At 63.4% G+C, this 225,081-nt stretch carries 208 protein-coding genes and 6 pseudogenes (2 of these 214 only partly in view); 103 read left to right on the forward strand and 111 right to left on the reverse strand.

Annotated elements, in window-relative coordinates:
- The 7 genes and pseudogenes from ABNP31_RS11960 to mcpP form a co-directional block, all read right to left on the reverse strand.
- A protein-coding gene (locus ABNP31_RS11960; RefSeq protein ID WP_085591258.1) for a heme utilization protein crosses the window boundary here: on the reverse strand, positions 1-1,133 show its 5' portion. Its footprint begins 415 nt before the window's first position; only the first 1,133 of its 1,548 coding nucleotides appear in the window; the start codon lies at positions 1,131-1,133; the stop codon falls past the left edge of the window.
- 48 nt (positions 1,134-1,181) lie between these two features.
- Positions 1,182-1,760 carry an adhesin gene (locus tag ABNP31_RS11965; RefSeq protein ID WP_075045393.1) on the reverse strand — a complete coding sequence of 193 codons (579 nt, stop codon included), beginning with the start codon at positions 1,758-1,760 and terminating at the stop codon, positions 1,182-1,184.
- A gap of 1 nt (position 1,761) precedes the next feature.
- Entirely contained in the window at positions 1,762-2,196 is a 435-nt protein-coding gene (locus ABNP31_RS11970; protein WP_085663687.1) for a hypothetical protein, read from the reverse strand.
- A gap of 298 nt (positions 2,197-2,494) precedes the next feature.
- On the reverse strand, positions 2,495-3,064 hold the full coding sequence (locus tag ABNP31_RS11975; protein ID WP_350013351.1) for an AAA family ATPase: 570 nt from the start codon (positions 3,062-3,064) through the stop codon (positions 2,495-2,497).
- Complete coding sequence (pnuC, locus tag ABNP31_RS11980; protein ID WP_025339412.1) at positions 3,061-3,627, reverse strand: nicotinamide riboside transporter PnuC; 567 nt, start codon at positions 3,625-3,627, stop codon at positions 3,061-3,063. Before pnuC ends, ABNP31_RS11975 begins: the two co-directional genes overlap by 4 nt.
- 195 nt (positions 3,628-3,822) lie before the next feature.
- A complete protein-coding gene (locus ABNP31_RS26210) occupies positions 3,823-4,557 on the reverse strand; it encodes a methyl-accepting chemotaxis protein (protein WP_410902999.1) in 735 nt (244 codons plus the stop codon).
- A gap of 186 nt (positions 4,558-4,743) precedes the next feature.
- Positions 4,744-5,457 (reverse strand): annotated as a pseudogene (gene mcpP / locus ABNP31_RS26215) (methyl-accepting chemotaxis protein McpP); the annotation flags it as partial.
- A 299-nt stretch (positions 5,458-5,756) separates the two neighbouring features.
- Here mcpP and ABNP31_RS11990 point away from each other — a divergent pair.
- A complete protein-coding gene (locus ABNP31_RS11990) occupies positions 5,757-6,587 on the forward strand; it encodes an undecaprenyl-diphosphate phosphatase (protein WP_025339410.1) in 831 nt (276 codons plus the stop codon).
- Entirely contained in the window at positions 6,580-6,993 is a 414-nt protein-coding gene (locus tag ABNP31_RS11995; protein ID WP_238066163.1) for a DUF1294 domain-containing protein, read from the forward strand. The genes ABNP31_RS11990 and ABNP31_RS11995 overlap by 8 nt, the downstream gene beginning before the upstream one ends.
- 121 nt (positions 6,994-7,114) lie before the next feature.
- Here ABNP31_RS11995 and ABNP31_RS12000 read toward each other — a convergent pair whose 3' ends face one another.
- Both ABNP31_RS12000 and ABNP31_RS12005 read right to left on the reverse strand, forming a co-directional pair.
- On the reverse strand, positions 7,115-7,474 hold the full coding sequence (locus ABNP31_RS12000; protein WP_085616680.1) for an MmcQ/YjbR family DNA-binding protein: 360 nt from the start codon (positions 7,472-7,474) through the stop codon (positions 7,115-7,117).
- Positions 7,467-8,369, reverse strand: a complete 903-nt coding sequence (locus tag ABNP31_RS12005; RefSeq protein ID WP_013972466.1) for a LysR substrate-binding domain-containing protein — start codon at positions 8,367-8,369, stop codon at positions 7,467-7,469. Before ABNP31_RS12005 ends, ABNP31_RS12000 begins: the two co-directional genes overlap by 8 nt.
- A 133-nt stretch (positions 8,370-8,502) precedes the next feature.
- Here ABNP31_RS12005 and ABNP31_RS12010 point away from each other — a divergent pair, with 133 nt between their 5' ends.
- The gene (locus ABNP31_RS12010; protein ID WP_049277030.1) at positions 8,503-9,114 is read left to right on the forward strand and encodes an FMN-dependent NADH-azoreductase; all 612 of its coding nucleotides are present in this window, start codon (positions 8,503-8,505) and stop codon (positions 9,112-9,114) included.
- An 86-nt stretch (positions 9,115-9,200) separates the two neighbouring features.
- On the opposite strand, the gene ABNP31_RS12015 is transcribed toward ABNP31_RS12010, so the two are convergent.
- The 3 genes from ABNP31_RS12015 to ABNP31_RS12025 all read right to left on the reverse strand — a co-directional run bounded on the left by ABNP31_RS12015 (position 9,201) and on the right by ABNP31_RS12025 (position 13,065).
- Positions 9,201-10,403 (reverse strand): NAD(P)/FAD-dependent oxidoreductase, encoded by a 1,203-nt coding sequence (locus ABNP31_RS12015; RefSeq protein WP_238066164.1) that lies wholly within the window; start codon positions 10,401-10,403, stop codon positions 9,201-9,203.
- 69 nt (positions 10,404-10,472) lie between these two features.
- Complete coding sequence (locus tag ABNP31_RS12020; protein WP_025339404.1) at positions 10,473-11,072, reverse strand: helix-turn-helix domain-containing protein; 600 nt, start codon at positions 11,070-11,072, stop codon at positions 10,473-10,475.
- 40 nt (positions 11,073-11,112) lie between these two features.
- Positions 11,113-13,065, reverse strand: coding sequence for an FAD-dependent oxidoreductase (locus ABNP31_RS12025; RefSeq protein ID WP_085663683.1), 1,953 nt, complete (start codon positions 13,063-13,065; stop codon positions 11,113-11,115).
- 176 nt (positions 13,066-13,241) lie between these two features.
- Between ABNP31_RS12025 and ABNP31_RS12030 the strand changes: the two genes are divergently transcribed.
- Positions 13,242-14,285: an ABC transporter substrate-binding protein gene (locus ABNP31_RS12030; RefSeq protein ID WP_085616674.1), complete on the forward strand. Its 1,044-nt coding sequence runs from the start codon at positions 13,242-13,244 to the stop codon at positions 14,283-14,285.
- A 23-nt stretch (positions 14,286-14,308) separates the two neighbouring features.
- Positions 14,309-15,064, forward strand: a complete 756-nt coding sequence (locus ABNP31_RS12035; RefSeq protein WP_238067622.1) for a class II aldolase/adducin family protein — start codon at positions 14,309-14,311, stop codon at positions 15,062-15,064.
- Between the two features lie 90 nt (positions 15,065-15,154).
- Here ABNP31_RS12035 and ABNP31_RS12040 read toward each other — a convergent pair whose 3' ends face one another.
- On the reverse strand, positions 15,155-16,552 hold the full coding sequence (locus ABNP31_RS12040) for a purine-cytosine permease family protein (protein ID WP_137164169.1): 1,398 nt from the start codon (positions 16,550-16,552) through the stop codon (positions 15,155-15,157).
- A 234-nt stretch (positions 16,553-16,786) separates the two neighbouring features.
- On the opposite strand from ABNP31_RS12040, the gene ABNP31_RS12045 reads away from it, so the two are divergent.
- From ABNP31_RS12045 to ABNP31_RS12060, 4 genes are all read left to right on the forward strand, one after another.
- On the forward strand, positions 16,787-17,671 hold the full coding sequence (locus tag ABNP31_RS12045) for an EamA family transporter (RefSeq protein ID WP_238066165.1): 885 nt from the start codon (positions 16,787-16,789) through the stop codon (positions 17,669-17,671).
- Positions 17,672-17,890: 219 nt separating this feature from the next.
- On the forward strand, positions 17,891-18,211 hold the full coding sequence (locus tag ABNP31_RS12050; protein WP_003258990.1) for a YbjQ family protein: 321 nt from the start codon (positions 17,891-17,893) through the stop codon (positions 18,209-18,211).
- A gap of 138 nt (positions 18,212-18,349) precedes the next feature.
- Complete coding sequence (locus ABNP31_RS12055; RefSeq protein ID WP_003253897.1) at positions 18,350-18,538, forward strand: hypothetical protein; 189 nt, start codon at positions 18,350-18,352, stop codon at positions 18,536-18,538.
- 140 nt (positions 18,539-18,678) lie between these two features.
- The gene (locus ABNP31_RS12060) at positions 18,679-18,990 is read left to right on the forward strand and encodes a hypothetical protein (protein ID WP_025339398.1); all 312 of its coding nucleotides are present in this window, start codon (positions 18,679-18,681) and stop codon (positions 18,988-18,990) included.
- 46 nt (positions 18,991-19,036) lie between these two features.
- On the opposite strand, the gene ABNP31_RS12065 is transcribed toward ABNP31_RS12060, so the two are convergent.
- Entirely contained in the window at positions 19,037-19,369 is a 333-nt protein-coding gene (locus ABNP31_RS12065; RefSeq protein ID WP_003253895.1) for a hypothetical protein, read from the reverse strand.
- A gap of 301 nt (positions 19,370-19,670) precedes the next feature.
- Positions 19,671-20,813 (reverse strand): class C beta-lactamase, encoded by a 1,143-nt coding sequence (ampC, locus tag ABNP31_RS12070; protein WP_238066166.1) that lies wholly within the window; start codon positions 20,811-20,813, stop codon positions 19,671-19,673.
- 119 nt (positions 20,814-20,932) lie between these two features.
- Between ampC and ABNP31_RS12075 the strand changes: the two genes are divergently transcribed.
- A complete protein-coding gene (locus tag ABNP31_RS12075) occupies positions 20,933-21,925 on the forward strand; it encodes a bile acid:sodium symporter family protein (protein WP_015270181.1) in 993 nt (330 codons plus the stop codon).
- Between the two features lie 170 nt (positions 21,926-22,095).
- Here the strand turns inward: ABNP31_RS12075 and ABNP31_RS12080 are convergent, their stop codons facing one another.
- Together ABNP31_RS12080 and ABNP31_RS12085 are read right to left on the reverse strand one after the other, a co-directional pair.
- Positions 22,096-22,689 (reverse strand): eCIS core domain-containing protein, encoded by a 594-nt coding sequence (locus tag ABNP31_RS12080; protein WP_085616665.1) that lies wholly within the window; start codon positions 22,687-22,689, stop codon positions 22,096-22,098.
- Positions 22,676-23,239, reverse strand: a complete 564-nt coding sequence (locus tag ABNP31_RS12085; protein WP_085616663.1) for a TetR/AcrR family transcriptional regulator — start codon at positions 23,237-23,239, stop codon at positions 22,676-22,678. The genes ABNP31_RS12080 and ABNP31_RS12085 overlap by 14 nt, the downstream gene beginning before the upstream one ends.
- Before the next feature lie 89 nt (positions 23,240-23,328).
- Between ABNP31_RS12085 and ABNP31_RS12090 the strand changes: the two genes are divergently transcribed.
- Both ABNP31_RS12090 and ABNP31_RS12095 read left to right on the forward strand, forming a co-directional pair.
- Positions 23,329-24,060, forward strand: coding sequence for an SDR family oxidoreductase (locus ABNP31_RS12090; RefSeq protein ID WP_085663678.1), 732 nt, complete (start codon positions 23,329-23,331; stop codon positions 24,058-24,060).
- A gap of 29 nt (positions 24,061-24,089) precedes the next feature.
- On the forward strand, positions 24,090-24,701 hold the full coding sequence (locus ABNP31_RS12095) for a 2-hydroxychromene-2-carboxylate isomerase (protein WP_238066167.1): 612 nt from the start codon (positions 24,090-24,092) through the stop codon (positions 24,699-24,701).
- A 95-nt stretch (positions 24,702-24,796) separates the two neighbouring features.
- On the opposite strand, the gene ABNP31_RS12100 is transcribed toward ABNP31_RS12095, so the two are convergent.
- The 4 genes from ABNP31_RS12100 to ABNP31_RS12115 all read right to left on the reverse strand — a co-directional run bounded on the left by ABNP31_RS12100 (position 24,797) and on the right by ABNP31_RS12115 (position 28,297).
- A complete protein-coding gene (locus ABNP31_RS12100; RefSeq protein WP_003248033.1) occupies positions 24,797-25,342 on the reverse strand; it encodes a cupin domain-containing protein in 546 nt (181 codons plus the stop codon).
- A gap of 81 nt (positions 25,343-25,423) precedes the next feature.
- The gene (locus ABNP31_RS12105) at positions 25,424-26,629 is read right to left on the reverse strand and encodes an MFS transporter (RefSeq protein WP_085663676.1); all 1,206 of its coding nucleotides are present in this window, start codon (positions 26,627-26,629) and stop codon (positions 25,424-25,426) included.
- An 85-nt stretch (positions 26,630-26,714) separates the two neighbouring features.
- Positions 26,715-27,248 carry a cytochrome b gene (locus tag ABNP31_RS12110; protein ID WP_025339392.1) on the reverse strand — a complete coding sequence of 178 codons (534 nt, stop codon included), beginning with the start codon at positions 27,246-27,248 and terminating at the stop codon, positions 26,715-26,717.
- Positions 27,245-28,297, reverse strand: a complete 1,053-nt coding sequence (locus tag ABNP31_RS12115; RefSeq protein ID WP_085663675.1) for a catalase family peroxidase — start codon at positions 28,295-28,297, stop codon at positions 27,245-27,247. The genes ABNP31_RS12110 and ABNP31_RS12115 overlap by 4 nt, the downstream gene beginning before the upstream one ends.
- 124 nt (positions 28,298-28,421) lie before the next feature.
- Between ABNP31_RS12115 and ABNP31_RS12120 the strand changes: the two genes are divergently transcribed.
- A complete protein-coding gene (locus ABNP31_RS12120; protein WP_075045376.1) occupies positions 28,422-28,943 on the forward strand; it encodes a sigma-70 family RNA polymerase sigma factor in 522 nt (173 codons plus the stop codon).
- Complete coding sequence (locus tag ABNP31_RS12125) at positions 28,940-29,692, forward strand: anti-sigma factor family protein (RefSeq protein ID WP_085663674.1); 753 nt, start codon at positions 28,940-28,942, stop codon at positions 29,690-29,692. The genes ABNP31_RS12120 and ABNP31_RS12125 overlap by 4 nt, the downstream gene beginning before the upstream one ends.
- 120 nt (positions 29,693-29,812) lie before the next feature.
- Here ABNP31_RS12125 and ABNP31_RS12130 read toward each other — a convergent pair whose 3' ends face one another.
- Together ABNP31_RS12130 and xthA are read right to left on the reverse strand one after the other, a co-directional pair.
- A complete protein-coding gene (locus ABNP31_RS12130) occupies positions 29,813-30,850 on the reverse strand; it encodes an RHS repeat-associated core domain-containing protein (protein ID WP_085663673.1) in 1,038 nt (345 codons plus the stop codon).
- Positions 30,851-31,133: 283 nt separating this feature from the next.
- On the reverse strand, positions 31,134-31,946 hold the full coding sequence (xthA, locus tag ABNP31_RS12135) for an exodeoxyribonuclease III (RefSeq protein WP_025338931.1): 813 nt from the start codon (positions 31,944-31,946) through the stop codon (positions 31,134-31,136).
- Between the two features lie 132 nt (positions 31,947-32,078).
- Between xthA and ABNP31_RS12140 the strand changes: the two genes are divergently transcribed.
- From ABNP31_RS12140 to ABNP31_RS12150, 3 genes are read left to right on the forward strand one after another with little or no spacing between them, the layout of a single operon-like run.
- Entirely contained in the window at positions 32,079-32,729 is a 651-nt protein-coding gene (locus ABNP31_RS12140) for a GNAT family N-acetyltransferase (RefSeq protein ID WP_025338932.1), read from the forward strand.
- A gap of 52 nt (positions 32,730-32,781) precedes the next feature.
- The gene (locus tag ABNP31_RS12145; RefSeq protein ID WP_025338933.1) at positions 32,782-34,524 is read left to right on the forward strand and encodes an autotransporter assembly complex protein TamA; all 1,743 of its coding nucleotides are present in this window, start codon (positions 32,782-32,784) and stop codon (positions 34,522-34,524) included.
- Entirely contained in the window at positions 34,521-38,195 is a 3,675-nt protein-coding gene (locus ABNP31_RS12150; RefSeq protein WP_085663672.1) for a translocation/assembly module TamB domain-containing protein, read from the forward strand. Before ABNP31_RS12145 ends, ABNP31_RS12150 begins: the two co-directional genes overlap by 4 nt.
- 19 nt (positions 38,196-38,214) lie before the next feature.
- Here ABNP31_RS12150 and ABNP31_RS12155 read toward each other — a convergent pair whose 3' ends face one another.
- The 4 genes from ABNP31_RS12155 to ABNP31_RS12170 all read right to left on the reverse strand — a co-directional run bounded on the left by ABNP31_RS12155 (position 38,215) and on the right by ABNP31_RS12170 (position 40,659).
- A complete protein-coding gene (locus ABNP31_RS12155) occupies positions 38,215-38,769 on the reverse strand; it encodes a DUF2589 domain-containing protein (protein ID WP_025338935.1) in 555 nt (184 codons plus the stop codon).
- A gap of 75 nt (positions 38,770-38,844) precedes the next feature.
- Entirely contained in the window at positions 38,845-39,504 is a 660-nt protein-coding gene (locus ABNP31_RS12160) for a DUF2589 domain-containing protein (protein WP_085663671.1), read from the reverse strand.
- Between the two features lie 64 nt (positions 39,505-39,568).
- Positions 39,569-39,949, reverse strand: a complete 381-nt coding sequence (locus ABNP31_RS12165) for a Mor transcription activator family protein (RefSeq protein ID WP_046616589.1) — start codon at positions 39,947-39,949, stop codon at positions 39,569-39,571.
- Between the two features lie 251 nt (positions 39,950-40,200).
- Positions 40,201-40,659, reverse strand: coding sequence for a hypothetical protein (locus tag ABNP31_RS12170; protein ID WP_085616552.1), 459 nt, complete (start codon positions 40,657-40,659; stop codon positions 40,201-40,203).
- Between the two features lie 151 nt (positions 40,660-40,810).
- Here ABNP31_RS12170 and ABNP31_RS12175 point away from each other — a divergent pair, with 151 nt between their 5' ends.
- Positions 40,811-40,999 (forward strand): hypothetical protein, encoded by a 189-nt coding sequence (locus ABNP31_RS12175; protein ID WP_003248064.1) that lies wholly within the window; start codon positions 40,811-40,813, stop codon positions 40,997-40,999.
- A 36-nt stretch (positions 41,000-41,035) separates the two neighbouring features.
- Here ABNP31_RS12175 and ABNP31_RS12180 read toward each other — a convergent pair whose 3' ends face one another.
- A complete protein-coding gene (locus ABNP31_RS12180) occupies positions 41,036-41,410 on the reverse strand; it encodes a fe2+ zn2+ uptake regulation protein (protein ID WP_025338939.1) in 375 nt (124 codons plus the stop codon).
- A 195-nt stretch (positions 41,411-41,605) separates the two neighbouring features.
- Between ABNP31_RS12180 and pvdQ the strand changes: the two genes are divergently transcribed.
- Positions 41,606-43,921, forward strand: a complete 2,316-nt coding sequence (gene pvdQ / locus ABNP31_RS12185; RefSeq protein WP_350013352.1) for a bifunctional acylase PvdQ — start codon at positions 41,606-41,608, stop codon at positions 43,919-43,921.
- Positions 43,922-44,042: 121 nt separating this feature from the next.
- On the opposite strand, the gene ABNP31_RS12190 is transcribed toward pvdQ, so the two are convergent.
- Together ABNP31_RS12190 and ABNP31_RS12195 are read right to left on the reverse strand one after the other, a co-directional pair.
- Positions 44,043-44,765, reverse strand: a complete 723-nt coding sequence (locus tag ABNP31_RS12190; protein WP_013972909.1) for a UDP-2,3-diacylglucosamine diphosphatase — start codon at positions 44,763-44,765, stop codon at positions 44,043-44,045.
- Positions 44,762-45,262 (reverse strand): peptidylprolyl isomerase, encoded by a 501-nt coding sequence (locus ABNP31_RS12195; RefSeq protein WP_085663668.1) that lies wholly within the window; start codon positions 45,260-45,262, stop codon positions 44,762-44,764. Before ABNP31_RS12195 ends, ABNP31_RS12190 begins: the two co-directional genes overlap by 4 nt.
- A gap of 247 nt (positions 45,263-45,509) precedes the next feature.
- Between ABNP31_RS12195 and ABNP31_RS12200 the strand changes: the two genes are divergently transcribed.
- On the forward strand, positions 45,510-47,213 hold the full coding sequence (locus ABNP31_RS12200; protein WP_025338943.1) for a glutamine--tRNA ligase/YqeY domain fusion protein: 1,704 nt from the start codon (positions 45,510-45,512) through the stop codon (positions 47,211-47,213).
- Positions 47,214-47,222: 9 nt separating this feature from the next.
- The gene (gene cysS / locus ABNP31_RS12205) at positions 47,223-48,605 is read left to right on the forward strand and encodes a cysteine--tRNA ligase (RefSeq protein WP_025338944.1); all 1,383 of its coding nucleotides are present in this window, start codon (positions 47,223-47,225) and stop codon (positions 48,603-48,605) included.
- 135 nt (positions 48,606-48,740) lie between these two features.
- On the opposite strand, the gene ABNP31_RS12210 is transcribed toward cysS, so the two are convergent.
- The 3 genes from ABNP31_RS12210 to csiR all read right to left on the reverse strand — a co-directional run bounded on the left by ABNP31_RS12210 (position 48,741) and on the right by csiR (position 51,619).
- Positions 48,741-50,132: a sensor histidine kinase gene (locus ABNP31_RS12210; protein ID WP_085591211.1), complete on the reverse strand. Its 1,392-nt coding sequence runs from the start codon at positions 50,130-50,132 to the stop codon at positions 48,741-48,743.
- Positions 50,110-50,790 (reverse strand): response regulator transcription factor, encoded by a 681-nt coding sequence (locus ABNP31_RS12215; protein ID WP_025338946.1) that lies wholly within the window; start codon positions 50,788-50,790, stop codon positions 50,110-50,112. The genes ABNP31_RS12210 and ABNP31_RS12215 overlap by 23 nt, the downstream gene beginning before the upstream one ends.
- 133 nt (positions 50,791-50,923) lie before the next feature.
- On the reverse strand, positions 50,924-51,619 hold the full coding sequence (gene csiR, locus ABNP31_RS12220; protein ID WP_015270630.1) for a DNA-binding transcriptional regulator CsiR: 696 nt from the start codon (positions 51,617-51,619) through the stop codon (positions 50,924-50,926).
- Positions 51,620-51,814: 195 nt separating this feature from the next.
- Between csiR and glaH the strand changes: the two genes are divergently transcribed.
- The 6 genes from glaH (at position 51,815) to proP (ending at position 59,525) form a co-directional block, all read left to right on the forward strand.
- Entirely contained in the window at positions 51,815-52,792 is a 978-nt protein-coding gene (gene glaH, locus ABNP31_RS12225) for a glutarate dioxygenase GlaH (protein ID WP_075045100.1), read from the forward strand.
- Between the two features lie 114 nt (positions 52,793-52,906).
- Entirely contained in the window at positions 52,907-54,157 is a 1,251-nt protein-coding gene (gene lhgO, locus ABNP31_RS12230; RefSeq protein ID WP_025338948.1) for an L-2-hydroxyglutarate oxidase, read from the forward strand.
- A 151-nt stretch (positions 54,158-54,308) separates the two neighbouring features.
- Complete coding sequence (gene gabP / locus ABNP31_RS12235) at positions 54,309-55,700, forward strand: GABA permease (RefSeq protein ID WP_025338949.1); 1,392 nt, start codon at positions 54,309-54,311, stop codon at positions 55,698-55,700.
- Between the two features lie 87 nt (positions 55,701-55,787).
- Positions 55,788-56,681, forward strand: coding sequence for a PA4780 family RIO1-like protein kinase (locus tag ABNP31_RS12240; RefSeq protein WP_025338950.1), 894 nt, complete (start codon positions 55,788-55,790; stop codon positions 56,679-56,681).
- A 207-nt stretch (positions 56,682-56,888) separates the two neighbouring features.
- A complete protein-coding gene (gene hemB, locus ABNP31_RS12245; protein WP_085663666.1) occupies positions 56,889-57,863 on the forward strand; it encodes a porphobilinogen synthase in 975 nt (324 codons plus the stop codon).
- Positions 57,864-58,022: 159 nt separating this feature from the next.
- A complete protein-coding gene (gene proP, locus ABNP31_RS12250; RefSeq protein ID WP_075045102.1) occupies positions 58,023-59,525 on the forward strand; it encodes a glycine betaine/L-proline transporter ProP in 1,503 nt (500 codons plus the stop codon).
- On the opposite strand, the gene ABNP31_RS12255 is transcribed toward proP, so the two are convergent.
- The 11 genes from ABNP31_RS12255 to ABNP31_RS12305 form a co-directional block, all read right to left on the reverse strand.
- On the reverse strand, positions 59,526-60,227 hold the full coding sequence (locus ABNP31_RS12255; protein WP_286101814.1) for a YoaK family protein: 702 nt from the start codon (positions 60,225-60,227) through the stop codon (positions 59,526-59,528). It lies immediately after the preceding gene.
- Between the two features lie 10 nt (positions 60,228-60,237).
- Positions 60,238-60,864 carry a riboflavin synthase subunit alpha gene (locus ABNP31_RS12260; RefSeq protein ID WP_075045104.1) on the reverse strand — a complete coding sequence of 209 codons (627 nt, stop codon included), beginning with the start codon at positions 60,862-60,864 and terminating at the stop codon, positions 60,238-60,240.
- 1,106 nt (positions 60,865-61,970) lie between these two features.
- Entirely contained in the window at positions 61,971-64,037 is a 2,067-nt protein-coding gene (treS, locus tag ABNP31_RS12265; RefSeq protein WP_085663662.1) for a maltose alpha-D-glucosyltransferase, read from the reverse strand.
- Positions 64,038-64,240: 203 nt separating this feature from the next.
- On the reverse strand, positions 64,241-65,083 hold the full coding sequence (locus tag ABNP31_RS12270) for a TIGR03915 family putative DNA repair protein (RefSeq protein ID WP_025338955.1): 843 nt from the start codon (positions 65,081-65,083) through the stop codon (positions 64,241-64,243).
- A complete protein-coding gene (locus ABNP31_RS12275) occupies positions 65,074-66,294 on the reverse strand; it encodes a putative DNA modification/repair radical SAM protein (protein WP_075045108.1) in 1,221 nt (406 codons plus the stop codon). Before ABNP31_RS12275 ends, ABNP31_RS12270 begins: the two co-directional genes overlap by 10 nt.
- Positions 66,295-66,487: 193 nt before the next feature.
- The gene (locus ABNP31_RS12280) at positions 66,488-68,008 is read right to left on the reverse strand and encodes an ArnT family glycosyltransferase (RefSeq protein ID WP_350013353.1); all 1,521 of its coding nucleotides are present in this window, start codon (positions 68,006-68,008) and stop codon (positions 66,488-66,490) included.
- Between the two features lie 3 nt (positions 68,009-68,011).
- On the reverse strand, positions 68,012-68,284 hold the full coding sequence (locus tag ABNP31_RS12285; protein ID WP_025338958.1) for a lipid-A-disaccharide synthase N-terminal domain-containing protein: 273 nt from the start codon (positions 68,282-68,284) through the stop codon (positions 68,012-68,014).
- Positions 68,281-69,024 (reverse strand): glycosyltransferase family 2 protein, encoded by a 744-nt coding sequence (locus tag ABNP31_RS12290; RefSeq protein WP_075045110.1) that lies wholly within the window; start codon positions 69,022-69,024, stop codon positions 68,281-68,283. Before ABNP31_RS12290 ends, ABNP31_RS12285 begins: the two co-directional genes overlap by 4 nt.
- Before the next feature lie 34 nt (positions 69,025-69,058).
- Positions 69,059-70,033: an NAD-dependent epimerase/dehydratase family protein gene (locus tag ABNP31_RS12295; RefSeq protein WP_350013354.1), complete on the reverse strand. Its 975-nt coding sequence runs from the start codon at positions 70,031-70,033 to the stop codon at positions 69,059-69,061.
- On the reverse strand, positions 70,021-71,358 hold the full coding sequence (locus ABNP31_RS12300) for a UDP-glucose dehydrogenase family protein (protein WP_085663659.1): 1,338 nt from the start codon (positions 71,356-71,358) through the stop codon (positions 70,021-70,023). The genes ABNP31_RS12295 and ABNP31_RS12300 overlap by 13 nt, the downstream gene beginning before the upstream one ends.
- A gap of 48 nt (positions 71,359-71,406) precedes the next feature.
- Positions 71,407-72,342 (reverse strand): LysR family transcriptional regulator, encoded by a 936-nt coding sequence (locus ABNP31_RS12305; RefSeq protein WP_350013418.1) that lies wholly within the window; start codon positions 72,340-72,342, stop codon positions 71,407-71,409.
- A gap of 118 nt (positions 72,343-72,460) precedes the next feature.
- Between ABNP31_RS12305 and ABNP31_RS12310 the strand changes: the two genes are divergently transcribed.
- Both ABNP31_RS12310 and ABNP31_RS12315 read left to right on the forward strand, forming a co-directional pair.
- Entirely contained in the window at positions 72,461-73,324 is an 864-nt protein-coding gene (locus tag ABNP31_RS12310) for a type 1 glutamine amidotransferase domain-containing protein (RefSeq protein ID WP_350013355.1), read from the forward strand.
- Between the two features lie 120 nt (positions 73,325-73,444).
- A complete protein-coding gene (locus ABNP31_RS12315; RefSeq protein ID WP_075045114.1) occupies positions 73,445-74,491 on the forward strand; it encodes a class I SAM-dependent methyltransferase in 1,047 nt (348 codons plus the stop codon).
- A 143-nt stretch (positions 74,492-74,634) separates the two neighbouring features.
- Here ABNP31_RS12315 and ABNP31_RS12320 read toward each other — a convergent pair whose 3' ends face one another.
- The 6 genes from ABNP31_RS12320 to yghU all read right to left on the reverse strand — a co-directional run bounded on the left by ABNP31_RS12320 (position 74,635) and on the right by yghU (position 82,023).
- Positions 74,635-75,879, reverse strand: a complete 1,245-nt coding sequence (locus tag ABNP31_RS12320; RefSeq protein WP_003248123.1) for a saccharopine dehydrogenase family protein — start codon at positions 75,877-75,879, stop codon at positions 74,635-74,637.
- A 31-nt stretch (positions 75,880-75,910) separates the two neighbouring features.
- Complete coding sequence (gene nspC / locus ABNP31_RS12325; protein ID WP_013972889.1) at positions 75,911-77,008, reverse strand: carboxynorspermidine decarboxylase; 1,098 nt, start codon at positions 77,006-77,008, stop codon at positions 75,911-75,913.
- Positions 77,009-77,376: 368 nt separating this feature from the next.
- Positions 77,377-78,294: a pyridoxal-phosphate dependent enzyme gene (locus tag ABNP31_RS12330; RefSeq protein WP_350013356.1), complete on the reverse strand. Its 918-nt coding sequence runs from the start codon at positions 78,292-78,294 to the stop codon at positions 77,377-77,379.
- Complete coding sequence (locus ABNP31_RS12335) at positions 78,291-78,965, reverse strand: helix-turn-helix transcriptional regulator (protein ID WP_350013357.1); 675 nt, start codon at positions 78,963-78,965, stop codon at positions 78,291-78,293. Before ABNP31_RS12335 ends, ABNP31_RS12330 begins: the two co-directional genes overlap by 4 nt.
- Before the next feature lie 245 nt (positions 78,966-79,210).
- A complete protein-coding gene (locus ABNP31_RS12340) occupies positions 79,211-80,914 on the reverse strand; it encodes an amidase (RefSeq protein WP_350013358.1) in 1,704 nt (567 codons plus the stop codon).
- A 266-nt stretch (positions 80,915-81,180) separates the two neighbouring features.
- Positions 81,181-82,023, reverse strand: coding sequence for a glutathione-dependent disulfide-bond oxidoreductase (yghU, locus tag ABNP31_RS12345; RefSeq protein WP_085663653.1), 843 nt, complete (start codon positions 82,021-82,023; stop codon positions 81,181-81,183).
- A 200-nt stretch (positions 82,024-82,223) separates the two neighbouring features.
- Between yghU and ABNP31_RS12350 the strand changes: the two genes are divergently transcribed.
- A complete protein-coding gene (locus tag ABNP31_RS12350; protein WP_085616520.1) occupies positions 82,224-83,270 on the forward strand; it encodes an alpha/beta hydrolase family protein in 1,047 nt (348 codons plus the stop codon).
- On the opposite strand, the gene ABNP31_RS12355 is transcribed toward ABNP31_RS12350, so the two are convergent.
- From ABNP31_RS12355 to ABNP31_RS12365, 3 genes and pseudogenes are all read right to left on the reverse strand, one after another.
- Positions 83,232-84,425 (reverse strand): MFS transporter, encoded by a 1,194-nt coding sequence (locus tag ABNP31_RS12355; RefSeq protein ID WP_075045121.1) that lies wholly within the window; start codon positions 84,423-84,425, stop codon positions 83,232-83,234. The two genes, ABNP31_RS12350 and ABNP31_RS12355, sit on opposite strands and share 39 nt — an antisense overlap.
- A gap of 572 nt (positions 84,426-84,997) precedes the next feature.
- The gene (locus ABNP31_RS12360) at positions 84,998-86,584 is read right to left on the reverse strand and encodes an ABC-F family ATPase (RefSeq protein ID WP_025338972.1); all 1,587 of its coding nucleotides are present in this window, start codon (positions 86,582-86,584) and stop codon (positions 84,998-85,000) included.
- 32 nt (positions 86,585-86,616) lie between these two features.
- Positions 86,617-86,985 (reverse strand): annotated as a pseudogene (locus tag ABNP31_RS12365) (integrase).
- A 143-nt stretch (positions 86,986-87,128) separates the two neighbouring features.
- Here ABNP31_RS12365 and ABNP31_RS12370 point away from each other — a divergent pair.
- Complete coding sequence (locus ABNP31_RS12370; RefSeq protein ID WP_025338973.1) at positions 87,129-87,488, forward strand: DUF6713 family protein; 360 nt, start codon at positions 87,129-87,131, stop codon at positions 87,486-87,488.
- Positions 87,489-87,532: 44 nt separating this feature from the next.
- Here the strand turns inward: ABNP31_RS12370 and ABNP31_RS12375 are convergent, their stop codons facing one another.
- Together ABNP31_RS12375 and ABNP31_RS12380 are read right to left on the reverse strand one after the other, a co-directional pair.
- A complete protein-coding gene (locus ABNP31_RS12375) occupies positions 87,533-88,201 on the reverse strand; it encodes an SOS response-associated peptidase (RefSeq protein ID WP_350013359.1) in 669 nt (222 codons plus the stop codon).
- Positions 88,202-88,331: 130 nt separating this feature from the next.
- Positions 88,332-89,699, reverse strand: coding sequence for an HD domain-containing phosphohydrolase (locus ABNP31_RS12380; RefSeq protein WP_085692701.1), 1,368 nt, complete (start codon positions 89,697-89,699; stop codon positions 88,332-88,334).
- Between the two features lie 171 nt (positions 89,700-89,870).
- Between ABNP31_RS12380 and ABNP31_RS12385 the strand changes: the two genes are divergently transcribed.
- The 9 genes from ABNP31_RS12385 (at position 89,871) to ABNP31_RS12425 (ending at position 109,128) form a co-directional block, all read left to right on the forward strand.
- On the forward strand, positions 89,871-90,797 hold the full coding sequence (locus tag ABNP31_RS12385; RefSeq protein WP_085591165.1) for a cytochrome-c peroxidase: 927 nt from the start codon (positions 89,871-89,873) through the stop codon (positions 90,795-90,797).
- Positions 90,794-92,605, forward strand: a complete 1,812-nt coding sequence (locus ABNP31_RS12390; protein WP_085663647.1) for a DAHL domain-containing protein — start codon at positions 90,794-90,796, stop codon at positions 92,603-92,605. The genes ABNP31_RS12385 and ABNP31_RS12390 overlap by 4 nt, the downstream gene beginning before the upstream one ends.
- A 412-nt stretch (positions 92,606-93,017) precedes the next feature.
- Complete coding sequence (locus tag ABNP31_RS12395) at positions 93,018-93,173, forward strand: hypothetical protein (RefSeq protein WP_158090330.1); 156 nt, start codon at positions 93,018-93,020, stop codon at positions 93,171-93,173.
- A 307-nt stretch (positions 93,174-93,480) separates the two neighbouring features.
- The gene (locus ABNP31_RS12400) at positions 93,481-93,813 is read left to right on the forward strand and encodes a hypothetical protein (RefSeq protein ID WP_350013360.1); all 333 of its coding nucleotides are present in this window, start codon (positions 93,481-93,483) and stop codon (positions 93,811-93,813) included.
- A 130-nt stretch (positions 93,814-93,943) separates the two neighbouring features.
- Positions 93,944-94,255 (forward strand): hypothetical protein, encoded by a 312-nt coding sequence (locus tag ABNP31_RS12405; protein ID WP_085663646.1) that lies wholly within the window; start codon positions 93,944-93,946, stop codon positions 94,253-94,255.
- A 409-nt stretch (positions 94,256-94,664) separates the two neighbouring features.
- Positions 94,665-104,528 (forward strand): Ig-like domain-containing protein, encoded by a 9,864-nt coding sequence (locus tag ABNP31_RS12410; RefSeq protein ID WP_350013361.1) that lies wholly within the window; start codon positions 94,665-94,667, stop codon positions 104,526-104,528.
- Entirely contained in the window at positions 104,528-105,799 is a 1,272-nt protein-coding gene (locus tag ABNP31_RS12415; protein WP_025338979.1) for a TolC family protein, read from the forward strand. The genes ABNP31_RS12410 and ABNP31_RS12415 overlap by 1 nt, the downstream gene beginning before the upstream one ends.
- Positions 105,789-107,951, forward strand: coding sequence for a type I secretion system permease/ATPase (locus ABNP31_RS12420; protein ID WP_350013362.1), 2,163 nt, complete (start codon positions 105,789-105,791; stop codon positions 107,949-107,951). The genes ABNP31_RS12415 and ABNP31_RS12420 overlap by 11 nt, the downstream gene beginning before the upstream one ends.
- Entirely contained in the window at positions 107,941-109,128 is a 1,188-nt protein-coding gene (locus tag ABNP31_RS12425) for an HlyD family efflux transporter periplasmic adaptor subunit (RefSeq protein WP_061302352.1), read from the forward strand. The genes ABNP31_RS12420 and ABNP31_RS12425 overlap by 11 nt, the downstream gene beginning before the upstream one ends.
- 9 nt (positions 109,129-109,137) lie before the next feature.
- On the opposite strand, the gene ABNP31_RS12430 is transcribed toward ABNP31_RS12425, so the two are convergent.
- Positions 109,138-109,995: a LysR family transcriptional regulator gene (locus tag ABNP31_RS12430; RefSeq protein WP_350013363.1), complete on the reverse strand. Its 858-nt coding sequence runs from the start codon at positions 109,993-109,995 to the stop codon at positions 109,138-109,140.
- Between the two features lie 90 nt (positions 109,996-110,085).
- Here ABNP31_RS12430 and ABNP31_RS12435 point away from each other — a divergent pair, with 90 nt between their 5' ends.
- The 3 genes from ABNP31_RS12435 (at position 110,086) to ABNP31_RS12445 (ending at position 112,476) form a co-directional block, all read left to right on the forward strand.
- Positions 110,086-110,499, forward strand: coding sequence for a VOC family protein (locus ABNP31_RS12435; protein ID WP_085663642.1), 414 nt, complete (start codon positions 110,086-110,088; stop codon positions 110,497-110,499).
- A 45-nt stretch (positions 110,500-110,544) separates the two neighbouring features.
- On the forward strand, positions 110,545-111,795 hold the full coding sequence (locus ABNP31_RS12440) for a cation:dicarboxylate symporter family transporter (RefSeq protein WP_350013364.1): 1,251 nt from the start codon (positions 110,545-110,547) through the stop codon (positions 111,793-111,795).
- A 258-nt stretch (positions 111,796-112,053) separates the two neighbouring features.
- On the forward strand, positions 112,054-112,476 hold the full coding sequence (locus tag ABNP31_RS12445) for an anti-virulence regulator CigR family protein (RefSeq protein WP_350013365.1): 423 nt from the start codon (positions 112,054-112,056) through the stop codon (positions 112,474-112,476).
- A 562-nt stretch (positions 112,477-113,038) separates the two neighbouring features.
- Here the strand turns inward: ABNP31_RS12445 and ABNP31_RS12450 are convergent.
- Positions 113,039-113,239 (reverse strand): hypothetical protein, encoded by a 201-nt coding sequence (locus tag ABNP31_RS12450; RefSeq protein WP_085663640.1) that lies wholly within the window; start codon positions 113,237-113,239, stop codon positions 113,039-113,041.
- Positions 113,240-113,373: 134 nt separating this feature from the next.
- On the opposite strand from ABNP31_RS12450, the gene ABNP31_RS12455 reads away from it, so the two are divergent.
- On the forward strand, positions 113,374-113,733 hold the full coding sequence (locus ABNP31_RS12455; RefSeq protein WP_137163843.1) for a hypothetical protein: 360 nt from the start codon (positions 113,374-113,376) through the stop codon (positions 113,731-113,733).
- Between the two features lies 1 nt (position 113,734).
- Here the strand turns inward: ABNP31_RS12455 and osmE are convergent, their stop codons facing one another.
- Positions 113,735-114,091, reverse strand: coding sequence for an osmotically-inducible lipoprotein OsmE (gene osmE / locus ABNP31_RS12460; RefSeq protein WP_085663638.1), 357 nt, complete (start codon positions 114,089-114,091; stop codon positions 113,735-113,737).
- Positions 114,092-114,172: 81 nt separating this feature from the next.
- Positions 114,173-115,408 carry an NADH:flavin oxidoreductase/NADH oxidase family protein gene (locus tag ABNP31_RS12465; protein WP_238066262.1) on the reverse strand — a complete coding sequence of 412 codons (1,236 nt, stop codon included), beginning with the start codon at positions 115,406-115,408 and terminating at the stop codon, positions 114,173-114,175.
- 111 nt (positions 115,409-115,519) lie between these two features.
- Here ABNP31_RS12465 and ABNP31_RS12470 point away from each other — a divergent pair, with 111 nt between their 5' ends.
- Entirely contained in the window at positions 115,520-115,939 is a 420-nt protein-coding gene (locus ABNP31_RS12470) for a MerR family transcriptional regulator (RefSeq protein WP_085663636.1), read from the forward strand.
- A 166-nt stretch (positions 115,940-116,105) separates the two neighbouring features.
- Here ABNP31_RS12470 and ABNP31_RS12475 read toward each other — a convergent pair whose 3' ends face one another.
- Positions 116,106-116,312: a hypothetical protein gene (locus ABNP31_RS12475; RefSeq protein ID WP_238066263.1), complete on the reverse strand. Its 207-nt coding sequence runs from the start codon at positions 116,310-116,312 to the stop codon at positions 116,106-116,108.
- Positions 116,313-116,541: 229 nt separating this feature from the next.
- On the opposite strand from ABNP31_RS12475, the gene ABNP31_RS12480 reads away from it, so the two are divergent.
- The 7 genes from ABNP31_RS12480 to ABNP31_RS12510 all read left to right on the forward strand — a co-directional run bounded on the left by ABNP31_RS12480 (position 116,542) and on the right by ABNP31_RS12510 (position 122,982).
- Positions 116,542-117,522, forward strand: coding sequence for a quinone oxidoreductase family protein (locus ABNP31_RS12480; protein WP_013972529.1), 981 nt, complete (start codon positions 116,542-116,544; stop codon positions 117,520-117,522).
- Between the two features lie 13 nt (positions 117,523-117,535).
- Positions 117,536-118,384 (forward strand): TauD/TfdA dioxygenase family protein, encoded by an 849-nt coding sequence (locus tag ABNP31_RS12485; protein ID WP_013972530.1) that lies wholly within the window; start codon positions 117,536-117,538, stop codon positions 118,382-118,384.
- Between the two features lie 54 nt (positions 118,385-118,438).
- Positions 118,439-119,488 (forward strand): 3-keto-5-aminohexanoate cleavage protein, encoded by a 1,050-nt coding sequence (locus ABNP31_RS12490; protein WP_085616475.1) that lies wholly within the window; start codon positions 118,439-118,441, stop codon positions 119,486-119,488.
- A gap of 194 nt (positions 119,489-119,682) precedes the next feature.
- Positions 119,683-120,999, forward strand: coding sequence for an MFS transporter (locus ABNP31_RS12495; protein WP_350013366.1), 1,317 nt, complete (start codon positions 119,683-119,685; stop codon positions 120,997-120,999).
- Positions 120,996-121,649, forward strand: a complete 654-nt coding sequence (locus ABNP31_RS12500) for a DsbA family protein (protein ID WP_350013367.1) — start codon at positions 120,996-120,998, stop codon at positions 121,647-121,649. The genes ABNP31_RS12495 and ABNP31_RS12500 overlap by 4 nt, the downstream gene beginning before the upstream one ends.
- Complete coding sequence (locus ABNP31_RS12505) at positions 121,646-121,972, forward strand: Rieske (2Fe-2S) protein (RefSeq protein WP_013972534.1); 327 nt, start codon at positions 121,646-121,648, stop codon at positions 121,970-121,972. Before ABNP31_RS12500 ends, ABNP31_RS12505 begins: the two co-directional genes overlap by 4 nt.
- On the forward strand, positions 121,969-122,982 hold the full coding sequence (locus ABNP31_RS12510) for a YeiH family protein (protein WP_085663632.1): 1,014 nt from the start codon (positions 121,969-121,971) through the stop codon (positions 122,980-122,982). Before ABNP31_RS12505 ends, ABNP31_RS12510 begins: the two co-directional genes overlap by 4 nt.
- Before the next feature lie 155 nt (positions 122,983-123,137).
- Here ABNP31_RS12510 and ABNP31_RS12515 read toward each other — a convergent pair whose 3' ends face one another.
- Entirely contained in the window at positions 123,138-124,148 is a 1,011-nt protein-coding gene (locus ABNP31_RS12515; protein WP_085665740.1) for an AraC family transcriptional regulator, read from the reverse strand.
- Between the two features lie 206 nt (positions 124,149-124,354).
- On the opposite strand from ABNP31_RS12515, the gene ABNP31_RS12520 reads away from it, so the two are divergent.
- From ABNP31_RS12520 to ABNP31_RS12555, 8 genes are all read left to right on the forward strand, one after another.
- On the forward strand, positions 124,355-124,933 hold the full coding sequence (locus tag ABNP31_RS12520) for an RBBP9/YdeN family alpha/beta hydrolase (protein WP_238066267.1): 579 nt from the start codon (positions 124,355-124,357) through the stop codon (positions 124,931-124,933).
- Between the two features lie 74 nt (positions 124,934-125,007).
- Complete coding sequence (locus ABNP31_RS12525) at positions 125,008-126,963, forward strand: DUF1302 domain-containing protein (protein WP_085616459.1); 1,956 nt, start codon at positions 125,008-125,010, stop codon at positions 126,961-126,963.
- 38 nt (positions 126,964-127,001) lie between these two features.
- Entirely contained in the window at positions 127,002-128,360 is a 1,359-nt protein-coding gene (locus ABNP31_RS12530) for a DUF1329 domain-containing protein (protein ID WP_238066268.1), read from the forward strand.
- A gap of 21 nt (positions 128,361-128,381) precedes the next feature.
- Positions 128,382-129,377 carry a WD40/YVTN/BNR-like repeat-containing protein gene (locus ABNP31_RS12535; RefSeq protein ID WP_238066269.1) on the forward strand — a complete coding sequence of 332 codons (996 nt, stop codon included), beginning with the start codon at positions 128,382-128,384 and terminating at the stop codon, positions 129,375-129,377.
- Between the two features lie 15 nt (positions 129,378-129,392).
- Positions 129,393-131,858, forward strand: coding sequence for an efflux RND transporter permease subunit (locus tag ABNP31_RS12540; RefSeq protein WP_085665745.1), 2,466 nt, complete (start codon positions 129,393-129,395; stop codon positions 131,856-131,858).
- A complete protein-coding gene (locus tag ABNP31_RS12545) occupies positions 131,851-133,629 on the forward strand; it encodes an acyl-CoA dehydrogenase C-terminal domain-containing protein (RefSeq protein ID WP_350013368.1) in 1,779 nt (592 codons plus the stop codon). Before ABNP31_RS12540 ends, ABNP31_RS12545 begins: the two co-directional genes overlap by 8 nt.
- A gap of 11 nt (positions 133,630-133,640) precedes the next feature.
- Positions 133,641-135,281, forward strand: a complete 1,641-nt coding sequence (locus tag ABNP31_RS12550; RefSeq protein WP_350013369.1) for a fatty acid--CoA ligase — start codon at positions 133,641-133,643, stop codon at positions 135,279-135,281.
- Between the two features lie 858 nt (positions 135,282-136,139).
- A complete protein-coding gene (locus ABNP31_RS12555) occupies positions 136,140-136,640 on the forward strand; it encodes a methylated-DNA--[protein]-cysteine S-methyltransferase (RefSeq protein ID WP_054571964.1) in 501 nt (166 codons plus the stop codon).
- Positions 136,641-136,644: 4 nt separating this feature from the next.
- Here the strand turns inward: ABNP31_RS12555 and ABNP31_RS12560 are convergent, their stop codons facing one another.
- From ABNP31_RS12560 to ABNP31_RS12570, 3 genes are all read right to left on the reverse strand, one after another.
- The gene (locus tag ABNP31_RS12560) at positions 136,645-136,887 is read right to left on the reverse strand and encodes a hypothetical protein (protein ID WP_085665747.1); all 243 of its coding nucleotides are present in this window, start codon (positions 136,885-136,887) and stop codon (positions 136,645-136,647) included.
- Positions 136,884-137,627: a carbon-nitrogen hydrolase family protein gene (locus tag ABNP31_RS12565; protein ID WP_350013370.1), complete on the reverse strand. Its 744-nt coding sequence runs from the start codon at positions 137,625-137,627 to the stop codon at positions 136,884-136,886. The genes ABNP31_RS12560 and ABNP31_RS12565 overlap by 4 nt, the downstream gene beginning before the upstream one ends.
- A 76-nt stretch (positions 137,628-137,703) precedes the next feature.
- Positions 137,704-138,219: a DUF3016 domain-containing protein gene (locus tag ABNP31_RS12570; RefSeq protein ID WP_085665749.1), complete on the reverse strand. Its 516-nt coding sequence runs from the start codon at positions 138,217-138,219 to the stop codon at positions 137,704-137,706.
- 75 nt (positions 138,220-138,294) lie between these two features.
- Here ABNP31_RS12570 and ABNP31_RS12575 point away from each other — a divergent pair, with 75 nt between their 5' ends.
- Positions 138,295-139,020: a metallophosphoesterase gene (locus ABNP31_RS12575; protein ID WP_238066273.1), complete on the forward strand. Its 726-nt coding sequence runs from the start codon at positions 138,295-138,297 to the stop codon at positions 139,018-139,020.
- Here ABNP31_RS12575 and ABNP31_RS12580 read toward each other — a convergent pair.
- Positions 138,968-139,582, reverse strand: coding sequence for a LysE family translocator (locus tag ABNP31_RS12580; RefSeq protein ID WP_350013371.1), 615 nt, complete (start codon positions 139,580-139,582; stop codon positions 138,968-138,970). The two genes, ABNP31_RS12575 and ABNP31_RS12580, sit on opposite strands and share 53 nt — an antisense overlap.
- Positions 139,583-139,809: 227 nt before the next feature.
- Entirely contained in the window at positions 139,810-140,619 is an 810-nt protein-coding gene (locus ABNP31_RS12585) for an AraC family transcriptional regulator (protein ID WP_085665752.1), read from the reverse strand.
- Positions 140,620-140,750: 131 nt separating this feature from the next.
- On the opposite strand from ABNP31_RS12585, the gene ABNP31_RS12590 reads away from it, so the two are divergent.
- Positions 140,751-141,374, forward strand: a complete 624-nt coding sequence (locus ABNP31_RS12590) for a LysE family translocator (protein ID WP_046616681.1) — start codon at positions 140,751-140,753, stop codon at positions 141,372-141,374.
- Positions 141,375-141,391: 17 nt separating this feature from the next.
- On the opposite strand, the gene ABNP31_RS12595 is transcribed toward ABNP31_RS12590, so the two are convergent.
- The 16 genes from ABNP31_RS12595 to bamA form a co-directional block, all read right to left on the reverse strand.
- Positions 141,392-141,667: a peptidylprolyl isomerase gene (locus tag ABNP31_RS12595; protein ID WP_013972552.1), complete on the reverse strand. Its 276-nt coding sequence runs from the start codon at positions 141,665-141,667 to the stop codon at positions 141,392-141,394.
- Between the two features lie 208 nt (positions 141,668-141,875).
- Complete coding sequence (locus ABNP31_RS12600) at positions 141,876-143,828, reverse strand: acetoacetate--CoA ligase (protein WP_238066275.1); 1,953 nt, start codon at positions 143,826-143,828, stop codon at positions 141,876-141,878.
- A gap of 148 nt (positions 143,829-143,976) precedes the next feature.
- Positions 143,977-144,456, reverse strand: coding sequence for a serine protease inhibitor ecotin (gene eco, locus ABNP31_RS12605; RefSeq protein WP_063914771.1), 480 nt, complete (start codon positions 144,454-144,456; stop codon positions 143,977-143,979).
- Between the two features lie 55 nt (positions 144,457-144,511).
- Complete coding sequence (gene hbdH, locus ABNP31_RS12610; RefSeq protein ID WP_085704780.1) at positions 144,512-145,282, reverse strand: 3-hydroxybutyrate dehydrogenase; 771 nt, start codon at positions 145,280-145,282, stop codon at positions 144,512-144,514.
- Between the two features lie 10 nt (positions 145,283-145,292).
- Positions 145,293-146,684: a GntP family permease gene (locus tag ABNP31_RS12615; RefSeq protein ID WP_075045288.1), complete on the reverse strand. Its 1,392-nt coding sequence runs from the start codon at positions 146,682-146,684 to the stop codon at positions 145,293-145,295.
- Between the two features lie 269 nt (positions 146,685-146,953).
- Positions 146,954-148,336 carry a sigma-54 interaction domain-containing protein gene (locus tag ABNP31_RS12620; RefSeq protein WP_085665756.1) on the reverse strand — a complete coding sequence of 461 codons (1,383 nt, stop codon included), beginning with the start codon at positions 148,334-148,336 and terminating at the stop codon, positions 146,954-146,956.
- Positions 148,337-148,476: 140 nt separating this feature from the next.
- Positions 148,477-149,493 (reverse strand): ABC transporter permease, encoded by a 1,017-nt coding sequence (locus tag ABNP31_RS12625; RefSeq protein ID WP_238066277.1) that lies wholly within the window; start codon positions 149,491-149,493, stop codon positions 148,477-148,479.
- On the reverse strand, positions 149,493-150,551 hold the full coding sequence (locus ABNP31_RS12630) for a microcin C ABC transporter permease YejB (protein WP_238066278.1): 1,059 nt from the start codon (positions 150,549-150,551) through the stop codon (positions 149,493-149,495). The genes ABNP31_RS12625 and ABNP31_RS12630 overlap by 1 nt, the downstream gene beginning before the upstream one ends.
- Positions 150,548-152,347 carry an extracellular solute-binding protein gene (locus tag ABNP31_RS12635; protein WP_350013419.1) on the reverse strand — a complete coding sequence of 600 codons (1,800 nt, stop codon included), beginning with the start codon at positions 152,345-152,347 and terminating at the stop codon, positions 150,548-150,550. The genes ABNP31_RS12630 and ABNP31_RS12635 overlap by 4 nt, the downstream gene beginning before the upstream one ends.
- Positions 152,348-152,516: 169 nt before the next feature.
- Positions 152,517-152,798 carry a peptidylprolyl isomerase gene (locus tag ABNP31_RS12640; RefSeq protein WP_015270259.1) on the reverse strand — a complete coding sequence of 94 codons (282 nt, stop codon included), beginning with the start codon at positions 152,796-152,798 and terminating at the stop codon, positions 152,517-152,519.
- An 80-nt stretch (positions 152,799-152,878) separates the two neighbouring features.
- Positions 152,879-153,934 (reverse strand): 3-deoxy-7-phosphoheptulonate synthase, encoded by a 1,056-nt coding sequence (locus ABNP31_RS12645; protein ID WP_350013372.1) that lies wholly within the window; start codon positions 153,932-153,934, stop codon positions 152,879-152,881.
- Positions 153,935-154,489: 555 nt separating this feature from the next.
- Positions 154,490-155,041, reverse strand: coding sequence for a YbhB/YbcL family Raf kinase inhibitor-like protein (locus tag ABNP31_RS12650; RefSeq protein ID WP_025339230.1), 552 nt, complete (start codon positions 155,039-155,041; stop codon positions 154,490-154,492).
- A gap of 48 nt (positions 155,042-155,089) precedes the next feature.
- The gene (locus ABNP31_RS12655) at positions 155,090-155,398 is read right to left on the reverse strand and encodes a hypothetical protein (protein ID WP_075045285.1); all 309 of its coding nucleotides are present in this window, start codon (positions 155,396-155,398) and stop codon (positions 155,090-155,092) included.
- Between the two features lie 146 nt (positions 155,399-155,544).
- Entirely contained in the window at positions 155,545-156,510 is a 966-nt protein-coding gene (locus tag ABNP31_RS12660) for an endonuclease (RefSeq protein ID WP_085616401.1), read from the reverse strand.
- A 14-nt stretch (positions 156,511-156,524) separates the two neighbouring features.
- Complete coding sequence (locus ABNP31_RS12665) at positions 156,525-156,908, reverse strand: hypothetical protein (RefSeq protein ID WP_025339227.1); 384 nt, start codon at positions 156,906-156,908, stop codon at positions 156,525-156,527.
- A 121-nt stretch (positions 156,909-157,029) separates the two neighbouring features.
- Entirely contained in the window at positions 157,030-159,393 is a 2,364-nt protein-coding gene (gene bamA, locus ABNP31_RS12670) for an outer membrane protein assembly factor BamA (RefSeq protein ID WP_350013373.1), read from the reverse strand.
- A gap of 196 nt (positions 159,394-159,589) precedes the next feature.
- Here bamA and ABNP31_RS12675 point away from each other — a divergent pair, with 196 nt between their 5' ends.
- Both ABNP31_RS12675 and ABNP31_RS12680 read left to right on the forward strand, forming a co-directional pair.
- The gene (locus ABNP31_RS12675; RefSeq protein ID WP_075045281.1) at positions 159,590-160,282 is read left to right on the forward strand and encodes a response regulator transcription factor; all 693 of its coding nucleotides are present in this window, start codon (positions 159,590-159,592) and stop codon (positions 160,280-160,282) included.
- Positions 160,279-161,541 carry a HAMP domain-containing sensor histidine kinase gene (locus tag ABNP31_RS12680; protein WP_238066283.1) on the forward strand — a complete coding sequence of 421 codons (1,263 nt, stop codon included), beginning with the start codon at positions 160,279-160,281 and terminating at the stop codon, positions 161,539-161,541. Before ABNP31_RS12675 ends, ABNP31_RS12680 begins: the two co-directional genes overlap by 4 nt.
- A 193-nt stretch (positions 161,542-161,734) precedes the next feature.
- On the opposite strand, the gene ABNP31_RS12685 is transcribed toward ABNP31_RS12680, so the two are convergent.
- Positions 161,735-162,202, reverse strand: coding sequence for an Lrp/AsnC family transcriptional regulator (locus ABNP31_RS12685; protein WP_025339219.1), 468 nt, complete (start codon positions 162,200-162,202; stop codon positions 161,735-161,737).
- Positions 162,203-162,368: 166 nt separating this feature from the next.
- Here ABNP31_RS12685 and ABNP31_RS12690 point away from each other — a divergent pair, with 166 nt between their 5' ends.
- Both ABNP31_RS12690 and ABNP31_RS12695 read left to right on the forward strand, forming a co-directional pair.
- A complete protein-coding gene (locus tag ABNP31_RS12690) occupies positions 162,369-163,619 on the forward strand; it encodes a Zn-dependent hydrolase (protein WP_350013374.1) in 1,251 nt (416 codons plus the stop codon).
- A 79-nt stretch (positions 163,620-163,698) separates the two neighbouring features.
- The gene (locus ABNP31_RS12695; RefSeq protein ID WP_085664884.1) at positions 163,699-164,913 is read left to right on the forward strand and encodes a diaminopropionate ammonia-lyase; all 1,215 of its coding nucleotides are present in this window, start codon (positions 163,699-163,701) and stop codon (positions 164,911-164,913) included.
- A 149-nt stretch (positions 164,914-165,062) separates the two neighbouring features.
- On the opposite strand, the gene ABNP31_RS12700 is transcribed toward ABNP31_RS12695, so the two are convergent.
- From ABNP31_RS12700 to ABNP31_RS12730, 7 genes are all read right to left on the reverse strand, one after another.
- A complete protein-coding gene (locus tag ABNP31_RS12700) occupies positions 165,063-166,247 on the reverse strand; it encodes an MFS transporter (RefSeq protein WP_085664883.1) in 1,185 nt (394 codons plus the stop codon).
- A gap of 224 nt (positions 166,248-166,471) precedes the next feature.
- Entirely contained in the window at positions 166,472-166,942 is a 471-nt protein-coding gene (locus tag ABNP31_RS12705; RefSeq protein WP_046614108.1) for an Lrp/AsnC family transcriptional regulator, read from the reverse strand.
- A 20-nt stretch (positions 166,943-166,962) separates the two neighbouring features.
- The gene (locus tag ABNP31_RS12710) at positions 166,963-168,258 is read right to left on the reverse strand and encodes an NAD(P)/FAD-dependent oxidoreductase (protein WP_085664882.1); all 1,296 of its coding nucleotides are present in this window, start codon (positions 168,256-168,258) and stop codon (positions 166,963-166,965) included.
- Positions 168,259-168,355: 97 nt separating this feature from the next.
- Positions 168,356-169,195, reverse strand: a complete 840-nt coding sequence (locus tag ABNP31_RS12715; protein WP_075045275.1) for an ABC transporter substrate-binding protein — start codon at positions 169,193-169,195, stop codon at positions 168,356-168,358.
- A 61-nt stretch (positions 169,196-169,256) separates the two neighbouring features.
- On the reverse strand, positions 169,257-170,021 hold the full coding sequence (locus ABNP31_RS12720) for an amino acid ABC transporter ATP-binding protein (RefSeq protein ID WP_085664880.1): 765 nt from the start codon (positions 170,019-170,021) through the stop codon (positions 169,257-169,259).
- A gap of 15 nt (positions 170,022-170,036) precedes the next feature.
- Positions 170,037-171,002, reverse strand: a complete 966-nt coding sequence (locus tag ABNP31_RS12725; RefSeq protein WP_085664879.1) for an amino acid ABC transporter permease — start codon at positions 171,000-171,002, stop codon at positions 170,037-170,039.
- Between the two features lie 285 nt (positions 171,003-171,287).
- Positions 171,288-172,169 (reverse strand): LysR family transcriptional regulator, encoded by an 882-nt coding sequence (locus ABNP31_RS12730; protein WP_025339213.1) that lies wholly within the window; start codon positions 172,167-172,169, stop codon positions 171,288-171,290.
- Positions 172,170-172,339: 170 nt separating this feature from the next.
- Between ABNP31_RS12730 and ABNP31_RS12735 the strand changes: the two genes are divergently transcribed.
- Complete coding sequence (locus tag ABNP31_RS12735; RefSeq protein ID WP_013972567.1) at positions 172,340-173,983, forward strand: acetolactate synthase large subunit; 1,644 nt, start codon at positions 172,340-172,342, stop codon at positions 173,981-173,983.
- Positions 173,984-174,421: 438 nt separating this feature from the next.
- On the opposite strand, the gene ABNP31_RS12740 is transcribed toward ABNP31_RS12735, so the two are convergent.
- Positions 174,422-175,522, reverse strand: a complete 1,101-nt coding sequence (locus ABNP31_RS12740) for an NADH:flavin oxidoreductase (RefSeq protein WP_350013375.1) — start codon at positions 175,520-175,522, stop codon at positions 174,422-174,424.
- Between the two features lie 120 nt (positions 175,523-175,642).
- Here ABNP31_RS12740 and ABNP31_RS12745 point away from each other — a divergent pair, with 120 nt between their 5' ends.
- Positions 175,643-176,533, forward strand: coding sequence for a LysR family transcriptional regulator (locus ABNP31_RS12745; protein WP_085664877.1), 891 nt, complete (start codon positions 175,643-175,645; stop codon positions 176,531-176,533).
- A 66-nt stretch (positions 176,534-176,599) separates the two neighbouring features.
- On the opposite strand, the gene ABNP31_RS12750 is transcribed toward ABNP31_RS12745, so the two are convergent.
- Positions 176,600-177,397 carry an SDR family NAD(P)-dependent oxidoreductase gene (locus tag ABNP31_RS12750; protein ID WP_085664876.1) on the reverse strand — a complete coding sequence of 266 codons (798 nt, stop codon included), beginning with the start codon at positions 177,395-177,397 and terminating at the stop codon, positions 176,600-176,602.
- 108 nt (positions 177,398-177,505) lie between these two features.
- Here ABNP31_RS12750 and ABNP31_RS12755 point away from each other — a divergent pair, with 108 nt between their 5' ends.
- On the forward strand, positions 177,506-178,450 hold the full coding sequence (locus tag ABNP31_RS12755) for a GlxA family transcriptional regulator (RefSeq protein ID WP_085664875.1): 945 nt from the start codon (positions 177,506-177,508) through the stop codon (positions 178,448-178,450).
- An 8-nt stretch (positions 178,451-178,458) separates the two neighbouring features.
- Here the strand turns inward: ABNP31_RS12755 and ABNP31_RS12760 are convergent, their stop codons facing one another.
- Both ABNP31_RS12760 and ABNP31_RS12765 read right to left on the reverse strand, forming a co-directional pair.
- Positions 178,459-179,781, reverse strand: coding sequence for an APC family permease (locus tag ABNP31_RS12760; protein WP_085664874.1), 1,323 nt, complete (start codon positions 179,779-179,781; stop codon positions 178,459-178,461).
- 99 nt (positions 179,782-179,880) lie between these two features.
- Positions 179,881-180,702, reverse strand: a complete 822-nt coding sequence (locus tag ABNP31_RS12765) for a carbon-nitrogen hydrolase family protein (RefSeq protein ID WP_238066290.1) — start codon at positions 180,700-180,702, stop codon at positions 179,881-179,883.
- Positions 180,703-180,864: 162 nt separating this feature from the next.
- On the opposite strand from ABNP31_RS12765, the gene ABNP31_RS12770 reads away from it, so the two are divergent.
- The 3 genes from ABNP31_RS12770 to ABNP31_RS12780 all read left to right on the forward strand — a co-directional run bounded on the left by ABNP31_RS12770 (position 180,865) and on the right by ABNP31_RS12780 (position 183,013).
- Positions 180,865-181,653 carry a helix-turn-helix transcriptional regulator gene (locus ABNP31_RS12770; RefSeq protein WP_085664872.1) on the forward strand — a complete coding sequence of 263 codons (789 nt, stop codon included), beginning with the start codon at positions 180,865-180,867 and terminating at the stop codon, positions 181,651-181,653.
- A 145-nt stretch (positions 181,654-181,798) separates the two neighbouring features.
- Positions 181,799-182,452, forward strand: a complete 654-nt coding sequence (locus ABNP31_RS12775; RefSeq protein WP_085615806.1) for a dTMP kinase — start codon at positions 181,799-181,801, stop codon at positions 182,450-182,452.
- A 57-nt stretch (positions 182,453-182,509) separates the two neighbouring features.
- Positions 182,510-183,013, forward strand: coding sequence for a peroxiredoxin (locus tag ABNP31_RS12780; RefSeq protein ID WP_085664871.1), 504 nt, complete (start codon positions 182,510-182,512; stop codon positions 183,011-183,013).
- Positions 183,014-183,247: 234 nt separating this feature from the next.
- On the opposite strand, the gene ABNP31_RS12785 is transcribed toward ABNP31_RS12780, so the two are convergent.
- Positions 183,248-184,078 (reverse strand): oxidoreductase, encoded by an 831-nt coding sequence (locus ABNP31_RS12785; RefSeq protein ID WP_238066291.1) that lies wholly within the window; start codon positions 184,076-184,078, stop codon positions 183,248-183,250.
- 127 nt (positions 184,079-184,205) lie between these two features.
- Here ABNP31_RS12785 and ABNP31_RS12790 point away from each other — a divergent pair, with 127 nt between their 5' ends.
- Positions 184,206-185,096: a LysR family transcriptional regulator gene (locus tag ABNP31_RS12790; RefSeq protein ID WP_075045265.1), complete on the forward strand. Its 891-nt coding sequence runs from the start codon at positions 184,206-184,208 to the stop codon at positions 185,094-185,096.
- A gap of 100 nt (positions 185,097-185,196) precedes the next feature.
- Entirely contained in the window at positions 185,197-185,655 is a 459-nt protein-coding gene (locus tag ABNP31_RS12795) for a MaoC family dehydratase (protein WP_085664868.1), read from the forward strand.
- 21 nt (positions 185,656-185,676) lie between these two features.
- Here the strand turns inward: ABNP31_RS12795 and ABNP31_RS12800 are convergent, their stop codons facing one another.
- Positions 185,677-187,464 carry a thiamine pyrophosphate-requiring protein gene (locus tag ABNP31_RS12800; protein ID WP_238066293.1) on the reverse strand — a complete coding sequence of 596 codons (1,788 nt, stop codon included), beginning with the start codon at positions 187,462-187,464 and terminating at the stop codon, positions 185,677-185,679.
- Positions 187,465-187,612: 148 nt separating this feature from the next.
- Between ABNP31_RS12800 and ABNP31_RS12805 the strand changes: the two genes are divergently transcribed.
- From ABNP31_RS12805 to ABNP31_RS12850, 10 genes and pseudogenes are all read left to right on the forward strand, one after another.
- A complete protein-coding gene (locus ABNP31_RS12805) occupies positions 187,613-187,855 on the forward strand; it encodes a hypothetical protein (RefSeq protein WP_414058091.1) in 243 nt (80 codons plus the stop codon).
- 117 nt (positions 187,856-187,972) lie between these two features.
- The gene (locus ABNP31_RS12810) at positions 187,973-188,191 is read left to right on the forward strand and encodes a hypothetical protein (protein ID WP_003258752.1); all 219 of its coding nucleotides are present in this window, start codon (positions 187,973-187,975) and stop codon (positions 188,189-188,191) included.
- Positions 188,192-188,209: 18 nt separating this feature from the next.
- Positions 188,210-188,506 (forward strand): hypothetical protein, encoded by a 297-nt coding sequence (locus tag ABNP31_RS12815; RefSeq protein ID WP_085664866.1) that lies wholly within the window; start codon positions 188,210-188,212, stop codon positions 188,504-188,506.
- A complete protein-coding gene (locus tag ABNP31_RS12820; RefSeq protein WP_085664865.1) occupies positions 188,507-189,220 on the forward strand; it encodes a DUF72 domain-containing protein in 714 nt (237 codons plus the stop codon).
- Positions 189,221-189,332: 112 nt separating this feature from the next.
- A complete protein-coding gene (locus ABNP31_RS12825; protein ID WP_025339190.1) occupies positions 189,333-189,629 on the forward strand; it encodes a DUF6555 family protein in 297 nt (98 codons plus the stop codon).
- A gap of 107 nt (positions 189,630-189,736) precedes the next feature.
- Entirely contained in the window at positions 189,737-190,261 is a 525-nt protein-coding gene (locus ABNP31_RS12830) for a hypothetical protein (protein ID WP_025339189.1), read from the forward strand.
- A 240-nt stretch (positions 190,262-190,501) separates the two neighbouring features.
- Entirely contained in the window at positions 190,502-191,089 is a 588-nt protein-coding gene (locus ABNP31_RS12835; protein ID WP_350013376.1) for a hypothetical protein, read from the forward strand.
- Entirely contained in the window at positions 191,089-191,517 is a 429-nt protein-coding gene (locus ABNP31_RS12840) for a phage holin family protein (RefSeq protein WP_085664863.1), read from the forward strand. Before ABNP31_RS12835 ends, ABNP31_RS12840 begins: the two co-directional genes overlap by 1 nt.
- Entirely contained in the window at positions 191,514-192,320 is an 807-nt protein-coding gene (locus ABNP31_RS12845) for a DUF3618 domain-containing protein (RefSeq protein ID WP_085664862.1), read from the forward strand. The genes ABNP31_RS12840 and ABNP31_RS12845 overlap by 4 nt, the downstream gene beginning before the upstream one ends.
- Before the next feature lie 102 nt (positions 192,321-192,422).
- Positions 192,423-192,572 (forward strand): annotated as a pseudogene (locus ABNP31_RS12850) (M42 family peptidase); the annotation flags it as partial.
- A 156-nt stretch (positions 192,573-192,728) separates the two neighbouring features.
- On the opposite strand, the gene ABNP31_RS12855 reads toward ABNP31_RS12850, so the two are convergent.
- Positions 192,729-193,145 carry a low affinity iron permease family protein gene (locus tag ABNP31_RS12855; protein WP_350013377.1) on the reverse strand — a complete coding sequence of 139 codons (417 nt, stop codon included), beginning with the start codon at positions 193,143-193,145 and terminating at the stop codon, positions 192,729-192,731.
- A 114-nt stretch (positions 193,146-193,259) separates the two neighbouring features.
- On the opposite strand from ABNP31_RS12855, the gene ABNP31_RS12860 reads away from it, so the two are divergent.
- Positions 193,260-194,243: a LysR family transcriptional regulator gene (locus tag ABNP31_RS12860; RefSeq protein ID WP_085664860.1), complete on the forward strand. Its 984-nt coding sequence runs from the start codon at positions 193,260-193,262 to the stop codon at positions 194,241-194,243.
- 49 nt (positions 194,244-194,292) lie between these two features.
- Here ABNP31_RS12860 and ABNP31_RS12865 read toward each other — a convergent pair whose 3' ends face one another.
- From ABNP31_RS12865 to ABNP31_RS12875, 3 genes are all read right to left on the reverse strand, one after another.
- Positions 194,293-195,300 (reverse strand): zinc-binding alcohol dehydrogenase family protein, encoded by a 1,008-nt coding sequence (locus ABNP31_RS12865; protein WP_350013378.1) that lies wholly within the window; start codon positions 195,298-195,300, stop codon positions 194,293-194,295.
- A gap of 112 nt (positions 195,301-195,412) precedes the next feature.
- Positions 195,413-195,790: an NUDIX domain-containing protein gene (locus ABNP31_RS12870; RefSeq protein WP_238066298.1), complete on the reverse strand. Its 378-nt coding sequence runs from the start codon at positions 195,788-195,790 to the stop codon at positions 195,413-195,415.
- A 66-nt stretch (positions 195,791-195,856) separates the two neighbouring features.
- On the reverse strand, positions 195,857-196,171 hold the full coding sequence (locus ABNP31_RS12875) for a hypothetical protein (RefSeq protein ID WP_075045255.1): 315 nt from the start codon (positions 196,169-196,171) through the stop codon (positions 195,857-195,859).
- 145 nt (positions 196,172-196,316) lie between these two features.
- On the opposite strand from ABNP31_RS12875, the pseudogene ABNP31_RS12880 reads away from it, so the two are divergent.
- Positions 196,317-196,517, forward strand: a pseudogene (locus ABNP31_RS12880) (Lrp/AsnC family transcriptional regulator); the annotation flags it as partial.
- Positions 196,518-196,777: 260 nt separating this feature from the next.
- Here ABNP31_RS12880 and ABNP31_RS12885 read toward each other — a convergent pair.
- Positions 196,778-197,740, reverse strand: coding sequence for an AraC family transcriptional regulator (locus tag ABNP31_RS12885; protein ID WP_238066299.1), 963 nt, complete (start codon positions 197,738-197,740; stop codon positions 196,778-196,780).
- Positions 197,741-197,959: 219 nt separating this feature from the next.
- Here ABNP31_RS12885 and ABNP31_RS12890 point away from each other — a divergent pair, with 219 nt between their 5' ends.
- Positions 197,960-199,138, forward strand: coding sequence for an MFS transporter (locus tag ABNP31_RS12890; RefSeq protein ID WP_238066300.1), 1,179 nt, complete (start codon positions 197,960-197,962; stop codon positions 199,136-199,138).
- A gap of 16 nt (positions 199,139-199,154) precedes the next feature.
- On the opposite strand, the gene ABNP31_RS12895 is transcribed toward ABNP31_RS12890, so the two are convergent.
- Both ABNP31_RS12895 and ABNP31_RS12900 read right to left on the reverse strand, forming a co-directional pair.
- On the reverse strand, positions 199,155-199,559 hold the full coding sequence (locus ABNP31_RS12895; protein ID WP_085664856.1) for a helix-turn-helix domain-containing protein: 405 nt from the start codon (positions 199,557-199,559) through the stop codon (positions 199,155-199,157).
- A gap of 173 nt (positions 199,560-199,732) precedes the next feature.
- The gene (locus tag ABNP31_RS12900) at positions 199,733-200,419 is read right to left on the reverse strand and encodes a hydrolase (RefSeq protein ID WP_003258732.1); all 687 of its coding nucleotides are present in this window, start codon (positions 200,417-200,419) and stop codon (positions 199,733-199,735) included.
- Between the two features lie 263 nt (positions 200,420-200,682).
- Between ABNP31_RS12900 and ABNP31_RS12905 the strand changes: the two genes are divergently transcribed.
- Entirely contained in the window at positions 200,683-201,144 is a 462-nt protein-coding gene (locus ABNP31_RS12905; RefSeq protein ID WP_015270292.1) for a Rid family hydrolase, read from the forward strand.
- 20 nt (positions 201,145-201,164) lie between these two features.
- Here the strand turns inward: ABNP31_RS12905 and ABNP31_RS12910 are convergent, their stop codons facing one another.
- On the reverse strand, positions 201,165-202,091 hold the full coding sequence (locus ABNP31_RS12910; protein ID WP_023663224.1) for a LysR family transcriptional regulator: 927 nt from the start codon (positions 202,089-202,091) through the stop codon (positions 201,165-201,167).
- A gap of 218 nt (positions 202,092-202,309) precedes the next feature.
- Between ABNP31_RS12910 and ABNP31_RS12915 the strand changes: the two genes are divergently transcribed.
- The 4 genes and pseudogenes from ABNP31_RS12915 to ABNP31_RS12930 form a co-directional block, all read left to right on the forward strand.
- Positions 202,310-202,732: a hypothetical protein gene (locus tag ABNP31_RS12915; RefSeq protein WP_085664854.1), complete on the forward strand. Its 423-nt coding sequence runs from the start codon at positions 202,310-202,312 to the stop codon at positions 202,730-202,732.
- 536 nt (positions 202,733-203,268) lie between these two features.
- On the forward strand, positions 203,269-203,538 hold the full coding sequence (locus ABNP31_RS12920; protein ID WP_063914697.1) for a DUF3077 domain-containing protein: 270 nt from the start codon (positions 203,269-203,271) through the stop codon (positions 203,536-203,538).
- 154 nt (positions 203,539-203,692) lie between these two features.
- Positions 203,693-204,106, forward strand: a complete 414-nt coding sequence (gene arfB / locus ABNP31_RS12925) for an alternative ribosome rescue aminoacyl-tRNA hydrolase ArfB (RefSeq protein ID WP_085664890.1) — start codon at positions 203,693-203,695, stop codon at positions 204,104-204,106.
- A 1,112-nt stretch (positions 204,107-205,218) separates the two neighbouring features.
- Positions 205,219-205,368, forward strand: a pseudogene (locus ABNP31_RS12930) (VOC family protein); the annotation flags it as partial.
- A gap of 2 nt (positions 205,369-205,370) precedes the next feature.
- Here ABNP31_RS12930 and ABNP31_RS12935 read toward each other — a convergent pair.
- Positions 205,371-205,715: pseudogene (locus ABNP31_RS12935) on the reverse strand (DNA-binding protein); the annotation flags it as partial.
- Between the two features lie 784 nt (positions 205,716-206,499).
- Between ABNP31_RS12935 and ABNP31_RS12940 the strand changes: the two are divergent.
- On the forward strand, positions 206,500-207,060 hold the full coding sequence (locus ABNP31_RS12940; protein ID WP_217190389.1) for a TetR/AcrR family transcriptional regulator: 561 nt from the start codon (positions 206,500-206,502) through the stop codon (positions 207,058-207,060).
- A gap of 78 nt (positions 207,061-207,138) precedes the next feature.
- Here ABNP31_RS12940 and ABNP31_RS12945 read toward each other — a convergent pair whose 3' ends face one another.
- From ABNP31_RS12945 to ABNP31_RS12955, 3 genes are read right to left on the reverse strand one after another with little or no spacing between them, the layout of a single operon-like run.
- Positions 207,139-208,542: an efflux transporter outer membrane subunit gene (locus ABNP31_RS12945; RefSeq protein ID WP_238066301.1), complete on the reverse strand. Its 1,404-nt coding sequence runs from the start codon at positions 208,540-208,542 to the stop codon at positions 207,139-207,141.
- Positions 208,542-211,670 (reverse strand): efflux RND transporter permease subunit, encoded by a 3,129-nt coding sequence (locus ABNP31_RS12950; protein WP_217190394.1) that lies wholly within the window; start codon positions 211,668-211,670, stop codon positions 208,542-208,544. The genes ABNP31_RS12945 and ABNP31_RS12950 overlap by 1 nt, the downstream gene beginning before the upstream one ends.
- Before the next feature lie 15 nt (positions 211,671-211,685).
- Entirely contained in the window at positions 211,686-212,828 is a 1,143-nt protein-coding gene (locus tag ABNP31_RS12955; protein ID WP_217190467.1) for a MexC family multidrug efflux RND transporter periplasmic adaptor subunit, read from the reverse strand.
- 219 nt (positions 212,829-213,047) lie between these two features.
- Between ABNP31_RS12955 and ABNP31_RS12960 the strand changes: the two genes are divergently transcribed.
- Positions 213,048-213,263 carry a YodC family protein gene (locus tag ABNP31_RS12960; RefSeq protein ID WP_061302283.1) on the forward strand — a complete coding sequence of 72 codons (216 nt, stop codon included), beginning with the start codon at positions 213,048-213,050 and terminating at the stop codon, positions 213,261-213,263.
- A 127-nt stretch (positions 213,264-213,390) separates the two neighbouring features.
- On the opposite strand, the gene ABNP31_RS12965 is transcribed toward ABNP31_RS12960, so the two are convergent.
- Complete coding sequence (locus tag ABNP31_RS12965) at positions 213,391-216,507, reverse strand: efflux RND transporter permease subunit (RefSeq protein WP_238066302.1); 3,117 nt, start codon at positions 216,505-216,507, stop codon at positions 213,391-213,393.
- The gene (locus ABNP31_RS12970) at positions 216,504-217,595 is read right to left on the reverse strand and encodes an efflux RND transporter periplasmic adaptor subunit (protein WP_236222162.1); all 1,092 of its coding nucleotides are present in this window, start codon (positions 217,593-217,595) and stop codon (positions 216,504-216,506) included. The genes ABNP31_RS12965 and ABNP31_RS12970 overlap by 4 nt, the downstream gene beginning before the upstream one ends.
- A 174-nt stretch (positions 217,596-217,769) precedes the next feature.
- On the opposite strand from ABNP31_RS12970, the gene ABNP31_RS12975 reads away from it, so the two are divergent.
- The 7 genes from ABNP31_RS12975 (at position 217,770) to ABNP31_RS13005 (ending at position 222,869) form a co-directional block, all read left to right on the forward strand.
- Positions 217,770-218,009, forward strand: coding sequence for a hypothetical protein (locus ABNP31_RS12975; protein ID WP_238066303.1), 240 nt, complete (start codon positions 217,770-217,772; stop codon positions 218,007-218,009).
- 12 nt (positions 218,010-218,021) lie between these two features.
- On the forward strand, positions 218,022-219,458 hold the full coding sequence (locus ABNP31_RS12980) for a TolC family outer membrane protein (RefSeq protein WP_238066304.1): 1,437 nt from the start codon (positions 218,022-218,024) through the stop codon (positions 219,456-219,458).
- A 277-nt stretch (positions 219,459-219,735) separates the two neighbouring features.
- A complete protein-coding gene (locus tag ABNP31_RS12985; RefSeq protein WP_061302286.1) occupies positions 219,736-220,236 on the forward strand; it encodes a hypothetical protein in 501 nt (166 codons plus the stop codon).
- Between the two features lie 110 nt (positions 220,237-220,346).
- On the forward strand, positions 220,347-220,646 hold the full coding sequence (locus ABNP31_RS12990; protein ID WP_061302287.1) for a c-type cytochrome: 300 nt from the start codon (positions 220,347-220,349) through the stop codon (positions 220,644-220,646).
- Positions 220,647-220,752: 106 nt separating this feature from the next.
- Positions 220,753-221,586, forward strand: coding sequence for a phytanoyl-CoA dioxygenase family protein (locus ABNP31_RS12995; RefSeq protein WP_061302288.1), 834 nt, complete (start codon positions 220,753-220,755; stop codon positions 221,584-221,586).
- A gap of 12 nt (positions 221,587-221,598) precedes the next feature.
- Complete coding sequence (locus ABNP31_RS13000; protein WP_350013379.1) at positions 221,599-222,015, forward strand: RidA family protein; 417 nt, start codon at positions 221,599-221,601, stop codon at positions 222,013-222,015.
- Between the two features lie 251 nt (positions 222,016-222,266).
- Positions 222,267-222,869: a TetR/AcrR family transcriptional regulator gene (locus ABNP31_RS13005; protein ID WP_143110123.1), complete on the forward strand. Its 603-nt coding sequence runs from the start codon at positions 222,267-222,269 to the stop codon at positions 222,867-222,869.
- A gap of 85 nt (positions 222,870-222,954) precedes the next feature.
- Here ABNP31_RS13005 and ABNP31_RS13010 read toward each other — a convergent pair whose 3' ends face one another.
- Entirely contained in the window at positions 222,955-223,227 is a 273-nt protein-coding gene (locus ABNP31_RS13010; RefSeq protein ID WP_238066305.1) for a hypothetical protein, read from the reverse strand.
- 197 nt (positions 223,228-223,424) lie between these two features.
- Here ABNP31_RS13010 and ABNP31_RS13015 point away from each other — a divergent pair, with 197 nt between their 5' ends.
- Positions 223,425-224,900, forward strand: a complete 1,476-nt coding sequence (locus ABNP31_RS13015; protein ID WP_350013380.1) for a flavin monoamine oxidase family protein — start codon at positions 223,425-223,427, stop codon at positions 224,898-224,900.
- Positions 224,900-225,081, forward strand: partial view of a c-type cytochrome gene (locus tag ABNP31_RS13020; RefSeq protein ID WP_350013381.1) — the 5' portion only. It continues 484 nt past the right edge of the window; 182 of the gene's 666 nt are visible here — the first part of the coding sequence; the start codon lies at positions 224,900-224,902; its stop codon lies off the right edge, out of view. Before ABNP31_RS13015 ends, ABNP31_RS13020 begins: the two co-directional genes overlap by 1 nt.

The raw sequence follows: 225,081 nt of genomic DNA on the forward strand, positions 1-225,081 counted from the left end.
GCTTTCTCGAACGACGCGTCGTACGAGCTGTCACGTGTGCGGTCTACATCGACATTGAGCGATGCGTTGAGCGATGCATCGAAGCTGTCGGTGCGGGTGCGTTCGCGACGGCCGTCATCGGTGGTCACGGTACGGCTGGCATCGGCTGCAGCTGCCAGGGTGGCACTCAGGCTGGAGCTGCTGGACGAACTGGCAGTGGCGCCAACCGAGCCACTGGCATTCCAGCTGTTGGAGCCGCTGGCACTGGAGCTATTGGAACCACTGGCACTGGAGCTGTTCGACCCGCTGGCACTGGAGGTCTTCGAGCCACTGGCATTCATGCTGCTCGAACCACTGGAGGTCCAGCCATTGGAACCACTGGAACTGGCACTTTGCGAGCCGGCCACGCTGAAGCTCGAGGACGAGCTGCGGTCGTCGGTCGAGTTGAACGTGCCCTCACGCGAGCTGGAACCGCTCTTGGTGGTGGTGATGGTCAGTGTATCCACCCGGTAGGTGCGGTCGGCGCCGTTGTTCACCGTCAGGCCTGGGCCGTTCTGGTCGGCAGAGGCGGTGGCGGTGGCGTTGCCCAGTGGGGCTCCGGTGTTGGCGATGGCCATGGTGTTCTTCTGCTGGTTCAGGTCGCCGCCAGCGATGTTGACGCCGACGTTACCCTCTGCACCATCGGCCGAGCCGGTCATGACTGCCGAGTTCTGGGTGGACCAGTTGTCGACACGGTTGTTGTTGCTGAACTGGCTAACGTCAGCGGTGGCTTCGGCGGAGCCGAACACGAAGCTGTTGTCCAGGCTGGATTCGGACGATGCGTTGGCAATGGCCGCAGCATTGTCCTGCTGGTTGCCGTTACCGGCCGCCACGTTGACACCTACGTTGCCGCTGGCACCCGAAGCCGAGCTGCTCATCTCGGCTTCGTTGATGGTGCCTTGGTTGGTGATGGTGTTGCCGGTGCTGCGCTGGCTGTCCATGGCGTTGGCGGTGGCAAACACAGGGATCCTGGTGGGAGGAGGCGTGTGCTGCCCGTTGTTGTGGTGACCATTGTGGTGCCCGCCACGCCGGTCGTTCTGATCAGCTTGTACAGCAACAGCCATGACCGCAGCAATTGCGAAAACCAGAGGCTTGATTGCCATCGAGGGTTTCATGGTGATTCTCCGTACGATTAGGTTAAGTGTCGTTCTTGACTGGCAGGGTCAATCCGCGACCCGGATGCTCAGGGTGTTGGCCATGCGGTTTCCCACCCCGGCACTCTGGTTCAACTGAATCACTCCACGGCTACCGGTGAAGGCCTGGTCACTGGTGGTGACCTGGCGATGGCCAGTTGAAGTGTCAATCGGACCGGAGTTGTTGAGCAGCGCCACGTTCTGCTGCATGAGGACGCTGTCGTCGATGCTTTGCGGCTGGGCACCGATACTGATGCTCAGTGCGTTCGCTTGCTGGGTGTTGGCGCCGGCGCTCTGGTTGATCCCGAGGGCGCCGCTACCGTTGCTGAAGGCGTCGCCCTGTATGGTCGAGCGTGCGTTCATTGCGGGGTCTGCAGGGGTGTTCAGGCGCTGGCGGATCTGCGTGGTGGCGCTGGCCTCGGGCCCAACGGCGAAGGCGCGCGCGTTGGCCTGTTGCTGTTGGTCACCGGCCGCTTGATTGACCGACAGGTTGCCCTGGTAACGGCTGCCCGAATTGTCGATATCGGCGTTGTTGATCACGGGAACCGGGGATTGCGCGAAGGTCGATGTACTGCACAGCGTGATCAGGATCAGCAGCGTGTGCTTCATCTCACTTGCCTCCGGTCAGGATCTGCAGCGGCGCCAGGCCGCGCTGCAAGCTCGAATTGACCATGTTCGAGATGCCATTGCCCGAGCCCGTGCCGCGGCCACCGGCCAGGTTGGGCAGCTGGGACTGGTTGTTGAGGTTGCCGCCCAGGTTGTTGGTCTGCTGGGTAATCAGGGTACTGATACCTGCACCGCTGCTGATGTTGGCGAAGTCGCCATCACTCAGTTCGTTGGTTTGCTTGAGGATGTGGGCGGAAGGGTTGGCATTGACGGTGGTGGGGTTGGGGTCGGGTCGTAACGGCGGGACAACGGCGTTGCGTGTCTGCACGTCACGGGTTATCACGATGATGCCGTTGTCGGCCTGGGCCGTCAGGCCCAACGAGCCCAGCACACATCCCATCAGCAACAGGTGATAGAGGCGTTTGTCAGTTTTCCTCACGACGGCAACTCCTTCAATGAGCGCTGGCCCTGTTCAGCGATGCGAACCAGGCAGCAGAAGGTGTGCCGCTTTTGAGAAGCGTTTTCAGATCAAAAGCTTAAGGTGAGTACCATGACAAGCTGCGGCGTATTTTGTCTCAGGATTGAAACAGGCAGCCGCTGGCGGTGCAGGCAAAGCCAGTGTTGGCCTTGATTGGAAGGGTTTTTGCAGGAGTGTTTCAGCGCCTTGACACTACCTTCGACGCCCAGCAAAACCCCATGTTTTCAGGGGCTTCGCCCCACAGGGGTGTGTCGGTGGATTAACACTCGGTGGGGCAGGATGGCGCATCGCTACCAATGAACCTAGCCACTGTTTGTAGTGCCAGCAACTGGCGTTGCGGCCAATTGCCCTCAATTATTTTGTACGCCTGGTCATGCCGTTGCAGCCAGTGCAGGCTGTCGTCGAAAAAGCGCTGGCGGTCGCGCAGTTCGGGCTGGCTGCGCTGGCCATCGGCAACCCAATCCACGCCTTGCGGGCTCAGCAGCAGGTGCAGGTGGTAATGCCGTGCCAGCAGCGCCTGCTCCAGCCAGGCCGGGCAGTCGCCGAACAGGGCGTGGCTCCAGAGCATGTTACTGAGCAGATGGGTGTCGAGAATCAGCAGCGGCGGTGCCTGCTCGCGTGCGTGGTCTTCCCAGGCCAGCTGGCCGCGGGCGATGGCAGGGATGTCGGCATAGCAGGTGTCGCGGCATTCCTGGTCGATGAAGTGGCGCACGTATTCGGCCACCACCACGCCGCCGAAATGCGCCTGGATCACCCCGCTGAGCCAGCTCTTGCCGCTGGATTCCGGGCCGCACAGCACCAGTACTTTCATGGATTGTGCCACGCTCATGGCTGCACCAACGCCGGGTCACGGCGCCATTCCAGCCAGCCACGCACGGCAATCAGGGTGAGCACGGCGAAGAAGCCTGCGGTGAAGTACAGCTGCTGGTGCAGGTACTGGCCCACGTAGATGATGTCTACCACCACCCACAGCGGCCAGCACTGCAGGCGCTTCTGCGCCATCCACAGTTGTGCCACCAGGCTGAAGCCGGTCAGGGTAGCGTCCAGCCAGGGCAGGGCGGCGTCGGTCCAGGTGGCCATCGCCGCGCCCAGGGCGGCGCTCAGCAGCACCCCGCCGGCCAGGCCGGCGAGCAATGCCGGGCGCTGCAGGCGGGTGACCTGGCGGGCGTCTTCAGCATGGCCCGGGCGCTTCCATTGCCACCAGCCGTAGACCTGCAGGATGGCATAGGCCACTTGCAGCAGCATGCCCGAGTACAGCTTCACCTCGTAGAACAGCCAGCCATAGATCAGCACCATGACCAGGCCGATCGGCCAGCACCAGGCGTTCTGCTTGACCGTGAGCCAGACAGCGGTGACGCCGAGGACGGCGGCGATGAGTTCAAGGCCGGACATCGGCGATCCTTGGAGACTGCGGGGGAGGGGCGCGATTGTAGCGGGTCGGCCGGGGAAGGTGTAGGGCGTTGGGGCCTTTGGGGCTGCTTTGCAGCCCATCGCGACACAAGGCCGCTCCTACAGGGGGACGCGATCGTCTGTAGGAGCGGCCTTGTGTCGCGAAAGGGGCGCAAAGCGCCCCCGGCATTCTCAACCTTACACCCGGAACTGCCGCAACAACTGCTCCAGCTCTTCGCTCAGCTGCCCCAGCGCCATCCCGGCATCGCTGGACTGCCGCGCCGCATCGGCGGTCTGCTGGGACAACCCGGCAGTATCCAGCACGTTGCGGTTGATCTCTTCGACCACGTGTGACTGTTGCAAGGTGGCGCTGGCAATGGAGGCATTCAACGCAGTGAGGTTGTTCAGCGACTGGTTGATGGCATCCAGGCTGGCACCGGCCTCGCGGGCCTGCTCGACGGTCTGGCGCGAGGCCTCGCTGCTGGTGTCGATGGCCTTGACCGCAGCGTCCGACTGGCTTTGCAGGTGCTCGATCATGGTATGGATCTCGGCCGTCGACTGCGCCGTGCGCTGGGCCAGCAGGCGCACCTCGTCGGCGACCACGGCAAAGCCGCGGCCTTGCTCGCCGGCCCGCGCCGCCTCGATGGCTGCGTTCAGCGCCAGCAGGTTGGTCTGTTCTGCGATGGAGCGGATCACGTCCAGCACACCACCGATGCGCGTGCTGTGCCCGGCCAGGTCGCGGATCACCTGCACGGCCTGGTCGATGGTCAGCGACAGCCGGTCGATCTGCGCCAGGCTGCCGTGAATGGCCTCCTGGCCGTGTGCTACCTGCTGTTGCGCGGTGCGCATTTCGCCAGCGGCCTGTTCGGCGGTCTTGGCCACGTCCTGCACGGCGTAGGTCACTTCGTTGACCGCAGTGGCCACCTGGTCCATCTGCAGCGATTGCTGGGCGCTGTGCTGTTGCGCGGCACCGGCATTGTCGCCGACATGCCCGGCGGACCGGGCCAGGGCATGGGCCGCCCCTTGCAACTGGCCGACCACGCCTTGCAGCTTGCCGTTGAAGCGGTTGAAGTGTTCGCCCAGGTGGGTGATTTCGTCACGGCCGTGAGTGTCCAGGCGCCGGGTCAGGTCGCTTTCGCCGCTGGCGATGTTGCCCATGGCCTGCACCGCTTCCTGCAGCGGGCGGGCGATGCTGCGGGCAATCAGCATGACCACCAGCGCCATCAGCAGGGCAATGGCCACGCCTACCAGCGAGGCGTCACGCAACTGGCGAGCGAATTCGGCCTGCACATCGTCGACATACACGCCTGAGCCGATGATCCAGCCCCAGGGCTTGAACAGCTGGATGTAGGACGTCTTGGCCACCGGCTCGCTGGCACCGGGCTTGGGCCAGCGGTAGTTGACCGGCCCGGCGTCCTGCTGCCGGGCCAGGGCGACCATCTCGTTGAACACGGCAAAGCCGTCGGGGTCACGGATGGCCGACAGGTCCTGGCCGTCGAGCTTGGGGTTGGCCGGATGCATGATCATCTTCGGCCCCAGGTCGTTGATCCAGAAGTAGTCGTTCTGGTCGTAGCGCAGCGCGCGTACCACTTGCAGCGCCTGTTGCTGGGCCGCTTCGCGGCTGAGTGTGCCGGCTGCTTCCAGGCCTTGGTAATAGGCCAGCACACCGGCTGCGGTCTGTACCACGTGGCGGGTCTTTTCCGCTTTGGCCTGGTACAGGTCACCGTGGATCTGGCGCAGCATCAGCAGGCCCAATACCACCAGCATGGCCACCGCCACCAAAAGGATCAGCCACAGACGGCGGCTGATAGACATCGATCTCAGGGTTTTCATACCACAGCTCCCGCATTGTTCTTTTTATTCAGGCGCATCCAAGCATGCTTTGCGCCACGCCCCCACTCGACTAATGGCTAAGTGCTATCCATCCAATAGTCTGCAGCAGTTTGTACAAGGCGATTGCAAACGCGCTCTGCTAGGATTTCGGCCGCGCAAGATGAAACCTTTAGGCGGCGTGAACTTTTCTACTGGCATTGCGCCCAACAGTCGCTGTAAAACAGCCGGGCCGCGTGCGGCAACTTCAAGCAAATCAAGAACAAGGGGCCTGCAACGAGCAGCGCTCCATCGGGGGAATGATGGATTTTTGGACTGCCTTCCAGGCAATCATCTTAGGCGTGGTCGAAGGGCTGACGGAGTTTCTGCCGATCTCCAGTACCGGCCACCAGATCATCGTCGCCGACCTGATCGGGTTTGGTGGCGAACGGGCCATGGCTTTCAACATCATCATTCAGCTGGCGGCGATCCTGGCGGTGGTGTGGGAGTTTCGCGGCAAGATCTTCGACGTGGTCTTCGGCCTGACCAGCCAGCCCACGGCGCGGCGTTTCACCGGTAACCTGTTGCTGGCGTTCCTGCCGGCAGTGGTGCTGGGCGTGCTGTTCGCCGACCTGATTCACGAATACCTGTTCAACCCGATCACCGTGGCGGCTGCGTTGGTGGTGGGCGGGGTGATCATGCTCTGGGCCGAGCGCCGCGAGCACCGTGTGGAGGTGGATCACGTGGACGACATGCGCTGGAGCCACGCGCTGAAGATCGGCTTCATCCAGTGCCTGGCGATGATCCCGGGCACTTCGCGCTCCGGCTCGACCATTATCGGTGGCCTGCTGTTCGGCCTGTCGCGCAAGGCGGCGACCGAGTTCTCGTTCTTCCTGGCGATGCCGACCATGGTCGGTGCGGCGGTGTATTCGGGCTACAAGTACCGCGACCTGTTCCAGCCCGGCGACCTGCCGGTATTTGCCATCGGCTTCGTGACCTCGTTCATCTTTGCCATGATTGCCGTGCGTGGCTTGCTCAAGTTCATTGCCAACCACAGCTATGCGGTGTTCGCCTGGTACCGCATTGCCTTTGGCCTGCTGATCCTGGCGACCTGGCAGTTCGGCTGGGTCGACTGGGCGACGGCACATGGCTGAGGCAGCGCGGGGGCAAAGGGGGGAGGGCGTACGTAATTTGCGCCTGAAGCTGCTGCTGTTGGGCCTGCTGTGCCTGCTGCCGGGCCTGGGCGCGGCGCGCATGGCCTGGGTCGACCAGGCCTGGTGGCCGCTGGCGCTGTACCCGGCAATGAGCCTGATCAGCCTGTTGCTGTATTGGCAGGACAAACAGCAGGCGCGTACCCAGGCCTGGCGTACGCCCGAGAAGGTGCTGCATGCCAGTGAGCTGCTGGGCGGCTGGCCGGGGGCACTGCTGGCGCAGCAGCTGTATCGGCATAAGACGCGCAAGCTGTCGTACCAGCTGGTGTTCTGGGGGATTGTGCTGGTGCACCAGGTGTTCTGGGCGGACTGGCTGTTTCTTGGTGGGCGGTATCTGACCTTCAGTTGATATGTGACTGTGCCGGCCCTTTCGCGGGTAAACCCGCTCCCACAGGTACAGCACAAGTCTTGAGGCCAGTGGAGAACCCTGTGGGAGCGGGTTTACCCGCGAAAGGGCCAGCACAGGGAATTCACAACACCAACCCCACCTGCAACCGCTTAGGCAACCGCCGCACCACCAGCTGGTGCGAGCGCTGCAACAGATCACACAGCTCCTCACGCCCCATGGGGTAGGGCAATGCCATGCTGATCCACCGCGCCCGCGCCAGGTACGGCGCAGGCCGCACCCCCGGGCGATCGCAATAGCCGAGAAACAGTTCGTCGGCCACCTTGAACGACAACCCCGCACCCGCCAGGTCGAGCACCGCGAACATCTTGTTGCCCGCCACCGAGAACACCCGGATGCCGCCCCATTTGTAGTCTTCCCGCGCACCCGGCAGGCTCAGGCAGAACGCTGCCACCTGGGCTTCGCTCATGTTCCGCTCAGACATACTTTTCTCCACAGGCCTCGAACGACGCCGCCAGGTGGTCGATCCATACCCGTACCGCAGGCAGCAAGCCGCGCCGGTGCGGGTACACCGCCTGCAGGTAGCCACCCGGCAGCGACCAGTCCGGCAGCAGGCGCACCAGTTCGCCGCGCGCCAGTTCTTCTTCACAGAACATGCTGGGCAGCGCGGTAAACCCGAGGCCTGCCCGTACAGCAGCATTACGTACTACGAAATCATCGATGGCGAGGCGCGGCTCCAGTGCGATTTCCTGCTGTTTGCCATGGGGGCCGAACAGGCGGAAGTGTACCAGCCGGTCAGCCTCGGCAGCGCCCAGCACCGGCAATGATGCCAGTTGGCCCGGTTCGCGGATGTGGTCGGCGAAACCGGGCGCTGCAACCAGCTGCATCTGCGCCTGGCGCAGGCGGCGGGTGACCAGGGCCGGGTCTTCATCGCCCAGGTCGCGTACGCGCAGGGCCACGTCGATACCTTCGGAAATCAGGTCGACCCGGCGGTTGAGCAGCACCATGTCCAGTTGCACCAGTGGGTACTGCGCGAGAAAGCGGCTGATCACATCCGGCAGAAAGGCGTGGGCCAATGCCACCGGGCAGGACACCCGCAAGCGCCCGCGCGGTTCGCTGCTCATGCTGGCCACGGCCTCGTCGGCGGCTTCGGCTTCCAGCAGCATGGCCTGGCAGTGGTGCAGGTAGCGCTCGCCCACCGCGGTGAGCTTCAGTTGCCTTGTAGTGCGTTGCAGCAGGCGCGTGCCCAGGCGTTCTTCAAGCTCGGCGATACGCCGCGACAGGCGCGACTTGGGGATGCCCAGCTGGCGGCCGGCTGCGGCGAAACCGCCGGCTTCGACCACGCGGGCGAAGTAGAAAAGGTCGTTGAGGTCTTGCATGGGAATGTCTCACTGTTCCATCTGTAGGACAAACTAACGCATTTTTGCTGCCTTATCAGCTATTGTTGATGTCGGTAGGATTCTCCCCATCGTGATCGCCCAACGTCGCGGTCTTCATTCACAGGAGAGTCCCATGAAACTGTTGCATATCGATTCGAGCATCCTGGGCGACAATTCCGCCTCCCGCCAACTGAGCCGCGAAGTGGTCGAAGCCTGGAAAGCCGCCGACCCGAGCGTGGAAGTGGTGTACCGCGACCTGGCCGCTGACGCCATCGCTCACTTCTCCGCGGCTACCCTGGTAGCGGCTGGCACCCCGGAAGACATGCGCGACGCAGCCCAGGCCTTCGAAGCCAAGCTGAGCGCGGAAACCCTGGAAGAGTTCCTGGCTGCCGATGCCGTGGTGATTGGTGCGCCGATGTACAACTTCACCGTGCCGACCCAGCTCAAGGCCTGGATCGACCGTGTTGCCGTCGCCGGCAAGACTTTCCGCTACACCGAAGCCGGCCCGGAAGGCCTGTGCGGCAACAAGAAGGTAGTGCTGGTGTCAACCGCCGGTGGCCTGCACGCTGGCCAGCCGACTGGTGCCGGGCATGAGGACTTCCTCAAGGTATTCCTGGGCTTCATCGGTGTCACCGACCTGGAAATCGTCCGCGCCCATGGCCTGGCCTATGGCCCTGAGCACCGCAGCCAGGCGATCGATGCTGCCCAGGCGCAGATTGCCAACGAGCTGTTTGCTGCTGCCTGATCGAAGGTACGCGATCAAATGTAGGAGCGGCCTTGTGTCGCGATGGGCCGCAAGGCCGCTCCTACAATGACCGCGTCGGCCTGGTGTCAGGCCACCGGAATAGCCGGGTCAGCCGCTGCCAGCGCTGCAGCACGTTCGGCCGCCGGCGGATAGATCCACACGGTATTGATCTGCGCCTTCAACACCTTGGCCTCGGCCTTGTCTTCCGGTGGCGACACCGTGCGTTCCCACCCTTCGGTATACACCGCCCCCCAGGCCCCAAGGTCCAGGCAGGTCACGTACTTGGGCTGGCTGTAGGTCTTCGGTGCCACGCCAATCAGCTCGGCCGCCGCATTGTTGCCCGCATGACGCCCCAGCGGAATCGCATGCTGGCAGGACATCACTGCGTAATTGCCAGCCTCGTCGCAGGCGGCGTAGGCCACATCACCTGCCGCGTACACGGCATCATTGCCTTTCACCTTCAGATTGCCGTCGACATGCAAGCGGCCCTGGCGGTCGCGCTCGCCACTGATCTGCTCGGTGAGCGGGTTGGCCTTGAAACCCACGGTCCAGATCACCGTGCTGGCGTCGATGCGCTGGCCGTTGTCCAGCAGCACGCCGACAGGGTCGACCGAGGCTACCGTGGCGCCACAGATCCACTCCACGCCCAGGGCCTCGGAGGCCTGCTCGATGGCAAGGCGGATGCCGTCACCCAGGGCCGCGCCAATCCTCGCCCCACGGTCGACCACCACCACGCGCAACGCCGCGTCCTCGCCGAGGATTTCGCGCAGGCGGGCCGGCAGTTCGGTGGCGGTCTCGATGCCGGTAAAGCCACCGCCGGCCACCACCACGGTATTGCGCGCCGGTGTGTCGGGCAGGTTCGCCAGTGACTTCAGGTGGGTTTCCAGGCGCGCGGCGCTGTCGAGCTTGTCGACATCGAACACATGCTCGATGCCGACCATGTCGGGCCGGTTGAGCACGCTGCCGCAGGCCATGATCAGGCGGTCGTAGGGCAGGTTGCACTGGGTACCGCTGCGTGTGCGGTAGCTGACGCGGCGGGCCGCTTCATCGATGTGGAAGGCCGTGCCCTGCACGAAGCGGACGTTGACGGCATCGAACAGCTCTTGCAACGGCGCGGCCATGGCATGGACGTCGGGTTCGTAGAAGCGCGGGCGCACATGCAGCTCGGCCTGGGGGGCAAGCAAGGTGACCTCGACATCCTTGCGGTCATGGAGGTCAAGCTGGCGGACGGCGCTGAGCGCGCTCCACAGGCCGGCAAAGCCCGCGCCAATGATCAGGATCTGCTTCATGGTTGTGCTCCTCTGTAGTTCGGTTAACAAGGTAGACCCTGTTGCTGGATGTTGGGGAGCGAGCGTGCTTCAGAATGTTGGCGGCGTGATCACCCAGATCACCACGGCATCCACCTCGCCGGGGTTGCCATAGCGGTGCGGTTCCTGGCTCGAGAAGCTGAAACTGTCCCCTTCACCCAGCTGGAAATGCCGCTCGCCTACCCATAGCTCGAAGCTGCCGCTGAGGATGTAGCCGGCCTCCTCACCGTCGTGGCTGTAGCTCTGCTGGCTGTAGCTGCCCGGAGGGAAGCGCGAATGCAGGATTTCCAGCTGGCGGTTGGGCTGGGGCGTGAGCAGTTGATCGACGATGCCATCTTCGTAATGCACACTCAGGCGGCTGTTGCGCCGTACCACATAGCCCTGGTCCTCGGGCGCAGTGGTGGCTTCGCTGGCGAAGAACCACTGGATAGTCACCCCCAGGCTGCGGGCGATGTTGAACAGCGCCGGAATCGATGGATAGGAGAGGTTGCGCTCCAGCTGGCTGATGTAGCCAGCAGTCAGTTCACTGTGCGTGGCCAGCTCCGCCAGGGTCATGCCACGGCGTTTGCGCAGGCCGCGAATGCGGCTGCCGAGAAACTGCGGCGCGGCGCCCCCGGCTTCGCTGGCAGGGGGCTGGGGGAGTTGGCTCATGCACGTCGGTCCATCGTGAAAAGCCGCAGTATGTACAGCCTCAGAGCGCCCAGGCAACCGTCAGGCCATCGTGAATCGCTTCTTCGGCGGTACGCGGCGCCAGGCAGTCGCCAATGCGGCGCACCTCGACCAGGCCGGCCAGCTCCGTGGCCAGGCGGTCTTCCGGTTGATGGCCCAGGCACAGTACCAGGGTGTCGATGCCTTCGAAGATCATCGGTTCGCCGCTGGCGGTGTGCTGCAGGTACACCGTGTTGTCGTCGCTGCCATACAGGCGGGCATACGGTGTGACGGGAATACCCAGGCGATGCAGCTCGCCGGCCAGTTGGTCGCGCACGTACAGCGGCAGGCTTTCTCCGCAATGAGTGCCATTGACCGCCAGTTGCACCTGGTGGCCCTCGCGTACCAGGCGTTCGGCGATGCCGGGGCCGATCCAGTCGCAGCGCCAGTCGATCACCAGCACCGAGCGCCCCGGTTTTGCTTCATTGCGCAGTATTTGCCAGGCGTCCACCACCTGTAGCTCACCGGTGCGCTCGAAGGCCGGCCAGTAGGGGGTGGCACCGGTGGCCGCGATCACCAGGTCGGGGCGTTCTCGTTCGACCAGTGCGCGGTCGACCCGGGTGTTGCGCACTACTTCCACGCCTGCCAGGGCCATTTCCCGCTGCAGGTTGGTACTGGCGCCACCGAACTCGCTGCGCCGTGGCAGCAACTGGGCGAGCAGCACCTGGCCACCGAGCTGCGGGCCAGCCTCGTACAGCGTGACCTGATGCCCGCGCGCAGCGGCCACGGCGGCGGCTTTCATGCCGGCGGGCCCGCCACCGGCCACGAGGATGCGCTTGGGGTGGGTGGTGATGGACAGTTGCTCGTACTGCAATTCGCGGCCGGTTTCCGGCCGCTGGATGCAGGAAATGGGCAGGCCACGGTGGAAGTGCCCGATGCAAGCCTGGTTGCAGGCGATACAGGCACGTACGTCCTCGACCTGGCCATGCTCGGTCTTGTTCGGCATCTGCGGGTCGCAGATCAGCGCACGGGTCATGCCGCAGACATCGGCCTGGCCACGGGCCAGGATCAGTTCGGCTTCCTGGGGCTGGTTGATACGCCCGGTGACGAACAGCGGGATGCCCAGGTGCTGCTTGAAGGTGCCGGCCTCCCGGGCCAGGTAGGCCGGTTGAATGGCCATCGGCGGCACGATATGCACGGCGCCGCCCAAGGATGCCGACGTGCCGGCAACGATGTGCAGGTAGTCGAGCTGGCCCTGCAAGGCAACCGCTGCAGCCAGCGATTCGTCCTCGCTCAGCCCCTGGCTGTCGCGCTCGTCGGCACTGATGCGCAGGCCGATGATGAACTGCTCGTCGGTGGCCGCGCGTACGGCGCCCAGCACTTCGCGCAGGAACCGCAGGCGCTGCTCGAGCTCACCGTTGTATCCATCCGTGCGCTGGTTCACCCGCGGGTTGAGGAACTGCGCAGGCAGGTAGCCATGGCTGGCCACCACTTCAACGCCATCCAGCCCGGCCTGGTGCAGGCGGCGGGCAGCGCTGGCATAGCCCTGGACGATCTCGTCGATCATTGCCTGGTCCAGCGCGCGCGGCATCACCCGGAAGCGTTCATTGGGCACCGCGGACGCCGAGTAGGCCACCGCCAGCAAGCCGTCCGCCGACTCCATGATCTCCCGCCCGGGGTGGAACAGTTGCGACAGCACCACGGTGCCATGCTCATGGCAGGCCTCGGCAAGCTGGCGATAGCCGTCGATGCAGGCATCGTCGGTGGCCATCAGCACATGCGAGGTGTAGCGGGCGCTGTCATGCACCCCGGCCACCTGCAGCACGATCAGGCCGACGCCACCGGCGGCGCGGGCGCGCTGGTAGGCGATGAGCTTGTCGTTGACCAGGTTGTCGGTAGGCAGGCAGGTGTCGTGGCCGGTGGACATGATGCGGTTCTTCAAGCGTTTGCCGCGGATCTGCAAGGCTTCGAACAGGTGAGGGAAGGCGGTCTGCATACAGGCGGCTCCGGTGCGGTGTTGTTCTTGTTTTTTTATGAAAGTGTAGCGTCAGTAAAAAATCAACTTGTTTTTTTACTGGTCGACGACTAGGTTTTTCTCACCCTCATGGCGAGGGCGTGACCTCACAACAACAAGAAAACGGGCCCCTCGGGCACCGACAGGAGGCAACTACGATGCAGGTATTCCCACGTGTAAGCAGCCTTTGCGCAGCGTTGCTGGCCATGGGCCTGGGCAGTGCGCAAGCGGCACCGCAGATGGTCGTGGTCGGCTATGGTGGTGCCGGCCAGAAAGCCCAGGACGAGGCGATCTTCAAACCGTTCAGTGCCCAGGATGGCAGCAAGCTGATCCAGAGCGAGTACAACGGCGAAATGGCACGGATCCAGGTAATGGCCGACACCGGCAATGTCGACTGGGACGTGGTGCAGATCGAAGGGCCTGACCTGATGCGTGGCTGCGACGAGGGCATCTACGAGCAGCTGGACTGGCAGCGCATGGGCCATGCGGGTGAACTGATTGCCGACGCGGCACAAGCCTGTGGCTCGGCCGCGCTGGTATGGAGCGTGGCCATTGCCTATGACCGCAGCAAGCTGGCCCAGGCGCCTGCGTCGTGGGCCGACTTCTGGGACGTGAGCAAGTACCCGGGCAAGCGCGGCCTGCGCAAGCGTGCGGTGTACAATCTGGAGTTCGCCCTGATGGCTGACGGGGTCAAGGTCGAGGATGTCTACAAGGTACTGGCCACTCCGGCCGGGGTCGAGCGTGCCTTTGCCAAACTCAGCGAACTCAAGCCGCATATCCAGTGGTGGGACGCCGGGGCCCAGCCTGCCCAGTGGCTGGCGGCGGGTGACGTGGTGATGACCTCGACCTACAGCGGGCGCATCGCCGTGGCGGCCCAGCAGGGCAGCCCGCTGGCAGTGGTCTGGCCTGGCAGCCTGTATGGCATGGATTACTGGGCGATCATCAAAGGCTCGCGGCATGTCGACCAGGCCAAGCGGCTGATCGCCTTCGCCAACCAGCCGGATACCCAGGTGCGTTATGTGCAGCAGATCCCCTATGGGCCGACCAACACCCAGGCGGCAGCGAAGCTCGACCCGTCCCTGGCCAGTTGGGTGCCTACTTCGCCGCAGAACCTGCAGGGGGCGTTGGCGATGAATGTGGAATTCTGGGTCGACCATGGCGAAGAGCTGGAACAGCGCTTCAATGCGTGGGCCAGCAAATAGCGTTCTGCAAAGGAATAACGATGATGACCGCAACGGAACAAGGCCTGCGCCAGGAGCTGGCCGCCTGCTATCGGCTGATCGCCCACTTCCGCATGAGCGACCTGATATTCACCCATATTTCCCTGCGCCTGCCGGGGCCGGAGCACCACTTCCTGATCAACCCGTACGGCTTGCTGTTCGATGAGATCACGGCCTCCAGCCTGGTGAAGATCGACCTGCAAGGCCGGCCAGTGGAAGCGACGCCGCACCCGGTCAACCCGGCCGGTTTCGTCATCCACAGCGCCATCCATGCTGCCCGCGAGGATGCCCGTTGTGTGCTGCACACCCACACTCGGGCAGGTTGTGCGGTGGCGGCGCTGGAATGTGGGCTGCTGCCGCTCAACCAGATGTCCATGGAGTTTTATGGCAAGGTGGCCTACCACGGCTATGAAGGGATTGCGCTGGACATGGATGAGCAGCGAAGGCTGGTAGCCGACCTGGGCGACAAGCCGGTGATGATCCTGCGTAACCATGGCCTGCTGACCACCGGGCGCAGCGTGGCCGAAGCGTTCCTGCGCATGTACTACCTGGAGAAGGCGTGCGAGATCCAGTTGGCGGCACAGAGCGCCGGGCAGGTGATTTTACCGCCCGCCGAAGTGTGTAGGCATACCGAGCGGCAGTTCAATGATCCGGGGCGGGGCTTGAAGCAGGGCGAGCTGGCGGATGCGGATGCGCTGCAGCTGGCGTGGGCGGCGTTGTTGCGGATGCTGGAGCGAGTCGCGCCGGACTATCGTCGTTGACATTGGCGCGCTCGCGGTGAAAGCCGTCTTGCCCTCGCATCGCGTTTGCGGCGCGAGGGCAAGACGTTTCTACGTTGATGGCGAGAGGGCTCAGTGTGCGTCAGGCACGATCATCGCTGGCGGTGCCTCTTGCGCCCGACGCCGCGCCACCCAGTAGTACAGCACGCTCGGCACTACCAGGCCGATCAGCCACGAGATATCCACACCGCCCAGGTGCGCGACCAGCGGCCCTGTGTACAGTTTGGTGTCGATGAACGGCATCTGTATCAACACGCCCACGGTGTAGACGATGATTCCAGGCCAGTTCCAGCGGCCGTATCGGCCTTGCGGGTCGGCGAGGGCGGGGATGTCGTAACGCTCCTTGGTGATGAAGTAGTAGTCGACCAGGTTGACCGCGCTCCATGGCACGAAGAACGTCAGCAGGAACAGGATGAACGACTTGAACGCACTGAGAAACGAATGCTGGCCAAGCAAGGCCACCAGGGTGGCGGCGCCGACGATGCCCAGTACGAACAGCAGGCGCTGCGCACGGCTGATCGCCAGGTGGCCGCGGAAGCCGCTGATGATGGTTGCAATGCACATGAAGCTGCCATAAGAGTTCAGCGTCGAGATGGTCACCTTGCCAAAGGCGATGCAGAAATACAGCAGCGCTGCGGTGCTACCGGCGCCACCCAGGCCGACGATGTAGGCCACTTCGTGACCGGAGAACTGGGCACCGGCGATGGCGGCGGCGAACACCCCGAGGATCATTGATGCCTGGGCACCGATCACCGAGCCCAGGCCTGCGGCGAGGAAGGTCCTCACTGGCGATGTACTGCTTGGCAGATAGCGTGAGTAGTCGGCCACATAGGGGCCGAAGGCGATCTGCCAGGACGCAGCCAGTGATACGGCGAGCAGGAACGATGCCCAACTGAAGTGGCGATTGTCGAGTAACTGCCCGATGTCGGCCAGCATCATGATGCGACTGAACAGGTAGACGAAGGCAATGATGCCCAGCACGCTGGCGATTCGGCCGATCCAGTGGATCACCCGGTATCCGGCCAGGGTGGCGAGCACGATTATGCTGGCGAATATCAGGATGCCAGTGCTGTCGCTGACGTCGAGCAATTGGCCGATCGCCTGTCCGGAGAGCACCGTGCCGGTGGCGGTGAAGCCCAGGTACATCAGGCATACCAGCACCATCGGTATGGCCGCGCCGTAGACCCCGAACTGCACGCGGCTGGAAATCATCTGCGGCAGCCCCAGACGAGGACCTTGAGCGGCATGAAGGGCCATGACCGCGCCGCCGATCAATTGACCGAGCAGCAGGCCGATCAGCGACCAGAACACGTCGCCACCGAGCACCACGGCCAGGGCGCCGGTCACGATTGCCGTGATCTGCAGGTTGGCTCCGAGCCACAGGGTGAACTGACTGTACACGCGTCCATGGCGTTCAGTCTCGGGTATGTAGTCGATCGAGCGCCGCTCGAGTACGGGTTTGCTGGACATTCAGTGGCTCCGCTTCATTGTTTTTGTGTAAGCGAGTCAGTCATCGGCGGGACGCAAGGCGGATGACCTCGCATGATATGAGCATGTATATACAAGTGCGGTCAAGCCATCTCTTGCGAGTGAAACAGTCGTGCTGTTGCGCAATGATGGGTTGCAACTGTGCTGGTCCCTGTCAAAGGAATCGCCTTATGCTGTAACGAAATATGTCTAGAAAGCTTGAAGAAGGATGTCGCAATGCCGCTCAAGGACCTGCTCATCGCCCTGGTGGTGATTGTTGCCTGGGGAGTCAACTTCGTGGTCATCAAGGTTGGCCTCGACGGGTTGCCGCCGATGCTGCTGGGGGCATTGCGCTTCTTGCTGGTGGCGTTCCCGGCAATCCTGCTGGTCAAGCGGCCCAAGCTGCCTTGGCGCTGGCTGATCGCCTATGGTGCGACCATTTCGCTGGGCCAGTTCGCTTTTCTGTTCCAGGCCATGTACAGCGGCATGCCGCCAGGGCTGGCCTCGCTGATCCTGCAGTCGCAGGCGTTCTTCACCCTCGGCTTTGCCGCGCTGTTCCTTGGCGAGCGGTTGCGCCTGGCCAGCGTGCTGGGGCTGCTGGTGGCCGCCAGCGGCCTGGCGCTTATAGGCAGCGAAGACGACGGCCATGTACCGATGCTGGCGCTGGTGCTGACCCTGTGTGCCGGCGCCATGTGGGGCATGGGCAACATCATTACCCGGCGCTTTGGCTCGGTTGACCTGGTGGCGCTGGTGATCTGGGGCGGGTTGATTCCGCCACTGCCGTTCCTGGCATTGTCCTGGTGGCTGGAGGGGCCGGAGCGTATTGGCCATGCCCTTGCCAATATCAGCTGGAGTTCGGTGTTGGCCCTGGCTTACCTCGCGTTTGTCGCCACCATGCTCGGCTACAGCCTGTGGAGCAAGCTGCTGTCGCGCCACCCGGCCGGCAAGGTAGCGCCGTTCTCGCTGCTGGTGCCAGTGATTGGCCTGAGTTCGTCGGCGTTGTTGCTGGGCGAGCGTTTGACCGCGACCCAGGGCTGGGGCGCATTGCTGGTGATGGCAGGGTTGCTGGTGAACGTGTTCGGCGCCCGCATTGGCCAACGGCTGCGCGCGGTCAGCGCGTAGTTGATCCTTCAACCACTGTCCGACTGAAAATCGCAAGCCAGCGCAATCCCTATGGGAGCGGGCGTGCCCGCGAACACGGGCGAAGCCCGTGCCAACCACCGCGGTGCCTGCTTCGCGGGCACGCCCGCTCCCACAATGACTGCAATGACTGCATATCTGCGAGTGGATTTGCGCTCTGTTAGAATCGGCCTCTTTTGCCAGGCCAATGGAGTGCACCCCATGATCATTTCCACCACCAGCCAGCTCGAAGGCCGCCCGATTGCCGAATACCTGGGCGTGGTCAGCTCCGAATCGGTGCAGGGCATCAACTTCGTGCGCGATTTCTTTGCACGTTTTCGCGACTTCTTCGGCGGCCGTTCGCAAACCCTGGAAAGCGCACTGCGCGAAGCCCGGGAACAGGCCACCGAAGAACTGAAGGCGCGGGCACGCCAGTTGCAAGCCGATGCGGTAGTGGGGGTGGATTTCGAGATCAGCATGCCGTCGGTACAGGGCGGCATGGTCGTGGTATTTGCTACCGGCACAGCGGTGCGCCTGAAGTAGAGCGTCTGCCGCTGGTCGGGTCCAGGGCTTAGGTCCGGGCGGTCCGCAAATGACCAGCTAGTCTCACCTTCACAGGTCGCGTTTGGTGGAGCAACTGTTCTGGTTGCCGGCGCGTCCGCCACTGGAGGGAGACAGGGCATGAGCGAATCCTTTTTCGAAGACCTGAACGACGCGTTCCCCATCAACAGCCAGGTGCGTTGCGGCCAGGCGGCATTCCGCCTGGGCTTCGCCCACATGACGCTGGATGATTCCGAACAGCTCCAGCCTGCACACCTGCAGCGCAGCAAAAAAGGCCGCTTCATGCCGCGGGTTCCGCTGAAGAAGTGATCCCGCTCCAGCACAACCCCGCCGAATGGCGGGGTTTTTATTGCCATTTCTTGATCCGCCTCATGGCATTGCCGGGTAGCGCTCGCAGGATGGCCGAGGCTGTGGTTTTCTTGCGCGGCATTCCAGCAACGGAGGATTGAATGCTCATGCGAGTCAGGGAAGAGACCTATTGGCAATGGGCCGACGCCCAGCTGCACAGCCGCTGCCACGACGAAGCACTCAGTGACGGCACCACGCTGGACGTGCAGGTGCGCTTGTCGCGCCTGGGGGCGACCCAGCTGTTCCTGGGGCTGTATGCCGGGGATGGGCGAGCATTGCTGGAGGAGTATTACCCCGCACGGCCAGGCGAGACCATGACCCGCGCCCTGGTATGGGGTGTCGACCGTGCCCGGGCGATGGCAACCGGCGCCTTGCCGCTGCCAGCGCCCCGCAGCCAGCGGCGCCAGGCATGAAAAAGCCCGGCCTATGCGGGCCGGGCTCAGGTAAGGGTGGGAACCCTCAGTTGAGCGGTTCGATCACCTTGACTGCCTGCTGCTCACGGGCAGCGGGCCATTCTTGTTGCAGGGTCTGCAGGACGCGGCCAACGAACTCGGTGTCGGCGGCGGCCTTCTTGCCGACGTAGCCTTGGCCACGGCGGTAGACCTTGAAGCGGGCACGCATGCTGGGCAGGTGCTCTTCGAATTCATCTTCGACGGTGTTCGGTGGCAGGCGGTCGAGGCGCACTTCACCGGTCTGGCTGACCCACAGCAGATGGTCGTCAAGGCTGTCCTTGCGTACGGCGAACAGCTGAGCCAATTGGTCGATAGTCGGATTGTTGTTCAAGTTCATCATAAAGCCCCCATTACCCATTCGTAGGTGATTTTTCACAGTTGGCGCTACCACGGTGTAGCGCACTACCAAGGCTGCTACAGCAGCATCGCAACAGGGGCTTTCTCACGCTGCCTTTTGGACAGTTTCCCTCTCCACGGACGGCCTGCGTTACCGCGCAGGCCGTCTGGAACACCCTTGCCACCGCTCCCGATCAGGGAGACGGCTTCATCATGCCCAAGGGCGATGAACGGCGTCAACCATTTTGTAGTGAATATTTTTGGTCACTACATTGTGTCGTTTTGTTCGACAATCGCTGCCCGCACTACAGCCCGGACAGAATGTCGAAGGCCGCGCGCACCCGGGCTTCGTTCGGGTAATTTCGGTTGGCCAGCAACACCACGGCCAGCTGTTCGGCGGGCACGAACGCGGCGTAGGCGCCGAAACCATTGGTCGAGCCGGTCTTGTTGTACCAGGCTGCCGGCAGCGGCGGCAGGGCTGGATGCAAGCGCGTGGTTGCCTGGGGTTCACGGATAAGCTGCGGGCCGTTGCCATCGACCAGTGTGCCCAGCGTGACCGGGTAGGGGTAACGCTCCCAGCCCAGGCCCTGGGTCATGGCGCCGACCTGGAAGTAGCCCCGCTGGGTGATGGCCGTGGCTTGCGCAAGCGCCGGCGGCAGCCCCTCCGGCTGCATGTGCAGGCGCACATAGCGCAGCAGGTCGCTGGCGCTGGTCTTGATGCCGTAGGCTTCGTCGGCGTAGGGGCCGGGGCCGACACGCACCGGTTTGTCGGCACTGTCGTAGCCCTGGGCATACAACCCCTGGGCGCTGGCCGGGACCTGCAGATAGGTGTTTTCCAGGCCCATCTGTTTCAGCAGGCCCTCGCTCATCAGCGTGGAAAACGGCTGATGCTGCGCGCGGGCGGCCAGGTCACCGAACAGGCCCAGGCTGGGGTTCGAGTAGCAGCGCTGGGTGCCAGGTTTGGCGCGGGGTTGCCAGTGACGGAAGAAATCGACCACCTGCTGCGGCGTCTGCACCTCATCCGGGAACTGCAACGGCAGGCAGTCGGCACTGTAGGCGCCCAGCTCCAGCACGCTTGCGTCGCCGATGGGTGCGCCGGCGAGGGCCGGGTGGTAGCGCTTGGCCGGGGCATCGAGGTCCAGCTTGCCTTCGGCACTGGCCAGTGCGGCCAAAGTGGCGGTGTAGGTCTTGCTCAGCGAGCCGATCTCGAACAGCGTGTCGCGGCTGACCGGCACATTGTCTGCCTTGCTGGCCACGCCATAGCTGAAGTAGTGCGCGTGGTTGCGAGCATAGATGGCCACGGCCATGCCGGTGATGCCTTGCTCCTGCATCAGCGGGCGGATGATCTGGTCGACCTTGGCCTGCAACTGGTCGTCGGCCTGGGCGGCACTGTAGCCCAGGGTGAGAGTGATGGCGGCTGCAAGTGCAGCCAGGCGGGAGAGGGGCATGAGCGGGTCCTGTGCTGGAGCGTGTCCGTTGAGCGACACCGGTGGGGGTTCCGGCGTTAGCGGCGAAAAACCGAAGACCTTATCGTCTGCCCTTGCACAATGACAAGACGGAAACTGTGATGAAGTATTTGCGCATGTTATTCGACAATTTCACCCTGGCCTTGCTCGGGGTGGTACTGATTGCCACCGTGCTGCCTTGCTCGGGCGACGGCGCGGTGTATTTTGGTTGGCTGACCAACCTGGCCATCGGCCTGCTGTTCTTCCTGCATGGCGCCAAGCTGTCGCGCGAGGCGATCATCGCCGGTGCCGGGCACTGGCGCCTGCACTTGCTGGTGTTCTCCTGCACCTTCGTGCTGTTCCCGTTGCTGGGCCTGGCGTTCAAGCCACTGTTCGTGCCGCTGGTGGGCAACGAGCTGTACCTGGGCGTGCTCTACCTGTGTGCCTTGCCGGCCACCGTGCAGTCGGCCATCGCCTTCACCTCGCTGGCGCGTGGCAACGTGCCGGCGGCCATTTGCAGCGCGGCGGCATCCAGCCTGCTGGGTATCTTCCTCACGCCGTTGCTGGTGATGATGTTGCTGGGGGCCAGCGGCGATACCGGTTCCGGCCTGGATGCGGTGCTGAAGATCACCCTGCAGCTGCTGGTGCCGTTCGTGGCCGGGCAGGTCGCCCGGCGCTGGATCGGTGCGTGGGTCAAGCGCAATGCGCGCTGGCTCAAGGTGGTGGACCAGGGCTCGATCCTGCTGGTGGTCTACACCGCGTTCAGCGAGGCGGTGGTCACCGGGCTGTGGCACACGGTATCGCCGCAGCACCTGGCCGGGTTGTTTGCCGTGTGCGGGATTTTGCTGGCAGTGGTGCTGTACGGTACCCGGCTGCTCGGCAAGCTGCTGGGCTTTGACCTGGAGGACCGCATTACCATCCTGTTCGCCGGTTCGAAGAAGAGCCTGGCTACCGGGGTGCCAATGGCGCAGGTGTTGTTCGTCGGCAGTGGCATTGGCGCGATGATCCTGCCGCTGATGCTGTTCCACCAGATCCAGCTGATGGTCTGTGCGGTGCTGGCGCAGCGTTATGCCAGCCGTGAGCAGGTGGCTGAAGAAGCTTCTGCGGCGTCCTGACACCTGGTTTGGCCACTGATGCGGTCGCCATGCAGGAGCGGCCTTGTGTCGCGAAAGGGCTGCGCAGCAGCCCCTCGATTTCAGCTTGAAGCAGATATTGCCGGGGCCGCTTTGCAGCCCTTTCGCGACACAAGGCCGCTCCTACACGGCGACCGCGCAATCACCAGGAATTATCTGGCCTGCCCTGAACCACGCTCGCGCAGCGCCTTGCTTACCTCGCCCTCGATCTTGTAGGCCGGCGCTTCCAGGTCGTCGTAGTTGCGCGTGTAGCGCCGGGCGAACTCTTCCACACCCAGCTGCTGATACTGCTGCACATGCTTGAGCTCGTGTGCCCACAACGCCACGTTGTCCTCGGCATCGGCGGGGCGGCGGAAGATGATCGTGTCGATCAGCGTCACGGCGTTAACGTCGGGGTTCTGCAGCAGCGCATTGGCTGCGCTCATCTGCTGTTCGTCACCCACCCGGAAGCGCGCCGCGTCCAGCACGGCAAAGTCGTACCAGGGTTCGAGTTGCGCACGGATATGCAACGGGATCGGCTCGACGCCGCTGGCGGTGGCTTCGTCGCGGGCCTGCTGCAGGGCGTAGGTCAGGCTGGACGAAGCCAGCACTTCCACGTCCTTGAAAATCTGCCCGGCCTGGCCGGGGTCGATGGGCGCACAGAAACACCCCATCAGGCACACCTGGTACTGCCCTGGCGGGCAGGCCTGTTCGGCCAGTGCAGGCAGGCTCAGCAGTAGCCCCAGCAGTAGACTAATCCGCTTCATGCAGGGCCTTCTCGACAAAGTTGCGGCTGGCGTCCAGTACCTGCGACTGCACGCTTTCAGTGGCCAGCATGCGCCCGACCAGCAAGGCACCGACGCACTGGCTGATCAGCACCCAGGCCAACTCGTCGTCCTCCAGGGTCGCGCTCCAGGCCTGGTGCAGCTCCACCAGCCAATGCTCGGCCACGGCGCGCACGGGTGTTTCGGCCCGGGCAATCTCCACCCCCAATGGCGGCAGCGGGCAGCCACCTTCGGCGTTGTGCAGGTGGGCCAGGCTCAGGTACTGCTGCAGGCATCGGCCCAGGCGTTCGCGGCTGGCGCCCTGGTTGGCCAGGCGCGCCAGAGGGCTGTTGCACAGTTCCTGGCGCACTACCTCGGTGAACAGGTCGTCCTTGGACGGGAAGTGGTTGTAGAAGGCGCCGCCGGTCAGGCCGATCGCCTTCATCAGCCCGGCCACGCCGGTGCTGGAAAAGCCCCCGCGTTTGGCCAGCGCGCCGCTGCTGGCCAGCAGCCGCTCGCGGGTTTGCTGCTTGTGTTCGTTGGTGTAGCGCATTCAGTTGCCTCTGCAGGCGGGCTTGACGGTGGCGGCGATCATAACATAGCGTTCGTTTACTAAACGATCATTCACCAATGGAGGCAGGCATGACAGAACAACAAAAAGTGGTGCTCGTGATTGGCGCGGGGGATGCTACCGGCGGCGAGATCGCCAAGCGCTTTGCCCGCGAGGGCTACATTGCCTGTGTTACCCGGCGCCAGGCTGACAAGTTGCAGCCGCTGCTGGACGAAATCCGCGCTGCCGGCGGCCAGGCCCACGGGTTTGGCTCCGATGCGCGCAAGGAGGAGGAGGTGGCGGCGCTGGTCGAAACCATCGAGCGTGATATCGGCCCGATCGAAGCGTTTGTGTTCAATATCGGTGCCAATGTGCCCTGTAGCGTTCTCGAGGAAACCCCGCGCAAATACTTCAAGATCTGGGAGATGGCCTGTTTTGCCGGTTTCCTCACCGCCCAGGCGGTGGCCCGGCGCATGGTCCAGCGCGAGCGCGGCACCATTCTGTTCACCGGTGCCACTGCCGGCACCCGTGGCGCGGCGGGCTTTGCGGCATTCGCCGGGGCCAAGCATGCCTTGCGCGCCCTGGCCCAGAGCATGGCGCGCGAGCTCGGGCCGCGGAACATCCATGTCGCCCACGTGGTGGTTGACGGGGCCATCGACACCGCCTTCATCCGTGACACGTTCCCCGAGCGCTACGCCCTCAAGGACCAGGATGGCATCCTCGAACCGGCCCACATCGCCGACAGCTACTGGTTCCTGCACGCCCAGCCCCGCGACGCCTGGACCTTCGAGCTGGACCTGCGCCCCTGGATGGAACGTTGGTAAGCCCCTTTCTCCGAGCAAGGACCGTAACCATGCACAAGACTGTCGATTTCTTTTTTGACCTGGGCAGCCCGGCCAGCTATCTGGCCTGGACCCAACTGCCTGGCCTGTGCGCCCGCCAGGGTGCCACGCTGCGCTACCGGCCGATGCTGCTGGGCGGGGTTTTCCAGGCCACCGGCAACGCCTCGCCGGTGATGATCCCGGCCAAGGGCCGTTACATGTTCACCGACCTGGCGCGCTTCGCCGCGCGCTATGGGGTACCGTTCGAGTTGCCGCCGGGGTTCCCGGTCAATACCTTGACCCTGATGCGCGGGGCAGTGGGCACCCAACTGCGTTCGCCGGAGCGGTTCGAGGCGTTGCTGGCGGTGCTGTTCAATGGGCTGTTTGCGCAGCGCCGCAACCTGGGCGATAACGCTGTCCTCGACGACACGCTGAGCCAGGGCGGCTTCGACCCGCGGGCATTTCGCGCGCTGGCGGGTGATGACGAGGTGAAGGCCGCGCTCAGGCACGCGACCGAAGAGGCAGTGGAGCGCGGGGCGTTCGGCGCGCCGACCTGTTTTGTCGGTGACGAGATGTTCTTCGGGCAGGACCGCCTGGACTTTGTCGAAGAGGCCCTGCGTCAGGGTGTCGACAGCCTTACCTGAAGGCGCCCCTCCCACAGGGTTGGCGTCTTCCCTGTGGGAGCGGCTTCAGCCGCGAACACCGGCGAAGCCGGTGCCATCCCGCACGCATAAAGCAATCAGAAGTTCGCCGGGGTATTGGCGCTGATGATCTCGGCCTCGTCCGGGCCGATGTTCTTGAAGCTGTGCGGCAGGGTAGTGGGGATGTAGTACCCGTCGCCCGAGTTGAGCACGCTCACCTGGCCATCGACCCACAACTCGACGGTGCCGCGGGTGACCAGGCCACACTCTTCACCCTCGGCATGCACGATCGGTTCGCCCGAATCGGCGCCCGGTGCATACAGTTCACGCAGCATGCGCATCTGCCGGCCTTCGACGCTGGCGCCGACCAGCAGCATGCGCAGGCCGTTGCGGCCCAGGTCTGGCTGCTCGCCGCCACGGAACACGTAGCGCTCTTCGCGCACCGGCTCGTCGAAACTGAAGAACTCCGCCAGGCTCATCGGAATGCCTTCGAGTAGTTTTTTCAGGGAGCTGACCGAAGGGCTGACACGATTCTGCTCGATCTGCGAGATCGTCGAATTGGTCAGCCCGCTGCGGCGGGCCAGTTCCCGTTGGGAGAGGTTGTTGCGTTCACGCACCAGTTTGAGTCGCGTCCCCGTGTCCATAGCCGCCTTGTAATCAGAGGTGTCAATAATAATGAGCGATGCGCATTAAAACACACTCTGCGCGCTTGCGCGCTGTGCTTGTCAGGCCCGCTGATCGCGGGGCATCGGCCATGACCCGACCAGCAGCAACAGCGCCGCCACCGCCAGGAATGGCAAGCGTGGATCGACGGCATAAACCAAGGTGCCGGCCAGCGGCCCGATCACTGCGCCCATGCCTTGGGCAGCACCGATGGAGCCGGCCGTGGCGCCTTGCTCGGAGGCGTGCATGGCATTGGCCGCCAGCGCCGAAAACGCCGGGAAAACAAAACCCATGCCCGCCGCCGCGACAAAGTAGCAAGCCCACAGCCAGGGCGCCGTGGTGGCCAGCGAGCCGCAGGCAAAGCCCAGGGCCGAAACCGTGGCGCCGACCCGGATCATCTTCAACGGCGGCCATTCCAGCTGGCGCAGCAGCACCTGCGCCAGGATCAGCGCCACACCCACCGTGGTCAGGGCGATGCCGGCGGTCTGGGCCGCCTCGGCAGGGTTCAGGTGCAGGCGGTCGAGGGCAAAGAAACCGACGATGATCTGCGATACCGTGACACTGAGCATGGCGCTGAACGCCACCAGCAAAGGCCGGCGCAGGCGCGGATCGTTCAGCCGCACCGGGCTGGGGGCATGGCTGTGCGGCAGCGCCTGCGGCTTGAGGGTGAACAGCAGGACCAGAAAGGCACTGGCCGGCAGCAGCGACATGATATGGAACGGCAGGCTCAGGCTATGCCGCGCCAGCAGCGCCGCCAGCGCCGGCCCCACCACCAGGCCGACGGCGTTGGCCGCCCCCAGCGAGGCCATGGCCCGGGCCCGGCGTTGCGGTTCGACATGGTCGGCGATCAGCGCATTGCAGCCCACCGGGATGGCAGCATAGAAGGCGCCGATACAGCCGCGCGCAACCATCAGGCCGATGAAGGCCAGGGTCGCCCCGGGCAGCCAGCGCAGCGCACCTTCGACGAACAGGCACAGCAGCCAGTAGGCCAGGGTGAAACCGGCGCTGCCCAGCAGCAGGATGCGCCGACGGCCCAGGCGGTCTGCGGCGCGCCCCCAGGGCCGGGCCAGCAGCACCCAGACCACGCCCGCCACGGTCACGGCGGCACCGGCTTGCCAGGTGGCCATGCCGAGCTGGCGGGCGATCGGGCCGATCAGGGCGACGAAGGCCATCATCGACATGGTACAGGCCATGTTGGCCAGCAGCAGGGGGCGCAAGTCCAGGGTACTGGCGGGTGCGAGTGTGGCAGGATCCTTTGCGACATTCATAGGGCAGTCCAGGGCGGTACGGCAAATAGAAAGCCGATCTTGTTGGGAATTATTATCGATTGTCGACCCCCTGGGCTGCCGAGCGTCATTCGCTGCGGCGCAGTGGGCCAGGCCACATGCTACGCAACACGCCATCGCGGCGCACCCACGCGTGCATCAAGGCCGCCCCCACGTGCACCAGCACCGTGGCGAACAGCAGGTAGCCGGCCCAGCCATGGGCCTGGCGCAGCACGGCGTACAACTGCAGGTCATGCGGGGCGATCGCCGGCAAGCCCAGCGGGCGGGGGTAGCCACCGGCCGACAGCATGGCCCAGCCCAGCAGCGGCATGGCCAGCATCAGGCCATAGAGCAGCAGGTGCGAGGCCCCGGCTGCCCAGCGTTGCAGTGTGGGCAGGTCGTGCGGCAGGGCTGGGTGGGGCAGGGTCAGGCGAACGGCGATGCGCAGCAGCACCAGCACCAGCAGGGCCAGGCCGGTTGCCTTGTGCAACCCGATCAGCACGGGGTGGCGCGGCGACAGGTCGGCGACCATGCTCACACCGATGAACAACATGGCCAGGATCAGCACGGCCATCAGCCAGTGCAACAGGCGGGCGAGGGGGTGGAAGGCGTCGGTTTTCATGGGTGGGCTCCGGTGCCGAGCGATTCGCGGCTGCGGCGATTGAAGGATTCCGAGTAGGCGGCCGAACGGGCAGCGAGGATCGGGTCGGCAGAGGCCTGGATGCCCCGGGGCAAGATCAGCGGGTCGAAGTTGAGGTCACGGCAGGCACCTTGCTCGGGGTCGTCGACCTGCTCCAGTACCAGCGTGCCGGCGTCCACGCTGCGCCGTTCGGCAGGCCAGGGGCTGGCAGGGTCGTCCACCGCATCGCCAGGCTCCGCCAGCACCAGGCGCAGGGTCCAGCGCAGCGGGCCTTGGGCCAGCCTTTGCTGCAGGTCGTGCTGCAGGAACTGTTTGTCATCGACCTGGGCAGGCAGGGCGGCAAACGCTGTTTGCGGCTCCAGTTGCCAACGCACGGGGTGGGCTGCGCCGCTTGCGTCGATCAGGCGGAAGGCGTTGATGCTGTGGTACTGCGTGCTGGCGAAGCTGTTGCTGGGCTTGTAGCCTGCCGCCCATTGGCGAAACGCCGCGCTTTCCGGGTGGGCGGCGAAGAACGCCTGCAGTCTGCCCGGGTCCGGCTTGCCGGTGGCCGGGTCTGGCGCCCCCGCCAGCACCTGTTCATAGAAGGCTTGTGGCGTGCTTACCGCCAGCACCGGCGGGTTGTTCATGCCGGTACGCCAGACCTGTCCGTCGTCGGTGCTCAGCTCGATGGCCAGGCTGCGCACCGGTATGCCGGTATCCGGCGCGAACGGGTTGGCGCCGCCGATGGCGAAGCGGCCGATCACTGGCACCCGCGGCTGGCTGAACGCCCGTGCCGTGGACAGGCTGGCGGCCTGCCCGCTGGGCTGGAAGTAGCCGCTGACGCACAGGCCCTTGGCGTGGTTCTTGCGGTAACCCGGGTAATGCCCGGCCTGGGCTTCGAAGGTGTCGATGATGCGCTGCGGGGTCAGGCGGGTTTCGCCAAGCCAGCCGGCAGCATAGGCAAAGGCGGCGCCCGCGCCCAGCATCACGGCGCCGATGGCGGCCAGGCGCGGGGCCTTGGCCGGGCCGTGCAGAGGTGAGTTCATGGTCATTGTCCGGTTCGGTGAAGGTGCCGGTACGACGGCGCAGGGAAAAACTTATTCCATCGCCGGGAATAGAATTTCCTCACAGGCGTCTGCCTCTTACACTGACAGCCCCAGAGGCCGGGACTTTGCCATGCATGATCTGGACGACCATCAGTGGCGCGAGCTGCTGGCCCGCCTGCGCCGCTTTGCCGTGTGGCTGACCCGCGAGCCGGGCAGCGCCGACGACCTGGTGCAGGCCACGGTCGAGCGGGCCTTGAGCCGGCGCGACCAGCAACGCGACGCCGATGCCCTGCGGGCCTGGCTGTTCACCATCCTTTATCGGCTGTTCCTCGACGGTAAGCGCCGCGAGCGCCTGCATGCGCGCTGGCTTTCCTGGTTCGGCCGCGCTGAGCGCGACGACGAGCCGGTTGGCGGCAACCTCGAGGCCATTGTCCTGGCCCAGGCCGACCTGCAGGCTTTCGCTCGGCTCACGGCAGAACAGCGTGCGCTGTTGCTGCTGGTCAGCATCGAGGGTTTGAGCTACAAGGAGGCCGCCCAGGCCCTGGGTATCCCTATCGGCACTGTTATGTCGCGCCTGTCGCGCGCCCGCAATGCCTTGCGCGAACTGACCGAGGGCAGCCCCCAGCCCCCGGCCTTGCGGAGACTGAAATGACGCGCCTGATCCCCAGCGAAGACGAACTGCACGCTTACGTCGACGAGCGCCTGGAGCCTGAGCGCCGGGCCGAAGTGCAGGCCTGGCTGGCGGCCAACCCGCAGGCCGCGGCCAAGGTCGAGGGTTGGCGTGCCGACGCCCGCCGCCTGCGTACGGCACTGGCCGGGTTTGGCGAAGTGCCCGGGGCGGCGCAGCTGGACCTGGGGCAGTTGCGCCGGCAATTGCGCCAACGCCGCCAGCGCCGCTGGGCCACGGCGGCGGTGTTGCTGCTGGCATTGGGCGTGGGTGGCCTGGGCGGTTGGCAGGTGCGCGACGCGACCTTGGCGCGTGCCGACCTGCCGATGGCCGATGCCGTCCAGGCACACCGTTTGTTTGCCGGTAGCCAGGCGCTGGATATCCAGGCCAGCGACCCGGGCCAGTTGCGTGACTGGCTGGGGCGCCACTTCAGCCGCGTGGGCCAGTTGCCGGACCTGGCGGGCTACGGCTTCAAGCCGGTGGGCGCGCGCCTGCTGAGCAATGAGCAGGGGCCGGCGGCGTTGCTGGTGTTCGAGGATGGCAAGGGCCAGCGCATCAGCCTGTTCCTGCGCTCACCAGGTGATCAGTATCGGCGCATGCCGGACGGGCAGCGGGTGGATGGCCAGCTGGAGGCGCGTTATTGGTCGCATGGGGCCTACAACTTTGCTCTGGTCAGCGCGGCGGACGATGTGCGCGGGGCGGGGGTGGGGGAGGCGTTGCGGTTGGGTCTGTGAATAAATTGCAGACTCTATGCAGCTTCGTCGAGGAACACGCTGGGGCCGCATTGCGGCCCATCGCACGACAGTAAGTGCCTACTGCTAACCCGTAGTGCTCAAGAGTGCTGCCCCAGACCATCAGAAGTCTCGGAGATTTCGATTCAATTCACCCAAGCCCCATTCAGTCAACGTGTTTTCCATCCCGGGTGGCGCACCATCCCCGTTCACAGCGGGACTGCCCTGTGCTGTTGTAGTCGGAATGGTATTAGAGTTGATGTGAAGTCGGGCCATATCATTGGCCAAGTTGCGCTTAACCCACGCTAATGTATCGGCCACTTTGTGCTGACGCCGAGTCACAGATAATCGTGGTACCGGTGAACGGCTTCTCGAACTGGAATGTCCCCGAGATTCGGAACGGCTACTAGGCCCGGAACTGTCGCTGTACCAAGAACTGCGACTGAACGAGGAACTGCCACTTGATTCGGATAGTGTATCTGGCGCTCTGTAGTTATTTTCAGACATTGACCCATCGATTTTCCGTCTTTGTTGACGGTTAAAACCTTCTTGAACCTCATCTTTGACTTTTAGGGGCGAACGACTTCTGGATGGAGAAGTTGCATTAGGCTCAACTCTCGCGCTGGTGGGATGGTGACGGCCTCTTGCGGCCGGGCGCCCGCGGCGAAGAACCGGTTTTGGCATATGCCCGGACGCGTCAGCCATGTTCACAGGGTCACCGGCGCAGTAATTGTAGGCGTTCAGCCCTCCATCGCCGAAGGGGCTCCAACTGTCACTCGAAAAAAAGCGCATCAGGATGGAGGAATAGACCCTATATCCGTTGCCAAGAAAGTAAAAGACTGGGCCAAGGTTTCGATAATGCCCATTGAATCCCAGTAGTAATCGTTGTTCTTCAGGGAATGGCGCATATCCATAAGGTGTATAAGTCACATCGGCGCGCAAACTGCCGAGCAGGCCGAGCACGGAGTTTTGTTGGTCGCCAAGTATCAGTGCCGTTTTGTCACCTCCCTCATCGCGAAGCCTCTGCGCCAAGGGGGCGCCGTTGTTACGGAACACACTGTGTATCGTGTCGGCACCTGACTCAAGGTAAAGATACCCGTTCTGGTAGAAAAGCTTTAGAGCTCGATTTGGTATGGACATGGCGTCTTCATTGTTAGCCATAGATGCGAGCAGATTGGCTGAAAGGCGCTGAGGTGAAAACTGGCAGATTTGATAGGTGCCCCCGCTCCCACAGGTACAGCACAGAGAGCTGTGCGATCTTTGTGGGAGATTGCCCAGCCTTTTTTGGGCTGCACTGTCGCGCAGAGCACAAAAAAATTCGCGCCTTTGACGCGTCCTCCGTAGGAGCAGCACAAGGCTGCTCCTACGGAACCTCACTGAACCAATGAGTCACGTATTGTTCTATGAGGCTTGCGGCGATGGGCTGAGCAGCAGCCCCCGGCGATCAGCTCAATTCCAGCCAGATCGGCGCATGGTCCGACGGCTTTTCCATCCCGCGCAGTTCATAGTCCACACCCGCCGCCTTGATCCGCGGTACCAGGTGCTGCGAGGCCATGATCAGGTCGATGCGCAGGCCGCGCTTGGGTTCGTCCTCGAAGCCGCGGCTGCGGTAGTCGAACCAGCTGAAGCGGTCGGAAACTTCCGGGTACAGGTGGCGGAAACTGTCCACCAGGCCCCAGCCTTTCAAACGTTCCATCCACTCGCGCTCTTCCGGCAGGAAGCTGCACTTGCCGGTCTTGAGCCAGCGCTTGGCGTTGTCCGGGCCGATGCCGATGTCGCAGTCCTGCGGCGAGATATTCATGTCGCCCATCACCAGCAGTGGCTGGTCGTTGCGGAACTGGCCTTCCAGCAGCGCCTGCAGGTCGCTGTAGAAGCGCTGCTTGGCCGGGAACTTGGTGGGGTGGTCGCGGCTTTCACCCTGGGGGAAGTAGCCGTTCATGATGGTGATCGGGTTGCCATCGGCATCGGCGAAGGTGCCCCAGATGAAGCGGCGCTGGGCGTCTTCTTCATCGCTGGCAAAGCCTTTGTGCAGGCTCAGCGGTGCCTGACGCGACAGCAGGGCCACGCCATAGTGGCCTTTCTGGCCGTGGTAATGCACGTGGTAGCCCAGCGCCTGCACGTCGGCCAGCGGGAACTGATCGTCGCTGACCTTGGTTTCCTGCAGGCCGATCACGTCCGGCTGGTGCTTTTCGATCAGCGCCGCCAGCTGGTGCGGGCGGGCCCGCAGGCCGTTGATGTTGAAACAGACGATCTTCATGGAAAGATAATCCCGGTAAAAGGCGCGATGCTAGCCGACATCGCCTCCCATCACCAGCATGGCGGCTTCGGGAGCCTGCTGCTAACGTCCTTCCCAGGGCACTGTAAGCCCATTCCAGGAGGACTGCCCGCAATGCCCGAAACCACTGCCGCTCCGGCCCGTGTCTGCCTGCTCGATGACGGCTACAGCCGCGAGGCGCGTTCGCTGCTGTACAACGCCTACCGTCACGAACCTACCTTCGCCTATATCTTCGAGGCCCAGCGCCCAGGCTATGAGCGGCGCCTGCGGGTGATGGTGCGCGAGTGGGTACGCCAGCACTTCTACTTGCAACTGCCCGCCATCGGCCTGCTGGTGGAGGACCGCCTGATCGCCCTGGCCCTGATCGTGCCGCCGCTGCGCCGGCTGGGCGTGGCCGACAGCTGGGCCTGGCGCCTGCGCATGATGATGGGCACCGGCCTGCGCTGTACGCGCCGTTACATGGACTACCAGGCCGCCCTGGCCACCTGCCTGCCCACCGACGAGGTGCATGTGCTGCCGCTGTTGGGCGTGCACCCGCAATTTCAGGGCAAGCACTACGGCGAGCAATTGTTACAAGCTGTGCATGACTGGTGCGCAGACGACCCTGGTACCCAGGGTGTGGTGCTGGACACCGGCAACGAGCACTACCTGGCCTTTTACCAGCGCCAGGGTTATGAGGAAATTGGCGAGGTGGCTGTAGGACCAATCCGTGAGAGGGTGTTCTTCCATCCCAATCCGGTCTCTTCCAATTCTGCTTTTGCCTGAGCAGACGGCGCGGCGGCTCCCTTGAGCGCCCGGCTCTGGTAGCATGCGCCGCATGACGTATTCAGGAAGATTGACCTGGGGCCTGGTTATCTGGGTCGCCAGTTTCGCAGCATGGGGCCAGAGCGAGTTGCTGGTGAAGGTCAAACCGGCCAACAAGGCGCTCAAGGCCAATGTCGAAGGCTATATCGGTTCCCTTGGCGACCGCGATGAAGAAGCGCTGCTGCGCTTCAGTCGCGGCGCCCAGGAGCAGGCGCGCAAAGCCGCGCAGGCACTTGGCTACTACCAGGCGCAGATCGACACAGAGGTCAAGCCCGCCAGCGAGGCTGACCGTTCCCCGCAACTGATCATCACCATCGACCCCGGCGAGCCGATTCGCCTGCGCAACGTGACCGTACGCATCGAAGGCCCCGCCAGCGAGATGAAGGCCTTTCGCGTGCCCGACAGCAAGGCCCTGCGCGCCGGCGAACAACTCAACCATGGCCATTACGAAGATGCCAAGCGGCTGATTCAGAACCAGGCGTCGCGCTATGGCTTCTTCAGTGGGCGCTTCAGCCGCCAGCGCCTGGCGGTCGACCCCCAGGCGGGTGTGGCCGATATCGAACTGGTCTACCAGAGCGGCCCGCGCTATCACCTGGGCGCCGTCACCTTTGGTGGCGACACACCGCTGGACGACGACCTGCTGCAGCGCATGGTCTCGTTCAAGCCGGGTACACCTTACGACTCGGAACTGATTGCCGAGCTGAACAATGACCTGCAATCGAGCGGCTACTTCGAAGGCGTGCGCGTGGATGCGGCGCCCACCGCCGCCGTGGGCGAAGAAATCCCCGTGGATGTCCGCCTGGAAACCCGCAAACCCCGCACCATGGGCCTGGGCCTGGGCTTCTCGACCGACGTCGGGCCGCGCGGCAAGGCCAACTGGACCCGCCACTGGGTCAACCCGCAGGGCCATAGCTACGGTTGGGAAACCGAACTGTCGGCGCCCCGGCAGAACGTCGGCCTTTGGTACGACATCCCGCTCGACCCGCCGCTGACCGACAAGTTGCGCTTTGCCGGCGGCTACCAGAACGAAGAAATTGCCGGCACCGACACCCTCAGCAAACTGCTGACGGTGGGCCCCGAGTGGCACAGCAAACTGCCAAGCGGCTGGCAGCGGGTGATTTCCCTCAAGTACCAGCGCGAGGAGTACCGCCTGGGTGATGACTCCGGGCTGAGCAACCTGCTGATGCCGGGGGTGAGCTACTCCTTCCTGCGCAGTGACAACCGAATCGACCCGCATAACGGCTACCGCCTGCAGTTCGATGTACAGGTGGCCAAGGAAGGGCTGGTCTCGGACACCAACCTGCTGCATGGCAACGTGCTGCTCAAGGGCCTGACCACGCTTGGCCATGACCACCGCTTGCTCGGCCGGGTGCAGTTCGGTGGCAGCGCGACCAATGGCTTCAAGAACAACATTCCGCCGTCGCTGCGCTTCTTCGCCGGTGGCGACCAGAGCGTGCGTGGCTATGACTACCAGACCCTGTCGCCGAAGAACAGCGACGGCGACCGCATTGGCGGGCGCTACCTGGTCGCCGGCAGTGTCGAGTACCAGTATTCGCTGACCGAAAAGTGGCGGCTGGCAACCTTCGTCGACCAGGGCAACTCGTTCAACGACCTGGAGCTGCCAAGCCTCAAGACCGGTGTCGGTTTTGGCGTGCGCTGGGTGTCGCCGGTCGGGCCGCTGCGCCTGGACCTGGCCAAGGCGCTGGATGATGAAGGGGGAATTCGCCTGCACTTTTCCATGGGGCCTGAGCTGTGAAACGCGTGATCAAGTACATTCTGGCGGGCCTGCTCGGGGTAGCCGCAAGCCTGGGCCTGGCACTCGGCCTGCTGCTGGGGACCGAGGCCGGCAGCCGCTGGGTGCTGGGCAAGGTGCCCGGGCTTGAGGTGGCTGACTTCCAGGGCCGCCTGGCCGGTAGCTGGCAAGCCAGCCGGCTGAGCTGGGCCGATGCCGGCAGCACGGTAGAGGTGCAGGCACCGCTGCTGGCTTGGTCGCCGGCATGCCTGCTGCGCTCTACCTTGTGCATTGACCAGTTGCAGGCGCAGCGCATCGACATGGCCTTTGCGCCCAGCGCCGAATCGGCCGACAGCGGCCCGCTGCAGTTGCCAGCCCTGCGCTTGCCGCTGGCCATCGAACTGGGTGAGGTCAAGGTTGGCCAGTTGCGCCTGGATGGCAGCGACCTGCTTGGCGACTTGCAACTGGCGGCGCACTGGACCAATACCGGGCTGCGCATCGACAGCCTGCACCTGCAGCGCGATGACCTGCAATTGAACCTGCAGGGCGACCTGCAGCCCGAAGCTGACTGGCCGGTGCAACTCCAGGCGCAGCTGCAACTGCCAGCGGTAGACGGCAAACCGTGGCAGCTGGCGCTGACCGCCACCGGCGAGTTGCAGAAAACCCTGAAACTCGCCGGCACCAGCAGTGGTTACCTTGACGCCACGCTGAACGGGCAATTGCAGGCGTTGGCCGAGCACCTGCCGGCGACCTTGCAGATCCGCTCCGAGGCATTCAAGCCGGCCGCCTCGTTGCCCGACACCGTGCAGTTCAACCAGCTCAAGCTTGACGCCCGGGGCGACCTGCTCAAGGGCTATCAACTGTCGGGGTCGGCCAGCCTGCCGGCCGAGCAGTCGCCGATCGCCTTGCTGTTGTCCGGGCTGGTCGACAGCAAAGGCGCCAGGCTCGATGCCCTGGACCTGAACGCCAGCGATACCCAGCGGGTCAAGTTGCAAGCCACGGCTGACTGGCAGCAAGGCCTGGTCGCCGACGCCCGACTGGACTGGCAGGACTTTCCGTGGCTGCGCCTGTATCCACTGGAGACGCCGCCCGAGGTCACCCTCAAGCGTTTCATGGCCCAGGTGCATTATCGCGATGGCAACTACCAGGGCACCTTCAATGGCGACCTGGATGGCCCGGCCGGCGCGTTCAGCCTGACCAGCCCGTTCGAAGGTGACCTGAGCCAGGTGAAGCTGCCGCAGTTGGCGCTGAGCGCCGGGCAAGGCAAGGCTGCCGGCAGTGTCGCCGTGCGCTTTGCCGACACCCTGGCATGGGATGTCGACCTGCAGTTGTCGGCGCTCGACCCGGCCTATTGGCTGGCCGAGCTGCCGGGTACCCTGGCGGGGCCGCTGCGCAGCAAAGGCGAGATGAAAGGCGACGCCCTGAGCCTCGATGCCCAGCTTGACCTGAAAGGCCGCCTGCGCGGCCAGCCGGCAATGCTCAAGGTCGAGGCCCAGGGGGCAGGGCAGAGCTGGACCTTGGGCGCCCTGGCAATCCAGCTGGGGGATAACCGCATCAATGGCAGTGGCAGCCTGCAACAGCGCCTGGCCGGGCGGGTCGACCTCGACCTGCCGCGCCTGGGCCAGTTGTGGCCAAGGTTGCAGGGCCAGGTCAAGGGCCGGCTGGACGTCGCCGGCACCTTGCAAGCCCCGCAAGGTACGCTGACCCTGCAGGGCCAGCGGCTGGCCCAGGCGGAAAACCGTTTGCAGCAGCTGGACCTGGATGCCCGCCTGGACAACGCCCAGCGCGGCGTGATCGAACTCAAGGCCAGCGGCATTCACCTGGGTGACACGGCATTGGGCACCTTGCAGGCCCATGGCAAAGGCGACATTCGCCAGCAAGCGTTGACCCTGGCGCTGGACGGCCCGCAGCTCAAGCTCGACCTCGGCCTGGATGGCCAGTTGAACAAGGGTGACTGGCGTGGGCGCCTGGCCAGTGGGCGGATCCAGGCCGGCGGCCAGGACTGGCAGTTGCAGGCACCGGCGCGCCTGCAGCGGCTGGCCAGCGGCCAGCTGGACTTTGCTGCGCACTGCTGGCGCTCCGGCCAGGCCAGCTTGTGTGGCGACGACCAGCGCCTGGCCCCCGAGCCACGCTTGCGCTACCACCTAAAGCAGTTCCCGCTGGACAGCCTGGCCCAGTGGCTGCCGAAGGACTTCGCCTGGCAGGGCCTGCTCAATGCCGACATCAATCTGGATATCCCGGCCAGCGGCCCCAAGGGCAACATCGTCGTCGACGCCAGTGGCGGTACCCTGCGCGTGCGCGACAAGGACCGCTGGGTCGACTTCCCGTACCAGGCCCTGCGCCTGGACAGCACGCTGGCGCCACGGCGCATCGATACCCGCCTGGCGTTCCGCGGCGAGCGCCTGGGCGAGCTGAACGTCAACACCCGCCTCGATCCACTTGGCAAGAACAAACCGCTGTCGGGTGATTTCCGCCTGGCCGGCCTCGACCTGTCGGTGGCGCGCCCGTTCGTGCCTATGGTCGAGCGCCTGGCCGGGCAGCTCAATGGCAGTGGCCGGCTGTCGGGCACCTTGCTGGCGCCGCAGGTCAACGGCAACCTGATGCTCAGCGGCGGCGAAGTCAGTGGCGCCGAACTGCCGGTCAGCCTCGAGGACCTGTCATTGCAGGCATTGATTGCCGGCGAGCAGGTACAGCTCAATGGCGGCTGGCGCAGTGGCGAGGCGGGGCGTGGCCAGTTGAATGGCAACCTCACCTGGGGCCAGGCCCTGGGCATGGACCTGCGTCTGCAGGGCCAGCAACTGCCCGTCACTGTCGAGCCCTATGCGACGTTGGAGGTGGCCCCGGACCTGACCTTGCGCCTGATCGACGACAAGCTGGCGGTGACCGGCAAGGTACAGGTGCCCAAGGGCACGATCACTGTACGCGAGCTGCCACCGTCCACCGTCAAGGTCTCGGATGACACGGTGATCGTTGGCCACCGGACCGAAGAGGGCAAGCCACCCATGGCGATGGCCATGGACATCGATGTCGAAGTGGGCCGCGACAAGCTTTCGTTCAGTGGCTTTGGCCTCAAGGCCAACCTGCTCGGCCATGTGCACATCGGCGACAACCTCGACACCCGTGGCGAGCTGAGCCTGGCCGACGGCCGCTACCGTGCCTACGGCCAGCGCCTGACCATTCGCCGTGCGCGGCTGCTGTTCGCAGGCCCGATCGACCAGCCGTACCTGGACATTGAAGCGATCCGCAAGGTCGACGACGTGATTGCCGGTATCCGCCTGAGCGGCAGTGCCGAGCAGCCCACCAGCAAAGTGTTCTCGGAGCCGGCCATGAGCCAGGAGCAGGCGCTGTCCTACCTGGTACTGGGGCGGCCTCTGGGCGCGTCAGGCGAAGACAACAACATGCTTGCCGAAGCGGCCTTGGGCCTGGGCCTGGCGGGTAGCGCCGGGATCACCGGCAGCCTGGCCTCGAGCCTGGGTATCGACGACTTCCAGCTGGACACCGAAGGTTCGGGCAATACCACCAGCGTGGTCGCCAGCGGCAACCTCACCGAGAAACTGAGCCTGCGCTATGGGGTGGGGGTGTTCGAGCCTGCGAACACCATTGCATTGCGCTACAAGCTGAGCAAGAAGGTGTACCTCGAGGCTGCCAGCGGGCTGGCCAGCTCACTGGACATCTTCTACAAGCGCGACTTCTGAGCCGTCGCGGGGGCGGCCGTCAACGGACGATGGCCGCCTCGATGAACTCATTGGTGTCGGGCGAGGGCGGCGGGCTGGGGGCGCGTACCGGGATGATCAGGCTGGTGTACTCCTCGATCAGCCGGTTGAGGGCTTCTGGTGGTTCGCTGGCCTGGAACTGCATGCGGATCTGCACTTCATCGGGGTCACGGTTGTCGCCCTGACGGCTTTGGCCACCGATGGTGACCTTGAAGCTGGCCGCCTTGTTTTCGCCTGCGGTCAACAGTGCCTGCTGTGCTTCGGTGCCTTTGACCCGTACCGAAAGGTCGACCTGCATGCGCTCGAGGGCCAGGCCCTTGGGCGACACCAGCGCGAACAGCGGTACGCGCATGATGTGCTGGCCGTCCATGGCCACTTCGACCATCTTGGCTTTCATGGGCGCGCCCAACGCTTCGGTGTCGCATTCGAAGAACTGGTCGAACAGGTTGATGTACTGCTGCGCGATCAGGCTGTTGGTAGCACTGGCGGCTTCCTGCAGGCCACGGGTGATTTCGCGCAGGTCGATGGAAGTCATGGGGGCGGGGGATTTATCCAATGCTTCGACTCCTCAGGCCAGGTGGTGCCCCCCTGTTGCTGGTCAGGGGGGCTGTTCGGGGCGGGGAGGTGCGCCTCAAGAGGTGGCGGCGCCGAGGGCCGGAGCGCCGTCGGCCGCAGGGTTCTTCAAGGTATCGGCCTGGGAAATCAAGTCCTGGCTTTCCAGTGTGGCGGTTTTGACCACGGTCGGCTTTGTCGCGGCGTCGGTCAGGAAGTCGATCACCCGCATCATCGCTTCAGGCGGGTCCTGGCGTTTCAAGGTCGTGTTGAAGGCGTAGCGGGCGCGGGTGTCAGTCTTGCGGGTTTGCGTGGACTTGTGGCTGACGCTGCCTTTCACGTTGAGCCTGAACGGCCCCCAGCCCAGCGAACCGCTTGCCTCGGCATTCATGTCCTTGCTGGAAACGTCTTCCGACATCTGGTTGATGACCAGTTCGAACTCGACATTACCTTCTTCGATGGAAATGTTCGGGTGGGTGATGGCTGCCACCAGCGGCACTTTCATGGTCTTGCTGACCACGCCCTTGTACTCGCCTTGTTCGTCGACGATGGTTTCGTCGTAGTCGAACTGGATGGCCACGGCCTTGCCGTCCTGGACGCACACCTGCATCAGGAAGTCGGCGTAGGATTTGCTGGCGGTGACCTGGGCCTGGACCATGGCCTGCAGGGGGCCTGCGATCATGCGGTCCATCGGCAAGGCATTGATTACGGAACCGATGAGGCTGTTATCTATCGACATTGCTGGGTTCTCTTCTGGTTGGGTTAAAAACGTGGCTATCAATCGTGGTCACGATGCCTGGGCTTCAGCGCGCGCAATGTTCCTGGCGGCGGATGTTGCCGATCTGGCGCAGGCTCAGGCCGTACTTGTCAGCGAGCAGGCTGCGAGACAAGCCGCTGGCGCTTTCCTTCTGGATCTGCAGGTTGCGCAACTGGCGCATGAAATGGTCAGCCTTGGGAATTTCCAGGGCGACACCGGCAAAGCGCTTGATCAGTGCGTCGAGCGCTTCGGCCGGCAACACGTCGGCAAGCTTGGTGCGCTCGCGGTGCTTGGGGATGTACTTGGGCCTGCCGCCGTAGGCGCAGGTCAGCTGGTAGGCGTTGTCGATGCCGATGCAGTCGATCAGGGCCTGCAGCGAGTGGGGCAGTTGGCTGATATCGATGTGGCTCAAGTCTGGCAGTTGCATATGGCGCTCCTTCGGGACGGATGGGCTGTGCTAACCGATCACCAGCGGCGTTATGTCGAAGGTGTGGCTGGATTTTCTGTGACAGCCGAGGCATGTAGCTAGGCGCCATATGGGTTGGGGCTTGTAGCTTCCGCGAACAGGTTTTGCAGGCAGCGATATCCGGCGTTGTAGGACATGGCTTCAACATTTGGCTGTGGCGGGTGATTTCCCATCACGTCACTCCCTGTGCAGCGCGTTGGGTGTGGTAACCCTCAATCGCACGGATAGCTGCTCAGCAGGCTGGCGCTGCGCAGGTAGGCCTGGGGGGAGTCGCGCATGCCTTGTGGCAGCGTGCGCCAATCGACCAGCAGGCACAGCGCATGCAGCGGCTGCCCGTCACGGTGGCCGATGACCTGGTCGGCAAAGCTGCGGCGGTACAGTGCCTGGGTCTGCTGCTGTGCTTGTACCTGGTCGGCCTGGGCCAGGGTTTGCCGGGCCAGTTCGGGCAGTTGCGCCAGGGGGACACTGAAATGCACCGACGCACCTTTTGCCTGCAGGTAACCGGCCTGGCGCACGCGCTGCCACAGTTGTTGCCATTGGCTGGCGCCAGCTTGGCCAGCCAGTTCGCGGCCCAGTTCGAGCAGTTGCTCGGCCGAGGTCTGGCGGGTGTCCAGCGCATGAAGGGAAAAGGGCGTCAGCAATAGCGACGCGAACAGAAGGGGTTTGTACATGGTGCCTCCGGCATGGGTGCTTGGGAGCCCCATGCTTTCAGGCAGGCGCCGCCCCACCCAGCAGGAAATGCAGCGCCGGGGCCGGTGGCCGTTGTATCATTGCCGCGGCTCGTTGCGAGCCATTTGCCCCTGATGTTGCAAGGAACCTTCGATGACACACGTGCAGCGCCTCAAATATTCCCTTCTGATCATCCTGGTGGTACTGGGCCTGATGCTGGGCCTGTCCCACCTGCAGAAGCAGGGCACGATCAGTGAGCAGACCTTCCAGATGCTGGCCATCGCCATCGCCGTGGTGGTCGTGGTGATCAACGGCATCCTGCGGCGCAAGGTCAAGCCCTGATCCTGGCGGGCCGGCCAGTCATGGCCGGCCATGCGCTCAGCGCACAGGCGTTCGCTCCAGCACGGCGCGCGCCTGCGGGTCGAGGCTGTAGCATTTGTCGCTGCCCAGCTGGATGACGCCCTCGCTGCACAGCCGCTTGAGCACTTCGCGCACGCTGAGGAACGACAGCGGGATATCCAGCTGTTCCAGTTGCGCGTGCACGCCGCGCACGCCAATGCTGCGGCCATTGCGGTCGGCGGCGTGCAAGGCATCGATGACCTTGAGGCGGATCAGGCTGGTACGCAGGCCGAAACTGCGCAACAGCTCGCGGATCTGTTCGTTGCCGATGCGTTCGTCAGCAAAAACGTCCTGTTCCCTGGGCGCTTTGCCTGGGACGCGCCCAGCCTGGATCGAGGGTTGCGGGTTGTACATGTGAATGCTCCTTTTCGTGGACGAACCCGAAATTTGGGTGCCTCACTTACTAGGACGAATGAGAACGGAAAAACTGCAGCCCACGCGCAAAAAAAAGCCTGGTTCTGTTCAAGACGTTCCATTGCCTGGTAATACGTAAAATTTTCATCTGGCCATTCGTCTGATCGGGATGACCCCCGAACCCGAGGAGTGCCCGTGTTTCCACTTTCCCGTCCCATGACTTGCGCTGGCCTGGCTGCCGCCCTGGTAGCCTTCAGCGTCGGCGCAGCGCCGGTGCAGTCCGCCGCCGCCGATGCCAGTGCGCAGATTCGCCGAACCAGTTACGGGGTGCCGCACATCGTGGCCAAGGACGAGCGCGGCCTGGGCTATGGCATCGGCTACGCCTACGCCCAGGACAACCTGTGTCTGCTGGCCAATGAAGTGCTGACCGTGAGTGGCGAGCGCTCACGCTACTTCGGTGCCAAGGGCAAGACCCTGGAGCAGCGTGACAACCTGGCCAGCGATGTGTTCTTCGCCTGGCTCAACACGCCGGCGGCAGTCGAGGCGTTCTTGCAGGCGCAGCCAGCGCCAGTACAGGCGCTGCTGGCAGGTTATGCCAGCGGCTACAACCGGGCGCTGGCCGAGCGCCGCAGCCAGGGGTTGCCTGCCGAATGTGGCAACGGCGAGTGGCTGCGGCCGATCAGCAGCGAGGACCTGATCAAGCTGACCCGCCGGCTACTCGCCGAAGGCGGTGTCGGGCAGTTCGTCGAAGCGCTGGCGGGGGCGCAACCGCCAACGCTGGCCAGCCAGCAGGCGCCGGCAGGGTTTGCCGCGGCGCTGGCCAGGCAGCAGCGTTTTGCCACGGAACGCGGTAGCAATGCGGTGGCCGTCGGGGCGAAACGTTCGGCCAATGGCCGCGGCCTGTTGCTGGCCAACCCGCACTTCCCGTGGATGGGGGGCATGCGCTTCTACCAGATGCAGGTGACCATTCCCGGCCAGCTCGATGTGATGGGGGCGGCATTGCCGGGCCTGCCGGTGGTCAACATCGGTTTCAACCAGCATCTGGCCTGGACGCACACCGTCGACACATCGAAGCACTTCACCCTGTACCGCCTGCAACTCGACCCCAAGGACCCGACCCGCTACCTGCTTGATGGCAAGTCGCTGCCGCTGGCCCGGCAAACCGTCAGTGTTGCGGTCAAGGCCGAGGATGGCAGCCTGAGCCAGGTACAGCGCCAGGTCTACAGCTCGCAGTTCGGCCCGGTGGTGCAATGGCCGGGTCGCCTGGACTGGGATGCGCATGCCGCCTACAGCCTGCGCGACGCCAACCTCGAGAACACTCGGGTGTTGCAGCAGTGGTACCAGATCAACCATGCCGACAGCCTGGCTACGTTGAAAGGCTCGGTGGAACAGCTGCAGGGTATACCCTGGGTCAACACGCTGGCGGTGGACCCGGCAGGCAAGGCCTTGTACCTGAACCAGTCAGTGGTGCCTTATGTGGATCAGCAACTGCTCAGTGCGTGCAGCAACCCGCAGGCACAAGGGCGCCTGGTGGTACTGGATGGCTCACGCAGCGCGTGCCAGTGGAAGGTCGATGCGCAGGCCGCGCAGCCGGGGATCTTCCCTGCGCGGCTGCTGCCGAGCCTGGAGCGCGAGGATTTCGTGCAGAACTCCAACGACCCGGCCTGGATGGCCAACCCGGCGCAACCGCTGACCGGTTACTCGCCGCTGGTCAGCCGCAGTGACCAGCCGCTGGGCATGCGTGGCCGCTTTGCCCTGCAACGCCTGCAGGGTACGACCCGCCTGGGCGTTGACGACCTGCAGCGCATGGTGACCGATGACGAGGTCTACCTGGCCAGCCTGCTACTGCCTGACCTGCTGCAGTGGTGCAAGGGCGCCGATGCGGATGTACGGGCGGTATGCAGCAGCCTGGTGGCCTGGAATGGCAAGGCTGACCTGGACAGCGGCATTGGCCTGGTGCATTTCCAGAACCTGTTCGATGCCCTGGCCGAGCACCCGGAAAGCTGGCGGGTGGCCTTCGACCCGGCCGACCCGCAGCACACCCCGCGCGGGCTGGCGGTAGAGCAGGCGGCCGTGCGCAAGCTGCTGCACCAGGCCGCGCTGGCGTCGCTCAAGCAGGTGCGTGACAGCGGCATGGCAGGGGAGGCGCGCTGGGGGCAGGTGCAACAGGCGAGCGATGGCACGCCGGTGCCGGGTGGCCCGCAGGCGTTGGGCGTGTACAACGCGATCTACAGCGTGCCGCACGGGCAGGGCAAGCGGCTGGTGGTCAGTGGTACCAGCTACCTGCAACTGGTCAGCTTTACCGACAAGGGGCCGCAGGCCCGTGGGCTGTTGGCGTTTTCCCAGTCGAGTGAAGCGGCTTCGGTGCATGCCGGTGACCAGACCAAGGCGTTTGCGGCCGGGCAACTGGCGGTGATTCCGTTTACCGAGGCGCAGATCAAGGCTGACCCGGAGTATCGGGAAGTGGTGATCAGTGAGCGGGACAAGGGGGCGGTGGTCAACCGGCCTTGAGGTATAAGCCTGTGCCTGCCTCTTCGCGGGTAAACCCGCTCCCACAGGTACTGCACCAGGGCTGCAAGCGGCACGATACCTGTGGGAGCGGGTTTACCCGCGAAGAAGGCGACTCAGTCGGTCAGGAAAACTCGAACGGCGCCAGCTGAAACCCTTGCTCGTCAACCTGCAAGGCCCAGCCACGGCGGTCCCAGTCGCCCAGCACGATACGCCGTGCCGGTTGCCCGTCGACCACCAGCTTGTGTATCGCCGGTCGATGGGTATGCCCATGCACCAAGGTGCGTACACCATGCGCCGCCATCACCTTCGGCACTTCCTCCGGGGTGACATCGACGATCTCGGTGGACTTCATCCGCGTTTGCGAGCGGCTTTCGCTGCGTAGCTTGCGTGCCAGCTTGTAGCGGGCCGACAGCGGCAGGTGCCGCAACACCCACAGGCTCAGCGGGTTGCGCAGCAAGCGGCGCATTTTCATGTAGGCCAGGTCGCGGGTGCACAGGGTATCGCCATGCATCAGCAGCACCTGCTCACCACCCAGCTCGATCACGCTGGGGTCGTGCAGCAACGTGCAGCCCGCAGCGTCGCAGAAGGCCTGGCCAATCAGGAAATCACGGTTGCCATGCATCAGGTAGATGGCCGTGCCGCTGTCGCTCAGCCGCCGCATGGCCTGGCAGACCGACTGCTGGAAGGGCGTCATGGCGTCGTCGCCGATCCAGGCTTCGAAGAAGTCGCCAAGGATGTACAACGCCTTGGCGTGGCGGGCACGGCCATCGAGCAGATCAAGAAACGCCCGGGTAATGTCCGGGCGTTCTTCTTGCAGGTGCAGATCGGAGATCAGCAGGATCACTCAACGATCTCGGCTTTCTCGATGACCACGTCGTCCTTCGGCACGTCCTGGTGGCCAGCCTTGGAGCCGGTGGCGACCTTTTCGATGGCGTCGACGATTTCACGGCCTTCGATCACTTCGCCGAATACCGCGTAGCCCCAACCCTGCACGTTCTTGCTGCTGTGGTTGAGGAAGTCGTTGTCGGACGAGTTGATGAAGAACTGCGCCGAGGCGGAGTGCGGCTCCATGGTACGGGCCATGGCAATGCTGTACTTCTTGTTCTTCAGGCCGTTGTCGGCTTCGTTCTGGATGCTGGCGCGGGTCTTCTTCTGGCTCATGCCAGGCTCGAAGCCGCCGCCCTGGATCATGAAGCCCTTGATCACACGGTGGAACACGGTGCCATTGTAGTGGCCGTCCTTGACGTACTGAACGAAGTTTTCGGTAGTCAGCGGCGCTTTCTCGGCGTCCAGTTGCAGGACGATGTCGCCGTGGTTGGTGCTCAGTTTGACTTTGGACATGCTGAAACTCGCTCTTTCAAGGCAATCGGAATTAGGGTGCGCAGGGCGCGGGTTATCACCTGACGCAGGATCAGGCGATCGCGACACATGGCGCGCACTGGCCATTTTGCCAGGCTGCGGCAAAAAGCCGTGATAAATCACGCCAGTTTGTCCGGGCCCGGCTGTCAGCAGCTTGACTGCTTCGGCTATGATAGGCCCTTTGATTCAATCGGCCTACCCAGGCCGGACACGTGCATTCAAGGATCCTATGAGCAAGCCCACTGCCGACAACGCGCCCAACGCCGCTGCCAAAGGCGCCCCCGCTGTCCCTGCGAACTTCCTGCGGCCGATCATCCAGGCCGACCTGGACTCGGGCAAGCACAGCAGCATCGTCACCCGTTTCCCGCCGGAGCCCAATGGCTACCTGCACATCGGTCACGCCAAGTCGATCTGCGTCAACTTCGGCCTGGCCAAGGAATTCGGGGGCGTCTGCCACCTGCGTTTCGACGATACCAACCCGGCCAAGGAAGACCAGGAGTACATCGACGCCATCCAGAGCGATGTCAAGTGGCTGGGCTTCGACTGGGCCGGCGACGTGCGCTACGCCTCCGACTACTTCGACCAGTTGCACGACTGGGCGGTCGAGCTGATCAAGCGCGGCAAGGCCTACGTCTGCGACCTTACCCCCGAGCAGGCCAAGGAATACCGTGGCAACCTCAAGGAGCCGGGCAAGAACAGCCCGTTCCGCGAGCGCAGCGTTGACGAGAACCTCGACCTGTTCGCCCGCATGAAAGCCGGCGAGTTCAAGGATGGCGAGCGCGTGCTGCGGGCCAAGATCGACATGGCCTCGCCGAACATGAACCTGCGCGACCCGATCCTGTACCGTATCCGCCATGCCCACCACCACCAGACCGGTGACAAGTGGTGCATCTACCCGAACTACGACTTCACCCACGGCCAGTCGGACGCCATCGAGGGCATCACCCACTCGATCTGCACCCTGGAGTTCGAAGGGCATCGTCCGCTGTACGACTGGTTCCTCGACAACCTGCCGGTGCCGGCACACCCGCGCCAGTACGAGTTCAGCCGCCTGAACCTGAACTACACCATCACTTCCAAGCGCAAGCTCAAGCAGCTGGTGGACGAAAAGCACGTCGAAGCCTGGGACGACCCACGCATGTCGACGCTGTCCGGCTTCCGTCGCCGTGGCTACACCCCGGCCTCGATCCGCAACTTCTGCGAAATGATCGGCACCAACCGTTCCGACGGCGTGGTCGACATGTCGATGCTCGAGTTCAGCATCCGTGACGACCTGGACCGCACCGCACCGCGCGCCATGTGCGTGCTGCGCCCGCTGAAGGTGGTCATCACCAACTACCCGGAAGGCCAGGTCGAGCAGCTCGAACTGCCGCGCCACCCGAAGGAAGACATGGGCGTGCGCGTGCTGCCGTTCTCCCGTGAACTGTACATCGACCGCGACGACTTCATGGAAGAGCCGCCGAAGGGCTACAAGCGCCTGGAACCGGCCGGTGAAGTGCGCCTGCGCGGCAGCTACGTGATCCGCGCCGACGAGGCGGTCAAGGATGCCGACGGCAACATCGTCGAGCTGCGCTGCTCGTACGACCCGGACACCCTGGGCAAGAACCCGGAAGGCCGCAAGGTCAAGGGCGTGATCCACTGGGTGCCGGCCGAGGGCAGCGTCGAGTGCGAAGTGCGCCTGTACGACCGCCTGTTCCGCTCGCCGAACCCGGAAAAGACCGAGGAGGGCGGCAGCTTCCTGGACAACATCAACCCAGGCTCGCTGCAAGTGCTCAGCGGCTGCCGTGCCGAGCCGTCGCTGGCCCAGGCGCAGCCCGAGGACCGCTTCCAGTTCGAACGCGAAGGCTACTTCTGCGCCGACCTGAAAGACAGCCAGCCGGGCCGCCCGGTGTTCAACCGCACTGTCACCCTGCGTGACTCCTGGGGCAGCTGAGGAACCGCCGTGCTTACCATCTACAACACGCTGAGCAAAGCGAAGGAAACCTTCAAGCCGCTGGATGGCAACAAGGTGCGCATGTACGTGTGCGGCATGACCGTATACGACTACTGCCACCTGGGCCATGGCCGCAGCATGGTGGCCTTCGACCTGGTCACCCGCTGGCTGCGCAAGAGCGGCTACGAGCTGACCTATGTACGCAACATCACCGACATCGATGACAAGATCATCAACCGGGCCAACGAGAACGGCGAAAGCTTCGACGCCCTGACCGCCCGCATGATCGACGCGATGCACGAAGACGAGCGCCGCCTGAACATCCTGCCGCCGGACCAGGAGCCGCGTGCCACCGACCATATCGCCGGCATGCACGCGATGATCCAGACTTTGATCGACAAGGGTTATGCCTACGCACCGGGCAATGGCGACGTGTACTACCGCGTCGGCAAGTTCGTCGGTTACGGCAAGCTGTCGCGCAAGAAGATCGAAGACCTGCGCATCGGTGCCCGTATCGAGGTCGACGAAGCCAAGCAGGACCCGCTGGACTTCGTGCTGTGGAAGGGCGTCAAGCCGGGCGAGCCGAGCTGGGAATCGCCATGGGGCCCGGGGCGTCCGGGCTGGCACATCGAGTGCTCGGTGATGTCCACCTGCTGCCTGGGTGAAAGCTTCGACATCCACGGTGGCGGCAGCGACCTGGAGTTCCCGCACCACGAGAACGAGATTGCCCAGAGCGAGGCGGCCACCGGCAAGCAGTACGCCAACGCCTGGATGCACTGCGGCATGATCCGGATCAATGGCGAGAAGATGTCCAAGTCGTTGAACAACTTCTTCACCATCCGCGACGTGCTCGAGAAGTACCACCCTGAAGTGGTGCGCTACCTGCTGGTGGCCAGCCACTACCGCAGCGCGATCAACTACTCGGAAGACAGCCTGCGCGATGCCAAGGGCGCACTGGAGCGCTTCTACCACGCCTTGCGCGGCTTGCCACGGGTGGCGGCCAAGGGTGGCGAAGAGTTTGTCGAGCGCTTCAGCGTGGCCATGAACGACGACTTCGGCACCCCCGAAGCCTGCGCCGTGCTGTTCGACCTGGTGCGCGAGATCAACCGCCTGCGCGACAGCGACCTTGAGGCCGCTGCCGGCCTGGCCGGTCGCCTGCGCGAGCTGGGTGATGTGCTGGGTGTGCTGCAGCTGGAAGCCGATGACTTCCTGCGTGCCGGTGCCGAAGGCAAGGTGGATGCCGCTGAGGTCGAGGGCTTGATCCAGGCGCGCCTGCAGGCCCGTGCGGACAAGAACTGGGCCGAGTCCGACCGCATTCGCGACCAGCTGACCGCCATGGGTGTGGTGCTGGAAGACAGCAAGGGTGGGACTACCTGGCGTCTGGCCGACTGATCGGTTTGAAGGGGGCTGCTCTGCAGCCCATCGCGACACAAGGCCGCTCCTACAGGAATAGCGTTGCATTCAATGCTTGCGTAATACCTGTAGGAGCGGCCTTGTGTCGCGATGGGCCGCAAAGCGGCCCCGTTTCTATTTGGCCAGCCCCGCAAGCGGGCAGTGCAACACCAACCTGGCCCCACCCAGCTCGCTTTCCCCCACCTCCAGCCCGAACCCATGCAGGTCGACGATCGCCGCAACGATCGACAACCCCAGCCCGAACCCCGCATGGCGGTGGCCTTCATCGCTACGGTAGAAGCGCTTCAGCACTGCCGCCCGTTCCTCTTCCGGAATACCCGGCCCGCTGTCCTCGATGGCCAGGCGCAGGCCCTTGTCGTCCTGCGTCGCAGTAATCCGCACCAGCCCACCTTCGGGCGTGAACTTGATGCCGTTGCCCACCAGATTGGCCAGTGCCTCGAACAGCAGTTCGCGGTCACCATGCAACGCCGGCAATTCGGCTGGCTGCTGCAGTTCCAGGCGGATGCCGACGTCTTCGGCCAGCGGCAGGTAGAAGTCGTGCAACTCCACCAGCAGTTCGTGCGGGTCAAGCTGGACGAAACCGGCCCGCCGCTGGCGGTCTTCCAGTTCGCTGATGCGCAACAAACCGCGAAAACGCGCCATCAGGGTGTCGGTTTCGCCGATGGCCTGGTCCAGTGCCTCGGCCTGGGTGGAGTCGACGTCACTTTGCTGGCGAATGCGGTACAGCTGGGCGCGCAGGCGGGTGAGCGGGGTGCGCAGGTCGTGGGCGATGTTGTCGCACACGCCCTTGACCTCGTGCATCAGCCGCTCGATGCGGTCGAGCATGGCGTTGACGATGGCCGCCAGCATGTCCAGCTCGTCACGCCGGGCCGACAGCGGCAGCCGGTGGGTTAGGTCACCGGCGACGATCAGCTCGGCCTGGGCCTGGATTGCGCGAATGCGCTTGAGCGGGCGGCGCCTGAGCAGGTACCAGCCGGCAAAGCCCGGTATCAGGGTCAGCGAGATCCCCCAGAGCAGGGCATGCAGGATGATCCGGGTGACCACGAACAGCGAGCCGTTGTCGCGCACCAGCACCAGCCAGCGGCCATCCTGCACCTTGATCGCCACCGCGTCGCAGCTGTCACGCGGCATGTGCGGGTCGTCGGCGTCCAGGCAGCGCTTGAGTTCGTGAACCTTGCCGTCCAGCCCCAGCTCTGGCGGGATGGCGCGAATGCGCCCGCCGATCGGGTTGAGCTGGTTGTCGAACAGGCCGTAGGCGTCGAAGCTGCGCTCTTCGAAGGCCTGGCTGGCGACCAGGGCGTCGTCCAGCTGTTTGCCGCTCATGTGCGCGAACAGGTGCTGGCGCTGCAGCATCGAATGGCGGGTGAGTTTGTTCAGGTAGCTGGACACCTCGAAGTACAGCACCCCCATGAGGATGCTGCTCCAGGCCACGAACAGAAAGCTGTACAGCGCCAGCAGGCGGCTGGTCGAGGAGCTCCAGCCCTTAGACGGGTTCAGCAATGGCATAGCCGGAGCCCCGTACCGTACGGATCAGCGGCGACTGGCCGGGGGAGTCGATTTTCTTGCGCAGGCGGCCGATGTGCACGTCGATCAGGTTGGTGCCCGGGTCGAAGTGGTAGCCCCAGACTTCCTCGAAAATCATCATCCGCGTGATCACCTGGCCGCTATGGCGCATCAGGTACTCCAGCAACTTGTACTCGGTGGGCAGCAGGTTGAGGGTCTGTTCGCCACGGCGGGCTTCGTGGCTGATCAGGTCCAGTTGCAGGTCAGCGACCTGCAGGCGGGTCTGGGTCATGGGCACGCTGTTGCGGCGCAGCAGCACTTCGACCCGCGCGGCCATCTCGTCGGAGGCGAACGGTTTGGTCAGGTAGTCGTCACCCCCGGCACGCAGGCCACGTACCCGCTCGTCGACGTCGGAGAGGGCGCTGATCATCAGGATCGGCGTAGCGATCTTGAGGCTGCGCAGGGTGGTGACGATGGTCAGGCCATCGACCTCGGGCAGCATGCGGTCCAGGGTAATCAGGTCGTAGCCGCCGGCAATGGCCTTGGCCAGGCCTTCACGGCCATTGTCGGCCCAATCCACCTCAAGGCCGTGGCTGGTAAGTTCGGCGACGATTTCCTGGCCGGTGACGGCGTCGTCTTCGATGGTCAGTACGCGAGGCATGCTGGTTCCCGGGCATCTAATGGAGACTTGATTGTGCCAAAGAATAGCCAAACGGCGATTTAAGAAAAATTCATCTGGCCACCTGACCGGCTGACCGCCCCCTTGTAGGGCCGCGCAGGCCAGGGCAAAGCGCTCAGCGTGCGCCGATACCCTCGGCATGCATGATCTGCGCAATGATCGGCACCGGAGTCATCAGGTGCGAACGCATCATGGCGCTGGCGCGCTTGGCGTCCCGGGCCAGAATCACCTCGACCAACGCCGCATGCTCCTGGCGCTTGAGCTCCAGGGCCTGTTCGGAAAACACCGTCTGGGTCAGCCACAGGTGCCGGTAGCGCTCGGCCTGATCGAACAGATAGGTGCGCGCCTGCAGCAGGTGCTTGGAGCCGCAGCCTGAGGCAATGGCCGTGTGGAACGCCTTGTGCCGTTCGTCCCATACATCCAGGCGTTGCTCGCGGGTTTTCACTTCCACCACCTTGGCCAGGGTATGCGAGTGGGCCAGTACCGACGCCTCCCAGGCGTCGTCGCCACGTTCGATGGCCAGGGTGATGATCATCGCCTCCAGGTTGGCGCGGGCATCGTAGATGTCGTTCATCTCGTCCAGCGACATGGGCGCCACACGGTAGCCCTTCTGGCTGATCGCGTTGACCAGGTGCTCGGCCACCAGCTGCGACAGTGCTTCGCGCAGCGGGCCCACGCCCAGGTCGTAGCGTTCCTTCAGGGTGCTCATCAGCAGCTTTTCTCCGGGCTTGAACACGCCGCGGATGATGTCCTTCTTGAGCCTCTCATACCCGCTGAATGCTGAGTTTTGTCGGGGGGCGAGCGCTTCCAAGGTCCTGTTCCTCAAACGGTTTTGTCGATCATACCGAAAGCGTTCGCTGGCGAAAAACAATGGACAAACACGCGTTTTGTCTGTGAAAAATAAAAATGTAGACATTTTGCGTTTATGGCGATAATTTTAGCTCGCCCGCACTGATCCAGGTCATGACCGGACGGCGCCACTCACTTTCTCTGCCAGGACACTGCCATGAACGCTTTTACGCAGATCGACGAACTTGTGATGCCACTGCCGCTCGAACCGCGTGGTTTCACCATCGCCCCCTCGAAACAGTCGCCGCGCCTGCTTGAGCTCACCTTTGCCCGCGAAACGGTCGAAGCGTTCGTCCAGGCTGTTGCCCAGTGGCCGGTGCAGGCGCTGGAGTACAAGTCGTTCCTGCGCTTCCGGGTTGGCGAGATCCTCGACGAGCTGTGCCAGGGCACCCTGCGGCCGGTACTGCTCAATACCATCCTCAACCGCGCCAGCGGCGGCATGCTGATCACCCCGGTCGGCCTGGATGACGTGAGCCAGGCCGAGGACATGGTCAAGTTCACCACCGCCTGCGCACACCTGATCGGCCGCTCCAACTACGACGCCATGAGTGGCCAGTTCTATGCCCGCTTCGTGGTGGTCAACACCGACAACTCCGACAGCTACCTGCGCCAGCCGCACCGGGTCATGGAGCTGCACAACGACGGCACCTTCGTCAACCAGATCACCGACTACGTGCTGATGCTGAAGATCGACGAAAAGAACATGGAAGGCGGCAACTCGCTGCTGCTGCACCTGGACGACTGGGAGCAGTGCGACGAATTCTTCCGCCACCCGCTGGCCCGTCGCGAGATGCGCTGGACCGCACCGCCGAGCAAGAAGGTGTCCGAGGATGTGTTCCACTCGGTATTCGACACCGATGCCGAAGGCCGCCCGACCATGCGCTACATCGACCAGTTCGTGCAGCCGGAAAACTACGAGGAGGGCATCTGGCTGAACGCCTTGTCCGAATCGCTGGAAGGCAGCGAGAAGAAGCTTTCGGTACCGGTTGGCGTGGGTAGTTTCCTGCTGATCAACAACCTGTTCTGGCTGCATGGTCGCGACCGCTTCACGCCGCACGAAGGCCTGCGCCGCGAGCTGATGCGCCAGCGCGGCTACGTGGCCTTCCCCAAACCGCTGTACCAGCGCGGGCAATAATGACAGGGCGCGGGGCGGGCGCCCGCCCACGCGCCTTTGCACAAAACGATGCCACCAGGGCCCGCGCGGGCCTTGGTGAGCCAGTCAGGCAATGCCTGCGTGTGAGGTAAGGCTGTGTACGATTTCATCATCATTGGCGGTGGCATTGTGGGCATGTCCACGGCCATGCACCTGATCAAGGTCTACCCGGATGCGAAGATTCTCCTGCTGGAGAAAGAGTCCGGCCCGGCCCGCCACCAGACCGGCCACAACAGCGGCGTGATCCACGCCGGCGTGTATTACACCCCCGGCAGCCTCAAGGCGCGCTTCTGCCTGGAAGGCAACAAGGCCACCAAGGCCTTCTGCACCCAGCACGGTATCCGCTTCGATGAGTGCGGCAAGCTGCTGGTGGCCACCAACGACCTGGAAATGCAGCGCATGAAGGCGCTGTGGGAGCGCACCGCGGCCAATGGCCTGGAGCGCTACTGGCTGTCGGCGGCCGAGCTGCGCGAGCGCGAGCCCAATATCGTTGGCATGGGCGGCATCTTCGTGCCCTCCAGTGGCATCGTCAATTACGCCGAAGTGACTGCGGCCATGGGCGCCGAGTTCCAGCGCGCCGGCGGTGAAATCCGCTATGGCGCCGAGGTGGTCGGCTTGCAGGAGCTGGCCAGCGAAGTGGTCGTGCGCACGCAGGGTGACGAATTGCGCAGCCGTTTCCTGGTGACCTGCTCGGGCCTGATGGCCGACCGCGTGGTGAGCATGCTGGGCCTGCGTACCGAATTCGTCATTTGCCCGTTCCGTGGCGAGTACTACCTGCTGCCCAAGCAGCACAACCAGATCGTCAACCACCTGATCTACCCGATTCCCGACCCGTCCATGCCGTTCCTGGGCGTGCACCTGACACGCATGATCGACGGCACCGTCACCGTTGGCCCCAACGCCGTGCTGGCGATGAAGCGCGAGGGCTACCGCAAGCGCGATGTCAGCCCCGGCGACCTGTTCCAGACCTTGACCACCCCCGGCATCCTCAAGGTGCTGGCGAAGAACTTCCGCCCTGGCCTGATCGAGATGAAGAACTCGCTGTTCAAGGGTGGCTACCTCAAGCAGGTCCAGAAGTACTGCCCGAGCATCACCAAGGCCGACCTCACGCCTTACCCGGCCGGCGTGCGAGCCCAGGCCGTGTCGCGTGACGGCAAGCTGATCGACGACTTCCTGTTCGTCAACACCGCTCGCAGCGTCAACGTGTGCAACGCACCGTCGCCGGCCGCCACCTCCGCCATCCCGATCGGCGCCTACATCGTCGACAAGGTATGCGAGCAGGTCGGCCGTCAGGGCGGCAGTTTCCCCAAGGCCGACCTGGCGCCCCGTCAGCGGGCTGCCGGCTGACCTACCCGTAATACGTTCTGCGGTTTCGTTTTACTCAACCCGTGCTGCCCTACTCACCATCTGGGGCAGGGCGGGCTTTTTCGCGCCTGCGTCGGTGACGTGCAAGCCGGCGGCCCCTGCGTGGGCATGACAAAAACAACAAGGTAGCGCCATGCAAACCCACAAGAACAATTTGAGTCATGGATTGAAATCCCGGCATGTCACCATGCTGTCCATTGCCGGCGTGATCGGTGCCGGCCTGTTCGTCGGCTCCGGCCGTGCGATTGCCGAAGCAGGGCCCGCCACCATCCTGGCCTATATCCTGGCCGGCGCGCTGGTGGTGCTGGTGATGCGCATGCTGGCCGAAATGGCCGTTGCCTCGCCGGACACCGGTTCGTTCTCTACCTATGCCGACCTCGCCATCGGCAAGTGGGCCGGCTACACCATCGGCTGGCTGTACTGGTGGTTCTGGGTACTGATCATCCCCATCGAGGCCAATATCGCCGCCACCATCATCAATTCCTGGGTCCCGCAGCTGGAGATCTGGGTCTTGTCGTTGGTGATTACTCTATTGCTGACTGCCACCAACCTGTTCAGCGTGAAGAACTACGGTGAGTTCGAGTTCTGGCTGGCGTTGGTGAAGGTGGTGGCCATCGTCAGTTTCATCGCGCTGGGGGTGTGCGCCATCTTCGGCCTGCTGCCAGGCTCAGGTGTCAGCGGCGTGTCGCGCCTGTGGGATAGCGGCGGCTTCATGCCCAACGGTTTTGGTGCGGTGCTCAGCGCCATGCTGATTACCATGTTCTCGTTCCTCGGTGCCGAGGTGGTGACCATCGCCGCGGCCGAATCCGACGAAGCGGGCAAGCATATTTCCAAGGCCACCAACTCGGTGATCTGGCGAATCACCCTGTTCTATATCCTGTCGATCTTCATCGTCATCGCGCTGGTGCCGTGGACCGACCCGCGCCTGGCCACCGAAGGTTCCTATGTCACGGTACTGGACACCCTGGGCGTGCCGAATGCCAAGGCCATCATCGATTTCGTGGTGCTGACGTCGGTGACCAGCTGCCTCAACTCGTCGCTGTATACCGCGTCGCGCATGGTCTACTCGCTGAGCCGCCGCGGTGATGCGCCGGCCTGTGCCCAGGTGACCAGCCGCAGCGGCACCCCCGTGGTAGCTGTGCTGCTGTCCACTGGCGCAGCTTTCCTGGCGGTGATCGCCAACTACCTGGTACCGGCCAAGGTGTTCGGCTTCCTCATGGCAAGCTCCGGCGCCATTGCCTTGCTGGTGTACCTGGTGATCGCCGTTTCCCAGCTGCGCCTGCGCCAGCGCCTGACTGCACAGGGCAAGACACTGGGCTACCGCATGTGGCTGTTCCCGTGGCTGACGTGGGGCGTGATCCTGTTCATCAGTGGCGTGCTGGTGCTGATGCTGTTCCGCCCGGATCACCGCCTGGAAGTGGTATCGACCATGGTGCTGGCGGTGCTGGTGGTGTGTTCGGGCCTTCTGGTCACACGGCGTCGGGCGCGCGAGGTGGTGGTTGGCCGCGTAGGGCAGGGCGCCTGAGCCGTTCGGCCTGAAGACAGACGAGCAAGTCGCATCAGGCTGTGAGAGGATGTCCACCATCACAGCCAGGACCCCGAACGCAGCCTGATGAAGACACCCAAAAGAATCGAACCCCTGATCGAAGACGGCCTGGTCGACGAAGTACTGCGGCCGTTGATGAGTGGCAAGGAAGCCGCCGTGTATGTGGTGCGCTGTGGCAGCCAGGTGCGCTGCGCCAAGGTTTATAAAGAAGCCAACAAGCGCAGTTTCCGCCAGGCTGCCGAGTACCAGGAAGGCCGCAAGGTTCGCAACAGCCGTCAGGCCCGGGCGATGGCCAAGGGCAGCAAGTACGGCCGCAAGGAAGCCGAAGACGCCTGGCAGAACGCCGAAGTGGCGGCGCTGTTCCGCCTGGCCGGCGCTGGCGTGAGGGTTCCCAAGCCTTACGATTTCCAGGACGGCGTGCTGTTGATGGAGCTGGTGACCGATGCCGACGGTGACGCGGCCCCGCGCTTGAACGACGTGCACCTCGAGGCCGAGGATGCCCGCGCGTTCCATGCCTTCGTCATTCGCCAGATCGTGCTGATGCTGTGTGCCGGGCTGGTGCATGGCGACCTGTCGGAGTTCAACGTGCTGCTTGGCCCGGACGGGCCGGTGATCATCGACCTGCCGCAGGCGGTGGATGCAGCGGCCAACAACCATGCCTTCAGCATGCTGCAGCGCGATGTGGCCAACATGGCCCATTATTTCGGGCGCTTTGCGCCGGAGCTGAAAAGCACCCGGTATGCGCAGGAAATGTGGGCCTTGTACGAGGCGGGCGAACTGCGCCCGGACAGCCCGCTGACGGGGCTGTTCGAGGATGACGAGCATGCGGCTGACGTGGCCGGGGTGATGCGCGAGATCGATGCGGCCCGGCTGGATGATGCGCGCCGGCGCGCCGCGCGGGCCGAGGCTGAGCATGGGGCGGCCAGGGCAGAGGAGCCTGCGCCGCCCTGGCTGCAGTAATAGGTTGCCTGCACTGGCCTCTTCGCGGGTAAACCCGCTCCCACAGGATTCGCGCTGTACTTGTGGGAGCGGGTTTACCCGCGAAGAGGCCGGCACAGTAAAAATGCAGCCATTGCCTTTGACGCAAGACAATATCTCGTCATCTGGCCTTTTCACTGGCGCGCGACAGGCATAAGGTATACGCCGTTCAAATTCCCTGGAGCTGTCATGTCCAACCAATTCCCGTCCGTTCGTCCACGCCGCCTGCGCCAGAACGAGTCCCTGCGCACGATCTTCCAGGAAACCGAGTTCCGCCTTGAAGACCTGATCCTGCCGATCTTCGTCGAAGAGGGCATCGATGACTTCGTGCCGATCACCAGCATGCCGGGCGTCAACCGCATCCCCGAGAAGCTGCTGGCCCAGGAAATCGAGCGCTATGCCCGCGCCGGTATCAAGTCGGTGATGACCTTTGGCGTTTCGCACAACCTGGACGCCGTCGGCAGCGACACCTGGAACGAAAACGGCCTGGTCGCGCGCATGTCGCGCATCTGCAAGGACACCGTGCCGGAAATGGTGGTGATGTCCGACACCTGCTTCTGCGAATACACCAGCCACGGCCACTGCGGCGTGCTGCACGACCACGGCGTGGACAACGACGCCACCCTGGCCAACCTGGGCAAGCAGGCGGTCATCGCCGCTGCTGCCGGTGCCGACTTCATTGCCCCGTCGGCGGCGATGGACGGCCAGGTCCAGGCCATCCGCAGCGCGCTGGATGGTGCCGGCTTCCACGACACGGCGATCATGGCCTATTCCACCAAGTTCGCCTCGTCGCTGTATGGCCCGTTCCGTGAAGCCGGTGGTACCGCGCTGAAGGGCGACCGCAAGAGCTACCAGATGAACCCGATGAACCGCCGCGAAGCCGTGCGTGAGTCGTTGCTCGACGAGCAGGAAGGGGCCGATGTGCTGATGGTCAAGCCGGCCGGTGCCTACCTCGACGTGATCGCCGATATCCGTGCCGCCTCGCGCCTGCCGCTGGCGGCGTACCAGGTGAGCGGCGAGTACGCGATGATCAAGTTCGGCGGCCTGGCTGGCGCCATCGATGAAGGCCGTGTGGTGCGTGAAAGCATTGGCGCAATCAAGCGTGCCGGTGCCGACCTGATCCTCACCTACTTCGCCATGGACCTGGCCAGCGAAGGCATCTGACCGCGAGCCGTTGCCCATGCAAGCCGCTGCCATCGCAGCGGCTTTTCTTTGCCTGTGCTGCAACCGGTGAGGAAAAGCACAAAAAAACCGTAAGCGCTGAATTATTTAGTGTCCCGTTGTATCTCATCCCTTAGAGCATTCATCGACAGGGATACGGACATGAAACCTCGCAAGAAAAGCCTCCAGCCAATCGGCCTGAAGGACATCACCATTGTCGACGACGCCAAGATGCGCAAGGCAATCACCGCGGCAGCCCTGGGCAATGCCATGGAGTGGTTCGACTTCGGCGTCTACGGCTTCGTCGCCTACGCCCTGGGCAAGGTTTTCTTCCCCAATGCCGACCCGAGCGTGCAGATGATCGCGGCGTTGGCCACGTTCTCGGTGCCGTTTCTGATCAGGCCTCTGGGCGGGCTGTTCTTCGGTGCCTTGGGTGACCGGTTCGGGCGGCAGAAAATCCTCGCTGCGACCATCGTGATCATGTCGCTCAGCACCTTCGCCATCGGCCTGATACCGTCCTATGCCAGCATCGGCATCTGGGCGCCGATCCTGCTGCTGCTGGCCAAGATGGCCCAGGGCTTCTCGGTGGGGGGCGAGTACACCGGCGCGTCGATCTTCGTCGCCGAATATGCCCCAGACCGAAAACGGGGGTTTCTCGGCAGTTGGCTGGACTTCGGCTCGATTGCCGGGTTCGTGTTGGGTGCCGGTGTGGTGGTGTTGATCTCTACGGTGCTGGGTGAGGACAAGTTCCTCGAGTGGGGTTGGCGCCTGCCGTTCTTCCTCGCCTTGCCGCTGGGCATCATCGGCCTGTACCTGCGCCATGCGCTGGAGGAGACGCCAGCCTTCCAGCAGCACGTCGACAAGCTGGAGAAAGGCGACCGCGAAGGCCTGGCGACCGGGCCCAAGGTGTCGTTCAGGGAAGTGGCCACCCAGCACTGGCGCAGTCTGGTGACCTGCATTGGCGTGGTGATTGCCACCAACGTCACCTACTACATGCTGCTCACGTACATGCCCAGCTACCTGTCGCACAACCTGCACTACAGCGAAGACCATGGCGTGCTGATCATCATCGCGATCATGGTCGGCATGCTGTTCGTGCAGCCGATGATCGGGCTGCTCAGCGACAAGTTCGGCCGTCGACCGTTCATCATCGTCGGCAGTATCGGCCTGTTGGTGCTGGCCATCCCGGCATTCATGCTGATCAACAGCGGCGTGCTGGGGGTGATTTTTGCCGGGTTGCTGATCATTGCCGTGCTGCTGAACTTCTTCATCGGCGTGATGGCCTCGACGCTACCAGCAATGTTCCCCACACACATCCGCTACAGCGCCCTCGCCAGCGCCTTCAATATCTCGGTGCTGATCGCCGGCCTCACCCCGACCATCGCCGCCTGGCTGGTGGAAAGTACTGGCAACCTGTACATGCCGGCCTATTACCTGATGGTGATCGCCGCCGTGGGGCTGGTCACCGGCCTGACCATGAAGGAAACCGCCAACAAGCCGCTGCGCGGCGCGGCACCGGCAGCATCGGATATCGAGGAAGCGCGTGAGCTGCTGCAGGAACACCACGACAACATCGAGCAAAGGATCGAGGACATCGATGCGCAGATTGCCGAACTGGAGGCCAAGCGCAAGTTGCTGGTGCAGCAGCACCCGCGCATCGAGTGATCAGTGTGGCATGTAGCCACGCTGCCAGGTCCGTGGAATGAACCGCGACACCAGGGCCAGCACGCAGGCCAGCGAGCAGCTGCCGGCCAGCGCTTGCAGGCCCAGGTGGTGCTCCAGCCAGGCACCCAGGGCGGCGCCCAGCAGCATGCCAGCCCAAGGCACCAGTTGCACCCGCCAGCCATTGCGCCGCTCGCCCAGCAGCCAGCGCCCCAGCCCACGACCGAAGCGTGACAGGGCGCCGGTGACGTAGGTCAGGCCGATGGGCAGGCCGTTCACCTGTTCGACCACGGCATTGATCATGCCCATGGCCAGTGTGGCAGCGAGCAGCGCTGGAAAGGTGGCTGCCAAGGGCCATGCGGCTGCAAAGCCCAGCAGGGCGGCAACTACCAGCAGCACCGGCCACGCCCGACGGCGGAAAGCGCGCGCCAGCAGCACGCCCAGGGCGTTGCCGACGACGAAGCCCAGCACTGCAGCACTCAGGCGCAGCACCAGGGCCAGGTCCGCATCGCTGATGGCGACGGCCAGGCGCGTGGTGTTGCCACTCATGAACGACACGAAGTCGCCCAGCGCCAGCAGGCCGATGGCATCGGTCATGCCGGCAAGTACGGACAGGCCGGCGACCAGGCCGAGGCCCACGCGACCACGCAGCATCTGCAGGCGTAGCCGCTTGGCTGTGCGCGCGGGGAGGGTGTTGGGCAGCATCCTCGGGAACTCAGCGGGGCATTTCGCGGGCCAGGGTGCTCTTGATGGTGCGCTCCACTACATCGACCAGCACCATTGTCTGGTGGTCCACTTCGATGTTGAGCAGCTCGCCGGCCTTGTAGCTGGGGAAGGTGGTCTGGCGCAGGGTTTCCGGGATCAGGTTGATGGTGATCACATTGTCCTCGACATCGGCTACGGTCAGGCTGCAGCCGTTGACCCCGATGAAGCCGCGCGGGAACACGTACTTGCCCCATTCCGGTGGCATGCGGAACTTGATGAAGGCGCCGGTTTCCTTGATCGACAGCTCGACGATTTCGGCGGTGGTGGCGATGTGGCCGGCCATCAGGTGGCCGCCGACTTCGGCGTTCATCTTCGCCGAGCGTTCGATGTTGACGCCCTGGCCGGCCTTGAAGTTGCGCAGGTTGGTGCGCTCGAGGGTGGCGGTCATGGCGTCGAACCTGACCTGGGTGCCGTGGATTTCGGTGACCGACAGGCAGGTGCCTTCGACACTGACGCTGGCGCCGATCTTCAGCTCGTCGAGCAGTTCGGGGGTGAGGTCGATGGTGAACTGGTTGTGGCCCGGGTAGGTGGTCACATCAAGCAGAGGGCGGACGGCCTGGACGATGCCGGTGTACATGGAGTTGCTCCTGGGCACGGAAAAGAAAACTTCCGAACGCTATGCCCGTGGAGCGGTAAAAGCAAGCCGGCCATTTGTCTGGACACTTGAAACCCACAGGTACGGTGCACTCTGTCAGCTGGAGGTGACCCTGTGGGAGCGGGTTCACCCGCGAAGCAGGCGACGCGGTGGATGGCACCGGCTAGGCCGGTGTTCGCGGGCGCGCCCGCTCCCACAGGTACGGCGCATTCCTTCAGCTGGTGGGGGCCCTGTGGGAGCGGGTTTACCCGCGAAGCAGGCGACGCGGTGGATGGCACCGGCTGCGCCGGTGTTCGCGGGTGAACCCGCTCCCACAGGTACGGCGCATTCCTTCAGCTGGTGGGTCCACCCTGTGGCAGCGGGCATGCCCGCGAAGCAAGCGACGCGGTGGATGGCACCGGCTAGGTCGGTGTTCGCGGGCGCGCCCGCTCCCACAGGTATGGTGCATTCCTTCGGCTGACGGGGACCCTGTAGGAGCGGGCATGCCCGCGAAGCAAGCGACGCGGTGGATGGCACCGGCTGCGCCGGTGTTCGCGGGTGAACCCGCTCCTACAGGTACGGCGCATTCCTTCAGCTGGTGGGTCCACCCTGTGGGAGCGGGCATGCCCGCGAAGCAAGCGACGCGGTGGATGGCACCGGCTAGGCCGGTGTTCGCGGGCGCGCCCGCTCCCACAGGTACGGCGCACTCCTTCAGCTGGTGGGGTCCCTGTGGGAGCGGGTTTACCCGCGAAGCAGGCGGTGCAGTGGATGGCACCGGCTACGCCGGTGTTCGCGGGTGAACCCGCTCCCACAGGTATGGTGCATTCCTTCGGCTGACGGGGGCCCTGTGGGAGCGGGCATGCCCGCGAAGCAGGCGGCGCGGTGGATGGCACCGGCCAGGCCGGTGTTCGCGGGCGCGCCCGCTCCCACAGGTACGGCGCATTCCTTCAGCTGGTGGGTCCACCCTGTGGGAGCGGGCATGCCCGCGAAGCAGGCGACGCGGTGGATGGCACCGGCTGCGCCGGTGTTCGCGGGTGAACCCGCTCCCACAGGTATCGCGTGGCTACCGTTCTGAGCTTCACCGGCGAAGGCAATGGGGCAAATACAATTCAGACATGGCCGCTGCTGTTGACGATCCGCAGGCACAGCGCCTCATACGGGTCCAGGTTCACCATCAGGCGCCCATCCTCGGTCAAATCCCCTTCGACCGTTTCATTGATCATGTCGACCACCGGCCCCGGCGTGAACCCGGTCAGTTGCAGCTCCTCGGCAATCACTTCCTGGCCAAAATTCAGCGCAGTGATCTGGATGCCACGCCCGGCCGGCAGTTCATGCACCATTACCAGCAAGCCGGGGCTGCTGACTTCAGGTACCAGCACCTGGCGGCTGGTGGCGATGCCATAGGCCTGGCGCACCGCCAGCAGCTTCTTCACCTTGCAGGCAAACGAATCGCCATTTTCCAGCTGGCTGTCCAGGCTGCCATACAGCGCCCGGGCACGGGGCATGCCACGCACCGACGTCTGGGCCTGCGGCTCCAGCCCGGCCAGGTCGTAGCCGCCGCGGTGAATCCAGCGGGTATCGCCATCCAGCATCCGCTGCGCGACCGCTTCGGCGGGCAAGGGCAGGGCGCCCACCAGGTCCCAGCCGGACAGCGCCACCACCCCCGGCTGCATGGCGTTGTACATGACCAGCAGCAGGTGCACCTTCTGGATCAGCTCGATTTCTGCAACCCCGATCTGCCCGAGGTCGCGGATGCCCAGTGCGGCAGCGATCAGGCTGGCCGTGGTACAGGCTATGCCATTGGTGACGAAGCGCAGGTTGTAAGGCGCATGCTCGCCCGAGAGCCGTTCGTAGATCTCTTCGCGGATGTGTTCGCGCAGGATGCCGCCGGGCAAGGTCTGGCCTTTGTACAGGTACATGTCATGGGCATGCAGGGTCCAGAAATGCACCAGCTCCACGGTCAGCTCGTCATGGTTCTGCAGGGCATGGATCAGCGAGGCCGGGTCGATGCCGAAGGCATGCATCTCCTTGAGCATCAGGCGCAGGAATTCGGTGTCACCGGTCAGCAGCGCATGCTGGTAGGCCGGCCGGGTAATGAAATCGTAGGACAGGTCGGCACCGCCCCTGGACATCTGCGCGATGTCGTCGAGGGTCAGGTTCAGTTCCTGGAAGCTGAAACCGCCGGCCTTGCGGATCATGCCACCGATCAGCTGGTTGCCGACGATCGAAAGCGGGTGGCTTTCCGACCAGGCAGTGCCGCTGGCGCGGGTCTCCACGCCGAGAAAGCCGTTGGCATCCAGGCGCAGGCCGCGTGCACCCAGGCAGTCCAGGGCGTGCAGGGCATCGCCAATGATCATCTGCTGGGCGGCAAAGGTCGGGTCCAGCCAGTTCAGCGACGGCTGGCCTTCCTTGAAGTAGTGCAGGTACACCCAGCGCCGGGTCTTGCCATCCACACCGGTCACCGGCGGCGTGGCGCTCCAGTCGGTTTCCTTAACACCTGGTTCGAAGAAGATCACCCGTTGCAGCTGGCCGACGATGTAATGGCGGGCCTTGAGCTCGTCGCACTGGGCCGGCAGCAGGTTGACCGCGTCGCGCCCGGCGGGCACTTCGGGCAGCAGCGGCCAGTCTTCTTCGCGGATTTCGACCATGTGGTACAGCCCCGGGTAGGGGCCGTGGGCCAGCTCGGCCAGGCGGAAGTCGGCGCCCTTGCCCGTGTGCGAGGGGATCAGGTCGTCGATGGTCACGGCGTTGTGCGCGGCGGCCATGCGGCTCATCTGGATCAGCTCCTGCTCGCTGCCGTACAGCGGGTCGATGTCGAAACTGATGCGGTCGAAGTTGCCGTCCACGCTGGGGGTGAGTTCACGACCACGAATGCCGCCGGACAGCTTGATGGGGCCGGTGTGCAGGCCCTGGATGCCGATCTCCGACAAGCGCTTCCACAGCGCTTCGTGGGCCAGGGCACCGAGCACCGAACAGCCTTCGGGGGCGATGATGGCGTCGGGGTAGACGGTCAGCCAGACCGAAGCGATTTCAGTGGCGCGGCGGGGCTGGGCTTCGGCGTAGGGCTGCTGCCACAGGCGCGACTGGCCCGAGTACAGGTGGGTGCGTTGCTGGGAGGCCCTGAGCATGGCGCGGTCTTCGAGCCATTTGACGTATGACGGGTCGGGTTGGGTCATTTCGCGTCCTCTTTGCGTGTCGGCAGCGGCTCAGGTTATGACGGCTGTGGCGGCTGATCGTTCGGCTTGAGTATGGTTTGGCTGCTTCGCGGGCGCGCCCGCTCCCACAGCGGTCTCCACACACGTTGAGAACAGTGCAATACCTGTGGGAGCGGGCATGCCCGCGAAGAAATCCCCACTGATCAAGGTTTGCGAATACGCAACTACCGTGTGGGCTTGCTGATCTGTTTGCCAGCCTGGGAGGCGACTTCCAGGGCTTGGCCATCCCGTTGCTTGCCTTGCCGAGCCAGGCCTTCGAGCTGCGGAATCAGCATGCCCTCCGGTAAATGACGCCAGAACCGCCCGGGCATGTGCAGGCGCAAGGCGTCGGGGTTGAGGCGGGCAGGGTTGAAGGTATGGCGATAGTAGGTGCGCCACAATTCGGCGCCAGGGTCTTCGGCGTTGCGGGCCCACTGGCGCCAGGGCTCGGGGCACTGGCGCTGGTAGTCGAATGCCTGGCCGTCGAAGCGTATGCCGTCGTGCGCCGTGGCAATCATCCAGCGCAAACGCCCCAGGCGGTCGGCGAAATGTGCACTGGCGCTTTCCAGAATGTCATGCGCCGGCTCGTGATAGGCCACCAGGTCGAGTTGCAGCTGTTCAGCCAATACTTCGGGTAGTGGCACGAAGCGTACAAACGCATGCAGGTGGTGCGCTTCGCGATTGACCTGCTTGATCCGTCTTTGCAGCTCGCTGCCCAGTCGGTCACCCGCCAGCATTGCAGTGCGGTCGCCATGGGCCACCCGCCAAAGTACCTCGTAAAGCAGGTTCCAGCGGTGCTCGCCACGGTAGCGGGCGGCCTGTTCCAGCTGGCTCAGCAGCGCCGCTGGCACCTTGGCGCGAAAAGGACCGGAGCCTTCCGGCAGCGCTGTCGGTACGGCCAGCAAATCAGCCACCGGCCCTTGCGCCCAGGTCACCTCCGACGGGTCGATGCCATGCCCCAACAACACCCGGGCCTGGTCACGCCAGGTGGCGAACAGGCCGTCGCAGTCGAGCGCGATCATCCCCACAAGCCCATCTGCACCGGCGCCTGCGGCTCACGCAAGCGCGCCCTCAGCAGGCCGCTGCGCAGCTCGGCCTGGGCCGGGCGGTAGTCGCTGGTGACAATGAACGGCCGCGCCTTGTCCAGCACGCAGCGCAGCTGGATCAGGTCATCGTAGCGAATGCGCCGTTCGCGTCGCAGGGCTACCAGGCGCTGCACGCTGCGCAGGCCGATGCCGGGGATGCGCGCCAGTAGCGCCGGCTCGGCACGGTTCACGTCCAGCGGGAACACTTCGCGGTTGGCCAGCGCCCAGGCCAGCTTGGGGTCGATGTCCAGTGCCAGGTTGCCGCTCTGGCCCAGCAGCTCGCCGGCCTTGTAGCCATAGCCACGTAGCAGGAAGTCAGCCTGGTACAGGCGGTGCTCGCGCAGCAGCGGTGGTGCGGCCAGGGGGACGCTGCCGGGGCTGTCAGGGATGGGGCTGAAGGCGGAGTAATACACGCGCTTGAGGCCATAGCCTTGGTACAGCGATTCGGCATTGCGCAGCAATGTGCTGTCATCGGTGCTGTCGGCCCCTACGATCACCTGGGTGCTTTGCCCGGCCGGGGTAAAGCGCGGCGCCTTGGGTTCGTGGGCCACGGCTTGCTGGCCCTGGTGGATCACGCCCATGGCCTGGCGAATGGTGTGCGCCTGTTTCTCCGGTGCCAGGCGTTTCAGGCTGGCGTCGGTCGGCAGCTCGATGTTGACGCTGAGCCGGTCTGCCAGGCGCCCGGCCTCTTCGATCAGCAACGGGTCGGCATCGGGGATGGTCTTGAGGTGGATGTAGCCACGGAAGTCGTGCTCTTCGCGCAACAGCTTCGCCACGCGGATCAGCTGCTCCATGGTGTAGTCAGCAGACCGGATGATGCCGGAGCTGAGGAACAGGCCGCTGATGCAGTTGCGCCGGTAGAAGTCCAGGGTCAGCCGGACCACTTCCTCAGGGCTGAAGCGCGCGCGTGGCACGTTGCTGGAGCGGCGGTTGACGCAGTACTGGCAGTCGTAGAGGCAAAAGTTGGTCAGTAGCACCTTGAGCAGCGAGACGCAGCGCCCGTCGGGGGTGTAGCTGTGACAGATGCCCATGCCATTGGTAGCACCCAGGCCATCAGCCCCGCGCGAGTTGCGCTTGGGCGCGCCGCTGCTGGCGCAGGATGCGTCGTACTTGGCAGCATCGGCAAGGATGCCGAGTTTGGCGATGAGTTGCATGGGGCTGACCTGTGATACTGAATATTCATACAGTATTTTGAGATGTGACGGATTGCAAGCGATTGTGCGCCGGCCATGCCCGACTACCTTGGCGGGCAGCCCGCTCCCACAGGGTTAGCGCGTAGCCTGAGTTCGGCGCCAAACCTTTGGGAGCAAGCGTGCCCGCGAAGTCCTGCAGAAACGTTGGCAGGCACTAAGGCGAGCCCGTCCAGGCGAAGTGGTAGACGTGGCTGGGGGCCGTGGCCTGGCACTGGCCGTTATCGGCATCGGCACCGACCACATACCACTCTGCGCGCGAGGTCTCGCCCAGCCTGCGTGCCTTGTCGGCACTGAAGCAGCGGCCCAGCTCCGAAGCCGGTACCAGGGTGAAGGCCGTGGGGTTGTGGCGCAGCCAGTAAGCGGCCGTGTCCGCCCTGGACTGGCCGGTGAAACCGAAGTGCACGATGGGTTGTCGGGCAAACAGCCAATGCCCCTCGCGCCAGTTGACCAGCACCAACTCGGCGCCGCCGGTGGCCCGCGCGGCTTCACTCATCAATGTCTCATGCGGGTTGCGGCCTTCCTTCAGCGGCTCGACGAAGCCGCGCGCGAACCACAGCGCGAACCATGCCAGGGCCACGGCAGTGAACGCCTTGCGCCAGGCCGGCCGGCGCTGCAGCCAGCGCTTGAGCAGCCACGGCAGCAGTGGCGCGATGGCCAGCACCAGACCCGGCAGCGCCGGGAAGATGTACAGCTTGCGCTTGCCGCTGCTGAGGCTGAAAAACAACAGCACCAGCACCACCCAGCCGAGCAGCAGCAGAAAGCGCGCGTCGCGTTTTTGCAGCTGCCGGCGCCAGGCCGGTACCAGCCAGGGCAGGGCCAGCACCAGTGGCAGCCAGTATTTGGGGATGACCTTGACGAAGAAGTACCAGAACGGTTCGCGATGGTCCCAGGCATTGGCATAGCGGCTGGCGGTCTGGCGCAGCAGGATTTCCTTCAAATAGGCCAGCTCCGCCGCGCCACCGCCATGGGCGATCGAAACCAGCAGTGGCAGCAGCCACACCGCGCAACCGGCCAGCAGCCACGCCAGCCCCAGGCTCCAGCGCCAACCCTGGCCGGGCATGGCCACCACCCCGTGCCAGCGGTGGCGCACCGCCCAGGCATAGGGCAGCAATAGCAGCGCCGGGACAAAGCCCACGCCCTTGCTGATAATGCCCAGGCCCATCGCCGCGCAGGCCAGGTAGAACCAGCCCCAGGCCGGCCCGAGCAGCAAGTGGCGCAGCATGCCGTAGAAACCCAGTGCCACCCACAGGCACAGGAAGCTGTCGATCTGCCCGGTGCGCAGGATGCTGTAGCTCTGGTAGGTGGCCAGGAACAACAAGGCGGCGATCACGCCGATGCGCCGGTTCCACAGGCGCCGCCCCAGGTCATGCAGCACCCAGGTAATGGTCGCCGCCGACAGCAACCCTGGCAGGTACAGGGCAACCTTGGGCGAGCCGGTGAGGTGGCTGAACAGGGCCACGGTCCACATGAACAGCGGCGGCTTGTCGCCGTAGATTTCCGCCGCCCGGTGGGGGATGAACCAGTTGCCGCTCTGCAGCATTTCCAGGGCGACGCCGAGAAAGCGTTCTTCATCCACATTCATCGGCTGGCGCCAGCCGATACCCGCGCCCACCAGCAACACCGCGAGGGCAATCAGGGCCAGGCGTTCGGCCCCGAGCGTGTTGAACCTTGGCAAGGGCTATTCCTTCTGTTCCTGGTGGCGGGCGATCAGCTGCAGGTTGCGCAGGTAGACCAGGAAGCCGAAGCTCTGGCCGATGATGAACACCGGGTCCTGGCGATAGATGGCGTAGGTCAGCAGCAGCGCGCTGCCGAGCATGCTCAGGTACCAGAAGCCCACCGGGATCACGCTGCGGCGCTTGAACTCGCTGTACAGCCACTGCAACACGAAGCGCCCGGTAAATACGGCCTGGCCGGCGAAACCGATGACCAGCCACAGGGTTTCGCGGGTCATCCTTCGAACTCCTGGGGGCGCGTGTCCAGGCGGGTGCGACGGATCAGCCACCAGACCCCGAACAGGTCGAGGATGCCGACCAGGGCGCGGTCCAGGTTGCCGTACTTGGACACCCCGGCCTGACGTGGCCGGTGGTTGACCGGGTGAACCAGCATGCGGCCGTTGTGGCGCAGGATCAGCGCCGGGATGAAGCGGTGCATGTGGTCGAAGTAGGGCAGGCGCAGGAAGGCCGCGCGTTCGATCAGCTTCAGCCCGCAGCCGGTGTCTGGCGTGGCGTCCTTGAGCAAGCGGCTGCGCAGGCCGTTGGCAAGCCGCGACGCCCAGCGTTTGCTGGCGCTGTCGCGGCGGTTGACCCGGTGCCCGGCCACCAGCTTGACGCCGCCGGCCAGGTCCTGGTTGGCGCGCACCAGGGCCAGCATGCCGGGGATGTCCGCGGGGTCGTTCTGGCCGTCCCCGTCCAGGGTCGCCAGCCAGCGCCCGCGCGCCGCCTGGGCGGCATGCCACAGCGAGGTGCTCTGGCCCAGCGAGCGCTCGTGACGGAGGATGCGCAGTTGCGTGTAGCCCTGGCTTTTCAGTTGCAGCAGTACGCTCAGGGTGCGGTCGCTGCTGCCGTCATCGACCACCAGTACTTCATGGTCTTCGGCCGCCAGTGCGATGCGTATTTCCATCAAGAGTGACGGCAGGTTGTCGACCTCGTTCCTGGCGGGAATGAGCACCGAGAGGTCAAGTGGATCTGTCATGAGGCTACCTGTGATCTTGTTGTGATTGCGCGGCTCAGACCCGGTAGAAATCCCGGTACCAGCCAACGAAGGCGTTGACGCCGTGTTCCAGCGATGTGCCGGGGGTGTAGTCGATCCAGCGTGCCAGCGAGCCGACGTCGGCCCAGGTTTCCAGCACATCACCTGCTTGCAGCGGCAGGTAGTCGCGTCGGGCCTTGATGCCCAAGGCATGCTCCAGGCATTCGACGAAGTGCAGCAGCCGTACCGGCTGACCTCGGCCAATGTTGAACAGCTGGCAGGGCGGTTGCCCCTCGGCCGGCAGTGGCGGCTTCAGGCGCAGGCGCACAATGCTCTCGACGATGTCGTCGATGTAGGTGAAGTCGCGCCCCATCAGGCCGTTGTTGTAGACCTCGATCGGCCGGCCCTCGAGCATGGCGCGGGTGAACTTGAACGGCGCCATGTCGGGGCGGCCCCAGGGGCCGTATACGGTAAAGAAGCGCAGGCCGGTGGTCGGCAGCTGGTACAGGTGTGCGTAGCTGTGCGCCATCAGTTCATTGGCGCGCTTGCTGGCGGCATACAGCGACAGCGGTTGCTCGACCGGGTCGTCGACGCTGAACGGCAGCTTGGCGTTGGCACCGTACACCGAACTGCTGGAGGCGTAGATCAGGTGGCGGGTTGGCTGCTGGCGGCAGGCCTCGAGGATGTTGAGAAAGCCGACCAGGTTGGCCTGGCCATAGGCGCCGGGGTTGTCCAGCGAATAGCGCACCCCGGCCTGGGCTGCCAGGTGGATCACTTCACTGAACGCCTGGCCGGCGAACAGCTGTTGCAGTTCGCTCGGGTGGGCGATGTCGAGGGTGTGGAAGCGGAAATTGGCAAAGCCGAACAACTGCTGCAGGCGCGCCAGCTTCAGCTGGACGCTGTAGTAGGCGTTGAGGTTGTCGATGCCGACCACCTCGATGCCTGCTTCGCACAGGCGCCGCGCAACGTGGTAGCCGATGAAGCCGGCCACGCCGGTAATCAGTACGGGCATGCTGGCTGCACCTGGCCACGGCCGATGCCGTAGTAAGTCAGGCCGGCGGCGGCCATGTGTTCGGGTTCGAACAGGTTGCGCCCGTCGAACACCACCCGGTCGGCCAGCTGTTGCGGCACCTTGTCCAGGTTGAGCACACGGTAATCCTGCCATTCGGTGACGATCACCAGGGCATCGGCGCCGTGCAGAGCATCGTCCTTGCACGGCACCAGTTGCAGGTCGGCGCGCGGGCCATAGTGCCGCTGGATTTCTTCCATGGCCTGCGGGTCATGGGCCTGCACCCGCGCGCCGGCGGCCCACAGCGCTTCCAGCAGGACCCGGCTGGAGGCCTCGCGGATATCATTGGTATTGGGCTTGAACGACAGCCCCCACAAGGCGAAGACCTTGCCCCGCAGGCCGCGTGGGTAGTGGCGCTGGATCTTGCTGAACAGCCGGCCCTTTTGCTGCTCGTTGACCGATTCCACCGCACGCAGCAGCTGCGGCTCGAAGCCTTCGGCCTCGGCGCTGCGGCGCAGGGCTTGCAGGTCCTTGGGGAAGCACGAGCCGCCAAAACCGCAGCCGGCATAGATGAAGTCGTAGCCGATGCGCGGGTCCGAGCCGATGCCACGGCGCACCATTTCGATGTCGGCGCCCAGGTGCTCGGCCAGGTTGGCGATTTCGTTGATGAACGAGATCTTGGTCGCCAGCATGCAGTTGGCCGCGTACTTGGTCAGCTCGGCGCTGCGCGCATCCATGACCATGAGCTTTTCGCGGTTGCGGCTGAACGGCAGGTACAGCTCGCGCAGCAGCTCTACCTCGGCGGGTTCCGCGCCACCGATGATGATGCGCTCCGGGCGCATGCAGTCATCGACTGCCGAGCCTTCCTTGAGGAACTCGGGGTTGCTGACGACGTGGAAGCGGCTGGTATCGGCCACGGCCTGGGCGATGCGCGCCTTGATGCGGTGCACCGTGCCGACCGGCGCGGTGGATTTGTTGACGATCAGCTTGGGGCCGTCGGCATGTTCGAGGATGCTGTCGACCACGGCGAACACGTGCTTCAGGTCGGCGCTGCCATCGGCCTGGGGCGGGGTGCCGACGGCAATGAACTGCAACCTGGCATAGTTGGCCGCTTCGCTGGCGTCGGTGGTGAAACGCAGGCGGCCGCAGGCCAGGTTCTTCTCCAGCATCGGCGCAAGGCCGGGCTCGAAGATCGGGCAATGGCCTGCATTGAGGCTGGCGACCCGCTCGGCGTCGACATCCATGCACAACACCGAGTGCCCCACCTGGGCCAGGCACACTGCCTGGGTGAGGCCGACATAGCCGGTACCGAAAACCGTGACCTTCATTTGACAGCTCCTTGGCGAGAAAGCTGAAAAAAAATGTCACAACGTTGTTTAGATATTGTTACTTGCGCAGGCCGCTGCCTCTTGGGCGACGTTCCACAGCTGCTGGCGGAACCAGCGCCGCAAGGGGTCGGCGTGGGTGCGTTCATGCCATATCTGCATCACCTCGATTGCGGGCAATGGCAGCGGCAGCGGGTACATGCGCAGGTCGTCATCACGCTCGGTGGCTTCGATGGCCAGCGAGCTCAGGCAGGTGAGCAGCAGGTCGGTGCCGCGCAGCAGGCGCGTGGGGGCCACGAAGCTCGACAGGCCAGCCACGACCCGTCGTTGCATGCCCTGGCTGCGCAAGGCGCGGTCGACCAGGCCATCGAGGTCGCCGGTCAGGGTGGTGAGCAGGTGGTCGCTGGCGAGGAAACTATCGAGGTCCAGGCCTTGGTCCGCGGCTGGATGACTGCGCGAGGCCAGCACAACGAAGTGTTCGGTGAGCAGGCGCTGTTGGTGGAAGGTTTCCGGGAGGTCGGTATAGAACCCGGCAACGGCCAGGTCACAGGTGCCTTTCTCCAGCTCTTCGCGAGGGAGCTGGCCACGGGTGTTGTGGGTGACCAGCGTCAGGTTCGGCGCCTGGCTGCGCAGGATCGGCAGCAGCCTGGGCAACAGCGTCTGTTCTACATAATCGGTGCTGTACAGGTGCAGGCGGGCAGGGCGGGCAAGGAAGTCCTGCCCTTCGCAGCGTTCATAGAAGCCTTCCAGGCCCACTACCAGGCGTTCTACCTCGGGCGCCAGTTCGTGGGCGCGTGGCGTCGGGGTCAGGCCCCTGGGCGCGCGGACGAACAGCGGGTCGCCAAACTGATGGCGCAGCTTGTTGAGCTTGTGGCTGAGGGCGGGCTGGCTCAGCGCCATGCGCTGGGCGGCGAGGGTGGCGTTGCGTTCCTGATACAGCACATGGAACAGGTACAGCAGGTTGAGGTCCTTGCTGGAGATATTCATTTTCTGGATCGCAGACATGAGAGCTTTCGAATTATCGAATCATAGCCTTGCCATTAGCATGAACGCATCCCGCCGGTATGAGCGGACGGCTCTTTTTGCCTGATCAGGAGATTGTTGCATGACCAAGATGTCCCGGCTTGCCCTGGCTGTTGCCAGCACCCTGCTTGCCGCCGGCGCCCACGCTGCGCCCAAGGGAGAGGTGCTGGTGCTGTTGTCCAGCGAGAACCAGCTGCCCCTGCAGGACGGCAAGCGCTACGCCACTGGCTACTACCTCAACGAGTTCGGCGTGCCTGCCGACCAATTGCTCAAGGCTGGCTACAAGCTGGTGCTGGTAACCCCCGAAGGTAATGCCCCGAGCGTCGACCAGCGTTCGATCGACCCACGCTACTTTGCCGGTGATGCGGTGGAGATGCGCCGAATCGAGAAAGTCGTGCAAGGCCTGCCGGGCATTGACGATACCCTGTCAGTAAAAGAGGTACTGGCAGGTGACCTGGGCCGCTATGCCGGGCTGTTCATCCCCGGCGGCCATGCGCCGTTGATCGACCTGGCCAACAACCCGGACGTGGGCGCCTTGCTGCGGCATTTCCACCAGGCCGGCAAGCCCACAGCCGCCATCTGCCACGGCCCCATCGCCTTGCTCTCGGCCCAGCAGGACCCGGCGAGCTATCAGTCGGCGCTGGCGCGTGGTGAAAAGCCGGCAGCCACCGACTGGCTGTACAAAGGTTACAAGATGACCATTTTCTCCGACCCGGAGGAGCAGGTGTTCGAAGCTTCGCTCAAGGACCAGCGGCTGTTGTTCTACCCGGCCAACGCCATGGCAATGGCAGGGGGCGACATGGGCTACGCCAAGGCCTGGCAACCCAATGTGGTGGTGGACCGCGAACTGATCACCGGGCAGAACCCGTTCTCGGACAAGGTGCTGGCCAAGGTACTGCTGGAAAAGTTGGCAGGGCAGGCAAAGGCCGCTGATCAGGGCATCTAGACTTACAAGTGGCCTGCATCGGGCAACGCTCGGCAGGCCCATACCATTCAACCGACCACCGCCTCCCCGGAGCGGATGTCCCTCGCTGGCGATGGCCTTCTTTGCAGAGGAGGGCAGGTCATGGACGAGGCAAGGCTTCACGACTTCATGGGCAAGCTGGTGGGCGACATGGGCGCGGCGGCGACCTTGGCCAACGTGATTCTTGGCGATGAGTTGGGGTTGTATCGGGCCATGGCCGACAGCCAGCCGACCACCCCCGAGGCGCTGGCGGAAAAGACCGGCTGCCACCCGCGGCTGGTGCGCGAATGGCTCAGCGCCCAGGCTGCCTCGGGCTACATGGTGCATGACAAGGGCCGTTTCGTGTTGCCTGAAGAGCAGGCCATGGCCCTGGCGCTGGAGGATTCCCCGGCCTACATGGCCGGTGGTGCGGCGGTGGTGGCCGCGCTGTTCCACGACAAGGACAAGCTGGTCGCGGCCATGCGCGGCGACGGCGGGCTGGCCTGGGGCGACCATCACCCCTGCATGTTCAGCGGCACCGAACGGTTCTTCCGGCCGGGTTACCGCACCTTCCTGGTGGCCGAATGGCTACCGGCGCTGGAGGGCGTGGTGGCCAAGCTGCAAGCGGGCGCCAAGGTGGCGGATGTGGGCTGTGGGCATGGCGCTTCCACGCTGGTCATGGCCCAGGCGTTCCCGGCATCCACCTTCGTCGGCTACGACTACCACGGGCCTTCCATCGCCACCGCCAACGAGCGTGCGCGCGAGGCGGGGTTGGCGGGGCGGGTGAGCTTCCAGCAGGCCAGCGCCAAGGACTACCCGGGGCATGACCATGACCTGGTGTGCTTCTTCGATTGCCTGCACGACATGGGCGACCCGGTGGGGGCTGCTAAGCATGCCTACCGTGCGTTGAAGGCCGACGGCACGGTGATGCTGGTGGAGCCTTATGCCGAGGATTCGCTGGAGGGCAACCTGACACCGGTCGGGCGCTTGTTCTATGCGGCGTCGACGTTTATCTGCACGCCCAATTCGTTGTCGCAGGAGGTGGGGTTGGGGCTGGGTGCGCAGGCGGGGGAAGCGCGGTTGCGGGCGGTGTTCGAGGAGGCGGGGTTCGGCCGGTTCCGGCGGGCGACGCAGACGCCGTTCAACCTGATCCTGGAGGCTCGGAAGTAGAGGTCAGCCTGTGCCGGCCTCTTCGCGGGTGAACCCGCTCCTACAGGTATTTCACAGGTCTGTAGGAGCGGGTTTACCCGCGAAGAGGCCGGGCCTGCAAAAGCAGAAGGGGCGCCTTGATGGCGCCCCCTCTGTCTTGCTGCTTAGGCTTCAGCGTCCCAGGGACGATCGCCTTTTTCATCCTTGACGCGGGTCGGCAGGCCCATCACGTCCAGCGCCTTGAGGAACGGCTCTGCTGGCAGCTCCTCGACGTTGACCATGCGCTTGGCATCCCACTCGCCACGGGCGACCAGCAGGGCGGCAGCCACTGGCGGTACACCAGCGGTGTAGGAAATACCCTGGCTGTCGGTCTCGGCGTAGGCTTCTTCGTGGTCGGCCACGTTGTAGATGAACACTTCGCGCGGCTGGCCATCCTTGGTGCCCTTGACCAGGTCACCGATGCAGGTCTTGCCGGTGTAGCCCGGGGCCAGCGAGGCTGGGTCCGGCAGCACGGCCTTGACCACTTTCAGTGGTACCACTTCCAGGCCTTCGGCGGTTTTCACCGGTTGCTCGGAGAGCAGGCCCAGGTTCTTCAGCACGGTGAACACGTTGATGTAGTGCTCGCCGAAGCTCATCCAGAAACGCACGTTCGGCACGTTGAGGTTCTTCGAAATCGAGTGAACTTCATCGTGGCCGGTCAGGTACAGGTTCTGCGAACCTACCACCGGCAGGTCGTCGGTACGCTTGACCTCGAACATGGTGTTGCTGGTCCACTGGCTGTTCTGCCAGCTCCACACTTGCCCGGTAAACTCGCGGAAGTTGATTTCCGGGTCGAAGTTGGTGGCGAAGTACTTGCCATGCGAACCGGCATTGACGTCGAGGATGTCGATCGAGTCAATGCTGTCGAAATACTGTTGCTGCGCCAGCTTGGCGTAGCTGTTCACCACACCCGGGTCGAAACCGACGCCGAGAATGGCGGTAATGTTCTTTGCCTGGCACTCTTCGAGGTGTTTCCACTCGTAGTTGCCGTACCACGGCGGGGTCTCGCAGATCTTGCCCGGCTCTTCGTGGATGGCGGTGTCCAGATAGGCGACACCGGTATCGATGCAGGCACGCAGCACCGACATGTTGAGGAAGGCGGAACCAACGTTGATCACGATCTGCGATTCGGTCTCGCGGATCAGCGCCTTGGTTGCCTCGACATCGAGGGCATTGAGCGAGAAGGCCTGGATGTCGGCGGGTACCTTGAGGCTACCCTTGGCCTTGACGCTGTCGATGATGGCCTGGCATTTGGAGATGTTCCGTGACGCGATGGCGATACGACCCAGTTCGTCGTTATGCTGCGCGCACTTGTGGGCCACCACCTTGGCGACACCTCCTGCACCAATGATAAGAACGTTCTTCTTCAATTTATCCCTTGCTCCTTACTGAAAGCCGGTCTTACGACAGGCTGGAAACGTAGTCTTCGAAACCGAACTCGCGCACCACTTCGACGCTGCCGTCGAGTTGCTTGACCACGATGGATGGCATTTTCAGACCGTTGAACCAGTTTTTCTTGACCATGGTGTAACCCGCCGCGTCGACGAACGACAGGCGATCACCGATGGCCAGCGGACGATCGAATTGGTATTCGCCGAAGATGTCACCGGCCAGGCACGACTTGCCGCAGACCATGTAGGTGTGCGCGCCGTCGTTGGGGGCCATCTTGGCGTTGAGGCGGTAAATCAGCAGGTCGAGCATGTGCGCTTCGATCGAGCTGTCGACCACGGCCAGGTGCTTGCCGTTGTACAGGGTGTCGAGCACGGTCACTTCCAGCGAGGCGCTGTTGGTGATGGCGGCTTCGCCCGGCTCCAGGTACACCTGAACGCCGTATTTTTCCGAGAAGGCTTTCAGGCGCGCGCAGAAGGCGTCCAGCGCGTAGTCTTCACCGGTGAAGTGGATGCCGCCACCGAGGCTTACCCACTCGACCTTGTGCAGCAGGTGACCGAAGCGCTCCTCGATGTGCGTGAGCATCTTGTCGAACAGGCCGAAGTCGCCGTTCTCGCAGTTGTTGTGGAACATGAAGCCGGAGATCTGCTCGATCACCTGTTCGACCTTGGCCGGGTCCCATTCGCCCAGGCGGCTGAACGGGCGGGCAGGGTCTGCCAGCAGGTAGTCGGAGCTGCTGACCTGCGGGTTGACGCGCAGACCACGGACCTTGCCTTCGGACTGTTCGGCGAAGCGCTGCAACTGGCCGATCGAGTTGAAGATGATCTTGTCGCAGTTCTCGAGCATTTCCTCGACCTCGTCGTCGGCCCAGGCCACGCTGTAGGCGTGGGTTTCGCCGGCGAACTTCTGGCGGCCGAGCTTGAGCTCGTACAGCGACGAAGAGGTGGTGCCGTCCATGTACTGTTGCATCAGGTCGAAGACCGACCAGGTGGCAAAGCACTTGAGGGCGAGCAGCGCCTTGGCACCGGAGTGTTCGCGCACGTAGGCGATCTTCTCCATGTTGCCCAGCAGCTTGGTTTTATCGATGAGGTAGTACGGCGTCTTGATCATTTAAAGGCCCCCGGCCAGGCCGGCCAAAAAAAGGACACGCATTGTGCCTTCACTTGCCGCAGACCGAAAGGGTGGGTTACGCATTTCGTCGTGGTTGACGCTGTTGCGAGAGGATTTTTCCGGTTGCGGCGGGCTCAGTAGAACAGCGGCATGTGACTATCGTAATCAGCAACCGGGTGCCGCAAGGAGAATCCGATGAGCAACGTTCTGTGCTGGATGGCACGGGCTACGCCCGTGTTCGCGGGTGAACCCGCTCCCACAGGGACTGCGCTTGCTTCAAACCTTGCACAGTCCTGTTGCTACCTCAATCCTGTGCAGTCCAATCTGTGGGAGCGGGTTTACCCGCGAAGAGGCCGGTACAGGCAACCTCAATCAACCTGCTGCAACCACGCCTGGATCTGCTCCAGCGTGGCGGTTGCCCCGCCACAAACCACCACCAGCACATTCTGGTACTGCGCCAGGGCGCCCGGTGCATAGGCCAACGCCAAAGCAGCCCCACATGCAGGCTCCACCAGCACGCGATGGTCCAGCAGGAACCGCTCGCACGCCTCCAGCGCCGCGCGGTCAGTGACCAGGTGGCTGTGCACCGGATGCTCCTTCACGCACACCAGCGCCTGGTCAGCCACACGCTTGGCCCCCAGCGAGGTCGCCACCGAGGCAATACGCTCCAGCTCCACCGAATGCCCCGCCTGCATGGCCGCATGCAGCGATGCCGCGCCCTCGGTTTCAACCGCCAGGACCGGCACATCGCCCCAGCCGTTGCGCTGTAGCCCCTCGACCACACCACTGAGCAAACCACCGCCGCCTACCGACAACACCACGGCATCCGGTTTCACGCCGGCCTCGGCGACTTCATCCACCAGGCTGGCATGCCCGGCCCACAGCAGCGGGTCGTCGAATGGGTGAATGAAGGCGTCATCCGGGCCGACCAAGGTTTGCGCCAGGGCGTTGGCCTCCTGCCAGGAGCTGCCATGCACCTCCAACTTGGCGCCCTCCAGGCGCAGCAGGTCCTTGGCCCGCTCGGTGGTGGTCTCGGGCACTACCACGGTCACCGGCACGCCCAGCTTGCGCCCGGCATAGGCCACTGCCAGGCCGGCGTTGCCGCCCGAGGAAGACACGAAATGCCGCGCGCCACGGGCATGGTGCACCTCACAGGCGTGGCCCACGCCTCGCAGCTTGAACGAGCCGCAGGGCTGCAGGGCATCGAGCTTGAGCCAGACGTTGCTGCCCGCGGCCAGTGACAGCGGGCGGGATTCGATCAGGGGGGTATGAACATGCAAGGTCATTGGCTGGCTCCGCGCAGTTGCTCGAGGTAGTTGTAAACGGTGTAGCGGGTCACACCCAGGGCGCTGGCGGCCTTTTCCACGCCGCCCTTGACGATGAACAGGCCACGCTCCTGCATCACTCGCACGGCCTCGACCTTGGCCTGCTTGTTCATCCGCCCCTGGCCGCTGCGCTGCAGGGATGCCTGGATTATCTCGCTCATCAACAGTTCCATGTCGGCGGGTTCATTGACGGCAGGTGTGGCCCCCAGCGGTTGGAACTGCTGGAGAAAGTTCATGGCGGCATCCAGGCCGGTGACGTCGGTGTTGACGCAAAGGCTGGCGAAGGGGTGGCCGTTGCTGTCACGGAAGATGGCCGTGGCGCTGCGCAGCGTGCGGCCCTTCAGCGTGGTGGGGTAATCGGGCAGCACCACCGGCTCACAGCCGTGCTGATCGGCCGAGGCCTGCATCAGTGCCTTGAAACCCAGGTCCTGTTCAGGGGCGGCGAGGATCGGGCTACCGATGCTGCGGCCGGAAAGATGGCCGTTGACGATCGCCACCACGGAGTGTTCCGGGTGATCGAGGTCGTGCAGGAGGATTTCCATGTTGCGCGCGGCAACGCTACCCAGGGCCTGGATGGCGGCCTTGAGGACGGTGAGGGTGAGCTGGCGTTCTTCGCTTGGGGTGATAGGCATGGCAGATCGCAAAATCAACGTTTTGTGTATTTTTACACATAAAGTTGAATTTTACGATCTATTGTGGACTGCACAGCCCTGTAGGAGCGGCCTTGTGTCGCGATAGGGCTGCGAAGCAGCCCCAGGATTTCAGCGTACATGCACAGATTGTTGGGGCTGCTTCGCAGCCCTATCGCGACACAAGGCCGCTCCTACAGGAATTGCGCATGGATCGAGGTAGATAGGCGGCGATGCAGCCCCAGTACTCAGCTCAGGGCCGGGGTGCGCGGTGGGATCATCCGACGCGACCCGGTCGCCTCGAAGGCCGCACCAAAGCTCAGCAGCGCATTGTCGCTGTAAGCCCGGCCAGCAAAGGTCAGCCCCACCGGCATGCCGATATCGGCCATCACACCCATCGGCACGGTCACGGTCGGCACGCCCAGGTGGCGGATCGCCAGGTTGCCGTTGGCCACCCAGATACCGTTGCTCCAGGCAATGTCCGCCGATGCCGGGTTGACGTCGGCATCGGCCGGGCCCACGTCGGCCACGGTGGGGAACAGCACCGCGTCCAGGCCCAGGTTGTCCATCCAGTCTTCCAGGTCGATCTTGCGGGTCTGCTCCAGGCCGCGCAGGCCGTCGGGCAGGGTCTCGATCTGGTCCCAGGTCTTCAGGCCACGCTTGGCCATGTTGACGTACTCGTCCATGCCGGCGGCCAGGTCGTCCTCACGGTTGGGCAGGGTGCCCGGGTCGTGGGGGAAGATCTGCGGCCCGTCGACATCGGCCAGGCGGTTGAGCCTGGGGTCATCGTTGGCGCGCAGGAAGTCGTCGAAGGCCCACCCCGACAGCTCCCACAGCTCGTCATGCAGGAACTCCTTGCTGACGATGCCGCGGTTGTACACGGTCGGTGCGCCCGGGCGGTCGCCCTCGCAGTTGGACACCAGCGGGAAGTCCACTTCCAGCACTTCGGCACCAGCCGCCTCCAGTGCCTGACGGGCCTGCTGCCACAGGTCGATCACCGTGGCGCGGGTGTTGATGCGCTGGCCAGTCGGGCCGCCGATGCCAGGCTTCTCGGAAGTACCGGCCTCGGTATCGGCATTGATGTACATGCGCGGCACGCCAAAGCGCTTGCCCTTGAGCGCGCTGGCATCCACGGCCAGGTCCAGGTACGAAGCCGGGCGCACCGTCGAAGCCGCCGGAATTGGCACCCAAGGTTGCAGGCGCCACAGGTCGCCGCGCTTGTCGGCGTCGTCGGCTACGACCACGTCGAGGATTTCCAGCAGGTCGGCCATGGTGCGGGCATACGGCACCACCACGTCCATGGTCGGTGTCAGCGGCCAGTTGCCACGCACCGAAATCACCCCGCGCGACGGGGTATAGGCGCACAGGCCATTGTTGGACGCCGGGCCACGGCCGCTGGACCAGGTTTCTTCGGCCAGGCCGAAGGCACTGAAGCTGGCAGCGGTGGCGGTTCCGGCACCGTTGGACGAGCCCGAGGCGAACGGTGCGGTCAGGTAGTTGGCGTTGTACGGGCTTTCGGCGCGGCCATACACGCCGCGTTGCATGCCACCGTTGGCCATGGGCGGCATGTTGGTCTTGCCCAGGCACACGGCGCCGGCGGCGCGCAGGCGTTCAATGGTGAAGGCGTCGCGCTGGGCCACCAGGTCCTTGAAGGCCGGGCTGCCGGAGGCAGCGGTCAGGCCTTTGACCAGGTAGCTGTCCTTGGCGGTGTAGGGGATGCCGTCCAACGGGCTCAGGACCTGGCCTTTGGCGCGACGGGCGTCGGAGGCTTCGGCCTCTTTCAGCGCCTCGGGGTTGCGCACCACCACGGCGTTCAGGGCAGTGGCGGTGTCGGCGCCATCGTAGGCATCGATGCGCGCCAGGTAGGCCTGGACCAGCTCGACCGCCGTCGTGCGGCCCGACTCGAGCGCGTCGCGCAGCTCGGCAATGGAAACCTCGGTTACCTCGATCATGCGTTCACCAAAAAAATGTGCAGGTGGGGGCTAATGCGAGGAGTGTACAAGAAGGGCTTGGCGGGCGCAGGTTTGCGCGGGGGCAAATGGTTTTTTGCAGGCGGGCATTGTCGGGCCTCCCAAGCCCGGCGCGAACCCTTGTAGGAGCGGCCTTGTGTCGCGATAGGGCCGCAAAGCGGCCCCGGCGATTTCACAGTGATACGAAGACCCTGGGGGCGCTTCGCACCCCTTTCGCGACGCAAGGACGCTCCCACAAGGGTGCCGCGTCAAGCGTCCAGGTCTGCCGCTGCATGCCGCTCCGGCACCTGGCTGGCCTCATCCCCCCAGGTCCGGTTCACCCGTGTGCCGCGCTGCACCGCCGGGCGCAAGGCAATCTCCTCGGCCCAGCGCTGCACATTCGGGTACTCGTCCACCGCCAGGAACTCCGCCGCGCCATACAGGTTGCCGCGCACCAGTTGGCCATACCAAGGCCACACGGCAATGTCGGCGATGCTGTATTCCTCGCCGCCCAGGTAGCGGCTTTCAGCCAGGCGTCGGTCGAGCACATCCAGCTGGCGCTTGGCTTCCATGGTGAAGCGGTTGATCGCGTACTCGAACTTTTCCGGCGCATACACATAGAAATGGCCAAATCCGCCGCCCAGGTACGGCGCCGCGCCCATTTGCCAGAACAGCCAGTTCAGGCTTTCGGTGCGTGCAGCTGGCGCTTTCGGCAGCAAGGCACCGAACTTTTCCGCCAGGTACAGCAGGATCGAACCCGACTCGAACACCCGCACCGGCGGCTCGACGCTGCGGTCGAGCAGGGCGGGGATCTTCGAGTTGGGGTTGACCTGGACGAAGCCGCTGGAGAACTGCTCACCCTCGCCAATGCGGATCAACCAGGCATCATATTCGGCGCCCGAGTGGCCCAGCGCGAGCAGCTCTTCGAGGGCGATGGTGACCTTGACGCCATTGGGCGTGGCCAGGGAGTACAGCTGCAGCGGGTGCTTGCCCAGCGGCAGGTCCTTGTCGTGAGTCGGGCCGGCAACCGGGCGGTTGATGCTGGCGAACTGGCCGCCGGACGCTGCGTCGTTGCGCCAGACCTTGGGTGGCACGTAGGCGGGCTTGCTCATGCATGAATCTCCTTCATTGGCGCGAAACGGTCACGTAGAGACGTGGACCTGCATCTATGCCACGGGTTCGACGAAAAGCGCAAATGCATAGGGCGCGGGCGTGAAGTGCATGACTTCGGTTTCATCCAGGTTTCATCCGGTGCAGCCCAGGCCGGTTCTATGCTGGGCTATCTCTTCGCCCTGCAAGGAACCGCCGGCCGATGACTCTCCCACGCTGCGTGTTGGCGCTGGCCCTGTTCGGCAGCCTGCTGGCCCACGCCGAGGCCGCGCCCTGGGTTGCCGGCCTGCACCACATGACCCTGGCCGACCCGGTCGACGCCCGGCCCATGCAGGCGCTGGCGTTCTACCCGGCCATCGGCAATACCCGCAGCAGCCGGATAGACGGCTACCCGATCGACGTGAGTGAAGAGGCGCCGGTAGCGTTGGGCCAGTTCCCGTTGCTGGTGCTGTCCCACGGCAATACCGGCAGCCCGCTGGCCTTGCACTACCTGGCGACGTCGCTGGCACGCCAGGGCTTCATCGTGGTGGCGGTGGTGCACCCCGGCGACAACGCCCGCGACCACAGCCGCCTGGGCACCTTGAGCAACCTGTATGGTCGGCCGCTGCAAGTGAGTGCCGCGATTACGGCCGCCCGCGATGATGCCTTGCTGGGGCCCTACCTGAACGGTGGCAAGGTTGGGGTGATCGGCTACTCGGCCGGTGGTGAAACCGCCTTGATCCTCTCGGGCGCGCGCCCCGACCTGGACCGCCTGCGCAAGTACTGCCTGGATCGCCCTGACGACGCCGACGCCTGCAGGACCCACGGCGTACTGATTGCCGACCGCAGCGAGCTGGTGCCAGAGGCCGACCAGCGGGTGGGGGCGGTGATGCTGATGGCGCCGCTCAGCCTGCTTTTCGGACGCCATGCCTTGGCCGGGGTGCAGGTGCCGGCGCTGATCTACAGTGGCGACAGCGACCAGCTGGTGGCGGTGGACCGCAACGCCGAAGCCCTGGCCCGCAAGTTGCCGGTCACACCGGATTATCGCCTGCTGGCCGGCGCCGGGCACTTCGTGTTCATGGCCCATTGCGATGCCGAGCAGTCCGTGCGGATGCCGGCGCTGTGCAAGGATGCCGCAGGCGTGGACCGTCGGCACATCCACCATTCCCTGCAACGTGAAGCCGCGGTGTTCTTCAGCCAGGCGTTGGGCGCACCGCAGCCTGCCGAGCGTTCAGCCGCGAGCGGCGCGCCGCGCCAGCAACAGCGTTAGGCCCACACCGGCCAGGGCGAGCAGGGCGGCCACACAGAAGATCGAGGCATAGCCCAGGTGCGCGGCCACCGCGCCCATCACAGGTCCGGCGATGGCCAGGGCCATGTCGAAGAACACCGCGTAGGCACCCAGCCCTGCGCCGCGGCTGCTGCTGGGCACCTGCTTGATCGCTTCCACCCCCAGCGCCGGGTACACCAGCGACAGCCCGAAACCGGTAAGCCCGGCACCGATCAGCGCCCACGGCGGCGAAGGTGCCAGCCACAGCAGGCTCAGGCCGAGCACTTCGGTGGCCATGCACGCGACCGCCACGTTGTAGCCACCAAAACGGTTGACCGCGTTGACGAACAGCAGCCGGGAAATGATGAAGCACACGCCAAAGGCACTCAGGCACCATGCCGCGCCCGCCCAGCCGCGCTCCAGGTAATACAGGGTGACGAAGGTGGTCAGCGTGCCGTAGCCGATAGAGGCCAGGGTCAGGCCCAGGCCACAGGGTGCTACCCGGCCGAAGGCCGACCAGAAGGGCAGGCGCTCGCCACGCACCACCACCACGTCCGGCCGCTTGCGCAGTACCAGCAGGGCCGATACCGCCAGCACCAGCAATGCCGGCCCCAGCACGCTGAAGTCCAGCCCGTCCACGGCCAGTACACCCAAGGGGGCACCAATGGCGATGGCGCCATAGGAGGCGATACCGTTCCAGGAAATCACCCTGGCGGTGTGTTCGGGCCCGACCTGGCTGATGCCCCAGCTCAGCGTGGCCACGCCGATCAGCCCTTGGGCGATGCCCAGCAGCAGGCGCCCGCCGAGCAGCAGCGCCAGGCTCAGTAGCGGTAGCGTCAGGGTCCAGGCCGATAGCAGGGTCAACACCCCGCAGCCGGCAATCCCCAGCAAGCCGAAGCGAATCGCCTGCTTGCCCCCCAGGGTATCGGCAACGCGCCCGGCAAACGGGCGGCTGAGTAGCGTGGCCAGGTATTGCAGGCCAATGGTCAGCCCGGCGACCACCGCGCCAAACCCCAGCTGGTCGTGCACATGGCTGGGCAAGACGGCGATCGGCAGGCCGATGCAGAGGAAGGCAATGAAGGTGTAGAAAACGATCGACAGGATCTGCAGGGTAATTTGCAGCGTGTTGCTGGCGGGGGCGGGTTGTTGCGCGGTCATGGGCTCGTTCGCGGGCGGGCGGTTGGGCGTGGCCCCATCATGGCCGTTGCGCGAAGGAAATGAAAGCAGGCTAACGAATTATTCGTCGGGCAGTGCCAGCCTGTGGGATCGGCGGTGGATTCTTCGCGGGTGAACCCGCTCCCACAGGATTTGCATAGGCCTCAAATGCTACGCAGTCCCTGTGGGAGCGGGTTTACCCGCGAAGAGGCCGGCCCAGCCATACAAGATGGCCAGGCCGCCGCATCAATCAGACCACTACACCCTGGCTACGCAGGTAATCGTCATTCGCGGGCTCGCCCGCTCCCACAGGATTTTGCATAGGCCTCAAATGCTACGCAGTCCCTGTGGGAGCGGGTTTACCCGCGAAGAGGCCGGCCCAGCCATACAAGATGACCAGGCAACTCCATCAATCAGACCAGCACACCCTGGCTACGCAGTTAATCGTCATTCGCGGGCTCACCCGCTCCCACAGGATTTGCATAGGCCTCAAATGCTACGCAGTCCCTGTGGGAGCGGGTTTACCCGCGAAGAGGCCGGCCCAGCCATACAAGATGGCCAGGCCGCCGCATCAATCAGACCACTACACCCTGGCTACGCAGGTAATCGTCGTAGGTACCGCTGAAGTCCACCACGCCATCAGCCGACAGCTCGATGATGCGCGTGGCCAGCGACGACACGAACTCACGGTCGTGGCTGACGAACAGCAGGGTGCCCGGGTAGTTTTCCAGCGCCAGGTTCAGCGCCTCGATCGATTCCATGTCCAGGTGGTTGGTCGGCTCGTCCATCACCAGCACGTTCGGCTTCTGCAGGATCAGCTTGCCGAACAGCATGCGGCCTTGCTCACCACCGGAAATCACCTTCACCGACTTGAGAATCTCGTCGTTGGAGAACAGCATGCGCCCGAGGGTGCCGCGGATCACCTGCTCGCCGGAGGTCCACTGGCCCATCCAGTCGAACAGGGTCATGTCGTCTTCGAAGTCGTGGGCGTGGTCCTGGGCGTAGTAGCCCACTTCGGCGCTGTCGGTCCACTTCACTTCACCCTTGTCCGGGGTCATTTCACCGACCAGGGTGCGCAGCAGGGTGGTCTTGCCGATACCGTTGGGGCCGATGATCGCCACGCGCTCGCCAGCCTCGATGGTGAAGCCCAGGTCCTTGAACAGCACCTTGTCGTCGAAGGCCTTGGCCATTTTCTCGACGGTGACGGCCTGGCGGTGCAGCTTCTTGGTCTGTTCGAAGCGGATGAACGGGCTCACCCGGCTCGACGGCTTGACCTCGGCCAGCTGGATCTTGTCGATCTGCTTGGCCCGAGAGGTGGCCTGCTTGGCCTTGGAGGCGTTGGCCGAGAAGCGGCTGACGAAGGTCTGCAGTTCGGCGATCTGGGCTTTCTTCTTGGCGTTGTCCGACAGCAGCTGCTCGCGGGCCTGGGTGGCAGCGGTCATGTACTCGTCGTAGTTGCCCGGGAATACGCGCAGCTCGCCGTAGTCCAGGTCGGCCATGTGGGTGCAGACACTGTTGAGGAAGTGCCGGTCGTGGGAAATGATCACCATGGTGCTGTTACGCGCGGTGAGGATGGTTTCCAGCCAGCGGATGGTGTTGATGTCCAGGTGGTTGGTCGGCTCGTCGAGCAGCAGCACATCCGGGTCCGAGAACAGCGCCTGGGCCAGCAGGACGCGCAGTTTCCAGCCCGGTGCCACTTCGCTCATCGGGCCGAAGTGCTGTTCCAGCGGAATACCCAGGCCCAGCAGCAGTTCACCGGCACGGGATTCGGCGGTGTAGCCGTCCATTTCGGCGAATTCGGTTTCCAGCTCGGCGACGGCCATGCCGTCTTCCTCGGTCATTTCCGGCAGCGAGTAGATACGATCGCGCTCGGCCTTGACCTTCCACAGCTGGCCGTGGCCCATGATCACCGTGTCGATCACGGTGAATTCCTCGTAGGCGAACTGGTCCTGGCGTAGCTTGCCCAGGCGGGTGTTCGGCTCGAGCATGACCTGGCCGCCGGACGGCTCCAGGTCACCGCCGAGGATCTTCATGAAGGTCGACTTGCCGCAACCGTTGGCGCCGATCAGGCCGTAGCGGTTGCCGTTGTTGAATTTGACGGAAACGTTTTCGAACAGCGGCTTGGAGCCGAACTGCATGGTGATGTTGGCGGTAGAAATCAAGTGCTTGTCCTGCGGGGGTTCCAGAGGTGTATTTAGGCCATCTCGTCAGTTTTGGACCAATTTTGGGCCAATCCGACTCGGGGCGGCAGCTTCTCCAGCTCCCTCCAGTCCGAGGAGGAGCTGATCCATTTCGCGTAGGTAGAAAGCAACATCTCGACGCTGTGACCAAGCTGGTTCGCGATGAACGTGGGTTCATCCCAGACATCAGGCATAGGGTGGCGTAGGTGTGGCGGGTGTCGTACTGACGGCGTTCACGGATGTAAAGCGCCTTGGGCGCCGATTTGAAGTGGCGGATTGTAACACTTGGTTCGTTGATCCACAGCCCACCTTTGCTCGGCTGGAACAGAAATGGGCGGATCGGGTGCGCTGGCTTGGGATGCCATGCGCTGGAGAGTTGCCATCTTCTGGGCCTGCTGGATGGCATTCAGCGCGCGCTCGTTGAGCAGCACTGATCTGCAAATACTTCTAAGCGTCGTATAGAGGCGCGAGATATCATCGTCAGCGCTTTACTCAGGGATGATCACTAGCTGAAGGGATTGCTTACATGGAAAGAAGCTATTTCGTAACGATGCTTGCACTGATTCTTCATCAAATAGATGCCGCGTATTGGCAGGAATGGGAGATGTTTTTCCTACCGGGTGGGGTACAGGGCTTCCTCCTGTTCAATATCTTGGCAATACCCGTGTTGCTGGTTGGTTATCGAAGCGTGTTGCTGGGTACGGTTAACGCGGTGTTCTTCGCCAAAGTTTGTGCCGGCCTAGGCCTGATCACGTTCCTTATCCATGCCGGCTTCGGATTGGCTGGATATCACCAGTTTCACCTGCCTGCTTCGATCTCCATCCTCATTCTGTGCTTGGCCAGCTCTGTATGGCTGATGGCAGGGATAAGATCCTCATCGCAATGATCGCAGGCGCCGCGCATACGGTCCTGCATCGCTGCGCATTCAAATCACACCTGAAGCGGGTTCATCAGTTCGGCACCTTGGTTACGCACATTCCCCACGGCGATACCCACCCGGTACCACTCGAAGGCTTCGGCCGGCTCACCCAGGTTGAGCACCAGCTGTTCTGCGCGCTCGCTGGGCATTGCTGCCGCGATCCACTCGTACGCCAGTTCTGGCGACAACACGACAGGCCGGCGGTCGTGAACGTCGACCATTCCGCCCTGAGCGTCGGCGGTAATGATGACGAACCCGTCGTGCTCGGTGCCGGTGAACTGGCCGATCGAGGCGCAAAGGGCAGGGCGCCCATCCTGGCGGCGGATGTAGTACGGTTGTTTCTTCGGCCCACCTTCATCAACCCATTCGTACCAGCCGTCGACAGGGGTGATGGCCCGGTGCGGCCAGATCGCCCGGAAGAATGGGCCATGCGCCACCTTCTCGACCCGCGCGTTGATCGGCGCAGCGCGATCATTCGCCCAGTGCGGTCGCCATCCCCACCTCACCAGGTCCGCTCGTGGGCCTGCGTCATCCATCCGCAGTACTGCCACCAGCGTGGTCGGCGCGATGTTGTACCGGCCAAGCGGCTGGTCGCCGACGTTGTTCCGCCAGGCCTCTGGCAGGCTCAGGGTTTCAACGAAGTCATGTATGCCACGGTACTGGCTGAGCCTTCCGCACATACGCCCTCCTACCGAAACCTGAAGGATAGCCGTTGGCTGGTAGCAGTGCCGGCAGTCATACGGGGACGGCCAGGCACCCCGCTTGCCACGATGCATGACGAACGGATTTCAGCACCTGCCCGCAACGGGGTCAGCCTGCCGTTGCGGGCGATGGCTGCAGGCTGCCTGCCTGCTCGGGAACCCTGATGAACACGTTGTATCTGCCACCTTCCATTTCTTCGAAGGCAATCAGTTTTTTCACCAGCGCACCGTTCAGTACCTTGCCGGCATTCAATAGCAGCATGCCATTGTCGGCATTCAGGTTGCGCGCCAGTATCATGCCCTCTGCCAGTTCGTGCGTGCTCAATACCTTGATCGCCGGGTCGGTCAAGGTAATGTCGCGCATGTACTCGGCACAGACGTTGACGAAGTCTTCCACCAGGTCTGGGTCATACAGCTTTCCAGCATACTTGCGTATGTAGAGCAGTGCCTCATCGCTATTGAGCTGGCGATCCAGGACCAGTCCGCGCTGCAACTCGATGAAATCCACGGCCATTTTCAACCAGCGGGCGCCCAGGGGAATTGCCGCGCCCTTCAGGTGGCCCGGAAAACCGCTGCCATCCCAGCGTTCCTGGTGGTGAAGTATGAGTTGTGCAGCCTCTTTTATTGGCTCCAGGGTCATGACCAGCGCTTCGCTCTGTTTCGGGTATGACCGGTACAGTTCGCGCTCTGGTGGAGGAATGAGATCGGCAGGACAGGTGAGCATGCTGTCGGTCCAGCTCATCTTGCCGATGTTGTAGAGGGCTGCAGCCATGGTCAGGTTGCGACAGCTACCTTCGTCCAGCCCATGGCTGGTGCAATACACCCGTATCAGTTCTATGACTTGCCGGTTGGTCTGCTTGGCCTTGGGCAGACGCAGGTTGCCTAACTGCGAAAAGAATTCGGTGCTGGTCACGTAACTGCGCTTGAGTTCTTCATAGGCAAGGTCAAGCATGTCGGCGGTTTGCTGCAACTCGGCGGTGCGCGCCGCTACACGCTGTTCAAGGCTTTCGTTAAGCGCCTTGAGTTGCTTGATCTGAACCTGAGTCAGCTGTTCCAGGCGCTTTCGTTCGCTTTCCGAATGTTGGTGGGCCAATGCCTGGCGCAATGTGACCAACAGCTCTTCATCATTCCAGGGTTTGCTGATGTAACGATAGATGTGCCCATCATTGATGGCTTTCGCGATGGTGTCCGTGTCAGCGTAACCCGTAAGCAGAATGCGCAACGTGTCGGGAAAACGCTCATGTACGTGGGCCAACAGTGTTGCCCCGTCCATGTTTGGCATACGCGCATCACTCATCACCAGATTGATCGGGCGTTGTTGGAGCAGTTGCAGGGCGTCGGCACCGCTTTCGGCAAGGAGGAGTTCGTAGGGTTGGTTGCGAAGTAGACGACGAAGGCTGCTGAGAATCGAGGGCTCGTCGTCAACCAGAAGTATCACCGGCTTGGCTGCTGCGCCATCGGTAACGGGTAGCTCCATGGGTCCCTCCCTGCCGGTCTCGGCCAGACTACTCCCTGGCCACAGCCTAGATGATATTTGCCCCCGCCGTTAGCTTTTGTCTGTTGGCCTCACTATGCTCGGAGGCAGGTGCATCTCGCCAGGGAGGGTTGTGCTGTGCCGACTTGTCTGCAGGTTCGCATCGTTGCCTCGATGCTTGTCGTTTTGCCGGCATGGGGGCTGGCCCAGAGCATTGGTGGGCCGCTCACGCCATTGCCGGCGGTGCCTGAGCTTGACCCTGCCCGGGTGGAGCTGGGGCGCAAACTGTTCAATGACTCGCGTTTGTCCCTCGATAACAGCCAGTCCTGTGCTGATTGCCATCGCCTGGATCGCGGTGGCGCGGACGGGCAGGCGCGCTCGCCTGATGCAGATGGCAAACCCTTGCCAGTTCACACACCCAGCGTCTTCAACGCCAGCCTGAACTTCCTGCAGTTCTGGGATGGGCGCGCGCAATCGTTTGACGGCCTGGTGCACCTGGCAACCGGTAATACGGACGGCAAAGAAGATGGCTGGGCTACCGTGGTTCAACGAATTGCTGACGATCCGGCCTACCAGACGGGGTTCGCCGAAGCCTATGGCAAACCAGTGACCGCCATCGATGTCAAAGATGCCCTGGTTACGTACCAGCGCACCCTGCTGACACCCGATTCACGCTTCGATCGCTATCTGAAAGGAGATACCAGCAGCCTCAGCCTGGAAGAGAAACATGGCTATCAGCGCTTCCAGGAGTACGGTTGTATAGCCTGCCACCAGGGCGTGAATATCGGCGGCAACATGCTGCAGAAGTTCGGTGTTTTCGATGATTATTTCACCAACCGTGGCAATGTTACCGGGGCAGACCGGGGACGCTACAACGTGACAGGTGACCCGGATGACCTCCACCTGTTCAAAGTTCCAAGCCTGCGAAACGTGGAGGTGACCGCCCCTTATTTTCATGACGGTTCGGCGCCCACCTTGGAAGCAGCCGTCGATGCCATGTTTCATTATCAGTTGGGACGTACGCCGAGCGACGATGATAAAGCGCTGATCATCAAGTTTCTCCAGACCCTCACCGGCCAATGGGAGGGTAAACCGCTATGAGGTTGAACGCTCGGCGCAGTCTGCTGCTGTTGGCTGCGTGCGCCATGTCGCTGGCTTCCGTGCTGGTCTACCTGTACTGGATGTCCAGGTCCGATGAGAGTGGCAACTACGCCCAGGCGCGCGATCTGATTCGCCAGATCAAGCAGTACGATGCGCAGTGGGAGGGTGCGGTGCTCAAGGCGCGCACCACCACCAATTACAACTACGACCCGCTGGTGCTGCCGTTGATTGAAATGAAGCGCCTATGGCGGGAATTCCACACGCTGGAAGGGCGTCATCAAAAAGCGGAAATGCTCGCTTGGCAAAAGGCTTTTCGCGATTACCAACAGTCCTTTGACGACAAGGTCCTGCTGGTCTCGCGCTTCAAGACGCACAATGCGATCCTGCGAAATTCCCTGGCTTTTCTCCCGGCTGCAGCCGATGTAATACAGGTGCACCTTCGTCAATTGGTCGATGCCGATACACTGCGCCTGCGCAGAATCACCAGCGATACCTATGACTTGATGCTGAGCAGCCTTGAGTTTGCCCAAACCACTACCGATGAAAAAGCTGCCGACATCCTTGTCGGACTGAACAATCTTTCGGTCAACAAGGAGCGCTTGCCCGTCGATTTTCAGGTGCCCATCGATACCATCAGCAAACACATAGAGTTGATTCTTCGTGAGCAACCCAAGGTCGACCAACTGCTAGAAGCGATCGAGGCGGTTCCGATTGCCGAGAGTCTGGACGCCATTGCGCTGATGCTGGACCGCGACGAGCAAGCAGCAGCGCTGACGGCTCAGCGATACCATTTCTATCTGTTGGTGTTTTCCACCCTGCTGGTATTGCTATTGCTGTACATGGGGATGTGGTTGATGCGTAGCTACGCCGAAATAAACCGTGTAAACCGAGCGCTGGTGAGTGCCAACGACGAATTGGAACAGCGGGTCGAACGGCGTACCCAGGCACTTACCCAAGCCAGCGCAGCACTGCAGCGCGAGGTGGATGAACGCCGGTTGCTCGAGAACCAGTTGGTCCAGTCCGAAAAGCTCGCCTCGCTCGGTCAGCTGGCAGCCGGCGTAGCCCATGAAGTCAACAACCCGATTGGGTTTGTCTCTTCCAACCTCGGCGCACTGGATGATTATTTCGGCCGTTTGCAGGACATGCTGAAGGCATATGCCGACGCGGAAAATACTCGGGTTCCGAACGCGCTCGGCGCGGAGCTGGCGAAGTTGCGCACGGAAATCGAGCTGGATTACTTGCTGGAGGATATTCCGGCGCTGATCCGCGAATCCAAGGACGGTATCAGTCGCGTTGCGCGGATCGTCAAGGACCTCAAGGACTTTTCGCGAGTAGAGAGCAGCCATGACTGGCAAGTGGCAGACCTGCTTCAAGGCATAGAGTCAACGCTGAACATTGTTGCCAGCGAACTCAGGCACAAGGCGGACCTTGTCAAGGATTACAGCCCATTGCCGCCGGTCGAGTGCCTGCCTTCGCAGATCAATCAGGTAATCATGAATCTGCTGGTCAATGCCACCCAGGCGATGGGTGCCGAGCGTGGCAGAATTACCCTGCGAACCGGTGCCAGTGACAAGTGGGTGTGGATTGAAGTCGCAGACAATGGTTGTGGCATTCCTGCCGAAAGCCTGCAAAAGATCTTCGATCCGTTCTACACGACGAAGCCCATCGGCCAGGGCACCGGGCTGGGATTGTCGCTTTCGTACGGAATCATCAAGCGTCATGGTGGCGAGATCCGCGTAGACAGCGAGGAGGGAGTCGGTACGACATTCAGGGTCGAACTGCCCATCCATCAGGCCCGGTCGGCCTGAGAGCAGCAGGGAAGTGGAATACAAATTGCTGTGACCCTCTGGGGCATCGATCATGCGGAGTACGCAGAAATGACTCAGAATGACCGCTACTACATGATCTTCGTTGTGGTTGCTGTACTGGTCCTGGATCTGGCGGCGACATTTGTGTTTCTCAAGGCAATCGCCTGACCCCCGTTTGTGGGCCTGGTTGTACCCGAAATCGGGGTCATCTGCAGAGTGACTACCCGGTTTGGGACAAGTTTTGTCCGCCCCCTGTCTGGTTCATGGCCACACGGCGCTGCACACCCTTGAGTCGACCGCCAGCTGAAATCTCGCCCGCAAGATGACCAGCGGCGTACTCCTGCCTGAACATCCCTCCTTTGTGCGGTCCAACGTAAGCAAGGCCTGGTTTCACCTGGCCGGAGGTACGCACATGAAACGCAAGACTGCATGGGTCGTAGTGTTGTCAGGGTTGCTGCTGCTCGGTGGTTGCTGGCCATATTGGCACCACGGTGGGCATCACGGCGGCGGCCATCACCGGCATTTCAACGATGGACACCATGGTGGTCAGGACTACCGCCGCTATTGATGCAGGCAGCAATCCCTTCCGCTAGCGGCCACGCCTGTGCGAACACACTGCAAGACTACGCATGTTCGCCCAGACTGGCCTGTCTGGAACTTGCTTATCCATGAACGAAGGTTAACTTCGCGGGGAAAGCCCGTCCTGAAACCGATATAGCAAACAAGCATATTGCCCGGCTGACGTTGAGCAGTAACATGGGCAAACAAAAACCAAAAAAAGGCATGCGGCTTGGCAACACTTTCCCAAGTTACTCGATGGGGCGGCAGGAGCGTGTCGCGTGAAGAGCTCAAGATCGGTAGCAGGTGCAATACTGATGTCCACTTTCGCCACACTGTTCATGGCAGGCTGCGCACATGACCCCTATGTGCGTGAGGGCCATGGGTATGCGGCCGGGGCCACGGAAAGAAGTACGCCGGCGTACCTGGGATGCGTCAAAAGCGAACTTCAAGGGAATGTGAAAACCTACCAGGTCGATGGCGATAACTCGGTCAGACTGTTCGTCGATAGTACCGACCCCGACAAGGCGGGTGGCATGGTCGAGGTGCGGGGCACGGGTAACCAGCGCCAGTTCGCGGCCTATCAACGCGATGCCTGGTACGACCATGGCAGGCTGCTGGACGCCGCGCTGATGTGTTCCAAAGCATGATCAACTGACCCTCGCGAACAAAAAGCCCGCCCTCGAGAGCGGGCTTTTTGCATTTGCCGACCCCAGCGGCAATAATCCGCTCATTTGAATGGAGAGCACCAGGTTGGAAGCAAGAAGCGTTGTCGCGGAAATGTTCATTGGAATGCCGACGCATTTCTGGGTGTTGCCGGTTGCCGGCCTGGTCGCCTGGTTCGGCCTGAAATGGGCGGAGCAATCCGATAACCGCGCCACCATGCTGCGGGCCGTGACCTACCTGCTGCTCATCGCGTTGGCGGTGTTGCCCAACGGCTTTTATGCGCTGTTTCCCCCGACGCCCGACATGCCCGAGCTGTTGTTGAATCGTGAACCGCTACCGAACTACGAAGGCCGCTTCTATCTGGATGCGTTCTACGTGTTCAGTGGGTGGGCACTGAGCAAAGTGGCAAAGCTCAAGTTCAACTAGGGAAACGCTGAACGAGCCGCTCGAAGGCCAGCACCGAGCGGCCTACTGTCTCATGTTGCTCGATAATCTGCCTTGCTGTCGAGCTGACCCAGGCTCAAGTTGAAAGGTTCGTCAGGAGCTGGAAGCAAACACGATTTGTTTGCATTTATCAAGGTGTGGGGGCGGCTACTTTTCAACTAATACCTTCCTGTTAAGACCAACTTTCAGTTACGCCATCCTGCAGCGAGGAAAGGGCTAACTCAAAAGTAATAGATCAAGTAGATTTTTGCGAGCCTCGATGATGACCCTCCCCGCAAGAGACCTTCCTTAAATATTTTAAAGCCCGTCTGGCGTTTTATGGGGGGCGTGCTATTTGTGGATATACGCGTGCGATCGCTCGGTCGTGCTGTAGACAAAAGGACTGTCACGTATGTCGATTCAGGCCAAGGTATCTCCCCTCGCTCAAAGTGTTAATTCTGCCGCCCCCATCGCAATCCCCGATAACGGAATCCTGACGCTTACTCAGAGCAGTAACATTGTTCTGGATATTGCTCCAGAAAGCGTGACGAGCTACACAAAAAGCGGGGCGGACCTGATCGTACAACTGAAGTCTGGCGAGAGCCTGCGCATTGCCAACTTCTATGTCGAAGGGCAGCCGGTAAGCCAGTTGTACCTGGTAGACCGGGACAAGCTGCTGGCCGTCGACCTGCCCCCGGTCGCTGCCGATGGGCCGCTGTTGGCAGGTTATGTGCCCCAGGAAACTGCGGCCGGGTTCGAGTCGCTCACTGGCGCCGACGGCACCATTGCCGGGCTCAGCCCCGGCGCTGCATTGCTGGCTGGGGCTGCGATCATTGGCGGCGGCGTCGCGATCGCCAACAGCAACGATGGCGGCGGCGGTGGTGGTGGCGGCGGTGACGGCAGTGTGCCGCCTGACACCACGGCACCGGCGCCTGCCAGCGGACTGCAGATTGCCCCAGATGGCAGCAGCATCAGCGGCACGGCCGAGCCGGGCGCCACCGTGGGCATCGACAGCAACGGCGACGGGCAAACCGACGTCAGCGTGGTGGTCGGCTCCGACGGCAAATTCCAGATTCCACTGAATCCGCCACTGACCAACGGCGAAACGGTTACCGTGGTGGTGACCGATCCGGCCGGCAATAGCAGCCCGCCCGCGACCGTGCAGGCCCCTGACTTCCCCGATGCGCCGCAAATCAACCCGAGCAACGGCTCCAGCATCAGCGGTACCGCCGAGCCGGGCAGCACCGTGGTGCTCACCGACGGCAACGGCAACCCCATCGGCCAGACTACTGCCGACGGCAACGGTAACTGGTCGTACACACCCGATAGCCCACTGCCCGATGGCACGGTGGTCAAAGCAGTGGTAGTGGATGCCGCCGGTAACAGCGGCCCGCCCGCCAGCATCATCATCGACGGCGTGGCGCCAGCGGCACCCGTGATCAACCCGAGCAATGGTACCGAGCTCAGTGGTACCGCCGAGCCGAACAGCACCGTGACCCTCACCGATGGAAGCGGTAACCCGATCGGCCAGGTGACGGCCGATGGCAACGGCAACTGGAGCTATACCCCCGCGACCCCGCTGCCCGATGGTACCGTGGTCAACGCGGTGGCCCAGGACGCGGCTGGCAATACCAGCGGGCAGGGCAGCACCACCGTGGATAGCGTGGCGCCGGGCGCTCCCACCATCGACCTGAGCGACGGCAGCAGCCTCAGCGGTACCGCCGAGCCGAACAGCACCGTGACCCTCACCGATGGTAGCGGTAATCCGATCGGCCAGGTGACGGCCGATGGCAGTGGCAACTGGAGCTACACCCCCGCGACACCGCTGCCCGACGGTACCGTGATCAACGTGGTGGCCCAGGATGCAGCTGGCAACACCAGCGCTCCGACGAGCACGACAGTGGATGCGCAGGCCCCGGCTGCACCAGTGGTCAACCCCAGCAATGGCACCACGATCAGTGGCACCGCTGAACCGGGCAGCACCGTTACCCTGACCGATGCCGGCGGCAACCCGATCGGCCAGGTCACCGCCGACGGCAGTGGCAACTGGAGTTTCACACCGGGCAGCCCGTTACCCAACGGCACCGTGGTGAACGCCACTGCGACCGACCTGACCGGCAATACCAGCGCTCCATCGAGCACTACAGTGGACTCGGTGGCCCCGGCCGCGCCGGTGGTCCAGCCGAGCAACGGCAGCGAAATCAGCGGTACCGCCGAGCCGGGTAGCACCATCACCCTGACCGACGGCAGCGGCAACCCGATCGGCCAGACCACCGCCGACGGCAGCGGCAACTGGTCGTTCACCCCAGGCACACCGTTGCCGGATGGCTCCGTGGTCAATGCCACGGCGACCGACCCGGCCGGCAATACCAGCGGGCAGGGCAGCACCACCGTGGATGGCGTGGCCCCGGGCGTGCCCACCATCGACCTCAGCAACGGCAGCAGCCTCAGCGGCACCGCCGAGCCGAACAGCACCGTGACCCTCACCGACGGCAGTGGTAATCCGATTGGCGAAGCCACCGCCGACGGCAGCGGTAACTGGACGTTCACCCCAGCCACGCCGTTGCCCGATGGCACCGTGGTCAATGCCACGGCGAGCGACCCGGCCGGCAACACCAGCCCGGCAGCGACGGTCACCGTCGACTCCAGCGCGCCGGCTGCACCGGTGATCAATCCCACCAACGGCGCGACCATCGGCGGTACCGCTGAAGCGGGTGCCACCGTCACCCTGACCGATGGCAGCGGCAACCCGATCGGCCAGGTCACCGCCGACGGCAGTGGCAACTGGAGTTTCACACCGGGCAGCCCGTTACCCAACGGCACCGTGGTGAACGCCACCGTGACCGACCCGACCGGCAACACCAGCGCTCCATCGAGCACTACAGTGGACTCGGTGGCCCCGGCCGCGCCGGTGGTCGAGCCGAGCAACGGCAGCGAAATCAGCGGTACCGCCGAGCCGGGTAGCACCATCACCCTGACCGACGGCAGCGGCAACCCGATCGGCCAGACCACCGCCGACGGCAGCGGCAACTGGTCGTTCACCCCAGGCACACCGTTGCCGGATGGCTCCGTGGTCAATGCCACGGCGACCGACCCGGCCGGCAATACCAGCGGGCAGGGCAGCACCACCGTGGATGGCGTGGCCCCGGGCGTGCCCACCATCGACCTCAGCAACGGCAGCAGCCTCAGCGGCACCGCCGAGCCGAACAGCACCGTGACCCTCACCGACGGCAGTGGTAATCCGATTGGCGAAGCCACCGCCGACGGCAGCGGTAACTGGACGTTCACCCCAGCCACGCCGTTGCCCGATGGCACCGTGGTCAATGCCACGGCGAGCGACCCGGCCGGCAACACCAGCCCGGCAGCGACGGTCACCGTCGACTCCAGCGCGCCGGCTGCACCGGTGATCAATCCCACCAACGGCGCGACCATCGGCGGTACCGCTGAAGCGGGTGCCACCGTCACCCTGACCGATGGCAGCGGCAACCCGATCGGCCAGGTCACCGCCGACGGCAGTGGCAACTGGAGTTTCACACCGGGCAGCCCGTTACCCAACGGCACCGTGGTGAACGCCACCGTGACCGACCCGACCGGCAACACCAGCGCTCCATCGAGCACTACAGTGGACTCGGTGGCCCCGGCCGCGCCGGTGGTCGAGCCGAGCAACGGCAGCGAAATCAGCGGCACCGCCGAGCCGGGTAGCACCATCACCCTGACCGACGGCAGCGGCAACCCGATCGGCCAGACCACCGCCGACGGCAGCGGCAACTGGTCGTTCACCCCAGGCACACCGTTGCCGGATGGCTCCGTGGTCAATGCCACGGCGACCGACCCGGCCGGCAATACCAGCGGGCAGGGCAGCACCACCGTGGATGGCGTGGCCCCGGGCGTACCTACCATCAATCTCAGCAACGGCAGCAGTCTTAGCGGCACCGCCGAGCCGAACAGCACCGTGACCCTCACCGACGGCAGTGGTAATCCGATTGGCGAAGCCACCGCCGACGGCAGCGGTAACTGGACGTTCACCCCAGCCACGCCGTTGCCCGATGGCACGGTGGTCAATGCCACGGCGAGCGACCCGGCTGGCAACACCAGCCCGGCAGCGACGGTCACCGTCGATTCCAGCGCGCCGGCTGCACCGGTAATCAATCCGAGTAACGGCGCGACCATCGGCGGTACCGCTGAAGCAGGTGCCACCGTCACCCTGACCGATGGCAGCGGCAACCCGATCGGCCAGGTCACCGCCGATGGCAGTGGCAACTGGAGTTTCACTCCGGGCAGCCCGTTACCCAACGGCACCGTGGTGAACGCCACCGCGACCGACCCGACCGGCAACACCAGCGCTCCATCAAGCACCACAGTGGACTCGGTGGCCCCGGCCGCGCCGGTGGTCGAGCCGAGCAACGGCAGCGAAATCAGCGGCACCGCCGAGCCGGGCAGCACCATCACCCTGACCGACGGCAGCGGCAACCCCATCGGCCAGACCACCGCCGACGGCAGCGGCAACTGGTCGTTCACCCCTGGCACACCGTTGCCGGATGGCTCCGTGGTCAATGCCACGGCGACCGACCCGGCCGGCAATACCAGCGGGCAGGGCAGCACCACCGTGGATGGCGTGGCCCCGGGCGTACCTACCATCAATCTCAGCAACGGCAGCAGTCTTAGCGGCACCGCCGAGCCGAACAGCACCGTGACCCTCACCGACGGCAGTGGTAATCCGATTGGCGAAGCCACCGCCGACGGCAGCGGTAACTGGACGTTCACCCCAGCCACGCCGTTGCCCAATGGCACGGTGGTCAATGCCACGGCGAGCGACCCGGCTGGCAACACCAGCCCGGCAGCGACGGTCACCGTCGATTCCAGCGCGCCGGCTGCACCGGTAATCAATCCGAGTAACGGCGCGACCATCGGCGGTACCGCTGAAGCAGGTGCCACCGTCACCCTGACCGATGGCAGCGGCAACCCGATCGGCCAGGTCACCGCCGACGGCAGCGGCAACTGGAGCTTTACCCCCGGCACACCGCTGGCCAACGGTACCGTAATCATCGCAACGGCAACCGACCCGACCGGCAACACCGGTCCGCAGGCCGCCACCACGGTGGACTCGGTAGCCCCGGCCGCACCAGTGGTCGAACTGAGCAACGGCAGCGAAATCAGCGGCACCGCCGAGCCAGGCAGTACCATCACCCTGACCGATGGCAGCGGCAACCCGATCGGCCAGACCACTGCCGACGGCAGCGGCGACTGGAGCTTCACCCCCGGTACGCCGCTGGCCGACGGAACCGTGATCAACGCCACGGCGACCGACCCGGCCGGCAATACCAGCGGGCCGGCCAGCACCACCGTGGACGGCGTGGCCCCGGGTGTACCTACCATCAATCTCAGCAACGGCAGCAGTCTTAGCGGCACCGCCGAGCCGAACAGCACCGTGACCCTCACCGACGGCAGCGGTAACCCCATTGGCGAAGTCACCGCTGACGGCAGCGGCAACTGGACGTTCACCCCAGCGACGCCGCTGCCCAATGGCACGGTGGTCAATGCCACGGCGAGCGATCCGGCTGGCAATACCAGCCCGGCAGCGACGGTCACCGTCGATTCCAGCGCGCCGGCTGCACCGGTAATCAATCCCACCAACGGCGCGACCATCAACGGTACCGCTGAAGCGGGCGCCACCGTCACCCTGACCGACCTCGGCGGCAACCCGATCGCCCAGGTCACCGCCGACGGCAGCGGCAACTGGAGCTTCACCCCCGGCTTGCCGCTGGCCAACGGTACCGTAATCATCGCCACGGCAACCGACCTGACCGGCAACACCGGTCCGCAGGCCGCCACCACAGTGGACTCGGTAGCCCCGGCCGCACCAGTCGTCGAGCCAAGCAACGGCAGCGAAATCAGCGGCACCGCCGAGCCGGGCAGCACCGTCATCCTGACCGATGGCAGCGGCAACCCCATCGGCCAAACCACCGCCGACGGCAACGGCGACTGGAGCTTCACCCCGACCACGCCGCTGGCCAATGGCACGGTGGTCAACGCCGTCGCCCAGGACCCAGCCGGCAACACTGGCCCGCAGGGCAGCACCACGGTGGATTCGATCGCACCCGCCGCGCCAGTGGTCAATCCGAGCAACGGCGCCGTGATCAACGGTACTGCCGAGCCGAACAGCACCGTGACTCTCACCGATGGCAATGGTAATCCGATTGGCGAAGTCACTGCCGACGGCAGCGGCAACTGGACGTTCACCCCGGGCACACAACTGCCCAATGGTACCGTGGTCAACGCCACGGCGACCGATGCCGCCGGCAATACGGGTGCTCCAGGTAGCACCACCGTGGACTCGTCGCTGCCGTCGATTCCGCAGGTCGACCCGAGTAACGGCTCGGTGATCAGCGGTACTGCCGATGCCGGTAACACCATTATCCTCACCGATGGCAGCGGCAACCCGATCGGCCAGGTCACCGCCGACGGCGCCGGTAACTGGTCGTTCACACCCGGCATTCCGTTGCCGGATGGCACCGTGGTCAACGCGGTGGCGCGCAACCCCGGTGGGACCGATAGTGCGCCGGCGGTCATTACCGTGGACGGCGTGGCGCCGGCCGCTCCGGTTGTTGAACCGAGCAATGGCACGGAAATCAGTGGTACTGCCGAAGCCGGCGCCACTGTCATCCTCACCGACGGCGGCGGCAACCCGATAGGTCAGACTACCGCCGACGGCAGCGGCAACTGGTCGTTCACGCCCGGCACGCCGCTGGCCAATGGCACGGTGATAAACGCCGTGGCCCAGGACCCGGCCGGCAATACCAGCGGGCCGGCCAGCGTCACCGTTGACGCCATCGCCCCGGCCGCACCGATCGTCAACCCGAGCAACGGGGTTGTGATCAGTGGTACCGCCGAAGCCGGGACCAAGGTGATCCTCACCGACGGCAGTGGCAACCCGATCGGCCAGACGACAGCCGATGGCAGTGGCAACTGGGCCTTCACGCCTTCGCCTGCGCTGGGCAACGGCACGGTGATCAACGCCGTGGCTCAGGACCCGTCCGGCAACACCAGCGGGCCGACCAGCGCCACCGTTGACGCCGTCGCGCCGGCCGCACCGGTCATCAACCCGAGCAACGGGGTGGTGATCAGTGGTACGGCTGAGGCCGGGGCCAAGGTGATCCTCACTGACGGCAGCGGCAACCCGATCGGCCAGACCACTGCCGACGGCAGCGGCAACTGGTCGTTCACGCCCGGTACGCCGCTGGTCAATGGCACGGTCATCAATGCCGTGGCCCAGGACGCCGCTGGCAACACCAGCACCCCACAAGTCAGCACCACGGTGGATGCGGTAGCCCCTGGCCAGCCGACGATCGAGCCGAGCAACGGTACCGAGATCAGTGGTACCGCTGAAGCCGGTGCCAGGGTGATCCTCACCGACGGCAGCGGCAACCCGATCGGCCAGACCGTCGCCGACGGCAGCGGCAACTGGTCGTTCACGCCCGGCACGCCGCTGGCCAACGGCACGGTGATCAACGCCGTGGCCCAGGACCCGGCCGGCAATACCAGCGGGCCGGCCAGCGTCACCGTTGACGCCATCGCCCCGGCCGCACCGATTATCAGCCCGAGCAACGGGGTGGTGATCAGTGGTACCGCCGAAGCCGGGACCAAGGTGATCCTCACCGACGGCAGCGGCAACCCGATCGGCGAGACGACCGCCGACGGCAGTGGCAACTGGACCTTCACGCCTGCGCCTGCGCTGGCCAACGGCACGGTGATCAACGCCGTGGCCCAGGACCCGGCCGGCAATATCAGCCTGCCAGCCAGCACCACGGTGGATTCAGTCGCACCTGGCCAGCCGACGATCGACCCGAGCAACGGGACCGTGATCACGGGTAGCGCTGAAGCCGGGGCGAAGGTGATCCTCACCGACGGCAACGGCAACCCGATCGGCGAGACGACCGCTGACGGCACTGGCAACTGGGCCTTCACGCCTGGTGCGCCGCTGGCCAACGGCACGGTGATCAACGCCGTGGCCCAGGACGCCGCTGGCAACACCAGCACCCCACAGGTCAGCACCACGGTGGATGCGGTAGCCCCCGGCCAGCCGACGATCGAGCCGAGCAACGGCACCGAGATCAGTGGTACCGCCGAAGCCGGGGCCAAGGTGATCCTCACCGACGGCAACGGCAACCCGATCGGTGAGACGACCGCCGACGGCAGTGGCAACTGGTCGTTCACGCCCGGCACGCCGCTGGCCAACGGCACGGTGATCAACGCCGTGGCCCAGGACCCGGCCGGCAATACCAGCGGGCCGAGCAGCGTCACCGTTGACGCCATCGCCCCGGCCGCGCCGACTATCGAGCCGAGCAATGGTGTGGTCCTCACGGGTACTGCTGAGCCCGGCGCCACCGTCATCCTCACCGATGGTGGCGGCAATCCGATCGGCGAGACGAGCGCCGACGGCAGTGGCGACTGGAGCTTCACCCCAACCACGCCGCTGGCCAATGGCACGGTGGTCAACGCGGTGGCCGAGGACGCCGCCGGCAACAGCAGTGGCCCGGCCAGTACCACGGTCGACTCGGTGGCGCCGTCGGCACCGCTGTTGAGCATCAGTGCCGACGGTGCGCTGCTGACCGGTACCGCCGAGCCGAACAGCCAGGTACGTCTCGTGATCGACGGCGATACCGCCAACCCGATCACGGTGAATGTCGACGGCGCCGGTAACTTCAGCCTGCCGTTGGCGCCACCGCTGATCACCGGCGAGCTGATCAGCGGGGTTACCGCCGACGCTGCCGGCAACCTCAGCGGCCCGGCGACGATCAACGCGCCGGACCTGGCGCCGCCGACCATCAGTGTGCCGGAAGCCGCCGACACCTGGATCAACGCTGCGGAGATCAGCGACGGCATCCAGGTCGACGTGACGATCCGCCCGACCATGCAGGTCGGCCAGGTGATCACCGTCGCCTTCGCCGGGCAGAACGGCTACGAGACGCAGGCAACGCACACCATCACCGCCAGCGATATCCTGGCCGGCAGCGTCACCGTGACCATTCCCCCTGGCGGTGGCATGGGGCCGTTCCCGGAGGGTGCCTCTACCGTCACCGCAGACATCAATGGCGGCACTGCTTCGACCCCGGTGCCGTTCACCGTCGACACCATCCCGCCTGCGACCCCGGTGCTGTCGCTGGTGGGCAGCATCCTGACTATCTCCACCGATCCGGGAACCGAACTGACGGTTGAAGTGGACATCGGCGGCGTCACCGCCACCGCCACGGTGACAGCCGACAACAGCGGGCTGGCTTCGCTGAACCTGCTCACCGACCTGGACATCGACCTTACCCTGGACCAGTTGCTCAACGCCCAGGTTTCGGTAACCGGCGAGGATCCGGCCGGCAACACGAGCAATGTGGCAACCATCGGCGTTGGCGGCAGCATCGAGCAGCCAGTGACCATCGGCAACTTCGGCGTCGATGTCAGCCTCAACCCGCTGAACCCGCGGTTCGGTTTCAGCGGCACCACCGAGCCGGACTCCAGCGTGGTGATCCGTGTCATCACCCCTGCGCTGAACGTCGAGCTGCTGCCGATCCAGGCGGACAGCTCCGGCAACTTCTCGCTGAACCTGCTGAGCCCGACCGTCCTCACCCAGCTGGGGCTGAACATCACCGATATCCTCAACCTCGGTTCGCAGATCTCGTTCAACATCGTCGCCACCGACACCAACAGCAACGACAGCTCGGCCTACGGCATCACCCTGACCCCCAACGGGCTGTCACTGAATATCGGCCAGATCGACGTCAACGGCACCTCGGGGGACGACGTCATGTCTGGGGCGAGCGGCAGTTCGGAGCACATCAATGGAGGTGATGGCAACGACCTGATCTTCAACGTTGGGACCGGTGATCACGTGGTGGCCGGCAACGGCAACGATGCCATCCAGATCACCGCGACCGACTTCGTCAGCATCGACGGCGGCGCCGGCTTCGACACGCTGGTCCTGGCCGACGGCATCGACCTCGATTACAACGCCGTCGGCGTCGGCACGCTCTCCAACATCGAGCGTATCGACCTTGGCAGGGGCAACTCGGGGAGCGTGCTGACCCTGACCGCGGCGGAGGTCGACGCCATCACCGATGCCAACAACGTGCTGCAGATTACCGGCGAGAGCAACGACACCCTCAACGTGGTGGGTGCCGTGAACACCGGGACCACGCAGCAGCTCAACGGCATTACCTACGATGTCTACAACTTTGGCAGCAGTACCCTGCTGATCGAGGACAACACGGTACAGGTCGTGGTCTGATGCGCGGCCTGTCCGTGCTCAAGGGACGGCGCCGTGGCGCGGGAGCCCTCTGGCTCCTGTGCCTGGGGCTGCCGTTGTCCGCCCCGGCCATCCCGCTTGACCAGGCGGTGCGGGCGGGATTGGCGATCCACCCGCAGGTGCGTTCGGCGATGGCCGAGGCGGATCGTGCGGGCACCGAGGTGGAGATCGCCAAGGGTGGCTATTACCCCTCTGTCACCATGTCCGGAGGGCCGCAGGAGTTCGACGTTGGCGAGGTCGTCTACGACGTCACCGTCTCGCAGATGCTGTATGACTGGGGAAGGGTGACGAGCAAGGTCGACAGCGCCAGCGCGACCCGGCGCAAGCTTTCCGAGGCGGTGCTGGTGGCGCGCGACGATGCGGCGCTGGATATCGTCGAGACCTATCTCGATGTGCTTGCCTCGGAGCGCCGGGTGGAGACGGTGCGCCAGCACATCCAGCGCCTCGACGGCATCCGCGAGATGACCCAGGCGCGCGGCAGCGACGGTTACGCCGACCGCAGCGAACTGGACCGCGCCAACCTCGAACTGGCGCGTGCCCAGGAACAGCTGTCGCTGGAGAAGGGCAACCTGCAGGACGCGCGCAACCAGTACGCGATCCTGGTTGGCCAGGACCCCTCCGAGCTGGTGGAGCCCGAGCCGATGTCGCTGCAGCGCTACCTGGCTGCCAGCGACATGACGCGGGTGATCCGCGAGTCACCGTTGCAGCGCAAGGCGTTGGAGGACGCCAATGTCGCCGAGGCGCAAGTCCGCGAGGCCAAGGCTTCGTTGCTGCCGCAGTTGAACCTGGAGGCCTCCGCATTGCGCCGGGAGATCGGCGGTCGCCCGGAAAGCGACTCGGTGATGTCGCTGCGCTTTCGCATGGATACCTTCCAGGGGCTTTCCAACTTCCGCCGGCCGACCGCTGCGCAACAGCGTCTGGAGTCGGCGCAATGGACGGCCGATGCGATGCAGCGTGACATCCGCCGGCAGTTGCAGACGCTCTTCGATAATGGCGACACCCTGCGCTGGCGGGAACAGTCGCTGAGCCAGCAGGTGACGGAGTCGGAGCAGGTGGGCGAGTTGTACCGCGAGCAGTTCGAGGTCGGCCGGCGCGACGTGATCGACTTGCTCAATGTGCAGCGCGAACGCTTCGAGGCCGAGCGGCAATTGATCAATCTGCACATCGAGCGCAAGCGCATCGAGTACCGGGCGGCCGCGCAGGTCGGGCTGTTGGGGGCATTACTGGAGAATCGGTTGAATCATGGAAGTTGAACAATCCCCGGATAATGTCGTGACCCTGAACCACGACGACCCGCTGCGCCAGGGCCTGCTGCTGCTGTGCCGGCAACTGGGCCGGCCGCTGGGCGACGCCGAGCTGGTCGACGGCCTGGCACTGGAGCACGGACGCCTGCCGCTGCGCCTGGTCGCCCGCGCCCTGCGCCGCGCCGACATCACTGCCAGGGTTGCGGAGCTGCCGTTGCGGCAGATGGACGCCTACCTGCTGCCGGCCCTGCTGTTGCTCGACGATGGCCGCAGCCTGCTGCTGGTTGGCATCGAGGGTGAGCAGTACGAGGTGCTGGTGCCGCAGAGCGACGGCGGCCGTGAGTGCATGGCGCTGCCCGTTCTGGAGGCGCTTTACAGCGGCACGGCGGTGTTCGCCAAGTGCCGCTACCACCCCGACGGGCGGGTGGGCGACTACGCCAGCGGCCTGCCGGAGCACTGGTTCTTCGGGCCGCTCAAGCGGCTCTGGCGCTCCTATGCGGAAGTCACGGCGGCGGCCCTGGTGGCCAACGTCCTGGCCGTCGCCTCGGCGCTGTTCGCCATGCAGGTGTACGACCGCGTGGTACCCAACGCGGCCTTCGATACCCTCTGGATACTCGCCAGCGGCGTGGCCCTGGCGATCATCGTCGACGGGGTATTGCGGATCCTTCGCGGGCACCTGCTGAACGTTCTCGGCAAGCGCCTGGACCTGCAGTTGTCGAGCCTGCTGTTCGCGCGTGTGCTGAGCACACGGATCGCCGCCAAACCGGCGTCGATGGGCGCGTTCAGTACCCAGGTGCGTGAGTTCGAGTCGGTCCGCGAGTTCTTCACTTCGTCCAGCGCCGCACTGATCAGCGACCTGCCGTTCGTGGTGATCTTCCTGTTGATCATTGCCGTGATCGGTGGCCATGTGGTGTGGGTGCCGCTGGTGGCCTGCGTGTTGATGCTGCTGCCTGGGCTGCTGACCCAGCGCCTGCTGGGGCACCTGTCGCGGCAGAACCTGCGCGAGGGGGCGATGAAGAACAGCGTGCTGCTGGAAGCCTTCGAACACCTGGAGACGGTCAAGGCTGCGCGTGCCGAAGGCCGCTGCCGCCAGCAGTGGGAGACGCTCACCGGGGAGCTGGCCGGTACCGCAATGAAGACCCACGCCCTGGCCTCGACCCTCAGCTATTCGGCGAGCATCGTCCAGCAGCTGTGCTATGTCGGGGTGGTGGTGTTCGGCGTCTACCGGATAAGCGACGGCGCGATGACCGTCGGTGCCCTGGTGGCCTGTTCGATCCTGGCCTCGCGGGCCATCGCACCGCTGTCCCAGGCTGCCGCCATTCTTGGCCGCTGGCAGCACACCAAGGTGGCGCTGGAGGGCCTCGACCAGCTGATGTCCGCCGAGCAGGAGCGGCCCGCCGGCAAGCGCTTCGTGCACCGCGACCGGCTCCACGGGCATTACCGCCTGGAGGCGCTGCGCCTGGCCCACGGCGACAGCCCACCGGTGGTCGATGTGCAGGCGCTGAACATCCAGGCCGGCGAGCGGGTGGCGCTGCTCGGCGGCAACGGTGCTGGCAAGTCGACCCTGCTGCGGCTGCTCAGCGGCCTGCTCGACGCGCAATCCGGCCGGCTGTTGCTGGACGACATCGCCCTGAGCCAGCTCGACCCGGCCGACCGCCAGCGCGGCATCGGCTACTTGCCGCAGGACGTGGCGCTGTTCCACGGCAGCCTGCGCGAAAACCTCAACCTGGCCAACGCCGCGCTGGGCGACGAGGAATTGCTGGAAGCCCTCGATGGCGTGGGGCTGAGTACTTTTGTGCGCGCCCACCCGTTGGGGTTGGACATGCCGATCCAGGGCAACGCCAGTCTCTCCGGTGGCCAGCGCCAGGCGGTGGGGTTGGCCCGGGTGCTGTTGCAGGACCCACCGATCCTGCTGCTCGACGAACCGACCGCGGCATTCGACCAGAACAGCGAGAAACAGGTCATCGACTATCTGCAGAAATGGCTGGGCCGCCGTACCCTGATCATCACCACCCACAAGAAAAGCGTCTTGGCGCTGGTGGACCGTGCGGTGGTGCTGCGCAACGGCCAGGTGATCATGGACGGCCCGCTGAACCAGGTGGTGCTGGGCAACCAGGTGCAGGCGCCACAGGTCGCCGAAGGAGCCGGCCATGGCAGCTGAAAAGAGTTCTGTAGTGCTGCGCCGGCAACTGGCCGACCCCTTGCTGGCGACCACTCACCCTGTCTATCGCCCGCTGCTCTGGACCCTGCTCGGCAGCGTCTTGCTGTTCGTCGCCTGGGCCGCCTGGGCGGAGCTCGATGAAGTGACGCGCGGCGATGGGCGGGTGGTGCCGTTCAGCCGTATCCAGAAGATCCAGAGCCTGGAAGGGGGCATTCTCGACCGTCTGCTGGTGCAGGAGGGCGACCTGGTGGAGGTCGGCCAGCCGCTGCTGCGCCTGGACGAGACGCGCTTTCTCACCAATTTCCAGGAGTCGGCCAACCAGGCCGGGGTGCTGCGCGCGGCCATCGCCCGGCTGGACGCTGAAGTGCTGGGCAAGGCGGCCATCGAGTTCCCGCCGGACATCGACCCGCAAGGGCCGCTGGCGCGTTCCGAGCGCGAGCTGTTCAAGTCGCGGCGGGACAAGCTGCTCGAAGGCAGCCAGGCAATCCAGAGGCAGATCAGCCTGGCCCAGAGCCAGCTCGACCTGGTCCGCCCGCTGGTGGCCAAGCGTGCGGTGAGCCAGATGGAGGCGCTGCGCCTGAGCCAGGACATCGCTACCCTCAACGGCAAGCTGACCGAGCTGAAGAGCAGCTACTTCCAGGATGCCTATACCGAACGCTCACAGCGCAAGGCCGACCTCAGTGCCCTGGAGCCGATTGTCCAGCAGCGCCAGGACCAGCTGCGCCGTACCGGGATCGTTTCGCCGGTGCGTGGGCGGGTCAACACTGTGCTGATCAACACCCGTGGCGGGGTGATCCAGCCCGGCGAGGCGATCATGGAAGTGATCCCGGTGGAGGACCGCCTGCTCGTCGAGGCCAGGATCAAGCCGCGCGACGTGGCCTTCCTGGTGCCGGGCATGCCGGCCAAGGTGAAGATCACCGCCTACGACTTCAGTATCTATGGCGACCTCAAGGGCACCCTGGAGCAGATCAGCGCCGACACCATCGAGGAGGACACGCCCCATGGCAAGGAGTCGTACTACCAGGTGCTGATCCGCACTGACGGCAGCCAGCTCAAGCGCGGCGAGGAGGTGTTGCCGATCATCCCCGGCATGGTTGCCGAGGTGGATATCCTCAGCGGCAAGCGCAGCGTGCTCAATTACTTGCTGCGCCCGCTGATCAAGGCCCGTCTGTACTGAACTGGGGTGTCAGGCCATCAGTACGGATGCCAGCAGCTTGATTGCCGACGTGCGGTGATGGCCGGCACTGTAGGCCAGCACTATGTCGCGGCAGTACCTTGGGTTATCGGTCAGAATGAGGGCGTTTGGCGATTGCTCCAGCAATGACGGCCATTGCGGTACCAAGGAAACACCTTGCCCCAGCGACACCAGCAGGCTGATGGCCTCGAGCGCATCCAGGTCGCAAGCCACGCTGGGCGCGAGACCCAGATCGTCCAGATAGCGCTGGGTTATCAGGCCGCCCCAGGAATCGACGGCGTATCGGATATAGGGCCCGGTGGCCAGCATTGCCTGCGCTTCAGCCCGGGAGGCCGCGGCAGGTGCCAACAAGCACAGCGGTTCGCTGCGCAACGTGAGCGTTCTCAACGATTTTGCTGTCTTGAAGGGTGGCGCCACCAGAATTGCCGCATCCAGTTCCTGATTGATCAGCTTGTCATGAAGCAGTTTCGAGTCACCGGGCGTGATGGTGAGTTTGAGGTCGGGCGCGGAGGATGACAAATGCTCCAGTGCTGCCGGTACAAGGCCGGTGAGGGCGGTTGATATGGCGCCAATGCGCAGTTCCCCGGTCAGCGTATCGGCGTTCAGGTCGTTCCTGAGCTGATTGGCATGCTCGACGATGCAACGTATCCGTGGAATCAATGCCAGCAGCTTTTCTGTCGGCCTTATCGCGTGTGCCTCTCTATTGAAGAGAGTGCAGCCCAAGTGTTTCTCCAGGTTTCGAATGCGCAAACTTATTGCAGCGGCTGAAACATTTGCTTTCTTTGCCGCACCCGCAATGGAACCGCATTCAACAACAGATATGAGGCTTTCCAGATTTTGAATGTCCATAAGTAATGCTTATGCTCAGACCAAGTGTCAGTTGGTGTACATGAATGCCGGGCGGTGTGAGGATAGTGGCTCCGTTCGAGGAGTACCATCATGTTGACACCCTTTCATGTTGCTTATCATGTCAAAGATCTGGATGAAGCAAGAAAATTCTATAAAGAGGTTCTTGGCTGTGTCGAGGGGCGTAGCACTGATACGTGGGTAGACTTCGAGTTCTTTGGTCACCAGATATCTCTGCATGTGGGCAAACCCTTTGAAACCAGCCGCACCGGCAAGGTCGGCCCGCACCTTGTACTGATGCCTCATATCGGGGTGATATTGCCTCTGGATCGCTGGCAAGCCTTGGCTGAACGCCTTGAAGTTCTGGGCGTGCAGTTCGAAATTCCACCGGTTGTACGTTTCGAGGGTGAGCCTGGCGAGCAGAGGACAATGTTTTTCCTGGACCCAAGTGGTAATCCGATCGAAATCAAGGGGTTCAAGAGTTTGAATGCAGTCTTTGCTTCCTAGTGTCTTATAAAAACAGAGATCAGTCCTGTGAGAATAAAAATAAATTTGATCACGCAAATTGCAATTGGTCTGGCTGTCGGTATATGTGTTGGCGTGTTGTTGAATCATTTTCCCGATTACAACGGGTGGTGGATCGAGCAAGTGCTACAGCCGGCGGGTGACGCGTTTATAAAACTGATGAAAATGATCATCGTGCCGCTGGTGTTTTCCTGCATGGTGGTAGGCATAGCCGGCTCTGGCAAGCGCGCCCTGGGGCGGGTGGGAACAAAAAGCCTTGTCTATTTCTTTGTTGTGACCGGGGTCGCAATCATTTTCGGCTTGTTGGTCGGTAACGTGCTCCAGCCAGGCGCCGGTGCGGGTTTCGCCGTTTCATCGGCGAGTGAAGCAGTGCCACCGGTGCAAAATGGTTCGGCAGGGCTCGGCAAGGTATTGCTGGGCATCATTCCTGATAACGTAGTGGCCGCAATGGCAGAGGCGAAGCTGTTGTCGGTACTGTTCTTCGCCATCTTGTTCGGGGTGGCACTGTCTACGCTGGATGAACCCAGGAGGCAGCCTTTGGTTGCCGTGCTGCAGACGGTAGTGGATACCATGTTCAAGGTCACCCATATGGTCATGGCCTACTCACCGATCGGCATCTTTGCCCTGATAGCTGTCACCGTGTCGACCTTCGGGATTGATTCACTGATGCCGCTGGCAAAGCTGATAGCCATTACTTATGTGGCGGTACTATTCTTCGCGATTGCCGTGCTGGGCCTTGTTGCCAGGGCTGTTGGCGAGAATATCTTCGAGATCATCAAGGCCTTCAAGGATGAACTGATACTGGCTTTCAGCAGCGCGAGTTCTGCCACCGTCATGCCGCAATTGATGGCCAAGACCGAAGCACGGGGTGTGCCGCGAGCGATCACGTCGCTGGTGATCCCGTTGGGTTATTCATTCAATCTGGATGGCGCGTCGCTGTTTGCGGGCCTGGGTACCCTGTTTATCGCGCAGGCCTACAATATTGAACTGGCCCTGGCCGACCAGGTGATGCTGGTATTCATCATGGTATTGACGTCCAAAGGCGCTGCCGGAGTGCCCGGGTTCATGTTTGTCATTCTCACTGCAACCCTGACAGCGGCAGGTTTGCCATTGGAAGGCGTGGCCCTGATTGCAGGGGTATATCGCTTGATGGACATGCCCGTTACGGCACTGAACGTGCTCGGTAATGCGCTGGCGCCGATCGTGGTCGCAAAATGGGAAAGCCGCGCTGGAACATTGCCGGCTGATGTCGTGGTTACGGAGCAATCATCTCGATAGCAGATGGGCAGGTTCGTTCAGCCAGGCGTTTGGAACGGGAATTGCTGCATCCCTGAAAACCTGCCCATTTGGGGATACGGCCATGTTTCCAGAAGATCTGTACTTCATGTTTCTCTTCGCCGTTGCCGTGTTGGCACTCGATGTGGCAGCCATCATGCTCTATCGGAGTGCCAAGCCCTGACCCGGGTTTGGGGACTTTCACCCTGAACCGGGTTTTGGTCTACAGTGCTGGGACGTCTCTGGTGTAAGGAAACAGCTATGGCAAAGCGTCGGTGGGCAGTTATCGCTACCTCGATCGCGCTGGCGGTGGGGCCGGTGCTCACTTATGCCGACCCGGGTAATGGTAAAGGGCAGGGCCATGGCAAGGACAAGGGCCAGCATGGTCAAGGCCACGGGGGCTCGTATGGTGGGCCGTCGATAAACCGTGGCGATGTGCTTGGCATTCTTGACGGGCACCGCAGCTACTGGAGCGCAGGGCCGGCGCTGCCCCCCGGCATTCAGAAGAACCTGGCCCGTGGCAAACCACTGCCGCCGGGTATCGCCAAGAAGCTGGATGGCAGGCTGCTGGGGCAACTGCCTCATTACGATGGCTATGAATGGATGCAGGCGGGTGCGGACCTGATCCTGGTGGCAGTTGCTACGGGGATTATCTACGAGGTGTTGAACGGCGCGCTGGATTGACGTCAGGCGCAGGTGTCAGCGAGCGCCCCCGGCAGGTGACGCGGTGGTTGGCACCGGCTGCGCCGGTGTTCGCGGGTAAACCCGCTCCCACAGGGACAGCGCATTCCTTCGGCAGGTGGGGTCCTTGTGGGGCATGCCCGCGAAGCAGGCGACGCGGTGGCTGGCACCGGCTGCGCCGGTGTTCGCGGGCGCGCCCGCTCCCACAGGAACGGTGCATTCTTTCGGCAGGTGGGGTCCTTGTGGGAGCGGGCATGCCCGCGAAGCAGGCGACGCGGTGGCTGGCACCGGCTGCGCCGGTGTTCGCGGGTGAACCCGCTCCCACAGGGACAGCGCATTCTTTCGGCAGGTGGGGTCCTTGTGGGAGCGGGCATGCCCGCGAAGCAGGCGACGCGGTGGCTGGCACCGGCTGCGCCGGTGTTCGCGGGTAAACCCGCTCCCACAGGAGCGGTGCATTCTTTCGGCTGATGGGGTCCCTGTGGGAGCGGGTTCACCCGCGAAGCAGGCGACGCGGTGGCTGATACCGGCTACGCCGGTGTTCTCGATAGCGCCCGTTCCTCCAGAATCAGGTGTTTTCCTGCACGTTCAGTACTGAACCCTTATCGTCCGTCGCCAGCAAGCCGCTGGAGTGCATGCCCTTCGTTTGCAGTTCGGCGAGTGGCACATCTGTAGTACGGAAAATGCTGCGACCTTGTTCACCAACCCTCAGGTTGATCAGTTTTCCATTCTGATAGAAGAATTGCGTTCTGTTGGTGTTCCTTTGCATGGTGTGTGCTCCGAAGGCTATTGGCAGATACACTTTCCCAGCCTTCACTCACCCAGGCCACTGGCAGAAATATCAGTTGCGGCCCGTGCAGCGAGACTTTGGTTGATTGGTAAGCCAATACAACCCCCGTTAAAATGCCGCGTATCCTTGATGGCCAACTGCAAATGTCTACGTTTCGTATCTTTCTCGCCGCCGTGCTGGTCACCGGCCTTGCCGGCTGCGCAACCCCTGGCAAACCCACTGCCAGCAAACTGACCCACAAATCGCCCCAGCAGTATGCCGCCTGCGTACTGCCCAAGTGGCAAGCGCTGGCGCCACAGGCCACGCAGAAATCGATCGCCCACGGCTACCGGTTGACGGCTCCCAGCGCCGTGGCATCCGATGATGTGCTGGACGTAGTCGATTCCCGCGAGGGCAGCCGCGCGACCTTCTACAAAGGCAGCTTCCTGTCTGGCGACAAATTGCGCCAGGCTGCCAGGGAATGCCTGGACTGACTCAGTAACCCGATCCGCTAGAGCCGCCCATGCTTGGCAGGCGGGCCCTGCGCTGAGCATTGCTCCACTCGGCGCAGGTCATGAAAGCGGTATTGTCCACTTTGCCGGTGCCGTCGAAACTTACGCTGTAGGGTTGCCGGTTGTCGGCTTTGGTCAACATGTAGTCGAAACAGGTACCGGGCACCACGGTGCGTTGGGTCTCGGCATCGGGCTTGCCGCCGACCTGCATGACCTGGTCTCTGCTCATGCCGTTGGCGACTTTCGCCACCAGCGGCTGGTCGTGGTACAGCGCGGAGTTGGACGAGCAGGCAGAAAGCGCTGCCAGTGCAAGGATCAGCGCTTGAAAGGGTTTGTTCATGGCAGTGCTCCGGTAGAGGACGCCGATGAAGGCAGGTGCTCCCCGCGCGAATGTGCGACCCCTGGCTCTGCGATCACACCATCAATCCGCTCGGCTTTTCATCATACGCCTGTACTGCCGCACCCGCAGTAACGTGCAGCCTTGCTCCAGCAACAAGGCGCGCAAGGGCGACGCATGCGCCTTGGGCCGGCTGCCGGCCGCCAGGCGGCGCATCTGCAATTTCACCAGGGCCATGTAGGCCAGTGCGGCAAAGGCCTTGCGCTTCCAGCGAATGGGCTGCAGTTCGGCGGTTGCCGTCGGCTCGCCGTTCTGCCAGCGCCGGGGCAGGGCAGGCTCGACTGCCAACGCCGTGGCAATCCCCGCCATGGCCACACCGCTGGCCAGCACCTGCTCGACTACCGGCAACCGCCGGATACCGCCGGTGACCATCACCGGCATCTTCGCGATGGCGGCGATTTCCCGGGCAAACTCCAGGAAGTAGGCCTCGCGAGCCAGGGTGCGCCCATCGCGGGCATCACCCTGCATCGCCGGTGCCTCATAGCTGCCGCCCGACAGCTCCACCAGGTCCACCGGCAATTCATTCAGCCACAGCACTACCTGGCGCGCATCCGCCGGTTCGAAACCGCCGCGCTGGAAATCCGCCGAATTCAGTTTCACTGCCACGGCGAAACCGGGCGAAACCACTTCGCGCACGGCCTTGACCACCTCCAGCAGCAACCGCGCGCGATTTTCCAGGCTGCCACCCCAGCGATCCTGGCGCTGGTTGCTCAGTGGCGAAAGAAACTGGCTCAGCAGGTAACCGTGGGCAGCGTGGATCTGTACGCCACTGAAACCAGCTTCTTCAGCCAGCGCCGCAGTGCCGGCAAAGCGCTGGATCAACGCGCCGATCTCGGCTTCGTCCAGTGCCTTGGGCAAGGGGAACAGCTTGGATAAACCGCCCATGTCCAGGGCAATGGCCGAAGGCGCCACGGTGGGCTGGCCGAGGTTGGCCTGCATCTGCCGGCCCGGGTGGTTGATCTGCATCCAGAACTGCGCGCCGTGGGCGCGGCCGATGCGCGCCCAGTCGCGAAAACGTTGCAGTGGCTGGCTGGCATCGAGCATCACGCCACCCGGGCCGGTCATGGCGCCAGGGTCGACCATCACGTTACCGGTCAGCAACAGCCCGGCACCGCCCTCGGCCCAAGCCTGGTAAAGGCGCAGCAGCTGGTCGGAAGGGGTCTGGTCCGGGTTGGCCAGGTTTTCCTCCATCGCCGCCTTGGCGATGCGGTTGGGGATGACACTGCCATTGGGCAGGTGCAGGGGCTGGAACGGCGTCATGGCGATCTCCGCAAAGGGTTGCCACGCATCGGTTTTTGCGCGCGTGGGCTAGGTTCGGGAAAAGGCTAAGGTTAAAGTCAGCTTTAAGGTCAAGAGGGGAATGCTGCCGCAATGAAAATTGGTGAACTGGCGCGACGCACGGGGCTTAGTGCATCGCGTATCCGCTTTTACGAAGCCAGCGGACTGATTACTGCGCGGCGCCTGGGCAATGGTTACCGGGATTACCCGGAGCAGGTGGTGCGGGCGCTGGAGATCATCACCTGCGGCCAGCAGGCCGGGTTCAGCCTGGAAGAAATGCGCAAACTCACCGACGCCTCCGGGGCTGCGGCGGGTGGGCATGATCTATTGCTGGGCAGCCTCAAGCGCAAGGTGGCGGAGATCGAAGCGATGCAGCAGCGGCTGGCGCACAACCGCGCGCAGTTGCTGGCGGTTATTGCAGGCATGGAAGACAAGCCGCAGGGGATAGATTGCGAGGAGAATGCCCAGCGCCTGATTGCCGGTTGGCAGCAGGGCGAGGCCACGAACACGTGACCCCTGTAGGAGCGGCCTTGTGTCGCGATGGGCTGCGTAGCGGCCCCGGCAATTTGTGCAGCAACGCAAGATCCGGGGGCTGCTGCGCAGCCCATCGCGACACAAGGCCGCTCCTACAGGGATCGCACAGGCGTCTGGATTCTGGGTAAGACAGTTGCGCCTGCAGTCAGTCTGCATCACCGCGCTTGTTCATCTGCTCACACTGCGTCTGCGCATCCGTCCTGCTCGGATAACTGGGCTTGAGCCGCTCCTTCGCTTGGTTATCGTAAATGTCGAACCCCCCACATACGGTAGCGGCGTAATAGCGGCTACCCACGCGGAACGACTCCTTTTCGATCGGCACAGCGGGAACGATAACGAATCTTGGTTGCATTTTTCGTGCCTCCCCAGGCAGAGACTTAAGTATTAGTCTGGCCATGGATAACCATCAAGGATACTCATGAATAAAACCTCGTTTTGTTGAACGGCAGGTCGACGCCCGTCCTGTCATCAAATGAAAACCCGCTGTCGTCCGATGCGAAGCACCCCGCACACCAAGGGCATACAGTCCAATCACCCAGAACTGACGCCATGCGTCCAGATCGATGATTGGAGAGACAAGCATGTCCAAAGTCGTACGTTTCCATCAGACCGGTGGCCCCGAGGTGCTGCGCTACGAGGACGCCGAGGTCGGCGAGCCCGGCCCGGGGCAGGTGCGCTTGCGCCAGGTGGCGGTGGGCCTGAACTACGCCGATACCTATTTCCGCAACGGCACCTACCCGATCCCGCTGCCCAACGGCATCGGCGTGGAAGCGGCCGGGGTGGTCGAGGCGCTGGGCGAGGGTGTGACCCAGGTGGCAGTCGGTGACCGGGTCACCTACACCGGTTTCCTCAACACCCTGGGCGCCTACTGCACCGAGCGCCTGATCCCCGCGGCCGCGCTGATCAAGCTGCCCGATACCATCGCCTTCGAAACCGCCGCCGCCATGACCATGCGCGGCCTGACCTCCGCCTACCTGCTGCGTCGGCTCCATGACTTCAAACCCGGCGACAGCGTGCTGCTGCATGCTGCCGCTGGCGGGGTCGGCCTGATCGTCGCGCAGTGGGCGCAGCTGCTGGGGCTGAACGTGATCGGCACGGTGTCCACCGAGGCCAAGGCCGAGGTGGCTCGCGCCCATGGCTGCAACCACGTCATCAACTACAGCGTCGAGGACGTTGCCACGCGCGTGCGTGAGCTGACCGACGGGGTGGGGGTGAACGTGGTGTTCGACAGCGTTGGCAAGAACACCTTCATGGGCTCGCTCGATTCGCTCAAGCGCCGCGGCCTGATGGTTTGCGTCGGCACGGCGTCAGGCACCATCCCGCCGTTCGACCCGCAGTTGCTGGCGATCAAGGGCTCGCTGCAGCTCACCCGCCCGGCACTGGCCGACTTCATCGCCGACCCGGCGGAAAAGGCCGACCTGGCCGGTGAGCTGTTCGATCACGTCGGCAGCGGGCGCATCCGTATCGAGATCAACCAGCACTACGCACTGCAGGATGCCGTCCAGGCCCACCGTGACCTGGAAGCGCGCAAGACCACCGGCTCGTCGATCTTCGTCATCTGAAGAGGGCAACAGCATGCACATCGAACAACTGACCTGCGCGATCGGTGCCGAGGTAAGTGGGGTCAACCTGGCCGACGCGATCCACGACGACGACCTGTTCGCCCAGCTTCGCGCGCAGTTGCTCCGGCACCGTGTGCTGTTCCTGCGCGACCAGCACTTCAGCCGCGCCGAACATGTAGCGTTCGCCCGCCGCTTCGGCGACCTGGAGGACCACCCGGTGGCCGGCAGCGACCCGGAGCATCCGGGCCTGGTACAGATCTACAAGCGCCCGGACCAGCCCAACGACCGCTATGAAAATGCCTGGCACACCGACGCCACCTGGCGCGAGGCCCCGCCGATGGGCTGTGTGCTGCGCTGCATCGAATGCCCGCCCGTGGGCGGCGACACGATGTGGGCGAACATGGTGCTGGCCTATGAAAACCTGCCAGGCGATGTGAAGGCCAAGATCGAAGGCCTGCGCGCCCGTCACAGCATCGAGGCCAGCTTTGGCGCCGCCATGCCGCTGGAAAAGCGCCTGGCGCTGAAGGCGCAGTTCCCGGATGCCGAGCACCCGGTGGTGCGCACCCACCCGGAAACCGGCGAGCAGGTGCTGTTCGTCAACGCCTTCACCACCCATTTCAGCAATTACCACACCCCGCAGCGGGTGCGCTTCGGGCAGGACGCCAACCCCGGTGCCAGCGACCTGCTGCGTTACCTGATCAGCCAGGCCTACCTGCCGGAGTACCAGGTGCGCTGGCGCTGGAAGCCCAACAGCGTGGCGATCTGGGACAACCGCAGCACCCAGCACTACGCCGTCATGGACTACCCGCCGTGCCACCGCAAGATGGAGCGCGCCGGGATCAAGGGCAGCCCCACGTTCTGAGTTCGTCGCCGTCGCTGGCGGCAACCGCACAATAACAATAGCGAGGACTACAGCATGCAATTCTTCGACGATTCGTTGCACCCTGAAAACATGGAAAAGGTGGTGATCACCGTGGCCCCCTATGGCCCGGAGTGGATGCCTGAAGACTTCCCTGAAGACATTCCCCTGACCATGGACGAGCAGGTGCAGAAGGCTGTCGACTGCTACGAGGCAGGTGCCACCGTATTGCACCTGCACGTGCGCGAACTGGACGGCAAGGGCTCCAAGCGCCTGTCCAAGTTCAACGAGCTGATCGCCGGGGTGCGCGAAGCGGTGCCGGACATGATCATCCAGGTTGGCGGGTCGATTTCCTTTGCCCCGGAAGGCGAAGGCGAGGCTGCCAAGTGGCTGTCGGACGATACCCGGCACATGCTCGCCGAGCTGACGCCGCGCCCCGACCAGGTGACCGTGGCCATCAACACCACGCAGATGAACATCATGGAGTTGCTGTACCCCGAGTACCTGGAAGGTACCTCGCTGGCCAGCCCGGCGATTCATGCCGCCTACAGCGAGATGACTGTGCCGGCCGGCCCGGCCTGGGTCCGCGAGCACCTGCGCCGCCTGCAGGCCAGCAACATCCAGCCGCATTTCCAGCTGACCGGCATGCATGCCCTGGAGACGCTCGAGCGCATCGTCCGCCGTGGTGACTACATGGGCCCGCTGAACCTGACCTGGATCGGCATTGGCGGCGGTTTCGACGGCCCCAACCCGTTCAACTTCTTCAACTTCATCCACCGCGCGCCGGACGGTTGCACCCTGACCGCCGAGTCGTTGCTGAAGAACGTGCTGCCGTTCAACACCATGGCCCTGGCCATGGGCCTGCACCCACGCTGCGGCAACGAAGACACCATCATCGACCAGCATGGCAAGCGCTTCACCTCGGTGCAGCAGATCCAGCAGACCGTGCGTGTGGCCCATGAGCTGGGCCGCGAGATTGCCAGCGGCAAGGAAGCACGCGCCATTTACCGCATCGGGCAGCAGTACGACAGCATCGAGCAGACCCTCGAGGCCAACGGCATGGCGCCGAATCGCCAGCCGGGTGTGAAGGGCGTGCCGCAGCGCTGACTTCACTGGCCTGCGCTGGCCTTTTTAGGAGCGGCCTTGTGTCGCGACAGGGCTGCACAGCAGCCCCGGCAATAGTTGAGTTGACGCTTCAATCGGGGGCCGCTTTGCGGCCCATCGCGACACAAGGCCGCTCCTACAGGGGGCGTGCCAATGCATAAGAACAAGAAAAACCCACATCACCCCAAGGAGGCAACATGGCCACCTATCTCGCCAGTGCCGAAGATTCCGGCACCGACACCGCCCACAGCGTCCCCCGGCGCTATGCCTGGGTGGTCTTCGCCCTGACCTTTGGCCTGTTGATCTCCGACTACATGTCGCGCCAGGTGCTCAATGCGGTGTTCCCGCTGCTCAAGGGCGAATGGGCGTTGAGCGACAGCCAGCTCGGCCTGCTCAGCGGTATCGTCGCGCTGATGGTCGGCCTGCTGACCTTCCCGCTGTCGCTGCTGGCCGACCGCTTCGGCCGGGTGCGCAGCCTGGTGCTGATGGCAGTACTGTGGAGCCTGGCCACCCTCGGCTGCGCCCTGGCGGAAAACTACCCGCAAATGTTCGTCGCGCGGTTTCTGGTGGGGGTGGGCGAGGCGGCCTACGGCAGTGTCGGCATCGCCGTGGTGGTCGCGGTGTTCCCCCGCGACATGCGCTCGACCCTGGCCGGCGCGTTCATGGCCGGTGGCATGTTCGGCTCGGTGCTGGGCATGGCCCTGGGCGGTGTACTGGCCCAGCACCTGGGCTGGCGCTGGGCATTCGCCGGCATGGCGCTGTTCGGCCTGGTGCTGGCGATGCTGTACCCGCTGATCGTCAAAGAGGCACGTATTGCGCCTCGGTGCGCGCAGCAGTCGCAAGGCAGGGCCGGCCGTCCGCTGCGCACTCTGTACAGCAGCCGTTCGGTCATCGCGGCCTACGTCGGCAGCGGGCTGCAGCTGTTCGTCGGCGGCACCGTGATCGTGTGGATGCCAAGCTACCTGAACCGCTATTACGCCATGGGTACCGACCGCGCCGGGGCAATTGCCGCAGTCATCGTGCTGTGCAGCGGCATCGGCATGATCCTCTGCGCCATGCTCTGCGACCGCCTCGGGCGGCAGCGCCCGGACCGCAAGATCAGCCTTGCCATCGCCTACTGCCTGGGCAGTTGCGCGCTGTTGTCCATCGCCTTCGCACTACCGGCCGGCACCGCCCAACTGGTACTGATCTGTCTGGGCATGATGATCGCCGCCGGCACCAACGGCCCGTCCAGTGCCATGGTCGCCAACCTCACCCACGCCTCGGTGCACGGCACCGCGTTTGCCACCCTGACCCTGGCCAACAACCTGTTGGGCCTGGCCACCGGGCCGCTGATCACCGGGCGCGTTTCCGACCTGATCGGCCTGCATGCCGCCTTCCAGCTGGTGCCGCTGATGAGTATCGGCGCGGCGGCGGTGTTTTTCCTCGCCAAACGTCATTACCACCGCGACATGGACCGTCTGCATGCACCGGCACACGACGCCGCCGACGCACCCCGGGAGTTGAAACCGTGAAACAGCTGTTGTCCGTCGAAGTGTTCTTCGATTTCGTCTGCCCGTGGTGCCTGATTGGCCAGCGGCACCTGCAGGCTGCCCTGTTGCTGTTGCAGCGCGAACAGCCGCAAGTGCAGGTACAACTGCGATGGCGAGGTGTGCAGTTGTTGCCTGGCTTGCCCGCCGTTGGCGTGCCGTTCCATGCCTTCTATCTGCAACGCCTGGGCAGCGAGGAGGCGGTACGCGAGCGCCAGGCCCAGGTGCGCGCCGCTGCCCGTGTGGTAGGCGAGGACATCGACTTCTCGCGTATTCGCCGCATGCCCAACACCGGCAATGCCCATCGGCTGCTGCAACGGGCTGCCCAGTTGCTCGAAGCAGCGCAACTGGAAGCCTTGCTGGCGCAGTTGTTCATCGCCTATTTCCACCAGGGCCGCGACCTGGGGGATAGCCGCACCTTGCTCGACATCGCCCAATGTTGCGGGCTGGATACCGCGCAGGTGGTCGACTGCCTGCGTGACGACGGCAGCCCGTTCCTCGATGGGGCCGGGCGCGCTGGCAGTGCCGTGCCGCGCTTCCGTTTCAATCAGGGGCCGCTCGTTGCGGGTGCGCAGCCTGCCGCGGTGCTGTATGCGGCCATGACCGAAGCGCTGCAAGAGGTTGAGCGGGCATGACCCGACGCATTGCATTGGCCCCCCATCAGGTGCCGGAACGTGACGGCCGTGTGCTGTTGGCCTGCGAAGGGCGCAGCGTGGCGCTGTTCAACGTTGCCGACTCGCTCTATGCCATCGACGACAGCTGCCCGCACCAGGGCGCGTCGTTGTGCGGCGGGCGGCTGGAAGGCCGTGTCATCCAGTGCTGCGCGCATGGCCTGCGCTTCGACCTGGCCAGCGGCTATCTGGTCAACTCCAGGGCCTTGAAGGTTGCCAGCTACCCGGTCGAGCAGCAGGGCGGGCAGGTCTACATCGTGTTTGACAGTGAGGAGGCGGGGCAATGAATACACTGGCACTTGGCGCTACCCATCAGCGTATCCGCACCCTCGCCCCGGGGGTGGTGGTCAGCCTTGTCGTCGGCGCGGCCGCCAGTTTCCTCGGTGAGCATTACGCGGCCCCGGTCATGCTGTTTGCCTTGCTATTGGGGATGGCGCTGAACTTTCTCGCGGTCGACGGCCCCTGCAAGGCCGGTATCGAGTTCACCGCCCGCACGGTACTGCGCCTGGGCGTGGCGCTGCTTGGCATGCGCATCACCCTGGACCAGATCGCCAGCCTGGGCTGGAAGCCCGTGGCCCTGGTCGTGACCCTGGTGGTGGTGACCATCCTGGTCTCGGTGGTGGTGGCCAAGGTGCTGGGGTTTTCACGGCTGTTCGGCATGCTCACCGGCGGTGCCACGGCCATTTGCGGTGCCTCGGCTGCGCTGGCGCTGGCAGCTGCCTTGCCACAGCACCCGCGCAAGGAGCATGCAACGCTGTTCACCGTGATCGGCGTGTCGGCGCTGTCGACCCTGGCGATGATCTTGTACCCGATGATTGCCCAGTGGCTGCACCTGTCCCCGGCGCAGGCCGGGGTCTTCCTCGGTGCGACCATCCACGACGTGGCGCAGGTGGTGGGAGCGGGCTACAGCATGTCTACCGAGACCGGCGACATCGCCACGGTGGTCAAGCTGATGCGGGTGGCCATGCTGTTGCCGGTCATTGTCTGCGCAGCCATGATCACCCGGCGCCAGGGCCTCGAGGCCGGTGGCCAGCGGCCGCCCTTGCTGCCATGGTTCGCGGTCGGCTTCCTGCTGCTGGCGTGCGTCAACAGCACAGGCTGGGTACCCACCACAGTGCAAGGCGGTATCAACGACCTGTCGCGTGGCTGCCTGGTGGTGGCGATCAGTGCCCTGGGCATGAAAACTCAACTCAAGTCGCTAGCCTCGGTCGGGGTGAAACCCATTGCGCTGATGGTGGGGGAGAGCGTGTTTCTTGTGCTTTTGGTGCTGGCGTTGATGCACTGGGGCCTTGCCTGACTGCTTGACGCGGTCGATTGTAGGAGCGGCCTTGTGTCGCGAAAGGGCTGCGCAGCAGCCCCGGCAATATGGGCGTCTGCACTGAACCCCCGGGGCTGCTGCGCAGCCCTATCGCGACACAAGGCCGCTCCTACACGGGCCGTACCAGGATCAAGCTAAAGCCCTTGATCAGCCCGCTGTGCCCGCCAACTGGCCGGCGGCATGCCGAACTGGGCGATGAACCAGCGGGTGAACGAGCTGGGCATTGAATAACCCAGCATGTCGGCGATACGCCCCAGCGAATAGCCGGGGTTTTCCAGGTAGCGCATCACCAGGTCACGGCGCACGCTGTTGATCAGGTCCTTGAAGGTCAACCCGCTTTCTTCCAGGCGACGCTGCAGGGTGCGCACGTTCATGCCCTGAGTCTGTGCCACCTGCTCGATGGTGGCGCGGCCCATGGGCAGCAGCAGGTAAATGGTCTTGCGCAACTCCAGCTCCAGGGACGGCGTGCCGCCCGCCGGCAGGCTGTCCAGATAGCGCTGCGCCAGGCGCGCCATGGCCTCGTTGGCTTGCGGGCTGGCGCTGTCGAGGTCGGCGGCCGGGCAGACGATACCGTTGAACTCGCTGCCGAACACCAGCGTGCAGCCGAAAATGCGCCGGTGGGTGGCCAGGTCGGCGGGAGGCGCGTGAGTGAAGTTGGCGCTGATCGGGTGCCAATGCGCACCTAGCAGCGCCGCGCACAGGCGCATCATCACGCCGATCGCCAGCTCGGTGGCCTGGCGGCTGCAGGGCGCGCGTTCGTTGATCACCTCCTCACGGATGACCACGGTCTTGCCGGCTTCCTCGATATGAATGGCCAGGGCGTCATTGAGCAAGTGACGGTACTGCACGATCACCTGCAGCGCATCACGCAGGGTGCGTTGGTGGCTGAGCAGCAGGCTGATTTCGCCGAAGTCCGACAGTTGCCGCAACTCGGCCATGCGCAGGCCGAAACTTTCGCAACGGGTGGCGCTGGCGGAGGCCTCCAGCAAGGTGATGACGCTGGCAACCGGGATACGCCGGTTGGGGTCATCGAGCAACGCGGCGCTGAGGCCAACCTGTGCCAACAGTGCATGGGGATTGAGGCCCAGGTGGCGGGACACCTCAAGGTAATTGGTCAAGCTGGCGGCACGGACTAGGGCAGGCATCTTTGGTTGTTTTCCATGCGGTTTCTTGTTGTTGGGTATGCCGACATGCGTTTTGTGTTTATAGCCTGCGTGTCATGAATTGAAAAGCAAAGCCCTGTCTTGGCCATTGTCATCAAATGAAAAGCCCCTGACGCCCAATGTGAAGCACCCGGTGGGTGGGCTGTTTACTGTGAACCTCAAGAGCTACACCGCACACGAGGTTCACCGTGGAAAAACTGCAAACCACTGCCACCGTGCTGATCGTCCCCGGCCTGCGCGACCATGTCGCCGAACACTGGCAGACCCTGCTCGCAGGCCGCCTGGCCAAGGTGCGCAGCGTACCGCCGCTGCAAGTCGACGGCCTGAGCTGCACGGCCCGGGTCGAGGCGATCCAGCGCGAACTGGACCAGATCGATGGTGAAGTGATCCTGGTAGCGCACAGCGCAGGCGTGCTGATGGTCGCCCACTGGGCGGCGCGCTACCGGCGGCCGATCAAGGGTGCATTGCTGGCGGCGCCGCCCGACCTGAACGCGCCATGGCCGGCCCACTACCCAAGCCCGGCCAGCCTGGCCGAGCACGGCTGGTCGCCATTGCCCCAGCAGCCGCTGCCGTTCCCCAGCATTGTCGCGGCCAGCAGCAACGACCACCTGGCCAGCTTTGCCGCAGCCAGCGCCCTGGCCCGAGGCTGGGGTAGCGAACTGGTCGGACTGGGGGCCGTCGGCCACCTCAACCCGGCCTCCGGCTTCGGCCCCTGGCCGCAGGCCGAGGCGTTCATCCAGCGACTGGACCAGCCCAACCTGCAATAGCGCATGGACGCCCCAGCCACGCTCGCAAAAGACGGGCGGCGAAAAAAACAATAACAATACGTGGAGCCATCGTAATGCCAGAACACCGCATTCACCGTGCTGTGAAACCACAGCGCTGCCTGCTCGCCTGCGCCATCGGCCTGCTCACGCTGCCCGCCGCCCAGGCGTTCGAAGTCGATACCGGAAATGAAAACTGGGCCGTGCGCTTCGACAACACCGTCAAGTACAACTACGGCGTACGCACCGAAAGCGCCGACAAGCGCATGTTGGGCACGCCCAACAGCAACGACGGTGACTACAACTTCCGCAAGGCCGGCACCAACATCACCAACCGGGTCGACCTGCTGACCGAACTGGATGTGGTCTACCAGGGCAACACCGGGTTCCGCGTCAGCACCGCCAGCTGGTACGACAAGGCCTATGACAACACCGGCTCCAATAGCAACCCGTTCGTCAACGGCAACGGTGACCAGTCCGGCATCAACCCCAGCCTCAATGGCCTGCCCGGCACCGGTGTGCCGTTGGGCAGCCCGCACCTGAGCAACTACGCCCAGCGTTACTACAGCGGCCCGTCCGGTGAAGTGCTGGATGCCTTCGTGTTCTTCAGCCGTGAAGTCGGCGAGGCTTCGCAGGTCAGCGCCAAGCTGGGCCAGCACAACCTGTTCTGGGGTGAAACCCTGCTCAACCCGGTGCACTCGCTGAGCTACGGCCAGTCGGGCCTGGACCTGGCCAAGCTGGCCGCCTCGCCGGGCACCGAGGCCAAGGAGCTGTTCGTGCCGCGCAACCAGCTGTCGACCTCGTTCCTGGTCAATTCCGAACTGACTCTGGGCGCCCAGTACTTCTTCGACTGGGACGCCGCCCGCCTGCCCGAAGCCGGTACCTACTATGGCGGCTCGGACGTGGTAGGCGAGGGCGCCCAAAGCTTCCTGCTCGGCCACACCGGCACCCCCGGGCTGATCCCGGTGCGCGGTGCGCTGACCACCATCCGCCGTGGCCATGACCTGAACCCGGGCAAGAGCGGCGACTGGGGCATCATGGCCAAGTGGTCGCCCGAGTGGCTGGGCGGCACCCTCGGCTTCTACTACCGCAAGACCTCCGAGATCCTCCCGCAGGCCTGGCTCGACGCGCGCGGCATGACCGTCGCCAATGGCCCGTTCGGCAACCCGCCGGGCAGCCGTCAAGGTGCAGTCGGCAACCTGTACAACTCGCTGCAAAGCACTACCTACCAGTTCGCCTATTCCGACGACATCGACATCTATGGCCTGAGCCTGTCCAAGGATGTGGGCGGCATCAGTGTCGGCAGTGACCTCAACATTCGCCACAACATGCCGCTGGCGAGCATCCCGGCAATCGTCAGCGCCCCCGGCCAGGGTGGCCTGGGCGGCGGCTTCGGCCTGCTGCCGGCACGCCTGCCCAGCAGTGGGGTGATCTACGACGTGCCCAAGGATGGCGACGGCCTGAGCGCCACCGGCGACACCCTGCACTGGACCTTGAACGGCCTGATGACCATTGGCGATACGCCGCTGTTCGATTCGGCAACCCTGCTTGGCGAGCTGTTCTACAGCAACCTGCTCAAGCTCGATAGCCACAACGAGGCCTTGTACAAGGGCAAGAGCAGCTACCGCGGCATCGACAAGGCCACCCGCGACAACTGGGGCATCGCCGTCAACTTCACCCCTACCTGGTACCAGGTGCTGCCTGGCATGGACCTGAGCATGCCGCTGTCGGTCAACGTCGGCCTCGACGGCGTGTCGCCGGTGCAGGGCGGTGGCGCCGAGAACACCGGCAACTATGCGGTGGGCGTGAGCGCCGCGATCTACAACCAGTACTTCGTCGACCTCAAGTACGTCGACAGTTTCGGTGAGACCAAGGCCTGCAAGGACGGCCAGACCGACGGCAGCACCCCCAACGCCCTGGACGGCGAACAGGATTACACCTGCTACGGCGGCGGCTACGCCTCCTTCTCCGGCGGTGGTGCCACCACCGAGGACCGTGGCGCCCTGTACCTGACCGTCAAGACGACCTTCTGAGTCATGTTTCCTACAGCCTACACAGGAAGACAACCATCATGAATTTCGTACGTACCCTGCTGGCCTCGTGCCTGTCACTGGCCGCCCTGAACGCTGCCCAGGCCGCCGTTTCCACTGATCAGGCCGCGCGCCTGGGCACCAGCCTGACCGTCATCGGCGCGGAAAAGGCCGGCAACGCCGATGGCTCGATCCCGGCCTACCAGGGCGGCCTGCTGACGCCGCCAGCCAGCTACCAGAGCGGCGCCAGCATGCGCCCCGACCCGTTCGCCAGCGACAAGCCGCTGCTGGTGATCGATGGCAAGAACGCCGAGCAGTACAAGGACCAACTGACCGCCACCACCCTGGAACTGCTCAAGCGCTACCCCAGCTACCGCGTCGATGTGTACCCGACCCACCGTAGCGTGGCGCTGCCGCAAGCGGTACTCGACAACACCCGCAAGAACGCCACTGCCGCCAACAGCAAGGAGGGCGGCACTGCGGTAGACAACGTGCTGCCGGGCATCCCGTTCCCCATTCCGCAGAACGGCGCCGAGGCCATGTGGAACTTCCTGCTGCGCTATCAGGGCGTGAGCATGACTGCCAAGTACGACTCGTGGAACGTCGACGCTGCTGGCAAGCCATCGCTGTCGACCACCGGCCAGGCCAATATCAGCTACCCGATCTACGAAGACATGGCCAAGCCGATCGGCGCCAAGGACACCTACTACCAGATGAAGCTGGTATACACCGGGCCCGCACGCCGTGCCGGCGAAGCGATGATGCTGCGCGATGCCGCCAACCCGCTGGTGCAGCCACGCAGCGCCTGGCAGTACCTGCCGGGCCAGCGCCGGGTCAAGCTGGCGCCGAACCTGGCCTACGACACGCCCAACCCGGGCACCTCCGGTTCGGGTACCTACGATGACGTGTTCGTCTTCAACGGTGCGCTGGACCGCTACGACTGGACCTTGGTCGGCAAGCAGGAAATGTACGTGCCGTACAACACCTACCAGCTGACCTACAACACCGACGTCAAGCAGGTGATCACCCCCAACCACCTGGCGCCGCAGTTCGTGCGCTGGGAGAAGCACCGGGTGTGGGTGGTGGAAGGCAAGCTCAAGGACGGGGCGCGCCATATCTACCACAAGCGCCGCTTCTACCTCGACGAAGACAGCTGGATCGCCCTGGCCTCGGACCAGTACGACGCCCGTGGCCAGCTGTACCGCGGCTCGTTCGCCTTCCTCACCCAGAGCTATGACAAGCAGACCCCGGACGCCACGCCGTTCATGATCTACGACCTGATCGGCGGCACCTACAACCTCAATGGCGTGGTCGGTGCCTACGGCGGCATCCGCTACATCGACCCGCTGTCGAAAACCCAGTGGTCGCCCGAGTCGCTGGCCGGCAACGGCATTCGCTGAACGCACGGAGCAGAGGTGGCAATGTCTGTCTTCAAACGATGCAGCGCGGTAGTTCTGGCTTTGGCCGCGCTGCAGGGCGCGGCCCAGGCTGCGCCCTTCACCGATGTGCTGGACCTGCCCGCCATGCCCAGCGCCCTGGTCGCCAGCAGCGCCTTGCGCGATGTAACCCTGGCCGGCCAGCGCCTGGTCGCGGTGGGCCCGCGCGGGCACATCCTGTACTCCGATGACCACGGCGCGCACTGGCAGCAGGCCCAGGTACCGGTCAGCGCCGACCTTAATGCCGTGAGCTTCGCCACGCCCGAGCTGGGCTGGGCGGTTGGCCACGATGGCGTGGTGCTGCACAGCCGTGATGGCGGCGTGCACTGGCAGAAGCAGCTGGATGGCCGGGCGCTGGCCGAACAACTGCCGGGCACGGGTAGCGACAATGCCTTGCTCGACGTGTGGTTCGGCGATGCCCGCAATGGCTATGCGGTCGGCGTGTTCAACCTGCTGTTGCGCACCGTTGACGGCGGCGAGCACTGGCAGCCCTGGCTCGACCACAGCGATAACCCGCAAGGCCTGCACCTGACCAGCCTGGCCGCGGTGGGTGACGAGCTGTACATCACCGGCGAGCAAGGCCTGTTGCTGAAGCAGGACGGTGAGCGCTTCAGCCGTGTCGAGACACCCTACGCCGGCACACTGTTCGGTGCTGTCGGCAAGCCTGGCGTACTGCTGGTCTACGGCCTGCGTGGGCATGCCTACCGCAGCACCGATGGCGGCCGGCAATGGCAACCGGTCAGCACGGGTGTGAACACCAGCCTCACCGCCGCCGGTGTCGACCGTGACGGCCAGCTGTGGCTGGCCAGCCAGGCTGGCGACCTGCTGCTCAGCCGGGATGATGGCGCCAGCTTCAGCCCGGTGCCGCAAAGCGCCCGTGGCCCGGTGACCGCGCTCGCCACCGATACCGGCAACGGCCTGGTATTGGTGGGCGAGCGGGGCGTGCGCAACCAGGCCGGTAACCCCACGCTGCACCCATAACAAGAGAAGACCCTGATGGCCGCTACCCGCCAAGACACCCTGCCGGTAATCCGCAACCTTGACGATTTCGACCCACGCTCGGGCAATTGCCTGGAGCGCCTGGTGTTCAACCATCGCCTGCCGTTCCTGCTGTGCATGCTGCTGGCGACTCTGGTGCTGGGCTACATGGCGCTGACCCGCCTGGAGCTGCGCCCCAGTTTCGACAAGATGCTGCCGCAGAGTCACCCCTACATCCAGAACTACCTGGAAAACCGCCCATCACTGCGTGGCCTGGGCAACGCGGTGCGGGTGGTGGTGGAGAACACCCAGGGCGATATCTTCGACCCGGGCTACCTGCAGACCCTGCGCCAAATCAACGACGAGCTGTTCCTCAGCCAGGGCGTGGACCGGGCCTGGGTGAAGTCGCTGTGGAGCCCGGCGGTGCGCTGGACCGAGGTGACCGAGGAGGGCTTCCAGGGCGGCCCGGTGATGCCCGATGGTTACCAGGGCGCTGCGGGTGACATCGAGCAGCTGCGGCAGAACATCGAGCGCGCCAACATCGTCGGCAGCCTGGTGGCGCGCGACTTCAAGTCGAGCATGCTGGTCGTGCCGCTGCTCGACCAGGATTCGGCCACCGGCAAGGGCCTCGACTACCACGCCTTCTCGCAGAAGCTTGAACAACTGCGCAGCCAGTACCAGGCCAGCGGCCAGTACCGCATCCATGTGATCGGCTTCGCCAAGCTGATGGGCGACCTGATCGACGGGCTGATCCAGGTGATGGCGTTCTTCGCCCTGGCGGTGCTGACCAGTCTGCTGATCATTTACTGCTATACCCGTTGCGTACGCAGCACCCTGCTGGTGGTGCTGTGTTCGCTGACCGCGGTGGTGTGGCAGCTGGGCATCGTCGCCTGGCTGGGCTACGCCATCGACCCGTATTCGATCCTGGTGCCATTCCTGATCTTTGCCATCGGCGTATCCCACGCGGCGCAGAAGATGAACGGCATCCTCCAGGACATCGGCCGTGGCACCCACCGCCAGGTGGCAGCGCGCTATACCTTCCGCCGCCTGTTCGTGGCCGGGGTGACTGCGTTGCTGGCCGATGCGGTGGGCTTTGCCGTGCTGATGCTGATCGACATCCCGGTGATCCAGGACCTGGCGATCACCGCCAGCATCGGCGTGGCGGTGCTGATCTTCACCTCGCTGCTGCTGATGCCGGTGGCGCTGTCTTATGTTGGTGTTGGCCGCAAGGCTGCCGAGCGGGCCCTGCATATCGACGCCCGCGCAGCCCAGCACCGCGGCTTCGGCCGGCTGTGGGACCTGCTCGACCGCTTCACCGAACGCAAATGGGCCAGCGCCGCACTGCTGGTGGCCCTGGCCCTGGGCGCCCTCGGCATCTGGGGCAGCCTGCAACTGAAAATCGGCGACCTCGACAGCGGTGCCCCCGAGCTGCGCGCCGACTCCCGCTACAACCTCGACAACGCCTACATCACCCAGCACTACGCGCTGTCCAGCGATACCTTCGCGGTCATGGTCAAGACCGCTCCGGAAGGCTGCCTGCAATACCAGACGCTGGTCCTTGCCGACCGCCTGGCCTGGGAGCTGCAGCAACTGCCGGGTGTGCAGACCACCGTGTCGCTGGCCAACGCAGTGCGCCAGATCACCGCCGGCACCTACGAAGGTAACCCGCGCCTGAACAGCCTGCAGCGCAACCAGGACGTGCTCAACTACGCCGCCCAGCAGGCTTCGGTCAACGCCCCAGAGTTGTTCAACAACGACTGCTCGCTGATGCCGGTAATCGCCTACCTCAAGGACCATCGCGCCGACACCCTGGCCCAGGTGGCCGCCGTGGCCGAGCGTTTTGCCCAGGCCAACAGCAGCGCCGAACAGCGGTTCCTGCTGGCCGCTGGCAGCGCCGGTATCGAGGCTGCCACCAACGTGGTGGTCCGCGAGGCCAACCACCGCATGCTGTTGCTGGTGTACCTGGCGGTCACGCTGTTCTGCCTGTTCACCTTCCGTAGCTGGCGCGCCACGCTGGTGGCGATCCTGCCGCTGATGCTCACCTCGGTGCTGTGCGAGGCGCTGATGGTAGCCATGGGCATTGGCGTCAAGGTCGCCACCTTGCCGGTGATCGCCCTGGGCGTAGGCATCGGCGTGGACTACGCGCTGTACCTGCTCAGCGTGCAACTGCACTACCAGCGCGCCGGGTTGAGCCTGGCCCAGGCCTACCAGAAAGCCGTGGCCTTCACCGGCCGTGTGGTCGGGCTGGTCGGCATCACCTTGGCCGCCGGCGTGGTCGGCTGGGCCTGGTCGCCGATCAAGTTCCAGGCCGACATGGGCCTGCTGCTGACCTTCATGTTCCTGTGGAACATGCTCGGCGCTCTGGTGTTGATCCCTGCGTTGTCGCATTTCCTCCTGCGTGGCCAGGCCGCCCCGGCACCTGCCGAGGCCCAGGCCACGTCGCTTCCGCAAACCCAAGAAACCGAGTGTTCGCCTCATGTCTGATTACCTTCCGCCACTGCGCGACATGGATTTTCTGTTCAACGAAGTGTTCGACATCCCGGCCTGGTGGGCGCAAACGCCCGCGCTGGCCGAGCAGTTCGATGGCGATACTGCCCGGGCCGTGCTCGAACAGGCCGGCCGGCTGATTGCCGAGGTGGTGGCGCCGCTCAACCGCAGTGGCGACGAGCAGGGCTGCCGCTGGGAGGCCGGCCAGGTACACACCCCCGATGGCTTCGCCGATGCCTACCGGGCATTTGCCGCAGATGGCTGGGTGGGTGTGGCTGGTGCCCCGGAATATGGGGGCATGGGCATGCCGAAAGTGATCGGCGCCCAGCTCGAAGAAATGCTCAATGCCGCCAACCTGTCGTTCGGCCTGTACCCGATGCTCACGGCCGGAGCCTGCCTGGCGCTGCTCAACCATGCCAGCGAGCCGTTGAAGGCGCTGTATCTGCCGCCCATGTACCAAGGGCGCTGGACCGGTTCGATGTGCCTGACCGAACCGCACGCTGGCACCGACCTGGGCCTGATTCGCACTCGCGCCGAGCCGGTTGCCGATGGCCGCTATCGCATCAGCGGGACCAAGATCTTCATCACTGGCGGTGAGCAGGACCTGACCGAGAACATCATCCACCTGGTGCTGGCGCGGCTGCCGGATGCGCCAGCCGGGCCAAAGGGCATCTCGCTGTTCCTGGTGCCCAAGGTGCTGGTTGACGCCGACGGCGTGCTGGGCGAGGCCAATGCGGTGAGTTGCGGGTCGATCGAGCACAAGATGGGCATCAAGGCCTCGGCCACCTGTGTGATGAACTTCGACGGTGCAATCGGCTACCTGGTCGGCGAGCCGAACAAGGGCCTCAACGCGATGTTCACCATGATGAACTACGAGCGCCTTGGCGTAGGTATCCAGGGCCTTGCCCTGGGCGAACGCTCCTACCAGGGCGCCATCGCCTACGCCCGTGATCGCCAGCAGGGCCGTGCGCCGACCGGTGCCGAAGCGCCGGGGCAAGGCGCGGACCCGATCGTCGTCCATCCGGACGTGCGGCGCATGCTGCTGACCATGAAAGCGCTGAACGAAGGCGGGCGGGCCTTCTCCACCTATGTGGCACTGCAGCTGGACCTGGCCAAATACAGCGAGGCCCCGGTCGCACGCGCCCAGGCCGAGGCCAGGGTGGCGTTGCTCACACCGGTGGCCAAGGCCTTCCTCACCGACATGGGGCTGGAAACCACCGTGCACGGCCAGCAGGTGCTGGGCGGCCATGGCTATATCCGCGAGTGGGGTCAGGAGCAGTTGATCCGCGACTGCCGCATCACCCAGATCTACGAGGGCACCAACGGCATCCAGGCCCTCGACCTGGTGGGGCGCAAACTGTTTGCCGATGGCGGCCAGGCCTATCGCAGCGTGTCCGACGAAATTACCGCCTTTGTCGAGACGCTGCCCGCGGCGTGCGCCGAGTTCGGCGCGCCGCTGCTGGCTGCCGTGCGCAACCTCGACGAGCTGACCGCCTGGGTGCTCGACCGCGCCCAGGGCAACCCGCGCGAGCTTGGCGCGGCGGCGGTGGAGTACCTGCAGGTGTTTGGCTACACCTTCTACGCCTACCTGTGGGCACGCATGGCCGTGGTATGCCAGTGTCATGCGGCCCCCGAGCCGTTCCACCTGAGCAAGCTGGGCACCGCGCGGTTCTACTTTGCCCGCCTGCTACCACGCATTCATTCGCTGAGTGCCAGCGTCAGGGCCGGTAGCGACAGCCTGTATCTGCTCGAGGCCGGGCAACTGTGAAGGCCGCCGACATGATCACCACTCGCGTCATGCCCGCGGCCGAGCAGGCCTACGCCTATCCGCTGCTGATCAAGCGCCTGCTGCTGTCGGGCGTGCGCTACCAGCCCAACCAGGAAATCGTCTACGCCGACAAGCTGCGCTACACCTACACCACGCTGCTCGAACGCATTCAGCGGCTGGCCAATGTGCTGACCGCCGCCGGGGTCAAGCCTGGCGACACCGTGGCCTTGCTCGACTGGGACAGCCACCGGGCGCTGGAGTGCTTCTTTGCCGTGCCGATGCTGGGTGCGGTGCTGCACACGGTGAACGTACGGCTGTCCACCGAGCAGGTGCGCTACACCATGAACCATGCCGAGGACCGCATGGTCCTGGTACATGACGATTTCCTGCCGTTGATGGCGCAATTGCGCGATGACTTGCCGACGGTGGAGGGTTTCATTCGCCTCGGCGAAGGCGACCCCGCAACGAAAGATGTGCCGCTGCTGGGTGAGTACGAAGCACTGCTGGCGGCTGCCGAGCCGCAATTCGACTTCGCCGATTTCGACGAGCACTCACTGGCCACGCTGTTCTACACCAGCGGTACCACCGGCAACCCCAAGGGCGTGTACTTCAGCCACCGGCAACTGGTGCTGCATACCTTGGTCGAGCAGGGCACCCTGGCTGCCTGCGGCGAGGTACCGCTGCTGCGCAGCGGCGACGTGTACATGCCCATCACGCCGATGTTCCACGTGCATGCCTGGGGCGTGCCCTATGTGGCCACGGCGCTGGGTATCAAGCAGGTCTACCCCGGGCGCTACGAGCCCAACCGCCTGGTGCGGCTGTACCGTGACGAGGGCGTGACGTTCTCCCATTGCGTGCCCACGGTGCTGCAGATGATGCTCGACAGCGAAGAAGGGCGCCGCGCCGACCTGAGCGGTTGGAAGATGCTGCTGGGCGGCAGCGCCCTGACCCTGGGCCTGGCGCAGCGTGCCAGCGAGCGCGGCATCAGCGTGCATTGTGGCTACGGCATGTCGGAAAGCTGCCCACTGCTCAGCATCACCCACCTGAGCGCCGAGCTGCTGGCACTGCCCATGGCGCAACAGCTGCCGCTGCGTATCGATGCCGGCGTGCCGATTGCCCTGGTGGACCTGCGCATCGTCGACGCTGAAGGCATTGATGTGCCCCGTGACGGTGAAAGCCTGGGTGAAATCGTGGTGCGTGCACCGTGGCTGACCCAGGGCTACCTGCATGAGCCGGAGCAGGGTGCCGCGTTGTGGCTGGGGGGCTGGATGCATACCGGCGACCTGGCCTGCATCGACCCGGCGGGTGTGGTGCGTATTCGTGACCGGATCAAGGATGTGATCAAGACCGGAGGCGAGTGGGTCAGCTCGGTGGCGCTGGAAAACCTGATCAGCCAGCACCCGGCGGTCGCGTCGGTGGCGGTGATCGGCATCCCGGACCCGCAGTGGGGTGAGCAACCGTTGGCCTTGGTAGTCTGTTGTGACGGCATGCAGTTCGACCAGGCGGGATTGGCCGGGCATCTGCAGCCGTTTGTCGACAGCGGGCACCTGAACAAATGGGCGATACCACGGCAGTTGCGTTGCGTGGACGAGATCCCCAAGACCAGCGTTGGCAAGATCGACAAGAAGCGGATCCGGCAGGCATTTCCCTGAACGCTGGCAGCACCGGCTGATGGCACCGGCTACGCCGGTGTTCGCGGGCGCGCCCGCTCCCACAGGTATGGCACATTCCTTCGGCTGATGGGCACCCTGTGGGAGCGGGTTCACCCGCGAAGCAAGCGACACGGTGTATGGCACCGGCTGCGCCGGTGTTCGCGGGTAAACCCGCTCCCACAGGTACGGCATATTCCTTCAGCTGGTGGGCACCCTGTGGGAGCGGGCATGCCCGCGAAGCAGGCGACGCGGTGGATGGCACCGGCTGCGCCGGTGTTCGCGGGCGCGCCCGCTCCCACAGGTACGGCGCATTCCTTCAGCTTGTGGGCACCCTGTGGGAGCGGGTTCACCCGCGAAGCAGGCATTGCGGTGGATGGCACCGGCTGCGCCGGTGTTCGCGGGTAAACCCGCTCCCACAGGTACGGCGCATTCCTTCAGCTGGTGGGCACCCTGTGGGAGCGGGCATGCCCGCGAAGCAAGCGACACGGTGTATGGCACCGGCTGCGCCGGTGTTCGCGGGCGCGCCCGCTCCCACAGGTACGGCGCATTCCTTCGGCTGGTGGGCATCCTGTGGGAGCGGGTTCACCCGCGAAGCAGGCAATGCGGTGTATGGCACCGGCTGCGCCGGTGTTCGCGGGCGCGCCCGCTCCCACAGGTATGGCGCATTCCTTCAGCTGATGGGGTCCCTGTGGGAGCGGGTTCACCCGCGAAGCAGGCGACGCGGTGCATGGCACTCTGGCCCGGGCGATATGCCGACGCCGATGTTCCGCTTGCGTGATTGCCTGAGCAAGAAAGCGGATGCAGGCAGGGCTGTGGATGCGTACAGTAGGTTGATCGCAACCTGGCAGGAGCCTGCTTATGTCCAGCGCATTCACCTTCATGCAGTCGCCCGTCGGCACCTTGACCTTGGTAGCCCGTGGCGAGTGCCTGGCTGCCGTACTCTGGGAAGAGGAGCGGGAAAACCGCGTGCGCCTTGGCGCCCTGCACCGCGATGACCAGTGCCCGGTATTGCTGGAAACCGCCCGCCAGCTCGGCGAGTACTTCGCCGGCAAACGCCAGTGCTTCGAACTGGCGCTGGATTTTGCCGGCACCGAATTCCAGCGTCAGGTGTGGGCCGCGCTGTTGGCGATACCGTTCGGTGAAACCCGCAGCTACAGCGACATCGCCCGGCAGATCGGCAACCCCAGCGCGGTGCGCGCGGTAGGCGCCGCCAATGGCCGCAACCCGATCTCGATCATCGCCCCGTGCCATCGGGTGATCGGTGCTTCGGGCAGCCTCACCGGCTTTGCCGGTGGCCTGGCGGCCAAGCAGTACCTGCTGGCGCTGGAGGGCCGGCAAAGCTTGGCACTGGACCTGTAAGGCGTCAGCAGAACCAGCTGGCGACCAGGCAGACCAGCACGGCCAACGCCGAGCCGGCCATCAGGGTGTACTGCCGATGGACCCGGCGCGCATGGGGCTTGACTGCGCGCAAGTACTCGCCAGGTGTCGGCGCGTCGGGCCGGTGGCGCAAACCCTCGGCCACATCGGCCAGTTGCCCCTGGACGAGCAGACCCGTCAGGTAGTAGGTACAGGCATAGCTCAGCAACGCCAGAAACAGATAGATCATGCCGGGTGTGGGTCCAGGGGCACCGCCATGGCACTGGCGTTGGTGGTGTCCAGCACGATCAGCCCTTCGCTGTGGTCGTCCAGGCTGGCCAGCAAGCGCCCCTGGCTGTCCCAGGCCGCCGAGCCGCCGGCACCAATGAAGGTATCGGCCGGCCCCACGCAGTTGGCCAGCAACACCGTCATGCCCAGCTCACGAGCCACCTCGGGGTAGTGCTGGTAACCCTCGCGGATGCCCTTGGCGGTTTTCGCCACGCTGACCAGGTACAGATCGGCGCCGTGTTCCCGTGCGGCTGCCGCATGCGCCATGAACATCGATTCGTAGCAGATCGCAGGCGCTACCCGGTGCGCGCCTACCTGCAGCAACAAGGCTTGATCGCCTGGGGTGAACCAGGGCAGTTCATCATCATGCAGGCGCCGCTTGGCATAGGCCTGGCGCGGTGCACCGGGGCTGAGGATTGGCATGCCGATACGAATGCCATCGGGTGCCGGCAGTGGCAGGCCCGCGGCCACGGTGATACCAAACCGGTCGCACGCTGCCTGCAGCGGGTCCAGCCGCGCCGAACTGACAGGCAGGGCTGCCTGGCGCGCGAGGGTTGGCTCATAGCCGGTAAGCGAAAGTTCGGGGAACACCACCAGTTCGGCGCCAAGTGCTGCGGCCTGTTCGATGCAGGCCAGGTGGCGTTCGAGGTTGGCTTGCACATCGCCCTTGAGCGACGCCAGTTGCACGGCGCACAACTTCATGAAAAACCCTTCCCTGGTACAGGTTGAAGGGCCGAGCATACTACCGGCACCAACGCCTGTACCAGTGAAGGGATTTTCAGGATGCCGGGTGGACGGCGAAGCGCTGGCGGAACCAGTCGTTGAGCATGGCCTTTTCGGCATACAGGCGGTCGCTGCTGCTCGTGACCCGGCCCGGGCGGCTGAGGTACATCTTGTCGCTGACCCGTTCCTGCGCCTGCTGGTCGGGTTTGCCCGGTTGGCTGAGGGTGTAGCTGAGGTCGATGGTCGGCCAGGTGATTTCGCGCATGTAACGTACATCGTAGGCCTGGCTGTGCCAGGGCTCGAAACGCCCGGCCAGGTCGATGTCGCGAATGTCGATGACCAGTTGCTGGCCAGGTTGCAGGTAGCGTTGGCCAAGCTTCTGCAGGTACTGGGTCAGGGTTTTCATCACATAGGCGTCGGCGCCACGCTCGTACCCGTGGCTGTCGAGGCTGGCATCGCGGAATTTTTCCGGATGCTCGAAACGTACCTCGACCTGCGCGGCCGGGGCACCTTGTGCCATGCTGTCCAATGACAGCGCCATGAGCACGGCACACACGAGGGCGGTACGCATGATGCACCTCCGGGGCAGATTGCGTGTGCCTCCATTTTACCCCTGGCATGGCGCTACCAGCAGAGGAAGATTGTAATGGCACGGTTTCGGCGTCTGATTGCCAACCTGCGGGGGCGTGACCTGGCGGTGGGCGATATCCATGGTCACTTCCAGCGCCTGCAGCAATGCCTGGATGCGGTGGGGTTCGATCCGGCCGTGGACCGCCTGTTCAGTGTGGGGGACCTGGTCGACCGTGGCCCGGACAGCGAGGCGGCGCTGGAATGGCTGGCGCAGCCCTGGTTCCATGCCGTGCAGGGTAATCACGAGGCCCTGGCAATCACCCGCGTGCGCGGCGGGCGGCTCGATCTGGACATGTACCGCGCCGCCGGGGGTGGCTGGTTTCTGGACCTGCCGAGGGCTCGGCAGTTGCGTTTCGTGGAGCGCTTCGAGCAGCTGCCGATTGCGATAGAGGTTGAAAGTGCAGCGGGCCTGGTAGGGCTGCTGCATGCCGATAGCCCATATGCCGATTGGGCAGTATTGAGGACCTGGCTGGAACTGGAGGACGACCCGCAAGTACGGGAGGTGTGCCAATGGTCGCGGCGGCGGTTGAAGGTAGGTGATACCGAGCCCGTGCAGGGCCTGCGTGCCTTGTTGGTGGGCCACACGCCGGTACTGGAGGCCAAGCTGCTGGGCAATGTCTGGCACCTGGATACCGGGGGTTGGGCCAGTGGCCATTTCACCTTGATGGACATGCGGACCCTGCAACTGGTCAGCCCCAGGCCAGGTGAAACAACAGTGCCGCAGCCAATAGCACCAGCATGAACCCGGAGGCCCGCTCCAGCCACGGCAGGCAGCGGGCGAAGCGCCGCAGCACCAGCGGGTTGCCGATGGCCAGGGCAACCAGCAGGTCCCACAGCAGCACGATGCTGAACATCCACAGGGCACAGGTTGCTTTCCAGGCAATGCTGGCGCTGGCGACCATGCTGACCAGGCTGGCATAGAACAGCGCATTCTTGGGGTTGAGGATGCCGGACAGGAACCCCATGCCCAATCCCCGCCACCACCCTTGGGCGGTCTGCTTGCCAGCGACTGCGCCCAGGCTGGTTTGCCCGGCATGGCGCAGGAACAGGGTGCCGATGTACAGCAGGTAGCCGGCGCCGGCCAGTTGCAGGGCGGTGAACAGCAGGCTGCCTTCCTGCAGTACCGACAGGCCGGTGAAAGCCATGGCGATGAACACGCCATTGGCCAGGGCGATACCCAGGCAGGCGCCGCTCGCGACACGCCAGCCGGCGTTGACCGAGGTGCGTGCGACCAGGAAGAAGTCCGGGCCGGGAGAGAGCAGGGAGAGGAAGTGGGCGAGGGCGATGATCAGGAACTGTTGCATTGGGTGAGGTTGCTCTGGCGTAAAGCCTGACTCTGCCCCTCGGCGCTCATGCCGTATTGAACAATATTGCAGGCCTAACCAGCAGGCGCGGTAACTGTAGGAGCGGCCTTGTGTCGCGATGGGGCGCGAAGCGGCCCCAGGTTTTCAGCTCCGCAGCACAGATTGCCGGGGCTGCTGCGCAGCCCTTTCGCGACACAAGGCCGCTCCTACACAGACCGCGCAGGCCTTCAGTCTCCCCGATACTGCCCCGGTGTCACCCCCACATGGGCCTTGAACACCCGCTGGAAATGGCTTTGGTCGGCAAACCCGAGCCGATAGGCCACCTCCGCCAGTGCCTGCCCTTCACCCAACAATTGCCGCCCACGGTTGACCCGGGCATTGAGCAGGTAGGCATGCGGTGTAAACCCGGTGGCCGCGCGAAATGCGCGAATCAACTGGTAGCGCCCAAGCCCGGCCTGCCGGGCCAGTACCGCCAGGCTCAACTGCGCCGGGTCCTGGCCTTCGATGTGGGCGATCAGCCCACTCAACGCGGTCGCCCCCAGGGCCGGTGCCGGTGCCAGCGGCGCGTGCCTGGCAAAGTCCAGGTCACCCAGAAAGGCAATCAGCGCCGCATCCTTCTCACCACTGCTGGCGTTGGAGAACAGCAGACTGTTCATTTCGCAGAACTGCCGATACACCTCCGGCACCTGGCAGATACGTGCCGGCTCGCCGGGCCCGGCACCCTCCAGCCCGGACTCCAGGTGCAGCTGTGCCAGCCAGTCGGCATCCACGTGCAGCATCTGGTAGCTCCACGCCTGCCCGGGCTCTGGGTTGCAGGCATGTACCCGGCGGGCCGGGACCAGCACCAGCGTGCCGGGTGTCAGGCGTTGCTGGCCGTTGCCGGCACCGGTGAAATGACTGTACCCGGCGTCCACCACACCGATGGAAAATGTCGGGTGGCTGTGGGGCTTGTAGCAGGCGCGGCTATGGCAGGCGCGGCGGCTTTCGACATGCGGCAGGGCCGGGTCGCGCCACAGCGCGGCATGGGAACGGGGCATCACAGGGTCCTCGGTATGCGCGGCAGCTTATCAGGCGCCGCGCACCCATACAGTTTTTTCCGCTGGCTGTAACTTGACCGCAAGGCCCGCTACCCGCCGAAATAGACGCCTGTTGCCAAAGGAAAACAATAATGGACCTCTCAAGCCTGCTGCTTTTCATCCCCGCCTGCTTCGCCCTGAACATGGCGCCGGGGCCGAACAACCTGCTGTCGCTGCACAATGCCAGCCGTTACGGCCTGCGCACGGCCTGCGTGGCCGGCGGCGGGCGCATCGTCGCCTTCAGCGGCATGATCGCCCTGGCGGCCATGGGCCTGGCAGTGGTGCTGCACACCAGCGAATACCTGTTCCTGGCCATCAAGGTGGTGGGGGCGGCGTACCTGTTCTATATCGCCTGGCAACTGTGGCGGGCACCGGTGGGCGAGGCGGTGGTGGCAAGCGATCACCCACGCGGCACCTGGCGCCTGGCACGTCAGGAGTTCTGGGTGGCCGCTGGTAACCCGAAGGCAATCCTGATCTTCACCGCCTTCCTGCCGCAGTTCGTCTCGGTCGGCAGCGCCACCCCGGTGAGCGAGCAGTTCCTCTGGCTGGGTGTGTTGTTCCTTTTGCTGGAATGGGCCGCCATCGCCATCTACGCCGGCCTGGGGGCGTACCTGCAGCGCTGGTTCAGCCAGCCCGGCCCACGCCGGCTGTTCAATCGGGTCAGCGCCTCATTGCTGGGCTGCGCCGGTCTCGGGCTGCTGGCTGCGCGGCGCTAGAACTGCGTACTCGGCACTTAGTCGCGGTAGAACGTCTGCACCAGGTGATAACCGAACTTGCTCTTGATCGGCCCGTGCACCACGCGCAGGGGCTTCTTGAAGATCACCTGGTCGATGGCGCCGACCATCTGCCCGGGGCGGATTTCACCCAGGTCGCCGCCACGCTTGCCCGAAGGGCAGGTGGAGAACTTTTTTGCGAGCACGTCGAAAGCCTCGCCATTGGCGATGCGCTGCTTGAGCTTTTCGGCTTCGTCAGCGGTCTTGACCAGGATGTGGCGGGCTTGGGCTTTCATGGGGTACCTGTGCTTCGGGGGCGAAAAAGGTGGGCATTATGCCTCATAGTATTGTGCTGAGGCGATTACGCGTCCTTGTTAGGAGCGGCCTTGTGTCGCGATGGGGCGCGAAGCGGCCCCGGCAACCTGTGCTGCGAAGCTGAAAACCTGGGGCCGCTTCGCGCCCCATCGCGACACAAGGCCGCTCCTACAGGGACGGTTACAAGGGTCAGGTTTGCAACTCCTCCCGATCCCGGAACTGCTCCAGTGCCTCGGGGTTGGCCAGGGCGTCGGTGTTCTTCACCGGCAAGCCATGCACCACATTGCGAATCGCCAACTCCACCAGCTTGCCGCTGATGGTACGCGGGATGTCATCGACCTGGGCGATCACCGCCGGTACATGGCGGGGGGTGGTGTACTGGCGGATCACCTGGCGGATGTGCTGGCGCAGGGCCTCATCCAGCTGCAGGCCGTCACGCAGGCGAACGAACAGCACCACCCGCACGTCGCCTTGCCAGTCCTGGCCGATGGCCACGCTTTCCAGCACCTGCTCGACCTTTTCCACCTGCCGGTAGATCTCCGCCGTGCCAATGCGCACCCCGCCGGGGTTGAGCACGGCATCGGAGCGGCCATGAATCACCAGCCCGCCGTCGGCACGCTGTTCGGCATAGTCGCCCTGGGCCCACACCCCCGGGAACTGGCTGAAGTAGGCGTCGTGATAGCGGCTGCCGTCCGTATCCTTCCAGAACCCCAGCGGCATCGACGGGAAGTTGCGCGTGCACACCAGCTCGCCTTTTTCGCCCTGCACCGGCTGGCCATGCTCGTTCCACACTTCCACCGCCATGCCCAGGCCCTTGCACTGGATCTCGCCACGGCGCACTGGCAGGGTCGGGTTGCCCAGCACGAAGCAGGAGACGATATCGGTGCCGCCGGACATCGACGCCAGGCACAGGTCGGCCTTGATCTTGCGGTACACGTAGTCGTAGCTGTGTGGCGACAGCGGCGAGCCGGTGGACAGCAGCAGGCGCAAGCGTTCCAGGCGGTGGCTTGCCGCAGGCTCCAGGCCCGCCTGCTCCAATGCTGCCAGGTACTTGGCGCTGGTACCGAAGGCCTGGATGCCCTCGGCGTCGATCAGGTCCAGCAGCCGCTCGGGGCCGGGATGGAACGGCGAGCCGTCGTACAGCACCAGCGTGGCGCCCACCGCCAGGCCGCTGGCCAGCCAGTTCCACATCATCCAGCCGCAAGTGGTGTAGTAGAACAGTACGTCATCGGCCTTCAGATCGTTGTGCAGGCCATGTTCCTTCAGGTGCTGCAACAACACGCCGCCGGCGCGGTGGACGATGCACTTGGGCACACCGGTGGTGCCGCTGGAGTACAGGATGTACAGCGGGTGGTCGAAGGGCAGCGGGGTGAAGCGGGGCTCGCCGCCGGGCTGAAAGAACTCGTCCCACAGGCTGACGTTGGCGGCCTGGAATTCGTCGGCGCGCGTCCCGCTGCGGGTATGGGGCACCACGATCAGCCGTTGCAGCCCGGGCAGCTGCGCGCACACCTGGTTGACCTTGTCCACCTGGTCGATGGCCTTGCCGGCGTACTGGTACCCGGCACAGGCGATCAGCAGCTTGGGCTCGATCTGGCCGAAGCGGTCGATGATGCCGTGTACGCCAAACTCGGGCGAGGAGCTGGACCACACCGCACCGAGGCTGGTGCAGGCAAGCATGGCGACCAGTGTCTGCCAGGTATTGGGCATGACCGCGGCTACCCGGTCGCCGGGGACGATGCCGGCGGCCTTGAAGGCTGTTTGCAGGCCGGCCACCTGGGCCGCCAGCTGGGCATGGGTGAACAGCTGGCGTTGGCCGTCTTCGCGCACGGCGACCAGGGCCGGGCGGTCGTCGCGGCGGCGCAGCAGGTGTTCGGCGAAGTTGAGGGTGGCGTTGCTGAACCACTGGGCATCGGGCATCTGCGGCCCTTCGCTGAGCACCTGGCTCGGCGGGGTATGCCAGTGAACGTGGAAATAGTCGGCAAGGGTTTGCCAGAAGGCAGGGCGCTGCTCGATGCTCCAGCGGTGCAGCGCTTGGTAGTCGTCGAGTTGCAGGTTGTAGCGCAGGTTGACCCGGCGGCGGAAGGCATCCATCCGGCTGGCCTCGATCTGCGCCGTGGAGGGGCGCCAGAGCACATCGTTCATGCCGAACCTCCAGATGATCATTTGGATTCGAGGGCGCCTTCGCGGGCTCGCCCGCTCCCACAGGTACAGCGTAGATGTCCAGCCTGGTGACAGCCTGTGGGAGCGGGCGTGCCCGCGAAGAAGCCCCCTGGCAGCAGGGGCTTGCGCGTTACTCTACTTTAGCCTTTTGCACGTCCTGCGACGCGGTCCAGACGCGGTAGCGCACTTCGACGTCCTTGGGCACATACACCACCACCGGCAGCTTGCTGTTGTAGCGCAGCATGAAGCCTTCACCGACCACTGGCACGAAGGCCTCGGTCTTCTTGCCATCGGGGCAGGCCATCAGCGTGCTGACCGGGCCGCTGACCTTGTCCAGGCGGTAGTAGCTGTAGCCCCAGCCTTCCAGGGTACGTTCCTCCAGGCTGCCGCCCAGGCGCTGGCGATTGCAGTCCACCTTCAGGGTCTTGCCAGCGAGGATTTCCAGTTGATAGGCCGACTCATCAGCCTGGGCCGGCAGGTGGATGACCTGCCGGGTGAAGCCTTTTTCCGCCTCGGGGTAGGGCGCGACGTCCTTCAGGCTGGCTGCCATCGCAGGTGCGGCGGCAGCCAGGGTCAGGGCCAGGATCGCGGTCATCGGGGTTGGGCGCATAGGGCCTCCTTGCAGATAAAAGAATGCAAGACCGTCGCCAGGCCCAGGCCGCCCGTCACTGGGCCAACCAGCCACCATCGACGTTCCAGGCGGCACCGCGAACCTGGCTACCGGCCTCGCTGCACAGGAATAGTACCAGCTCACCCAGGTGTTCGGGGGTGACGAAGGCCAACGATGGCTGTTTTTCTGCCAGCAGATCGTGCTGCGCTTGCAGCGGATCGCCACCGTTGGCAGCACGATCGTCGATCTGCTTCTGCACCAGCGGGGTTAACACCCAGCCAGGGCAGATGGCATTGCAGGTGACGTTGCTGGTGGCGGTTTCCAGGCCCACCACCTTGGTCAGGCCGACCACGCCGTGCTTGGCCGCCACATAGGCCGCCTTGCCGGTGGAGCCGACCAGGCCGTGCACCGAGGCGATGTTGATGATGCGCCCCCAGTTGCGCGCTCGCATGCCGGGCAGGGCCAGGCGCGTACCATGGAACACGGCCGACAAGTTGAGGGCGATGATCTTGTCCCAGCTTTCCAGCGGGAACTGCTCCACCGGCGCCACGTGCTGGATGCCGGCGTTGTTGACCAGGATGTCGACGCCGCCGAACTCGCGCTCGGCCAGGGCGAACAGCGCTTCGATCTGGGCCACGTCCGACAGGTCGGCCGGGTGATGGACTGCCTTTACCCCGTGCCGGGCGATCTCGGCCAGCGCCGGGCCAGGGTCGCCGAAGCCGTTGAGCACGATGTTGGCGCCCGCGCGGGCCAGCACCTGGGCAATGCCCAGGCCGATGCCGCTGGTGGAACCGGTGACGAGTGCGGTCTTGCCTTTGAGGGTCATGCAAAGCTCCTTAGACGATGCCGGTGGCGTAGAACGTGGCGATGACCACGAACACCGCCAGGGTCTTGATCAGGGTAATACCGAAAATGTCCTTGTAGGCCTCGCGGTGGGTCAGCCCGGTCACGGCCAGCAGGGTGATGACCGCACCGTTGTGCGGCAGGGTGTCCATGCCCCCGCTGGCCATGGCGGCCACTCGGTGCAGCACTTCGAGCGGGATGTTGGCGGCATTGGCGGCGGCGATGAAGCTGTCGCCCATGGCCGCCAGGGCGATGCTCATGCCGCCCGAGGCAGAGCCGGTGATGCCGGCCAGCAAGGTCACGGTGATGGCTTCGTTGACCAGTGGGTTGGGGATGCCGCGCAGGGCATCGGCCAACACCAGGAAGCCCGGCAGCGAGGCGATCACCGCGCCAAAGCCGTATTCCGAGGCGGTGTTCATGGCCGCCAGCAAGGCGCCGCCCACGGCGCTTTTGGTGCCTTCGGCCAGGCGGGTGCGGATGGCGCCGAAGGCACACACCAGCACCATCAGGATGCCCACCAGCAACGCCGCCTGCACCGCCCAGATGGCTGTGAGCTTGGCCACATCGCTTTGTACCGGCGCGCTCATGCCGGGCAGTTGCAGGCTGTGGCTGGGGCCGTACCACTGCGGGATCCAGTGGGTGAACAGCAGGTTCATCACCCCCACCAGCAGCAGCGGCGACAGGGCCAGCCAGGGGTTGGGCAGCGCCAGGTCGGCAGCGGTTTCCGGTTCGTTGCGCAAGTCGCTGCCATAGCCTTCACCGGCGCGCTGGGCCTTGTTGCGCTGGCGCTGCAGGTAGGCCATGCCGGTGCAGAACACGAACAGCGTGCCGATCAGGCCCAGCCAGGGCGCGGCCCAGGCGGTGGTGTTGAAGAAGGTGCTGGGGATGATGTTCTGGATCTGCGGGGTGCCGGGCAGGGCATCCATGGTGAACGAGAACGCGCCCAGGGCGATGGTTGCCGGGATCAGGCGCTTGGGGATATTGCTCTGGCGGAACATCTCGGCGGCGAACGGGTACACCGCGAACACCACCACGAACAGCGACACGCCACCGTAGGTGAGCAGGGCGCATACCAGCACGATCACCAGCATCGCCTGGCGGGTGCCGAGCACGCGGATGGCGGCGGCGACGATCGAGCGCGAGAAGCCGGACAGCTCGATCAGCTTGCCGAACACGGCGCCCAGCAGGAACACCGGGAAGTAGAGTTTGATGAAACCGACCATTTTCTCCATGAACACCCCGGTGAATGCGGGGGCCACGGCGGACGGGTCGGTGAGCAGTACCGCCCCGAGGGCGGCGATGGGGGCGAAGAGGATTACGCTGTAACCGCGGTAGGCAGCCAGCATCAGCAGGGCCAGAGCGGCTAGGGCGATGAGCACGGTCATCGGGGTGGGTCTCCTGGGTGAGTCTTGTTTTTATCGGTGAACAGGAGATAGCGGGAATCGTGCCAGTTTTTAACTCATTGATTTATATGGGTATTTTGTTTTCTACCGAATTTTTGTCTCTGTCTTGAGATTTTGGGGCCGCTTTGCGGCCCATCGCGACACCAGGCCGCTCCTACAAGTGCACCGCGATCTCCTGTAGGAGCGGCCTTGTGTCGCGATCGAGGGCAAAGCCCTCGCGGCAATCTCAAAATGGAAACATAAGTCTCCAATCAGAGACCTAGCGCTACCATCTTCTTGTACAAGGTCGATCGCCCCAACCCTAACGCTGCCGCAGTCTCTGGCACATTTCCCTCATGCTCGGCCAACGCTTCGGCAATCAGCCTGCGTTCAAACTGCTCGCACGCTTCTCGGTAAGTCTGACGCCCGGGTTCCGCCGCCACCGGGCTCAACGGCCCCAATGCCGCCCGTAGATCCGCCACCCCCAACCGCGGCTGATCCGCCAGCAGCGTGGCCCGCTCCAGCACATTGCGCAGCTCGCGAATGTTCCCCGGCCATGCATGCCGCGCCAATAGCTGCTGCGCTTCGGCCTCGAGCTCATACTGGCTGCCCAGTTCGCCCAGGATGGCCTCGCACAGCGCCGGCAGGTCCTCCAGCCGTTGCCGCAGTGGCGGCACCTCGATCGGCAGCACATTCAGCCGGTAATACAGGTCGGCGCGGAATGCCCCGCGGGCGATGGCGGCCTGCAGGTCGATGGAGGTGGCGGCAATGATGCGCACATCACTGCGCAGCATCTGGTTCGAGCCTACCGGCTCGTACTCCTTCTCCTGCAACACCCGCAACAGCTTGCTCTGCAGGGCCAGCGGCATGTCGCCGATCTCGTCGAGGAACAGCGTGCCGCCTTCGGCCAGTTGCAGCTTGCCGCTGCGGCCCTTGCGATCGGCGCCGGTAAAGGCGCCGGGTGCGGTGCCGAAGAATTCGGCTTCCAGCAGTGTCTCGGGGATGGCCGCACTGTTGATGCTGACAAACGCCTTGTGCGCCCGCGCCGACGCCGCATGGATGGCATGAGCCAGCAGTTCCTTGCCGGTGCCGGTTTCGCCCAGCAGCAGCACCGGCGAATCGCTGCTTGCGCCACGCCGGGCGCGGCGCTTGGCCTCCAGGCTGGCGGCGCTGCTGCCGACGAACTGGGCGAAGCTGTACTTGGCCTGGCGGGCGCGCAATTGCGAGCGGGTCGAGGCCAGCTCCTGCTGCATGCTGGAGTAGCGTTTGAGCAGCGGCGACAGGCTGCGCAACTCATCGAACAGGGCAAAGCCGATGGCGCCGATCAGCGCGCCCTGGTCGTCGTGGATGGGCAGGCGCATTACCACCAGCGGCTCGTTCGGGGTGTCGAGCATGTCCAGCAGGATTGGCCGGCCATTGCTCACTACCTCGCGCATCAGGCTGCCCGGGATCACCGCCTCGCATGGCTGGCCGATGGCGCTGGCGGCGTCGGCCAGGCCAAAGCGCCGGGCGTAGCGCTCGTTCATCCAGACGATGCGCGCCTGGCGATCGACGATTACCGTGCCCTCGCTGGACTGCTCGATGATCTCGAACAACGAGCGGATCGCCAGTTGCCGTACCTGGGGGTAGTCCTTGAGGCTGTCGCTGTCGTGCATGGGTAGAAATCCTGAAATCTGTAAAAGCAGGGCCGGCCTCTTCGCGGGTAAACCCGCTCCCACAGGTACCCCACAGTCCTCAAGGTTTGTGGTGATCCTGTGGGAGCGGGTTTACCCGCGAAGAGGCCAGACCTGAAAACCTATCCCCTGGGGTCGAACGCCTCGCGCAAGGCATCCCCGATAAACACCAGCAGCGACAGGATCACCGCCAGGGCAAAGAACGCGGTAAAGCCCAGCCACGGCGCCTCCAGGTGCTGTTTACCCTGGGTCACCAGCTCTCCCAGCGAAGCACTCCCGGCCGGCATGCCGAACCCGAGAAAATCCAGCGCAGTCAGGGTGGTGATCGCCCCGGTCAGCATGAACGGCACATAGGTCAGCGTTGCGTTCATGGCATTGGGCAGGATGTGCCGCAGCATTACCTGGCTGTCTGGCAACCCCAGCGCCCTTGCGGCCTTCACGTACTCCAGGTTGCGACCGCGCAGGAACTCGGCGCGCACCACATCGACCAGGGTCAGCCAGGAGAACAGCGCCATGATCCCCAGCAGCCACCAGAAGTCCGGCTCGACGAACCCGCTGAGGATGATCAGCAGGTACAGCACCGGCAACCCCGACCACACCTCCAGCAGGCGCTGGCCGATCAGGTCGACCCAGCCGCCGTGGTAGCCCTGCAAAGCACCGGCCGCCACCCCGATCAGCACGCTGACCACGGTCAGGGCGAAGGCGAACAGCAAGGATACCCGGGTGCCATACAGCACCCGGGCCAGCACGTCGCGGCCCTGGTCGTCGGTACCCAGCCAGTTGCTCGCGCTCGGCGGGCTGGGGGTGGGCACCTGCAGGTCGTAGTTGGGGGTATCGGCGCTGAACGGGATGGGGGCGAACAGCATCCAGCCACCTTGCTGCTCGATCAGCTGGCGTACATAGGCGCTGCGGTAGTCTGGCTGGAACGGCAGCTGGCCGCCGAACTGCTGCTCGGTGTAGCGCTTTAGCGCCGGCACGTACAGGTCGCCCTTGTAGCCCAGCAGCAGCGGTTTGTCGTTGGCCACCAGCTCGGCACACAAGCTCAGCAGCAGAAGGGCGGCGAACAGCCACAGCGAAACCCAGCCGAGGCGGTTGCGGCGAAAGCGTTGCAGGCGACGACGCGAGATCGGTGAAAGCATCAGCGCGCCCTCGTGTCGAAGTCGATACGCGGGTCGAGCAGGGTGTACGACAGGTCACCGATCAGGCGGATCAGCAGGCCCGCCAGGGTGAAGATGAACAGCGTGCCGAACACCACCGGGTAATCCCGCGACACGGCCGCCTCGTAGCTCATGCGGCCCAGGCCATCGAGCGAGAAGATCACCTCGATCAGCAACGAGCCGGCGAAGAACACCGTGATCAACGCCTGCGGCAAGCCGGCCACCACCAGCAGCATGGCATTGCGCAGCACGTGGCCATACAGCACCCGGCGTTGGCTCAGCCCCTTGGCGCGGGCGGTAACCACGTATTGCCGGGAAATCTCGTCGAGGAAGGCGTTTTTTGTCAGCAGCGTCAGGGTGGCGAAGCCGCCGATCACCAGGGCGCCGACCGGCAGCACCAGGTGCCAGAAGTAGTCAGCGACCTTGCCCAGCAGGCTGAGCTCGTCGAAGTTGTCCGAGACCAGGCCGCGCACCGGGAACCAGCTGAGCGAGGTGCCGCCGGCGAACAGCACGATCAGCAACAGGGCGAACAGGAACGAGGGCAGGGCATAGCCGACCACGATCAGTGCACTGCTCCAGGCATCGAAGCGGCTGCCGTGGCGCACTGCCTTGCGGATGCCCAGCGGGATCGACACCAGGTAGGTGATCAGCGTCGCCCAGAAGCCCAGCGACAGGGTGACCGGCAACTTGTCGAGGATCAGGTCGGTGACCTTGGCGCCGCGGAAGAAGCTGTTGCCGAAGTCCAGCCGGGCGTATTGGCCCAGCATCAACCACAGGCGCTCGGGGGCGGACTTGTCGAAGCCGTACTGGCGCTTGATCTCCTCGATCAGTTTCGGGTCCAGGCCACGGGTGGCCCGTGACTCGCCGTGCACCACCTCGGCCCGGGCACCGGGAGTGCCGCCGCCGATGCCCTGCAGGCGTGCCACCGCTTGCTCCACCGGGCCACCCGGCGCGGCCTGGACAATGGCAAAGTTGACCAGCAGGATCGCCAGCAGGGTCGGGATGATCAGCAACAGGCGGCGCAGGATGTAGGTGGTCATGGCGAGGATTTCCGGCGTTCGGCCATTTGCGCGTTGGTCAGCGCGGTGGGGCTGACTTCCCACCAGGTGTCCAGGCCTTCGTCATAGGCAGCCTGGACCTTGGGCAGGCCGAAGCGGTTCCACCAGGCAGTGGAACTGCCCGGTGGGTAGTAGTTGGGGATCCAGTAGTAGTTCCATTGCAGCACCCGGTCCAGGGCATGGGCGTGGTGCAGCATGTCGGCCTGGGTGTCGGCGCGCACTAGGCCGTCGATCAGGTGGTCCACGGCAGGGTCCTGCAGCACCATCAGGTTGCTCGACCCAGGGTCGTGGGCCGCTGCCGAGCCAAAATAGTTGTACAGCTCGGCGCCGGGCGACAGGGTGACCGGGTAGCCGGTGACGATCATGTCGTAGTCACGCGCCATCAGGCGGTTGACGTACTGGGCCGAATCGACGTTGCGGATGTCCAGGGTCACGCCAATCTGTGCCAGGTTGCGCTTCCACGGCAGCAGCAGGCGCTCCATGCCTGCCTGGCCGTTGAGGAAGGTGAACGCCAGCGGCGTGCCCTGGCTGTTCACCAGGCGGTCGCCTTCGGGGCGCCAGCCGGCTTGTTCGAGCAGCGCCAGTGCCTGCAGCTGCTGCTTGCGGATGATCCCCGAACCATCGGTGACCGGGGCGGTGAAGACGGTGCTGAAGACTTCGTCCGGCACCTTGCCGCGCAACGGTTCGAGCAGTTTCAACTCGCCGGCATCCGGCAGTTGGCGGGCGGCCAGCGGTGTATTGGAGAAAACACTCTGCTGGCGGATGTACATGTTGCGCATCATCTGCCGGTTGCTCCACTCGTAGTCCCACAGCATGCCCAGCGCCTGGCGCACGCGACGGTCCTTGAACTGCGGCCGGTCGAGGTTGAACACGAAGCCTTGGGCCACCTGCGGTTTGGCCGGGCCCAGGTGGGCGCGCTGCAGGCGGCCGTCGTCCAGTTGCGCGCCGTTGTAGCCCAGGGTGTAGGCGGTGGCGGAGAATTCGCGGTTGTAGTCGTAGCCGCCGCCTTTGAGCACCTGCCGCGCCACTTCGGTATCACCGAAGTACTCGATGCGCAGCTTGTCGAAATTGTAGCGGCCACGGCTGACCGGCAGATCGCGCGCCCACCAGTTGGCGTCGCGCTCGAAGGTGATGCTGCGGCCGTTGTCGATGCGCCCGATACGGTACGGCCCGCTGCCGACCGGCTTGTCGAAACCGGCGCCGTTGGCAAAATCGCGCTGCTGCCAGTCGTGTTCGGGCAGTACCGGCAAGCTGGCGAGGTCCAGTGGCAGGGTGCGGCCGTGGTCAGGCTTGAAGTCGAAGCGCACGCTGTGTGGGCTTTCCACCACGATGGCGGCAACATCGGCGAACTGGGTGCGATACCTCAGGCTGCCCTTGCTCATCAGCAGCTCGAAGGTAAAGCGTACGTCCTCGGCGCGCACCGGCTTGCCATCGGCGAAGGTGGCGCGCGGGTCGATCTCGAAACGCAGCCAGGCATCCTCCGGGCCGCGCTCCATGCGCCGGGCGATCAGGCCGTAGACGGTGTAGGGTTCATCGAACGAGCGCACGGCCAGTGGCGCGTACAGCAGGCCATCGACCTCGCTGACACCGATGCCTTTGTCGATGTACGGCAGGATATGGTCGAACTGGCCGATCTCGATGGCCGAGCGGCGCAGGATGCCGCCTTTGGGGGCGTCGGGGTTGACGTAGTCGAAATGCTGGAAGCCGGCGTTGTAGCGGGGGGCTTCGCCGTAGACGGTGAGGGCGTGGGTGGAGGCGGCGTGGGCGTTGAAGCCAATGCAAAGCAAAAACAGCCAACACAAGACCTGTGGGAGCGGCGGTGCGCCGCTGCGCTTTACCCGCGAATGCGTCCGTCCATGCAACGCCGTTGCCTGATCAGGCGCATTCGCGGGTAAAGCGCAGCGGCGCACCGCCGCTCCCACAGGGGATTTCATCGGCTGCGAGGACTTAGTCCTGGCGGCTGGTCACTTCGAGCAAGTGGTAGCCGAACTGGGTCTTCACCGGGCCTTGCACGGTATTGATCGGGGCGCTGAACACCACGGTGTCGAACTCCTTGACCATCTGGCCCGGGCCGAACGAGCCCAGGTCACCGCCCTGGCGGCTGGACGGGCAGGTGGAGTTGGCTTTGGCGATTTCAGCGAAGTCGGCGCCTGCTTCGATCTGGGCTTTCAGTTCGTTGCATTTATCGATGCTGCTGACCAGGATGTGGCGGGCGGTTGCACGGGCCATGGGTACTGCTCCTTGGGGTAAAAAAGGCAAGCCTAGCGCACTTGTCCGGGGTATGTCTCGCCAGGCTTGCAACCCGCTGCCTAGAGTTTTTGTGCCGCCTCGCGCAACAGGGTTTCGGTCGAAGCCCAGCCCAGGCAACCGTCGGTGATCGACACGCCGTATTTCAGCGCGCCCTTGCCCAGCGCCTGGCAGCCGTCGAACAGGTGCCCTTCGATCATCACGCCGACGATCGAACGGTCGCCGGCCAGGCGCTGCTCCAGCACATCGTTGAAAACCGCCGGCTGGCGCGCCGGGTCCTTGCCGCTGTTGGCATGGCTGCAATCGACCATGATCCGCGCCTGCAGCCCGGCCTTGGCCAGCGCCTGGCGGGCCATGGCGATGCTGTTGGCGTCAAAGTTCGGGCCCTTGTGGCCGCCGCGCAGCACCAGGTGGGTGTCCGGGTTGCCCAAGGTCTCGATGATGGCCGGGTAGCCCTGCGCATCCATGCCGAAGTGGCGGTGCGGGTGGGCGGCGCTGCGCATGGCGTCGCTGGCGATGGCGATGCCGCCGTCGGTGCCGTTCTTGAAGCCGACCGGCAGCTCCAGGCCACTGACCATTTCGCGGTGGATCTGCGACTCGGTGGTGCGCGCGCCAATCGCGGCCCAGGCCAGAAGGTCATCGAAGTAGCCGGCGGCCATTGGCTGCAGCAGTTCGGTGGCAACCGGCAGGCCGCGTTCGATCATGTTCAGCATCAGCCCGCGGGACAGGGCGATGCCGGCGTGCATGTCGTCGCTGCCATCGAGGTGCGGGTCGTAGGCAAGGCCTTTCCAGCCGACCGTGGTGCGGGGTTTTTCGATGTAGGCGCGCATCACCAGCAGCAGCTTGTCGTCGACTTCGCGGCTGAGGGCGGCCAGGCGGTCGGCGTATTCCAGGGCCGAGCGCGGGTCGTGGATCGAGCACGGGCCAACGATCACCAGCAGGCGCTGGTCGCGGCCTTCGAGGATGTCGCGGATGGCCTGGCGGTGGGCATGGACTTGCTGGGTAAGTTCGCTGGACAGCGGCATTTGCTGTTTGAGCAGGTGCGGGCTGGGCAGGCGCTGGCTGACGGTGTTGTTGGCCGCTTGCGGCTGGGTCAGGGCGAGGCTGGAAGCTTGCATGGCGTTTTTTCCCTGGGCGGACGGCGGGTTCTGGCCCGCATGGTCGGCCCTATCGAGGTGTTCGACAGATCGTTGAATTCGTATTGGCTGCTGCATTGCCACCTGTGGAAGACCGAACGGAGGCGGCAGGCTGGCCCGAACGGGATTGGCTAAATCGCCAGGCGTAGGTGTTTGCGTAGTAATAAGTGGCGTAGTTCATGAATCTGTCCTCAATGTGAATCGGTGTTGTTCAAAGGCCTGAAAAGCAAAACCCCCGGTCGGGGAGCCGACCGGGGGTTTGAGTATTCTCATGTTCGGCGGCCCCTCGAAGGTGGGCGCCGTGTGGGTATCGGCGCCTAGTGGCTAAACCAATACCCAAAGTAATAGCTGGCAGGTGCCACGCAACTGGCAACGGCCAGCACAGGGCGCAGGCTGCGACCGGTGTGGTTGGCGTGGTTGCGGGTGTGTTTCGGCATGTTGCTCTCCAGTGAATGAGCCCGAGCTTACTTCAGTTCGGCCGGGCCATTCAATGGATAAATGCTATGGGGGTGATCAATTGTTTTTGTACCGCACGGTTCAATGGCCATAGCGCCCGACCAGGCTCTGCGCCCCTAGCGCGTGGCCTTGCAGCAGTTGCAGCAGGCCGCTGCGGTCCAGGCCTTCGGGCAGGGTGCCCAATGGCAGGTCGGTGGCGATCAGCGTCAGTGCGTAGTGGTGCGGGTTGTCGCCGGCGGGTGGGCAGGGGCCGCGGTAGCTGAGCGTGCCCCGCGAGTTGCGCCCCACGGTCACGCCTTGCCCGGTCAGCCCGGCGACGCCTTCCTTCAACCCATCCTGGGCCGGGTCGATGTTGTAGGCGATCCAGTGGACCACGCCAATGCCCTTGCCGCCGTCCGGGTCGAACATGATCAGGGCCAGCGACTGGGTGCCTGCGGGGAGGTTGTCCCAGCTCAGTTGCGGGGTGCGCTCTTCGCCGGCACCACAGGCCGGGTCCGGGCCAACCTGTTGCAAGGCGATCACGCCGCCATCGGTGAACGACGAAGAGCTGATCGACAGTGCGCCCTGGCCGCCAGCGACGGCCAGGGCGCTGCACGGCAGCAGGGCGGCGAGCAGCCAGGGTTTGAGGTTCATGGTGAATCCTTGGCAGGGCGTTCCGGCGCAGTGTAGCCCAGGCCGGCCTCAATGGCTGTCCTGGTCCTCGGCGGTGCCACCCGAGTGCCCGGCGCCGGAGCCGGTGGCTTCGCCGGTGCTGTTGGAGCCACCAGCGGCGCCGTCGGCGGCATCGCTGTTGCTGCCGGTGTCGCTGCTGTCGTTGGCTTTGCTGCTGCCTGGGCTGTTGACGCTGCTGTCTTCACCGGCGGTCTTGCCACCGTACTGGTCGGTTTGCGGGCGGCTGTCGGTGTCTGTGTCGGTGGCGGCGAAGCTGGTGCCAGTGACGCTGGCAAGGGCAAGGGCAAGGCACAGTGAGAGTGGGCGAATGCGGATCATGGAACGTCTCCTTTGCGGATGATCTGTCATTCGTTGGGCTGGGGGCGGGGAGTGGGGTGCCGTCTGGGCGACGGATGGTCATTGTTGCGGGCTGCCGTGCAGCCCGCTCGATTGCAAGGGGGCCGCGCAGGCCCCGAGGAAGGCGATCAGCGGCAGTTGCCCGCCTTGCGATAACCCGCTGCCTGCGCCTCACCCTCTGTGGCGAAGGTGACCTGGTTCTTCGCGGTAACCTGGGTATAGCCCGGGCAGCCGACGGAAAGGTGATAGACGTGGCTGTTGCGGTTGCCAAGCACCGCCCCCACCGACCCGGCACTGGCCAGGCTCGGCTTGGCCTCTGGCTTGGCAGCCTTCGCCGGCACCGCTTGTACCACGCCACTGCCGACCGGCTTGTAGTTGGCGGTCCATTTGCGTTCCCCGGTCACGAAGGGGTTGGCATGCCCCATGATCGCGGCAATGCGCCGGTCACGCTCTTTCTCCCAGGCCGACACCGGGTGCTGTTTGTCCCAGGCCATCAGCAACTGCTGCTGTTGGCGCGACATGCTCAGCTTGTAACGGTCGTACATGTAGAAGGTGGTGCGGGCGACCAGGCCTTTCACTTCGTCACGCGGTTCGGCAGCACGCTGTACGAAGTCGACCTTGGTGGAGCACTGCCCGTATTGCCCTGCATTGCCAGCAACCATGCCGTAGTTGAAATTGCTGCGGTCGCCGTTGACCTCGCCCACTGCCGGGTACAGGTTGAACAGGTCGGCCTCCATGGCGCGGAACACCGGGTCGTCATCCACGCAATGCTCGCGGCCACCGTTCTTCCAGCACTGGCGCTGGTTGCCGAAGGTGTAGGCCGGCACGATGTGCTCCCATTCGGTGCGTTCGGCGCGGTTCTGCTGCTTGCGTGTCTGATAGCCGCAAGAGGCGGCATCGATACGCCCGCCAGACTTGCCCACCCAGGCCCATTTGCAACCGCAGTACAGGTCGCCCATGGCACTGCTGGCCTGGTCCATGTACACCTTCTGCTTGGCCACCACCTTTGCCTCGGTGAAGGTCGCCGGTGGGCTGGCAAGGGCGGGCAGGGTAAAGGAAAACAGTAAGGATACGGCGTAAAGCAGTGATTTCATGGGGAAAACATATTTCAGGTTGGGGCGTGCATTGTAATCATTTCCTTGGGGCTGGCCAGCTCGCTGATCCACACCAGTGGGCGGCGCGGGTCGTCGCTGCCCATGCTGCTGAACGTGGCCGAGTCGAGCATGGCCTTGAGTTGGGTTGCCATGCGCAGCAGGCGCTCGATGAAGCCGGTGCCGACGGCGCCGGTGTCCTCCAGGGAAACACCGCTCTGGTTGTGCTGGATTGCCAGGTGGTAGTGGCTGACCCCGGCACCGTTGCCACTGCCGCCCAGCACCACGGTGAAGCGCGGGCCGAGCAGCCCGGCCAGGCGCTGCTGGACCAGGTCGAGTAGCGCGACCGGGACTTCGTCGGGGCGCAGTGAAGTGGGGAAGCATGGTGTGAAGGGTGGCATGGGCATGTCCTGCTGGGCGGGGTACGAGTCCTGGCCAGCTTAAGCAAGGTCACTGTCAACTTGGGTTAAGCAGGGGTAAAAGCGGGTAATGCTCAACGCCAGCGCGTTACGGCATCAGGCATCAGAAGGTCTGCCCCAGCGAGAACTGGAAGATCTGGGTTTCTGCCCCATCCGGCTTCTTCAGCGGTGCCGCCAGGCTGAAACTCAACGGCCCCATTGGGCTGTACCAGGTCACGCCAACCCCCAGCGACACGGCCATCTGTGCCAGGTCCACGCTGCCGCAGCCCTGGGTGGTCGACAGGTAGCAGGTGTCGGCGTACACGTTGCCGGCATCGACGAACACCGAGCTGCGCAGCTGGCTCTGGTCCTTCACGAACGGCAACGGGAAGATGTATTCGGCGCCGCCGGCAATCAGGATGTTGCCGCCCAGCACGTCGGTGTCACGGTCGGAGTAATAGGCTTGTCCTGCGCTGGCGTAGGTGCCGGTGGCCGGGGTATTGCGCGGGCCGAGGCTGCCGTCCTTGAACCCGCGCACCGAACCCAGCCCACCTGCGGTGTAGCTTTCATAGAACGGCAGCCCGTCGGTGGAGCCATAGCCGTCGCCGTAGCCCAGGCTGGTATGCAGGCGCAGCGAAGTGTTGCTGGTTAGCGGCAGGTAGGTCTGGCCGCTGTAGTCCAGCTTGTAGAACGACAGGTCGCTGCCAGGGGTGGTGGCCATCAGCGTAAGGCTCTGCGAGTGGCCGCGGGTAGCCAGCACGCCTTTGTTCAAGGTCGATTCCGACCAGCCGATCGAGGCCTTGAGGTTGTTGAAACTCTTGCCTTCGCGGGCGATGAAGTCGTAGATCTCGTCGGCGCTGTAGGTGCCGGGCGAGATATTGTCGTGCTGCAGGGTCAGGCCATAGGTCAGGCGCGAGGTTTCGTTGATCGGGTAGCCAAAGCTGACCCCGGCACCGTAGCTGTCGATCGCGTAATAGGAAACGCCGTCGTCGTAGTAATCGCTGTAGTCGGTGCTGTTGTAGAACAGGTTGTAGCCCAGGCTGACGCCATCGGCGGTGAAGTAGGGGTCGGTGAAGCCGAAGTTGTACTTGGTCTGGTACTCACTGCGGGTCAGGCCGATGGACACCTTGTTACCGGTACCGAGGAAGTTGCTCTGGCTGATCGAACCACCGAGGATCAGGCCGGCGCTCTGGGCGAAACCGACGCTGGCGGTGATCGAGCCGGAAGCCTGCTCCTCGACGCTGTAGTTGACGTCGACCTGGTCGTCGGTGCCCGGCACCGGCGGGGTCTCGACGTTCACTTCCTTGAAGAAGCCCAGACGCTCCAGACGGGTCTTGGACTGGTCGATCAGGTAGGTCGAGGCCCAGCCGCCTTCCATCTGGCGCATTTCGCGACGCAGCACTTCGTCTTCGGTCTTGGTGTTGCCGCGGTAGTTGATGCGGTTGACGTAGGCACGCTTGCCCGGGTCGACCACGAACATGATGTCGACGGTGTGGTCTTCATCGTTCGGCTGCGGCACGCCGTTGACGTTGGCGAAGGTGTAGCCTTCGTTACCCAGGCGGCGGGTGATCAGCTCGGAAGTGCTGGTCATCACCTTGCGCGAGAACACCTGGCCAGGCTGCACCAGCAGCAGCGACTTGATCTGGTCTTCCGGCACCTTCAGGTCACCGGACAGCTTGACGTCGCGAACGGTGTACTTCTCGCCTTCGTTGATGTTGACGGTGATGTAGACGTGTTTCTTGTCCGGCGTGATGGACACCTGGGTGGAGGCGATGTCCATGTTGATGTAGCCGCGGTCCAGGTAGTAGGAACGCAGGCGCTCCAGGTCACCGGAGAGCTTTTCGCGGGCGTACTTGTCGTCGTTCTTGAAGAACGACAGCCAGTTGGTGGTCTTCAGCTCGAACAGCTGCGCCAGGGTCTCGTCGTCGAACACGTTGTTGCCAACGATGTTGATGTGCTGGATGGCGGCGACGGTGCCTTCGTTGATCTTGATCTTCAGTGCCACACGGTTGCGCGGCTGCGGCACCACCTCGGCGTCGACCTCGGCCGAGTAGCGGCCCTGGGCCACGTACTGGCGCTGCAGTTCGTTACGCACACCTTCGAGGGTGGCACGCTGGAAGATCTCGCCTTCGGCCAGGCCGGATTGCTTCAGGCCCTTCATCAGGTCTTCGGTGCTGATGGCCTTGTTGCCTTCGATCTCGATGCTCGACACCGACGGGCGCTCGACCACGTTGATGATCAGGACATTGCCATCGCGGTTCAGCTGGATGTCCTGGAAGAAGCCGGTCTTGAACAGGGAACGGGTCGACTCCACCAGTCGGCGGTCATCGGCCTGGTCGCCGACGTTCAGCGGCAAGGCACCGAAGACACTGCCGGCGGAAACCCGCTGCAGGCCGTTGACGCGGATGTCGGCGATCCTGAAGGGGGAGGCCTGGGCCAGCGTGGCGTTCAGCAGCAGGACGGAGAGCAACAGGCGCGGGTAGTTCATCGAGGGTTCCAGACAAGCGGATTCGGAGGGAGCAAGCGCGGGCAACCCGCATGCAGCGGGCGATGAGGATACGGGCGGGCTATGTTCGGCGCGGTTAGCCGAGGGTAAAGATGTGTAAAGTCCGACCGGCCGGCGGTGACAGTGCCGGCCGCCGGGGCGATCATTGCAACCCCTGAAATCACGATTCCTGGCCCTGATGATCCCTGTGCTGCTGGTCGACGATGACCGCGAACTCACCGAAATGCTCTCCTTGTACCTGGCCCGCGAAGGGTTCCAGGCCACCGCCGTCGGCACTGGCGAGGAGGGCGAAGCCCAGGCATTGACCGGCAACTATCAGGTGGTGGTGCTGGACGTGATGCTGCCGGGCATTTCGGGCATCGAAGTGCTGCGGCGCGTGCGCGCGCGCAGCCAGGTACCGGTGCTGTTGCTGACTGCCCGTGGCGACAACATCGACCGCATCGCCGGCCTGGAGCTGGGTGCCGATGACTATGTGCCCAAGCCCAGCTCCCCCGGCGAACTGGTGGCGCGCCTGCGGGCGATCCTGCGCCGTGTTCAGCCGCAACTGATGGGCGAAGGCATGGTGCCCGAACAGGTGCGCAGCGGTGCCCTGAAGATGTGGCCCGGTCGACGCGAGGCGCACTGGGGCGCTGCCATCCTCGAGCTGACCGGCTCCGAGTTCAGCCTGCTCGAAGCGTTGGCCCGCCAGGCCGGCCAGCTGGTCAGCAAGCAGGACCTGTCGCTCAATGCCCTGGGCCGGCCGCTGACCCGTTACGACCGGCGCATCGACGTACACATCAGCAGCATCCGGCAAAAGCTCGGGCCGCGCGCCGATGGCAGCAGCTGGATCCAGAGCGTGCGCGGCATGGGCTACATGCTGATCGTCGAATGATGCGCCAGCGCCTGTTCTGGAAGCTGTTCCTGGCCTTCTGGCTGGCCAACACCCTGACCTTCCTGGTGGGCGCGGGCGCCTTCATGCTCAATGACCTGCGTGGTGATACCCCGGCGCTGCGCTCGCTGCTGGCCACCGAACTGCAGCTGTTGCAACGTTACGGCGAGCAGGCTGGCCGACAGTTGCTCGAGGTCTCGCCGCAGCCGCCGGATGTGCAGGTGGGCCTTTACGATAGCCAGGGCCGGTTGCTGGCCGGCAGGGCGGTGCCAGTGGCCCGGTTCGAGCAGGCGCAGAGCGATCGCGACGGCCGCCCGCTGGTGCTGCGCGCTTCGGTGGCCACGACCATTGGCGAGCCACCACGCCCGCGCGGCATGGGCCCGCTGTTTACCGGCACGCTGATGAGTGCGCTGTTCGCCTTCCTGTGCAGCCTGTACCTGACCCGCCCGCTGGCCTGGCTGCGCGAAGCAATGGGCCAGGTCGCCCAGGGTCGTTTCGAGGTGCGGGTCAAACCCAGGCTGGGCAAACGCCGTGACGAAATCGTCGAACTGGCCGAAGACTGCGATCGCATGGCCGGTCAGCTCAAGGCGTTGGTGCAGGCGCAGCAGAACCTGCTGCACGATATTTCCCACGAACTGCGCTCGCCTCTGACCCGCATGCATGCCGCCATCGGCCTGATGCGCCAGCAACCGGACCGGCTCGACATGCTTGAACGGGTGGAGCGCGAGTCGCGGCGCATGGACGACCTGATCGAGCAACTGCTGACCCTTGCTCGCGCCCAGTCCCGGCAGGGCGACGACTTCGCCACCCTCGATGTGGTCGAACTGCTGGCGCAGATCGTCGAAGACGCCCGCTTCGAGGCCGGCATGAAGCAGTGTCAGGTTTGCTTGCAGGCCCAGGGCACGTTTATCACTCATGGGCATGAAGAACTGCTGTACCGGGCGTTCGAGAACATCATTCGTAATGCCGTGCGCTACACCGCAGCAGGTACCGAGGTGTTGGTCGAGGCCGCGCTGGCGCCGGGCGGGCAATGGTTGCAGGTCAGCGTCAGCGACCATGGCCCGGGTGTCGAGCCGGCGCGCCTGCAGCGCATCTTCGAGCCATTCGACCGCGGCACCGACAGTAACGGTGACGGCTTTGGGCTGGGCCTGGCGATTGCCCAGCGGGCCGTTGCCTTGCACGGCGGCAGCATCACCGCATTGGCCGCCGCGAGTGGCGGGTTGCGGGTGCGCATCGAGCTGCCGCAGGCAAACCCTGCGTGAGCAAGGCCGCTCCAAGGGAACTGCACTTATTGAATTAGCAGGGCCCCTGTGGGAGCGGCTTTAGCCGCGAACACCGGCGCAGCCGGTGCCATGCACCGCGTTGGATTCTTCGCGGCTAAAGCCGCTCCCACAGGTACATCGCTGTTCTCGAGGTTGTCGCTGTACCTGTGGGATCGCAATCGCAATAAAGGCTTCAAGGCGTGAGGGTCGGCACGAACATGCCCGTCTTCACATTGCTCATCGACACCAGCGTCTTGAAGCGCTTGACGTTGTTGTTCTCGAAGAACAGTTCGCGCGTCAGCTGGGTGTACTGCTCCATGTGCCGCACCAGCATGATCAGCACGAAATCGCACTCTCCGGCCACGTAGTAGCACTGCTGCACCTGCGGGCAGGCGAGGAAGGTGCGTTTCATCTCGTCCAGCAGGTCCAGCCGCTCGTTCTCCACTTCAACCTCGGTGATCACCGTCAGCGTGTACCCAAGCTGCTCCGGGTTCACCTGTGCCACCGTGCCACGGATCACGCCGTCGGCCGCCAGCTTCTTCAACCGCCGATTGACCGCTGCCGAGGACAGGTTGACCTGCGCACCGAGGTCCAGCTGTGAAGTACCAGCGTCGCGCTGCACGGCATCGAGCAGGGCCAGATCGAAGTGATCGAGGGGCATGAAGGGGCCTCTGTAGGTAAACAGCGGTAAACGCCGGGAATGCGTAATAAAAGTGCGCGCGAAGGCAAAAAATCAAGCTTTTCGTACATGGTGAGCGAATAGAATTCTCCCATGAGCAAAAACGGCGGTGTAGAGCCAAGGCTTTGCACCCAGGGAGAAACGGTTGATGAATGCGAGTACCCCACTGCAACTGAACGGCGCTTTGCTGCTGCAGCAGATCCGTGCACTCGGCCAGGTAGGCGCTGACGCCACCCACGGCGGGCGCACCCGGATTGCCCTGAGCGATGCCGAAAAGGCCGGGCGCGACCTGCTGGTCGGTTGGATGCGCGAACTTGACCTCGACGTGCAGGTCGACCGCATCGGCAACATTTTCGGTACTTTGCGCGCTGCCGCCGACAGCGGTGAGCAACGCCCACTGATGATGGGTTCGCACATCGATACCGTTACCAACGCCGGAGCCCTGGATGGCTGCTATGGCGTGCTGGCCGGGTTGGCGGTGATTCGGGCCTACCGTGATGCCGGGCGCTTGCCTGAGCGTTCGATCACGGTCGGCGCATTCACCAATGAAGAGGGTGTGCGCTACCAGCCCGACATGATGGGCTCACTGGTATATGCCGGCGGCCTGCCCTTGCAGCAGGCGCTGGACACCCTTGGCACAGACGGTACGCGGCTTGGCGATGAACTGGCGCGCATCGGCTATGCCGGCACGCTGGAGCCTGGCGCCATCGTGCCGCATGAATACCTCGAACTGCATATCGAGCAGGGGCCGATCCTCGAAGCCGAGAACACCCTGATTGGCGTGGTCGAGAACCTGCAGGGCATTTCCTGGCAGCAAGTAGAGGTGAAAGGGCACGCCAACCATGCCGGCACCACGCCGACCCACCTGCGTCATGACGCAGGCTTCGTCGCCGGTGCCATCGTTGCCGAGTTGCGCGCCATGGCCGTGGATTCCGGCACGACCCTGGCCACGGTGGGCTGCATGCAGTTCGAGCCGAACGTGATCAACGTCATCCCGCGCAAGGCCACCTTCACCGTCGACCTGCGCGACCCCGACGAAACTTGCCTGGCTTACGCCGAAAGCCGCCTGAGTCAATACCTGGAGGCGCTTGCCGAGCGTGAAGGGGTGACCATTACCACCGAGCGCCTGGTGCGTTTCGAACCGGTGATCTTCGACGCAGGCCTGGCGGATGCCATAGAAGCCTCGGCGCAGCGTTTCGGCTTCAGCCACCGGCGCATGACCTCCGGTGCTGGCCACGACGCGCAAATGATCGCCCGCATTGCCCCCGCCGCGATGATCTTCGTGCCCAGCCAGGGCGGCATCAGCCACAACCCGCGTGAGCATACCGACGACGAGCAACTGATCCAGGGCGCCCAGGTACTGCTGGATGTGGTCAGCCGTCGCCTGACCCACCCCTGATCCCCACTGTAATGCCCCGCCCGCTGAAGCCTGGTTTCAGCGGCATGGGCTTCCTGTTGCCTGCAGAAAGGAGTACCGCATGTTTGTTTCCAACCCCAAGGCTGGTCGCCGGCCTTACCCGCAAGCGTTGCAAGAGGTGATGAGCATTGCCAGGGCTGAAGAAAGCCGCCAGTGGCTGGCCGGCTGGGCGCGCTTGAACGCTGGCGCTACGCCGCTGTACACCCTGCCTGACCTGGCTGCCGAGCTGGGTGTTGCCCAGGTGTCGGTGAAGGATGAATCGGTGCGCTCGGAACTGGGCAGCTTCAAGGCCCTGGGCGCGCCGATTGCCTTGGTCCGGCTGATCCGGCGTACCTTCCCCGCGCAGCAGTTCGACCCGCGTGGCTTGCTGGAAGGCCAGTACGCCGACCTGCTGGCGCAGTTCACCGTGGTCAGCGCCACCGATGGCAACCATGGCAAGGGCCTGGCGGCCGCCGCGCAAAGTATCGGCTGCCGCTGCGTGATCGTGCTGCATGCCAACGTCAGCATCGAGCGCGAACAGGCGATCGCGGCCTATGGCGCACAGATCGTGCGCATTGCAGGCAATTACGACGAGTCGGTCGAGCATGCTGCGGAGCTGGCGACCAGCAATGGCTGGACCGTGGTTTCCGATACCTCCTATGAAGGCTACGAAGTGATCCCGCGTGACGTGATGCAGGGCTACGGCACCATTGCTGCGGAAATCATCGAAGCCACTGCCGGGCAACCGCCGTTCACCCACGTGTTCCTGCAGGGCGGGGTGGGCGGCCTGGCGGCCGGCATCGTCAGCTACCTGTGGGAGCACTACGGCGCACAGCGCCCGCTGTTGGTCATGGTCGAACCGGAGCAGGCGGACTGCCTGTACCAGAGCGCCTTGCTCGGCAAGCCGGCCAGGGCGACCGGCTCGGTGGACTCGGTAATGGCAGGCCTGGCGTGCGGCGAGACATCGCCGCTGGCCTGGCGCTTCCTGGAGCCGAGCGTCGATTACTTCATGACCATCAGCGATGACCAAGCTGTCGCCGCCATGCGCCGTCTGGCGGCTGGCAGCGCTCGCGACATTCCGCTGGTTGCCGGTGAGTCCGGCGTCGCCGGCCTGGCCGGGCTTGCCCACCTGGTAACGGATGCTGGCGCATCTGCCGACCTGGGTATCGACGGCAACGCCCGCATCCTCTTCATCAGTACCGAAGGCGCCACCGCCCCCGGCGTATATGCCGACCTGCTGGGCGAGTCGGCCAGCTCGGTACTGGCCCGCCAGCAAGCCTGGCGCGTTGAAGTTTGATTCGGGGGCCGCATTGCGGCCCTATCGCGACGCAAGGCCGCTCCCACAAAGATGGCCTCGTCCTAGAGGGCAATGCAGAACCTGTGGGAGCGGCCTTGTGTCGCGATAGGGCTGCGCAGCAGCCCCAAAGTACAGAACCGCATTCGGTCCTAGTGCCCACCCTTCATCCGCCGTGCCACCAGGTAGATCCCCAGCCCGACCAGCGCCGTAGCCGCGCCGATGTACCCGGTGCTGGTCCAGCCCATGCCTGCGGTAATCGCCATGCCGCCCAGCCACGGCCCCAGCGCATTGGCCAGGTTGAACGCCGCATGGTTGGAGGCCGCCGCCAGGCTTGGCGCTTCATGGGCAATGTCCATCAGGCGGATCTGCAACGGTGCCGCCAGGGCAATCATGGTGCCGACCAGGCCAATGCCCAGCAGCAGGCTCCACAGCGCCTGGGCGGCAAAGCTGAAGAACAGCAGCACGGCAATCGACCACACCAGCACCAGCCCGACGGCGCGGAACTGCAGGCGGTCGAACAGCTTGCCTCCGGCGATGTTGCCGACAATGCCACCGACGCCGAACGCCGCCAGGCCGAACGGAATCCACTGCGGCGACACCTGGGTCACCTGCAACATGGTCGGCGCCAGGTAGCTGAACACACAGAACATGCCGGCAAAGCCGATCGAGGCGATGCCCAGCGCCATCCACACCTGCGGCAGGGTGAAGGCTTGCAGTTCCTTGCGCGGGTCGCTGCGCACTTCATCGTGGCGCTGGGGCACGAAGCGCCAGACCAGGGCGATGGTGCACAGGGCGATCGCGCCAACCAGCACGAACGCCGAGCGCCAGCCGAAGTACTGGCCCAGCAAGGTGGCGATCGGGTTGCCGAGCAACATGGCCAGGGTCAGCCCCATCATCACCCGGGCCACGGCCCCCGCCCGCTGGTCCTTGGCTACCATGCTCGACGCCACCACCGCCGCGATGCCGAAGTAGGCGCCATGGGGCAGGCCGCTGATGAAGCGGAAGGCGACAAGGCCACCGAACGAGGGGGCGAAGGCGGTAGCCAGGTTGCCAAGGGCATACAGCGCCATCAACAACAGCAGCATGTGCTTGCGCAACAGCCGGGCACCGATGATCGCCAGTGTCGGGGCGCCGACCATCACCCCCAGCGCATAGGCGCTGATGGCATGGCCCACCTGGGGCTCGCTCAATTGCAGGTTGCTGGCGATATCGGGCATCAGGCCCATGATGGCGAACTCGCCGGTGCCAATGGCAAAGCTGCCCAGCGCCATGGCGGCTTCCATCTTCGCGACGGTAGTTTTGCTGGGGAGAGGGGGTAATTCCTGAACTGACATCTGGATCCTTGTTGAAACATGCTGAAACGTTCAAGGCGGGATCATAGTCAATCCGTGACGGTGACGTCGAGGAAGCTGGCCGGCTTCCTGGACCTGCGGCATGAACAGCACCTGTGGGAGCGGGCATGCCCGCGAAGAATCCAGCGCGGAGGATGGCACCGGCTGCGCCGGTGTTCGCGGGCACGCCCGCTCCCACAAGGCTCTGCACAAGCCTGGGAGGGGGATTACAACGTCAGCTTCTTGCTGAACTTGGTCTCCATGACAATGTGCGACGCCGTATGGGTCACACCCTTGATCATGTTTATACGGGTCAGTTCGGCATTCAGTTCGCCCAAGGTGTGGGTGGTCAGGTGGATGATGAAATCCATTTCGCCCGATACCGCGTACACCGCCTGCACCGACTCCATCTTGCGCAAGGTGGTCATCACGTCGGTGTAGCTCTTGTTGCTGCAGGAGGTCATGGTGAAGCAGTTGATCACCTGCTGCAGCTTGTCCTGGTCGATGCGCACGCTGTAGCCGGTGATCACGCCGGCATTTTCCAGGCGGTTGATGCGCTCCTGCACCGCCGAGCGCGACACACCCAGCTTGCGTGCCAGCGAGGCTGTGGGCTCGCGGGCGTTGGCCTGCAGCAGCGCCAGCAGTTGGCGGTCCTTTTCGGTAAGTTTGAACAGCGCGCCGGGGGGGAGGGCGTCCATGGCGATTCCTGGTTGTCGTTCTAGTTGTTGTACTGCGAGCGCGCTTCCTGGAACCGGTCCATCAGTTTCAGCCCGGCATACACCGCTTGTGCCGCAGCAGGCCCAAACGGTCCGCCGTTCCATTCCAGGCCATAGGCATCGAACAGGCGATAACGGTCGGTTTCGCCGCACACTGCCTCGGCGACTACCCTGGCGCCCACGGGTGCGGTGTTCATACCATGGCCCCCAAATGAAGTACAGGCCCACAACCCCGGGCCCAGAGGGCCGATGTGCGGCATCTTGTGGCGGGCGTAGCCCATCAGCCCGGACCAGGCCTTGGCGACTTTCAAACCCTGCAGCTGCGGATAAACGCTGAGGATGTCACGGGTCAGCAACTGCCCGAGGCGTTGTTCGTCCTGCAGATTGCGGGTGGTGATATGGCCACCCCACAGCAGGCGGTCACCTTCGACGATGCGGTAGTAATCCGAGGCGCGGCGGTTGTCGCCGACGGCATCCGTGGTACGTACCACGTCATTCAGGCGTTCACCCAGGTGTTCGGTGAGTACCACGTAGGTGGCGATCGGCAGGAAAGCTCGGCGCAGCCGGCCGAACTCGGCGCCGCCGTAACCGCCGCAGCAGTACACCACATCGGCACAGGTGACCGCGCCGTGGGCAGTGGTTACGCGGTGGCGCCCGGCCACGCGTGCTACCCGCAGCATGGGCGATTGCTCGTGGATACAGCCGCCGGCAAGCTCGACCAGCTCGGCCAGGCCCAGGCAGTAGTTCAGCGGGTGGAAATGAAAACCATGGCTGTCGCGCAGCCCCTGGTAGTAGCAGTCGGTGTTCAGGTGGCTGCGTAGCGTCGGGGTATCCAGGTATTCCATCTCGAAACCGAAGTCACGGGCCATGCGGTCGCGGGTGCGCTGCAGGTTGTCGGCGTCGTCGTAGCGCACCACGCTGAGTTTGCCGGTGGTCGCGGCACAGCCTGGCAGCTGGTGGCGGGCGATGGTGTCGCGGACGATATCGACGCCCTCCAGTGACAGCCGGAACAATGCCGCTGCTGTCGGCTTGCCGCAGCGCCGCTCGATGGCCGACAGCCCTTCGGACCAGCCCTGCAGCACGAAGCCGCCATTGCGCCCTGAGGCCCCCCAGGCCACTCGCGCGGCTTCCAGCAATACCACCGAGCGCCCGCGCGACAGCAGTTCCAAGGCTACGCTCAGGCCCGCCAGGCCGCCGCCGATGACGCATACATCGGCCCGGGTTTCGCCGGCCAAAGCCGGGCGCTGCGAGGCCGGGCGCATGGTTCCGGTGTAGTAGTTGTTGCTGTAGCTGGACATCGGCTGGGTCATCCTTTTACTGAGCGTTGCATGTTCTACGGGCACGCGGGGGCCGCACGCCCTTCAGCTGAGGGGCGCTGGCCTGTGGGTGATGGGGTTATTGCACTTGCGTGAGGTCGGCGCCGTACCACTTCTCGGACAGCTGCTTCAGCGTACCGTCGGCCTTCATGCTTTCGACGGCCTTGGCCAGTTCGGCATTGAAGGCGTCGTCGCCCTTGTCGGTGGCGATGGCCAGCGGTTCGTAGTAGGCGGGCTTGCCCTGCACCGGGGCAATCGGGTAACCGGCCTTGATCGCGCCCATGATGGTCGGCAGCGGCGACAGTGCGGCATCCAGGCGGGTGCCGTTGCCCATGCGCAGGTCATCCAGCGGGCCCATGCTGTCGCCGTAGGTCTGCACATCGCCAGGCTCCACGGTGTAGCTGAACGCAGGTACGTCCGCCGCGTCGATCTTCAGCCGGCGGTTGATGTAGTCCTCGGAGGTGGTGCCGGCCTCGACGCCGATGGTCTTGCCATTGAGGTCGGCAGCGCTGGCGCCAGCGGCATCCTTGTGCACTGCGAACATGTAGGGGGTGTAGTAGTAGATGGCCGGGAAGTCGAGTACGCGGCCACGTTCGGTGGTAGGCGTCATCGAACCGACCGACAGGTCCCAGCGGCTGGCCCAGCGCCCGGCAGTGATGATGCCGTACTCGGGGGTGACAAACGCTACCGTGGTGCCCATGCGCTTGCCGATTTCGTTGGCAACATCGATGTCGAAGCCCTTGAGGGTGTTGTCCTCGCCAAGGAACGACTGCGGTGGCCAGTTGGCGGCGGTGGCCACTTTCATGACCTTGCTCTGGTGGATGCGATCCAGGGTGGCGCCCGCCCAGGCGGCGCCGGTCATCAGGGCCAGGCTGCCGGCGACGGCAGTGAGGGCAAACAAGCGTGCAAGTGGGTTCATTCGGTAAGTCTCCGGGTATGCAATTGTTGTTGTGGTGTTGGCACAGCGGTAGACACAGGCCTCAGTGGCTGAGAATTTGCGAAAGGAACTCCCTGGCGCGGGCATGGCGCGGGTTGTCGAAGAAGTCGTTGGGCCGGGCCTGCTCGATGACCTGGCCTTGGTCCATGAAGATGATGCGGTCGGCGACCCGGCGGGCGAAGCCCATTTCGTGGGTGACACAGAGCATGGTGATGCCATCCTGGGCCAGCTCGCCCATCACATCGAGCACTTCCTTGACCATTTCCGGGTCCAGTGCCGAAGTGGGTTCGTCGAACAGCATGATCCGCGGCTTCATGCACAGCGCGCGGGCAATGGCTACCCGCTGTTGCTGGCCACCGGAAAGCTGGCCGGGGAATTTGTCGGCTTGGCTGGCGATGCGCACCCGCTCCAGGTACTCCAGGGCCAGGGCGCGGGCCTGGGCCTCGTTGAGCCTGCTGACCAGGCGCGGACCGAGCATCAGGTTTTCCAGCACGGTCAGGTGCGGGAACAGGTTGAACTGCTGGAACACCATGCCGACCTGGCGACGAATGGCGGCCACGCTGGCGGCATCACGGTCAAGCGGGTTGCCGGCAATCAGCACCTCGCCTTTCTGGAAGTCCTCCAGCAGGTTCAGGCAGCGAATCAGTGTGGACTTGCCTGAGCCTGACGGGCCGCAGACCACCACGATCTCGCCGCTGGCGATTTCCAGGTCGATACCCTTGAGTACATGAAAGTCGCCGTACCATTTCTGCAGACCGCGGATCGATACGGCGGCCTGGGCGGCAGCTGGGGTGACTACTTGGTTCATCGTGATGCTCCTCGATCAGCGGTGGGCGCGGTCGAAACGTTTTTCCAGGCGCGACTGCACGGCTTCGAGCAGGATCGACAGCACCCAGTACAGGACGGCGGCGGTAATCAGCATTTCCAGGTGGCGGAACTCTGCGCGGCCCTGTGTGCGAGCCAGGAACATCAACTCCCACACGCCGATCACTGACACCAGCGAGCTGTCCTTGAGCATGGAAATGAACTGATTGCCGGTGGGCGGGATGATCAGTCGCATCGACTGCGGCAGGATCACCCGGGTCATTGCCTGGAAGGGGGTCAGGCCAATTGCTCGCGAGGCTTCCCACTGCCCGCGCGGAATGCTGCTGATGCCGGCGCGGAAGATTTCCGTCATGTAGGCGCCATAGCACAGCGACAGGGCCAGGATGCCCGCCGGCACTGCACCGACCACGTAGCCGAGTTGGGGGATGCCGAGATAGATCAGGTAGATCTGGATCAGCAGCGGTACACCGCGGAAGAACGAGGTATAGAAACTGGCGATGGCGATGGCGAAGCCGTTGGACGACAAGCGTGCAGTCGCACCCATCAGGGCCAGGACGAAAGCGATGGCGATCGAGATCGTGGACACGTAGACGGTGGTGAACACCCCTTGGGTAATCATGAAGCCGACCTTGCTGGCGATGAAACTGTAAGACAGGTCGAAAGTGTCGAAGAACAGCAGGAACAGCAGCAACAGTTCGAACCAGACGGTGATTACCTGGGCCCGTAGCGCAAAGCGGCCGAGGATGAACAGATTCAGCACCAGGGTGACGGCCAAGGTGGCGGCCACGGCGATGTTGCGCATTAGCGGTGCCTGCAGGTCGAGCACGATCGGGCCCATCAGCCGGGCCAGGCTACCGTCGCCCACACCGTAGAAAAGGGCGAGTGCAAAGATCACGGCGGTGGTCAGGGCCATGAACGCAGGGTTGTCGGTCGCACGCGGTTTGACGATATGGTCTCTGTACATGGGGTCGTGCCTCACGGAGCTGGGCTCGTTTGTTGTTGTGAGGCCATTGTAGGGAGGCGAAGCGCAGGCAAGAACCTGACGGATTGCAACGATTGACAGGTTTGTAATGGCATTTGACGGGTGCATTGCCTGACATTTGCTGCCTGGGTCCCGTCAACTCGTTTGCCACCGGATGCGCCGGTATTCGCGGCTAAAGCCGCTCCCACAGGGATCACTGCAGGCTTGCGGTATGCACAACCCCTGCGGGAGCGGCTTTAGCCGCGAAGAGGCCGGAACAGGCTGGCCTCAACGCTCCAGGTAATGGGTCTGCGCGGCAAAATCGATGAAGCGCTTGCTGGCCAGCGACAGGTATTCCCCCGAGCGCCAGCACAAGCGGAAGCTCATCTGCTGCGCTGGCTGGAACGGTACGCCGACAATGCCCGGCGTGCGTTGTTGCACCGAGCGCAGCAGGGTCGCCACGCCCATGTTGTCCAGCGCGGCCTGTACCACCAGCGATACGAAGTTGCTCTGCAGTGCTACCTGGTATGTGATGCCATGTTCGGCGAAGAACGCATCCAGCAGGTGGCGCTGCACGAAGGTGCGGTCGAATACCACCATGTCGGTATTGCGCAGGTCCTCGGCCGTGAGGAAGGCCTTGCCGGCATAGGGATGGTCAGGGTGCATGCACGCCAGCATCTCGTCGCTGCCCAGCAGGATCGATTCCTTGTCGGGCGGCACGCGCCTGGACTCCAGCAGCGCCAGGTCGATTTCCCGTTGTTCCAGGCGATGGCCAATGTCCTCGGCACTGCCTTCGAACACGGTCATGGCAATGCCCGGGTACAGCTGGCGGAAGGCGTTCATCAAGCCGGGCACATAGTGCAGGCCGAACATCGGCGGGATACCCAGGCGCACTTCGCCGCGCTTCAGGTCGGCCATGTCGCGCAGTTCTTGCCGGGCCACATCCATTTCGCGCAGGGCCGATTCGATACGTGGCAGGAAGCGTTCGCCCTCGGCTGTCAGGATGACTTTGCGCGTGGTGCGGTTGAACAGGGTGACGCCCAGTTCTTCTTCCAGGCGGGTAACAGCCATGCTCAGTGCCGGCTGGGCAATATGCAGGTGCTGCGCGGCTTTGGTGAAGCTGCCTTGGCGCACGATCTCGACGCAGCAGCGCAATGCCTTGAGGTTCATTGAGGGGGTTTACCGTTCATAACAAACTGTGATGCCAAGCATCATAACAATATATTTATTATTATTAACCAGAGGGCCTACGATGCGCGCCACTGAGACATCCTGCAACATCTCAGTCACGCAGCTTAATAAATCTGCAATCCCACAAAGATTTTGAGGTAGTACCCCAAATGGCCAAGGCCGCCGATGTCGTTGTGCAATGCCTGGAAAACGAAGGTGTCGAGTATGTATTCGGCATTCCTGGTGAGGAAAACCTCGACCTGCTCGAATCCCTGCGCAAGTCGAAGATCAAGCTGGTACTTACCCGTCACGAGCAGTCCGCAGGTTTCATGGCTGCCACCTATGGTCGCCTGACCGGCAAGACCGGCGTCAGCCTGTCGACCCTCGGCCCTGGCGCCACCAACCTGGTCACCGCCAGCGCCTACGCCTACCTGGGCGGCATGCCGATGATGATGATCACCGGCCAGAAGCCGATCAAGAAGTCCAAGCAGGGCCGTTTCCAGATCATCGACGTGTGCGGCATGATGGACCCCATCACCAAGTACACCCACCAGTTCGCCTCCGCCGACAACATCCCTTCGCGCATGCGCGAAGCCTTCCGCCTGGCTGAAGAAGAAAAGCCGGGTGCCGTGCACCTGGAGCTGCCGGAAGACATCGCCGCCGAGCAGACCGACGCACTGCCGATCCCGCCAAGCCTGCACCGCCGTCCGCTGGCCGAGCACGTGGCGATCGACGCTGCCGTGCAAAAGCTGCTGAACGCCCGCAATCCGATCCTGGTGATCGGCGCCGGCGCCAACCGCAAGATGACCGCCAAGGTCCTCAAGCAGCTGATCGACAAGACCGGCATCCCGTTCATCACCACCCAGATGGGCAAAGGTGTGGTCGACGAGCGTCACCCGCGCTTCCTGGGCAACGCCGCGCTGTCGTCGGGTGACTTCGTGCACCGCGCCGTCGAAGCCGCCGACCTGATCGTCAACATCGGCCACGACGTGATCGAGAAGCCACCGTTCTTCATGGTCCGTGGCGGCACCGAGGTCATCCACATCAACTTCCGCTCCGCCGAAGTCGATGCCGTGTACTTCCCGCAGGTTGAAGTGATCGGCGACATCGCCAACGCCGTATGGCAGATCAGCGAAGCGCTGAACGACACTTCGCACTGGGACTTCACCCGCCTGATGGCGATCCGTGAAGCCAACGAAGCGCAGATCGCCGAAGGTGCCGACGACAACCGCTTCCCGGTCTACCCGCAGCGCATGGTCGCCGACATCCGTCGCGTGCTGCCGTCCGAAGGCATCGTTGCCCTGGACAACGGCATCTACAAGATCTGGTTCGCCCGCAACTACAAGGCGCACAAGCCGAACACCGTACTGCTGGACAACGCCCTGGCGACCATGGGCGCCGGCCTGCCATCGGCCATGGCCGCGCACCTGGTGCACCCGGACCGCCCGGTGATCTCGGTTTGCGGCGACGGCGGCTTCATGATGAACAGCCAGGAGCTGGAAACTGCAGTACGCCTGGGCATGCACATCACCGTGGTGATCCTGCGTGACGACGGCTACGGCATGATCCGCTGGAAGCAGGCCAACATGGGCTTCACCGATTTCGGCCTGGACTACGGCAACCCGGACTTCGTCAAGTACGCCGAAGCCTACGGTGCCAACGGCCACCGCGTGGAAAGCGCCGAAGGCCTGCTGCCGCTGCTCGAGCACTGCATCAAGACCCCAGGCGTGCACGTGATCGACTGCCCGGTCGATTACAGCGAGAACGACCGCATCCTCAACAGCGAGCTGCGTGAGCGCGCGCTGGCGGTGTAAGGCCTGACAGGTACGGCGCCACCTGAAGGCTGGCGCCGAACCTGTGTAGGAGCGGCCTTGTGTCGCGATGGGCCGCAAAGCGGCCCCCGGATTTCAGCGTCAACGCAACAATCGCCGGGGCTGCCATGCAGCCCATCGCGACACAAGGCCGCTCCTACAGGGACAGCGACCTGCCTCAGAATCCATCCACAGCATCGTTCAAAGGGCGAGTTCGGTGTCCTTGGCGGTGTAAGGCCTGACAGGATCGGCACTACCTCAAAGCTGGCGCCGAACCTGTGTAGGAGCGGCCTTGTGTCGCGATGGGCCGCAAAGCGGCCCCCCGGATTTCAGCGTCAACGCAACAATCGCCGGGGCTGCCATGCAGCCCATCGCCACACAAGGCCGCCCATACAGGGATAGCGACCTGAATCTTTGAGCCGGTGCCATCCACAGCATCGCTCAAAGGGCGAGTTCGGTGTCCTTGATATTGGCAATCGGGCCGAGAATGGCTGGGTCGAACGGTGCAAGCGCCTGCTGGCTCGCCAGGCGCCGCGGGTAGTCCGGATTTGCCAGCGCTGCCTTGCCGAGTGCAACCATATCGGCACCCTCATCCAGAACACTGTCGGCACGCTGCACATCCTGCAAGCCACCATTGGCAATCAGCAGGGCCCCAGGCGCATAACGCCGTGCCAGCTGTACCAGGCTGGCAGCACTGCTGGAAAACGCCGGTTGCCAGGCTTCGTGCTCGGTGACATGGATGAAGTCGACGCCCACATCACGCAGCGAGCCAAAGATGGCTTCCGCGTCCCGCTCGCCCCCCGCCCACTTGTGCCCGAAGTCGTTGACCTTGCCTTGGGAAATACGCACGCCAAGCGGCACATCACCCACGTTGGCGCGAACGGCCCTGACCACCTCGAGCGTCAGTTGCACGCGCCGCTCGGTGCAGCCACCCCAGCGATCGCTCCGTTGGTTGCTGTAGTCGGTAAGGAACTGGTCGAGCAGGTAACCGTTGGCACCGTGAATCTCGATACCATCGAAACCGGCGACCTGCATGGCCCGTTTTGCGGCATTGGCGAAACCGGTGATGGCATCGGCAATGTCTTCATCGGTCATGGCTTTGGGCTCTGCATAGCGCCCATCCCCATGGTAGAACGGCATCTGCTCGCCTTTGGGCCGAACCGCCGAAGGCGCCGCGGTTTCACGCTTGAAACGGTTGCCTTGGCTCAACGCGCCCGCATGCATCAGTTGCGCAAATACCGCGCCCTGGTGGGCGTGTATCCGTTCGACGACTGGTCGCCAGGTACTTGCCTGCTGCTCATCCGTCATGCCGGGCTGGTACCGGTAGCCCTGCGAGTACTGCTGGTCGGTATACAGGCCTTCGGTGATGACCAGGCCAAAGCCGCCTTTTGCGAAACGTTCGTAGTAGTGGGCCATGGCTGCCGTGGCATCACCGGTTTCGCTCGCGCTGACGCGGGTCATGGGCGCTACCGCCAGGCGATTGGGCAATGCCAGCCCAGCAATATCGATTTGCGTTAAAGTGCGTGTTTTGAAAGCTGTCATTGGATTTCTCTCGGATCAGGGCGCGCACACTATGGCGCCGATGCACTGAGGCTACTGTTGGATGTACGCCTGACCAAGGTAGGCCGCAGAGAAGCCGGTATAACGCCAAAGGATATGATCATGCTCGTTGCCGACCTGCGGGTTTTCCTCGCTGTCGTCGCCGCCGGCACCCTGTCAGCGGCAGGCCGCCAGCTCGATGTGTCGCCCATGCAGGTATCACGCAGGCTTGCGGCATTGGAGGAAGAACTCGGCGTGCGCCTGTTCCATCGAACCACCCGTGCCGTGGCCCTGACGGCAGAGGGTGAGGCGCTGCTGCCGTATGCCAGGACCATGACGGAAGCCGAGGACAGCGCGCTTGGCGAGTTGCGGCCGTCATCAAGCACCGTCAAAGGGCTGTTGCGTATTACAGCGCCCAGTGTTTTCGGCCAGGGCATCGTGGTTGGGCTGCTGCCGCAACTGCTGGCTCGGTACCCGGACCTGCGCATCGACCTGGATGTGTCGGACAAACTGGTGGACCTGGTCGGGCAGGGCCTTGACCTGGCCTTGCGCGTAGCGCCCCTGGCCGACTCGGAACTGGTGGCGCGCAAGATCGCCCCCAACCCGAGGGTGCTGTGCGCAGCGCCCGCTTACCTGCAACAGCACGGCCAGCCGCGCACAATGGCGGACCTGGAACAACATGCCTGCATCATGCTGCAGGCTGTGCCACGCTGGCCGTTCGTGGTCGACGGGGGCCTGCAGCATCGACGCATGCAGGCGCGGGTGAGTACCAGCAGCGTGGAGGCTGTGAGGTCGGCCGCTGTTCAAGGATTGGGCATCGCCATGCTGGCTCATTGGGATGTGTTTCAGCACATCCGTGACGGCCTGCTGGTAGAGATCACGCTGCAGGACGCACAGATGGAGCAGTTGGCCGTCTGGGCGGTGATGCCGACCCGTCGCTACGTACCGGCGCGGGTGAAAGTGTTTCTCGAGGCGCTGGAAGGCGCGCTGGCGCGTCACGGCCGGCCAGCTTGAACCGCCCGCCCGCGAAGAGGAGCACAAATGTATCCCCTGCGTGGGCCTTCGACCAGGCAATCAGTTTCAGCTGGCACTGTAGCGCGGTGCCAGCCGGTTGCTGGAAAGCTCACCGAACAGGGCCTGACGGTTGCTCTCGTAGGTTTCGTAGCGCTGCAGGTCATGCAGGGCAGGGATGGAGATCAGTACCTTGTTGTCGAAGTCCTGTAGGGCGCCTTCGACCAGGTCGTCAACCGACATCACGATACCTGGGTCGAGGTTCTCCACCGGCAAGCCGCCAATCGCCCAGAAGTCGGTGGCCGTGGCACCAGGCAGCACGGCCTGGACCTGGATGCCGTGTGGTGAAAGTTCCTTGTACAGCGACTGGGTGAAGGCGGTGACGTACGCCTTGCTGGCGCCATAAACGCCATTGAGCAGCTCCGGGACCAGGCTGACGACCGACGAGATATTGATCACTGCACCTTGCTGGCGGGCAACGAAGCCTGGCGTTACGGCATAGGTAAGGCGGGTGAGGGCGGTGACGTTGAGGCTGATCATCTCGGCCATGCGTTCGACATCGCTTTCCAGCAGGGGGGTATGGGTGCCGATACCGGCATTGTTCACCAGCAGGGTGATGCTCGCGTCTTCACGCAACTTGCGCTCGACCCGGGCGAGTTCCTCGGGGCTTGCCAGGTCTGCCGGGAAGACTTCGACACTTTGCCGGGTTTCCTGGCTGATGCGGCTGGCCAGCGCATTGAGGCGGTCGCGGTTGCGTGCGACCAGCACGAGGTCATAGCCGAGGCGGGCCAGGCGCTCGGCGTATACCGCGCCGATACCCGAGGAAGCGCCGGTAATGAGAGCGGTGCCTTTGTGCGAGTGAGTCATGATTCAAGCTCCAGTGGTTGGGGACTGGGGCCATGATGCGGTAGATTTTCACTGGCTCAAATGACGTATATGGTAGTGTTTCAGGACACTACCATACGGAGCCCGGTCATGCATCGCATCGGCTATCTGATCACCGAAGGTTTTCAAATCATGGGCCTGGCCACGCAGACGGTGTTCGAGGTCGCCAACCTCGTCGCCGGGGAGGCGTTTTACCGGGTGCAGAACTTCTCGGTAGGTGGCGGCATGGTCCGCTCATCGCTGGGTATGCCCATCGAAACCCTGCCGTTGGCTGCACCAGGCCTGGCTGACACCTGGATGGTCAGCGGTACCCTGACCCCCGAGACGCCCCCCGCCGATGAGGTGCTGGCGTGTGTGCAAGGCTTTGTTGCCAGTGCGCGCAGGACTGCCGGGCTGTGTACCGGCACCTTCGTGCTGGCTCAGGCCGGCGTGCTGGACAATCGCCGGGCCACCACCCACTGGGCCTATGCCAAGGCACTGCGCACCCTGCACCCCAAGGTCGAGGTCGACGATGACCGGATCTTCATCATCGATGGGCCGGTCTGGACATCGGCGGGCATGACCGCGGCCCTCGACATGGCGCTGGCCATGGTGGAGAAAGACCTGGGGGCAGAGCTGGCCAGGTCGGTGGCGCACAAGTTGGTGATGCATCAGCGGCGCTCGGGCGGGCAGTCGCAACATTCCGAACTGCTCGCCCTGGCGCCGAAGTCGGACCGCGTCCAGAGCGCCCTGGAATACGCCCGCCAGCACCTGAGCCGCCCGCTCAGTGTCGAAGAGCTGGCCGGTGTGGTGCACCTGAGCCCCAGGCAGTTCACCCGGGTGTTCACTGCCGAAACCGGGCAGTCCCCGGCCAAGGCCGTGGAGAACCTGCGCCTGGAGGCTGCCCGCCTGATGATCGAGCAAAGCCGGCACAGCCTGGACGTGGTGGCCAGGGAGACAGGCTTCAGAGACCGCCGGCACCTGCGCGAGGTGTTCATCCGCGGGTTTGGGGTGCCGCCGCAGGCGGTGCGCAGGGATGCCAGGCGAGTGGTCTAGAGGGTCGTTCAGGCTTCCTCGAAATGCATCTCCGGTGGCTTGCGCTTGAAACCACGGGTAATCACGGTCAGGTAGAGCACCCCGAGGCAGAGCCAGCCTGCCCCCAGGTAGATCGCCAGGTGATCGAGACTCGCCATCAGCCACAAGGTGGAGGCAAAGCCCACCAGGGGGAATGCGAGGTACATCAGCAGCGCGTTGGCACCACGCTGCTGCATGGCAACCCAGTAGTGGAAGATCACCGCCAGGTTGACCAGGCTGAAGGCGAGAAAGGCACCGAAGTTGATGAACGAGGTGGAGGTCGTCACGTCCATGCGCAAGGCGAGCAGGGCGACCACTCCGCACAGGATGATGCTGGGCACCGGCGTGCTGAAGCGTTCGCTCAGCTTGCCGAAGAATGACCTGGGCAGCACACCGTCACGTCCCATCGCATACAGCAGGCGGGAGGCGCTGGCTTGCGCCGACAGGCCCGAAGTGAACTGGCCGACGATCAGCCCCAGCAGGAAGATGCTGACGAAGATGTCGCCACCGATGTTCTGGGCAATTTCATAAGCCGCCGCGTCGGCGTTGGCAAAGTCGGTGGACGGGTGAGCGAGCTGAACGAAGTAGCTGCAGGCGATGAACAGCCCACCGCCGATCAGGGTGATCAGCAGGATGGCTTTCGGGATGTTCTTGCGTGGTTCCCTGGTTTCTTCGGTCAGGGTGCTGACCGCGTCGAAGCCCAGGAATGAATAGCAGGCAATCGCCGCACCGCTCATGATCAGCGGCAACTGGGTGCCTTCCTTGTAGAACGGCTCGAGTGTCCACAGCGGCACCGTGGGGTCGCCCCAGACATAATGCACCGCGAGTGCAACGAACGCGGCCAGCACCAGCAGCTGAATGAACATCAACAGGCCATTGACGGCCTTGGCCAGCCGCAGGCCGATCACATTGATCGTCGTGGTGATGCCGATGAATGCCAGCACCCAAATGGCTTGCGGCACGCCCGGGAACGCCGAGTGCAGATAGGCCGCGCCAATGAGCCAGATCGCCATGGGCAGGAACAGGTAGTCGAGCAACACCGCCCACCCGGTGATGAAGCCCAGCTGCGGGCTGATCGATTTGCGCACGTAGGTATAGGCGGACCCGGCGACCGGGAAGGCGCGCGCCATGTGGCCGTAGCTCAAGGCGGTAAAGAGCATGGCGATGGCGGCAGCGAGGTAGGCTGCGGGTACCCTCCCTCCCGTGGTCTCGGCCAGGATACCGAATGTGCCCAGGACGATGATGGGGGTCATGTAGGCGATGCCGAAAAGCACCACCGAGCCCAGCGAAAGCGTTCGCTTGAGTGTGGCCATTACTGCTTGCTCCAGCTTGTGATTGTTATTCAGAGTCGAACACGCTGCCGTCCCTGGCGGCCTTGCATTCCAGTAAGAGAGCCTGGAAGGGTGGAATATTCAGGAGGGGATGATCAGTTCGCGAAGGCCGTTGGCGTGCTCGACCTGTTCACCCGGCAGCTGGATGCGGCGCTGGGCGATGTAGGTGTAGTCGCGCCGTGACTGCTGCAGTTGCTCCATGGCCAGCTCGACGGTCATGCGGCACTCGCCACGGCCGGCTTCGCACAGCAACTGGCCGTACGTGTCGACGACGGCACTGCCGCCAGCGAAGACCAGGCCGCCATCACCGTCGCCCACGCGGTTGACCATGACCGCGAAGGCCTGGTTTTCCATGGCGCGTGCGGTGATGGCGGTTCTGTGAGTGGGCCCGTACGGGTCCATGTTGCCGTTGGTGACAATGATCAGTTCTGCGCCCAGCTGCCCCAGGGCACGGGCGGTTTCGGGGAATTCGATGTCAAAGCAGATCAGCAGGCCGACACGGATGCCTTTGAACAGGGCTGTCGCAAAACGGTCGCCTGGGGTGAAAACCCCGCAGTCCGATGCCCAAAGGTGGGTCTTGCGGTAGGTGAGCGCTACGCCTTCAGGCGTAACCAGCACGGTGGTGTTGTAGAAACGACCGTCGTCTGCGGCTTCGGCCAGCCCGACGACCACGGCAACGTTTTGCGCTTGTGCGGCCTGTTGGACTGCCGTGATGCTCGGGCCATCCAGTGGCTCGGCGATGCGGCCGATGTTTTCTTCGGTTGGGAAGCCCATCAACTGGGTTTCCGGAAAGACCAGCAGATCGGTATCGGCGCCGCAGTTGCCGATCGCCTCGATGGTGCGCTGCAGGTTGTACGCGGTATCGCCATCGCGACCGGCCAGTTGGACAAGCTCTACCTTCATTTCCAATCCTCGACTAACGGCTTCGACCGCCATGCCCTGGCGGCATGGGGTGTAAAAAACGATCCCGGTACAGGTTCGCTCAGCGTAAGCTAGCCCGGATTATGGGGTGGTCATCATGGCGGGGGGTATTACGCCCACGTGGTAACCCAACAGGGGTAGAGGATGAATTTTACGCTGCACGACATCGCCTGGCACCGATCGGTAGGCCAATTGATCGAAACCCTCGACAAGGACCACTTCTGGACAGCCCTGGTGCGGTTGCTGAACGAGTACGTTGCCTGCGACAGCTGGGTTGCGCTGCTGTTTTCCGCAGGGCGCCCGCAGGTGTTCGCCGAATGCCCCAGTGCAGACGGCAACCCTGATCCGCTGTTCCAGGATTACCTGAACGGCCTGTACCTGCTGGACCCGTTCTACGTGGCCAGCCGAGAGGCTGCGGTGTCCGGCCTGGTGCGCCTGGCGGATGTGGCCCCTGAATGTTTCGAGCAGACAGACTACTACCAGCGCTATTTCCGGCTTAACGTGGTTGCCGATGAAATTCAGTACAACGTGCAGCTGGATGCGCAGCGCACGCTGTGCCTGTCGCTGGGTAGCAAGCGCCGGTTCAGCATCGAACAGGTCACCCTGCTGGAACTGTTGCGGCCGTGGGTAACTGCGCTGATGCGCCAGCGGATGACCTTCGAGCGGGAGTTGCTGGAAGAGGCCACCAAGCCCGCGCCGCACTGGCAAAGCCGCATGGAGGACAGGGTCGAGCAGATGGAGTCGCCGCTGACCGGGCGTGAGCTGGAGGTGGGCAGGCTGATGCTCAGCGGGTGTTCCAGCAAAGAGATCGCGCGCAAGCTTGAAATCTCCGTGGAGACAGTGAAAGTGCACCGCAAGCATATGTACAGCAAGCTGGGTATCAAATCGCAGTCGGAGCTGTTTTCGCTGTTTCTTCAGGCCCAGCTGGGTTGATTCCGGCCAACTGCATACCCCGCGAACACCGGCTTGGCCGGTGCCATCCACCGCGTCGCCTGCTTCGCGGGCATGCCCGCTCCCACAAGGACCGCGCTGGCACCCAGGCCTGCGCTGCATCTTCAGATTCGACTGGTAATCAGAAATGACCCGCCCGCTGTTTGTTTCCATCGATGGGCCCAAGGGCACTGGCAAGACCACGCTTCTGGAGGCGGTTACCAAGGCCCTGAGGGCTGACAACAAGAAAGTGATCCGGCTTTGCGAGAAAAAAAGCGATCCCTACCGGGGAGAAACCATGGCCCTCGTCAACCAACTGGTCAGAAACCCCTCCCGGGACCTGGAATTGAGGGTATGCGAGCGCTTCGCCGAAAGCCGTGCCTGGATTTCCCGGCATGTGCTGCCCAGGCAGCCAGTAGACAGCATCATCCTGATCGATCGCTGGTACCCGTCTGATGCCGCATTTCGCCGTAGCGTGGCGTTCGACGAGATCCTGCGCCTGAACCTCGAGCGAAATGTGCAAGTGCCCGATTTGCATGTCGGCGTTGTCACGGCCCCTGATACTTCATGGGCAAGGGCCGCGGCACGAACGCGTGGGTTGGGCAGTACGGTGATCCATAGCCTGGACGAGCAGGTTGCCTGTACCGAGGCGTTCGAACGTGCGGTAGCGGAACACGGCTGGGTACTGTGCCGTAATGAAGGGGCCATCGAGGATGCAACGCTGCAGGTAGTGGCTGAGATCGATGGCGTGCTTCAGTGTGTTGATCGGGCTGGGGGCTGGCCTGTTCGCGGTGGTAGCTGACGTACCCCGGTGGATGCTGCATCATGCCTGGCCATTTACCGCCCCAGGGAGACAGCGATGATCAAGACCGGCGATACACTGCCCGACGTAACGCTTTACCAGTACAGCAACGGCGAGGGCGGTTGTGCGATCGGCCCGAACGCGTTTTCCCTGCACGAGCGCTGCAAGCAGAAAAAAGTGGTGATCTTCGGCTTGCCTGGTGCCTTCACGCCAACCTGTTCGGAACGGCATGTTCCGGGTTACGTGGCTGCGGCCCAGGATCTGTTCGCTACCGGGGTTGCCGAAATTCTCTGTGTTTCGGTCAATGATGCATTCGTCATGAATACCTGGGGCGCGAGCCTGCAGGTGGGCGAGGCGGTCAGGATGATTGGCGATGGCAACGGTGAGTTCAGCGAGGCGCTGGGCCTGATTCAGGACCTCTCGGCACGCGGCATGGGCCGGCGTTCGCAACGCTATGCCATGTTGGTCGACAACCTGGTGGTCCGGCACATCGCGGTCGAAGCACCCGGCAAGTTCGAGTGCAGCGACGCCGCGAGCATGTTGGCTGTTTGTAAGCCCTGAAGGCATACACAGGTCCTGTGGGAGATTGCCCAGCCCTTTGGGCCGCGCTGTCGCACAGATAACGGAGTTCGCAAGCGATCCTCGTACCCTGTGGGAGCGGCTTTAGCCGCGAAGAATCCAACGCGGTGCATGGCACCGGCTGCGCCGGTGTTCGCGGCTAAAGCCGCTCCCACAGGGTCCCTGCTAATTCAATGAGTTATGTGCAGTTCTATGGGAGCGCATGCGGTGTAACGGCTACGCGGCAAAGTCGGTAGAGAGCGACAGGTCCCGCCACTGGGCCAGTTCTTGCTCGACCGCGCTGTTCTTGGCCTCGATGCGCGCGACGGCGTCGCTGCCCAGCGCCAGGCGCAGTGGCGGGTTCGCTGCATTGGCCAGGACCAGCAGGGCTTCGGCCAGCTTCGCCGGGTTGCCGGGCTGGGCATGGTTGGCTGCCTCGGCGTAGTGGCGCATGACGCCGACGGTGGCTGCGTAGTCAGGCAGCTCCAGCGCCGTCTTCACCAGCGATTGGTCATCCAGGAAGTCGGTACGGAAGAAGCCCGGCTCGACCACGGTTACCTTGATCCCCAAGGGGGCCAGCTCCTGATGCATCGCTTCGCTGATGCCTTCGACCGCGAACTTGGTCGAACCGTACACCCCCCAGCCCATGTAGGCCTGGTAGCCGCCGAGCGACGAGATGTTGATCACGTGGCCGCTGCGTTGGCGACGCATGTGGGGCAGTACGGCGCGGGTTACGTTGAGCAGCCCGAAAACGTTGGTGGCGAACAGCCGTTCGGTTTCGCTGGCGCTGGTTTCTTCTACCGCGCCGAGCACGCCAAAACCGGCATTGTTGACCAGCACGTCGATTTGCCCGAAATGCTTGATGCCAGCAGCGACCGCCGCATGGGCGTCCTCTTCGCGGGTCACATCCAGCCGCACGGCCAGCAGGTTCGGGTGCTGGCCAAGGCGAGCCTCGATGTCTTCCGGGTTACGCGCCGTTGCGATGACGGCGTCACCCGCTGCCAGGGCCTGTTGGGCGATCAGGGTGCCGAAACCGCGGGAAGCGCCAGTAATGAGCCAGGTACGCATGTCAACTCCTCCTGTATCCGACCCTGCACCATGCGGGCCTTCTCGATGAGTTGAGCGAACTTTAAAATCTTCGGATTGATGTGATAATCCCATGAATATTACATAGGCCTTTGAGTAGCTTTCAGCAATGAAGCCAACCAGCACCGCCGATCTGTCCCTGTTCCTGTGTATTGCCCGCCACCTGAACTTCAGCCGCGCGGCGGTCGAGCTGGGCCTTACGCCCTCGGCCCTCAGCCATGCGCTGCGGGCCCTGGAAACCCGTCTTGATGTTCGCCTGTTCAACCGCACCACGCGCAGTGTGGCGCTTACCGAGGCCGGGGAGCGTCTATACCAGAGGCTGCAACCGGCCTTTCGGGACATCGCCGACGCGCTGGAGGACCTCAACAACTTCCGCGACAAACCGTCAGGCAACCTGCGCATCACCGCCGGGCGCGCCGCAGTAGAGCTCGCGCTACTGCCACTGGCCAATCGCTTTCTGCTGGCGTATCCGGATATACGCCTGGAAATCGTCAGTGACGATGCGCTGGTGGACATGGTGGGCACCGGCTTTGACGCCGGCGTGCGCCTGGGGGAGCGACTCCAGGCGGACATGGTTTCGCTGCCCATCGGCCCTTACCTTCGTTCGGTGGTGGTAGCGGCGCCCGCGTTCTTCGATCGATATCCTGTTCCACAGCACCCGCAAGACTTGAAGCAGCTACCTTGCATCGGGCACCGCTTCCCAGGTGGCGCACTTTATCGATGGGAATTCGAGCGCGGGGGCGTGCAACTGGAGGTCGATGTCCAGGGGCCCTTGGTATTGGGTGACGTCAGCCTGATGCTGGCGCCTGCCTTGCAAGGGCTCGGCCTGGCCTATGTGTTCGAAGACATGGCCAAGGAGCACCTGGAGCGTGGCCATCTGCAGCAGGTGCTGGGGGACTGGTGTCACTACTACCCGGGGCTGTATCTGTACTACCCGAGCCGCCGCCAGGTGCCTGCGGCGTTGCGGGCCTTTATCGAGTTCGTACGGGAGCAGCGCTAGCGTGAGCGTGGCTTCTGGAGGCAGGTAAGGAAGGGCTAAACTGGCGCCAGTTCCAGACGTTCGCTTTGCCGTCGCTGCCCGCATACCTCGGAGGTAACTCATGGCTTCTGCACCTGAAAGGCTCTTTTTCGAGGACTTGCAAGTAGGTGAGTCCTTCATGAGCGGCTCGTATGAAATGACCCAGGAACGGATCCTGAGCTTCGCCTCGGAGTTCGACCCCCAGCCATTCCATACGGACCCCGATGCTGCCCAAAAAACCTTTTTTGCTGGGCTGGCTGCTAGCGGCTGGCATACATCCGCAGTCACGATGCGGTTATTGGTAGAGAGTGTTCCTGTGGCCGGAGGGCTCATCGGGGCCGGCAGCGAAATCACCTGGCCAAGGGCCGTGCGACCAGGTGACCTGCTGCGAGTGACCACAACCATAAGGGAGCTTGCCGCGTCGAAGTCTAAGCCTGACCGGGGCTTCGCTGTCCTTGAAAGCACCACGCTCAATCAGGACGATGCCGTATGCCAAACCACTGTTTCAAAGGTATTGGTGTTTCGCCGGGCAGATGTGTAAGGCCCCGCTGCCGCGCACATCTCATCTCTTGCCCGGTAATACCGAACCGAGAACTTGCCTGGCCGTCTGCACGATGACCCCAGCCTGGTCCGGGTCGCCCTTGAGCAGGCTGCTGGCGAACTTCTTCGCCTGTTCAAGCTTGATGTGCGGCGGCAAGGGAGGTACGTCCGGATCGGTCTTGAACTCGATCAACACCGGTCGGTCAGCCGCCAGGGCTCGCTCCCAGGCGTCGGCAATGTCTTCTTCGCGTTCCACATAGATGCCTTGCAAACCGATGGAGATGGCGAACAGATGGTAGGGCACATCAGGAATCGTCTGTGAGGCCTCGAACTTGGGGTCGCCCTCCATTACCCGTTGCTCCCAGGTCACCTGGTTGAGGTCTTCGTTGTTGAACACCGCGCAGATCCACTGGGGGTTTTCCCACAGGCGCCAGTACTTGGCGACGGTGATCAGCTCGGCCAGGTTGTTCATCTGCATCGCCCCGTCACCCACCAATGCCACCACGCTGCGCCGCGGATGGGCGAACTTGGCGGCGATGGCATAGGGTACCGCCGCACCCATGCTGGCCAGGCCACCGGACAACGAACACTGCATGCCCTGGCGTATCTGCAGGTCGCGGGCAAACCAGTTGGCGCAGGACCCGGAGTCGCTGGTGACGATGGCGTGGTCGGGCAGGCGAGGGGAGAGTTCGTGCACCACGCGCTGGGGGTTGATCGGGTCGGCCTTGACCAAGGCGCGTTTCTGCAGGGTCTTGTCCCAGTCTGCGCGCCAGCCTTCGACCTTGTCGCGCCAACGGCGCTCGGTCTTGTGTTCGAGCAATGGCAGCAGTGCCCGCAGCGTTTCGCTGGCGTCGCCGACCAGGTTGACCTCCATGGGGTAGCGCAGGCTGAGCATGTCTGGCTGCAAATCGATCTGCACGCCACGGGCCTGGCCTTCCTCAGGCAGGAACTCGGCGTAGGGGAAGCCGGAACCGATCATCATCAAGGTGTCGCATTCGCTCATCAACCGATAACTCGGTTCGGTACCTAGCAGCCCGATGGCGCCGGTGACCCAGGGCAGGTCGTCTGGCACTACGGCCTTGCCCAGCAGCGCCTTGGCCACACCTGCACCAAGCGTTTCGGCTACCGCTATCACCTGTTCGGTGGCTTGCAGTGCACCGGCACCGACCAGGATCGCCACTTTTCGCCCAGCGTTGAGTACCTCGGCGGCACGTTGCAGGTCCTGCTCGAAAGGCACCACCCTGGGCCTGCTGTAGCCGATGCCGGAATGCACCGTGCCATGGGCTTTCGGTGGTTCGTGGTAGGGCAGGTCCTGCAGGTCGTTGGGCAGGATGATGGCGGTGACCCGGCGTTCGCCGACGGCGGTACGTACAGCGCGATCGAGCAAGTGGCGCACCTGTTCCGGGGTCGAAGCCTGCTGGACGAAGGCACCTGCGACGTCCTTGAACATCGACAGCAGGTCCAGCTCCTGCTGGTAATGCCCGCCAAGCGCTGCTCGCGCCTGCTGACCGACGATGGCCAGCACCGGCTGGTGATCCATGCGCGCGTCATACAGGCCGGTAAGCAGATGTGAAGCGCCGGGGCCGGAGGTGGCAATGCACACGCCCAATTCGCCGGTGAACTTGGCATGGGCGCTGGCCATGAAGGCCGCCATTTCCTCGTGGCGTGCCTGGATGAACTGGATCTTGCCCTCGGCCCGGCTCAACGCCCCGAATACCCCGTTGATGCCGTCGCCGGGGTAACCGAAGATGCGCCGCACCCCCCATTGATACAAGCGCTCCACCAGAAAGTCGCCTACCGTGCTGGTCATTGTCTTCTCCCGTCCTGTGACCGATAGGGGTCTGGACTTGGCTCGGATCGGGAAAGTTTCAAGCGTGTGCGCACTGGTCTACCGACTGGAACCTTGCATGAGCCATCGGGTTCGCAAGTGAACCTACAACAGGATCAGGATGCTCGACATGAATGCGACAGACACTGCGGGTGCCACCGTGCAGACCTTGTATTTCAAGGACGACGGTGCAACGCCGAACAGCCGTTTCCCGGTATTGCTGTACCGCTTGCAACTCAACCCGTCGCAAGACTGCGCCAGTGCCTTCGAGGCGCTGTTCAAGAAAGCGCAGCGCACCAGCAGGCGCTGGCGCGAATCGCTTCCGTGCCCGACCCCGCACAAGACCCGTTCAACGGCACGCGTGGCGCCCTGATGACGGCCTGGCGCTGAGTTTCTGAGCCGGTCGTCGTCGCTGCTGAACGGCTGCACTCAAGCCAGGATCAATCGAGCTGAGTCGCCCGATTTCACTCAGCCAGCAGGAGTTACAGCGATGGCCAAGTACCTGTACCTGATCAGCTACATCCTCGACAACCAACCCGGCACCTGCGAGTTGCGCAGCGACCAGGAGGACCTGAGCCGCGAAGCGGCGCGCGATTACCTGCAAGGCATGCACCGCAACGAAGCGTCATCTTTCACTGACGTGCAGGTGCAGCGTCTGGAGCACGACCATGAGCCAGGCACTTCGCCGGGGCATTATCAGCAGCCATGAAAAGGTGAGGGCTGGCAGATGAAACGAAGAGGTGAAACCTACAGACGGTGGTGCGACCCGATCCTGCACCATCAAACCCATGAGGAAACGCTCGGCACCGGCACCTGCCTGGAAGTGCAGACGCGCTTGTCACGCACAGGCGCCACGCAGTTGTTCATCGGTGTCTATCGCACCGACGGTTCCGTGCTGTGCGAACGGATCTACGACCAGCGCGCAGGGGAAACCATGAGGCGGGCGCTGCTGTGGGGTGTGGGGTATGCCCGGCGCGTCGCGGCTGAGGGCGAGGCGTTGCGTGGCGAACCAGCAGGTAGTTGAATGATTTATCTGGGTTGCGCTGGCTGGAGCCTGCCGAGCCGTTACGCCGAGGCATTTGCGCAGCCCGGCAGCCACCTGCAACGCTACGCCAGCCGCTTCAATGCGGTGGAAATCAACAGTTCCTTCTACCGACCCCATCGCCCCGAAACCTACGCCCGTTGGGCTGCGTCCGTGCCTGAGCATTTCCGCTTTGCGGTGAAGGTGCCCAAGGCCATCAGCCATGAGCAGCGGCTCTGCGGGTGTGAGGACGCGCTGGACAGGTTTCTTGCTCAATGCGGGCAGTTGGGCGACCGCCTGGGTTGCCTGCTGGTACAACTGCCGCCATCGCTTGGCCATGACCCCGAGCATGCGCGACGTTTCTTCGAAAGCCTGCGGCAACGGTATGACGGGCCGGTAGCGCTGGAGCCCAGGCACGCCAGCTGGCAATCGGCGCAGCCGATGCTGGTCGATTTGCGCATCGCCCAGGTTGCCGCAAGCCCGTCGCGTTTCGTTACCGATGCGCAACCGGGTGGTTGGCCAGGGCTGGTCTACTGGCGCCTGCATGGCGAACCGAAGATCTACCACAGCGAGTATCCCGACGAATATCTGCAGCGTCTGGCTGAACGCTTGCAGCACAGCCTTGCCGCCGGAGTGCCCACCTGGTGCATTTTCGACAACACCGCCTCCGGTGCTGCGATAGCCGATGCACTGGCTTTGGAGCGGCATTTGCGCTGAGGACGTGATGGAAACATGGCGATGGAAAAGAGCGATGACCAACCAGTCAAAATTAATGAATCTTTTTACACGTTGCTCGCTCCATTAGTCTGAATTGGTGAAGGAGAGTGCAATGGCTGGACAGCAGTTGTATGTGATCGAGTACGAGCTTCATGGGGAATTTCGCACCTTCATCATCCGGCTCGAGCGTATGGACAACGCCGAAGCCTGGCACTGGGCAAGTTGCGATGCCGGCGTGGGTATCATCCCGCGGTTCGGCCAGCACAAGATCAAGAAGGTCAGCCGGCCGATGGCTGAGCGCTACGGCATCAACAATGTGCGCTGGCGGGTATCGGGCGACGGGCCGGAGTTCGTCGCACCGACCATTGATGTAAAGAAATTCTCCAATAGCGGTACCGGCGGTACCTGAAGCTTGTTGTGACCAGGACCTGCCTGAAATCTTCAGGCAGGCCTTCACTCATGGGTTCGCTTCTCAAGTTTCGAGGCACCATCATTCTCACTTTCAGGAGCCAGTACGTGCCGCGAATCATCACTCCAGGCACCCCTGAACACGAGATCAGCGAGCGGAACGCCCGCATGTTCGGTTCGCCAAAAGAGCGCCTTGATTTCTACCGCCGTGAAATCCAGTACGAGACCAGCATCCTCGCCAACCGCACTGACGCCTATCTTGCCGCGCAGTCGTTTCTGGTGATCGCCTTCGTATCGTCGATGGGTAACCTCAATCAGAGCTGGGGCGAGATGTTCACGCTGGTGGTTCCGCCGTTTCTCGCATTGCTGGGCGTGTTGAGTTCACTCAATGCCTGGCCGGGCATTCGCGCGGCCTACAAGATCATCGAGCACTGGCAATTGAAACAGAGCCACCTTCTGCGCAGCGAGCCACTGATGGGTCTGGCATATGACGAATCGCCACTGTTCAGCGAGGCGGAAACCTCCCTGGCCGGGCACCGCAAGTCGTTGTTGTTTTCGCTGCGTACACCTTGGATATTCCTGGTCTTCTGGATGATTCTCGGTATTTACGCGGTATTCATCCAGCTGGCCTGAGCAGCGCGGCTGCCCCCGAGACAACGCGGTGCTCCAATCGTTGTCGACTTTGATTACCGCCACCTTCAAAGCCTTTGCTCCGGTACCAACAACCAGGTTTGATTGCGCCATTTTCTCTGGGCCTCCAAGCAAATGTCATAGATCACAAACGCTGAACTCCTGCCGCCTCACCTGCGTCCCTCGAATGAATGCCCCATTAAAGACGGCATCCACCCAACTATCCGCTTCGAGGGCGAAACGATGGACAAGACCAATCAAAGCTCGACCTCTCCACCCGGCAGCACCCAGGAACATGCCTTGATCGATGACGCCGGTGCGCTGCTTGGCGAGGCCAGGCACAAAGGCAGCGAGCAGTTCGAACACTACCGCGATAACGCAGCCGATCAGCTTGATTCGCTCGAGGAAGGGGCGCGTTCGGCTGCTGCTGCGCTGCAAGGCAACGACAGTCTCGGACTGTCGCAGTACTTGAACCAGGCAGCAGAGTGCGTGGGTGAGTTTGCCGAGCAGGTACGCCATGAAAGTGCCGAAAGCCTGCTGCAGCGTGGTGCTCAGTTGGCCAGGAGCAACCCGGCGCTCTTCCTGGCCGGTAGCGTCGCCATCGGGTTTGCCGTGTCGCGTTTCATGCGAGCCAGCACCAGCCATGAGTCCACCACCCCTGCGTCGTCCGGTGATTGGGAACAGTCCCGCCCCGCGCAGTCAGTGCCTGATCGTGGTAGCGACGTATCTACCCGTGAACCTTTCACCCCCGTCGACCCAGTCGGCCCTGGTGCAGGCACGCCGGTCAGTGGCAGCCCGTTCGAGCGCGATCCACTCAAAGGAGGTGAATGATGAACAAAGACCCCTTGCATACCACCCCAGGCCTGCACACGGTGGAAGACGACGCCGTCGGTGTTGGCGGTTTGTTGCGCCAACTGATGCGGGAAGTACCGGACCTGTTCACCAAAGAGCTGGCCCTGGCCAAGGCAGAGCTGCAGCAGAACCTCGCCACCCTGAAGGCCGGCACGGCTGCGGTGGCGGCGGGAGCGATCGTTATGCTGGCGGGCTTCGTCATCCTGTTGCTGGCGGCAGTCTACGCCCTGGCGATGGTGGTCGAGCCTTGGCTGGCAGCCTTGATCGTGGGCGCGGTCACCTTGGTGATCGGGTTCATCATGTTGCAGTCGGGCAAGAAACAGTTCGAACCCACGCACCTGGCCCCTGACCGCACCTTGCATGCCATGCAGCAGGACAAGGACACGCTGAAGAGGAAACTGCCATGACCACTTCCTTCGAACATGAAGCGCACAAAGACCCTGACTTGCTCGAGCAGGAAATCAACGCCAAGCGCGAGCACATCAGCGATCTGGTGGACGCCCTCGAACAGCGCCTGAGCCCGGGCCAGATGGTCGACCGAGTCCTGGCCTATGCCAAAGGCAATGGCGGCGAGTTCTTCCAGAACCTGGGCACCACCCTCAAGAACAACCCCGTACCCGCTACCCTGACGGTACTGGGCCTGGCCTGGCTGGGCCTGAACCAGAACCGCCCCTTCAACCCCGGGCCTGCGCACCAGGGCCCGGGGTTGGGCGAAAAGCTCGGTGACGCGGTGGACACGGTGAAGGGCGCTTTCGCGCAGGCGGGGGAGGCAGTGCACGACGCCAGCCAGAAGGTGCGCATGAAAGCCCATGACATGCGCGATCGGGCCAGCGAACTCGGCAGCGGCGCCCGCGACTCCGTGGGGGCTTCCGCAGATACCCTGCGCCATTCGGCACACAAGGCCGCAGACCAGGCCACGGCTCTGAAAGGCCAGTTCGATCATCTGCTTCAGGAGCAACCGCTGGTATTGGCCGCTTTGGGGATAGCACTGGGTGCGGCATTGGGGGCGGCGCTACCCAGTACCCGCAAGGAAGACCAGCTGATGGGCGCCAGCAGCGATCGCTTGACCGACACACTCAAGGCCAAGGGTCGCGAGGTGAAGGCGTCGGTCGAAGAGTCGCTCGATCAGGCAAGTGGTAAAGCGTCGACACAGGCAGAGCGCAGGCCTGGAGACTCCGACCTTTCCTCAGGGTTGGGCTTCAATTCCTGATCCTGCGGCATCTTCGTCGTCGGCCCAACTGCCCCGGCAGAGGGCCGGCGGCTATCTGTGTGCCGGACAATCGCTTGCAGCTTGAATCAGGGAGGCTCTGCTTTGAAGATCGACGCGTTGTTGACCGAACTCCTCAATGCCCGTGGCCCCGGAGGGCAAGAGGATGAGGTGCGGGCTATTTGCCTTCGAGAGCTCGGCAGTTATTGCGATGACACGCACACCGATGCCGCCGGCAACGTGGTGGGGGTCATTCGCGCCGGGCTTGCCTGTATCGCGATCCCTACAGAGAATACCCATGGTTTTGAGATGGTGCTCCTGGACGGCATTTCAGCCTGTGCTGAAAACTTGGCTGAATTTCTGCTGGGCTGCCAGGACGAACAGCACGCAACGAACGACCATAATTGACCTCTAGCGCTGCAGGTTGTCCCGAGCGGCATCGTCTGCCTGCTGTTCGTGAGGCGACTGTGGGGCCGTTTCGCAGTTTCGGCCCATCGCCTGATACTCCTTGCGAAGTTGATGGATCTCTCGGTTGTCGAGTGATTCGAGACCTAGTACCGATTGCTCTGCGGACTTTGTAGCGCGGATCAGTTCGTCGAGCTTCACGTGGATGATGTCGTTGTCACGGTTCTGGGTGTTCTGAATCAGAAAGACCATCAGGAAAGTGATGATGGTCGTCGATGTGTTGACGATCAGTTGCCAGGTGTCGTTGTAGTGAAACCAGGGCCCGGAGGCAGCCCACAGGGTGATGAGCATCACGGCGATGAGGAAGGTACTGGGTTTACCAGCGTGCTTGGCGAGCCATTGGCAGAAAAGCGCGAATTTCATGGTGTTATCTCCACTGCTATCTACGATTCTGACCGCAGCGGTGCGCTGAAATCTTTTTTGCTTTTTCGCCTGGATGACGGGATACACCTGGTGCGCTGCAATTCCTGCAAGCCAATGCTGGGCAGGTATCAGCATTGCCGCTACGCTTTGATCCTCGCGCCAGGTCAAGAATTTTCCACAGTGAAGAAAACAGTTCGGGTTGATGATCTTCAGGTCTTCGTCACAACAGCCTCTGCCGGCAGCTTCTCGGCAGCAGCCAGGTTGTTGGATATTTCACCGGCCTTGGCCAGCGGCGCAGTCCAGCGCCTGGAAAACTGCCTGGGTGCCAGGTTGTTCGTGCGTTCCACGAGGCGTTTGCGGCTTTCGGCTGATGGCGAGCGATATCTGCCTCATGCCCGTCAGGCCTTGGAGGCACTGGACAACGGTGAGCTGGCGCTGACCGAGGGGCGAGATGAGATCGCGGGTACACTTCGCCTGTCCATGCCCTCGGATATTGGCAGGAATCTGCTGCTGCCCTGGTTGGACGATTTCCAGCGATTGCACCCCAAGGTGATGCTGCAACTGCGGATCAGCGATCAGGTGGCCGACCTTGTCGGCCAGCAACTGGATGCGACTATCCGATATGGGCAGCTGGCAGATTCCAGCCTTGTTTCACTGATGCTTGCCCCTGGAAATCGCAGAACGGTCTGCGCCTCGCCACATTACCTGGCACGACATGGGGCACCAGGGGCCTTGGAAGATCTGGGCAGGCATAATTGCCTGCGGTATGTGATGGGCGAGCAAACCTACGAGCGATGGAGCTTCCATTTGCCCGATGGCGTCAAGACCGTGCAAGTCACAGGCGACCGCGTGAGCGATGACGCCGATATCGTTCGGCGTTGGGGTGTTGACGGATTGGGGGTCGTTTACAAATCCAGGCTGGACGTGCTGGCGGACATACGTGCCGGGCGGCTGATCGAGTTGTTTCCCGGCGATTACGGTCAACCTGCGCCGTTGCAGCTGGTGTGCGCTCATCGAACATCGCTCACACCTGCTGTGCAGGTGCTCAGAGCGTTTCTGGCGGAGCGTTTCGAGCAGCTCATCGCTGCTGATGGATAAGGTGACGGGGCTCATGGCCCCGCCTTCGTTGTGTTGACCGGGCGAGTGATCAGAAGCCTTCCAGAACGATCTTGCCTTTTGCCTTGCCGCTTTCGATCAGGGCATGGGCGCGTTTGAGGTTGCTGGCACTGATGCTGCCGAAGTGCTCGCCGACGGTGGTCTTGATGACCCCCTCGTCGACCAGCGCCGATACCTTTTCCAGCAGGTGGTGCTGTTTGATCATGTCCTCGGTCTGGTACAGCGAGCGAGTGAACATGAGCTCCCAGTGCACCGACAGCGATTTGCGCTTGAACGGCACGATATCGAGATGCTGAGGGTCATCGATCAGCGCGAGCTTGCCCTGTGGGCGCAGCACTTCGACGATCTGCGCGAGGTACGCATCGGTGTGGGTCAGGCTGATGACGTAATCCACCGAGTTGAACTGAAGTTGTTCCAGTTGCAGGGCAAAGGATGCCGAATGGTCGATGACATGATGTGCCCCGAGTTCGCTGACCCAGGCCTGGGTTTCAGGGCGTGACGCGGTACCGATCACCTTGAGCTGGGTAAGCTTGCGTGCAAGCTGTACCAGGATCGAACCAACACCGCCGCTGGCACCGATGATCAGCAGGCTCTTGCCAGCGCCGCCATTTTCCTCCACACCCAGGCGGTCGAACAGCAATTCCCAGGCGGTGATGGATGTGAGCGGCAAGGCTGCGGCGCTGGCATTGTCCAGACTACGAGGCTTGTGCCCGACGATTCGCTCGTCGACCAGGTGATATTCGCTGTAACTGCCCGGGCGGTCGATTGCACCGGCATAGAACACTTCGTCGCCAGGCTGGAACAACGACACCTCGGCGCCGACTTCGCGAACGATCCCCACGGCATCCCATCCCAACACTTGAGGGTGGTCACCGCTGCGGCTGGCTCTGACCTTGGTGTCGACAGGGTTTACCGCGATGGCTTTGATTTCCACCAACAGGTCCCTGGCACCGGGTATGGGATTGGGCAGATCGTGCTCGTACAACGATCGGGAATCCTGGATCGGGAGGCCGGGGGTGTCATAGACAATTGCTTTCATTGGGATGTGACCTTTCAGGTGAGCAGTGGTGGCAGGTTAATCGCGTCGAGCCCCCTGAAAAACCAGGTTGTTGCCGGAACACTTTCCGCGTTTCGCTGATAATCGGGTACCTCTACACAGGGAGCAGGTGCTCTCGTTCAAGCAGTTGGATGTTGGACGGCTTGACCTGCACTTCGTGAAGTTCAGGCGCTGTAAACCAGCGGCACTCCATGATCTCGTGATTTGCGGTAGGTTTTGCGCCAGGTTCGACAGGCAGCTGATAAAGGTAATGTTCCTCGCCTGCGAGCACGTAGTGGTTGAGGAATCGAGCACCATTGAAGGGTAGGCAAGTCTCCTCCATCAGCTCGCGCTGCGCAGCGTCCAGATGATGCTCGCCCGGATCTATTTTCCCGCCTGGCAACGACCATTCAGCGCTTTGCTTGCGCACGAAAAGGATGCGTCCTGCTTGCAGGCAAATGACCGTCGAATGCCGTTCTCTGGAGTTGTTCATCAGGAGCCTCCCGTACGTTGGAGGTGGCATCAGGGCAAAACTCACCCTGATGCCGGCTGCGGATGATCAGCGATCTTTATCCCACTGTTGATCATCTGCCTGGTTTTGCTGGCCGCCCATGCGGTCCTTGTCTGTCAGGTTCTGGTTCTGCTTGTCGGTCGTACGTTGGCCGCCTTGACTCCCTGTGTCACGGGAACGTTCCCAGTCCTTGTTCATCTTGTCCTCAGGTTTCTGGCCGGACTGGCTGCCACCTTGCTGCTGTTGGCCGGGCATCCGGCCGCCCGAACCCTGGCCGCCTTGCTGGCCGGTGCCGGCAGTGTTGTTACCCATGCCGGTGTCAGCATTGCCTTGGTTGCCACCCTTGTCTTGATTGTTTGCCATGATCGCTTACCTCAGGTCAGACACAGGAAGGTCTGTGTGTACTGTTATGACCGAGGCCCGTTCCCGCGGTGTGCAAGGAATATTTGGCAAGCTGACTAAACGCATTAATTTCAAGGGTGCGAAATGTTGGTGTGCGGCCAGGAACCTATCTGAAGGCGAGTTCGACTTCGTGATGGTTGCCAAGTTTCGCGATGCCACCGAGTACACCGACTATATCTACCGCTTTCTCGACACTTACCGGGATATTCCGATTCGCACTTATTCCTCGACGTTGGTGGTGCGTACGGTGAAGAAATCGTATGAATTGCCGCTGGGAGGAGGGCTGCAGCAGGCTGTCGATGCCTGACAGAAAGCCATGGCAGCGCAACGCGGTCAGCTGTTGTAGGAGCGGCCTTGTGTCGCGAGAGGGCTGCAAGGCAGCCCCAGGGTTTCAGCCCAGATGCACCAATTGCCGGGGCTGCTTCGCAGCCCTTTCGCGACACAAGGCCGCTCCTACAAGGACCCGTGCAGGCCAGAAGATTGTTGCAAGGCATGCGCGGTCTCTGTGGGAGCGGGCATGCCCGCGAAGAAGCCAACGCGCTGTGTATCCCAAGGCACCAGAGGTCGCTATTTCGTAGTCAAAGGCCAAGGAAGGCAGTCGCCCTGTTCCATTCTTTCTGCACCCAGGCGTAACTCCGAAATATCGCGTTTCGGCGGCGTACCGAACTGCCGCCCATATTCGCGACTGAACTGCGAAGGGCTTTCATAGCCGACCTTGAAGGCTGCCGTGGCAGCATCCAGGTGTTCATTGAGCATCAACCGTTTTGCCTCGTTCAACCTCAACCATTTCTGATACTGCAGCGGGCTCATCGCGGTGAGCCGGCGGAAGTGCTGATGGAAGGTTGAAAGCCCCATCTGCACCCGAGAGGCCAATTCATCTACCCGCAACGGCGCGGCATAGTTCAGCTTCAGCCAGTCGATGGCCTTGGCGATTCGATGCCCCTTGCTGCCGACCGAGGCGATGTAGCGGAGCAGGGGGGCCTGGTCGCTCTGTAGCAACCGATAGTGGATTTCTCGCTGAATCAGCGGCCAGAGCACGGGTATCGCATCAGGCTCTTCCAAAAGCCCGATCAGTCGGCTGAAGCTCTCCTGCAGCTTCGGGCTTAGCAAACCCACGCCGGCGCTTGTGTGAACAGACTGGCTGCCCGCCGGCAGGCGGCCGTCTTGCGCGATCAACTCTGCCAGAGTGCGCAGGTCGAGCTTGAACGCCAGGCCCAGGCAAGGTGCGTCTTCGCTGGCCATCGTCACTGCCGAATGGGCGGGGATGTTCAGCGAGGTGACCAGGAACCGGGTCGAGTCATAAGGGAACACGTCGCCGCCGATGACCATTTCCTTGGCGCCCTGCACGACCAGCACGATGCTTGGCTCGACGATACAGGTGACCGGTGGGGCCGGTGCGTTGCGTCGGTAGACGCTGAGGTCTGCGATGCGTGTCGCGAAATCGCCAGCCGTTGGCGCGTGCGCGCCGATGACCTTGCACAGCGTGGCCATCGGGTGCGCGTGTGAGGTCGGTTGTGTGGTGGCGGACATAGGAAGCCTCAGGTCATCTCTTGGAAAGACACTACTCGTGGGTAACTTACGCTGTCCATGCCCCGCCAACAGGGTCTGGAGAATCAGGCAAGAAAACTGGTCGTTTGATCTACTGATACGCCGTTTTTCGCGAGGAAGATGGGCGGCAGGCAATGTTGCCAAAGTGCTCGAGTAACGCGAGGGCACCCGCTTTTAATAACCTGCTGCACGAGAACCACCATGACCAGCTCAGCGATCCCCCTTCAACATTCCAGCAGACAGGTCTGGGGCGCCGTGCTGGCAATGTCACTCTGCGCCTTTGCCCTGGTAGCGTCCGAATTTCTGCCGGTGAGCCTGCTTACACCACTTGCCACTGATTTGTCGCTTACCGAAGGCCAGGCCGGTCAAGCCATTTCGATCTCGGGTTTCTTCGCCGTAGTCACCAGTTTGTTGCTGTCCACCCTGACGCAGGGTATTGATCGAAAACCTGTCCTGCTGGCCACCACGGCGCTAATGCTGGTTTCCGGTGCAATGGTGGCGTTTGCCCCGAACTACCCGACCTTGATGTTGGGGCGGGCCGTGCTTGGGATCGCCATTGGTGGATATTGGTCGATGTCCACCGCAGTGATGATGCGTATCGCGCCTGAAGCCCTCGTTCCCAAGGCCATTGCCGTGATGCAGGGCGGTACTGCGCTGGCTACGGCGATCGCGGCCCCGGTCGGCAGTTACCTGGGCGGCCTGATCGGCTGGAGAGGGGCCTTCTTCTGCGTCGTACCTTTGGCCGCAATTGCGTTGATCTGGCAGGCCTTCACGCTGCCGGCGATGCCTGGCGAGCGTGGTACGGCTTCGGCGACCGCATCCCTGCGTTTGCTGCTGGACAGCAAGGTTGTGCTTGGCATGGCTGCAGTTGCATTCCTCTTCATGGGGCAGTTCACGCTGTTCACCTACCTTCGCCCGTTCCTGGAAACCGTGACACAGGTGGACGTGCCCACGTTGTCGCTGCTTCTGCTGATCATCGGCGTCGCGGGGCTGGTGGGAACGATGATGGTAGGTTCGCTCGTAGGACGCCATCTGTTCAGAGTGCTGCCCGGTATTCCACTGCTAATGGCCTTCATCGCATTCGCTGTGATTTCGACAGGCTCCTGGGTCGTCCCGACGGCGGTGCTGCTTGGTGGCTGGGGCTTGATTGCCACTTGTGCGCCAGTGGGCTGGTTCACCTGGCTGGCCAGGATGCTGCCCGAGGACGCCGAGGCCGGGGGAGGCCTGATGGTCGCGGTGATACAACTGGCGATTACTGTAGGTGCGACCTTAGGTGGGGTGCTTTATGACGGCGTTGGGTACCAGGCGACCTTCATCGCCAGTGGAATGATGCTCTTGGTAGCGACTGCCTTGACCATGAGGGTAGGGCGGCATCGATAGGGTACAAATGTGCTCCCTAATTGAGCAAAGGCGCAGTCAGCATGGACGCCTGTCGCTGCCAAGCCTGCGGCGACATACCCTCGGCCTTCACGAATGTGCGACAGAAGTGGGACTGATCGCAGAAACCGCACTCCAGTGCGATCTCAGCGAGCATCATTCCCGAGCCCCCCAGTAGTTCCTTGCTTTTGCGCAACCGTTGTTCACGCATCCACTGCTGCGGGGGCACATGCAGGGTATCCCTGAACATTCGTGTGAAATGGCTACGCGACAGCGAGCAGGCTTGGGCGAGTTCCGTAACAGTTATGCCGGTGTCCAGGTTCTCCAGCATCAACCTCTTGGCAGTCGTGACTTGCCAGGGCTTGAGGAGCCCGGTCGTTTTCAGTGCGACAGTCGCCAGCACAGTGCAGTGATCGCTGTTCATACAAATCCATTAATCAATGAAGTGGGCACGCACGTTTCGAGTGGGCAGAGCAGGCCACTGCAGCCTCGGGCGGGCTACAGACGATAACGCTCGATTCGATGGCCTGGCTCAGCCAGCCGGCGTACCCATCAGCGGGTCAATGAACAGCCCCTGGATGCAGGGGCTGGCAATGGTCAGACAGCGGCAGCAACCGGGGCCAGGGTTGGGCCGTGCTGAACGCGCTCTGGTGCTTTGTGCACCATGGTGTAGGCATAGTCGACACCCATGCCGTAGGCGCCGGAGTGTTCTTTCACCAGTTCCATGACGGCATCGTAGGTGTCGCGGTTTTTCCAGTCGCGCTGCCACTCCAGCAGCACTTGTTGCCAGGTCACCGGAATCACGCCTGCCTGAATCATGCGCTGCATGGCGTAGTCGTGGGCTTCCTTGGTGGTGCCACCGGAGGCGTCGGCAACCATGTAGATTTCATAGCCGGCATCGTTCATCGCCGACAGCGCGAAGGTGGTGTTGCACACCTCCGTCCACAGGCCGGACACGATGATCTTGTTGCGCCCGTTTTTCTTCAGCGCGTCACGCACCTTCTGGTCATCCCAGGAGTTCATGGAGGTTCGCTCCAGCAGCGGAGCGTCGGGGAAGACGGCGAGCAGTTCGGGGTAGGTGTGCCCAGAGAAGCTTTCAGTCTCGACCGTCGTGATGGTGGTGGGCACATTGAAGATCCTGGCTGCCTTGGCCAGGCCCACGGTGTTGTTTTTCAGGGTCTGGCGATCGATGCTCTGAACGCCGAAGGCCATCTGTGGCTGCTGATCGATGAAGATCAGTTGGCTGTTGAATGGGGTCAGTACTTCAGTTTTTGGATTGTTCATTCTTGTTCCCTGTCAGCTGGATGATGGTCATCGCACAAGTCACGGCGCCTGCTTTGTGCAGACTGTGCTGAGGCACTGGATGACGTCCTCAGTGATGCCCGTTGCTTGAGTCCGAGCACAAGATAGCGAATAGCAGAGCGAAGCGGTGGCGCACCTTTGCGCTCTCAGGAGCGCATTAATGCGCCATTCGCTTGTTCATCCTGCTGCTAGGATTCGCACGCAAACGCGGATCTACCTGATCCGGTTTACGCCAGGAGAAAGCGATGGCAGCTTCACAACCACTCAACAAACAAACCGCCTATTGGGGCGTTCCGTGGGAGAATTCTTACGGGTATCCGCAGGCACGGCGGGTAGGGGATGAGATCTACGTATCGGGCCAGTTCAATCATGACGAAGAAGGCAACCTGGTTGCGCCGGCACCGCTGGATCGTGACGGCAGGCCCTGTGATTTCTCTTCGATGGGGGATCAGATGCGCGCCGCCTACGACAATATCGCCAAGCTGCTCGCGCTGTATGGCGCAACGCTTGAAGATGTCGTGGAAGAGACGCTCTACGTACTGGACATGGACGCGGCCTTTGCCGTGGTCGGCAAGGTGCGCAAGGCCGCCTACGGCACGGAGCGGCCTCAATGCGCCAGCAACATCATCGGCGTCTCGAGGCTTGCCCAGCGCCCACAGCTGATCGAAATCGCCTGCAAAGCGGTACTTGGCTCACACGCTGAGTGACCCGCACTCCCGGTTTCGCTCTACGTGACCGGGAGTACCAGTTGGCCCTCGATCAACGGCTTCTGGTTGGCAACGGCAGCTGCACAGAACGTCATGAATGCTTTGACCCGCCACGATTTGCGGATGTCCTGGTGCGTCAGCAGCCACAGCTCATCCTGCAGCTCCGGCACCACCGGGCCGACGCGTTCAAGCCCTGGCGTGATATCACCCAGCATGCAGGGCAAAAACCCCACCCCCAGGCCTGCCGCGATTGCAGCACTTGCCGCCGCAACCGAATCGGTGCGGTACGAGATGCACTCGGCAGCGACCCTGTTTTCGACATAGCTCGTTGCCTTGAGCCCGCGTAGCGCCGCGGAATAGGAAACCCATGCCTGGCCTTCCGTGAACAGAGGAGTAGGCGATGTGTGGTTGCTGCTGCCGTAGGGAGCCCAGGCGATTGTGGCCAGTTTGCGGCCCACCAGGCTTTCTGCGGGTTTCCTGGTCGCCCGAACCGCAATATCCGATTCGTCTCGCGCAAGGCTCAGTGATTCGTTGCCCACCAGCACCTCGATCGTGATGCCTTCATTGAGGGCCTTGAAGTCCGCGATGATGGGGGTGAGGAAGTAAAGCAGCAGTGAGTCGCTGGTGGTGATACGAAGCTTTCCGAGTGGCCCCTGGCCGGCACGTGAGACACGCCGCGTCACGCTGACGATGTCCAGCTCCACGCGCTCGGCGAGGGCACGCAGTTCCGCGCCCTCGATGGTGAGCAGATAGCCTGATTTGCGGTGATCGAACAAGGCTACGCCAAGTGTTTTTTCAACCTGGGAGACTCTGCGGGAGACGGTGGACACGTTGATGCCGAGCTTCTTGGCTGTGGCAGCGCGATTGCCACACTCACTGAGCGTTTTGATGATCCGCAGGTCGTCCCAAGAGAGCTGGTTGGCAGCCTCGCCCACGTTCCATTTCACGTCCTTGGGGGCAACCGGGGTAATTGGGACATTTCCAGGTAACGACTTCACGAAATCCGTTCCAGATCAGATTGCGACGATCATACGAGAAGGGGCTGCGTGAACCAAGCATCAGCATGAAGGCGAAGGAGGGGGCTTCGGTCGTCCCTTCATGCGCACATCGACACTTGTCGGCGTTATCCTGAAGAGTGAGCCCAGGAGCCTTTGGGGAACTACCCATGCGCAAGTTGACACTGTTGTTCGCGATCGCTGCATTTGCGGGTTGCCAGGCGCCGATGCCCACTGCCAACCCACAGATGGCTTGGGTCGATCTCTCGACACCATTTCCGAATGACCGTGTGCTGTTGGCCGAACGCCTGGATAAACAACGCTTGCGCGACGGGCGCTTCTTTGAGGTCAGCCCCGGCAGCCATGAATTGGTCGTCAGGTTCGACTACGAAGTAAATGGGGGCGGTGGCATCAGCCTGATGGGAGGTACCACGGTAAGGCAATGCTACCTGACCATAGACTACGAGCATTTCAAGGCTGGACAGCGCTACGTGCTCGAGGCCCGCTCCATGGCCATGACGCCAGAGGCGAGGCTTTATGATGCGAAGGGAGAGATTGTGGCAGAGGTTACGGAATTCTATTGCCTGATGTGATGGTGAATCGTTCGTTGTTCATTGATTACAACTAGCCTCGAAAAATCAGATTTTTTCGCTTTCTTGTAGGGCATTTCCCAAAGATACTGTTGCCGCCTATTTTCCGTTGCGGGTGCCCTGGCAGGGCTCTAGTCTGGGCCTGTCGCTGCTCATCAGTGACACGGCTTTGACAGGCCGTAATGGTATGTAGGTCTGCAGCGCTGTTAATGGCGGCTGCGTGTGGGGCACGCTTGCGTGCGCCGGAACTTCCTATGTCCGCCGGTCTGTCAACCCACACACAGCTGCCACCCAACCTGTTTGACAGCGGGATCGGTGCAGCCCATTTGGAGATATAGGAATGTTGAAGATGGTCCCCGATCCACCCCAAAGCCTCCACTCCCTCGAAGACACCCTCATCCAGGCCACGTACTACGTCCAGGTACAGTTGCCGAACGAACCGTGAACGCTGCACTGAGCCCAAACCAGGTATTGCCTGGGCTGGGCTGATCACCCGCGAAGTTGTCCGCCAGGCGCTAGACGATTAGGGAGATGGACCCATGACTACTGACGAATCGAACGAGAAAACCACCGTAGGCAAGACCACGTTCTACCAAGGTGAAAACCAGACCCATCCGTTGTTTCGCATCGAAGCCGGCATTCCTTGCAAAAGCGCTCGGGAGCAGGCTTCGGAATTGATGGGGTACGTGCGGGAACTGACGATTGTCGGGTTGATGGATGAAAAGCCGATGATGATCTGGGCTGCGCATTACCTGAGCGCATTGGCCAAGGCGCTGATGGACGATGCCGAGCTGGGTATGATGCGCTGAGTTCACTCCACCCGTGGCGGTCCGCGAAACGCGGCCGCCATTCACAATGGCGGAGTGGGGTGCCTCGATCAGTGTGGCTGAGGTCAACCGTATTTTGTTCTGTGGGTGAGCGGCGAAGGCTGTGATAATGGAGGGGAATTACAAGGGCCATGCCATGCTGACCATCTCCAATAATCTGCATCTGCCAGATGCCGACATCGAACTGACCTACATCCGCGCGCAAGGCGCAGGTGGGCAAAATGTCAACAAGGTGTCCAGCGCCGTGCACCTGCGCTTCGACATTCCCGCCTCGTCGCTGCCCGAGTTTTACAAGGAGCGGCTGTTGGCGCTGCGTGACAGTCGCATCACCGGCGACGGCGTGTTGATCATCAAGGCACAACAATACCGCACACAAGAGCAGAACCGTGCTGACGCACTGGCGCGTCTTGCCGAGTTGATCATCAATGCCGGCAAGACCGAGAAGAAACGCCGTCCCACCAAGCCGACCCTTGGCTCGAAGACCCGTCGCCTCGAAGGAAAAGCCAGGCGCAGCACTGTCAAGGCGGGTCGGGGTAAGGTGGAGTTCTAGGCTCTGTACAAAATGAGATGTCTCAAGGCAGTGAAATCATGGCGGCCTGGTTTTGCGAGCTCGTGGAAGCGTGTGGGGGCGTGATAGACGAAACATGAACGGGCACTTCCAAATACGTCATTTAACATAATACTCATTATGCGCTAGTCTACATTTGGTCACCGGACCACGAGTGAGGCACTTTGGGACCAGAGAAAGCTCCTTGGTCTAGAGTCCTCGGAAGTAATTCTTAGGTCGTTTTCGGAGCTAATCCCTGAACTGCCGTGTTTTTCCTCCGAGTTCAAAATTTACTTCTAACCTGCGGGCCGTTCGTGTGATCGTCGCTCACGTGCTGGCGATTTTCCCTCCTGTTTCATGAGTTAGTTCCTGTTGCCGATGTGTCCACCATCTGCTGTCCAAGCCGGCACGAAGCTGAACCGCGTCCGCACATGCCAAAATTCACTATCCACGACATCGAGGTCGCCAGTGCTTTGGTCTTTTGAGGTCACAAGCAGATGCCTAGAGCGTCGGGGATGCTACGGAATGTGGAAGCATGCTTTTGCCTGGATGTGAGGCTTTAAGCATGTCTTCACCGCAGCGGGATCTCATGAGCGTTTGATTTGATGACGGACAGGCGTGTTAGTTGGCGTCAGAGCGTGGTGCTCTCCGATGGGCGCGTTTCACAGTGAAATGCCGATTTGAAGGCCTATCTATGGCGGTTGTAAACCACTTTTTTACGTGTTAACTACAGTGGTTTACACGTAAAAAAAGTGGTTTACAGGGTGTATTTATACGTCGCTGTGGCCACTAGTTACTTGTTCTCGTACGGGTTGTATTTTGAACGGTGCACTATGGTGTGCTAACGTAGCGCTGGAGATTAGCCCCCACGCCTCGTGGCAGATTCTGTAGGTCTGTACTGCGCACTAGGAGGGTTAGTTGTCAGGTAGTTCGTGAAGATGACCGATCACTTGAGGAAGTAAGCTAACCTCCTCCAGCCTCGTTTTTTCCTCATGCGGTTATAACTCCACTAAATGACTATTTGGTATAGTTATAAGGCGTGCGCGTCAACTCATTGCTCTACCATTGTCCGGGCCGGAGTGCATTACGTCAGTCCTCCTGCGCTGAGTTTGCCCGTGATCGATCACCTAGACCATCTCGTACTCACCACCTGCGACGTGCAAGCCTGCACGGACTTCTACACCCGCGTACTGGGCATGCAACTCGAAACCTTCGGTGCCGGCCGCCTAGCGCTGCGCTATGGCAATCAAAAGATAAACCTTCACCGCTGCCGGGCACGCGCTTCCAGCGCACCCAGCGCTTCGCGCTCCTCGGCTAAGACCTGACGCTGGCCGGCTACCCCCTGCTCCGCCACACCCTGGGCCAGGATGATGGCCTGCCGCCAGATAGCCACGAACGCCTGCGCTACCTCCGTCGGCAGGCCGGGTGGTCGTGTTTCACCGCGCTGACGCCCGGCCAGTTGCTCCCACCACTGATCCAGCAAGGCGCCAACCCGTGCCGGACTGCCACGCCCCAGTTCCAGCCGCACGCGCTCCACCGTCGGCCGCTCACCGCGGGCCAGCACCGCGTCTGCTGCAGCAAACACGTCGTTTTCCGGTACGCCTACCGCCATGCCCTGCCCTCCGCCATATTAGGTCTGATAATTAAATCTTATCCGACCTTATTGGCCGAGAACTTGTTTTATAATACGTTCAACGTACTAAATTATACATATCTGGTGGTTATGGCGACGAAAGTCACCGAATCCATCGGAAGCCTTTGCCCCACGGAAGCCTTTCGCCCGAATAGGCGTTCGTTTGTGCCACTCCTGCAGCTCAATTAGGAGAGCACCCTCGCCTATTGATTTGCCGTCTCGATTCTGTTGTAGGCGGATCATTAAATGCCGTGCGCTGGTGTCAACGGTTGCAGGGTGGTTCATAGTCGTCCGCTTGGCGTGCACCAGGATGGGATGCCGGTTGGAGTCTTCTGGCGTCGACGGACTCGAATTGCACCTGGTTGCTGCGGACTCTGGCGTTCAGCACGCTTAGTCAATACCCGGCTGACTGGGCCAAGTTGCACGCGATCGACGGCTTGGGTGGCCATGAGGATTAGAGGGCGATGAAGCGATTCGCCACGGGTGGATTGCTGTCAGTAGAAAGCATGTGAGCGTAGGATGGAGGCTCCCCCATCAGGCCGCTCCTTATGTATAAATCCTTACGGACAACCGCCCGTGCGCCAGTTATTGGGGACTCCACTTCATGCTTCTTGCTCGCTGACTTTAATCCCCAACGGCCCTTTGTAGCTCCATAATCTATCAGTTCCGCGCCCCGCCCCATATGAATCCTAAAGAACTCAAATGATGCATTTTTGATTCGGTTGCCGCACAATGGTCAGATTCAGGTAATCGAGAATCTTCCATGCACCTTTCAGCCACCGACGAACGTCTGCTCAAGGCACTCGCCGCAGCAATTGTTATCCACCCCAGAGCCACGCTGAAAGAGTTGGCGGAAACGGCCGGTGTCAGCAAGGCGACCCTGCATCGCTTCTGCGGTACTAGAGACAATCTGGTCAGCTTGCTGGAAGGTTACGGCGAGCAAGTTCTGCGTCAAGTGATCGCCGATGCCGATCTGAAAAGCAGTGAACCGCTTGCGGCATTGCGACGCTTGATCACCGAGCATTTCAAGCACCGCGAAATGATGGTGTTCCTGCTCTTCCAATACCGCCCGGACACCTTTGACGGCAGTGAGGCCAACCAGGGTTGGCGAGCCTACGCCGACGCGCTGGACGACTATTTCCTGCGTGGTCAGCAAGCCGGGTTTTTCCGCATCGATATCAGCGCTGCAGTGTTTACCGAGATGTTTCTTAGCCTGGTCTACGGAATTGTCGATGCCGAACGCCGCGGTCGCGCGGCCAGTGCAACATCTGCGTTGACGCTCGAGAATCTTTTCCTCAATGGCGCCGTGGCGGCATCTCGCTAGTTTATGCCCGGATAAAAAAATGCCCCTGATCGCTCAGGGGCAAAAGCGGTTGGCCAGACCAACCAAAGGATCGATGGGCTATCCCCGCGCAGGCCAGCCACCACCGAGGGCGCGGAACAGGTCGACAAGCGATTTTTGCCGCTCGATACTCGCCTCGATAGCGGCCGCTTCGTTCAGGTAGGTGTTGCGCTGCGCATCCAGGTACCGCAGATGGCTGTCCACGCCACCCTCGTAGCGAGCCTTCGCCAGTGCCAGGCTCGCCCGGCTGGTGTCGGCCAACGCTTTGCGTGCGATCTCCTCACGCCGCAAGGTATCACTGGCGGCCAGTGCATCGGCCACTTCCCGGAAGGCGGTCTGGATCGTGCCTTCGTAAGCTGCAACCGCCGAGTCCTTGCGCGCCTCGGCCAGGCTCAGGGCAGCCTTATTACGCCCGGCGTCGAACAGCGGCAATGTCAGTTGCGGCATGAAGCCCCAACTGCGCGAGCCACCCTCGAATAGCCCGGACATCTGCGCGCTGGAGGTACCGAAGCTGCCGGTCAGGCTGATCCGCGGAAAGAACGCCGCCCGTGCCGCGCCGATATCAGCGTTACGCGCCCGCAGCCGGTGCTCGGCGGCAAGAATGTCCGGACGCCGCTCGATCAGTGCCGACGGTGCACCCGGGGCGATGTCCTGCAACACCATCGGCGCCTCAGGCCGTTGGGCAGGGATCACCTTGGCCGCGCTGGCGTTACCGAGCAGCAGCACCAGAGCGTTGTAAGCCTGCTGCTGTTCGCGCAGGATGGACTCCAGCTCTGCCCGCGACTGCTCGACCAGCCCCAGTGCCTCCTGATGGTCCAGCGCTGTCGCGGTGCCTACGGTGCGGCGCTGGCCGACCAGGGCGAGGGAGTCTTCGCGGCTGCCAAGGGTCTTCCGAGTCAGCGCCAGGCGTCGCTCGGCGCCATCAAGGGTCAGATAGGCCTGGCTGACCTCGGCGATCAGGGCAATATGTGCAGCCCGGCTGACCTCCTCGGTTGCCAGATACTGCTCAAGCGCTGCGTCGCTCAGGCTTTTCACGCGGCCGAACAAGTCGATTTCGTACTCCGGCAGCGACAGCCCTACCTGATAAGTGCTGTTGACGCCTTCACGGCCATCGCTGGAAAGGTCCGACGGTAAATGCTGGCGATTGCCCGAAGCGCCGGCGTTCAGCCCTGGCATGCGGTCGGCACGCCGAATGCCATATAGCGCACGGGCCTGCTCGATATCGAGCAAGGCCTGGCGCAGGGAACGGTTGTTGCCCAGTGCGCTGCCGACCAGCTGGCGCAGCGTAGGGTCAACAATGAACGCCTGCCAGTCCAGCTGCGCCACGGCCTGGCCCTGCTGCCCGGTGGCATTGCCCCATTGCGCCGGCACCGGTGCCTCGGGGCGCTGGTAGGTCGGCGCCAGCGAGCAGCCGACCAGGGCACAGGCCAGCGCGAATGGAATTGCAAGATTACCCATGACCATTACTTCACCACCTCGACAGCGTGTTGCATGTGGGCCGGCTTGCGCTTGAGCAGCTTGAGCACCCAGACGAAACAGATCGGCACGAACACCACGCCCAGCAAGGTTGCGCTGAGCATCCCACCAATCACTCCGGTACCAATGGCGCGCTGGCTGGCCGCGCCAGCGCCGGTGGCGATGGCCAGCGGCACCACGCCGAGGATGAAGGCCATGGAGGTCATCACGATCGGGCGGAAGCGCAGGCGCGCGGCCTCGATGGCGGCGTCGCTCAAGCTGTAGCCCTTCTCCCATAGTTCCTTGGCGAACTCGACGATCAGGATCGCGTTCTTCGCCGCTAGGCCGATGATGGTGATCAGGCCAACCTTGAAATACACATCGTTGGGCAGACCGGTGAGCAGTACCGCCCACACCGCGCCCAGCGCACCAATCGGCACGATCAGCATCACCGTCAGCGGGATCGCCCAGCTCTCGTAGAGCGCTACCAGCAGCAGGAACACCACCAGGATGGCCAAGGCGAACAGGCCGGCGGCCTGGCCGCTGGACACCTTCTCCTGGTACGACAGGCCGGTCCAGGCGTAGCCGATCCCCGGCGGCAGCTCACTGACCAGGCGCTCCATCTCGGCCATGGCCTGGCCGGTACTGTGGCCCGGCGACGCGTCGCCAGCGATGCGGATCGACGGGTAGCCGTTGTAGCGCACCAGTTGCACCGGCCCTTCTTCCCACCGGGTGGTGACGAAGGCACTGAACGGCACTTGCTCGCCTTGGGCGTTCGGCGCATACAGGTGCAGCACGCTCTCCGGGGTCATGCGTGCGCCCTGCTCGGCCTGCACCACCACGCGCTGCTGGCGCCCGGCGTTGCTGAAGTCGTTGATCACCGCAGAACCAAAGGCGGTGGCCAGGGTGTTGTTGATCGACTCGAAGTTCACGCCCAGGGCGCGGGCCTTCTCGCGGTCGATCTGCACGCGCAACTGCGGCGCCTCGGCCAGGCCTTCCATCATTGCGTAGAGGATCACCGGGTTGTCATTGGCGCGGGCCAGCAGTTGATCGCGGGCGGCCAGCAATGCCTCGCGCCCAAGGCCGCCACGGTCCATCAGGCGCAGGGCGAAACCACCGGAGTTGCCCAGGCCGTCGATTGGCGGCGGCATGACCGCGGTGATGGCACCGTCGCCGTTGGCAACGAACTGCTCATTGACCACGGCAGTTTCAGCTGCTGCGGATTGCTCCTCGCCACGTAACGACCAGTCTTTGTAGGTCGGGAAAGCCAGCGCGGCATTCTCGCCCTGGCCCGAGAAGCTGAAACCAGTCACGACAATAGTGTTGGCGACAGCCTCTCGGGACATCAGGAAAGCTTCCAGTGTCTCGGCAGTGTGATCAGTACGCACCCGGCTGGCGCCCGGCGGCAACTGCACGTCGACGATGCCGTAGCCCAGATCCTCGGCGGGGACAAAAGCCTCAGGTACTCGTACATAGGAGTAACCGAGGACCACCAGGATGCCCACGTAGGCCAGCATCCAACGCCCGGCACTCGCCACCAGGGCACTGTTCATTACCGAGTAACGTTCTGTCATGCGGGCGAATGTGCGGTTGAAAGCACCAAAGAAACCGCCCTTTTCATGATGCCCATGTGCTACCGGCTTGAGCAGCGTGGCGCACAACGCGGGGGTGAAGGTCAGGGCCAGGAAGCCAGAGAACAGGATCGATACCGCCAGCGACACCGAGAACTGCTGATAGATCACCCCCACCGAGCCGGACATGAACGCCAGCGGCAGAAACACCGCTGCCAGCACCATGGTGATACCGATGATCGCTCCGGACACCTGCCCCATCGCCTTGATGGTTGCGTCTACCGGGGACAACCCTTCCTCGGCCATCAGGCGCTCTACGTTCTCCACAACCACGATGGCGTCGTCCACCAGGATGCCGATAGCCAGCACCATGCCGAACATGGTCATCATGTTCACCGAGAAACCGAGCAGTTTCATGATCATCAGCGTGCCGAGCAGGCACACCGGCACCACGATCGACGGGATCAGGGTATAGCGCACGTTCTGCAGGAACAGGAACATCACAAGGAACACCAGCACCATGGCTTCGATCAAGGTGTGGATCACCTTCTCGATGGCCACGTCGACGAAGCGCGAGGTGTCGTAGGGCACCGAATACTCGACGCCCTCGGGGAAGAACTGCGCAAGTTCCGCCAGGCGTTCCTTGACCAGCGTCGCGGTCTGGATGGCGTTGGCTCCAGGGGCCAGTTGCACTGCAGCTACCACTGCGGGTTTACCATCCAGGCGCGCTGACAGGTTGTAGTTCTCGCTACCGATGGCCATGCGTGCGACATCACCCAGGCGCACGCTGGAACCGTCCGGGTTGGCACGCAGAACGATACCGGCGAACGCTTCGGGGGTTTCCAGGGTGCCTTGCACGGCCAAGGTCGCGGTCAGTTCCTGCTCGCTGGCGCCCGGCGTGCTGCCGAAGCTGCCAGCAGGTACCTGGACGTTCTGACCTCGGATGGCATTGCTGATGTCGTCGATGGAAAGGCCGTAGCCCACCAGTTTCTGCGGGTCGACCCAGACGCGCATGGCCGCTTCGGAGGCGAAGAACTGCAGCTTGCCCACGCCGGGTACGCGCAGCAGTTCGTTATTGATGTTACGCGCCGCATAGTCTGCCAACGCCGTTACGTTGTCGCGCCCACCTGTCGCACTGGTCAGGGCATACATCAGCAGGAAGCCCGAACTGGCCTGCTCCACCTTCAGTCCCTGGGTCAGCACAGCCTGGGGCATACGCGCCTCGGCCTTCTTCAGGCGGTTCTGCACATCGACCTGGGCCATGTCCGGCAGCGTACCGGGTTCAAAAGTCACCATCACCTCGGCGACACCGTTGGAGTTGTTGGTGGACTCGTAGTACAGCAGGCCCTTCGCGCCGTTGAGCGACTCTTCGATGATGCTGGTCACCGATTCCACTAGCACCTTGGCGGAAGCCCCCGGGTAGGTGGCGGTGATGGAAATCTGTGGCGGCGCCACGCTGGGATACTGGGCCACCGGCAGCGCCGGGATCACCAGCAGGCCGGCCAGGGAAATGAACAGCGCCACGACCCAGGCAAAATTCGGCCGATTGATGAAGAACTTGGACATCTCGCTAACCTCGTCTTAGTGCGCCGCGGCCTGTTGCGCCTGAGCCGGCGCCACGGGCATGCCAGGGGCCAATCCGGCCGGGCTGCCGACAATGACCTGGTCACCGGCACGCAGGCCTTCGCTGATTTGCCAGCGCGAGCCTTGCATCACGCCGGTACGCACGCTGCGCACCTCGGCCAGGTTGTCGGATCCCACCACCATCACCCGTGCCATGCCGTCGCTGCCACGCTGCACCGCCCGTTGCGGCACCAGGATGGCCTGCTGGTCGGTGCCCTGTGGGGTGCGCACACGCACATACATGCCTGGCAGGAGGATTCCGTCGCGGTTGTCGAAGCGCCCGCGCAAGGTGACCTGGCCCGTGCCGCGGTCAACCGCGACATCAGTGAACATCAGTGCGCCTTCGCGCTGGTAGCCGGTGCCTTCGACCTGGGCGCTCAGGACCTTATCTTCGCCGCCTGTCAGGGCACCTTCCGTGAGCGCCTGACGCAGACGCAGGGCATCGGCGGCAGACTGTGTGAAGTCGACGTAGATCGGATCGAGCTGCTGGATGCGTGCCATCAACGTGGCGTCGCCCTGCCCGACCAGCGCACCTTCGGTGGTCAGGGCACGCCCGATGCGGCCGGAAATGGGCGCGGTTACCGTGGCGTAGCCAAGGTTCAGGCGTGCGGACTGCACGTCGGCCTGTGCCGTACGCACAGCGGCCTGGGCACTGCGCAGTTCGGCGGTGGCACTATCGAAATCTTGCTGGCTGACAGCTTCGATCTTGACCAGGGGCTCGTAGCGCTTGACCCGCGCCTGAGCCTCTTGCTGTACCGCCTGAGCACGCGCCAGGTCGCCTTCGGCGCGCGCCAGGGCCACCTTGAATGGCTCAGGGTCGATCTGGAACAGCACGTCGCCGGCCTTGACATCGGCACCTTCTTCAAAACGCTTGTGCAAGACGATACCGGCCACACGGGCACGCACCTCGGCTACGCGCATCGGCTCGACCCGGCCAGGCAGCGTCGAGGCGAGCGCCAACTGTTCGGTCGTCACCGTCACGGTCTCCACGGGCATAACCGCTGCAGAGGCGGCCTGTGGCTCCTCACCCGCTCCGCAACCGGCCAACGCCACCGCAACAGCTAGCAGCCCACCCATCCCTATCGTATGTATCTTGCCCATCATTCACCACAGCCTTGATTGAAAACGACCCGGATGATATCTTCGAATCACTATTGAGTCAATTCTGTCTCATTAGAATCAAAAAAGAACATGCATCATCTGATCGCGGCCGTGCCACGTTGCACCGCCTCTCGGCATTGATCGCGAGTTGATCACCGGCTTTCCTCCAAGGCGCAGCGAGCCGCCTACAGAGCACTGCAAACACAACAGAGGTATTGGATGAAAAACCTGTTTAGAGGCGATGTCGTCACCATCAAAAGCGGTGGCCCGCGGATGACCATCACGAACATCAGGCAACAGCGTTCCATCTCCGGCTTTCCCGCAACGGCATTTGCGCTATGTCAGTGGTTCGAAAATGACGCCTTCATGGAGAAATGGTTTGACACCATCGTTCTGCAAGCCGCGAAAGAAGCACCAGGTGGCACCACGCGATAAAGCGACGCGGAACTGGCAACGGCCCGTAGAAAACGATAACCAAGGTTGAACCTTGGTTATCGATGTTATCGGCGCCGGTATCTTCGGGTCTGGATGCCAGCTCGTTCAGATGGCCATTTCGCCGACCCTAGTTGTGCTCTTGCGACACCTCTGAATGTTCCGCGTGTCGAGGTTGAACATTTCGATGTTCCCATTGCAGCAAAAGCGACAAGGCACTGGGTAGAACGGTCAACGTAATGATCGTGGCAACGGCAAGCCCGCCGATGACCGAAAAAGCCATGGGCCCCCAGAAAATCTGAGGCGCGATTGGAATCATCCCAAGAATTGCCGCACACGCCGTCAACACAATGGGGCGCGCCCGGTGAATGGCGGCATGCGTGATAGCCTCACGCGGCGACTGGCCGGTACTGATGTTGATATCCACTTCTTCGATCAGGATAACGGCATTGCGGACGATCATACCGACAAGTGCAATTACACCAAGCTGTGCGACGAACCCCATAGGTGTCCCGGTCGGCAACATCGCCATGACCACACCGATCAAGCCGAACGGCGCCATCGCCAGCGCCAGGAACATCCGCGAGAAACTACGCAACTGCACCATCAACAGCACGCACATCACCAACGCCGTAATAGGCAGAACAGCAGCCAGTGACGCACTGCCTTTGGCAGCCTCCTCGACTGCTCCGCCTGTCGCGATGTTGTAGCCCTTGGGTAGCAGCGCAGCAAAATCCGCTACCGCTGGCGCCAGTGCCTGCACAACTGTTGCAGCCTCGAGCCCTTCGCGAACATCCCCTTGAACAGTGATCAAAGGAAGACGCTGCCGTCTCCAGATGATCGGGTCTTCGACGCCATAGCTGAGGACAGCAATCTGGCTCAAGGGAATGGTATGGCCTTGAGGTGTACGTATCTGCAGGTTCGCAAGGGTCGCAAGGTCGGTCCGTTCGCCGCTTTGCGCCCGTACGATCACGTCCACAAGACGGTCCTTGTCACGCACACTGGTCACCGCAGAACCAGAGAAAATCGTCGCCAAGGCACTGGCAACGTCCTCTGAAGACAGGCCCAATGCTCGTGCCTGGGTCTGGTCAACCTTGACCAGGACGCTTCTTTGCGGCTCGCCTGATAGAAGGTGGACCTCACGGGTGTCGGAGTTGGCAGATAAAATGTTGGCCAGGCGCGACGCCAAATCACGGACCGTGGCCTGATCCGGGCCGGTGACACGGTACTTCAACGGCCAGCCCACCGGCGGGCCCAACTCAAGCGGAGTCGCGCGCGCGATGAGGCCGGAAAACTCTGTTTTGAAACTCTCAGCCAGGCGTGCCTGCAGGGCATCCCGTTCTTTGACCCCTTTGGCGATCACGACAGTTTGAGTGATGTTCTCGTTCTGCAGCAAAACTTCCATGGGCAGATAGAAACGGATAGCCCCAGAGCCGATATAGGTTGAAAAACGCTCGACAGCAGGGTCAGCTTTAAGCAACTTCTCGAGCTTTGCCGCTTCGCGCTCCGTCGCATCCAGGGAAGCATTTTGCGGCAGCGTCAGGCTTACCAGCAGCTCTGGCCTGTCCGAGGGCGGAAAGAACTGCTGCTCAAGATAAGATGCAGCGCCGAGGGAGGCGACAAAAGCCGTGACTGCAGCGCCGAGCGTTATTGCGCGATGCTGCAGAACCCAGCCCAAGGCCCGCCGGTAGGCGCCCATGAGTTTACCTCCGCCATGCTCATGGTGCGGCAGAGCCTTAGGTAGAATCAGGGTGCCAAGCAAGGGTGAAAACAGAACCGCTACCACCCAGGATGCTGATAATGAAATCAATACCACCATGAACATCGAGTAGCAGTATTCGCCGGCACTTGAAGCCGCGAAGCCAACTGGAATGAATCCGGCAATCATGACGAGCGTGCCCGTCAACATTGGAAACGCTGTTGACTCGTAGGCAAAGCTCGCCGCCCGCGACAGGTTCCAGCCTTCTTCCAGTTTCCCGACCATGGCCTCGACGGTGATCATCGCGTCATCGACAAGCAGCCCCAACGCAATAATCAACGCGCCCAAAGAGATTCGCTGAAGACCGATACCCATGATCTCCATCCCGATGAACGTCAGCGCCAACACGAACGGGATCGAAATACTCACAACCAGGCCGGCACGCACACCGAGTGACAGAAACGACACTGCCAGGACGATCGCAACTGCCTCAGCCAACACCGTCAAAAACCCGCTAACCGCCTGCTTCACGACAGTAGACTGGTCGGCTACCAGCGCCATTTCGATACCGTAGGGAAGGGTCGCTCCGACCTCATTCATACGGGCCCGCACCGCCTCTCCAAACTCCAGGAGATTGCCGCCTGCGGCCATCGAAACGGCAAGGCCGAGCGCTTTTTCGCCGTTCACCCGGAACAATGGCGCTGGCGGGTCGGCCGGGATTCTCCGGATATCGACAAGCTCGGTCAGTGGCACAAACCGGTTGTCAGCTCGCAACGTCAAACTGCGCAAACTTTCCTCGGAGGCAAACCCTCCGCTCACTCGCAGAGCGATCTTGTCATCAGGCAACCGTACCGTTCCGGAAGGAATGACAGCGTTTTGCGCCTTCAGCGCGTGCAGGATCGCCTCTTCGTCCAAGCCAAAAGCCGCAAGCCTGGCAGGCGAAAACTCCACGACGATCTGCTCCTCTTGCACACCGAGCAGTTGCACCTTGCCAATGCTGGGAAGGCGCAGTAGCTCCGCACGCACTCCCTCAAGGTAGTCACGCAGCTCCCGATCGGAAAAGCCTTCGCCGGTAAAGCCGAAAATCTGGCCATAGGTATCGCCAAACTCGTCGTCAAAAAATGGCCCTTGAACACCCGCCGGAAGCGTTGCGCCGATATCTGCCATTTTCTTGCGAACCTGGTACCACGCGTCAGGTACGATCCGCGACGGAGCATCATCACGCAGGTTGACCATGATGACGGTTTCGCCGGGACGCGTGTAGCTATCGAGTCGGTCGAGATAGGGTATCTCTTCCAGCTTCTTTTCCAGCCGATCAGTCAGCAGGTTCGTCGTGTCTTCAATGTTCGCGCCTGGCCAGCGCGCAGCCACCACCATGGTTTTGATGGTGAATGCAGGATCTTCGTTTCGGCTCAGGTTTTCATAGCTGCTCATTCCGCCCACGAGCGTAATGAGCATCAGGAAAAACATTAGAGGCTTTTGACCGATCGACCACGCCGAGAGGTTGAAGCCTGACTGCTCTTTATCGAGTTTTGGCTTCGAGCTCATTTCGTCACCTGCTCTGCGTCATACGAGACTTTTTGCCCAAGTCTGAGTTTGCTCACCCCAGCGGTTACGACCGCCTCACCTTCCGTTAGCCCGGATTCGATGATCGTCTGGCCAGCCGTGTAGCGCGCAACTACGACTGGTTTGCGCACAAGTTCATGCGTGGTGGGCTGGACGACATATACAGCAGGCGTACCACCGTCACTGGTCAATGCAGAGGCTGGCAGGATGACCAGAGGCTTGCCACTCAAAACAAGGCGCCCGGTCACGGTAGCCCCAAGCGTCATAACAGGAGGCGCATCCGGTAAAGCAACACGAACCCGGTAAGTACGTGTTGCCACATCAGCAGTAGGGCTTGCATCGCGAATTGAGCCGATGACTTTGATCGACGGGTCAGATACGAGTGCCACTTCCACTTTCACATCGGACGGAACCGATGTGTAAAGCCGCTCGGACACGTTGAAGACTGCAACGCGGTCGTTTGTCGAGGACAGCTTGATCGCCAATTGCCCCGCATCGACGACTTGTCCTGCGTTCACAGCGACAGCGCTGACGATGGCTGCGTTTGGCGCACGCAGCTCCGTGTAGGAAAGCTTGTCGCGTGTCGTAAACAATCTGGTTTTCGCAACATTCAGTCTTGCGTTCGCGGCTCGCCAGTTTGCCTCGGCCTCTTCAACACGTACACGCGCGACGAACTGTTTGTCAAACAGCGTGCGTTGTTGGCTCAACTGAGACCTGGCAAGCTGCTCGGTCGCTTCGGCACTTGTCAATTCGGCTTCCGCGGCCCGCAGTTCATTTTGCACATCATTAGGTTCGAGCGTCGCCAGAACCTGCCCCTTGGCAACGCTCATTCCGACTTCCGCGGTTCGAGTGGCTACGCGCCCGCCGATGCGAAAGCCGAGATCGGTCACGACCTGAGCTTGTACCTCTCCCGTCTGGGCAACCTCCTCACCGATGGTGGCGGCCTTTACGATCTGGGTCCGAACGGCGCGTAGCGGTTCCTCTGAACGAACCTCCTCACGACACCCGACAAGCGCAAGGCCCAGACTGCCCAATAAACCGCATGCCAGTACCGACTTGAGCAGCGTCATGTCAAATGCCCTCTTCATGAAATGGTTCCGCACGGCTGGTGCCCCAGGGCGCATTCGCAGCCGGTTTCTCGATACATTCCCTGCTCCTGCAGGGGGCTTGCCTCAAGCGCAAAGCAAAACAGCGTTCTGCTCGTCACTACCTCCTTGTCCAGGCTCAGCAGGAGCTGTCACAGCATGGGCGAGGTACGCAATCCAAAGGCCGTGACTGAACACAAGGCAATTACCGCTGTTCAACCGTTGCCTCAGCACGACCCAAGCATTAGCATATCACTCGTTATTGTAAAAGCAGTCCTATCCATGTGCATAGAGGGCAAGCGCCTGTGCGCCGAGTGCTGCGACCTCAGGCTGTTCGACAAAACGGCCGCCAAAGGCGGGACAAGCCAAGCCGAATACGTATCCACAAATCAGTACTGAAGGATTGCCACCATGCTGCGCAAACTCTCACTGGCGATAGCCGTGTCTTGTGCGTCCAACGGAGTGGTCTGGGCAGCTGACGTGCCCCAAACAGTGAAGACCGACCTGGTCAGCGTCTACCAGGAAGCGGTCGACAATAATGCTGACCTGGCTGCAGCCCGCGCCGATTATGGCGCCCGCCGCGAAGTGGTGCCGCAGGCCCGTGCCGGGTTGCTGCCCAATCTTTCGGCCGGTGCCGAGATGCAGAACACCCGCACCAAGTTCGACGAGCCGTCGGCCACCAGCAACCGCAGCGGCAATACCTGGAGCGCGACCCTGGCGCAACCGATCTTTCGCGCTGACCGCTGGTTCAAGTTGCAGGCGGCCGAGGCGGTCAACGAACAGGCGGCACTGGAGCTGTCGGCGACCGAGCAGAACCTGATCCTGCAAACCGCGCAAAACTACTTCGCCGTGCTCCGCGCCCAGGACAACCTGGCCGCGACCAAGGCTGAGGAAGCTGCCTTCAAGCGCCAGCTGGACCAGTCCAACGAACGGTTCGACGTCGGCCTTTCCGACAAGACCGACGTACTGCAATCCCAAGCTAGCTATGACACGGCACGGGCCAACCGGATCATTGCCGAGCGCCAGGTACAGGATGCCTTCGAGGCACTGGTTACCCTGACCAACCGCGAGTACACCTCGATCCAGGGCGTGGTGCATACCCTACCGGTACAGGTGCCAACGCCCAACGACGCCAAGGCCTGGGTTGAAACCGCCGGGCGCCAGAACCTCAACCTGCTGGCTACCAACCACGCGGTCACCGCTGCCGAGGAAACCCTGCGCCAGCGCAAGGCCGGCCATGCGCCGACGCTGGATGCGGTTGCCAAGTACCAGAAAGGCGACAACGACAATCTTGGCTTCACCAACTCGGCTGCCCAGCCAAACGTGCACTACAGTGGCGACGTCGAGCAGACCAGCATCGGCCTGCAGTTGAACATCCCGATCTACAGCGGCGGCCTGACCAGTTCGCAGGTGCGCGAGGCCTACCAGCGCCTGAGCCAGAGCGAGCAGCAGCGCGAAAGCCTGCGCCGCCAGGTGGTGGAAAACACCCGCAACCTGCACCGCGCGGTGAACACCGACGTGGAACAGGTGCAGGCGCGCAAGCAGTCGATCATCTCCAACCAGAGCGCGCTGGAAGCCACCGAGATCGGCTATCAGGTGGGTACCCGCAACATCGTCGACGTGCTCGATGCCCAGCGTCAGCTGTACACCTCGGTGCGCGACTACAACAACAGCCGCTATGACTACATCCTCGACAACCTGAGCCTGAAGCAGGCGGCCGGCACCTTGAGCCCGCAAGACCTGGAGGACCTCAAGCGGTACCTGAAGCCGGACTACAACCCGGACAAGGACTTCCTGCCGCCGGATTTGGCGGCTGCAGCGCAGAAGAATCTCGAGCGCAGCCGCTGAGGCGTCTTGCTTGCGTATCAGGGTAGTGATAGATTCGACCCCAGTGAGTCTTTATTGGCTCATATGAATCCATAAAGAACATTTCCAGGTATCTCGCTACACGTGAGGGGCTCACATGGAAAGGGTAATCACGAATGACTTCGCCCCTCACAAAACTACCGAAAGCCAGCACAGCTGTATCCCAGGACTTACTTCGCGAAAAATCGATCAGACGCTGACGACAGCACTGTTCAAATAATGCGCCGCCCTCCCCCCGGGCAATTGCCAAGGAATAGAAATGCTTTTAAGAACCACCGCTATGCTACTTGCATTTTGCAGCCTGCCATTGTTGGCTGCCGAGCACGAGCTTCCCTCGGGCAAGGACGTCATGCGACAGAACCAGGCACAGATACAGAACAACCTGGATGATGCCGACTACAAACGCAAAATCGTGGTTAAAAACAACATGGGCCTGGAGGGTCAGGAAAACGAAAAATTCTGGCCGATCTATAACACCTACCGGGCAGAGGCCCTGAAAATCAACAAGAACATCCTGGAAACCATGATCGACTACGGCCAGGCCTATAACAAAGGCTATGTGACCGATGAGCTGGCCACAGAGTTGCTCGATCGGATTTACACCCTCCAGGAAGACCACATAGAACTCCGTGAGAAGTACACACGGCGCATCGCTAGTGCTGTTTCCCCTAAACGCGCCATGCGTTTCCTGCAGATTGAAACACAGCTGGACGCGCTACTCGAACTTGATATCAGCCGGAAAACTCCGTTAGCGGAGTAGGACAGCATAGTGATGCCCGTCCTGGACGAGATGCGTAGCAACTTCGCAAGCCAGGCGCGAGCGCTATAACAATATCCCTTATCTAAAAACAAAATCTTGAGAGCATGACCATGAAAAGCGCCTTGGTATCGATATTTTCCGTCTGTGTGTCACTCACCTCCCTGGCCCATGCGGCACAGCCCCCAGAGAGCGTGTTCAATCGCAGTTGCCAGATGTGCCATAACGGCCAGCTACCGATGGCGCCGAAGAAAGGTGACGCCGAAGCCTGGAAGCCGCGGCTCGCTCAAGGCAAGGATGTGCTGGTCAAGCATGTCACGGAAGGTTTCAACGCCATGCCTGCCCGCGGCTTGTGCATGGACTGCACAGCAGAGGACTATGCAGCGGTGATCGACTGGATGTCCAAGCCTTGAGCTGATTGTTCTCAGAAACACATATTCACATAACTGTTGTTGTCATATATGTGACTGCTTGCTAGCCTCCTGGATACCTACAAAAAAACGGTCCGGGAGGACGCTCATGCAAGACTCGATAAGCAGGGCTTTTCATGAAGATGGCGCCGTGTTGGTCAAGGGGCTTCTGAACCAGGAGCAACTGGCGCGCTGTCGTGAAGCGTATGACTGGGCCGTGGAAAACCATGGTCCCCATGCAACCCGAATGTTCGCTGGCACTACGCAGCAGTCGCATGTCGACAATGCCAACCCGGTGGCCAAACAGCGCCTCGAAGCGCTTGTCGAAACCCTGCCGCTGGGCAACCTCTTTGCCCGGATCTGGGGTTCGCGGAATGTCTGGTATTTTGCTGAAGAGGTCTTCCTGAAAGCCGGCGGGCAAGGCTCCCGGACCCTCTGGCACCAGGACACCTCCTACCTGCCCTGGGCCGGCGAGCATTGGGGCAATGCCTGGATCAGCTTCGAATCCATCCCGCAACGCAACGCCCTGGAGATCATCCGTGGTTCGCATCGTGGGCCACGCTACGATGGCACCACGTTCGCCGACCCTGATGATCCGACGCAACCGCTGCACGACAACGGCGCCCTTCCCCGCCTGCCCGACATCGAAGCCGAGCGCAAACTGAACCCACACGCTTACGATGTGCTGTCGTGGGCCACCGAACCCGGTGACGTGATCCTGCTGCATCCGGCGTCCTTGCACGGCGGCGCTCCAGTCGACAGCGACTTCCCCAGCCGCCACACCTTCGTTTTCCGCTTCTTCGGTGACGACGCCACCTTCAAGCCGCTACCGAAGGAAAGCAAAGCGGGATACCCACCGCAAGGCGTGCTATTCACCGAAGAGCTCAAGCAGCTCACGGCCGGTGCCGCGTTTCGCCATCCCACCTTCCGCCAGGTTGTCTGAACAGGAGGCACCATGAATACCACCCCCTTGAAACGGCTATCGATCAATCCACCGCCAACCCAGCTGTTCTACGATCAGTTTCACTATTCCCAGGCAACCCGCGTTGGCGACCTCATCTGGGTATCGGGGCAGGTCGGCATCGACAGCGAAATGAAACCTGAAAGCGACGTGGCAGCCCAGACACACCTGGCATTCCAGTCGCTTGCCAAGGTGCTGCAAGCGGCTGGTGCAGGCCTGGAGGATGTGGTCGAACTGACCACTTTTCACACCCGGCTACGGGCTGACATGCCAGTATTCGCCAGTATCAAGGATGAATACTTCCCCTCACGGTATCCTTCCTGGACTGCGGTCGGTATCACAGAGCTAGCCCTGCCAGAGCTGGTAGTGGAGATTCGCGCGGTAGCTGTAGCAGGAAGCGGTAGCGCCTGACTCGGCGGTGATTGGCAAAGGCCCGGCTGCCGCTTCAATCGGCGTGGAGAATCATTCCTGTCTTCAGGCAGGTGTAATCCACGCTCGATTTCTCTATGCTGAGCCAACCGTGGAAGCCAGCCACCTGATCCAGAAACGTTTTCGTCCTGAAATCCTGAGACCCCATGCCTGATTCCAAGTCACCTTCCAGAACAGCCACCACTTCCGCCGGTACGAGTGCACCTCGCAGTTCAACACGCCGGGGACGGCCCGTGGGCGACCGCGACGCCAAGCGTGCAGAATTGCTGGAGGCGGCCATTACCGTGATCGCGCGGGATGGCTACGCCGGGGCTTCGATGCGCAATGTCGCAAAACACGCAGGCTGCACCACAGGCGCGGTGACCTATTACTTCGCCAACAAGGAAGAGATGATCACTGAGGTCGCCCAGAGCCTGTTCGACCAGGTCGACACGATGTTGGCAGCGAATCAGGCGGAGATGAACATTCCCGCGTTGCTCCGGCAGTGGATGGAGTGGGTCAACGACGGCGAGTCGACGCTCTGGCTTTCCTGGTTGCAATTGCTGACCCATGCACGGCACGAGCCGGCGTTCGCACATGTCATCAAGCAGCGCTATGCCAGATTCCGCCAGGTGTTTACCGTGGTGATCGAGGAAGAGCAGCGCCAAGGCAAAGTCCGCGACGACCTACCGCCGGATGTACTGGCCGACCAGATCAGCACCATCTGCGACGGCTGGCTGATGATGATGCCGATCGAGCCCGAGCGCTTCAGCGCCGAGCGCGGGAATACCCTGCTCGATGCTCTCATCACGCTGATAGCGCCCCCTGCCAAGCACAGGCGCTCGCGCAAAGCCTGATCGAAGCAGAACCATAAGGCGTAGGCCAGACGGGTATTCGTCCGGCCTTGGCTAATCTCGCCTTGCCTTTGGGCGGTGAAGCTTCCTACTTGGACGCGTTCTTGTACACGCTCAGTGCCCTGTTGGCTGCGGCCAGGCACCCTTTCCCATCGCCCTTTTCCCGAGCTTCCTTGGCCTGCGCAATCAGTTTGCGAATATCCGTGGCCACTCCACCGTGTTGGCCGGCGCCCTCGGAACGCTCGATAGCGTCGAGCTGGTCGATCTTGGCAGTACAGTTGTCGGCTTCGGTCTTGTCCGCGGCATAGACCACTGGCGCGCAGATGATCGATGCAACGGCTATCACTTTCAACATGTTCATGGGTAGCTCCTCGGGTTGTGTGCAGCAAATTTGGATAACGCCGACTATTTAATATAGGTCGCGTAGGGATCGACGCCCGATTTTCGTGGCTGAAACGATGACTGGACGCTCGCTCCCTCTTTGCACGACGATCGCGCTGCGCTATTTTACATAACTACGGTTATTTAAATACAACAATAGCGTGCCGAGGCAAAAAAATGAACACTGAAGACACGTCTTCGCCGGCATGCCGCCGGCGTCTGCTTCTGCAGGTGCTCGCTGGCGTGGCGTTGGCAGGTGGTACGGGGCTCGCCGGGCGAGCGCTGGCCCAGACGGTAGAGGCAGCCCCGTCAGATGTACTGGACGTGGTCGTCATCGGCGCCGGGCTTGCCGGCCTCACCGCAGCCAGAGACCTGCATCGCGCTGGCTGCACCTCCTTCGCCGTACTGGAGGCTCGGGATCGAGTGGGTGGAAGAACCGTCAACCATCAGCTCGGCGGCGGTGTGATCGCGGAGGCCGGAGGGCAATGGGCAGGCCCCGGACAGACGGCCATCTTCGACCTGGCACGCGAACTGGAAGTAGAGACCTTCCCGAGCTATTACCAGGGTCGCAATGTCTATCTGGCGGGCGACGCCCGATACGAGGAAGATCTCAGCGCCGCCCATGGCAACCCTGTCACTGCGAAGCTCAACCAACTATCGCGGAAGGTTCCGAGCAAGGAGCCGTGGACCGCAGCCGATGCGGCCGAAATCGACAAGCTGTCGGTAGCCCAATGGCTGACGAGTCAAGGCATCGACAATGCCAGCCGTTTCAGCTTTGACACCTCAATAGGCCTGACCACCGGTACTCCGCCAGCCAGCCTGGCCCTGCTCCACTACCTCTCACTTATCAACTCGGCCGACTGCAGTATGGAAAAGCTGGAGGGCTTCCATGGCGGCGCCCAGGAGACCCGCTTCGTGGGCGGTTCCCATGTATTGAGCACGCGCATGGCAGAGGCGTTGGGCGACCGCATGAGGCTGTCCAGCCCGGTACGCAAGATCGCCAACTGGGACAGGGACATCGTCGAAATCTACACAGACCAGGGGCTGGTCCGCGCCCGCCAGGTGATCGTTGCACTGCATCCCGCACTGTGCCACCAGATTGTCTTCGAGCCGGCTTTGCCCGAGGGGCGCGCGCAACTGCAACGGCTGTGGCCTGCCCATGCACCGATGCGCAAGACGGTGCATGTCTACGACCGGCCATTCTGGCGAGACAAAGGGCTCAATGGGCAGATCAGCCAGGCCGATGGCCCCCTGATCTTTTCCTGCGACAACTCGCCCGCCGATGGCAGCGTCGGCATCCTTTCGGCGTTCGTGCGCAGCGCCCAGCTAACACATGAAGCCGAACGGGCGAGCCAGACGCTGGCCGGCATTTTTGCCCAGGCATTGGGTGATGAAGCCTTGCAGTTCAGGCAGTACCACGATCACGACTGGGCCAAGGTCGACCCCTGGACCTTGACCTGCGTCGGCGCCATCCCTCCCGGTTTTCTCACCCGTTGGGGCCGCTACCTGAAACCTGCCGTCGGTCGACTGATCTGGTCGGGCACCGAAACCGCTGACATCTGGGCCAGCAGCATGGATGGCGCAGTGCGCTCCGGCCACCGAGCTGCCCTGGAAGCGTTGCAGGCGCTGGTTGCCAATCGGAGGAACGCATGATGAAACGCGCTTTGCTGATAGGTGTTGCGGTCGGCGTTACCGGGCTTGTGCTGGCGGCAGTCATTGCCGGCCCGCAGATGCTAGCGGGCTATCGATTCATGAGTGCACTGGACAGCCATTACGTCCGCTACGACGCCGATGTCGGAACCTGGCCGCAACCCCAGGATACCTGCAACGCATG

The sequence above is a fragment of the Pseudomonas asiatica genome (assembly GCF_040214835.1).
GTDB lineage: Bacteria > Pseudomonadota > Gammaproteobacteria > Pseudomonadales > Pseudomonadaceae > Aquipseudomonas > Aquipseudomonas putida_Z.

Excerpts from the sequence above, each read along its gene's own strand:
- ABNP31_RS11965 (WP_075045393.1), bottom strand. The coding sequence starts at position 1,760 with ATGAAGCACACGCTGCTGATCCTGATCACGCTGTGCAGTACATCGACC.
- ABNP31_RS11975 (WP_350013351.1), bottom strand. The coding sequence starts at position 3,064 with ATGAGCGTGGCACAATCCATGAAAGTACTGGTGCTGTGCGGCCCGGAA.
- pnuC (WP_025339412.1), bottom strand. The coding sequence starts at position 3,627 with ATGTCCGGCCTTGAACTCATCGCCGCCGTCCTCGGCGTCACCGCTGTC.
- ABNP31_RS26210 (WP_410902999.1), bottom strand. The coding sequence starts at position 4,557 with ATGGACCAGGTGGCCACTGCGGTCAACGAAGTGACCTACGCCGTGCAG.
- ABNP31_RS11990 (WP_025339410.1), top strand. The coding sequence starts at position 5,757 with ATGGATTTTTGGACTGCCTTCCAGGCAATCATCTTAGGCGTGGTCGAA.
- ABNP31_RS11995 (WP_238066163.1), top strand. The coding sequence starts at position 6,580 with ATGGCTGAGGCAGCGCGGGGGCAAAGGGGGGAGGGCGTACGTAATTTG.
- ABNP31_RS12000 (WP_085616680.1), bottom strand. The coding sequence starts at position 7,474 with ATGTCTGAGCGGAACATGAGCGAAGCCCAGGTGGCAGCGTTCTGCCTG.
- ABNP31_RS12005 (WP_013972466.1), bottom strand. The coding sequence starts at position 8,369 with ATGCAAGACCTCAACGACCTTTTCTACTTCGCCCGCGTGGTCGAAGCC.
- ABNP31_RS12010 (WP_049277030.1), top strand. The coding sequence starts at position 8,503 with ATGAAACTGTTGCATATCGATTCGAGCATCCTGGGCGACAATTCCGCC.
- ABNP31_RS12015 (WP_238066164.1), bottom strand. The coding sequence starts at position 10,403 with ATGAAGCAGATCCTGATCATTGGCGCGGGCTTTGCCGGCCTGTGGAGC.
- ABNP31_RS12020 (WP_025339404.1), bottom strand. The coding sequence starts at position 11,072 with ATGAGCCAACTCCCCCAGCCCCCTGCCAGCGAAGCCGGGGGCGCCGCG.
- ABNP31_RS12025 (WP_085663683.1), bottom strand. The coding sequence starts at position 13,065 with ATGCAGACCGCCTTCCCTCACCTGTTCGAAGCCTTGCAGATCCGCGGC.
- ABNP31_RS12030 (WP_085616674.1), top strand. The coding sequence starts at position 13,242 with ATGCAGGTATTCCCACGTGTAAGCAGCCTTTGCGCAGCGTTGCTGGCC.
- ABNP31_RS12035 (WP_238067622.1), top strand. The coding sequence starts at position 14,309 with ATGACCGCAACGGAACAAGGCCTGCGCCAGGAGCTGGCCGCCTGCTAT.
- ABNP31_RS12040 (WP_137164169.1), bottom strand. The coding sequence starts at position 16,552 with ATGTCCAGCAAACCCGTACTCGAGCGGCGCTCGATCGACTACATACCC.
- ABNP31_RS12045 (WP_238066165.1), top strand. The coding sequence starts at position 16,787 with ATGCCGCTCAAGGACCTGCTCATCGCCCTGGTGGTGATTGTTGCCTGG.
- ABNP31_RS12050 (WP_003258990.1), top strand. The coding sequence starts at position 17,891 with ATGATCATTTCCACCACCAGCCAGCTCGAAGGCCGCCCGATTGCCGAA.
- ABNP31_RS12055 (WP_003253897.1), top strand. The coding sequence starts at position 18,350 with ATGAGCGAATCCTTTTTCGAAGACCTGAACGACGCGTTCCCCATCAAC.
- ABNP31_RS12060 (WP_025339398.1), top strand. The coding sequence starts at position 18,679 with ATGCTCATGCGAGTCAGGGAAGAGACCTATTGGCAATGGGCCGACGCC.
- ABNP31_RS12065 (WP_003253895.1), bottom strand. The coding sequence starts at position 19,369 with ATGATGAACTTGAACAACAATCCGACTATCGACCAATTGGCTCAGCTG.
- ampC (WP_238066166.1), bottom strand. The coding sequence starts at position 20,813 with ATGCCCCTCTCCCGCCTGGCTGCACTTGCAGCCGCCATCACTCTCACC.
- ABNP31_RS12075 (WP_015270181.1), top strand. The coding sequence starts at position 20,933 with ATGAAGTATTTGCGCATGTTATTCGACAATTTCACCCTGGCCTTGCTC.
- ABNP31_RS12080 (WP_085616665.1), bottom strand. The coding sequence starts at position 22,689 with ATGAAGCGGATTAGTCTACTGCTGGGGCTACTGCTGAGCCTGCCTGCA.
- ABNP31_RS12085 (WP_085616663.1), bottom strand. The coding sequence starts at position 23,239 with ATGCGCTACACCAACGAACACAAGCAGCAAACCCGCGAGCGGCTGCTG.
- ABNP31_RS12090 (WP_085663678.1), top strand. The coding sequence starts at position 23,329 with ATGACAGAACAACAAAAAGTGGTGCTCGTGATTGGCGCGGGGGATGCT.
- ABNP31_RS12095 (WP_238066167.1), top strand. The coding sequence starts at position 24,090 with ATGCACAAGACTGTCGATTTCTTTTTTGACCTGGGCAGCCCGGCCAGC.
- ABNP31_RS12100 (WP_003248033.1), bottom strand. The coding sequence starts at position 25,342 with ATGGACACGGGGACGCGACTCAAACTGGTGCGTGAACGCAACAACCTC.
- ABNP31_RS12105 (WP_085663676.1), bottom strand. The coding sequence starts at position 26,629 with ATGAATGTCGCAAAGGATCCTGCCACACTCGCACCCGCCAGTACCCTG.
- ABNP31_RS12110 (WP_025339392.1), bottom strand. The coding sequence starts at position 27,248 with ATGAAAACCGACGCCTTCCACCCCCTCGCCCGCCTGTTGCACTGGCTG.
- ABNP31_RS12115 (WP_085663675.1), bottom strand. The coding sequence starts at position 28,297 with ATGACCATGAACTCACCTCTGCACGGCCCGGCCAAGGCCCCGCGCCTG.
- ABNP31_RS12120 (WP_075045376.1), top strand. The coding sequence starts at position 28,422 with ATGCATGATCTGGACGACCATCAGTGGCGCGAGCTGCTGGCCCGCCTG.
- ABNP31_RS12125 (WP_085663674.1), top strand. The coding sequence starts at position 28,940 with ATGACGCGCCTGATCCCCAGCGAAGACGAACTGCACGCTTACGTCGAC.
- ABNP31_RS12130 (WP_085663673.1), bottom strand. The coding sequence starts at position 30,850 with ATGGCTAACAATGAAGACGCCATGTCCATACCAAATCGAGCTCTAAAG.
- xthA (WP_025338931.1), bottom strand. The coding sequence starts at position 31,946 with ATGAAGATCGTCTGTTTCAACATCAACGGCCTGCGGGCCCGCCCGCAC.
- ABNP31_RS12140 (WP_025338932.1), top strand. The coding sequence starts at position 32,079 with ATGCCCGAAACCACTGCCGCTCCGGCCCGTGTCTGCCTGCTCGATGAC.
- ABNP31_RS12145 (WP_025338933.1), top strand. The coding sequence starts at position 32,782 with ATGACGTATTCAGGAAGATTGACCTGGGGCCTGGTTATCTGGGTCGCC.
- ABNP31_RS12160 (WP_085663671.1), bottom strand. The coding sequence starts at position 39,504 with ATGTCGATAGATAACAGCCTCATCGGTTCCGTAATCAATGCCTTGCCG.
- ABNP31_RS12165 (WP_046616589.1), bottom strand. The coding sequence starts at position 39,949 with ATGCAACTGCCAGACTTGAGCCACATCGATATCAGCCAACTGCCCCAC.
- ABNP31_RS12170 (WP_085616552.1), bottom strand. The coding sequence starts at position 40,659 with ATGTACAAACCCCTTCTGTTCGCGTCGCTATTGCTGACGCCCTTTTCC.
- ABNP31_RS12175 (WP_003248064.1), top strand. The coding sequence starts at position 40,811 with ATGACACACGTGCAGCGCCTCAAATATTCCCTTCTGATCATCCTGGTG.
- ABNP31_RS12180 (WP_025338939.1), bottom strand. The coding sequence starts at position 41,410 with ATGTACAACCCGCAACCCTCGATCCAGGCTGGGCGCGTCCCAGGCAAA.
- ABNP31_RS12195 (WP_085663668.1), bottom strand. The coding sequence starts at position 45,262 with ATGTCCAAAGTCAAACTGAGCACCAACCACGGCGACATCGTCCTGCAA.
- ABNP31_RS12200 (WP_025338943.1), top strand. The coding sequence starts at position 45,510 with ATGAGCAAGCCCACTGCCGACAACGCGCCCAACGCCGCTGCCAAAGGC.
- ABNP31_RS12210 (WP_085591211.1), bottom strand. The coding sequence starts at position 50,132 with ATGCCATTGCTGAACCCGTCTAAGGGCTGGAGCTCCTCGACCAGCCGC.
- ABNP31_RS12215 (WP_025338946.1), bottom strand. The coding sequence starts at position 50,790 with ATGCCTCGCGTACTGACCATCGAAGACGACGCCGTCACCGGCCAGGAA.
- glaH (WP_075045100.1), top strand. The coding sequence starts at position 51,815 with ATGAACGCTTTTACGCAGATCGACGAACTTGTGATGCCACTGCCGCTC.
- gabP (WP_025338949.1), top strand. The coding sequence starts at position 54,309 with ATGCAAACCCACAAGAACAATTTGAGTCATGGATTGAAATCCCGGCAT.
- ABNP31_RS12240 (WP_025338950.1), top strand. The coding sequence starts at position 55,788 with ATGAAGACACCCAAAAGAATCGAACCCCTGATCGAAGACGGCCTGGTC.
- hemB (WP_085663666.1), top strand. The coding sequence starts at position 56,889 with ATGTCCAACCAATTCCCGTCCGTTCGTCCACGCCGCCTGCGCCAGAAC.
- proP (WP_075045102.1), top strand. The coding sequence starts at position 58,023 with ATGAAACCTCGCAAGAAAAGCCTCCAGCCAATCGGCCTGAAGGACATC.
- ABNP31_RS12255 (WP_286101814.1), bottom strand. The coding sequence starts at position 60,227 with ATGCTGCCCAACACCCTCCCCGCGCGCACAGCCAAGCGGCTACGCCTG.
- ABNP31_RS12260 (WP_075045104.1), bottom strand. The coding sequence starts at position 60,864 with ATGTACACCGGCATCGTCCAGGCCGTCCGCCCTCTGCTTGATGTGACC.
- treS (WP_085663662.1), bottom strand. The coding sequence starts at position 64,037 with ATGACCCAACCCGACCCGTCATACGTCAAATGGCTCGAAGACCGCGCC.
- ABNP31_RS12275 (WP_075045108.1), bottom strand. The coding sequence starts at position 66,294 with ATGCAACTCATCGCCAAACTCGGCATCCTTGCCGATGCTGCCAAGTAC.
- ABNP31_RS12285 (WP_025338958.1), bottom strand. The coding sequence starts at position 68,284 with ATGACCCGCGAAACCCTGTGGCTGGTCATCGGTTTCGCCGGCCAGGCC.
- ABNP31_RS12290 (WP_075045110.1), bottom strand. The coding sequence starts at position 69,024 with ATGACAGATCCACTTGACCTCTCGGTGCTCATTCCCGCCAGGAACGAG.
- ABNP31_RS12295 (WP_350013354.1), bottom strand. The coding sequence starts at position 70,033 with ATGCCCGTACTGATTACCGGCGTGGCCGGCTTCATCGGCTACCACGTT.
- ABNP31_RS12300 (WP_085663659.1), bottom strand. The coding sequence starts at position 71,358 with ATGAAGGTCACGGTTTTCGGTACCGGCTATGTCGGCCTCACCCAGGCA.
- ABNP31_RS12305 (WP_350013418.1), bottom strand. The coding sequence starts at position 72,342 with ATGAATATCTCCAGCAAGGACCTCAACCTGCTGTACCTGTTCCATGTG.
- ABNP31_RS12310 (WP_350013355.1), top strand. The coding sequence starts at position 72,461 with ATGACCAAGATGTCCCGGCTTGCCCTGGCTGTTGCCAGCACCCTGCTT.
- ABNP31_RS12315 (WP_075045114.1), top strand. The coding sequence starts at position 73,445 with ATGGACGAGGCAAGGCTTCACGACTTCATGGGCAAGCTGGTGGGCGAC.
- nspC (WP_013972889.1), bottom strand. The coding sequence starts at position 77,008 with ATGATCAAGACGCCGTACTACCTCATCGATAAAACCAAGCTGCTGGGC.
- ABNP31_RS12330 (WP_350013356.1), bottom strand. The coding sequence starts at position 78,294 with ATGACCTTGCATGTTCATACCCCCCTGATCGAATCCCGCCCGCTGTCA.
- ABNP31_RS12335 (WP_350013357.1), bottom strand. The coding sequence starts at position 78,965 with ATGCCTATCACCCCAAGCGAAGAACGCCAGCTCACCCTCACCGTCCTC.
- ABNP31_RS12340 (WP_350013358.1), bottom strand. The coding sequence starts at position 80,914 with ATGATCGAGGTAACCGAGGTTTCCATTGCCGAGCTGCGCGACGCGCTC.
- yghU (WP_085663653.1), bottom strand. The coding sequence starts at position 82,023 with ATGAGCAAGCCCGCCTACGTGCCACCCAAGGTCTGGCGCAACGACGCA.
- ABNP31_RS12350 (WP_085616520.1), top strand. The coding sequence starts at position 82,224 with ATGACTCTCCCACGCTGCGTGTTGGCGCTGGCCCTGTTCGGCAGCCTG.
- ABNP31_RS12355 (WP_075045121.1), bottom strand. The coding sequence starts at position 84,425 with ATGACCGCGCAACAACCCGCCCCCGCCAGCAACACGCTGCAAATTACC.
- ABNP31_RS12370 (WP_025338973.1), top strand. The coding sequence starts at position 87,129 with ATGGAAAGAAGCTATTTCGTAACGATGCTTGCACTGATTCTTCATCAA.
- ABNP31_RS12375 (WP_350013359.1), bottom strand. The coding sequence starts at position 88,201 with ATGTGCGGAAGGCTCAGCCAGTACCGTGGCATACATGACTTCGTTGAA.
- ABNP31_RS12380 (WP_085692701.1), bottom strand. The coding sequence starts at position 89,699 with ATGGAGCTACCCGTTACCGATGGCGCAGCAGCCAAGCCGGTGATACTT.
- ABNP31_RS12385 (WP_085591165.1), top strand. The coding sequence starts at position 89,871 with ATGCTTGTCGTTTTGCCGGCATGGGGGCTGGCCCAGAGCATTGGTGGG.
- ABNP31_RS12390 (WP_085663647.1), top strand. The coding sequence starts at position 90,794 with ATGAGGTTGAACGCTCGGCGCAGTCTGCTGCTGTTGGCTGCGTGCGCC.
- ABNP31_RS12395 (WP_158090330.1), top strand. The coding sequence starts at position 93,018 with ATGAAACGCAAGACTGCATGGGTCGTAGTGTTGTCAGGGTTGCTGCTG.
- ABNP31_RS12400 (WP_350013360.1), top strand. The coding sequence starts at position 93,481 with ATGTCCACTTTCGCCACACTGTTCATGGCAGGCTGCGCACATGACCCC.
- ABNP31_RS12405 (WP_085663646.1), top strand. The coding sequence starts at position 93,944 with ATGTTCATTGGAATGCCGACGCATTTCTGGGTGTTGCCGGTTGCCGGC.
- ABNP31_RS12410 (WP_350013361.1), top strand. The coding sequence starts at position 94,665 with ATGTCGATTCAGGCCAAGGTATCTCCCCTCGCTCAAAGTGTTAATTCT.
- ABNP31_RS12415 (WP_025338979.1), top strand. The coding sequence starts at position 104,528 with ATGCGCGGCCTGTCCGTGCTCAAGGGACGGCGCCGTGGCGCGGGAGCC.
- ABNP31_RS12420 (WP_350013362.1), top strand. The coding sequence starts at position 105,789 with ATGGAAGTTGAACAATCCCCGGATAATGTCGTGACCCTGAACCACGAC.
- ABNP31_RS12425 (WP_061302352.1), top strand. The coding sequence starts at position 107,941 with ATGGCAGCTGAAAAGAGTTCTGTAGTGCTGCGCCGGCAACTGGCCGAC.
- ABNP31_RS12430 (WP_350013363.1), bottom strand. The coding sequence starts at position 109,995 with ATGGACATTCAAAATCTGGAAAGCCTCATATCTGTTGTTGAATGCGGT.
- ABNP31_RS12435 (WP_085663642.1), top strand. The coding sequence starts at position 110,086 with ATGTTGACACCCTTTCATGTTGCTTATCATGTCAAAGATCTGGATGAA.
- ABNP31_RS12445 (WP_350013365.1), top strand. The coding sequence starts at position 112,054 with ATGGCAAAGCGTCGGTGGGCAGTTATCGCTACCTCGATCGCGCTGGCG.
- ABNP31_RS12450 (WP_085663640.1), bottom strand. The coding sequence starts at position 113,239 with ATGCAAAGGAACACCAACAGAACGCAATTCTTCTATCAGAATGGAAAA.
- ABNP31_RS12455 (WP_137163843.1), top strand. The coding sequence starts at position 113,374 with ATGCCGCGTATCCTTGATGGCCAACTGCAAATGTCTACGTTTCGTATC.
- osmE (WP_085663638.1), bottom strand. The coding sequence starts at position 114,091 with ATGAACAAACCCTTTCAAGCGCTGATCCTTGCACTGGCAGCGCTTTCT.
- ABNP31_RS12465 (WP_238066262.1), bottom strand. The coding sequence starts at position 115,408 with ATGACGCCGTTCCAGCCCCTGCACCTGCCCAATGGCAGTGTCATCCCC.
- ABNP31_RS12470 (WP_085663636.1), top strand. The coding sequence starts at position 115,520 with ATGAAAATTGGTGAACTGGCGCGACGCACGGGGCTTAGTGCATCGCGT.
- ABNP31_RS12475 (WP_238066263.1), bottom strand. The coding sequence starts at position 116,312 with ATGCAACCAAGATTCGTTATCGTTCCCGCTGTGCCGATCGAAAAGGAG.
- ABNP31_RS12480 (WP_013972529.1), top strand. The coding sequence starts at position 116,542 with ATGTCCAAAGTCGTACGTTTCCATCAGACCGGTGGCCCCGAGGTGCTG.
- ABNP31_RS12485 (WP_013972530.1), top strand. The coding sequence starts at position 117,536 with ATGCACATCGAACAACTGACCTGCGCGATCGGTGCCGAGGTAAGTGGG.
- ABNP31_RS12490 (WP_085616475.1), top strand. The coding sequence starts at position 118,439 with ATGCAATTCTTCGACGATTCGTTGCACCCTGAAAACATGGAAAAGGTG.
- ABNP31_RS12495 (WP_350013366.1), top strand. The coding sequence starts at position 119,683 with ATGGCCACCTATCTCGCCAGTGCCGAAGATTCCGGCACCGACACCGCC.
- ABNP31_RS12505 (WP_013972534.1), top strand. The coding sequence starts at position 121,646 with ATGACCCGACGCATTGCATTGGCCCCCCATCAGGTGCCGGAACGTGAC.
- ABNP31_RS12510 (WP_085663632.1), top strand. The coding sequence starts at position 121,969 with ATGAATACACTGGCACTTGGCGCTACCCATCAGCGTATCCGCACCCTC.
- ABNP31_RS12515 (WP_085665740.1), bottom strand. The coding sequence starts at position 124,148 with ATGCCTGCCCTAGTCCGTGCCGCCAGCTTGACCAATTACCTTGAGGTG.
- ABNP31_RS12525 (WP_085616459.1), top strand. The coding sequence starts at position 125,008 with ATGCCAGAACACCGCATTCACCGTGCTGTGAAACCACAGCGCTGCCTG.
- ABNP31_RS12530 (WP_238066268.1), top strand. The coding sequence starts at position 127,002 with ATGAATTTCGTACGTACCCTGCTGGCCTCGTGCCTGTCACTGGCCGCC.
- ABNP31_RS12535 (WP_238066269.1), top strand. The coding sequence starts at position 128,382 with ATGTCTGTCTTCAAACGATGCAGCGCGGTAGTTCTGGCTTTGGCCGCG.
- ABNP31_RS12540 (WP_085665745.1), top strand. The coding sequence starts at position 129,393 with ATGGCCGCTACCCGCCAAGACACCCTGCCGGTAATCCGCAACCTTGAC.
- ABNP31_RS12545 (WP_350013368.1), top strand. The coding sequence starts at position 131,851 with ATGTCTGATTACCTTCCGCCACTGCGCGACATGGATTTTCTGTTCAAC.
- ABNP31_RS12550 (WP_350013369.1), top strand. The coding sequence starts at position 133,641 with ATGATCACCACTCGCGTCATGCCCGCGGCCGAGCAGGCCTACGCCTAT.
- ABNP31_RS12555 (WP_054571964.1), top strand. The coding sequence starts at position 136,140 with ATGTCCAGCGCATTCACCTTCATGCAGTCGCCCGTCGGCACCTTGACC.
- ABNP31_RS12560 (WP_085665747.1), bottom strand. The coding sequence starts at position 136,887 with ATGATCTATCTGTTTCTGGCGTTGCTGAGCTATGCCTGTACCTACTAC.
- ABNP31_RS12565 (WP_350013370.1), bottom strand. The coding sequence starts at position 137,627 with ATGAAGTTGTGCGCCGTGCAACTGGCGTCGCTCAAGGGCGATGTGCAA.
- ABNP31_RS12570 (WP_085665749.1), bottom strand. The coding sequence starts at position 138,219 with ATGCGTACCGCCCTCGTGTGTGCCGTGCTCATGGCGCTGTCATTGGAC.
- ABNP31_RS12575 (WP_238066273.1), top strand. The coding sequence starts at position 138,295 with ATGGCACGGTTTCGGCGTCTGATTGCCAACCTGCGGGGGCGTGACCTG.
- ABNP31_RS12580 (WP_350013371.1), bottom strand. The coding sequence starts at position 139,582 with ATGCAACAGTTCCTGATCATCGCCCTCGCCCACTTCCTCTCCCTGCTC.
- ABNP31_RS12585 (WP_085665752.1), bottom strand. The coding sequence starts at position 140,619 with ATGCCCCGTTCCCATGCCGCGCTGTGGCGCGACCCGGCCCTGCCGCAT.
- ABNP31_RS12590 (WP_046616681.1), top strand. The coding sequence starts at position 140,751 with ATGGACCTCTCAAGCCTGCTGCTTTTCATCCCCGCCTGCTTCGCCCTG.
- ABNP31_RS12595 (WP_013972552.1), bottom strand. The coding sequence starts at position 141,667 with ATGAAAGCCCAAGCCCGCCACATCCTGGTCAAGACCGCTGACGAAGCC.
- ABNP31_RS12600 (WP_238066275.1), bottom strand. The coding sequence starts at position 143,828 with ATGAACGATGTGCTCTGGCGCCCCTCCACGGCGCAGATCGAGGCCAGC.
- eco (WP_063914771.1), bottom strand. The coding sequence starts at position 144,456 with ATGCGCCCAACCCCGATGACCGCGATCCTGGCCCTGACCCTGGCTGCC.
- hbdH (WP_085704780.1), bottom strand. The coding sequence starts at position 145,282 with ATGACCCTCAAAGGCAAGACCGCACTCGTCACCGGTTCCACCAGCGGC.
- ABNP31_RS12615 (WP_075045288.1), bottom strand. The coding sequence starts at position 146,684 with ATGACCGTGCTCATCGCCCTAGCCGCTCTGGCCCTGCTGATGCTGGCT.
- ABNP31_RS12620 (WP_085665756.1), bottom strand. The coding sequence starts at position 148,336 with ATGCACGACAGCGACAGCCTCAAGGACTACCCCCAGGTACGGCAACTG.
- ABNP31_RS12625 (WP_238066277.1), bottom strand. The coding sequence starts at position 149,493 with ATGCTTTCACCGATCTCGCGTCGTCGCCTGCAACGCTTTCGCCGCAAC.
- ABNP31_RS12630 (WP_238066278.1), bottom strand. The coding sequence starts at position 150,551 with ATGACCACCTACATCCTGCGCCGCCTGTTGCTGATCATCCCGACCCTG.
- ABNP31_RS12640 (WP_015270259.1), bottom strand. The coding sequence starts at position 152,798 with ATGGCCCGTGCAACCGCCCGCCACATCCTGGTCAGCAGCATCGATAAA.
- ABNP31_RS12645 (WP_350013372.1), bottom strand. The coding sequence starts at position 153,934 with ATGCAAGCTTCCAGCCTCGCCCTGACCCAGCCGCAAGCGGCCAACAAC.
- ABNP31_RS12650 (WP_025339230.1), bottom strand. The coding sequence starts at position 155,041 with ATGAACCTCAAACCCTGGCTGCTCGCCGCCCTGCTGCCGTGCAGCGCC.
- ABNP31_RS12655 (WP_075045285.1), bottom strand. The coding sequence starts at position 155,398 with ATGATCCGCATTCGCCCACTCTCACTGTGCCTTGCCCTTGCCCTTGCC.
- ABNP31_RS12660 (WP_085616401.1), bottom strand. The coding sequence starts at position 156,510 with ATGAAATCACTGCTTTACGCCGTATCCTTACTGTTTTCCTTTACCCTG.
- ABNP31_RS12665 (WP_025339227.1), bottom strand. The coding sequence starts at position 156,908 with ATGCCACCCTTCACACCATGCTTCCCCACTTCACTGCGCCCCGACGAA.
- bamA (WP_350013373.1), bottom strand. The coding sequence starts at position 159,393 with ATGAACTACCCGCGCCTGTTGCTCTCCGTCCTGCTGCTGAACGCCACG.
- ABNP31_RS12675 (WP_075045281.1), top strand. The coding sequence starts at position 159,590 with ATGATCCCTGTGCTGCTGGTCGACGATGACCGCGAACTCACCGAAATG.
- ABNP31_RS12680 (WP_238066283.1), top strand. The coding sequence starts at position 160,279 with ATGATGCGCCAGCGCCTGTTCTGGAAGCTGTTCCTGGCCTTCTGGCTG.
- ABNP31_RS12685 (WP_025339219.1), bottom strand. The coding sequence starts at position 162,202 with ATGCCCCTCGATCACTTCGATCTGGCCCTGCTCGATGCCGTGCAGCGC.
- ABNP31_RS12690 (WP_350013374.1), top strand. The coding sequence starts at position 162,369 with ATGAATGCGAGTACCCCACTGCAACTGAACGGCGCTTTGCTGCTGCAG.
- ABNP31_RS12695 (WP_085664884.1), top strand. The coding sequence starts at position 163,699 with ATGTTTGTTTCCAACCCCAAGGCTGGTCGCCGGCCTTACCCGCAAGCG.
- ABNP31_RS12700 (WP_085664883.1), bottom strand. The coding sequence starts at position 166,247 with ATGTCAGTTCAGGAATTACCCCCTCTCCCCAGCAAAACTACCGTCGCG.
- ABNP31_RS12705 (WP_046614108.1), bottom strand. The coding sequence starts at position 166,942 with ATGGACGCCCTCCCCCCCGGCGCGCTGTTCAAACTTACCGAAAAGGAC.
- ABNP31_RS12710 (WP_085664882.1), bottom strand. The coding sequence starts at position 168,258 with ATGTCCAGCTACAGCAACAACTACTACACCGGAACCATGCGCCCGGCC.
- ABNP31_RS12715 (WP_075045275.1), bottom strand. The coding sequence starts at position 169,195 with ATGAACCCACTTGCACGCTTGTTTGCCCTCACTGCCGTCGCCGGCAGC.
- ABNP31_RS12720 (WP_085664880.1), bottom strand. The coding sequence starts at position 170,021 with ATGAACCAAGTAGTCACCCCAGCTGCCGCCCAGGCCGCCGTATCGATC.
- ABNP31_RS12725 (WP_085664879.1), bottom strand. The coding sequence starts at position 171,002 with ATGTACAGAGACCATATCGTCAAACCGCGTGCGACCGACAACCCTGCG.
- ABNP31_RS12730 (WP_025339213.1), bottom strand. The coding sequence starts at position 172,169 with ATGAACCTCAAGGCATTGCGCTGCTGCGTCGAGATCGTGCGCCAAGGC.
- ABNP31_RS12735 (WP_013972567.1), top strand. The coding sequence starts at position 172,340 with ATGGCCAAGGCCGCCGATGTCGTTGTGCAATGCCTGGAAAACGAAGGT.
- ABNP31_RS12740 (WP_350013375.1), bottom strand. The coding sequence starts at position 175,522 with ATGACAGCTTTCAAAACACGCACTTTAACGCAAATCGATATTGCTGGG.
- ABNP31_RS12745 (WP_085664877.1), top strand. The coding sequence starts at position 175,643 with ATGCTCGTTGCCGACCTGCGGGTTTTCCTCGCTGTCGTCGCCGCCGGC.
- ABNP31_RS12750 (WP_085664876.1), bottom strand. The coding sequence starts at position 177,397 with ATGACTCACTCGCACAAAGGCACCGCTCTCATTACCGGCGCTTCCTCG.
- ABNP31_RS12755 (WP_085664875.1), top strand. The coding sequence starts at position 177,506 with ATGCATCGCATCGGCTATCTGATCACCGAAGGTTTTCAAATCATGGGC.
- ABNP31_RS12760 (WP_085664874.1), bottom strand. The coding sequence starts at position 179,781 with ATGGCCACACTCAAGCGAACGCTTTCGCTGGGCTCGGTGGTGCTTTTC.
- ABNP31_RS12765 (WP_238066290.1), bottom strand. The coding sequence starts at position 180,702 with ATGAAGGTAGAGCTTGTCCAACTGGCCGGTCGCGATGGCGATACCGCG.
- ABNP31_RS12770 (WP_085664872.1), top strand. The coding sequence starts at position 180,865 with ATGAATTTTACGCTGCACGACATCGCCTGGCACCGATCGGTAGGCCAA.
- ABNP31_RS12775 (WP_085615806.1), top strand. The coding sequence starts at position 181,799 with ATGACCCGCCCGCTGTTTGTTTCCATCGATGGGCCCAAGGGCACTGGC.
- ABNP31_RS12780 (WP_085664871.1), top strand. The coding sequence starts at position 182,510 with ATGATCAAGACCGGCGATACACTGCCCGACGTAACGCTTTACCAGTAC.
- ABNP31_RS12785 (WP_238066291.1), bottom strand. The coding sequence starts at position 184,078 with ATGCGTACCTGGCTCATTACTGGCGCTTCCCGCGGTTTCGGCACCCTG.
- ABNP31_RS12790 (WP_075045265.1), top strand. The coding sequence starts at position 184,206 with ATGAAGCCAACCAGCACCGCCGATCTGTCCCTGTTCCTGTGTATTGCC.
- ABNP31_RS12795 (WP_085664868.1), top strand. The coding sequence starts at position 185,197 with ATGGCTTCTGCACCTGAAAGGCTCTTTTTCGAGGACTTGCAAGTAGGT.
- ABNP31_RS12800 (WP_238066293.1), bottom strand. The coding sequence starts at position 187,464 with ATGACCAGCACGGTAGGCGACTTTCTGGTGGAGCGCTTGTATCAATGG.
- ABNP31_RS12805 (WP_414058091.1), top strand. The coding sequence starts at position 187,613 with ATGAATGCGACAGACACTGCGGGTGCCACCGTGCAGACCTTGTATTTC.
- ABNP31_RS12810 (WP_003258752.1), top strand. The coding sequence starts at position 187,973 with ATGGCCAAGTACCTGTACCTGATCAGCTACATCCTCGACAACCAACCC.
- ABNP31_RS12815 (WP_085664866.1), top strand. The coding sequence starts at position 188,210 with ATGAAACGAAGAGGTGAAACCTACAGACGGTGGTGCGACCCGATCCTG.
- ABNP31_RS12820 (WP_085664865.1), top strand. The coding sequence starts at position 188,507 with ATGATTTATCTGGGTTGCGCTGGCTGGAGCCTGCCGAGCCGTTACGCC.
- ABNP31_RS12825 (WP_025339190.1), top strand. The coding sequence starts at position 189,333 with ATGGCTGGACAGCAGTTGTATGTGATCGAGTACGAGCTTCATGGGGAA.
- ABNP31_RS12835 (WP_350013376.1), top strand. The coding sequence starts at position 190,502 with ATGGACAAGACCAATCAAAGCTCGACCTCTCCACCCGGCAGCACCCAG.
- ABNP31_RS12840 (WP_085664863.1), top strand. The coding sequence starts at position 191,089 with ATGAACAAAGACCCCTTGCATACCACCCCAGGCCTGCACACGGTGGAA.
- ABNP31_RS12845 (WP_085664862.1), top strand. The coding sequence starts at position 191,514 with ATGACCACTTCCTTCGAACATGAAGCGCACAAAGACCCTGACTTGCTC.
- ABNP31_RS12855 (WP_350013377.1), bottom strand. The coding sequence starts at position 193,145 with ATGAAATTCGCGCTTTTCTGCCAATGGCTCGCCAAGCACGCTGGTAAA.
- ABNP31_RS12860 (WP_085664860.1), top strand. The coding sequence starts at position 193,260 with ATGCTGGGCAGGTATCAGCATTGCCGCTACGCTTTGATCCTCGCGCCA.
- ABNP31_RS12865 (WP_350013378.1), bottom strand. The coding sequence starts at position 195,300 with ATGAAAGCAATTGTCTATGACACCCCCGGCCTCCCGATCCAGGATTCC.
- ABNP31_RS12870 (WP_238066298.1), bottom strand. The coding sequence starts at position 195,790 with ATGAACAACTCCAGAGAACGGCATTCGACGGTCATTTGCCTGCAAGCA.
- ABNP31_RS12875 (WP_075045255.1), bottom strand. The coding sequence starts at position 196,171 with ATGGCAAACAATCAAGACAAGGGTGGCAACCAAGGCAATGCTGACACC.
- ABNP31_RS12885 (WP_238066299.1), bottom strand. The coding sequence starts at position 197,740 with ATGTCCGCCACCACACAACCGACCTCACACGCGCACCCGATGGCCACG.
- ABNP31_RS12890 (WP_238066300.1), top strand. The coding sequence starts at position 197,960 with ATGACCAGCTCAGCGATCCCCCTTCAACATTCCAGCAGACAGGTCTGG.
- ABNP31_RS12895 (WP_085664856.1), bottom strand. The coding sequence starts at position 199,559 with ATGAACAGCGATCACTGCACTGTGCTGGCGACTGTCGCACTGAAAACG.
- ABNP31_RS12900 (WP_003258732.1), bottom strand. The coding sequence starts at position 200,419 with ATGAACAATCCAAAAACTGAAGTACTGACCCCATTCAACAGCCAACTG.
- ABNP31_RS12905 (WP_015270292.1), top strand. The coding sequence starts at position 200,683 with ATGGCAGCTTCACAACCACTCAACAAACAAACCGCCTATTGGGGCGTT.
- ABNP31_RS12915 (WP_085664854.1), top strand. The coding sequence starts at position 202,310 with ATGCGCAAGTTGACACTGTTGTTCGCGATCGCTGCATTTGCGGGTTGC.
- ABNP31_RS12920 (WP_063914697.1), top strand. The coding sequence starts at position 203,269 with ATGACTACTGACGAATCGAACGAGAAAACCACCGTAGGCAAGACCACG.
- arfB (WP_085664890.1), top strand. The coding sequence starts at position 203,693 with ATGCTGACCATCTCCAATAATCTGCATCTGCCAGATGCCGACATCGAA.
- ABNP31_RS12940 (WP_217190389.1), top strand. The coding sequence starts at position 206,500 with ATGCACCTTTCAGCCACCGACGAACGTCTGCTCAAGGCACTCGCCGCA.
- ABNP31_RS12945 (WP_238066301.1), bottom strand. The coding sequence starts at position 208,542 with ATGGTCATGGGTAATCTTGCAATTCCATTCGCGCTGGCCTGTGCCCTG.
- ABNP31_RS12950 (WP_217190394.1), bottom strand. The coding sequence starts at position 211,670 with ATGTCCAAGTTCTTCATCAATCGGCCGAATTTTGCCTGGGTCGTGGCG.
- ABNP31_RS12955 (WP_217190467.1), bottom strand. The coding sequence starts at position 212,828 with ATGGGCAAGATACATACGATAGGGATGGGTGGGCTGCTAGCTGTTGCG.
- ABNP31_RS12960 (WP_061302283.1), top strand. The coding sequence starts at position 213,048 with ATGAAAAACCTGTTTAGAGGCGATGTCGTCACCATCAAAAGCGGTGGC.
- ABNP31_RS12965 (WP_238066302.1), bottom strand. The coding sequence starts at position 216,507 with ATGAGCTCGAAGCCAAAACTCGATAAAGAGCAGTCAGGCTTCAACCTC.
- ABNP31_RS12970 (WP_236222162.1), bottom strand. The coding sequence starts at position 217,595 with ATGACGCTGCTCAAGTCGGTACTGGCATGCGGTTTATTGGGCAGTCTG.
- ABNP31_RS12975 (WP_238066303.1), top strand. The coding sequence starts at position 217,770 with ATGGGCGAGGTACGCAATCCAAAGGCCGTGACTGAACACAAGGCAATT.
- ABNP31_RS12980 (WP_238066304.1), top strand. The coding sequence starts at position 218,022 with ATGCTGCGCAAACTCTCACTGGCGATAGCCGTGTCTTGTGCGTCCAAC.
- ABNP31_RS12985 (WP_061302286.1), top strand. The coding sequence starts at position 219,736 with ATGCTTTTAAGAACCACCGCTATGCTACTTGCATTTTGCAGCCTGCCA.
- ABNP31_RS12990 (WP_061302287.1), top strand. The coding sequence starts at position 220,347 with ATGAAAAGCGCCTTGGTATCGATATTTTCCGTCTGTGTGTCACTCACC.
- ABNP31_RS12995 (WP_061302288.1), top strand. The coding sequence starts at position 220,753 with ATGCAAGACTCGATAAGCAGGGCTTTTCATGAAGATGGCGCCGTGTTG.
- ABNP31_RS13000 (WP_350013379.1), top strand. The coding sequence starts at position 221,599 with ATGAATACCACCCCCTTGAAACGGCTATCGATCAATCCACCGCCAACC.
- ABNP31_RS13010 (WP_238066305.1), bottom strand. The coding sequence starts at position 223,227 with ATGAACATGTTGAAAGTGATAGCCGTTGCATCGATCATCTGCGCGCCA.
- ABNP31_RS13015 (WP_350013380.1), top strand. The coding sequence starts at position 223,425 with ATGAACACTGAAGACACGTCTTCGCCGGCATGCCGCCGGCGTCTGCTT.